Origin of the sequence: Burkholderia sp. AU45274, assembly GCF_030482505.1 — a bacterium.
Classification (GTDB): Bacteria; Pseudomonadota; Gammaproteobacteria; order Burkholderiales; family Burkholderiaceae; genus Burkholderia.
Window position 1 is genome coordinate 113,466 of record NZ_JAUJQE010000004.1, and the last position, 228,849, is coordinate 342,314.

At 66.3% G+C, this 228,849-nt stretch carries 215 protein-coding genes, 1 tRNA gene and 2 pseudogenes (2 of these 218 running past the window's edge); 68 read left to right on the top strand and 150 right to left on the bottom strand.

Going from position 1 to position 228,849, the window contains the following annotated elements:
• Both QZM35_RS16305 and QZM35_RS16310 read left to right on the top strand, forming a co-directional pair.
• Positions 1-21, top strand: the 3' portion of a protein-coding gene (locus QZM35_RS16305) for a LysR family transcriptional regulator (protein ID WP_301776369.1). 885 nt of this gene lie to the left of the window's left edge; 21 of the gene's 906 nt are visible here — the last part of the coding sequence; its start codon lies beyond the left edge, outside the window; it ends in the stop codon at positions 19-21.
• Positions 22-449: 428 nt separating this feature from the next.
• Entirely contained in the window at positions 450-1,811 is a 1,362-nt protein-coding gene (locus tag QZM35_RS16310) for an aromatic acid/H+ symport family MFS transporter (RefSeq protein WP_301776617.1), read from the top strand.
• 228 nt (positions 1,812-2,039) lie between these two features.
• Here QZM35_RS16310 and QZM35_RS16315 read toward each other — a convergent pair whose 3' ends face one another.
• The 6 genes from QZM35_RS16315 to QZM35_RS16340 form a co-directional block, all read right to left on the bottom strand.
• On the bottom strand, positions 2,040-3,179 hold the full coding sequence (locus QZM35_RS16315; protein ID WP_301776370.1) for an enoyl-CoA hydratase/isomerase family protein: 1,140 nt from the start codon (positions 3,177-3,179) through the stop codon (positions 2,040-2,042).
• The gene (locus tag QZM35_RS16320; protein WP_301776371.1) at positions 3,176-3,967 is read right to left on the bottom strand and encodes an enoyl-CoA hydratase; all 792 of its coding nucleotides are present in this window, start codon (positions 3,965-3,967) and stop codon (positions 3,176-3,178) included. Before QZM35_RS16320 ends, QZM35_RS16315 begins: the two co-directional genes overlap by 4 nt.
• A complete protein-coding gene (gene mmsB, locus QZM35_RS16325; protein ID WP_174973646.1) occupies positions 3,964-4,866 on the bottom strand; it encodes a 3-hydroxyisobutyrate dehydrogenase in 903 nt (300 codons plus the stop codon). Before mmsB ends, QZM35_RS16320 begins: the two co-directional genes overlap by 4 nt.
• An 18-nt stretch (positions 4,867-4,884) precedes the next feature.
• Entirely contained in the window at positions 4,885-6,399 is a 1,515-nt protein-coding gene (locus QZM35_RS16330) for a CoA-acylating methylmalonate-semialdehyde dehydrogenase (RefSeq protein WP_301776372.1), read from the bottom strand.
• 110 nt (positions 6,400-6,509) lie between these two features.
• Positions 6,510-8,216: an AMP-binding protein gene (locus tag QZM35_RS16335; RefSeq protein ID WP_301776373.1), complete on the bottom strand. Its 1,707-nt coding sequence runs from the start codon at positions 8,214-8,216 to the stop codon at positions 6,510-6,512.
• A gap of 159 nt (positions 8,217-8,375) precedes the next feature.
• On the bottom strand, positions 8,376-9,509 hold the full coding sequence (locus tag QZM35_RS16340; protein WP_301776374.1) for an acyl-CoA dehydrogenase family protein: 1,134 nt from the start codon (positions 9,507-9,509) through the stop codon (positions 8,376-8,378).
• 137 nt (positions 9,510-9,646) lie between these two features.
• Between QZM35_RS16340 and QZM35_RS16345 the strand changes: the two genes are divergently transcribed.
• From QZM35_RS16345 to QZM35_RS16355, 3 genes are all read left to right on the top strand, one after another.
• Complete coding sequence (locus QZM35_RS16345; RefSeq protein ID WP_301776375.1) at positions 9,647-10,681, top strand: AraC family transcriptional regulator; 1,035 nt, start codon at positions 9,647-9,649, stop codon at positions 10,679-10,681.
• A 121-nt stretch (positions 10,682-10,802) separates the two neighbouring features.
• On the top strand, positions 10,803-12,377 hold the full coding sequence (locus tag QZM35_RS16350; protein ID WP_301776376.1) for a nodulation protein NfeD: 1,575 nt from the start codon (positions 10,803-10,805) through the stop codon (positions 12,375-12,377).
• Positions 12,374-13,147 (top strand): slipin family protein, encoded by a 774-nt coding sequence (locus QZM35_RS16355; protein ID WP_089426942.1) that lies wholly within the window; start codon positions 12,374-12,376, stop codon positions 13,145-13,147. The genes QZM35_RS16350 and QZM35_RS16355 overlap by 4 nt, the downstream gene beginning before the upstream one ends.
• An 87-nt stretch (positions 13,148-13,234) precedes the next feature.
• Here QZM35_RS16355 and QZM35_RS16360 read toward each other — a convergent pair whose 3' ends face one another.
• Complete coding sequence (locus tag QZM35_RS16360; RefSeq protein WP_089426941.1) at positions 13,235-14,512, bottom strand: haloacid dehalogenase-like hydrolase; 1,278 nt, start codon at positions 14,510-14,512, stop codon at positions 13,235-13,237.
• A 508-nt stretch (positions 14,513-15,020) separates the two neighbouring features.
• Here QZM35_RS16360 and QZM35_RS16365 point away from each other — a divergent pair.
• The 6 genes from QZM35_RS16365 (at position 15,021) to QZM35_RS16390 (ending at position 20,415) form a co-directional block, all read left to right on the top strand.
• Positions 15,021-15,920, top strand: coding sequence for a M24 family metallopeptidase (locus QZM35_RS16365; RefSeq protein ID WP_301776377.1), 900 nt, complete (start codon positions 15,021-15,023; stop codon positions 15,918-15,920).
• 45 nt (positions 15,921-15,965) lie between these two features.
• Positions 15,966-17,753, top strand: coding sequence for an SDR family oxidoreductase (locus QZM35_RS16370; protein WP_301776378.1), 1,788 nt, complete (start codon positions 15,966-15,968; stop codon positions 17,751-17,753).
• A gap of 31 nt (positions 17,754-17,784) precedes the next feature.
• Positions 17,785-18,690, top strand: a complete 906-nt coding sequence (locus QZM35_RS16375) for a metal-dependent hydrolase (protein ID WP_089426938.1) — start codon at positions 17,785-17,787, stop codon at positions 18,688-18,690.
• A gap of 78 nt (positions 18,691-18,768) precedes the next feature.
• Positions 18,769-19,056 carry a hypothetical protein gene (locus QZM35_RS16380; protein WP_089426937.1) on the top strand — a complete coding sequence of 96 codons (288 nt, stop codon included), beginning with the start codon at positions 18,769-18,771 and terminating at the stop codon, positions 19,054-19,056.
• Between the two features lie 455 nt (positions 19,057-19,511).
• Positions 19,512-19,670, top strand: a complete 159-nt coding sequence (locus tag QZM35_RS16385; RefSeq protein ID WP_175240184.1) for a hypothetical protein — start codon at positions 19,512-19,514, stop codon at positions 19,668-19,670.
• 115 nt (positions 19,671-19,785) lie between these two features.
• Complete coding sequence (locus tag QZM35_RS16390) at positions 19,786-20,415, top strand: DsbC family protein (protein ID WP_301776379.1); 630 nt, start codon at positions 19,786-19,788, stop codon at positions 20,413-20,415.
• 130 nt (positions 20,416-20,545) lie between these two features.
• Here the strand turns inward: QZM35_RS16390 and QZM35_RS16395 are convergent, their stop codons facing one another.
• A complete protein-coding gene (locus tag QZM35_RS16395; RefSeq protein ID WP_011354312.1) occupies positions 20,546-20,824 on the bottom strand; it encodes a hypothetical protein in 279 nt (92 codons plus the stop codon).
• A gap of 238 nt (positions 20,825-21,062) precedes the next feature.
• Positions 21,063-21,473, bottom strand: coding sequence for a hypothetical protein (locus QZM35_RS16400; RefSeq protein WP_301776380.1), 411 nt, complete (start codon positions 21,471-21,473; stop codon positions 21,063-21,065).
• 140 nt (positions 21,474-21,613) lie between these two features.
• Between QZM35_RS16400 and QZM35_RS16405 the strand changes: the two genes are divergently transcribed.
• Positions 21,614-22,915: an NCS2 family permease gene (locus QZM35_RS16405; protein WP_089426935.1), complete on the top strand. Its 1,302-nt coding sequence runs from the start codon at positions 21,614-21,616 to the stop codon at positions 22,913-22,915.
• Positions 22,916-23,164: 249 nt separating this feature from the next.
• On the opposite strand, the gene QZM35_RS16410 is transcribed toward QZM35_RS16405, so the two are convergent.
• Complete coding sequence (locus QZM35_RS16410) at positions 23,165-23,452, bottom strand: DUF1488 domain-containing protein (protein WP_011354308.1); 288 nt, start codon at positions 23,450-23,452, stop codon at positions 23,165-23,167.
• A 240-nt stretch (positions 23,453-23,692) separates the two neighbouring features.
• Positions 23,693-23,968 carry a DUF2964 domain-containing protein gene (locus QZM35_RS16415; RefSeq protein ID WP_264163869.1) on the bottom strand — a complete coding sequence of 92 codons (276 nt, stop codon included), beginning with the start codon at positions 23,966-23,968 and terminating at the stop codon, positions 23,693-23,695.
• 385 nt (positions 23,969-24,353) lie between these two features.
• On the opposite strand from QZM35_RS16415, the gene QZM35_RS16420 reads away from it, so the two are divergent.
• The 8 genes from QZM35_RS16420 to QZM35_RS16455 all read left to right on the top strand — a co-directional run bounded on the left by QZM35_RS16420 (position 24,354) and on the right by QZM35_RS16455 (position 29,800).
• On the top strand, positions 24,354-26,258 hold the full coding sequence (locus QZM35_RS16420; RefSeq protein WP_301776381.1) for a sigma-54-dependent Fis family transcriptional regulator: 1,905 nt from the start codon (positions 24,354-24,356) through the stop codon (positions 26,256-26,258).
• A gap of 87 nt (positions 26,259-26,345) precedes the next feature.
• A complete protein-coding gene (locus QZM35_RS16425) occupies positions 26,346-26,648 on the top strand; it encodes a 2Fe-2S iron-sulfur cluster-binding protein (RefSeq protein ID WP_089426933.1) in 303 nt (100 codons plus the stop codon).
• A gap of 58 nt (positions 26,649-26,706) precedes the next feature.
• Positions 26,707-27,201 (top strand): SRPBCC family protein, encoded by a 495-nt coding sequence (locus QZM35_RS16430; protein WP_089426932.1) that lies wholly within the window; start codon positions 26,707-26,709, stop codon positions 27,199-27,201.
• A 92-nt stretch (positions 27,202-27,293) separates the two neighbouring features.
• Positions 27,294-27,671 (top strand): DUF2946 domain-containing protein, encoded by a 378-nt coding sequence (locus QZM35_RS16435; RefSeq protein ID WP_301776382.1) that lies wholly within the window; start codon positions 27,294-27,296, stop codon positions 27,669-27,671.
• 302 nt (positions 27,672-27,973) lie between these two features.
• Positions 27,974-28,339: a copper homeostasis periplasmic binding protein CopC gene (gene copC / locus QZM35_RS16440; RefSeq protein ID WP_301776383.1), complete on the top strand. Its 366-nt coding sequence runs from the start codon at positions 27,974-27,976 to the stop codon at positions 28,337-28,339.
• Between the two features lie 80 nt (positions 28,340-28,419).
• Positions 28,420-28,866: a copper chaperone PCu(A)C gene (locus QZM35_RS16445; RefSeq protein ID WP_301776384.1), complete on the top strand. Its 447-nt coding sequence runs from the start codon at positions 28,420-28,422 to the stop codon at positions 28,864-28,866.
• Positions 28,867-28,897: 31 nt separating this feature from the next.
• On the top strand, positions 28,898-29,071 hold the full coding sequence (locus QZM35_RS16450) for a hypothetical protein (RefSeq protein WP_179255313.1): 174 nt from the start codon (positions 28,898-28,900) through the stop codon (positions 29,069-29,071).
• Positions 29,072-29,170: 99 nt separating this feature from the next.
• Positions 29,171-29,800, top strand: a complete 630-nt coding sequence (locus QZM35_RS16455; RefSeq protein WP_089426928.1) for a LysE family translocator — start codon at positions 29,171-29,173, stop codon at positions 29,798-29,800.
• Positions 29,801-29,815: 15 nt separating this feature from the next.
• Here QZM35_RS16455 and QZM35_RS16460 read toward each other — a convergent pair whose 3' ends face one another.
• Positions 29,816-31,141: a leucine-rich repeat-containing protein kinase family protein gene (locus tag QZM35_RS16460; protein WP_301776385.1), complete on the bottom strand. Its 1,326-nt coding sequence runs from the start codon at positions 31,139-31,141 to the stop codon at positions 29,816-29,818.
• A gap of 141 nt (positions 31,142-31,282) precedes the next feature.
• On the opposite strand from QZM35_RS16460, the gene QZM35_RS16465 reads away from it, so the two are divergent.
• Positions 31,283-31,367, top strand: a tRNA-Leu gene (locus QZM35_RS16465).
• Between the two features lie 192 nt (positions 31,368-31,559).
• On the opposite strand, the gene QZM35_RS16470 is transcribed toward QZM35_RS16465, so the two are convergent.
• The 10 genes from QZM35_RS16470 to QZM35_RS16515 all read right to left on the bottom strand — a co-directional run bounded on the left by QZM35_RS16470 (position 31,560) and on the right by QZM35_RS16515 (position 52,426).
• Positions 31,560-32,807: a RhtX/FptX family siderophore transporter gene (locus tag QZM35_RS16470; RefSeq protein WP_301776386.1), complete on the bottom strand. Its 1,248-nt coding sequence runs from the start codon at positions 32,805-32,807 to the stop codon at positions 31,560-31,562.
• A 22-nt stretch (positions 32,808-32,829) separates the two neighbouring features.
• Positions 32,830-34,341: a PepSY domain-containing protein gene (locus QZM35_RS16475; protein WP_301776387.1), complete on the bottom strand. Its 1,512-nt coding sequence runs from the start codon at positions 34,339-34,341 to the stop codon at positions 32,830-32,832.
• Between the two features lies 1 nt (position 34,342).
• Entirely contained in the window at positions 34,343-34,609 is a 267-nt protein-coding gene (locus QZM35_RS16480; protein WP_301776618.1) for a hypothetical protein, read from the bottom strand.
• The gene (locus tag QZM35_RS16485; protein ID WP_301776388.1) at positions 34,606-36,843 is read right to left on the bottom strand and encodes a TonB-dependent siderophore receptor; all 2,238 of its coding nucleotides are present in this window, start codon (positions 36,841-36,843) and stop codon (positions 34,606-34,608) included. Before QZM35_RS16485 ends, QZM35_RS16480 begins: the two co-directional genes overlap by 4 nt.
• Before the next feature lie 113 nt (positions 36,844-36,956).
• Positions 36,957-38,720, bottom strand: coding sequence for an ABC transporter ATP-binding protein (locus QZM35_RS16490; protein ID WP_301776619.1), 1,764 nt, complete (start codon positions 38,718-38,720; stop codon positions 36,957-36,959).
• A complete protein-coding gene (locus QZM35_RS16495) occupies positions 38,720-40,441 on the bottom strand; it encodes an ABC transporter ATP-binding protein (protein WP_301776389.1) in 1,722 nt (573 codons plus the stop codon). The genes QZM35_RS16490 and QZM35_RS16495 overlap by 1 nt, the downstream gene beginning before the upstream one ends.
• Positions 40,438-41,490 carry a Gfo/Idh/MocA family oxidoreductase gene (locus QZM35_RS16500; protein WP_301776390.1) on the bottom strand — a complete coding sequence of 351 codons (1,053 nt, stop codon included), beginning with the start codon at positions 41,488-41,490 and terminating at the stop codon, positions 40,438-40,440. Before QZM35_RS16500 ends, QZM35_RS16495 begins: the two co-directional genes overlap by 4 nt.
• Positions 41,487-46,961 (bottom strand): non-ribosomal peptide synthetase, encoded by a 5,475-nt coding sequence (locus tag QZM35_RS16505; RefSeq protein ID WP_301776391.1) that lies wholly within the window; start codon positions 46,959-46,961, stop codon positions 41,487-41,489. Before QZM35_RS16505 ends, QZM35_RS16500 begins: the two co-directional genes overlap by 4 nt.
• The gene (locus tag QZM35_RS16510; RefSeq protein ID WP_301776392.1) at positions 46,958-51,361 is read right to left on the bottom strand and encodes an amino acid adenylation domain-containing protein; all 4,404 of its coding nucleotides are present in this window, start codon (positions 51,359-51,361) and stop codon (positions 46,958-46,960) included. The genes QZM35_RS16505 and QZM35_RS16510 overlap by 4 nt, the downstream gene beginning before the upstream one ends.
• 123 nt (positions 51,362-51,484) lie before the next feature.
• The gene (locus QZM35_RS16515; protein WP_089426919.1) at positions 51,485-52,426 is read right to left on the bottom strand and encodes an AraC family transcriptional regulator; all 942 of its coding nucleotides are present in this window, start codon (positions 52,424-52,426) and stop codon (positions 51,485-51,487) included.
• Positions 52,427-52,643: 217 nt separating this feature from the next.
• On the opposite strand from QZM35_RS16515, the gene QZM35_RS16520 reads away from it, so the two are divergent.
• Genes QZM35_RS16520 through QZM35_RS16535 form a run of 4 tightly spaced genes read left to right on the top strand, consistent with a single transcriptional unit; the run spans position 52,644 to position 56,795 of the window.
• Positions 52,644-54,287: a (2,3-dihydroxybenzoyl)adenylate synthase gene (locus QZM35_RS16520; protein ID WP_301776393.1), complete on the top strand. Its 1,644-nt coding sequence runs from the start codon at positions 52,644-52,646 to the stop codon at positions 54,285-54,287.
• Positions 54,284-55,057 carry a thioesterase II family protein gene (locus tag QZM35_RS16525; protein WP_089426917.1) on the top strand — a complete coding sequence of 258 codons (774 nt, stop codon included), beginning with the start codon at positions 54,284-54,286 and terminating at the stop codon, positions 55,055-55,057. The genes QZM35_RS16520 and QZM35_RS16525 overlap by 4 nt, the downstream gene beginning before the upstream one ends.
• A complete protein-coding gene (locus QZM35_RS16530; RefSeq protein WP_089426916.1) occupies positions 55,054-55,359 on the top strand; it encodes an isochorismate lyase in 306 nt (101 codons plus the stop codon). The genes QZM35_RS16525 and QZM35_RS16530 overlap by 4 nt, the downstream gene beginning before the upstream one ends.
• Entirely contained in the window at positions 55,356-56,795 is a 1,440-nt protein-coding gene (locus QZM35_RS16535) for an isochorismate synthase (protein WP_301776394.1), read from the top strand. Before QZM35_RS16530 ends, QZM35_RS16535 begins: the two co-directional genes overlap by 4 nt.
• 25 nt (positions 56,796-56,820) lie before the next feature.
• Here the strand turns inward: QZM35_RS16535 and QZM35_RS16540 are convergent, their stop codons facing one another.
• A complete protein-coding gene (locus tag QZM35_RS16540; RefSeq protein WP_089426914.1) occupies positions 56,821-57,705 on the bottom strand; it encodes a LysR family transcriptional regulator in 885 nt (294 codons plus the stop codon).
• 76 nt (positions 57,706-57,781) lie between these two features.
• On the opposite strand from QZM35_RS16540, the gene QZM35_RS16545 reads away from it, so the two are divergent.
• Positions 57,782-59,083, top strand: coding sequence for an aspartate aminotransferase family protein (locus tag QZM35_RS16545; RefSeq protein WP_301776395.1), 1,302 nt, complete (start codon positions 57,782-57,784; stop codon positions 59,081-59,083).
• Positions 59,084-59,212: 129 nt separating this feature from the next.
• Here the strand turns inward: QZM35_RS16545 and QZM35_RS16550 are convergent, their stop codons facing one another.
• The gene (locus QZM35_RS16550; protein ID WP_089426912.1) at positions 59,213-59,962 is read right to left on the bottom strand and encodes an SDR family oxidoreductase; all 750 of its coding nucleotides are present in this window, start codon (positions 59,960-59,962) and stop codon (positions 59,213-59,215) included.
• Positions 59,963-60,007: 45 nt separating this feature from the next.
• On the opposite strand from QZM35_RS16550, the gene QZM35_RS16555 reads away from it, so the two are divergent.
• From QZM35_RS16555 to QZM35_RS16565, 3 genes are all read left to right on the top strand, one after another.
• On the top strand, positions 60,008-60,985 hold the full coding sequence (locus QZM35_RS16555; RefSeq protein ID WP_089426911.1) for an AraC family transcriptional regulator: 978 nt from the start codon (positions 60,008-60,010) through the stop codon (positions 60,983-60,985).
• A 72-nt stretch (positions 60,986-61,057) separates the two neighbouring features.
• Positions 61,058-61,915, top strand: coding sequence for an AraC family transcriptional regulator (locus QZM35_RS16560; protein ID WP_301776396.1), 858 nt, complete (start codon positions 61,058-61,060; stop codon positions 61,913-61,915).
• A 44-nt stretch (positions 61,916-61,959) separates the two neighbouring features.
• A complete protein-coding gene (locus QZM35_RS16565; protein WP_174973700.1) occupies positions 61,960-62,367 on the top strand; it encodes a DUF2000 domain-containing protein in 408 nt (135 codons plus the stop codon).
• A gap of 192 nt (positions 62,368-62,559) precedes the next feature.
• On the opposite strand, the gene QZM35_RS16570 is transcribed toward QZM35_RS16565, so the two are convergent.
• Together QZM35_RS16570 and QZM35_RS16575 are read right to left on the bottom strand one after the other, a co-directional pair.
• The gene (locus QZM35_RS16570) at positions 62,560-62,910 is read right to left on the bottom strand and encodes a VOC family protein (RefSeq protein WP_089426908.1); all 351 of its coding nucleotides are present in this window, start codon (positions 62,908-62,910) and stop codon (positions 62,560-62,562) included.
• A gap of 66 nt (positions 62,911-62,976) precedes the next feature.
• Positions 62,977-63,900: a DMT family transporter gene (locus QZM35_RS16575; RefSeq protein WP_089426907.1), complete on the bottom strand. Its 924-nt coding sequence runs from the start codon at positions 63,898-63,900 to the stop codon at positions 62,977-62,979.
• A gap of 393 nt (positions 63,901-64,293) precedes the next feature.
• On the opposite strand from QZM35_RS16575, the gene QZM35_RS16580 reads away from it, so the two are divergent.
• Positions 64,294-65,145: a LysR substrate-binding domain-containing protein gene (locus QZM35_RS16580; RefSeq protein WP_089433083.1), complete on the top strand. Its 852-nt coding sequence runs from the start codon at positions 64,294-64,296 to the stop codon at positions 65,143-65,145.
• 81 nt (positions 65,146-65,226) lie between these two features.
• Here QZM35_RS16580 and QZM35_RS16585 read toward each other — a convergent pair whose 3' ends face one another.
• The 5 genes from QZM35_RS16585 to QZM35_RS16605 form a co-directional block, all read right to left on the bottom strand.
• Positions 65,227-65,928, bottom strand: coding sequence for an ABC transporter ATP-binding protein (locus tag QZM35_RS16585; RefSeq protein WP_039366289.1), 702 nt, complete (start codon positions 65,926-65,928; stop codon positions 65,227-65,229).
• The gene (gene livG / locus QZM35_RS16590) at positions 65,928-66,701 is read right to left on the bottom strand and encodes a high-affinity branched-chain amino acid ABC transporter ATP-binding protein LivG (protein WP_069252315.1); all 774 of its coding nucleotides are present in this window, start codon (positions 66,699-66,701) and stop codon (positions 65,928-65,930) included. The genes QZM35_RS16585 and livG overlap by 1 nt, the downstream gene beginning before the upstream one ends.
• The gene (locus QZM35_RS16595; RefSeq protein WP_301776397.1) at positions 66,698-67,969 is read right to left on the bottom strand and encodes a high-affinity branched-chain amino acid ABC transporter permease LivM; all 1,272 of its coding nucleotides are present in this window, start codon (positions 67,967-67,969) and stop codon (positions 66,698-66,700) included. Before QZM35_RS16595 ends, livG begins: the two co-directional genes overlap by 4 nt.
• An 11-nt stretch (positions 67,970-67,980) precedes the next feature.
• Entirely contained in the window at positions 67,981-68,907 is a 927-nt protein-coding gene (gene livH, locus QZM35_RS16600; protein WP_041493199.1) for a high-affinity branched-chain amino acid ABC transporter permease LivH, read from the bottom strand.
• Between the two features lie 182 nt (positions 68,908-69,089).
• Positions 69,090-70,205, bottom strand: coding sequence for a branched-chain amino acid ABC transporter substrate-binding protein (locus QZM35_RS16605; protein WP_174973705.1), 1,116 nt, complete (start codon positions 70,203-70,205; stop codon positions 69,090-69,092).
• Positions 70,206-71,017: 812 nt separating this feature from the next.
• On the opposite strand from QZM35_RS16605, the gene QZM35_RS16610 reads away from it, so the two are divergent.
• Positions 71,018-71,641 (top strand): hypothetical protein, encoded by a 624-nt coding sequence (locus QZM35_RS16610; RefSeq protein WP_089426903.1) that lies wholly within the window; start codon positions 71,018-71,020, stop codon positions 71,639-71,641.
• A 257-nt stretch (positions 71,642-71,898) separates the two neighbouring features.
• On the opposite strand, the gene QZM35_RS16615 is transcribed toward QZM35_RS16610, so the two are convergent.
• The 18 genes from QZM35_RS16615 to QZM35_RS16700 form a co-directional block, all read right to left on the bottom strand.
• A complete protein-coding gene (locus QZM35_RS16615) occupies positions 71,899-72,234 on the bottom strand; it encodes a hypothetical protein (protein ID WP_124578456.1) in 336 nt (111 codons plus the stop codon).
• A 167-nt stretch (positions 72,235-72,401) separates the two neighbouring features.
• Positions 72,402-72,965: a hypothetical protein gene (locus tag QZM35_RS16620; RefSeq protein ID WP_124578458.1), complete on the bottom strand. Its 564-nt coding sequence runs from the start codon at positions 72,963-72,965 to the stop codon at positions 72,402-72,404.
• Positions 72,966-73,091: 126 nt separating this feature from the next.
• Positions 73,092-73,571: an SMI1/KNR4 family protein gene (locus QZM35_RS16625; RefSeq protein WP_089433087.1), complete on the bottom strand. Its 480-nt coding sequence runs from the start codon at positions 73,569-73,571 to the stop codon at positions 73,092-73,094.
• Between the two features lie 10 nt (positions 73,572-73,581).
• Positions 73,582-74,592, bottom strand: a complete 1,011-nt coding sequence (locus QZM35_RS16630; RefSeq protein WP_301776398.1) for an RHS repeat-associated core domain-containing protein — start codon at positions 74,590-74,592, stop codon at positions 73,582-73,584.
• Positions 74,593-75,098: 506 nt separating this feature from the next.
• A complete protein-coding gene (locus QZM35_RS16635) occupies positions 75,099-76,565 on the bottom strand; it encodes an RHS repeat domain-containing protein (RefSeq protein WP_301776399.1) in 1,467 nt (488 codons plus the stop codon).
• A gap of 81 nt (positions 76,566-76,646) precedes the next feature.
• Positions 76,647-76,913 carry a MafI family immunity protein gene (locus tag QZM35_RS16640; RefSeq protein WP_174973713.1) on the bottom strand — a complete coding sequence of 89 codons (267 nt, stop codon included), beginning with the start codon at positions 76,911-76,913 and terminating at the stop codon, positions 76,647-76,649.
• Positions 76,914-77,420, bottom strand: coding sequence for an RHS repeat-associated core domain-containing protein (locus QZM35_RS16645; protein WP_367620790.1), 507 nt, complete (start codon positions 77,418-77,420; stop codon positions 76,914-76,916).
• A 275-nt stretch (positions 77,421-77,695) separates the two neighbouring features.
• The gene (locus tag QZM35_RS16650) at positions 77,696-78,196 is read right to left on the bottom strand and encodes an SMI1/KNR4 family protein (RefSeq protein ID WP_301776400.1); all 501 of its coding nucleotides are present in this window, start codon (positions 78,194-78,196) and stop codon (positions 77,696-77,698) included.
• A 15-nt stretch (positions 78,197-78,211) separates the two neighbouring features.
• Positions 78,212-79,330 carry an RHS repeat domain-containing protein gene (locus tag QZM35_RS16655; RefSeq protein WP_301776401.1) on the bottom strand — a complete coding sequence of 373 codons (1,119 nt, stop codon included), beginning with the start codon at positions 79,328-79,330 and terminating at the stop codon, positions 78,212-78,214.
• Between the two features lie 380 nt (positions 79,331-79,710).
• A complete protein-coding gene (locus tag QZM35_RS16660; RefSeq protein WP_301776402.1) occupies positions 79,711-84,036 on the bottom strand; it encodes an RHS repeat-associated core domain-containing protein in 4,326 nt (1,441 codons plus the stop codon).
• Positions 84,033-84,497: a DcrB-related protein gene (locus QZM35_RS16665; protein WP_059584433.1), complete on the bottom strand. Its 465-nt coding sequence runs from the start codon at positions 84,495-84,497 to the stop codon at positions 84,033-84,035. The genes QZM35_RS16660 and QZM35_RS16665 overlap by 4 nt, the downstream gene beginning before the upstream one ends.
• A gap of 17 nt (positions 84,498-84,514) precedes the next feature.
• On the bottom strand, positions 84,515-86,653 hold the full coding sequence (locus QZM35_RS16670) for a type VI secretion system Vgr family protein (protein ID WP_301776403.1): 2,139 nt from the start codon (positions 86,651-86,653) through the stop codon (positions 84,515-84,517).
• 133 nt (positions 86,654-86,786) lie between these two features.
• Positions 86,787-88,667 (bottom strand): type VI secretion system baseplate subunit TssF, encoded by a 1,881-nt coding sequence (tssF, locus tag QZM35_RS16675; RefSeq protein WP_301776404.1) that lies wholly within the window; start codon positions 88,665-88,667, stop codon positions 86,787-86,789.
• A gap of 287 nt (positions 88,668-88,954) precedes the next feature.
• Positions 88,955-89,464, bottom strand: coding sequence for an OmpA family protein (locus tag QZM35_RS16680; protein ID WP_089429045.1), 510 nt, complete (start codon positions 89,462-89,464; stop codon positions 88,955-88,957).
• 85 nt (positions 89,465-89,549) lie between these two features.
• Positions 89,550-90,818 (bottom strand): diguanylate cyclase, encoded by a 1,269-nt coding sequence (locus tag QZM35_RS16685; protein WP_174973722.1) that lies wholly within the window; start codon positions 90,816-90,818, stop codon positions 89,550-89,552.
• Positions 90,815-91,522 (bottom strand): YfiR family protein, encoded by a 708-nt coding sequence (locus QZM35_RS16690; RefSeq protein WP_301776621.1) that lies wholly within the window; start codon positions 91,520-91,522, stop codon positions 90,815-90,817. The genes QZM35_RS16685 and QZM35_RS16690 overlap by 4 nt, the downstream gene beginning before the upstream one ends.
• Before the next feature lie 281 nt (positions 91,523-91,803).
• Positions 91,804-94,050: a molybdopterin cofactor-binding domain-containing protein gene (locus QZM35_RS16695; RefSeq protein WP_301776405.1), complete on the bottom strand. Its 2,247-nt coding sequence runs from the start codon at positions 94,048-94,050 to the stop codon at positions 91,804-91,806.
• 1 nt (position 94,051) lies between these two features.
• Complete coding sequence (locus tag QZM35_RS16700; RefSeq protein WP_089426892.1) at positions 94,052-94,546, bottom strand: (2Fe-2S)-binding protein; 495 nt, start codon at positions 94,544-94,546, stop codon at positions 94,052-94,054.
• A gap of 128 nt (positions 94,547-94,674) precedes the next feature.
• Between QZM35_RS16700 and QZM35_RS16705 the strand changes: the two genes are divergently transcribed.
• Entirely contained in the window at positions 94,675-95,568 is an 894-nt protein-coding gene (locus QZM35_RS16705) for a LysR substrate-binding domain-containing protein (protein WP_089433095.1), read from the top strand.
• A 9-nt stretch (positions 95,569-95,577) separates the two neighbouring features.
• On the opposite strand, the gene QZM35_RS16710 is transcribed toward QZM35_RS16705, so the two are convergent.
• Positions 95,578-96,468: a LysR substrate-binding domain-containing protein gene (locus tag QZM35_RS16710; RefSeq protein ID WP_089426890.1), complete on the bottom strand. Its 891-nt coding sequence runs from the start codon at positions 96,466-96,468 to the stop codon at positions 95,578-95,580.
• Between the two features lie 243 nt (positions 96,469-96,711).
• Between QZM35_RS16710 and QZM35_RS16715 the strand changes: the two genes are divergently transcribed.
• From QZM35_RS16715 to QZM35_RS16750, 8 genes are all read left to right on the top strand, one after another.
• Positions 96,712-97,614 (top strand): amidohydrolase family protein, encoded by a 903-nt coding sequence (locus QZM35_RS16715; protein ID WP_011354246.1) that lies wholly within the window; start codon positions 96,712-96,714, stop codon positions 97,612-97,614.
• A gap of 36 nt (positions 97,615-97,650) precedes the next feature.
• Complete coding sequence (locus QZM35_RS16720) at positions 97,651-98,556, top strand: amidohydrolase family protein (RefSeq protein WP_301776406.1); 906 nt, start codon at positions 97,651-97,653, stop codon at positions 98,554-98,556.
• An 81-nt stretch (positions 98,557-98,637) separates the two neighbouring features.
• The gene (locus QZM35_RS16725; RefSeq protein ID WP_301776407.1) at positions 98,638-100,032 is read left to right on the top strand and encodes a UbiD family decarboxylase; all 1,395 of its coding nucleotides are present in this window, start codon (positions 98,638-98,640) and stop codon (positions 100,030-100,032) included.
• Positions 100,029-100,643 (top strand): UbiX family flavin prenyltransferase, encoded by a 615-nt coding sequence (locus QZM35_RS16730; protein WP_301776408.1) that lies wholly within the window; start codon positions 100,029-100,031, stop codon positions 100,641-100,643. The genes QZM35_RS16725 and QZM35_RS16730 overlap by 4 nt, the downstream gene beginning before the upstream one ends.
• A complete protein-coding gene (locus tag QZM35_RS16735; protein WP_089426886.1) occupies positions 100,640-101,773 on the top strand; it encodes a GTP-binding protein in 1,134 nt (377 codons plus the stop codon). Before QZM35_RS16730 ends, QZM35_RS16735 begins: the two co-directional genes overlap by 4 nt.
• Positions 101,774-101,834: 61 nt before the next feature.
• The gene (locus QZM35_RS16740) at positions 101,835-103,208 is read left to right on the top strand and encodes a nucleobase:cation symporter-2 family protein (protein ID WP_089426885.1); all 1,374 of its coding nucleotides are present in this window, start codon (positions 101,835-101,837) and stop codon (positions 103,206-103,208) included.
• A gap of 87 nt (positions 103,209-103,295) precedes the next feature.
• On the top strand, positions 103,296-104,678 hold the full coding sequence (locus QZM35_RS16745) for an amidohydrolase family protein (RefSeq protein ID WP_301776409.1): 1,383 nt from the start codon (positions 103,296-103,298) through the stop codon (positions 104,676-104,678).
• A 14-nt stretch (positions 104,679-104,692) separates the two neighbouring features.
• Positions 104,693-105,418: an aspartate/glutamate racemase family protein gene (locus tag QZM35_RS16750; RefSeq protein WP_089426883.1), complete on the top strand. Its 726-nt coding sequence runs from the start codon at positions 104,693-104,695 to the stop codon at positions 105,416-105,418.
• A 65-nt stretch (positions 105,419-105,483) separates the two neighbouring features.
• On the opposite strand, the gene QZM35_RS16755 is transcribed toward QZM35_RS16750, so the two are convergent.
• From QZM35_RS16755 to QZM35_RS16775, 5 genes are read right to left on the bottom strand one after another with little or no spacing between them, the layout of a single operon-like run.
• Entirely contained in the window at positions 105,484-106,209 is a 726-nt protein-coding gene (locus QZM35_RS16755; RefSeq protein ID WP_089426882.1) for an SMI1/KNR4 family protein, read from the bottom strand.
• Positions 106,210-106,243: 34 nt separating this feature from the next.
• Positions 106,244-107,545: a PAAR domain-containing protein gene (locus QZM35_RS16760; protein ID WP_089426881.1), complete on the bottom strand. Its 1,302-nt coding sequence runs from the start codon at positions 107,543-107,545 to the stop codon at positions 106,244-106,246.
• On the bottom strand, positions 107,542-108,366 hold the full coding sequence (locus QZM35_RS16765) for a DcrB-related protein (protein WP_089426880.1): 825 nt from the start codon (positions 108,364-108,366) through the stop codon (positions 107,542-107,544). The genes QZM35_RS16760 and QZM35_RS16765 overlap by 4 nt, the downstream gene beginning before the upstream one ends.
• Before the next feature lie 47 nt (positions 108,367-108,413).
• Positions 108,414-108,983: a hypothetical protein gene (locus tag QZM35_RS16770; RefSeq protein ID WP_174973739.1), complete on the bottom strand. Its 570-nt coding sequence runs from the start codon at positions 108,981-108,983 to the stop codon at positions 108,414-108,416.
• Positions 108,955-111,822: a type VI secretion system Vgr family protein gene (locus tag QZM35_RS16775; protein WP_174973741.1), complete on the bottom strand. Its 2,868-nt coding sequence runs from the start codon at positions 111,820-111,822 to the stop codon at positions 108,955-108,957. Before QZM35_RS16775 ends, QZM35_RS16770 begins: the two co-directional genes overlap by 29 nt.
• On the opposite strand from QZM35_RS16775, the gene QZM35_RS16780 reads away from it, so the two are divergent.
• The gene (locus QZM35_RS16780) at positions 111,821-112,279 is read left to right on the top strand and encodes a hypothetical protein (RefSeq protein WP_174973743.1); all 459 of its coding nucleotides are present in this window, start codon (positions 111,821-111,823) and stop codon (positions 112,277-112,279) included. The two genes, QZM35_RS16775 and QZM35_RS16780, sit on opposite strands and share 2 nt — an antisense overlap.
• 518 nt (positions 112,280-112,797) lie before the next feature.
• Positions 112,798-114,039, top strand: coding sequence for an FAD-binding oxidoreductase (locus QZM35_RS16785; RefSeq protein WP_089426877.1), 1,242 nt, complete (start codon positions 112,798-112,800; stop codon positions 114,037-114,039).
• Positions 114,040-114,069: 30 nt separating this feature from the next.
• Here QZM35_RS16785 and QZM35_RS16790 read toward each other — a convergent pair whose 3' ends face one another.
• The 9 genes from QZM35_RS16790 to QZM35_RS16830 form a co-directional block, all read right to left on the bottom strand.
• Positions 114,070-114,837 carry a FadR/GntR family transcriptional regulator gene (locus QZM35_RS16790; RefSeq protein WP_089426876.1) on the bottom strand — a complete coding sequence of 256 codons (768 nt, stop codon included), beginning with the start codon at positions 114,835-114,837 and terminating at the stop codon, positions 114,070-114,072.
• A 188-nt stretch (positions 114,838-115,025) separates the two neighbouring features.
• Positions 115,026-115,898 (bottom strand): amidohydrolase, encoded by an 873-nt coding sequence (locus QZM35_RS16795; RefSeq protein ID WP_301776410.1) that lies wholly within the window; start codon positions 115,896-115,898, stop codon positions 115,026-115,028.
• A 60-nt stretch (positions 115,899-115,958) separates the two neighbouring features.
• Positions 115,959-116,900 (bottom strand): ABC transporter substrate-binding protein, encoded by a 942-nt coding sequence (locus tag QZM35_RS16800; RefSeq protein WP_089426875.1) that lies wholly within the window; start codon positions 116,898-116,900, stop codon positions 115,959-115,961.
• 97 nt (positions 116,901-116,997) lie between these two features.
• Positions 116,998-118,035, bottom strand: coding sequence for an ABC transporter permease (locus QZM35_RS16805; protein WP_089426874.1), 1,038 nt, complete (start codon positions 118,033-118,035; stop codon positions 116,998-117,000).
• Between the two features lie 26 nt (positions 118,036-118,061).
• Positions 118,062-119,600: a sugar ABC transporter ATP-binding protein gene (locus QZM35_RS16810; protein WP_089426873.1), complete on the bottom strand. Its 1,539-nt coding sequence runs from the start codon at positions 119,598-119,600 to the stop codon at positions 118,062-118,064.
• 12 nt (positions 119,601-119,612) lie between these two features.
• Complete coding sequence (locus QZM35_RS16815; RefSeq protein WP_089426872.1) at positions 119,613-120,389, bottom strand: SDR family oxidoreductase; 777 nt, start codon at positions 120,387-120,389, stop codon at positions 119,613-119,615.
• Between the two features lie 43 nt (positions 120,390-120,432).
• A complete protein-coding gene (locus QZM35_RS16820; RefSeq protein WP_089426871.1) occupies positions 120,433-121,710 on the bottom strand; it encodes an L-fuconate dehydratase in 1,278 nt (425 codons plus the stop codon).
• A 23-nt stretch (positions 121,711-121,733) separates the two neighbouring features.
• Positions 121,734-122,576: an ureidoglycolate lyase gene (locus QZM35_RS16825; protein ID WP_089426870.1), complete on the bottom strand. Its 843-nt coding sequence runs from the start codon at positions 122,574-122,576 to the stop codon at positions 121,734-121,736.
• Between the two features lie 83 nt (positions 122,577-122,659).
• Positions 122,660-123,424: an SDR family oxidoreductase gene (locus QZM35_RS16830; protein ID WP_301776411.1), complete on the bottom strand. Its 765-nt coding sequence runs from the start codon at positions 123,422-123,424 to the stop codon at positions 122,660-122,662.
• Between the two features lie 663 nt (positions 123,425-124,087).
• On the opposite strand from QZM35_RS16830, the gene QZM35_RS16835 reads away from it, so the two are divergent.
• The 3 genes from QZM35_RS16835 (at position 124,088) to QZM35_RS16845 (ending at position 126,043) form a co-directional block, all read left to right on the top strand.
• A complete protein-coding gene (locus QZM35_RS16835) occupies positions 124,088-124,378 on the top strand; it encodes a DUF3331 domain-containing protein (protein ID WP_069252332.1) in 291 nt (96 codons plus the stop codon).
• A gap of 167 nt (positions 124,379-124,545) precedes the next feature.
• On the top strand, positions 124,546-125,532 hold the full coding sequence (locus QZM35_RS16840; RefSeq protein ID WP_301776412.1) for an oxidoreductase: 987 nt from the start codon (positions 124,546-124,548) through the stop codon (positions 125,530-125,532).
• A gap of 214 nt (positions 125,533-125,746) precedes the next feature.
• A complete protein-coding gene (locus QZM35_RS16845; protein ID WP_089426868.1) occupies positions 125,747-126,043 on the top strand; it encodes a DUF4148 domain-containing protein in 297 nt (98 codons plus the stop codon).
• Positions 126,044-126,245: 202 nt separating this feature from the next.
• Here the strand turns inward: QZM35_RS16845 and QZM35_RS16850 are convergent, their stop codons facing one another.
• From QZM35_RS16850 to QZM35_RS16875, 6 genes are all read right to left on the bottom strand, one after another.
• The gene (locus tag QZM35_RS16850) at positions 126,246-127,442 is read right to left on the bottom strand and encodes a TauD/TfdA family dioxygenase (RefSeq protein ID WP_089426867.1); all 1,197 of its coding nucleotides are present in this window, start codon (positions 127,440-127,442) and stop codon (positions 126,246-126,248) included.
• A 22-nt stretch (positions 127,443-127,464) separates the two neighbouring features.
• Complete coding sequence (locus QZM35_RS16855) at positions 127,465-128,421, bottom strand: alpha/beta hydrolase (RefSeq protein WP_089426866.1); 957 nt, start codon at positions 128,419-128,421, stop codon at positions 127,465-127,467.
• 33 nt (positions 128,422-128,454) lie between these two features.
• A complete protein-coding gene (locus QZM35_RS16860; RefSeq protein ID WP_089426865.1) occupies positions 128,455-128,943 on the bottom strand; it encodes a thioesterase family protein in 489 nt (162 codons plus the stop codon).
• Positions 128,944-128,955: 12 nt separating this feature from the next.
• A complete protein-coding gene (locus tag QZM35_RS16865; RefSeq protein WP_011547128.1) occupies positions 128,956-129,921 on the bottom strand; it encodes an L-carnitine dehydrogenase in 966 nt (321 codons plus the stop codon).
• Between the two features lie 87 nt (positions 129,922-130,008).
• On the bottom strand, positions 130,009-130,938 hold the full coding sequence (locus QZM35_RS16870) for a 3-keto-5-aminohexanoate cleavage protein (protein WP_301776413.1): 930 nt from the start codon (positions 130,936-130,938) through the stop codon (positions 130,009-130,011).
• 83 nt (positions 130,939-131,021) lie between these two features.
• Complete coding sequence (locus QZM35_RS16875) at positions 131,022-131,975, bottom strand: choline ABC transporter substrate-binding protein (RefSeq protein ID WP_089426864.1); 954 nt, start codon at positions 131,973-131,975, stop codon at positions 131,022-131,024.
• A gap of 610 nt (positions 131,976-132,585) precedes the next feature.
• Here QZM35_RS16875 and QZM35_RS16880 point away from each other — a divergent pair.
• Positions 132,586-134,169 carry an isocitrate lyase gene (locus QZM35_RS16880; protein ID WP_089426863.1) on the top strand — a complete coding sequence of 528 codons (1,584 nt, stop codon included), beginning with the start codon at positions 132,586-132,588 and terminating at the stop codon, positions 134,167-134,169.
• 55 nt (positions 134,170-134,224) lie between these two features.
• On the opposite strand, the gene QZM35_RS16885 is transcribed toward QZM35_RS16880, so the two are convergent.
• On the bottom strand, positions 134,225-135,103 hold the full coding sequence (locus tag QZM35_RS16885; protein WP_174973757.1) for a LysR family transcriptional regulator: 879 nt from the start codon (positions 135,101-135,103) through the stop codon (positions 134,225-134,227).
• Positions 135,104-135,224: 121 nt separating this feature from the next.
• On the opposite strand from QZM35_RS16885, the gene QZM35_RS16890 reads away from it, so the two are divergent.
• Positions 135,225-135,674, top strand: a complete 450-nt coding sequence (locus QZM35_RS16890) for a DMT family transporter (RefSeq protein WP_174973760.1) — start codon at positions 135,225-135,227, stop codon at positions 135,672-135,674.
• Between the two features lie 72 nt (positions 135,675-135,746).
• Here the strand turns inward: QZM35_RS16890 and QZM35_RS16895 are convergent, their stop codons facing one another.
• The 7 genes from QZM35_RS16895 to QZM35_RS16925 form a co-directional block, all read right to left on the bottom strand.
• Positions 135,747-137,252 carry an aldehyde dehydrogenase family protein gene (locus QZM35_RS16895; protein ID WP_301776414.1) on the bottom strand — a complete coding sequence of 502 codons (1,506 nt, stop codon included), beginning with the start codon at positions 137,250-137,252 and terminating at the stop codon, positions 135,747-135,749.
• 33 nt (positions 137,253-137,285) lie between these two features.
• Entirely contained in the window at positions 137,286-137,726 is a 441-nt protein-coding gene (locus QZM35_RS16900; RefSeq protein WP_301776622.1) for a cytochrome c, read from the bottom strand.
• Positions 137,727-137,827: 101 nt separating this feature from the next.
• Complete coding sequence (locus QZM35_RS16905) at positions 137,828-138,328, bottom strand: cytochrome c (protein WP_301776415.1); 501 nt, start codon at positions 138,326-138,328, stop codon at positions 137,828-137,830.
• Entirely contained in the window at positions 138,325-138,861 is a 537-nt protein-coding gene (locus tag QZM35_RS16910) for a methylamine dehydrogenase light chain (protein WP_089433112.1), read from the bottom strand. Before QZM35_RS16910 ends, QZM35_RS16905 begins: the two co-directional genes overlap by 4 nt.
• A gap of 39 nt (positions 138,862-138,900) precedes the next feature.
• On the bottom strand, positions 138,901-139,539 hold the full coding sequence (gene mauD, locus QZM35_RS16915) for a methylamine dehydrogenase accessory protein MauD (protein ID WP_089433113.1): 639 nt from the start codon (positions 139,537-139,539) through the stop codon (positions 138,901-138,903).
• Positions 139,536-140,090, bottom strand: a complete 555-nt coding sequence (locus QZM35_RS16920) for a MauE/DoxX family redox-associated membrane protein (protein WP_301776416.1) — start codon at positions 140,088-140,090, stop codon at positions 139,536-139,538. Before QZM35_RS16920 ends, mauD begins: the two co-directional genes overlap by 4 nt.
• Positions 140,091-140,097: 7 nt before the next feature.
• Positions 140,098-141,255 carry an amine dehydrogenase large subunit gene (locus tag QZM35_RS16925; RefSeq protein ID WP_301776417.1) on the bottom strand — a complete coding sequence of 386 codons (1,158 nt, stop codon included), beginning with the start codon at positions 141,253-141,255 and terminating at the stop codon, positions 140,098-140,100.
• Between the two features lie 244 nt (positions 141,256-141,499).
• Here QZM35_RS16925 and QZM35_RS16930 point away from each other — a divergent pair, with 244 nt between their 5' ends.
• The 4 genes from QZM35_RS16930 to QZM35_RS16945 all read left to right on the top strand — a co-directional run bounded on the left by QZM35_RS16930 (position 141,500) and on the right by QZM35_RS16945 (position 147,070).
• Positions 141,500-142,462 carry a helix-turn-helix domain-containing protein gene (locus tag QZM35_RS16930; RefSeq protein ID WP_175239176.1) on the top strand — a complete coding sequence of 321 codons (963 nt, stop codon included), beginning with the start codon at positions 141,500-141,502 and terminating at the stop codon, positions 142,460-142,462.
• Between the two features lie 128 nt (positions 142,463-142,590).
• On the top strand, positions 142,591-143,535 hold the full coding sequence (locus QZM35_RS16935) for a GlxA family transcriptional regulator (RefSeq protein ID WP_089426853.1): 945 nt from the start codon (positions 142,591-142,593) through the stop codon (positions 143,533-143,535).
• 489 nt (positions 143,536-144,024) lie between these two features.
• Positions 144,025-145,737: a M36 family metallopeptidase gene (locus QZM35_RS16940; RefSeq protein ID WP_089426852.1), complete on the top strand. Its 1,713-nt coding sequence runs from the start codon at positions 144,025-144,027 to the stop codon at positions 145,735-145,737.
• 79 nt (positions 145,738-145,816) lie between these two features.
• Complete coding sequence (locus QZM35_RS16945) at positions 145,817-147,070, top strand: M20/M25/M40 family metallo-hydrolase (protein ID WP_301776418.1); 1,254 nt, start codon at positions 145,817-145,819, stop codon at positions 147,068-147,070.
• A gap of 61 nt (positions 147,071-147,131) precedes the next feature.
• On the opposite strand, the gene QZM35_RS16950 is transcribed toward QZM35_RS16945, so the two are convergent.
• Positions 147,132-147,935 carry a GNAT family N-acetyltransferase gene (locus tag QZM35_RS16950; protein ID WP_301776419.1) on the bottom strand — a complete coding sequence of 268 codons (804 nt, stop codon included), beginning with the start codon at positions 147,933-147,935 and terminating at the stop codon, positions 147,132-147,134.
• A 20-nt stretch (positions 147,936-147,955) separates the two neighbouring features.
• On the opposite strand from QZM35_RS16950, the gene QZM35_RS16955 reads away from it, so the two are divergent.
• The 4 genes from QZM35_RS16955 (at position 147,956) to QZM35_RS16970 (ending at position 151,757) form a co-directional block, all read left to right on the top strand.
• Entirely contained in the window at positions 147,956-148,315 is a 360-nt protein-coding gene (locus tag QZM35_RS16955) for a YbjQ family protein (protein WP_301776420.1), read from the top strand.
• Between the two features lie 944 nt (positions 148,316-149,259).
• A complete protein-coding gene (locus QZM35_RS16960; protein ID WP_301776421.1) occupies positions 149,260-150,069 on the top strand; it encodes a 2OG-Fe(II) oxygenase family protein in 810 nt (269 codons plus the stop codon).
• Positions 150,070-150,106: 37 nt separating this feature from the next.
• Positions 150,107-150,733, top strand: coding sequence for a DUF47 domain-containing protein (locus tag QZM35_RS16965; RefSeq protein WP_301776422.1), 627 nt, complete (start codon positions 150,107-150,109; stop codon positions 150,731-150,733).
• A 13-nt stretch (positions 150,734-150,746) separates the two neighbouring features.
• Positions 150,747-151,757: an inorganic phosphate transporter gene (locus QZM35_RS16970; protein WP_301776423.1), complete on the top strand. Its 1,011-nt coding sequence runs from the start codon at positions 150,747-150,749 to the stop codon at positions 151,755-151,757.
• A 44-nt stretch (positions 151,758-151,801) separates the two neighbouring features.
• Here the strand turns inward: QZM35_RS16970 and QZM35_RS16975 are convergent, their stop codons facing one another.
• The 5 genes from QZM35_RS16975 to betC form a co-directional block, all read right to left on the bottom strand.
• On the bottom strand, positions 151,802-153,052 hold the full coding sequence (locus QZM35_RS16975) for an MFS transporter (protein ID WP_301776424.1): 1,251 nt from the start codon (positions 153,050-153,052) through the stop codon (positions 151,802-151,804).
• Between the two features lie 227 nt (positions 153,053-153,279).
• Positions 153,280-154,692, bottom strand: a complete 1,413-nt coding sequence (gene cysS, locus QZM35_RS16980) for a cysteine--tRNA ligase (RefSeq protein WP_301776425.1) — start codon at positions 154,690-154,692, stop codon at positions 153,280-153,282.
• A 375-nt stretch (positions 154,693-155,067) separates the two neighbouring features.
• Positions 155,068-156,207 (bottom strand): porin, encoded by a 1,140-nt coding sequence (locus QZM35_RS16985; protein ID WP_089426849.1) that lies wholly within the window; start codon positions 156,205-156,207, stop codon positions 155,068-155,070.
• A gap of 259 nt (positions 156,208-156,466) precedes the next feature.
• Positions 156,467-157,435, bottom strand: coding sequence for a choline ABC transporter substrate-binding protein (choX, locus tag QZM35_RS16990; protein WP_301776426.1), 969 nt, complete (start codon positions 157,433-157,435; stop codon positions 156,467-156,469).
• 45 nt (positions 157,436-157,480) lie between these two features.
• Entirely contained in the window at positions 157,481-159,016 is a 1,536-nt protein-coding gene (gene betC, locus QZM35_RS16995; RefSeq protein ID WP_089426847.1) for a choline-sulfatase, read from the bottom strand.
• A gap of 275 nt (positions 159,017-159,291) precedes the next feature.
• Between betC and QZM35_RS17000 the strand changes: the two genes are divergently transcribed.
• The gene (locus QZM35_RS17000; RefSeq protein WP_089426846.1) at positions 159,292-160,197 is read left to right on the top strand and encodes a LysR family transcriptional regulator; all 906 of its coding nucleotides are present in this window, start codon (positions 159,292-159,294) and stop codon (positions 160,195-160,197) included.
• Positions 160,198-160,366: 169 nt separating this feature from the next.
• The gene (purU, locus tag QZM35_RS17005; protein WP_089433120.1) at positions 160,367-161,251 is read left to right on the top strand and encodes a formyltetrahydrofolate deformylase; all 885 of its coding nucleotides are present in this window, start codon (positions 160,367-160,369) and stop codon (positions 161,249-161,251) included.
• Between the two features lie 161 nt (positions 161,252-161,412).
• Here purU and QZM35_RS17010 read toward each other — a convergent pair whose 3' ends face one another.
• The 11 genes from QZM35_RS17010 to QZM35_RS17060 form a co-directional block, all read right to left on the bottom strand.
• Positions 161,413-163,068 (bottom strand): APC family permease, encoded by a 1,656-nt coding sequence (locus QZM35_RS17010; RefSeq protein ID WP_089426844.1) that lies wholly within the window; start codon positions 163,066-163,068, stop codon positions 161,413-161,415.
• 179 nt (positions 163,069-163,247) lie between these two features.
• On the bottom strand, positions 163,248-164,111 hold the full coding sequence (locus QZM35_RS17015) for a glycine betaine ABC transporter substrate-binding protein (protein WP_089426843.1): 864 nt from the start codon (positions 164,109-164,111) through the stop codon (positions 163,248-163,250).
• Positions 164,112-164,245: 134 nt separating this feature from the next.
• The gene (locus QZM35_RS17020; RefSeq protein WP_089426842.1) at positions 164,246-165,400 is read right to left on the bottom strand and encodes a hybrid-cluster NAD(P)-dependent oxidoreductase; all 1,155 of its coding nucleotides are present in this window, start codon (positions 165,398-165,400) and stop codon (positions 164,246-164,248) included.
• A gap of 29 nt (positions 165,401-165,429) precedes the next feature.
• Positions 165,430-166,671 (bottom strand): aromatic ring-hydroxylating dioxygenase subunit alpha, encoded by a 1,242-nt coding sequence (locus tag QZM35_RS17025; protein ID WP_301776427.1) that lies wholly within the window; start codon positions 166,669-166,671, stop codon positions 165,430-165,432.
• A gap of 52 nt (positions 166,672-166,723) precedes the next feature.
• Entirely contained in the window at positions 166,724-167,509 is a 786-nt protein-coding gene (locus QZM35_RS17030) for an electron transfer flavoprotein subunit beta/FixA family protein (RefSeq protein ID WP_089433121.1), read from the bottom strand.
• Positions 167,506-168,675 (bottom strand): electron transfer flavoprotein subunit alpha/FixB family protein, encoded by a 1,170-nt coding sequence (locus tag QZM35_RS17035; protein ID WP_301776428.1) that lies wholly within the window; start codon positions 168,673-168,675, stop codon positions 167,506-167,508. The genes QZM35_RS17030 and QZM35_RS17035 overlap by 4 nt, the downstream gene beginning before the upstream one ends.
• 4 nt (positions 168,676-168,679) lie before the next feature.
• A complete protein-coding gene (locus QZM35_RS17040; RefSeq protein ID WP_301776429.1) occupies positions 168,680-170,605 on the bottom strand; it encodes a (Fe-S)-binding protein in 1,926 nt (641 codons plus the stop codon).
• A 3-nt stretch (positions 170,606-170,608) separates the two neighbouring features.
• Complete coding sequence (locus QZM35_RS17045; protein ID WP_021160633.1) at positions 170,609-172,672, bottom strand: NADH:flavin oxidoreductase; 2,064 nt, start codon at positions 172,670-172,672, stop codon at positions 170,609-170,611.
• A gap of 76 nt (positions 172,673-172,748) precedes the next feature.
• Positions 172,749-173,282, bottom strand: coding sequence for a DUF5943 domain-containing protein (locus QZM35_RS17050; RefSeq protein ID WP_006488993.1), 534 nt, complete (start codon positions 173,280-173,282; stop codon positions 172,749-172,751).
• 140 nt (positions 173,283-173,422) lie between these two features.
• Positions 173,423-174,394 (bottom strand): dipeptidase, encoded by a 972-nt coding sequence (locus QZM35_RS17055; protein WP_042588480.1) that lies wholly within the window; start codon positions 174,392-174,394, stop codon positions 173,423-173,425.
• Between the two features lie 31 nt (positions 174,395-174,425).
• Complete coding sequence (locus QZM35_RS17060) at positions 174,426-175,700, bottom strand: serine hydroxymethyltransferase (protein WP_059239231.1); 1,275 nt, start codon at positions 175,698-175,700, stop codon at positions 174,426-174,428.
• Positions 175,701-176,147: 447 nt separating this feature from the next.
• On the opposite strand from QZM35_RS17060, the gene QZM35_RS17065 reads away from it, so the two are divergent.
• Entirely contained in the window at positions 176,148-177,173 is a 1,026-nt protein-coding gene (locus QZM35_RS17065) for a GlxA family transcriptional regulator (RefSeq protein WP_089426837.1), read from the top strand.
• 57 nt (positions 177,174-177,230) lie between these two features.
• On the opposite strand, the gene QZM35_RS17070 is transcribed toward QZM35_RS17065, so the two are convergent.
• On the bottom strand, positions 177,231-178,643 hold the full coding sequence (locus QZM35_RS17070; RefSeq protein ID WP_301776430.1) for a discoidin domain-containing protein: 1,413 nt from the start codon (positions 178,641-178,643) through the stop codon (positions 177,231-177,233).
• Between the two features lie 275 nt (positions 178,644-178,918).
• On the opposite strand from QZM35_RS17070, the gene QZM35_RS17075 reads away from it, so the two are divergent.
• The 3 genes from QZM35_RS17075 (at position 178,919) to QZM35_RS17085 (ending at position 182,434) form a co-directional block, all read left to right on the top strand.
• Positions 178,919-180,340 carry a PLP-dependent aminotransferase family protein gene (locus QZM35_RS17075; RefSeq protein ID WP_301776431.1) on the top strand — a complete coding sequence of 474 codons (1,422 nt, stop codon included), beginning with the start codon at positions 178,919-178,921 and terminating at the stop codon, positions 180,338-180,340.
• Between the two features lie 263 nt (positions 180,341-180,603).
• Complete coding sequence (locus tag QZM35_RS17080) at positions 180,604-181,362, top strand: hypothetical protein (protein ID WP_301776432.1); 759 nt, start codon at positions 180,604-180,606, stop codon at positions 181,360-181,362.
• A gap of 184 nt (positions 181,363-181,546) precedes the next feature.
• Entirely contained in the window at positions 181,547-182,434 is an 888-nt protein-coding gene (locus QZM35_RS17085) for a DMT family transporter (RefSeq protein ID WP_174973799.1), read from the top strand.
• On the opposite strand, the gene QZM35_RS17090 is transcribed toward QZM35_RS17085, so the two are convergent.
• Positions 182,423-183,337 carry a LysR substrate-binding domain-containing protein gene (locus QZM35_RS17090; protein ID WP_301776433.1) on the bottom strand — a complete coding sequence of 305 codons (915 nt, stop codon included), beginning with the start codon at positions 183,335-183,337 and terminating at the stop codon, positions 182,423-182,425. The genes QZM35_RS17085 and QZM35_RS17090 overlap by 12 nt on opposite strands.
• Positions 183,338-183,715: 378 nt before the next feature.
• Between QZM35_RS17090 and QZM35_RS17095 the strand changes: the two genes are divergently transcribed.
• The gene (locus QZM35_RS17095) at positions 183,716-184,738 is read left to right on the top strand and encodes a class I fructose-bisphosphate aldolase (RefSeq protein ID WP_301776434.1); all 1,023 of its coding nucleotides are present in this window, start codon (positions 183,716-183,718) and stop codon (positions 184,736-184,738) included.
• A 156-nt stretch (positions 184,739-184,894) separates the two neighbouring features.
• Here the strand turns inward: QZM35_RS17095 and fdhA are convergent, their stop codons facing one another.
• The 8 genes from fdhA to QZM35_RS17135 all read right to left on the bottom strand — a co-directional run bounded on the left by fdhA (position 184,895) and on the right by QZM35_RS17135 (position 194,845).
• A complete protein-coding gene (fdhA, locus tag QZM35_RS17100; RefSeq protein WP_301776435.1) occupies positions 184,895-186,091 on the bottom strand; it encodes a formaldehyde dehydrogenase, glutathione-independent in 1,197 nt (398 codons plus the stop codon).
• A gap of 317 nt (positions 186,092-186,408) precedes the next feature.
• Complete coding sequence (locus tag QZM35_RS17105; RefSeq protein ID WP_174973803.1) at positions 186,409-187,599, bottom strand: efflux RND transporter periplasmic adaptor subunit; 1,191 nt, start codon at positions 187,597-187,599, stop codon at positions 186,409-186,411.
• Positions 187,599-189,455 carry an efflux transporter outer membrane subunit gene (locus QZM35_RS17110; RefSeq protein ID WP_301776436.1) on the bottom strand — a complete coding sequence of 619 codons (1,857 nt, stop codon included), beginning with the start codon at positions 189,453-189,455 and terminating at the stop codon, positions 187,599-187,601. The genes QZM35_RS17105 and QZM35_RS17110 overlap by 1 nt, the downstream gene beginning before the upstream one ends.
• Positions 189,456-189,463: 8 nt before the next feature.
• Positions 189,464-190,402 carry a glycosyltransferase family 2 protein gene (locus QZM35_RS17115; protein WP_301776437.1) on the bottom strand — a complete coding sequence of 313 codons (939 nt, stop codon included), beginning with the start codon at positions 190,400-190,402 and terminating at the stop codon, positions 189,464-189,466.
• Between the two features lie 10 nt (positions 190,403-190,412).
• Positions 190,413-192,008, bottom strand: a complete 1,596-nt coding sequence (locus QZM35_RS17120) for a DHA2 family efflux MFS transporter permease subunit (protein ID WP_089475459.1) — start codon at positions 192,006-192,008, stop codon at positions 190,413-190,415.
• Complete coding sequence (locus QZM35_RS17125; RefSeq protein WP_301776438.1) at positions 192,005-193,288, bottom strand: glycosyltransferase; 1,284 nt, start codon at positions 193,286-193,288, stop codon at positions 192,005-192,007. The genes QZM35_RS17120 and QZM35_RS17125 overlap by 4 nt, the downstream gene beginning before the upstream one ends.
• A 17-nt stretch (positions 193,289-193,305) precedes the next feature.
• A complete protein-coding gene (locus QZM35_RS17130; RefSeq protein WP_301776439.1) occupies positions 193,306-193,875 on the bottom strand; it encodes an isoprenylcysteine carboxylmethyltransferase family protein in 570 nt (189 codons plus the stop codon).
• Between the two features lie 67 nt (positions 193,876-193,942).
• A complete protein-coding gene (locus QZM35_RS17135; protein ID WP_089429040.1) occupies positions 193,943-194,845 on the bottom strand; it encodes an alpha/beta fold hydrolase in 903 nt (300 codons plus the stop codon).
• Between the two features lie 721 nt (positions 194,846-195,566).
• On the opposite strand from QZM35_RS17135, the gene betI reads away from it, so the two are divergent.
• From betI to betA, 3 genes are read left to right on the top strand one after another with little or no spacing between them, the layout of a single operon-like run.
• On the top strand, positions 195,567-196,151 hold the full coding sequence (gene betI / locus QZM35_RS17140; RefSeq protein WP_089426825.1) for a transcriptional regulator BetI: 585 nt from the start codon (positions 195,567-195,569) through the stop codon (positions 196,149-196,151).
• 32 nt (positions 196,152-196,183) lie between these two features.
• A complete protein-coding gene (gene betB, locus QZM35_RS17145) occupies positions 196,184-197,653 on the top strand; it encodes a betaine-aldehyde dehydrogenase (RefSeq protein ID WP_301776440.1) in 1,470 nt (489 codons plus the stop codon).
• Between the two features lie 25 nt (positions 197,654-197,678).
• A complete protein-coding gene (betA, locus tag QZM35_RS17150; RefSeq protein WP_301776441.1) occupies positions 197,679-199,379 on the top strand; it encodes a choline dehydrogenase in 1,701 nt (566 codons plus the stop codon).
• 84 nt (positions 199,380-199,463) lie between these two features.
• Here the strand turns inward: betA and QZM35_RS17155 are convergent, their stop codons facing one another.
• The 10 genes from QZM35_RS17155 to QZM35_RS17200 form a co-directional block, all read right to left on the bottom strand.
• Positions 199,464-200,048 carry a dual specificity protein phosphatase family protein gene (locus tag QZM35_RS17155; protein WP_301776442.1) on the bottom strand — a complete coding sequence of 195 codons (585 nt, stop codon included), beginning with the start codon at positions 200,046-200,048 and terminating at the stop codon, positions 199,464-199,466.
• A gap of 13 nt (positions 200,049-200,061) precedes the next feature.
• A complete protein-coding gene (locus QZM35_RS17160; RefSeq protein ID WP_089426822.1) occupies positions 200,062-200,556 on the bottom strand; it encodes a hypothetical protein in 495 nt (164 codons plus the stop codon).
• Positions 200,553-201,695, bottom strand: a complete 1,143-nt coding sequence (locus QZM35_RS17165) for a glycosyltransferase (protein WP_089426821.1) — start codon at positions 201,693-201,695, stop codon at positions 200,553-200,555. The genes QZM35_RS17160 and QZM35_RS17165 overlap by 4 nt, the downstream gene beginning before the upstream one ends.
• A 464-nt stretch (positions 201,696-202,159) precedes the next feature.
• Positions 202,160-203,251 carry a hypothetical protein gene (locus QZM35_RS17170; RefSeq protein WP_301776443.1) on the bottom strand — a complete coding sequence of 364 codons (1,092 nt, stop codon included), beginning with the start codon at positions 203,249-203,251 and terminating at the stop codon, positions 202,160-202,162.
• Between the two features lie 235 nt (positions 203,252-203,486).
• Positions 203,487-203,993, bottom strand: a complete 507-nt coding sequence (locus QZM35_RS17175; protein ID WP_089426819.1) for an activator protein — start codon at positions 203,991-203,993, stop codon at positions 203,487-203,489.
• A gap of 181 nt (positions 203,994-204,174) precedes the next feature.
• Positions 204,175-204,678 (bottom strand): activator protein, encoded by a 504-nt coding sequence (locus QZM35_RS17180; protein WP_089441748.1) that lies wholly within the window; start codon positions 204,676-204,678, stop codon positions 204,175-204,177.
• Positions 204,679-204,799: 121 nt separating this feature from the next.
• Positions 204,800-205,624, bottom strand: a complete 825-nt coding sequence (locus QZM35_RS17185) for an OmpW family protein (protein ID WP_089475466.1) — start codon at positions 205,622-205,624, stop codon at positions 204,800-204,802.
• A gap of 73 nt (positions 205,625-205,697) precedes the next feature.
• Positions 205,698-206,951, bottom strand: a complete 1,254-nt coding sequence (locus QZM35_RS17190; protein WP_301776444.1) for a DUF2957 domain-containing protein — start codon at positions 206,949-206,951, stop codon at positions 205,698-205,700.
• Positions 206,952-207,022: 71 nt separating this feature from the next.
• Positions 207,023-208,636 carry a DUF2957 domain-containing protein gene (locus QZM35_RS17195; protein WP_089433140.1) on the bottom strand — a complete coding sequence of 538 codons (1,614 nt, stop codon included), beginning with the start codon at positions 208,634-208,636 and terminating at the stop codon, positions 207,023-207,025.
• Between the two features lie 617 nt (positions 208,637-209,253).
• Positions 209,254-209,550: a cupin domain-containing protein gene (locus QZM35_RS17200; protein ID WP_089426814.1), complete on the bottom strand. Its 297-nt coding sequence runs from the start codon at positions 209,548-209,550 to the stop codon at positions 209,254-209,256.
• 434 nt (positions 209,551-209,984) lie between these two features.
• Here QZM35_RS17200 and QZM35_RS17205 point away from each other — a divergent pair, with 434 nt between their 5' ends.
• The 3 genes and pseudogenes from QZM35_RS17205 to QZM35_RS17215 form a co-directional block, all read left to right on the top strand.
• Positions 209,985-210,929: an ABC transporter ATP-binding protein gene (locus QZM35_RS17205; RefSeq protein ID WP_089433141.1), complete on the top strand. Its 945-nt coding sequence runs from the start codon at positions 209,985-209,987 to the stop codon at positions 210,927-210,929.
• Between the two features lie 3 nt (positions 210,930-210,932).
• Positions 210,933-211,694 (top strand): ABC transporter permease, encoded by a 762-nt coding sequence (locus QZM35_RS17210; RefSeq protein WP_083266168.1) that lies wholly within the window; start codon positions 210,933-210,935, stop codon positions 211,692-211,694.
• Between the two features lie 160 nt (positions 211,695-211,854).
• Positions 211,855-212,148, top strand: a pseudogene (locus QZM35_RS17215) (MFS transporter); the annotation flags it as partial.
• 72 nt (positions 212,149-212,220) lie between these two features.
• Here the strand turns inward: QZM35_RS17215 and QZM35_RS17220 are convergent.
• The 35 genes and pseudogenes from QZM35_RS17220 to QZM35_RS17385 all read right to left on the bottom strand — a co-directional run.
• Positions 212,221-213,348: a tyrosine-type recombinase/integrase gene (locus QZM35_RS17220; RefSeq protein ID WP_301776445.1), complete on the bottom strand. Its 1,128-nt coding sequence runs from the start codon at positions 213,346-213,348 to the stop codon at positions 212,221-212,223.
• Complete coding sequence (locus QZM35_RS38175) at positions 213,338-213,547, bottom strand: excisionase (protein WP_367620791.1); 210 nt, start codon at positions 213,545-213,547, stop codon at positions 213,338-213,340. Before QZM35_RS38175 ends, QZM35_RS17220 begins: the two co-directional genes overlap by 11 nt.
• 516 nt (positions 213,548-214,063) lie before the next feature.
• Complete coding sequence (locus tag QZM35_RS17225; RefSeq protein WP_301776446.1) at positions 214,064-214,312, bottom strand: hypothetical protein; 249 nt, start codon at positions 214,310-214,312, stop codon at positions 214,064-214,066.
• Between the two features lie 203 nt (positions 214,313-214,515).
• The gene (locus QZM35_RS17230) at positions 214,516-214,758 is read right to left on the bottom strand and encodes a hypothetical protein (RefSeq protein WP_301776447.1); all 243 of its coding nucleotides are present in this window, start codon (positions 214,756-214,758) and stop codon (positions 214,516-214,518) included.
• A 13-nt stretch (positions 214,759-214,771) separates the two neighbouring features.
• The gene (locus QZM35_RS17235) at positions 214,772-215,143 is read right to left on the bottom strand and encodes a hypothetical protein (protein ID WP_301776448.1); all 372 of its coding nucleotides are present in this window, start codon (positions 215,141-215,143) and stop codon (positions 214,772-214,774) included.
• Entirely contained in the window at positions 215,140-215,457 is a 318-nt protein-coding gene (locus tag QZM35_RS17240) for a hypothetical protein (RefSeq protein ID WP_301776449.1), read from the bottom strand. The genes QZM35_RS17235 and QZM35_RS17240 overlap by 4 nt, the downstream gene beginning before the upstream one ends.
• On the bottom strand, positions 215,450-215,713 hold the full coding sequence (locus tag QZM35_RS17245) for a hypothetical protein (protein WP_301776450.1): 264 nt from the start codon (positions 215,711-215,713) through the stop codon (positions 215,450-215,452). Before QZM35_RS17245 ends, QZM35_RS17240 begins: the two co-directional genes overlap by 8 nt.
• 169 nt (positions 215,714-215,882) lie before the next feature.
• Positions 215,883-216,149: a hypothetical protein gene (locus QZM35_RS17250; RefSeq protein ID WP_301776451.1), complete on the bottom strand. Its 267-nt coding sequence runs from the start codon at positions 216,147-216,149 to the stop codon at positions 215,883-215,885.
• Positions 216,149-216,541 carry a DUF551 domain-containing protein gene (locus QZM35_RS17255; protein ID WP_301776452.1) on the bottom strand — a complete coding sequence of 131 codons (393 nt, stop codon included), beginning with the start codon at positions 216,539-216,541 and terminating at the stop codon, positions 216,149-216,151. Before QZM35_RS17255 ends, QZM35_RS17250 begins: the two co-directional genes overlap by 1 nt.
• Positions 216,534-216,803: a hypothetical protein gene (locus tag QZM35_RS17260; RefSeq protein ID WP_301776453.1), complete on the bottom strand. Its 270-nt coding sequence runs from the start codon at positions 216,801-216,803 to the stop codon at positions 216,534-216,536. Before QZM35_RS17260 ends, QZM35_RS17255 begins: the two co-directional genes overlap by 8 nt.
• On the bottom strand, positions 216,800-218,278 hold the full coding sequence (locus QZM35_RS17265; protein WP_301776454.1) for a hypothetical protein: 1,479 nt from the start codon (positions 218,276-218,278) through the stop codon (positions 216,800-216,802). Before QZM35_RS17265 ends, QZM35_RS17260 begins: the two co-directional genes overlap by 4 nt.
• 19 nt (positions 218,279-218,297) lie before the next feature.
• Complete coding sequence (locus QZM35_RS17270; protein WP_301776455.1) at positions 218,298-218,747, bottom strand: DNA N-6-adenine-methyltransferase; 450 nt, start codon at positions 218,745-218,747, stop codon at positions 218,298-218,300.
• Positions 218,748-218,943: 196 nt separating this feature from the next.
• Complete coding sequence (locus tag QZM35_RS17275; RefSeq protein ID WP_301776456.1) at positions 218,944-219,624, bottom strand: DUF3820 family protein; 681 nt, start codon at positions 219,622-219,624, stop codon at positions 218,944-218,946.
• The gene (locus QZM35_RS17280) at positions 219,621-220,121 is read right to left on the bottom strand and encodes a siphovirus Gp157 family protein (protein WP_301776457.1); all 501 of its coding nucleotides are present in this window, start codon (positions 220,119-220,121) and stop codon (positions 219,621-219,623) included. Before QZM35_RS17280 ends, QZM35_RS17275 begins: the two co-directional genes overlap by 4 nt.
• Positions 220,122-220,123: 2 nt before the next feature.
• A pseudogene (ssb, locus tag QZM35_RS17285) lies at positions 220,124-220,459 on the bottom strand (single-stranded DNA-binding protein); the annotation flags it as partial.
• A gap of 2 nt (positions 220,460-220,461) precedes the next feature.
• Positions 220,462-221,076, bottom strand: coding sequence for an ERF family protein (locus QZM35_RS17290; RefSeq protein WP_301776458.1), 615 nt, complete (start codon positions 221,074-221,076; stop codon positions 220,462-220,464).
• Positions 221,077-221,189: 113 nt separating this feature from the next.
• Positions 221,190-221,372 carry a hypothetical protein gene (locus tag QZM35_RS17295; protein ID WP_301776459.1) on the bottom strand — a complete coding sequence of 61 codons (183 nt, stop codon included), beginning with the start codon at positions 221,370-221,372 and terminating at the stop codon, positions 221,190-221,192.
• The gene (locus QZM35_RS17300; RefSeq protein WP_301776460.1) at positions 221,372-221,557 is read right to left on the bottom strand and encodes a hypothetical protein; all 186 of its coding nucleotides are present in this window, start codon (positions 221,555-221,557) and stop codon (positions 221,372-221,374) included. The genes QZM35_RS17295 and QZM35_RS17300 overlap by 1 nt, the downstream gene beginning before the upstream one ends.
• Positions 221,554-221,757: a hypothetical protein gene (locus QZM35_RS17305; RefSeq protein ID WP_301776461.1), complete on the bottom strand. Its 204-nt coding sequence runs from the start codon at positions 221,755-221,757 to the stop codon at positions 221,554-221,556. Before QZM35_RS17305 ends, QZM35_RS17300 begins: the two co-directional genes overlap by 4 nt.
• Before the next feature lie 615 nt (positions 221,758-222,372).
• Entirely contained in the window at positions 222,373-222,528 is a 156-nt protein-coding gene (locus QZM35_RS17310) for a hypothetical protein (protein WP_301776462.1), read from the bottom strand.
• Entirely contained in the window at positions 222,525-222,683 is a 159-nt protein-coding gene (locus QZM35_RS17315) for a hypothetical protein (protein WP_301776463.1), read from the bottom strand. Before QZM35_RS17315 ends, QZM35_RS17310 begins: the two co-directional genes overlap by 4 nt.
• Entirely contained in the window at positions 222,664-223,269 is a 606-nt protein-coding gene (locus QZM35_RS17320; protein WP_301776464.1) for a hypothetical protein, read from the bottom strand. Before QZM35_RS17320 ends, QZM35_RS17315 begins: the two co-directional genes overlap by 20 nt.
• Positions 223,270-223,288: 19 nt before the next feature.
• Positions 223,289-223,762 carry a DNA N-6-adenine-methyltransferase gene (locus QZM35_RS17325; protein ID WP_301776465.1) on the bottom strand — a complete coding sequence of 158 codons (474 nt, stop codon included), beginning with the start codon at positions 223,760-223,762 and terminating at the stop codon, positions 223,289-223,291.
• 176 nt (positions 223,763-223,938) lie between these two features.
• Positions 223,939-224,520, bottom strand: coding sequence for a hypothetical protein (locus tag QZM35_RS17330; protein WP_301776466.1), 582 nt, complete (start codon positions 224,518-224,520; stop codon positions 223,939-223,941).
• 22 nt (positions 224,521-224,542) lie between these two features.
• Positions 224,543-224,731 (bottom strand): hypothetical protein, encoded by a 189-nt coding sequence (locus tag QZM35_RS17335; protein WP_301776467.1) that lies wholly within the window; start codon positions 224,729-224,731, stop codon positions 224,543-224,545.
• Positions 224,728-225,420, bottom strand: a complete 693-nt coding sequence (locus tag QZM35_RS17340) for a hypothetical protein (protein ID WP_301776468.1) — start codon at positions 225,418-225,420, stop codon at positions 224,728-224,730. Before QZM35_RS17340 ends, QZM35_RS17335 begins: the two co-directional genes overlap by 4 nt.
• Positions 225,421-225,490: 70 nt before the next feature.
• Positions 225,491-226,108, bottom strand: coding sequence for a hypothetical protein (locus tag QZM35_RS17345; protein ID WP_301776623.1), 618 nt, complete (start codon positions 226,106-226,108; stop codon positions 225,491-225,493).
• Positions 226,108-227,226, bottom strand: coding sequence for a hypothetical protein (locus tag QZM35_RS17350; protein ID WP_301776469.1), 1,119 nt, complete (start codon positions 227,224-227,226; stop codon positions 226,108-226,110). The genes QZM35_RS17345 and QZM35_RS17350 overlap by 1 nt, the downstream gene beginning before the upstream one ends.
• A gap of 41 nt (positions 227,227-227,267) precedes the next feature.
• Positions 227,268-227,549, bottom strand: coding sequence for a KTSC domain-containing protein (locus QZM35_RS17355; RefSeq protein WP_301776470.1), 282 nt, complete (start codon positions 227,547-227,549; stop codon positions 227,268-227,270).
• A gap of 2 nt (positions 227,550-227,551) precedes the next feature.
• Positions 227,552-227,707, bottom strand: a complete 156-nt coding sequence (locus QZM35_RS17360; RefSeq protein WP_301776471.1) for a hypothetical protein — start codon at positions 227,705-227,707, stop codon at positions 227,552-227,554.
• Positions 227,704-227,850 carry a hypothetical protein gene (locus QZM35_RS17365; protein WP_301776472.1) on the bottom strand — a complete coding sequence of 49 codons (147 nt, stop codon included), beginning with the start codon at positions 227,848-227,850 and terminating at the stop codon, positions 227,704-227,706. The genes QZM35_RS17360 and QZM35_RS17365 overlap by 4 nt, the downstream gene beginning before the upstream one ends.
• Complete coding sequence (locus tag QZM35_RS17370; protein WP_301776473.1) at positions 227,850-228,152, bottom strand: hypothetical protein; 303 nt, start codon at positions 228,150-228,152, stop codon at positions 227,850-227,852. The genes QZM35_RS17365 and QZM35_RS17370 overlap by 1 nt, the downstream gene beginning before the upstream one ends.
• A 30-nt stretch (positions 228,153-228,182) precedes the next feature.
• Positions 228,183-228,554, bottom strand: coding sequence for a DUF1566 domain-containing protein (locus QZM35_RS17375; protein ID WP_301776474.1), 372 nt, complete (start codon positions 228,552-228,554; stop codon positions 228,183-228,185).
• A gap of 24 nt (positions 228,555-228,578) precedes the next feature.
• Positions 228,579-228,710 carry a hypothetical protein gene (locus tag QZM35_RS17380; protein ID WP_301776475.1) on the bottom strand — a complete coding sequence of 44 codons (132 nt, stop codon included), beginning with the start codon at positions 228,708-228,710 and terminating at the stop codon, positions 228,579-228,581.
• 1 nt (position 228,711) lies between these two features.
• A protein-coding gene (locus QZM35_RS17385) for a hypothetical protein (protein ID WP_301776476.1) crosses the window boundary here: on the bottom strand, positions 228,712-228,849 show its 3' portion. Its footprint extends 9 nt past the window's final position; the window shows 138 of its 147 coding nt (coding positions 10-147); its start codon lies off the right edge, out of view — the gene reads right to left on this strand; it ends in the stop codon at positions 228,712-228,714.

Sequence of the window (228,849 nt, forward strand, 5' to 3'; positions counted from 1 at the left end):
ACGCCGACGTTCGACGACTGAGCGGCGACCGGGTGACGGCACGCGGCGCCGCACACACCGGCGCGGCGTGTATCCACGTCACGCGTGGATGACCGTCCGCCTCTGGATGCCGGGCCTCGACGCCAACGCCACCGCAAACTGCCCCACACTCGCGGACCGCCACGCACCGCCGCTGTCGTTCACAAAGCAGCCGAAAGTGGATAGTCACCCTCCCTTTACCGCACATTCCGGATAGACGCGGAATTTCGGCCTCCCAAGAATTCGCACACAGCTCTGCCGATCGACTCGCGTGGCACGGCATTGCCGCCATGGCGGCACGCCCCGATCGCGCCGCTTGCCCTCTGCCGTCCGGATCGATCGAATTCCGAATCGTTTCGGCGCTTTCCGAGCTGAAAACCACGCGTCCGGCAAGCCGTGGTCGAGTCAATCCAACCATTCACGAGGAGATCATGCGAAAGATAGATCTGCAACAGGTCGTCGCCGACGCGAAATTGGGCCGGCTGCATTACGTCGTTTTGTTCTGGTGCGCGCTGTTCATCGTCTTCGACGGCTACGATCTCGCCATCGTGGGCATTGCCCTGCCTGCCATCATGGGAGAGATGGCCGTGAATCCGGCAAAGGCGGGATTCATGGTCAGCTCGGCGTTATTCGGCATGACATTCGGCAACATTCTGCTCGGGTCCGTTTCCGACCGGATCGGTCGTCGCAGAACCACGGCGCTTTGCGTCGTGCTGTTCAGCGTCTTTACGGTCGCGGCGGGAATCGCGCGGAACCCGGTCGAATTCGGTCTCGCGAGGTTCGTCGCGGGAATCGGCATCGGCGGCGTGATGCCGAACGTCATTGCACAGATGACCGAATATGCGCCCCGTCGCCTGCGCGGCACGCTGGTGGCCCTGATGTTCAGCGGTTACTCGCTGGGCGGCATGTTGGCGGCGTTGCTGGGCAAGACCATGATCGACAGCTACGGGTGGCGATCCGTGTTCATCGCGGCAGGCTTGCCGTTGCTCTTCGTGCCGCTGTTGCTGCGCGGCATGCCGGAATCGATGTCGTTCCTGTCCGGCAAGGGAATGGAGCGGGCCTTGGCCGACATCGCACGCCGGATCGATCCGGAATTGAAGATCGGCAGCGGTGACCGCCTGCTATGGCATCGACACGATGAAACGGGGCGGGCGCCGCTGAAGCTGCTGCTCGGCGACGGGCGTGGCCCCAGCACCATCATGTTCTGGATTGCCTGCTTCATCTGCCTCTTCATGGTCTACGCATTGAGCTCGTGGCTCGTCAAGCTGATGGCGAGCGCGGGCTACGGCATGGGCTCCGCGATGACGGTCATACTCGTGCTCAATCTCGGCGCCGTCGTGGGCGCAGTAGGCGGCGGCTGGATTGCCGACCGATTGCATATCAAGCGCGTGCTGATGACCATGTTCTCGCTCGCATCGGTTGCGATCATCCTGTTGAGTCATCCGTTGCCGACGCCAGTCACGCTGTTGCTTGCCGCGCTCGCGGGGGCCTGCACGATCGGCACGCAGATCCTTCTCTGTGCGTACGCGGGCCAGTTCTATCCGGGCGAGATCCGGTCGACGGGCGTCGGCTGGGTGCTGGGCGTGGGGCGAAGCGGCGCCATTCTCGCGCCGATTTTCATCGGGCTCCTGGTCGACATGCAGTTGCCGATCGACTGGAATTTCCTGGCGATCGGCCTGCCGGCCGTGCTGGCGGCGATGGCGGTACGCTTTATCGACGACAGTCGTTCCGCCGCGTTCCGGAGCGAGCCGCCACGGCCGGAAGGCGACGTCCGGTCAATCAGTCGAAGTTGATTCGACGACGGCCTGTGGTTCTGCGGCGGATTCCCGGCGCACTTCCCGTCGGGGTGGCGGGTCGGGCGATCGCCGGCGCAATCCGCCCGCTGCCGGCGCGAGCCGCGCACATGATCGCGGCGACAACCGGGAACGACATCGACACCGATCGATACGAGGCAGTGTCCGGTCGCAACTTTACCGAGTCAGGGAGCGTGCATCGCACGCTCCTGCGTCCGGCACGCGATGTCACCCCTGCCCCAGATCCTGCAGCGGATGCGCGAACAGCTTCCACGGCGACGTGAGGAAATGCCGCACGCGTTCGGCGCGCAGCTCGACGAGCGACGCGGGTGCCCAGCGCGGCTTGCGATCCTTGTCGACGAGATGCGCGCGCACGCCTTCGCAGAAGTCGCCTTCCTCGATCGCGCGCGCGACGATGCCGAGCTCCATCCGGAACGATTCGGCCAGCGTCATCTGGCGGCCACGCAGCAGCGCCTCGCGCGTCACGTACAGCATCGTCGGCGAATGGCCGGTGAGCGCATCGAGCGTCGCCTGCAGCCATTGACGGTGCTCGCGCGACAGCTCCTCGCGCGCAAGATCCTGCGTCAGCGTCGCGACGATCCGCTCGACGGTCGAGCGCTTGTCGAAATGACGCACGATCCACGGCATCTGGCTGTCGAGCGCCGCGTGCGGCACGACGTTGCACGGCGGCTCGAACACCTTGCGCAGCAACGGCAGCGCATCGCCTTCCCACTTGACGCTTTCGATGCGCGTCTCGAACGTGTCGAGCCACGCGGACGGCACGCACAGATCCGCGAGCTTCGCCGTGAGCGCGTCGGCGCCCGACAGCATCGCGCCGGTCAGCCCGACGTACAGCTCGAGTTCGGCCGGCATGCGCGACAGGAAATGCGTCGCGCCGACATCGGGCACGAGGCCGATACGCGTCTCCGGCATCGCGATCTTGCTGCGCTCGGTCGCGACACGCAGCGCCGCGCCCTGCGCGAGGCCCATGCCGCCGCCCATCGTCACGCCGTCCATCAGCGCGACCACCGGCTTCGGGAACGTATGGATCGCGTAGTCGAGCCGGTATTCGTCGACGAAGAACGGCAACCAGGTTTCGCGCTGCGCGACCATCCGGTACAGCGCACGCACGTCGCCGCCCGCGCAGAAGCCCTTCTCGCCCGCACCGCGCAGCACGACCGCGACGATCTGGTCGTCGTCACGGCAGCGCTCGAGCAGCGCGGCCAGCTCGCCGATCATCGGGTACGACAGCGCATTGAGCGCGGCCGGCCGGTTCAGCGTGATCAGCGCCACGCGGTTCACCACGCGAAACAGCACCTCCGGTGCGTGCTCCGCGAACGCGTCGTGATTCGTCACCGGCGTGCTCATCGTTGCGGCTCTCCGTCGTTGTGCCACTGCGGCGCGCGCTTGCCGAGGAACGCGGCCACGCCTTCGCGCGGATCGTTCGTGTCGAACAGGTCGACGAAACGTTCACGCTCGACCGCGAGCGCCGCGCCGCGCGGCACGCCGCGGCGCGCGAGACCGATCAGCTCCTTGCTGTAAGCGACCGCGTGCGGGCTCTGCCGTGCGACGTTGCGTGCCAGCGCCAGCGCGGCATCGCGTGCCGCGCCCGACTCCACGACGTCCTCGACGAGGCCGATCCGCAGCGCCGTGGCCGCATCGACACGCGCGCCGGTCAGGATGATCTTCTTCGCCCAGCCTTCGCCGACGAGCCAGGGCAGCGTCTGCGTGCCGAGGCCGCAGGGCAGCAGGCCGACCGACGGCTCGGGCAACGCCATCTGCGCATGCGTCTCCGCGATCCGCAGGTCGCACGCGAGCGCGCATTCGAGCCCGCCGCCCATCGCATAGCCGTTGATCGCCGCGATCGTCACGACGCGCGCGTCGTGCAGCGCCTCGAACGCCGCGCCGAAACGCGACGCCATCGCGCGCGCAACCGCGCGGTCGCCGTCGGCGAACGTGTTGAGGTCGGCACCCGCGCTGAAGAACTTCGGGCCGTCGCCGGTAATCACCAGCGCGCGCACGCGCGGGTTCGCATTCAGTTCGGCGACGGTTGCCTGCAGTTGCCGCAGCCCGTCGGCGGTAAAGGCGTTCGCGGGCGGACGCTTGAGCGTCGCGCACGCGATCGCGCCGTCGTCGACGTAGTCGAGTTCGATCATGAGGCGTCCTTCTTCGTTGCCGGTTGGTACAGGCGGATCACCGCCGAGAAATCGAGCTGGCCGTCGCCGCGGCTACTCATCGTCTGGTACAGCTGCTGCGCTAGCGCGCCGAGATAGACCGGCTGCCGCGCCTGCTTCGCGGCATCGTTCGCGAGGCCGAGATCCTTCAGCATCAGGTCGGTGCCGAAGCCGCCCGAGTAGCCGCGCGACGACGGCGCGGTGTCGATCACGCCCGGATACGGGTTGTAGGTGTCGGAACTCCAGCAGCGGCCCGTCGACGTGTTGACGATGCCAGCCAGCACCTTCGGATCGATGCCGAGCGCGACGCCGAGCGACATCGCCTCCGACACGGCGGCCATCGAGATGCCGAGCACGAGGTTGTTGCAGACCTTCGCGACCTGCCCCATCCCCGTCGCGCCGCAATGGACGATGTTCTTGCCCATGCCCGCGAGCACCGGCTTCACGCGCTCGAAATCCGCGTCGCTGCCGCCGACCATGAAGGTCAGCGTGCCGGCCGCCGCACCGCCGGTGCCGCCCGACACGGGCGCATCGACGAACGCGCCGCCGTGCTCGCGCACGAGCGCGCCGAACGCCTGCGCGCTCGCCGGGTCGATCGTGCTCGAATCGATCACGGTCGCGCCCGCGCCGAGGCCGGCGAGCACGCCGTTCTCGCCGGACAGCACCGAGCGCACGTGTGGCGCGGCCGGCAGCATCGTGATGACGAACGTCGCGCCCGAGGCCGCATCGCGCGGCGACGCGGCCACCTGTGCGCCGGCATCCTGCAGCGCGCGCAAGGCGTCGGTGCTCAGGTCGAACGCATGTACTTCATGGCCTGCTTTCAGCAGGTTCAGCGCCATCGGTGCGCCCATGTGGCCGAGGCCGATAAAACCGATTTTCATGTTCGTGTCCTCCGCCGCTCAATGCAGCCGGATCGTGGTATTCACCGGGCCGGCCGTCGTGTCGTCGTCGAACCAGCGCGCGGTGACCGTCTTGGTCTGCGTATAGAACTGCACGACCTGCTTGCCGTACGGGCCGAGATCGCCGAGCTTCGAGCCGCGCGAACCCGTGAAGCTGAAGAACGGCACGGGCACCGGGATCGGGATGTTGATGCCGACCTGGCCGATGTCGATCTCGCTCTGGAACTTGCGCGCAGCCGCGCCGCTCTGCGTGAACAGGCCCACGCCGTTGCCGAACGGGTTCGCGTTGACGAGCGCGATCGCGTCGTCGAGCGTGTCGGCTTCCATCACGACCAGCACGGGCCCGAAGATTTCATGCGTGTAGACCGACATGTTCGTCTTCACGCCCGAGAAGATCGTCGGGCCGACGAAATTGCCCTGCTCGTAGCCGGTCACCTTCACGTCGCGGCCGTCGAGTTCGAGCTTCGCGCCTTCCTTCACGCCCGCGTCGATCAGCGACAGGATGCGTTCCTTCGCTGCCTTCGACACGACCGGCCCGACGTCCGTGCCGGCTTCCGCGCCCGCATTGACCTTCAGCGCCTTTGCCTTCTCGACGATGTCCGGCAGCCAGTCGCGCGCGTTGCCGACGAGCACCGCGACCGACGTGGCCATGCAGCGCTGGCCGGCCGCGCCGAAGCCCGCGCCGACGAGCGCGTTGATCGCCTGCTCGCGGTTCGCATCGGGCAGCACGACGGCGTGATTCTTCGCGCCCATCATCGACTGCACGCGCTTGCCGTTCGCGCTGCCGAGGTTGTACACGTGCGTGCCGACCGCCGTCGAACCGACGAACGAGATCGCCTTCACGAGCGGATGCGTGCAGATCGCATCGACGACTTCCTTGCCGCCGTGCACGACGTTCAGTACCCCTTTCGGTACGCCGGCCTCGACCGCGAGCTCGACGAGTTCCATCGTCGACAGCGGGTCCTGTTCCGACGGCTTCAGCACGAACGTGTTGCCGCACACGATCGCCATCGGGAACATCCACAGCGGAATCATCGCGGGGAAGTTGAACGGCGTGATGCCCGCGCACACGCCGAGCGGCTGGCGCAGCGTGTAGGTATCCACCCCGCCCGCGACGTTCTCCGCGAACTCGCCGAGCTGCAGCGAACCGATCGAGCATGCGTGCTCGACCACTTCGAGGCCGCGGAAGATGTCGCCTTCGGCATCGGGAATCGTCTTGCCCTGCTCGGCCGTCAGCGTCTTCGCGATGCGCTGCTGGTTCGTGCGCACGAGATCCTGGAACTTCAGCATGATGCGCATGCGCGCGGCGATCGGCGTGTTCTTCCACGTCGCGAAGGCGGTGTGCGCGGCCTGCACGGCCGCGTCGACTTCCGCGACGGTCGCGAACGGCACGCGCGCGAGCACCTGCTGCGTCGCCGGGTTGACGATGTCGCGCCACTCGTTCGTGGCGGACTCGACGAAGGCGCCGTCGATCAGCAGCTTGACCGTCGGCACGTCTTTCGAATTCGCGTTCATCGATCCTTTCTCCTGGCAGAGGGCCGCGAAGCGCGATATCGCCGCGCGGCCGGTTCAATTCGGCTGCGGGCAGCGGCCGCGGAATGCGGCGCGCGCGGCCCGCGGTCACGTCACTTCAGTTCGGCGGCGAAATCCTCTTCCCAGTATTCGCCGGGCATCCGTTCACGGGCATCGTCGCCACGCTCGATCTCGCGGCGGCGCAATTCGACGCGGCGGATCTTCCCCGAGATCGTCTTCGGCAGCTCCGCGAACTGCAGGCGGCGAATGCGCTTGTACGGCGCGAGCTTCTCGCGCGAGAAGCGGAAGATGTCCAGCGCGAGCTCGGGGCTCTCCTCGTAGCCCTGCCGCAGCGTGATGAAGGTCTTCGGCACCGACAGCCGCACGGGGTCCGGGCTCGGCACGACGGCCGCCTCGGCGATCGCCGGATGCTCGATCAGCACGCTTTCGAGTTCGAACGGGCTCAGCCGGTAGTCGGACGACTTGAACACGTCGTCCGCGCGGCCGATGTACACGTAGTAACCGTCGTCGCGGCGCATCGCGATGTCCGACGTGCGGTAGTGGCCGTCGCGCATCGCGTAGGCCGTCGCGTCGGGGTTGTTCGCATAGCCTTTCATCAGCCCGACCGGGCGCGCGACGTCCGCGCCGAGCGGCAGCGCGACCTCGCCTTCGGTCACCGGCGTGCCGTCCGGGTCGAGCAGCGCGATCCGGTAGCCCGGCAGCGGCCGGCCCATCGAGCCCGCGACGACCGGCTGGCCCGGCGAGTTGCCGATCAGGCAGGTCGTCTCGGTCTGGCCGTAGCCGTCGCGGATCGCGATGCCCCACGCCTTCTTCACGCGCTCGATGATCTCGGGATTCAGCGGCTCGCCCGCGCCGACGATCTCGCGCAGCTTCACGTCGAACGACGCGAGCGGCTGCTGCACGAGCATGCGCCACACGGTTGGCGGCGCGCACAGCGTCGTCACCTGGTATTTGACGAGCGCATCGAGCACCACCTTCGGCTCGAAGCGCGCGTAGTTGAAAGCGAACACGCATGCCTGCGCGTTCCAGGGCGCGAAGAAGCAGCTCCACGCGTGCTTCGCCCAGCCCGGCGAGCTGATGTTCCAGTGGATGTCGCCCGGCTGCAGGCCGACCCAGTACATCGTCGACAGATGGCCGACCGGGTAGGTGCGGTGCGTATGCTCGACGAGCTTCGGCTTCGACGTCGTGCCCGACGTGAAGTACAGCAGCATCGGATCGTTCGCGTGCGTGATGGCGTCCGGCTCGAAATCGGCGCTCGCCGCATAGCCGTCGTTCATCGCGAGCCAGCCCGCGCGCGGCGCGCCGGCGACGATCTTCTGCGCGAGGCCGAGATCCGGCTGTTCGAACTTGGCGGTTTCGTTCTCGTCGACGATCGCGTATTTCGCGCCGCCGATCTGCACGCGGTCGCGTACGTCGTCGGGCGACAGTTGCGTGGTGGCCGGCAGCACGATCGCGCCGAGCTTCATCGCGGCGAGCATCGCGTCCCACAGCTCGACACGGTTCGGCAGCATCAGCAGGATCCGGTCGCCGCGCACGACGCCGATCGAGCGCAGCCAGTTCGCGATCCGCGACGAGCGCTCGGACATCTGCGCGAACGAATACGGATCGCCCGTGCCGGTCGCCGCATCGACGATCCACAGCGCGGGCTGGTCGTTGCCGCGCGCCATCGGGTCGAAGTAGTCGAGCGCCCAGTTGAATGCGTCGAGCACCGGCCACTCGAACTCGCGGTACGCGGTCTCGTAGTCGGTGCGATGGCGCAGCAGAAAGTCGCGCGCGTCCAGGAATGCCTGTACCGTCATCGTGTCCTCCAGTCTCCATGCCTCACGGTCAACCGGGCATGCGCTGCAGCCCATGCCCGGTTGCCTCTGTTGCGGCGCACGGTCACGTCGTTGCGTGCCGCGTTCGCCGCGCTGCCCTCGTGCCCTGCGTGATGTCGTCGCCGGGGTAACCGCCGTGGCTCAAAGCTGCCGCGCGATCACCATCCGCTGCACTTCGCTGGTGCCTTCGTAAATCTGCGTGATGCGCGCGTCGCGATAGTGACGCTCGACTTCGTAATCGACCAGGTAGCCGTAGCCGCCGTGGATCTGGATCGCGTCCGAACACACGCGCTCGGCCATCTCCGATGCGAACAGCTTCGCCTGAGACGCTTCCGACAGGCACGGCAGCCCGGCGGTGCGCAGCTTCGCCGCGTGATGCACGAGCAGGCGCGCGGCGTTGATCTGCACGGCCATGTCGGCGAGCTTCTGCTGGATCGCCTGGTGCTCGGCGATCGGCTTGCCGAACTGCACGCGTTCGCCCGCATAGCGGCGCGCCTTGTCGAATGCGGCGCGCGCGATGCCGAGCGCCTGCGCGGCGATGCCGATGCGCCCGCCCTCGAGGTTCGACAGCGCGATCTTCAGCCCTTCGCCGCGATTGCCGAGCAGGTTCTCTTCCGGAATCGCGCAGTTCTCGAACGTGATCGGGCACGTATCCGACGCCCGGATACCCATCTTCTTCTCGGGCTTGCCGACGATGAAGCCCGGCGTGTCGGTCGGCACCAGGAACGCGGAAATGCCGCGCTTGCCGGCTTCCGGGTCGGTCATGGCAAAAACGATCGCCACGCCGGCACGCTGGCCGTTGGTCACGAACTGCTTCGCGCCGTTCAGCACCCATTTGCCGTCGCGCAGCTCCGCTCGCGTGCGCAGGTTGTTCGCCTCGGAGCCGGCGTGCGGCTCGGTCAGGCAGAACGCGCCGATCACGCGGCCGGACGCCATGTCGGCCAGCCAGCGATCCTTCTGCGCCGGCGTGCCGAAGCCGAGGATCGGCCCGCAGCCGACCGAGTTGTGCACGCTCATCAACGTCGCGCACGCGGCGTCACCGGCGGCGACCTCTTCCATCGCCAGCGCGTAGGCCACGTAGTCCGTATACGAGCCGCCCAGCTCCTGCGGCACGATCATCCCGAGCAGGCCGAGTTCGCCGAGCTGCGCGACGATCGCGTCGGGCAGGTGCGCATCGTGGTCCCACTGCGCCGCGTTCGGCGCCAGCATCTCGGTGGCAAACGCGCGCGCGGCGTCGCGGATCATCCGCTGGTCTTCGGTGTAAAGCTCGTCCATGGTGCTGCTGTCTCCCGCGGCCGCCGGGCGCGACCGTCCTTGCGTTTCGATGCAACAAGTGTAGGCAAGCAGGCGCGACTGTTCGATGCTCGCGTCGCTCATTTACACTGAGCGTTTTTGCCACACCGGCGGCATGGATGAAGCAGGAAGACAAGGGAACCGTCGCGATCAGCCTCGTCGCTTACAGCGTCGCGCTCGCGACCCGGCGCGGCGTCGCCGCCGAGCCGCTGCTCGCGCAGGCCGGCATCGCGCCCGCGCTGCTCGGGCAGCCGCGCGCACGGGTGTCCGCGCAACAATACGGCGCGCTGTGGAACGCGATCGCGCGCACGCTCGACGACGAGTTTTTCGGGCAGGATCGCCACCCGATGCGCAGCGGCAGCTTCATCGCAATGAGCCAGGCGGCGCTGTCCGCACGCGACGGCCTGCACGCGATGGCGCGCGCGGTGAATTTCATGCACTGCGTGCTCGACGACCTGCACGCGGAGCTCGACGCGAATCCGCAACGCGTGCGGCTGCGCTTCGTGCACCGCAACAACGGTGCGACGCCCGCGATGTTCACGTACGCGACCTATTTCATCATCGTGTACGGGCTCACCTGCTGGCTGATCGGGCGGCGCATCCCGCTGCTGCATGCGAGCTTCCGCTGCGACACGCCGCCCGCCGACCACGAATATCCGTCGATGTTCTGTGACGACATGCGCTTCAACGAGCCCGATTCGTATGTCGATTTCGATCCCGAATTCGCGACACTGCCGGTCGTGCAGAACACGAAGACGCTGAAGACGTTCCTGCGCAACGCGCCGGCGAGCTTCATCGTCAAGTACCGCAACCCGAACGCGCTCGCGCAGCGCGTGCGCGCGGTGCTGCGCGGGATGCCGCCGGCCGCGTGGCCCGGCGCCGGCGGGATGGCCGCGCGGCTGCACGTGGCCGAGGCCACGCTGCGCCGCAAGCTGCACCAGGAAGGCCACGCGTACCAGTCGATCAAGGACACGCTGCGGCGCGATCTCGCGTTCGAGGCGCTGGCCGACCCCGCGCGCACGATCGCCGACGTCGCGGCCGCCACCGGTTTCGCGGAACCGAGCGCGTTCTACCGCGCGTTCCGCAAATGGAGCGGGCGCAGCCCCGCCGACTACCGCGACGAAGTGCTCGCACGAGGCGGTAGCGCGAGCTGAAGCCGGCCGGCGCGGCTGTCGCTTCGCGCTTTGTGCCGAAACCGCCTAATCTTTAAGCATCGGGCCCAGGCCCTTTCCGCCAGCCGGACGGCACGCGGCCGCGCGCCGCCCGGACGCCGCGATGCACTTTCACCGTCACGGGCCGTCGCCGGCGCCTGCCACGCCCGGCGGCCACCCTCGTCACCCGCTGTCCGCGCGGGTCGCGCCCGCCGCGCTGTTCGCGGCGCTGCTCGTCGTATGCGCCGCGGTCGCCGCGCCGCCGCCCACCGAAGCCCCCGCCACCCGCCCGGTAGTCGTGATCCCGATCAACGGCGCGATCGGCCCGGCCAGCGCCGACTTCATCGTGCGCTCGCTCGATCGCGCGGCCCGCCAGCACGCGCCGCTCGCGATCCTGCAGCTCGACACGCCCGGCGGCCTCGACACGTCGATGCGGCAGATCATCAAAGCCATCCTCGGCTCGCCCGTGCCGGTCGCCGCGTTCGTCGCGCCGGGCGGCGCGCGGGCGGCGAGCGCGGGCACCTACATCGTCTATGCCAGCCACTTCGCGGCGATGGCGCCCGGCACCAATCTCGGCGCGGCATCGCCCGTGCAGTTCGGCATCGGCGGCGCCGCGCCGCCGGGCGGGAATCCTGCGGCACCGCGGATGCCGGCCGGCACCTCGGGCGCGTCGGGCGCGTCCGATGCGGCCGCTTCGCAAGCTGCGCTGCCGACCGATACCCAATCGACCGAGATCCGCAAGGCGATGCAGGACGCCTCCGCGTATATCCGCGGCCTCGCGCAACTGCGCGGGCGCAATGCCGAATGGGCCGAGCGCGCGGTGCGCGAGGCCGTGAGCCTGTCGGCGAGCGAGGCGCGCACGCAGCACGTGGTCGACCTGATCGCGCAGGATCCGGCCGATCTCGCCCGCCAGCTCGACGGCCACACCGTGACGACCACCGCCGGCACGGTACGGCTCGCGACCGCGCATGCGCCGCTCGTCGTGGTCGAGCCCGACTGGCGCAGCCGCTTCCTGGCGATCATCGCCGACCCGAACGTCGCGCTGATCCTGCTGACGATCGGCATCTACGGCCTGTTCTTCGAGTTCGCGAACCCCGGCTTCGTGCTGCCGGGCGTCGCCGGCACGATCTGCCTGCTGGTCGGGCTGTTCGCGATGCAGCTGCTGCCGATCAGCTATGCGGGCCTCGGCCTCGTGCTGCTCGGTCTCGGCTGCCTGGTCGCCGAGGCGTTCCTGCCGACCTTCGGCGTGCTCGGGTTCGGCGGGATCGTGTCGTTCACGATCGGCGCGCTGATGCTGATCGACACCGACGTGCCCGGCTACGGGATTCCGTGGCCCGTGATCGCGAGCCTCGCGCTCGGCGGCGGGCTGCTCGTCGCGGGCGTATCGAGCGTCGCGCTGCGCGCGCGCCGCCGCCCGGTCGTGACGGGCGCCGAGGCGATGGTCGGCAGCATCGGCGAAGTGCTCGACGACGGCCTGCTGGCCGACCAGCCGCACGGCGCGGCCGGCGCCGCGCCGTCCGCCGCCGGCTGGGCGCGCGTGCGCGGCGAGCGCTGGCGCGTGGCCAGCAGCGCGCCGCTTGCCGCCGGCTGCCGCGTGCGCGTCACCGGCCGCCACGGGCTGCTGCTCACCGTCGCCCCGCTCTACGACGTGCCCGGGCAGGAACCCCATCGAGAACGACACCAGGGAGAACCTTCATGATCGGTTTCACGTTCGGCTTCAGCAGCATCCTGATCGTCTTCGTCGTGGTGCTCATCGCGTCGTCGATCCGCATCTTCCGCGAGTACGAGCGCGGCGTGGTGTTCATGCTCGGCCGGTTCTGGAAGGTGAAGGGGCCGGGGCTCGTGCTGATCATCCCGATCGTCCAGCAGGTCGTGCGGATCGACCTGCGCACCGTCGTGTTCGACGTGCCCGCGCAGGACGTGATCACGCGCGACAACGTGTCGGTGAAGGTCAATGCGGTCGTGTATTTCCGCGTGGTCGATCCGGAGAAGGCCGTGATCCAGGTGGCGCGCTTCTTCGAGGCGACGAGCCAGCTCGCGCAGACGACGCTGCGCGCGGTGCTCGGCAAGCACGAACTCGACGCGCTGCTCGCCGAGCGCGAGCAGCTGAACGCCGACATCCAGAAGACGCTCGACGCGCAGACCGATGCGTGGGGGATCAAGGTGTCGACGGTCGAGATCAAGCACGTCGACCTGAACGAGACGATGATCCGCGCGATCGCGCGGCAGGCCGAGGCCGAGCGCGAGCGGCGCGCGAAGGTGATTCATGCGGAAGGCGAGCTGCAGGCGTCGGAGAAGCTGCTGCAGGCCGCGCAACGGCTCGCGCTGCAGCCGCAGGCGATGCAGTTGCGCTACCTGCAGACGCTGACGACGATCGCGGCGGACAAGAACTCGACGATCGTGTTTCCGCTGCCGGTCGATCTGCTGGGGGCGTTGCTGGAGCGGTTGGGCTCGCCGCGAGAGCGCTGAGACGCTCGTTTCCGGCCCGCGCGGCGCGGCTGCCGATTCCGCTGGACGCTGGGCCGCAACAGCCCTGCGTCCAGCGCCCGGCACGCGTCAAGCCAGCAGCTTGCGCTCGGTCTTGCCGTACTTGATCGACTTCTCGTCCGGGATCATCAGGCCCGTGTGCTCGTCGCGGCCCTGCAGCAGGAAGCGCGCGTCCGACTTGCCGATCTGTTCGGCCGCGAGTTTGCTGTCCGCGCCGATCTCGCCCTTCTTCATCCGGTTGACGATCACGCCGGCCGCGGTGTCCTTGAAGTCGCGCAGCATCCACGCGTCGCCGTCGCTGTCGCCGAACACCAGCAGCGGGCCATAGCCCTTCTTCGACGCGAGGACGTTGCGGATGCCCACCGTCTTGCCGGGCCCCCAGTTGAAATGCCAGCCGGCCGGATACGTGCTCGTGTACTTGCCGTCCCGCATGTCGAGACGCAAGCCGATCACGTTCCCGGGCGGCACGCCGTAGCCATAGTTCGGATTGCCGGCGAACACACGCACCACATCGTCGAGCGATGCCGTACTGACGTACACGTCGATGCCGTTGGCGCGCAGCGTATGCATCACCGCGCGGATTTCCTCATGAATGCGAATGCCGTGGAAATGCGTGTCGGCCACCACGCCGGCCTTGCCCGGCAGCGTCTTCGGGCTTTCGTAGCGGACCTTGCGCAACGCGTCGCCGATGCCGTAGTTGTTCGACGCTTCCGCCATCGCCTGCAGCTCGGCGGTCGTCATGTTCTTGTAGAAATAGATGATCCACTTGTAGCCGATCTCGAGCGGATGCGTGTCGCAGATCGCGTCGTACATGAAGTACAGCTTCGCGCGGAAATCCTTGAACTGATCGGTCTCGCGAATCTCGTCGAGGCTCTTGTCGCCGCCGAATCCCTGGTAGTTCGCGTAGAGCCAGCGATAGTCGGATTCGATGTCGGCCGCGAGGTCTTCCATCGTCACCGGCTTGCCGTCCACCGTCGCGTAGTCCTTCATGAAGGCGCCCTTCGGCACGTCCTTCCACATCACGTCGACGAATTCGGCCGGCGTCAGCTTGTACTGCAGATGGTTGATCTGGTACATCAGCAGCGCCTCTTCGCAGTCGTTCATGATGCACGTGTTGTCCCAGTCGAACACCGCGTACGGGCGGCGCTTGTCGTCGTAGTGCGCGCTGGCGACGCCATGCTGGTCGAGCACCGCCTGCAGCCGCGCGGCGTTGAACGGCGACCAGCGGCCCGGGTCCAGCGCATCCGGCACGGCTGCGCTCTTCGCGCCGGCCGTGCCGGCCTTGAGCATCAGCGATGTCGCGGCGGTCGCCGCGGCAAGGGTATTCATGAACTGGCGGCGCTGCATGGTCTCTCTCCGTGGAAATGTCGAATCGGTTTCAGCCGCTATCCCGCGCGGCTCACCGCGCACCGGCCGCTGATCGGCGCGGCGAAGCCGGGACGGCTCCGAACCGGGGGCGAATGATGTGACGAAATTATTTCGGCAATTTGACAGCGTCACGTCGCGACACGACGGGGAGTTGATCCGGCGCGACATGTCGCGCCGTTGCGAGGCGGCCGCGCGCGCGGCCGTCCGGGCCGGCACCGGCAGACGGCTCGTGACGATCCCGGCCAGTGCACCCGCCCCGAACGGGGGTGCGCAGGGAGCGTCCGGCCCAACTTCCGTTAAATCTAGAGTCTCCACTCCACTTCGGCCCTTCATTAGGACAAATCCTCACCCCTGGGGGCTGGCGCGCGTCCCGGAACCGTCTATGATCATTACATCGATCAATGACACATTAAATGCTGACTGAATAACCCGTGACGGTGACGCCGGCGGGCGCATTCCGGATCAGCGCCCCCAACGGAGACGCATCATGGCCGACCACCCCCCGCTACCGGAAGTCCACCTCGACGAGCTGCCGCAATTCCGCGCGGTCCAGCAGCTGGCGTACCGCTGCGTCGAAACCGTCGGCGCGATGCTCCACCCCGGCATCACCGAAAAGGAAGCGGCGCGCCTGCTGACCGAATGGCTGCAGGACAACGGCGTGCACGACTGGCTGCACAAGCCGTTCGCGTGGTTCGGCGACCGCACCGCGTTCGAGGGCTTCTCGGGCCTCAAGCACATGGGCGGCTTCAATCTCGCGTTCTTCCCGAGCAACCGGCAGCTCGAAACCGACATGCCGGTGATCCTCGACGTCGCGCCGGTGCTCGACGGCATCGTGGCCGACGTCGGCTACGCGCACTGCCTCGGCCACAACCCGATCCTCGAACAGCTGCAGGACGACCTGATGGACCACCGCGACATGATCGTGCGGCTCGTGAAGGCACGCCGGCCGATGGCCGAGGTCGCGCAGGAAGTCGACGCGCTGTGCCGCCGCCAGGGTGTCGAGCCGCGCCACAAGGCCTATCCGTTCAAGGTACTCGCGCATCGCGTCGCGAAGATCCACAAGCTGTCGAAACCGCGCTTCGTCGCGCGCTTCGGGCTGAACGCGACGCGCAACCTGCTGCTCGACCAGGGCCGCGCGGCGAAACAGCAAGGCTGGTCGCCGCTGTGGTCGATCGACCGTCGCTCCGAGCATGCGCCGGTGCCGGGCCTGTGGGCCGTCGAGCCGCATCTCGGCTTCGCCGGCGTCGGCGCGAAATTCGAAGAGCTGCTGGTCATCACCGAAGACGACGCGTACTGGCTCGATGAAGACCTGCCGCACGTGCGCCGCTGGCAGCGCCGCCAGGCCGAGCGGATGCAGGCCGTCGCGACCGTGCCGGCCGCCGCCTGACCCGCACGCGCCCATCCTCCCGACTCCCTGAACGACGGACTCACGATGCAGCCTCTTTCCGACGAAGCGCCGCTGGCCCTGTTCGAATCGGTGCACAGCGAAACGGCGGTCGCCTCCGGCGACCTGACGCTCGCGGTCAAGACCTGGGGCGACCCGGCCCGCTCGCCGGTCGTGCTCGTGCACGGCTACCCCGACGACAGCAGCGTCTGGCAGCACGTCGCGCCGCTGCTCGCGCGCAAGCACTACGTGATCGCGTACGACGTGCGCGGCGCGGGCCTGTCCGGCGTGCCGAAGCGCACGGCCGACTACCACCTCGCGAAGCTGACCGACGACTTCGTCGCGGTGATCGACGCGCTCTGCCCCGGCCGCGCCGTGCACCTGATCGCGCACGACTGGGGCTCGATCCAGGGCTGGGAATTCGTCACCGATCCGCGCCTCGCCGGCCGCATCGCGTCGTACACGTCGTGCTCGGGGCCGTGCCTCGACCACGTCGGCTTCTGGCTGCGCGAACGCGTGCTGCGCCCGACGCCCGCGTCGCTCGGCAAGCTCGGCGGCCAGCTCGTGCGGTCGTGGTACGTGTACCTGTTCCACCTGCCGTTCATCCCCGAGCTCGGCTGGCGGCTGTGGCTCGGCCGCGCGTGGCCCCGCCTGCTTCGCCGGCTCGAAAAGACGCCCGCCACGCCGCGCCCGACGCAGGCCGACGACGGCGCGCGCGGCGTGCGCCTCTATCGCGCGAACTTCATCCGCTGCCTGTTCGCGCCGCGCGAACGCTACGCGCATGCGCCGGTGCAGACGATCGTGCCGCTCGGCGACAAATACGTGAGCCCCGCGTTGTCCGAGAACCTGTCGCGCTGGGTGCCGCAGTACTACCGCCGTGAAGTCGCGGCCGGCCACTGGCTGCCGCTCGCCGATCCGACGCGCTTCGCGGCGCTCGCCGGGCAACTGATCGACGCGGTCGAATCGGGCAACGAACCGCCCGCGCTCGCGAACGCGCGCCGCCGCGCCACGAGCGGCCGCTTCAGCGGCAAGGTCGCGGTGGTGACCGGCGCGGGCAGCGGCATCGGCCGCTGCGCGGCACTCGCGTTCGCCCGCGAAGGCGCGACGATCGTCGCGTGCGACATCGACCTCGCGAGCGCCGAACGCACCGCGCTGCTGATCGGGCTCACCGGTGCGCAAGCGCACGCGAAGCGGGTCGACGTCGGGTCCGCCGATGAAATGGAAGCGCTGGCGACATGGGTCGGCAGCGAACTCGGCGGCGCGGACGTCGTGATCAACAACGCGGGCATCGGCATGGCCGGCGGCATCCTCGACACGAGCACGCGGCACTGGGAGCGCATCCTGCACGTGAACCTGTGGGGCGTGATCCACGGCTCGCGGCTGTTCGCGCAGCAGATGGCCGCGCGCGGCACCGGCGGGCACATCGTCAACACCGCCTCGGCCGCCGCGTTCGGGCCGTCGCGCGACCTGCCCGCGTATGCGACGACGAAGGCCGCCGTGCTGATGCTCAGCGAATGCATGCGCGCGGAACTCGCGGAACAAGGCATCGGCGTGACGGCCGTGTGCCCCGGCTTCGCGGAGACCGGAATCATGGCGTCGACGCAATACGCGGGCGCCAACGCACAGGACGAAGCGCGGCTGCGCAAGCGCGCGACGAAGCTGTACCAGATGCGCGGCCTGAAACCCGAAACCGTCGCGCAGGCGATGGTCGACGGCGTGCTGCGCAACCGCCCCGTCGTCGCGGTCGGCGGCGAGGCGCACGCGATGCGCTTCGTCGGCCGCTTCATGCCGTGGCTCGGCCGGATGATCGCCCGCGTCAGCATGGCATCGCATTGACGGCGCACGAGGCCGCACAGGGAGACACAAGATGACCGATACCGCCGACTATCACAAGATCAAGGCCCGGCACGTGAAGTTCGACTTCAGCGACACGCCGGTTACCTGGGTGCCGAACGACCCGGGCAGCACGCACATCATCAACACGCTGAACCTGCTGTTCCCGGAAGGCGAACTGTGGTTCTGCCGCGTGTACAACAAGGCGTTGCCGCTGATCACCGATGCGCGCCTGCGCGACGAGGCCGAAGGCTTCCTGCGGCAAGAGGCCGTGCATTCGCGTTCGCACGGCGGCGTGCTCAAGCACTACTACGACCGGCACGGGATCGACACGAAACCGTTCACGCAGAAGCTCAATCGCCTCTTCACGCGCGTGCTCGGCGAACAGCCGCTCGGGCTGAAGATCGGCCACACGCGTTTCTGGCTGCGCCAGCAGCTCGCGGTGATCGCGTCGCTCGAGCATTTCTTCGGCTATCTCGGCAACTGGGTGCTCAACGCGCACGGGCTCGACGAAGGCAAGGCCGACCCGACGATGGTCGACCTGCTGCGCTGGCACGGCGCCGAGGAAGTCGAGCACCGCACGGTCGCGTTCGACATCTACCGGCACCTGGGCGGCACCTATCCGGAGCGCTGCGTGCACATGGCGTTCGTGATCCTGCTGCTGCTCTACTACATCACGACGGGCGCGAAATTCATGTACCGGCGCGACCCGGCCGCCGGCCGCTACCCGGGTTTCGTGCTCGCGTGGTGGCAAGGCTCGCGGCGCGGGCATCTGCCGTCGTTCTGGAAGGTGATCGGCGCGGCGCTGCGCTATTTCAAGCCGGGCTATACGCCGCACCACGAAGGCTCGACCGAACAGGCGCTCGCCTATCTCGCTCGCTCGCCGGCCGCGCAGGCGGCCGCGCACGGCGGCAACTGGGGCACGACGAAGGGTGCCTGAACGGGTTTCCCATGGGCTCGGCGGGCGTCGCCCGCCGAAATGCGTACAATCGCGGCTTCATTTCCCGGAGGTGCCGCGATGGCCATGAAGAAAACCGATCTCGAAAAGAACAAGGCGCTCAAGCTGACGCACGCGCTGAAGCAATCCAGCTCCGCGCGTTTCGGCAAGGGCGCCGAAGAAGCCACCAAGCTCGACCGCCGCGCGCAGCGCAAGCTCGACCAGGAACAGGGCCTCGTGCCGTTCGCCTGCAAGCTCAACGCCGACCTCGTCGAACAGCTCAAGGCCCGCGCGGCCACGCACCCGGAAGGGATGACGGGCCTGCTGTCCGAGCTGCTCGTGAACGGGCTCGCGCAACGCGACGCGTGACCCGCGCCCGCGTCGAACACTGCCGTTGACGCCGCCGCGCGGCGACGCACGCGCTCGCGTGCCTGTGTTCGCGCTCATTGCCATCGCGATCCATCGCCGGGCACAGGCACGAAACGGTGCGTCATCGATGGCGCTGGCGCGTCAGCGCGCCAATGGGTACCGCCGCCCCTCACACCAGGCCTCGCCGGAAACGGCCGAGGCTTTTTTTTCGAGGTCGCGCGCCGTCCGTCCGGTCCAGTGAATCGAACGGAGAACACGACGGGCCGCACAAGCACGTTGCCCGTCAGCCGCCCGCGACGCTCGCGCCAGCGGGAACACGGGACCGAAAGCACCCGCGTATTGAGATTCTCTTCAGGAAGTTGGTCGCATCGATGCGGCGCGGACACACTACGTATCCCGAACGCCTTGTGTCACCCGAGAAGGCGTTCCCCCCCATCGAAACCGGAGATTATCTGATGAACGCATCCCGAGTGATACTTGCTCTCGCCGCAGCATTCGCCGTCAGCGGCAACGCCGTGGCCTGCGACGATCCTGATCACGACGCGCCCGCTGCCCAGCAACAGACCAGCGACCACGCGAACGATCAGGCAAGCGCGGAAGCCGCCGGCCACTGAGCGCCGTGCGCGTTGCCCGAGCACGCCGGCGTGATGCCCGGTCGGCCGGGCATCGCCGACGCGTTCACGGCATGCACTGAACCGGACTCGCACTCGTTGGTCACGTACGTACGTGGTGTGCGGATCTTCCCAATTATTCGCATACCGAATCAACATGACAAAACGAATGCTGCTCCGGTTGACCGTGCTTTCGAGCCTGCTCGCGGGCCTCCCTTCCATCCTGAACGCGGCGCCGGCACCGGCAAGTCACGGTGCGCCCGCGGCGTCTTCCGGCGCGATCACGCTGCTCCCCGGCACCCGCATTGCCGAGCGCGACACCGGCGCGGTTCTGGCGTCGATGGCGCGGGCCCACGCGATCCAGACGGTCCGCGGCAACGGCAAGCGGACGCTCTACGTCTTCTCCGATCCGGATTGTTCCTATTGCAAAAGACTGGAGCGCACGCTGGAACGGATCGACAACGTGACCATTCACACCTTCCTCTATCCGCTCGAGGGACTCCATCCGCAGGCCGCCGCGCATGCGCGCGGCGTCTGGTGCGCGAATGACCGGAATGCGGCGTGGAAAGCGTGGATGATCGACAACGTGCCACCTGCTGCAGGCACGTGTGCGACACCGCTCGCGCAGATCCGCTCGCTCGGCCTTGCGTTGGGCCTGCGCGGCACGCCGACGCTGTTCAACGCGAACGGCCGCATGATGTCCGGTGCGGTTTCCGCACCCGCCATCGAAACGTTGCTGAACGACTGAACCTGCTCGAAGAAATGCACGCACCCGCGACGCGCTATCGCATCGCGGGTGCGCTTTCAATGACGCGGCACGCCGGTGCGTGCCGCGACCGATCGCGCGCCGTGCGCAGCGACGGGATGCAGCAGGTGCATCAGGTGCTGGCGGCGAGACGCGGGCCCGTGCTTCGGGGAGTGGACTCGAGGTCGGGACGTTGCGCTGCCTGCGAGGTCACCCACGGATCGATGCCCTGCTTCTGCACCTCTTCCAGGAATGACACACGTGTGCGCCAGTAATCCGCTTGTAATTTCGCGTCGATGACGCGCTGTTCGGCTGCGAACAGTTCCATGCGCGCCGTCACGAGCATCGACGCAGCGGTTTTTTCCGGCGTGGGGGCGTGTCGCATCGCCCAACGGCTGATCCAGTTCAACATGCTGACCTCCGTGATTACGGACGAACCCGCATCGGGCAATCGCAAGCGGCCGTGCCTGCCCGAACACGCAACGGCCTTGACCGCACTTCACCGCCCGGCCTGCACGGACTGCGACTCCCCCGCGTCGGCAATTTCCGGCCGGCGTGTGCATGCGCGGTGTATCTATCCTAGAAAGACTTGCCGGTTTATGCGATGGGGTCTTGCAATCTTTTACACAGAAACCACAGTCGCCCCCGCTTCACGAAATGACAGTTGCGGGCGGGACGGCTTCGGCGCACGATAGCCCGATATCTGCACCCGCCTGGACTGACGAATGGCCGCTGCACGCCGCTGCCGGGCATCCGTACCGGCCACGCACGTGCGTTCGCGCGCACGCGCCGCCTGCCCCGCGTTCGTGCAGCATGCGGGCGCTCCGTTTCAGTCGGATGTCATCATCCCGCATCCACGCCGCGTGATCCACCGCGCGTGCCGTCTTGCACGCCGTTGCGCACGCATCGGCCGGCGTCGTTCGCGCATCCCGCTCCCGTTTCAGCCATTTCTGCCGGCCCGTTCCGCCCGAACCGGTAAAATGCGCGCCTTCGTCGCGCGGCCGGGCTGCCAGACCGTTCGCGCGCAGGCAGCCGATCGATCTTTCGATCGTGCCCTCCAACTATATCGTCCGAGCTATCCGCGCTATTACAATCCGCCGATAGCCGGGCAATAGTGGCTGGTTACAGTAAGCCGGCCGCGCTGCCTTTACAACAATTCGGCACAACAAGCAACACGACAACCGACCGGAGAAACGCCTTCATGGAATCCATCAAGCGGTATTTCGGCTTCGCTGAAGCCGGCACCGACTTCCGCACCGAAATACTCGCGGGCGTCACTACGTTCCTGACGATGGCCTACATCATCTTCGTCAACCCCGCGATCCTCGGCGACGCCGGCATGCCGAAGGAATCCGTGTTCGTCGCGACCTGCCTCGTCGCGGCGCTGGCGTCGCTCATCATGGGGCTGTACGCGAACTACCCGATCGCATGCGCGCCCGGCATGGGCCTGAACGCGTATTTCGCGTACACGGTCGTCAAGGGAATGGGCTTCACGTGGCAGGCCGCGCTCGGCGCGGTGTTCATCTCCGGCTGCCTGTTCCTGCTCGTCACGCTGTTCCGCGTACGAGAGGCGATCGTCAACGGCATTCCGAAATCGCTGCGGATCTCGATCACCGCGGGTATCGGCCTGTTCCTCGGCATCATCTCGCTGAAGACGTCGGGCGTGATCGTCGGCAACCCGGCCACGCTCGTCACGCTGGGCGACCTGCACAAGCACGACACGATCCTCGCGATCGTCGGCTTCTTCACGATCGTCACGCTCGACCACCTGCGCGTGCGCGGCGCGATCCTGATCGGCATCATCGGCGTCACGATCCTGTCGTTCTTCTTCGGTGACAACCAGTTCCACGGCGTGTTCTCCGCGCCGCCGTCGATCGACGCGACGCTGTTCAAGCTCGACATCGGCGCCGCGCTGTCGACCGGGATCATCAACGTGATCCTCGTGTTTTTCCTCGTCGAACTGTTCGACGCGACGGGCACGCTGATGGGCGTCGCGAACCGCGCAGGCCTGCTCGTCGAAGGCAAGATGAACCGCCTGAACAAGGCGCTGCTCGCCGACAGCACGGCGATCGTCGCGGGCTCGGTGCTCGGCACGTCGTCGACCACCGCGTATATCGAAAGCGCGTCGGGCGTGCAGGCCGGCGGCCGCACGGGCGTGACGGCCATCACCGTCGCGGTGCTGTTCCTCGCGTGCCTGTTCATCGCGCCGCTTGCCGGCGTCGTGCCGGCCTACGCGACGGCACCGGCCCTGCTGTACGTGTCGTGCCTGATGCTGCGCGAAATGGTCGAGGTGCCGTGGGACGATGCCACGGAAGCCGTGCCGGCCGCACTGACCGCACTGCTGATGCCGTTCACGTACTCGATCGCGAACGGCGTGGCATTCGGCTTCATCGCGTACGGCGGCCTCAAGCTGCTGACCGGCCAGGCCCGCTCGGTCAAGCCGATCGTGTGGCTCATCGCAGCCGTGTTCCTGTTCCGCTTCTTCTATCTCGGCAGCGAATGACGGCGGCGCTTCGGCGCGCGGCATGATGCACGATGAAAAAACGCCACCTTCGGGTGGCGTTTTCGTTTTCGCATGATTCTTCTGCGATCCTGACGAATCGACACGTCCGGCCATGCCGACGGTCGGTCAAGCCGGTGCGGCCCGCATACGAAAATGCCGCCCGACCCCGCCGAACGGCATTGCGTGCAAGGCAACGTCTTCGCGTGCGCAGCGTTCAGCGACGTGCGCCGCCAGACGGGCGTCGTGTCGTCAGCGCCAGTTGGCCTCGTAGAAGCGGACGTAGCCGCTGCGCAGCGTCACGCATTGCGCACGCGTCTCCGACAGCAGGCGACGTGCAGCCGCCTCGATACGATCGCGGTGCTGGTCGAATGCGCCGACCATGTCCTCGAAGCGCGGCGACGCCGCGCCGAAGTGATCTTCCAGCGCCTCGGCGGTGATCTGACATTGGACGCGCTCGCCATTGACCAACGCCGTGAACGCCAGCATCAGGTCGCGCCCCGAATACTCGGGCTTCTCGTTCGTGAAATGGATCTGCATGGGAGCCGCCTCGACCGGTAGAAAACGAATGACCGCGTCCGTCGTCCACTACCGGCCGGACGAAATGTACGCGGGCTCGCCGGCGGAGGCACTGCCCGCGGGGATAGGCGCGGACAATGCATGCCGGTTGATTTCCACTTTAGACGGTTTCGCGCAGGAGACAAATTTTCCGGCGTGCGTCGTTCCGACGCGCCTTTCATCAGATCAGCGCGGCATCCGGCACCGTTTCGGAAACCGGCGTCAGTGAGGGTCGTTCGGCCAGACGTTGAGCGCGATGGCAGCCGTCGTGGCGCCCACCGCGATCGCGGCCGCCCCGTATCGCACCGCATCGGTCAGATCGAACAGCAGCCCGTGGATCGCCACGGCGATGCCGCCCAGCATGATGAATGTGGCGATGGCCGCCAGCACGACTCTCAGTTCCGTCCGAACCATGATGCGTCTCCCGAACGGATGCATGTCGCGTCGCATGCATGTTGCAATGCGGAACACGGCGCGTGCGTGCTCCATTTCCATCATTGCAGGTGGGCATTTAAAAGCAAGGGGATTTTGTTCGCGGTCGCGCTTCGTACGCGGCGCTTGTATGATGATGCGTACCCGGATGGCTGGCGTTCGCACACCGATGGTGCGCCGCACGCGAAGGCGGGAATCCGTAGAGGATTTCGGTGCGTAGGCGTGCGCCGGATCGGCCGATTTCGAGGAGCATGGGGCCTGAGTGAGTGTTGAAATGCTCACCGGGTTCGACCGCGAAGCATGGGACATCAGTAAGCGCTGAAGTGCTAACTGCTGCCGACCGCGAAGCATGGGACATCAGTAAGCGCTGCAGTGCTAACTGCTGCCGACCGCGAAGCATGGGACAGCAGTAAGCGCTAAAGCGCTAACTGCTGTCGACAGGAGACAAGTCATGCCGCAACCTTTCGTGCTGCCCGCCACCGCGGGTCGCACCGACCTGCTCGCGCAGGCGCATGCGCGTTCGACCGCGGTCGGCCTGCGCGCGCACGAACGCCCGGATTTCTCGCCGCTGTCGCGCCTCGCGCTGCGCGAACTGCTCGACACGAATCACGCACTGTTCTCGCACGCCCGCCCGGTGATGGAGAACCTTCACGCGCAGATCGCCGACACGCAAAGCCTCGTGCTGCTGACCGACGCCGACGGCGTGATCCTGCACAGCATCGGCGACGCGGACTTCATCGAGAAAGCCAACCGCGTCGCGCTGTGTACCGGCGTGTCATGGGCGGAAGGCGCACGCGGCACCAACGCGATCGGCACCGCGCTCGCATCGGGCCAGGCCGTCGCCGTGCATGGGTCCGAACACTTCCTGCGCGCCAACCACATCCTCACCTGCTCGTGCGCGCCGATCTTCGATCCGTTCGGCCGCACGCTCGGCACGCTCGACGTCAGCGGCGACCCGCGCGGCTCGAGCCCGCATACGCTCGCGCTCGTGCGGATGTCCGCGCAACTGATCGAGAACCACCTGTTCGCGAACCAGTGCGCGGAAGCGTTGCGGCTGCGCTTTCATGCACACGAGGAATGCGTCGATTCGCTGTTCGCCGGGCTCGTCGCCTTCGGCCCCGACGGCGGGCTGATCGCCGCGAACCGCAGCGCGCAATTCCAGCTCGGCGCATCGTTCGATGCACTGCAGCATCAAGCCAGCGACGCGCTGTTCGGCATGCGCTTCGGCCAGCTCGCGCAGCAGGCGGCGCGCGCGCCCGGCGCGATGTTCCGCCTCACGCTGTCGACCGGCGTCCGCGTGCTGGCGCGCTGCGAATTCGCGGAAGCACACAAGACCACCGTCGCCGTCACGCCGCCCACGCCCGCCGCACGGGTGCGCACGCCGGATCCCGACACGATCACGTTCGCGACGCTCGACACGGGCGACGCACGCATGGCCGCCGTGCTCGAACGCGTCGCGAAGATCCGCGGGCGCGACCTGCCGCTGCTGATCCTCGGCCAGACCGGCACCGGCAAGGAATGGCTCGCCCGCGCCCTGCACCAGGCATCGCCGCGTGCGGACGGCCCGTTCGTCGCGGTCAACTGCGCGGCGCTGCCCGATTCGCTGATCGAGGCCGAACTGTTCGGTTACGAGGACGGCGCATTTACCGGCGCACGCAAGCGCGGCAGCCCCGGCAAGATCGTGCAGGCCGACGGCGGCACGCTGTTTCTCGACGAAATCGGCGACATGCCGCTCGCGCAGCAGGTCAGGCTGATGCGCGTGCTGCAGGAACGCGCGGTGATGCCGCTCGGCGGTGCGCGCGCGGTGCCGGTCGACGTGCGGGTGGTCTGCGCGACCCATCGCGACCTGCGCGCGATGATCGCGGAAGGCACGTTCCGCGAAGACCTGTTCTACCGGATCAACGGGCTCGCGGTCACGCTGCCGGCGCTCGCCGCACGCACCGATCTTCCCGCGCTCGTCGAGCGGATTCTCGCGCGGCTCGCGCGCAGCGAACCGATGCCGCGCCGTATCGCGGCCGACGTGCTCGACGCGTTCACGCGCCACCGCTGGCCCGGCAACCTGCGCCAGATGACCAACGTGCTGCGTACGGCCGGCATGCTCGCCGAAGACGAAGCGGAAATCACGCTCGCCCATTTGCCCGACGATTTCTGGCTCGATTGCGACGACGCACCGGCAGCGCCCGCCGCCGCGGCGCCGGCCGCATCGGCCGCCACGCACGAAGGCACGACACTGCAAAGCCATCAGGCCGCGGTGATCGACGCCGTGCTCGCGCGGCATGGCGGCAACGTGTCGGCGGCCGCGCGCGAGCTCGGCCTCGCCCGCAATACCGTGTACCGGCACCTGCGCCGGCATTGACGCTGGCGGCCGGCCGGCGCCGGCCGCCAGCACGTTCGGGTATGCTTGGCGCGTTGCCGCCGAACCGCCGCCCGCCCTGCCTCCGCCATGACCGATCCGGAACACCTGCCCCTCGTGCGCATCGAGCCGCTCGGTGCGACCTTCGATGCGCCCGATTCGCTGACGCTGCTCGAAGCCGCCGCGTTCGCGCACGTGTCGCTGCCGCGCTCGTGCCGCAACGGCACGTGCCGAAGCTGCCTTTGCCGGATCGTCAGCGGCAGCGTACGCTACACGATCGAATGGCCGGGGCTGAGCCGCGAGGAAAAAGCCGACGGCTATACGCTGCCGTGCGTGGCCGTCGCGACGTCGGACCTCGTGCTCGACGTGCCCGACGCGGTCATGCTCGACTAGACGCGGCGTGCGCTCGCGCATGCCGTCCAGCAAAGGTTGATCCGGAGTGGAGAACGTCATGACCCAGCAAACCGATCGCATCGAAAAACAGGCCCAGCTCAACGCATCGCCCGACCGCGTGTGGGAAGCCGTCAGCAATTCCGGCGAATTCGGCCAGTGGTTCGGCGTCACGTTCGACGGGCCGTTCGCGGCCGGCCAGCCGCTGTTCGGCCGCATCACGCCGACACGCGTCGACGACGACGTCGCCAAGGCACAAGAGCCCTACGCGGGCACTGTGTTCGAAATCGTCGTCGATCGACTCGAGCCGAAGCAACTGTTCTCGTTTCGCTGGCATCCGTTCGCGATCGACCCGAATTTCGATTACGCGTCCGAGCCGATGACGCTCGTCACGTTTACGCTCGCCGCACAGGCCGGCGGCACGCTGCTCACGGTCACCGAAACGGGCTTCGACCAGTTGATCGAAGCGCGCCGCGCGAAGGCGCGCGAGATGAACGACCAGGGCTGGGCCGCACAGATGACGCTGATCACGAAATACCTGGCGAAGCACGCATAGCGCGCCGCCACGCCGCAGGTTCGTGCCGACATGCGCATCGACGTGCGTGGCATAATCCGCTCCATCGTCGCCTGTACGTCACCGCGCATCGCATGCTGAGTCGTCGCCTCCGGAAGATCGGCAGTCTGATCGGGATGCTCGCCATCCTGATGACGGCACTCGCGCCGACGATCTCGCAGGCACTGACGACGCAGCAGCGCGTCGAGACGCTGCTGGCCGGCTACTGCTCGGCCGCGCCGGCCACCGGCGAGCACGCCGCCGATTCGTCGCAGAAGAGCCTGACGGCCCACCTCCAGGCATGCGGCTACTGCAGCCTGCTTGCTCACACACCCGCACTGCCCGCGCCCGAACTGACGTTCGCGGCCAACGTGCACGTCATTCAGCACCGCGAAGCGACCCGCTTCGACAGCCTGCGCCGCGCGCTGCCGCACACGGCCGCGCAACCGCGCGCCCCTCCGTTCTCGTCCTGATTCGTCGTCAATGCCCGTGATGCCGTCAAGCATCGCGTGGCCCGCGCACGCCGCCGGCGTGTGCGACCTGTCACGTTTCGAAGGACGATCATGTGTCACCGTATTGCGCGCGGCGTCGTGCCGTGCGTGCGGTTGGCGGCTTCCGGCTCGTACTGTCGCGCCGACATTCGCTCGCGGGCGAACGTCCGGCCGCGCACGCTCGCGCTGACGCCAGCCGCCCTCGGTGCTGCTGCGAGGGTACACGTGCATCCGTCCGTCGAATCCGTGTTGCGCCATCCGATTCGCCACTCGCACATTCGATCATGAACACTCCCTCTTTCGTTCGCGGCGCGCTCGCCGCACTCGGCTTCGTCATCACCCTGGCCGCCCACGCCCACGCGCTCCCGAAGACCCAGGAACCGGCCGCCGACGCCACGCTTTCGACCGCGCCGCACGCGGTCACAATCGGTTTCAGCGAAGCGCTCGAGCCCGCTTTCAGCTCGATCGCCGTCACCGACAGCCATGGGCAATCGGTCGTCGACGGGAAATCGTCCGTCGATGCACGCAACCGGAAGCGCATGCACGTCGCGCTGACCAATCTGACGGCCGGCACGTACACGGTCGCGTGGATCGCGGTGGCCAGCGACGGCCATCGCACGCAAGGCCACTACGCGTTCACGCTGAAATGAGGTCCGCGATGCGCATCGGCGTTCCGCACCAAGCGCGTCGCCCCCTTTTCCACTGCATCCACCCATCAGGAGAACCCACCATGAAGCGCTCGATTCCGACCGGCCTGCTGTTCGCACTGCTGGCGCTGCAAGCCCCCGCCACGTTCGCCGCGCCGGCCGTGCAGGCAGAAAACTGCTGGATTCGCGCGATGCCGGCCACCGTGCCGTCGTCCGGCTACTTCACGCTGAAGAACGACGGCGACGCGCCCGTCACGCTGACCGGCCTCGACTCGCCCGCGTACGGGATGGCGATGCTGCATGAAACGCAAACGAGCGGCAGCACCGCGAAGATGGTCCACGTCGACGCCGTCGAAGTGCCCGCGCACGGCACGCTGACCTTCAAGCCGAAGAGCTATCACGTGATGCTGGAGCAACCGCGCCAGGCCGTCGCGCCCGGCACGAAGGTGCCGTTCCGGCTGCATTTCGCGGACGGCTCGACGGTGTCCGTGACCTGCGACGCCAAGGCGCCGACCTACGCCGGCCAGTAACGTCCACCGCCCCCGATCGAAGGAGATGCACATGAAACATCGCCTGCCGCTGGCCGGCCTGATCGTCCGCTACCGGACGCCGCTGAACGTCGCCGTGATGATCGTCTGCGGGATATGGGCCGGGTGGATCGCGTGGATGACGCGCCCCGCCGCGATCGATACGCCGCCGTCGATCCCGGCGTACTGCATGCGCGACGCCAGCTGACCCACCGCGCCGGCGTGGTTCCGGCGCAAGCCTGCGCCCATTATTGGCGTGGCATCATCGCTTCATCCCGACCGCCGGAACCGCCTCTCGGAGCGCCGCATGTCCATTCAGACCTGGATGCTGTTTGCCGCAGCCTATCTCGCCACGACGCTGTCGCCGGGGCCGAACGTGCTGCTCGTCATCCGCAACACGGTGCGCTACGGCACGCACGGTACGGCCGCGACGATCGCGGGCAACCTCGTCGCGCAAGGGGTGGTCGTGATACTCGTCGCGCTCGGCGTCGGCGCGGTGCTGGCCGCGATGCCGCCGCTGTTCGTCGCGATGAAGGTGGTCGGCGCCGCGTACCTGATCTTCCTCGGTGTCCGGCAATTGCGCGGCGACCGCAAGGCCGCCGCTTCGACCGGGGCGGCGGAGATCGCCGTGCCCGACCGCGGGAAACTGTTCCGCGAAGCGCTGTTCGTGTCGGGCAGCAATCCGAAGACGATGATCTTCCTGTCGGCGTTCATGCCGCAGTTCATCGTGCACGACCGCCCGCTCGCGCTGCAGTTCGTCGTGATGTACGCGACGATCGCGTGCACGGTGGTGGTCGTTCACAGCGTCTATTCGGCCGGCGTGCGCCGCTTCCATCGCGGCTTCGGCATGAGCCGCGCGGTGCGTGCGCTCAAGCGCGCCAGCGGGCTGCTGTTCGTCGGGCTGGGGATCAGGCTGCTGACTGCGCGTCAGGCTTGAGCCGACGCGCGCTCGTCAGCGTGTGTGTGCGGCCAGCTCGGTCGCGATCTCGCCGAACGACGGCCGCGCATCGACGTCTTCATTCAGGCAGGCCACCGCGAGCGCATCGAGCGCGTTTCGGCTGGCCCACGTGCGCGGCTCGCATCGTTCAAGCAACTCGCCGAGCAGATAGGCGAACGCCCGCACCTCGATCCGTTCGAATGCTGTAGCGCGCGTGCGATCGTTCACGTCATAGAGCGACGCCGCGCCGAAATCCCCGAGCAGCGCGCCGCCTTCGCCATCGTGCAGGATGTTGTGCGCGTACAGGTCGCCATGCATGATGCCGCGGGTGTGCAGATGGCCCGCCACCGACGCGATGCCATGCGCGATCCGCACCGCCTCCACCGGCGTGAATTTCGCGTCGGCCGCATACACGTCGCGCGTGCAGGTCGCGAAGCTCGGCGGCCCGGCGAGGTTCGCGAGCTGGGGATCGACCAGTTCCATCACGAGGCCGTGCGTGCCGTCCGGATGCCCGCTCACCTTGCCGATCACCGGGATCATGCTCGGATGACGGCCGGCGTGCAGGCACGCGGCCATTTCGCAATCGGGCAGGCCGTCGCTCGTCACCGCGCCCTTGAACAGCTTGACCGCGACCGCCCGTGGCGGATGCCCGTCCGCGCGCCACTGCGCGCGGTAAATGACGCCCGATGCACCCTCGCCCAGCTTCTGCTCGCAGGCCAGCGATGCCCAGTCGACGTTCGCGACCTCGGGCCCGGCCGACGCCGCGGCTTCCGGCGCGGCGCCGAACGGGTTGCCTGCGGTGGCGAGCCATGCGAGGCGCGGCAGGCGCAGCAGCCAGTCGGGCAGTGCGTCCAGCCGGTTCGCGGACAGGCGAACCAGTTCGAGCGCGCGGCATGCGGCCATTTCCGCCGGCAGCGCGCGCAGCCGGTTGCCGGCGAGCATCAGCTTCTGCAGCCGCGAGCAATCGCCGATATCGGCCGGCAATGCGTCGATGGCGTTGTCGGTGAGGATCAGCCAGCGCAGCGCGCGCGGCAGCGACCCGCTCGGCACCGTTTGAATCCGGTTCGCCTTGAAGCCGATCATGTCGAGCTGCCCGCACGCGCCGAGCACGTCGGGGAACGCGGTGAAGCGGTTGCCGGACGCGAACAGGATGCGCAGGCGGTGCAGCCGCGGCAGGTCGTCCGGCAGTGCGGACAGCGCATTGCCGGTGAGGTCGAGCACTTCGAGCGTGTCGGCGAGATCGAAGATCGCGCGCGGGAATTCCGTCAACCCGCATGCGAGCTTGAGTTGCCGTGCGCCGGCGAGCTGGCCGGCCTGCAGTTGTTCGAGGGTGTGTGTCACGCGGGGAAAACGGGTGGCGGTTGCGACGATCGTCGGGTCGATCGCCCGAATTCTACCGGGATCGCCTGCGTGCATTCACCGATCTTGTCACCCCCCCTTCACAAACGCGCAACGTCGCGCTAGAATTGCGCCCCTTGCAGTGCCGACGTGGTGAAATTGGTAGACACGCTATCTTGAGGGGGTAGTGGCGAAAGCTGTGCGAGTTCGAGTCTCGCCGTCGGCACCAGGATTTCTTCTCTCATCGTTGCGCGAGATGCGACAAACGCATTCCGGCAACGATCGACGATCATCCCGCGCAATCGCGCACCGCTGTTTCCGATTCCCACATCAGGCTGCAACCGGGCACCATGCTGCTGCGAATTCGCGCGCTCCCGACTGCCGTCCGGACAGCCGGAAGCGTACGCGTACGTCATGTCACTCACGACGCCAGCGCATCCTCCCCCTTCACCGCATACGCCGCCTCCCGCCGCCGCAACCGCATTGCGATCAACGCGGCCAGCACCGCCAACGCCACACCGGCGAGAAACCCGCCCGTATAACCCACCTTCGCGGTCAGCGACAAAATCGTCGACGACGCGATCAGCTCGCCGAGATCGCGCGTGCTCTGCACGGCCGTCACGTCGGTGCCGGCCTGGTCGCTGCCGCCCGCGAAGCGCATGCCGGCCGTCATGATCGACACCGACGTGATCCCGGTCGCCAGCGAACCGAGCACCGTGCACAGCCACGCCCACGACGACGCCACCGGCAGCCATCCGCTCGCCTGCGCGAACCACAGCAGCGCGGCCGCGCCCGCACAGCTCACGCCGGCCGTAAACGCAGGCCACAACCCGAGCCATCGGACAAGCCACGCGCCGCCGCCGCATCCGAGCACAACCGTCACGATGCCGCCGGCCATCCCGAGCTTCCCGATCGCGTCGAGCGACCAGCCCGCGTCGTTGAGAAACAGCTTCGACAGGCCGAAGCCCGATACGGCCGTCATCGCCGACAGCAGCGCGAGCGACAGCAGCGACCACGAACGCGGCCGCTTCGCGAAGCGCACGAGGCTCGCGTTGGGTTCGGCTTGCACCCGTGCACGATCCGCATCGCGCGGCAGCACCCACAGCACGCACGCGAGGCTCGCGAGCGGCACGGCGGCCAGCGCGAGAAACGCGGCACGCTGCCCGAACAGGCCGATCAGCGTCAACGTGCCGGCGCCGCCGCCGAAGAAGCCGATCATCACGCCCGCGATCTGGATCGCGTTGATCTTCGCGAGCGTGTCGCCGCTGAAGTGCTCGGCGGCCATTCCGTCGTTCGCGATGTCCTGCGTCGCGCTCGCGAGCGACGCGACGGCCAGCAGGCCGACCGCCCACCCGGCCGTCGCGACCGTCATGCCGATCTGCGCGAGGCTGCCGAGGCACAGCACGACGAGCGTCTGCATCGGCAGCATCCAGCTGCGCCGCCGCCCGATGCGTGGCGACCAGCGGTTGTCGACGACGGGCGCCCACAGGAATTTCACGACCCACGGCAAACCCACGAGCGGCAGGAACGCCAGTGCGTGAAGCGGCGCGCCGTCGTGGCGCAGCAGGGTCGGCATCGCGTCCATCGCAATGCCGATCGGGATTCCCTGTGACAGGTAAAGCAGCGTGATCGTGATGACCAGGCGGCGATGTTCGAGCAGATCGCGCATCGAAGTCTCCAGTTGCATGACATTAAAAAGGTTCAGCGCCGGCCGGCATGCGCGCGGGCCGCAGCGCATCCCGGCGCGGACGGCGCGCGGCACGCAGCAGCAACGCGCCGAATGCGACGAGTGCCGCGTCGATCGGCCAGTACACGGGTTCGCCCGCGCCGAGCAGCGCAATCGCGCAGTGCGTCACGCCGGCCAGCCCGTACGCGGCACCGGCCGCGCGCATCAGCCTGCGCAGCCAGACCGCGCGATCGGCCACGCACGCCGCCAGCGCGACCGCGCCGCCCCACACGGCCCAAAACAGCATCGCGAGCACATGATCGACGTGCACGCCAGCGGGCAACGCACGCCCGACGAACAGCAGTACGCCGCCCGCGAGCACGAGCCCGCCGCAGGTGCCGACGGCGGCGGCGGCCAGCACGTTCGCGGAGCAATCCTGCTGCGCGCGCCGCCGCTCGATCCACAGATGCAGCCCCGTCGCGCACAGCGCGCACGCGGCGAGCCCCATCAGAAAATGCACGACGCGCAGCACGCCGCCCATCGCCCCCACCCAGCCGTATTGCGCGAAGTGCAGCGGCTGCACCGCGATGAAGGTGCGCAGCCAGAAGCCTCGGCCGCGCGACGTGGCATCCGCGAGCCATTGCCCGTCCGCCGCGCGATACAGGTGACGCTCGAACACCGCCGTGCTCGGCAGGCCGGCGGTCGTACCGGCAATCTCGACGCGCGCATTCGCATCGCCCCAGCCATGCAGCACGACCGCTTCGGGCCGGAAATCCGGCATGCGCGCCGCGTCGCGCCGCAGCAGCGCATCGAGATCGGGCGCGCGTTGCCACGCGCCGCCGGCTGTTGCAGGCGGCGGCCCGCCGAGCAGTTCGGCGAACGCGCGCTGCGGCTGCCCCGGATACGCGACGTCCGCGAGCGACACCGTGCCGAGCGCGCCGAGCCCCGACAACGCGCCGGTGAACGCGAACAGCACGAGCCACGGCGAGCCCCACAGGCCGATCCCCGCGTGCAGGTCGAACAGCGCGGCGCGCAATCCTTTGCCGCGCCGGATGCGCGCCGCGTCGGGCCAGCGCCGGTGATGCACGACCACGCCCGCAACGATGAGCACGAGCAGCACGATGCCCCACAGGCTCACGAAGATGCGCCCGGGAAAGCCCGCGAACAGCGTCTTGTGCAGCGTGACGAGCAACGCCGCGCGTCCGCCGTCGGCCAGCCGCTTGCCCGTCGCCGGGTCGAGCGCCAGCGTGCACGCCTGGCGCGCGTCGCAGAAACGGATCGCCGGATCGTCCGGTCGCGGCAGCACGACGCGCGCCTCGCGCAATGGCACGCCGAGCGCCGCTGCGCGCGCGACGAGTTCATTCAGCGAAAGCGACGGCCGCGCGACGGCGACCGACGACGGCCGCCACCAGCCCTGCATCGAATCGGTCGCGAGGCTCCACGTGCCGCTGAACAGCACGACGAACAGCACCACGCCGAACAGCGCACCGGCGCCGCGATGCAGCGCGCGCCAGCGCGAACGCAATGACGCGTCCATGTCAGCGCCCTCCCCAGCACATCGCGCACGGCACGAGCACCGCGAGCCATGCGCCCGCGCGCCACGCGGCCTGCCGCCGCCCGGGCGCGACGAGCACCCACAGCAGCGCGGCGACGCCCGCGGCAAGCGACAGCAGCACGGCCGCGTAGAGCCGGTTCAGGCCGTCTGCCGGGTAATGACGGGCCAGCGTGACCGCGAGCGCGAGCGCGCCCGGCAGCACGCCGCCGATCGCCAGCGCCGCCCGCGTCCCCCAGCCGCCCGCCCTCAGAACTGCCCGCGCACGGTCAGCATCACGTTGCGCGGTTCTCCGTAACGGTTGTTCCAGCCCGGGTTGCTCAGGCTCAGGTAGTACTTGCGGTCGAACAGGTTGTTGACGTTGACCGCGGCGCTCCAGTGCTTGTCGTAGCGGTAGCCGAGCCGCACGCTCGCGAGCGCGTAGCCGCCCTGGCTCATCGTGACGCCGTTGGCCTGCGCCGAGTAACTGCTCTGCACCTGCACGCCGCCGCCGACGCTCCAGCGCCGCTCCTGCCACGGCAGGTCGTAGTTCGTCCACAGCCGGAACAGGTGGCGCGGGTTCAGCAGCGGCGCGAACGACGAGCCCGCGTTCGCGAGGTTGTCCGCGTAGCGCATCGTGTCGTACGTGTAGCTCGCCCATACGCTCCACCACGGCGTGATGCGGCCGTTCGCCTCGAATTCGAAGCCCTGGCTGCGCACGCTGCCGCCGTTCACGTAGTAGCAGTTCGGCCCCGCGCACGGATGCGCGAGATCGACCTGCGGGTTGTTGTCGAGATCGATGCGGAACGCCGCGAGCGACACGTTCAGCTTGCCGCCCGCCAGTTCGCCCTTCACGCCCGTCTCGTAGGTGCGCCCCTTCACCGGCGTCAGGATGCCGCCGCCCCACATCGACTTGGTTTGCGGCTGGAACACTTCCGCATAGCTCGCGTACCACGACCAGTCGCGCGCGAAATCCCAGATCAACCCGCCGTACGGCGTGAACTGGTGGCCGGTGTTGTAATGCGCGCCGAGGCTGTCCTGGTTCCACCAGCTCAGCCGGCCGCCGAGCACGAGCGTGACGGGTTCCGCGAGCTTGATGCGGCCGAGCCCGTACACGCCCTTCTGCGAGATGTCGTTCTGCTGCGACTGCTGGTACGGGCCGACGTCCGGCTCGGGCACGCTGCTCGGGTTCCAGCGGTACACGTTCACCGGCGTGCCGACCACGTTGCCCTGCAACTGCGCCGACATCTGCCCGCTGCTGCTGTTCGCGTAGGTCACGCCGAACAGCAAATCGTGCGTGAGCCCGAACGCATGCACCGGGCCCTGCACGTTCGCGTCGAGGCTGCGGCTGTAGCTGCTGAACTGGTACGCGCCGCCCGTGAGCGCACCGCCCGCGCCGGTCGCCGGGTTGATCGCGCCGAACGAGCCCGCGTACTTCAGGTCCGAGCGCACGCTCTGGTATTCACCGCTGACCTTCGCCTTCCAGCCGGCGCCGAGCTTCTGCTCGACCGACGCGAACGCGCGCGTCGTGTCCCAGTCGAAGTGGCCCCACGCGGTGTCGAGGAACGTCGAGCGCGACAGGCCGAGGCTCGAGCCGTCGCGGGCCATCGGCACGCCGGACATGTCGGGTATCGATCGCGTCGTCTGGTACTGCGCGCCGAACGTGAGCAGCGTGTCGCGCGTCACGTCGACTTCCATGATCCCGTAGATCGAGCGCGTGTCCTGCTTCGCATGGTCATAGAAGAAATGGCGATCCTCGTACGCGGCGACGAGCCGGCTGCGCACGGTGCCGGCCGCATTGAGCGGGCCGCCGATGTCGGCTTCCGCGCGATAGCGATCCCAACTGCCGACGCTCACGCTCGCGTTCGCGGAAAACTGGTACTGCGGCCGCTTGCGCACGAGGTTGACCGTCGCGGCCGGGTTCCCCGAGCCGTGCAGCAGGCCGTTCGCGCCGCGCAGGATTTCCACGCGTTCGTACACGGAGATGTCCTGCGGCGCGCTCGCCATGTCGCCGATCACCACCGGCACGCCGTCGAATTCGAACGAATCGACCTTGAAGCCGCGCACGAAATACGCGGTGGTAAGCAGCACGTACGGCTGCACGGTGACGCCCGCCGATTGCTGCATCACCTCGTCGAGCGAGAACAGGTTCTGCTGGTCGATCCGCTCGCGCGTCGTCACGCTGACCGACTGCGGAATCTCCCGCAACGCCAGCGGCATCTTGCCGACCGTCGCCACCGACGGATCGTCGGCCGCGCCGCGCGACGCGGTCACTGAGATCGCCTTCAGCTCGCCCGCGGCGGGCTTCACGGCGGTCGTGCCCTCCTTCCGGACTTCCGCGCCGGACGCCGGCGCAGAGGCCGGCGCCGTCTCGGCGAACGCCGCCGCCGGATGCGCGGCGATCAGCAGGCCCAGATACAGCGACGGACGCCAGCGCCGTCGCCCAAAACGGGCGACGCGTGCGCCCTTCGTCCTTGATCTCCCAGGTTCCAGCACCTCGTACCGCATTCACGCCCCCGTATTTGATAATCATTCTCATTATCAAATAGAACCGGCGGGCGATTTTTCGATCGAGGGGCTTTTCCTATCGATTCCGGGCATGCCGGATCGCATTGTTCACGTCAGTGTTCGGATTCGGCCGGCCGGGCTTCCGCGTCCGAGTCGGCTGTCGGTGACACGTCGGACGGCCGCCCCGCGCGGGCGAACGTCGCATACCACGCGTCGGTCTCGACCAGCTGCGCGTGCGTGCCGGTCGCCCGCACCCGGCCCGCGTCGAGCACGACGATCGTGTCGGCGGCCGCCGCGAGTGCCGGCTGGTGCGTGACGACGATGCGCGTGCGCTGCCCGCGCAGCGCGACGAGGCTGTCGCGCACACGCCGCGCGCTCAGTTCGTCGAGGCTCGCGGTCGGCTCGTCGAACATCAGCACCGGCGCACGCGCCAGCAGCGCACGCGCGAGACACGCGCGCTGGCGCTGCCCGCCCGACAGCAACTGGCCGCCCGGCCCCACGTCGGATTCGAGCCCGTCAGGCAACCGCTCGGCGTCGCGCAGCAGGCCGACCGCGTCCAGTGCATCGCGCAGCTCGGCATCGGTCGCGTCCGGGCGGCCCATTCGCACGTTCCACGCGAGGCTGCCGCGAAACAGCCCGTTGTCCTGGAACACGAGGTTGCGCGTCGCGGCGAGCGTCGCCTCGCTCAGGTGCCGCACGTCGGCGCGGCCGAGCAGCACGCGCCCGGCGGCCGGATCGTCGAGCCGTGCGAGCAGGCCGAGCAGCGTGCTCTTGCCGGCCCCCGTCGGGCCGACGATCGCGACGAAGCCGCCCGCCGGGCAATGCAGGTCGACGCCGTCGAGCAGCGTCGCGCCGCCGGCCGACCGGTAGCCGACGCGCACCGCGTCGACGCTCGCATCGTGCACCGGCGTGCCGCGCTCGGGGCTGTCGAACCGCGGCGCATGCAGCACCGCGAGCACCGTGTCGAGCGCGCGCCAGCCGCCGCGCAGCGCCTGGTCGAGCTGCGTGAGCTGCGCGAGCGGCTCGATGAAGCGCACGAGCAGCACGAGCACCGCCACGGCCGTCGCGGCATCGAGCCGGCCGGTGGAGACGGCCCACGCGCCGCCGACCAGCATCGCGACGAACACGCCCTGCACCGCGCCCGCGAAGCCGAGCTCGATCGGCAGCGAGCGCCGCATCAGCGCACGCGTGCGGCGATGCTGCTCGTCGAATGCGTGCTGCAGCGCCGCGCGCGCGTCGCCTTCCTGGCCCGCGAAGCGCAGCAGCCCCTGATGCGCGGCGAAGGTCTGAAGCTGCACGGCCATGTCGCGATCGCCCGCCGCGCGCGATTGCTCGAACGCGAGCGTGCGCGTGCCGCCGCGTTCGAGCAGTGCGAACAGCAGCACGGCCGCGGCCGCGACGCACAGCGCGATGCGCCAGTCGATCCACGCGAGCCCCGCGACGACCGCGAGCGGCGTCACGACCGCGCCGATCAGCGGCCCGAGCAGGTGCGCGGGAATCCCCATCGCCTGCATCACCGGCCCGCGCAGCAGCCCGGCCGGATGACTGTCGCGCACGGCCTGCCACGATGCGATGCGCGGCAGGTGCCGCACGAGGCGCTCGACGAGACCGGCCGCAAGCGCGCCGCCCGCACGATAGCCGCCGCGTTGCGCGACGTACAGCACGAACGCGTGGCACAGCGTCAGCGCGCCGAGCGCGATCGTCCAGTGCAGCACGGTCGCCTGCGCGCCGGCAAACCATGCGCGGATCAACGGCACGAGCAGCAATCCGCAGGCACCGTCGAGCAATGCGGCGGCCACCGCCCAGCCCGCGCCGCGCCACAGCGCGCGACGGGTTTCGGCGGGCAGGCACTGCAAACGTTTGAGCGACTTCATCATCATGCGGCGTCCTCGCCCGCGGCACCGCGTTCGCGCCATAGCCGCGCATACAACCCGCGCGTGGCCAGCAGCGCCGCATGCGTGCCGCGCTCGACGATGCGGCCGCGATCCATCACGAGAATCTGGTCCGCATGCCGGATCGCGTCGAGATCGTGGCTGACGATCACGCGCGTGCGCGCGTCGCCGCGCAGCGCATTGCGCAATGCGCGCCCCGTTTGCGGATCGAGTGCCGAGGCCGGTTCGTCGAGCAGCAGCAGCGGCGCCGGCGACAACAGCGCACGCGCGATCGCCAGCCGCTGCAGTTCGCCGCCGGACAGCCGCACGTCGCGCCCGCACACGCAGTCGTAGCCGCCCGGCAGCGCGTCGATGCGTTCGTCGAGACAGGCCGCGCGCGCGGCCGCGCGAATCGCGTCGCGATCGGCATCGGGCCGGTAAAGCGCGATGTTCGCGGCCATCGACACGTCGAGCGCGGCGGCCTGCTGGAACACCATCGCCATCTGTTCGCGCCGCGTATCCGACGCGAGCAGCCGCAGATCGGCGCCGCCGAGCCGCACCGTGCCGTGGTCCGGATCCATGAAGCGGGCGAGCAGCATCAGCAGCGTGCTCTTGCCCGCGCCTGACGGTCCCACGATCGCGGTGGTCGTGCCGGCCGCGATCGTCGCGTCGATGTCGCGCAGGATCGGCGTGCCGTCGATGTCGACACGCACGCCGCGCAGCTCGATCGACGCATCGCGCGGCACCTGTGCGGCACCAACGGCAGGTTCAGGCAAGACCGGCAGTGCGAGCAACGCATCGACGCGTGCCGCGGCCGCGCGCGCCTCGCGCAATGCGTCGGCACCGTGGCCGAGCGCGCGCACCGGCGCGGCCACCGCCCAGATCAGCAGCGCGAACGCGCACAGTTCGCCGACCGGCAAGCGGCCGGCCGTGAGCCACATCGCGCCGAACACGACCCACGCGAGCAGGAACGGCGTGCCGAGCAGCACCTGCGTGCACGCACCGGGCCCGCCGACGCGGCCGACCCACGCCGAAAACGCCTGTTCGAAGCGCCCGGTCGACTCAAGCGCGGCCGCCTCGATGCCGGCGCCCGGATACTGCCGTACGAGCGCCGGGTTCTGCGCGAGCTGCGCGTAGTCGCCCATCAGCTGTTCAAGTGCCGCGTTGCGTGACGCGACGGCCGGCACGAACCGCGCCGAACGCATCCAGCGAAACAGCGCGGCACCCGCGACGAGCGGCACGAGCGCGAACGCAAGCAGCGCGGGATTCAGGTAAAGCAGGCACGCGAGCGCCGCGCACGGCACGACGATGAGTTGCGTGACATCGGCCGGTGCGTGCGCGACGAGCTGGTGCAGCGCACGCACGTCCTGGTCGACGTGACGAGCGACGCGATCGCTGCCTGCCCGCGCGAACCAGCCGAGCGGCAGGCGTTGCAGATGATCGGCGAGGCGCCTGCGCAAGCGGGCGGCGAGATCGGCGTCGACCCGGTGCGTCAGGTGCAGCGCGACCGTCTGGCCACCCAGCCAGCACACACCGGCCACCACGGCCGCGACGAGCCAGCCGCGCGCCGTCGCGTCGAGCTGCGCGGTCGCACGCCACGCGTCGGCGACCCGGCCGAGCGCGAGCCACGGCACGAGCGAGGCGACACCGGCCAGCGCCTGCAGCACGACCGCCGCGACGAGCGGCACCGCGAACGGCCGCAACATCGAAAGCAAGGGCCCCTTCATGCGGCACGCTCCAGCAGCATGCCGAGCGTGGCCGCGCGCGCGTCGCCCGGCGGCTGCTCCGGAAACCCGAGCTGCATCGTCAGTTGCTGCCAGACACGTGTCACGTCGATGCTGCGCTGGTTGCATGCGTGCAGCCCTTCACCCGACACGAGCCGATCGACCGCGCGCACGGCCGCTTGCGGCCAGCTGCGCGCATGAATCGCGCCCCACGTGTCGCGCGCGTCGTCGCAGATCTGGATGCTCGGCATGTCGCTGCCCGCCGTCTCGCCGAAGATCGGGAACAGCCCGTGTTCGTCGATCTCCGGTTCACGCAGCGCGGGGGCCCACCACAGCGGGCCGTGCGGCGACGCGAGCGTCCACGTGCCGGCGTCCGTCGTCAGCGTGATGCTGAACAGCACGCTCATCCGGCCATCGTCGGCCGCCGCCATCTCGTTGTGCACACGCAGCGACACGGGTGTTTCGGCGAGCACCATCGCGCATTCGCGCATCGACGACAGCGCCGGCCCGACCGGCTCGACCGACCACGGGCCCACGCCCTGCAGCGCGGCCGCGAGCACGTCGAGCGCCGCGAAACTGGCCTGCACCGAGCACACGACATCCGCATGCACGGGCGCGCTCGTTTCGCGCAGCCGTCGCGCGACGGCGATGAAACGCGAGACGACCGGCAGGTTCGGATAGAAGCTGTTGAGCAGGCAGCGGCGGCCATGGCGCGACGCGGTGCGCAGCACGCGACTCCATTCGTCGGGCAGCAGCGGATGCTCGATCACGACGTCGACCCCGCGTTCGAGCAGCCGGCACGCGAGCGCGGCCCCGTCGGCACCGCGCGCCGCGCCGCCGACCGCGACGCACGCGACCCGCACGTCCTCGGGCAGTGATTCAGGCGCATCGAACACGGGCGCGCCGACACGCGCGGCCAGCGCGGCGGTGCGCGCGCTGCCTTGCCCCAGGATGCCCGCGACGCGATACGTGCTGGACGCCGCGAGGCCCGCCGCATAGAACTGGCCGAAGCGTGAGCCGGCCACGACGACCGGCAGCGGATGAACCTTCATTGCGCCTCCTTCAGGCGGGTGTCGACGAACGCGGTATTCAGGCAGTCGAAATGACCACCGGGGATATCGACGGCCGTGATGCCGCCGAGCGCCTGCGCCGTCCAGTATTCGGTGAGCGCTGCGCGCTGCTGCGGAATCAGCGGGTTGCAGCGCTCCGGCACGAACAGCCGCAGCGCGCCCGCATAAGGCGCGTCGCCGGCCCAGTGGCTCGCCTGCACCGAATGCATGAAGAGCCGGTACAGCCGTTCGCGTTCGTCGAGCAGCGGATGCGCGACCGCGTCCTGCATCGACAATCCGGCCGCCGCGCGCAGCACGCGGCGGCGCAACGCGTCGAGCGGCTCGCAGCGATCGCCGAAGATTTCCAGCTGTGCCTGCAGGCTGCCGGGCGCGAGACGCGCGGGGTCGGCCTTCAATGCGTCGGCGAGCGCGTCGGCCAGCACGTACGTTTCCGGAAACCCGAGCGCGTCGAGCGGCAGCCCGAGCGTCGCCGCGAAGTTGAACAGCACGAGCCGTTCGTCTTCGATCAGGTACGGAATCCGGTAGCTCGACACGATGTCCAGCGTGCGCACGTCGACGCCGAGCTGCACCAGCGACTTCGCCATTTCGAGCGCGACCAGCCCGCCCGAGCAGTAGCCGAGCACGTCGACTTCGCGCACGCCGGTGCGCCACAACGCATCGGCATAGCGCCGGCCGAGCGTCGCGTTCAGGTGGCGCGCCGGCACCTCGAGATAGTCCTGCGCATCGCGCACCGCGAAGCCGAGCACCGGGCCAAGCCGCGCGAGCGCCGGCATGACCGGACGATACGCATGCACGGTGCCGAGCCCTTCGTGCACGATCACGCGCGGCACGCCGTCGCCCGGCGCGAGCGGAATCGGGCGTACGTCGGCACGCACGCGTGGCGCAGGTGCGTGGATGACCGCCGACGCGTGGGTCGTGCGCGGGGCAGCAGGCGATGTCGCGGCCGCCTGCTGCTCGCCCGCATCGCGCAGGCATTGCGCGAACGCAGCGGGTGTCGGTTGGGCTAGCACCCAGCGCAGCAGCCGGTCGAACGGATGCGCTTGCGCAAGGGGCTCCTCGCCACGCAGCCGCGACACGAGTTGCGCGATCAGCAGCGAATCGCCGCCCGCCGCAAAGAAGTCCTGATCCGGCGTGACGTTGCGCGTATCGAGCACCGCTTCCCACAAGCCGATCAACCGGGCTAGCAACGGATCGGCAGCGGTGTGCGTGTGGACGGGTCGCGCGGCCGCCGGCTCCGGTTCGCGGATGTCGGCGATGCCGGCCAGCGTACGGCGATCGATCTTGCCGTTCGCGGTCACCGGCAGACGGTCGAGCACGCGCAATTGCGACGGCACCATGTAGCCCGGCACGCGCTCCGCGACGAACGCCAGCAGCGCGTCCGGCGCGATGCGCGCCGCGCCGCGCTTCACGTGCGCGAGCAGGATGTCGTAGCCGAGCGCGTCGAGCGGCGTGCCGGGCGCCACGCAACCGAGCGCACGATCGCCGCCGTCCGACTGCAGCCATTCGAGCCACTGCGCACGCGGCACGAACAACCGCGCCGACTCGGCACGCGCGTCGTTCGGCGTTTCCATCATCAGCCCCTGGCTGATGCTGATCTCCGGATGCTCGGTCGTCAGTTCCTGGATCACCCACCACGCATCGGCCGCCGACAGCGCCCGCAATCCGGCGATCAGCGCGACCGTGTCGCGCGCGTTGTTCAATGCGCCGGAACTGATCGTGACGTCGATCGAATGCGGCGCGATGCCCTGCGCGTCGAACGGTGCGTTCATGTCGAACCGCACGAACCGCATCCACGGATACGCGGCGAAGCGCTCGCGCGCCGCGGCAAGGAAATAGCTCGACACGTCGCTGAACAGGTAGTCGATCCGCGCGCCCGCTTCGACCAGCGGTGCAAGGACGTCGACGATCGCGCGTGTCGCCGCGGCCGTTCCCGCACCGATCTCGAGGATGCGCCACGGACGCTGCGGCTCGCGTGCGACGACCGCGCGCACGGCCTGCGCCATCCCGTTGTGCAGTGCGTGCGCATGTTCGCCTTCGCTGTACATCGCGTCGGCGATATGCGATGCGCCTTCCGGGAACATCAGGCCGGCGGGCGACACACTGCCGTCCACCTGCGCGTCGAGGCATCGCGCGCTGTCGCGGAAGTAGTCGACGAGGACGGCCGGCCACAGTTCGGGCGATGCGTGCTGCGCAAACGCATCCCAGCACGCGTGAGCGTCGGCATGGCGGGTATCGGGCCGCAGACGCCAGCCTCCTGCTTCGGCATCCGCTTGCAGCACGCCATGCTTGTCGAGCATCGCGAGCCAGTGACGCAGCAGATGCTGTCGCGCCGCCGGCACGCGCAACCGCTCGCACAACGTCGCGAAATCCGTCGCGGCCTCCTCGATCAGCTCGCCTGCCGGCACGATCCACGCGGCCAGCGACGCGACGCAGGCCGCTTCGAGCTGGGCGACCGACTTCACCACGTCCGCATGCGCGGGCCAGCGCGCGGCGGCGAACGCCGTACGCACCTGCTTTGCGATCTCGTGCAGCGCGTCGTCCTGTGCGTTCGGCGCCGATTCCACGCCGTGCAGCGAAGCGAAGCTCGCGAGCCGGCGCTCCGCGCCTTCGCCGAGCACGATCGTTGCAGCCGCGCCGACGAGCGGATGCGCGGTCAGCGCCGCATCGATCTCGGCCAGCTCGATCCGGTAGCCGCGGATCTTCACCTGATCGTCCTGCCGCCCGAGGAATTCGAGCGAACCGTCGGCGCGCACGCGGCCAAGATCGCCGGTGCGATACAGCCTGCGCCCGTCGCGATGACGGATGAAGCGTTCGGCCGTGCGCACGGGATCGTTCGCGTAACCCGTTGCGAGCCCCACCCCGCCGATATGGATCTCGCCGCGCACGCCGGGCGGGCACGGCCGGCCGAGTGCGTCGAGCACTTCCATCGTCTGCCCGGTCAGCGCGCGGCCGTACGGAATGCTGGCAAGCTGCGTGTCCGCCGCACGGATCGGATGCTCGATCGACCAGATCGACGCCTCGGTCGCGCCGCCCAGGCTGAACAACGCGCTGTCGGGCCAGCGCCGCCACCAGCGTGCGGGCAGCGTCACCGGAATCCAGTCCCCCGACCACAGCACGCGGCGCGGGCCCGGCACGTCGAGCGCCGGTTCGCCTTCGAGATAGTCGATCAGCATCTGCCCTTGCGCGGGCACCGAGTTCCACAGCGTCACGCGGTGGCGCACCATCAGCTCGGCCCAGTGCGACGGATCGTTGCCGCGCGCCGGATCGGGCAGCACGATGCACGCGCCGCGCGCGGTCGCGCCGAAGAAGTCGTAGACGGACAGGTCGAAACTCAGTTCGGCCAGGCCGAGCACCACGTCGCCGTCGCCCACTTCATGGCGCGCGCTGATGTCGGCGAGCGTGTTGCACACGGCCGCGTGGCTCAGCATCACGCCCTTCGGTTCGCCGGTCGAGCCCGACGTATAGATCACGTAGGCGAGCGCGTCGCCGTCGATTTCATGCGCAGCGCGAGGCGGCCATTGCGGATCGATCGGCAACGTGTCGATATCGATGCGCGTGCAACCATCATGTTCGAAGTCGAGCGCCTGCACGCTGACGACCGCGCGCACCCGCGCATTACGCAGGATCGCCTGCTGCCGCAGCGCCGGCTGGCGGCTGTCGACCGGCACGTACGCGGCGCCCGCCTGGACGATCGCGAGCACGGCCGCGAGCTGGTGCGCGCACTTCGGCATCAGCACCGCGACGGTGTCACCCTCGCCGACGCCGGCTTGTTCAAGCGCTGACCGCAACGCCGCCGCGTGCTGCGCGACGTCGCGATACGTGCGTGTCCCCTGTGCATCGATCACCACCGGCGCCTCGGGCGTACGCAACGCCTGCGCGGCGAAGCCGGCCGCGATATGCGTATCGGCATCCGGATGGATCTCGGCGGCGGGCGCGGCGGACGGCAGCACGATGTCACCCTCGCGCGACCACCACTCGGCTTCAGCCGCGAGCTGGCCCAGCAGCGCGACGTACGCATCGAACATCGCCGCGGGCATGCCGTCCGGAAACAGGTCGTCGCGCACGTCCCAGCCGATTTCCAGTCCGCCGAACTGGTCGGTCACCTGGCAGTCGAGCCAGACCTGCGGCGTCTGGCTGATCATGTAGAGAGGCGGCTCGGCGCGGGTCGTTTGCTCACCGAGCAGGCGGCCCACACTGCCGATGCCGCTCGTGAACACCACCGGCATCAGCGCCGCATCCTTGCCGCGCCGCCGCGCGAGTTCGCGCATCACGTCGACACCGGTAAACGCGCGATGGTCGAGGTCGTCGAACATGCGCGCGCCGATCGTGCGCGCACGCTCGACGAAATCGCGCCCTTGCGTTACGTCGACCGCGAGCAGGCTCAATGCGGTGAAATCGCCGAGCACCGCGTCGATGCGCGGATGCACGGGCGGACGGTTCAGCACCGTCAGGTTCAGGCAGAACGCGGGCGACTGGCTCCAGCGGCCGACGACTTCGGCGAACGCGGCCAGCGCGACGCTTGCCGCACTCAGCCCGAAACGGCTCGCGTAGCTGCTCAGCGCAGCCCATTGCGCGCGATCGAGCCGCGCATGCCGGTGCGTGAAGCGCGGCCGCGCGTCGGCACGCATCGCGGGCACCACCGGCAGATCGGGCCGCGCGGGCAGATCGTCGATGCGCGCGAGCCACCACGCCTTGTCACGCGCATGATCGGCGCGCGTGCCGGCCTGGGCTTCATTGACGACGTAATCGCGGAACGTCGCGTCGAGCGGCGCGGGCTGCCATTGCGGATCGTCGTAGCGACGCCGCCATTCGGCGAGCAGCAACTGCAGGCTCGCGTAGTCGATCAGCGTGAAATCGACGGACAGGTGCAGCACCGCGCCAGCCGGCCCAAGGCTCACTTCCGGCTGCAGCACCGGCCAGCGGTCGAGCGCATGCACCGCATGATCGAGGCGCTCGCGCACGCGCTTCACGTGCGCGTCGAATGCGTTCGCATCGGCCTCGCGCAGGTGATGCACCGTGAGCGGCTGCCACGGCACGTCGGGCAGCACACGCTGCCATGCGTTGTCCTCGACGATCGCGCGCAGCATCGGATGCCGCGCGACGCACGCATTCCACGCCGCCTCGAAGCGCACGCAGTCGAGATTCGCGGGCTCCCCGTATTCGACATACAGATGGCACGCATTGCCGCCGAACTCGAACGATTCATGCCGGCCGAGCACATACGCGGCCTGCACCGGCGTCAGCGCGAACCGCTCGTGCCGGCGCGCCGGATCGCTGCGCCACGCGCCGTCCTGCAGGAAGCGGATAAACGTATCGCGTTCTGCCTTGATGCGCGCGGCCAGGTCTGCATCGAGTGCGCCGGCCGGCGCGCGATAGCGCAATTGTCCGCCGTCGTCGCACCACAGTTCGATCTGGCGTTCGCGGCAAAGATCGAGCACGTCATCGAAGCTCACAGCACGCCCTCCTCGATCGTCGCAACCGGCGCATCGCCCGCAGCGTGCGAGGGCGGCGCGGCCGGTGCGGCCTCGTCGAGCTGCGCGGCGAGACCCGCGAGCGTCGGCTGCCGGTAGAACGCCGCCATCCCCACCCGCACGCCGAGCCGCTCGCGCAGCTGCGCGAGCAGGCGCGTCGCGAGCAGGCTGTCGCCGCCGAGCGCGAAGAACGTCGCGTCACGCGCATTCGCCGGGCGGCCAAGCGCGTGCTCCCAGCACGCGAGCAGCGTCGCCTGCCGTTCGTCCGCCGGCACGAACGCATCGTGTGCGGCCGGGGTGTCGCCAAGCGCCCGCGCGAGCGCATCGCCCACCGCTCGCCGGTCGATCTTGCCGTTCGCGTTGAGCGGCCAGCGCGCGAGGCACCACAGCGCATCGGGACGCATCGCGTCGGGCAACCGGACGCGCAGCCAGTCGGCCAGTGCCGCTTGCGCGACCGGTTCGCCGACACGGCGCGCGTCGATGCAGGCAAAGGCAGTCGAGCGCCAGCTCCGCGAATCATCCAGCGCAAAGCCGCATGCGTGTGCCGCCGACGCCAGCGCATCGTGTGCAAACAGCCGCGGCAGCGACGCATCGCCCGTCACGCCCGCGACGAGTTCGCGCAGCGGCGAATCGCGCAGCACGTCGGCGAGCAGCAGGCGGCCATGCTGCGCCAGCAACGCTGCCGCGATCCGGAACGTCTCGCGCGGATCGTCTCGCAGGTGCGCCGCCGCGAAGCTGATCACGCAATCGAACCGGCCGAGATGGCGGGCGGGCAGCAGGCCGTCCTGCGTCGCCTGCAACGTCGGCATCGTTCGTGTGAAGTACGCGTGCGCGTTGTGCAGCAGACCCGGCGACGCGTCGAACAACGTCACGTCGAAGCGCGGATCGTCGAGCACGCCGAGCCCCGCATCGAACCATTGCCCGGCGCGCGCATCGAGCACCGCGACCCGCATCGGTTCGGTGCGCGCGGCGGCCTGGGCCTGCAGTGCATCGCCAAACTCGCGCAGTGCGCGTGCGCCGTCTGGCAGACGCGCCGCGAACGCCAGCGGTGCGATCCGCGGATCGAGCGGCACACGCCGCGCGGCGCCTTCCGGGTCCGCCGCGAGCGCACGCAGCGCGCCGGTCAGGTCGTCGAGATCGGCGGCAAACCAGTCGAGCCGATCGAGCGCGCCGTCGATCGACATCGATACGTCATCCTTTGCATGCCAATGCGCGCGCAGCGACGGCGGCAAGCCCGCATCGCCGTCGAGCAGCCGAGCGGCGACCGCGCGCGCGACGGCCGCTTCCGCGTTCAGCGTATCGGCAACGTCCGCTTCCGCGAGTACAGGCGATGACGGTGTTGCATCCGGTGCGCGATCGGCCGGCACGAATGCCGCGGCGATGCGCGCGGCCTCGCCGCCGACCACGCTCGCACACGCACCGTCGATCAGCGGATGCGCGGCCAGCGCGGCCTCGATCTCGCCCAGCTCGATCCGGTGCCCGCGCACCTTCACCTGGCGATCCTCGCGCCCCAGGAATTCGAGCGTGCCGTCGGGCCAGTAGCGGCCCCGGTCGCCCGTGCGATACCAGCGGCCCGACGCTTGCTGCACGAAGCGCTGCGCGGTCAGCTCGGGATCGTTCCGGTAGCCGCGCGCGAGGCTGTCGCCGCCGATCAGCAGTTCGCCCGGCACGTAGTCCGGCACGTCGCGGCCGTCGGCATCGACAACACGATAGGCCTGCCCCGGCAACGGCCGGCCATACGGAATCGAACGCCAGTGCGGCGGCACGTCGCGCACCGTCTGCACATTCGACCAGATGCCGGCCTCGGTCGCGCCACCGAGCGCATGGAATGCACACGCGTCGCCGCACCGTTCACGCAGGCGCGCCGGCAGATCGAGTGCGATCCAGTCGCCGGACAACAGCGCCGCGCGCACGCTGCGGCACGCGTCGGCCGCGGCCGGCACCGCCAGCGCCATCTCCAGCAGCGCAGGCGCCGAATTCCACAGCGTCACGCGATGCTGCGCGATCAGCTCGATCCAGCGCGCCGCGTCGCGCGCGTCGTCCTGGGTCGGCAGCACAAGCTCGGCACCGGCACCGAGCACGCCGAACAGGTCGTACACCGACAAGTCGAAATCGAGCGCCGATACCGCGAGCAAGCGATCCTGCGCATGCACGCCGAGCAGCGCATCGATCGCATCGATCGTGTTGAGCGCCGCCGCGTGCGTCATCTCGACGCCCTTCGGCACGCCCGTCGAACCGGACGTGTAGATCACGTACGCGGTGGCCTGCGGGGCCACGGCGAGCGGCGCGACCAGCGGTTCGTGCCGCATCAGCGCCGCGACGCCGACATGCGGCAACGCTGCATCGGCGAGCGTCGTGTCGCCGATCACGGCCTTTACCCCGGCCGCGCGTTCGATCAACGCCTTGCGCGCGGCGGGCTGCGCGATGTCGAGCGGGACATAGCACGCGCCGGCGGCCAGTACGCCGAACACCGCGGCCACCTGTGCGGGCCCGCGCGGCAGACTGATCTCGACGGCGTCGCCGTGACCGATGCCGGCCGCACGCAAGCCACCCGCGATCGCGAGCGCCCGTGCGGCCAGGTCGCCGCGCGTCACCGCTTGCTCGCCGCACCGCAACGCGACGGCCGCCGGCTCGCGCGCGGCCAATGCGAAGAAGTCGGCATGCAGCGTGCGCGGCCGCCCGGGTGCGGGCACCGCGTTGAGCGCGTCGCGCACGCGTCGTTGCGCGGACGGCAGCTCGACGGCGATCGGCAGCCGCCAGTCGCGATCGCACAGCGCCTGCACGAGCGCGACATACGCGCCGAACATCGCATCGATCATCCCGTCGGGAAACAGGCCGTCGACGCTGTCCCACGCGAGCAGCGCGCCGTCCGGCACGCGATAGAGCTGATGGTCGAGCCACACCTGCGGGGTCTGCGAAATCATGTCGTGCAGATCGCCGAACACGCGCGCGAATGCGTCGGGCACGAACGGCGCATCGCCGAGGTTGCACGAGAACACGACGGGCGCCGCGCGCGGCGTGCCCTGCCGGCGCGCATCGCGCAGCACGTCGAGCGCCGGATACGCGGCCTGCGCGATCGCGCCGTGCAGCCGCTGCTGGAACGCGCGCACCGCGTCGGCCGCGCTCGCGTCGGCGCGCAGGTCGCATTCGACGAGCAGCAGCGTCGTGAAATCGGCGATCACGCGGCCGAGATCGGGCGCATCGCCGTGCCGGTCGAACAGCGGCACGTTGAGCAGGAACGCGTGACGGCCGCTCCAGCGTGCGAGCACCGCGGCGAACGCCGCGCCGAACACCGACGACAGCGTGACGCCATGCTGCGCGGCCCGTGCCTGCAGGCGCGCGAGTTCGGCCGTGCTCAGCGTATGCGCGATGCGGCTGAAACGCGGCGCACGGATCGTTTCCGGTGCACGGGCGAGCGGCAGCGCCGGCCCTTCCGGCAGCGTGGCGAGTCGCGCCTGCCACGCATCACGCGCCGTGGCCCGCGCATCGCGCGTATCGGCCGCGCGACGCGCGAGCCAGGCCGGGAACCACGTCGACGGTGCGTCGGGCAACGCCGACGGCTCGGCATAGGCAGCGCCGATTTCCTGCATCAGCAGCCGCACGCTGTCCACGTCGGCCGCGAGCAGGTCGACGCTCAGCCACACGCGATCCTCGCCGCCGGGCATTTGCACGAGCCCCATCATGAAGACCTGCGCGTGCTCGACGTCGAGACATTCGTGCGACCGGCGCGCGCGCAGCGACACCCATTCGGTTTCCGCCTCGGCGGCTGCCCTGTCGCGCCAGTCCGCATGCGCGAACACCGGCGCGTCCGGCGCCGCGACGATCTGCTGGCGGCCCCCGGTGAAGCGTGCACGCAGCATCGGATGGCGCTCGCGCACGAGCCGGCATGCCGCGTCGAGACGAACGGGATCGATCGCACGGCAGCGAAACTCGAGGAACGCATGACAGCTCACGTTGCCGAGCACTTCGCCGTCGCCGCGGCCGAGCCAGTACGCCTGCTGCACCGCGGACAAGTCGAACGGCGCATGCACGTCGACGTCGACGTCGACGACCTCGGCCGCCTCGGCATCAGGCATCGCCGCGGCGACGCGCGGCGCATTCGCGAGCAGTTCGGCCCACGCGCCGAGCGTCGGCGTACGCGTGAGCGCATCGAACGTCAGCGCGTAGCCGAGGCGGTTCACGCGCGTCTGCAGATACATCAGCCGGATCGAATCGAGGCCGCAGCTCAGCAGGTCCTCGTCATCGTCGAGCGACGCGATTTCGTCGACGGGCTCGTCGAGCAGCTCGGCGATCATCGCGACGAGCTGCGAGCGAAAGGCAATGGGAGAAAAACGGGAAGGATCGGAATGATCGATGCTGGAATCGACAGCGGTCTGGCTCATGGGCACGCCTTGTATGGGTCGTTCGATGGCGGATCCGCGCGGCGGCGGCCACCTGTGAATGAGAATCTATCTCATTCACTCCCATGAGCCTTGTCGATTGCTTTAGGCTGCCGGTCAGTTGTTTTAGATTGCCGCGCGCTCCGTCTCGACGTCGTCGATCGCGTTCGACGACGCACGAATATCGCTCGGCGAAATGCCGTAGCGCTTGCGGAAAGCGATCGAAAAATGGGCCGGGCTATAGCCGACGCGGTACGCCACGGTCGACACGTTCGCGTCCTCCGCGCACAGCATCGCGTGCGCGGTCCGCAGCCGGTATTCCTGCAGGTACGCATACACGCTCGTGCCGAACACCTTGCGGAAACCGGCCGTCAGCTTGCGTGAATTCATCCCCACCCGGCCCGCGAGCGCATCAAGCGTGGGCGGCTGCTGGAGCTCGCGCGTCAGGATGTCGCTCGCCGCATACACGCGCTCGACATCCGACGACGTGACGCGCACGTCGGCCGGCGCGAACTGCCGCTGCGTCGCCAGCAGCTGCGCGCTCAACGCGGTCAGCTCGAAGGCCTTGGCCTTCAGGTAGTACTCGCGCACCGCGCCCTCGAACGGGCAGGTCGCGATCTGCACCGCGAGCGCCTGCAGCGCCTTCGACGCCGGGCAACTGACGATGCGCGGATCGCCGCCCGTCGGCGCGAGCATCTTCTCCGGCAACAGGCTCAGGTTGCGGTCGAGCGCGTCGAGGCCGAGCTGCACGATCGTGTAGCGCAGCGGCGTGTCGCGGTCGTAGATCTGGTGCGTCGTGAATTCGCCGTCGTTGGCGATCACGCACAGGCCCGGCCCCTTGATGCACTGCTCGGGCTGGCCCGGCACACGGCAGCGCAGCTGCCCGCTCTGCACGAGGACGAGCTTCAGCCCTTTTTCGAGCGGCTCCTCGTACCAGTCGCGGCTATCCGAGCACAGCGTGCCGCTCATGAGTTTCATGCCCGCGTCGATGTGCACCACGCCCGGATGATTGCCGGGCACGAGCACCGGCGGGTGACGTCGTGACGAAGCGAAGGAGGTCGAGCTCATCGGAGGTCCGTTGGTTAGGCGGCACGCGCGGCCCGGCGCGCGCCGGCGGCAACCGGCCGATTGTCCGGCCGGGCCGGGCGGGCGCCGCGCGACAGGCGCCCGATCGAATGAAATTGCCGCGATATCGAAAGAAACGGCGCTATCGCGGCACTTGTTACAAATGATAATACCTCTCATTTACATTTTCTGACAACTTGCCGGAACCCAAGGTCAGCGCATGCAATCCTCCCTTCCCTCCGTGGCGCCGGCCTTCCCGGCCGACGCGCCCGACGACTTCGCACGCCGCTACAGCGACGCCGGCTATTGGCAAGACACGACTTTCTTCGATGCGCTCGACGCACAAGCGCAGCGCGATCCCGATGCGCTCGCCATCGTCGACGGCGCCTGCCGGCTCAGCTATCGCGACCTGCTGGCGCGCATCCGCCGGTTGGCGGGCGGCTTCGCGCGCCTCGGCCTGGTACGCGGCGACGCGGTCGTCGTCCACCTGCCGAACGGCGCTCGCTTCATCGAGACGTGCTTCGCGCTGTTCCAGCTCGGCGTGCGACCGGTGCTCGCCCTCCCCGCTCACCGGCACTACGAGATCGGCGCGTTCTGCCGCTTCGCCGGCGCACGTGCATATCTGGGCGCGGCGCAACTCGGCGAATTCGACTGCCGCCCGCTCGCGGCCGCGTTGCAGGCCGATTGCCCGACGCTCGAGCACGTCGTGATGGCCGGCGGCGATCACGCGTTCACGCCGTTCGACGCGCTGTACGATGCGCCGCCGCTGCGCGAATGCGCGGCTCGCGCCGACGACATCGCGTGCTTCCAGTTGTCGGGCGGCACGACCGGCACGCCGAAGTTGATCCCGCGCCGTCACCGCGAATACCTGTACAACGTGCGCGCGTGCAGCGCCGCGAGCGGCTTCGACGCCAGCACCGTATATCTCGCCGCGCTGCCGATGGCGCACAACTTCACGCTGTGCTGCCCCGGCACGATCGGCGCGCTGCTCGCGGGCGGCCGCGTCATCACGACCGGGCGGCCCGAGCCCGAACAGAGCTTCGCGCTGATCGCGCGGGAGCGCGTCACGCATACCGCGCTCGTGCCGCCGCTCGCGCTGCTGTGGCTCGACGAACAGCCGCAACGGCGGGCCGACCTGTCGAGCCTGCGCGTGCTGCAGGTCGGCGGCGCGCGACTGATGGACCACGCGGCCGCGCGCGTGACGCCCGTGCTCGGCTGCCAGCTGCAGCAGGTGTTCGGGATGGCCGAAGGGCTCATCTGCTGCACGCGGCTCGACGATTCGCCCGAACGGATCGCGCACACGCAGGGCCGCCCCGTGTCGGACGGCGACGAAGTGCGCATCGTCGACGATGCCGGCGAACCCGTCGCGCCCGGTGAAATCGGCGAACTGCAGGTGCGCGGCCCGTACACGATCCGCGGCTACTACCGGCTCGCCGAGCACAACGCGACCGCGTTCACCGCCGACGGCTTCTATCGCAGCGGCGACCGCGTGCGGCGCACCGCGGACGGCGACCTCGTCGTCGAAGGCCGCGACAAGGACCAGATCAATCGCGGCGGCGAGAAGGTCTCCGCCGAGGAAGTGGAGAACCTGTTGCTCGCCCACCCGCAGGTGCACGACGCGGCGGTGGTCGCGATGCCCGACCCGTTGCTCGGCGAGCGCACGTGCGCGTTCGTCGTCGCCCGTGCGCCCGCACCGTCCAGGCTGGTGCTGAAACGCTACCTGCGCGACTGCGGGCTCGCGGCGTTCAAGATTCCCGATCGCATCGAGTTCATGCCGCGCTTCCCGGAAACCGGCATCGGCAAGACCAGCAAGAAATCGCTGCGCGACCTGCTGCGCCGCCAGTTGCAGGCGGCGGCCGCATGAGCGCGCGGCCGACCGATTCGAACTGGATCCGCGAACTGCGCCTGTCGCCGTGCCCGCGCGCGCAACTCGTCTGCTTCCCGCACGCCGGCGGCACCGCGAATTTCTTTCGCGGCTGGAGCCGCGCGCTGCCGTGGGACGTCGACCTGCTCGCGCTGCAGTACCCGGGCCGCGAGGAACGCTTCGGCGAGCCATGCCTGACGTCGATCGACGCACTCGCCGGCCCCGCCGCCGACGCGCTGCAACGCTATGCCCACGCGCCGCTCGTGCTGTTCGGGCACAGCCTCGGCGCGGCGCTCGCGTACGAGGTGGCGGCGCGGCTCGAAGCGCGCGGCGCGACGCCGCTTTACCTGGCCGTCTCCGCGCTGCCGCCGCCGCATCGCCAGCGCCTGTCGGACCTGCACCTGCAATCCGACGATGCGCTGGTGGGCGATGTCGCACGGCTGTCGGGCGAGCACGCCGCGCTGCTCGCCGATCCGGAAATGCGCGCGCTCTACCTGCCAATGATCCGCAGCGACTACCGCGCGATCGAGACGTATCGCCGCGACCGGCCGCCGCGGCTCACGACGCCGCTCGGCGTGATGCTGCCGCTTGCCGATTCCGAGCTCGACCACGACGAGGCACATGCGTGGCAGGACGTCGCGTCGCGCCCGATCCGCATCGAGACGTTCAGCGGCGACCACTTCTACCTGCGCCACCAATACCCGGCGGTGATCGCGCATCTGGTCGAACGGATCGACCAATCCCTTCGTTACGGAAAGGAGTACACATGAAGACACCGGACGCCTGCACGGGGCTGCCCGACATTCGCGAAGCCATCGATCGCCTGGACGCCGACATCATCGAAGCGCTCGGCCTGCGCATGCAGTATGTGAAGGCTGCGTCGCGCTTCAAGCCCGACGAAGCGAGCATCGCCGCGCCGGAACGGGTGGCCGCGATGCTGCCCGACCGGCGCCGCTGGGCCGAACAGGCCGGCCTCGATGCCGACTACGTCGAAACGCTGTTCTCGGGCCTGATCGCGTGGTACATCGCGCAGCAGACGCAGTATTGGCGGCAACAGCGGGGGCTCGCATGAACGCCGGCCTCCCGCTGCTGCACGACACCTTCGCCCGTGCGGCCCGGCGCGCCGCCGACACCGGCACGCCGACACTCGCGTCGGTGTCGGTGCCGCTGCGCCCGCTCGACTTCTTCGACCTGATCGCCGCGTGGGACGACGGCGCCACGCCGTGGTGCTTCCACGAGGCCGGCGATGCGTCCGTCACGCTGTTCGGCTGGGACGGCGCGCTCGAACTGACCGCCACCGGCGACACGCGCTTCGCGCAGATCGATGCACGCTGGCGCACACTCGTTCGCGATGCGGTGACGGCCGGCCCGCAACCGCCGCGCCTCGTCGGCGGCTTCCGGTTCGATTCGCATGGCCCACGCAGCACGCACTGGGCGCCGTTTCCCGACGCGAGCATGACGGTGGCGAAGCTGCTGATCGTGCGCGAAGGCGATGCGCACTGGGCCGTCTGCCAGCACGTCGTCGCCGCGCACGACGATCCGGCCGTGCTCGCGCATGCGTGCCTCGCGCGCATCGAGTCGCTCGGCACGCTCGCCGCCGCCCATGACGACGATGCCCCGCATCTGCTGCACACGCAGGCGCTGCAGGCAAGCGAATGGCAGCACGAAGTCCGGCGCGCGGTGGACGCGATCCACGGCGGCGCGTTCGGCAAGGTCGTGCTCGCGCGCGACGTGCTCGAGCAGTACGCGCGGCCCGTTGCCATCGCGCCGCTGCTGCGCCGGCTGCGCAAGCGCGACGCGCATGCGCACCTGTTCGCGGTCCGCCGTGAAGGCGCTTGCTTCGTCGGCGCCACGCCGGAACGGCTCGCGCGTGTCGCGGCCGGCGACGTGCGCACGCATGCGCTGGCCGGGACCATCCGGCGCGGCGCCACGCCCGACGACGATCGCGCGCTCGGCGCGGCCTTGATGGATTCCGCGAAGGAACGGCTCGAACACGCGCTCGTCGTCGACGCGATCCGCGCGGCGCTCGCGCCGCTGTCGCGCACGCTCGACGTGCCCGAGCAACCGTCGCTGCACCGGCTGCCGAGGCTGCAGCACCTGAGCACGCCGATCCGCGCGACGCTGAAGGCGGACGCGACGCTGCTGCAGGTCATTGCGGCGCTGCATCCGACGCCGGCCGTGGCCGGCCATCCGCGCGCCGAAGCGCTCGACCACATCCGCGCGCATGAAGGCTTCGATCGCGGCTGGTATGCGGCGCCCGTCGGCTGGATCGACGCGCACGGCAACGGCGACTTCATCGTCGCGCTGCGCTCGGCGCTGGTCGACGGCGGCGCGTGCCGGTTGTTCGCGGGCTGCGGCATCGTCGCCGATTCCGATCCGGCCAACGAATATCAGGAGACCGAACTCAAGTTGTCCGGCATGCAGGCGGCGATCCGCATGCGCGATGCGGCGGCCGATGCCGACGCACGCGGCCCGGCAACGATGTCGGCCTCGTCGACGGTCGAGTGATGCGTCGGCGCGGCGGCCGCGCGCATCACAACAGCGGCAGCGTGAGCCGGATATGCTCGGCGAACGCCGCCGTCAGATGCGACGGCCGCTTGCGATCGAACTTCAGCGTAATACCCACGGCCGGCAACGGCGGCAAGCGCGGATCGCCGGTGACGATCGCCAGGTCGGCCGGCACCGCCGTCTGCGTCATCACCGCGAACGCCTGCCCCGAACGCACCAGCGCGATCAGCCCCGCGAGACTGCTGCTCGCATACGCGACGCGGTAATCGCGGCCCGCGCGATCCAGCGCCTCGCAGGCCGCGACGTGGTCGAGCGTGTCGCGATCGGACAGCGCCAGCGGCAACGGATCGAAATGTGCGGGTTCGAGCCCCGGATAGCCGATCCAGACCAGTTGCTCGCGGCGAATGATGTCGTCGTTCGCGCCGTCGTCCGGCAATGAAATCATCGCCAGATCGACTGCGCGTTTGTCCAGCTGCTCGATGAGCCGCGGCGTCGGCCCGCACACGACCTCGACGATTGCCTGCGGATGCTGGCTCGAAAACTGCCGTAGCAGCGAAGGCAGCCAGACCTCCGCGTAATCGTCCGGGCAGCCGAAGCGGATCGTCCCCGACAACCCCGTGCCGCACAGGTCGGCCATCGCCTCGTCGTGCAGCCGCAGGATGCGCTGCGCATGCACCAGCAGCCGCTCGCCCGGATGGGTCAGCACCACGCCGCGCCCGGTGCGCTGGAACAGCGGCTGGTCGACGGCCGCCTCGAGCCGCTTCATCTGCTGGCTGAGCGCGGACTGGGTCCGGCCGACGCGCGCGGCCGCGCGGCTGAGCGCGCGCACCTCGGCAATCACGACGAACGAGCGCAGCAGGTCGATTTCGAGCGAAAGCGCCAAGGTATTAGCTCCTTTTCTACCTTGCATTAGAACTATTCGTTTCCATCAAACCAGACGCGCACCTAGACTGCAAGCGCCCCCTGCCCCTTCCTGGAGACGCCCGATGTCCCTGAACGACGACCCGACCTTCTGGCGCAACGCCACGCAGCACCTGGTCCGCTACGGCGGCACGTTCGAGCCGATGATCATCGAGCGCGCGAAGGGCAGCTTCGTGTACGACGCGGACGGCCGCGCGATCCTCGATTTCACGTCGGGCCAGATGAGCGCGGTGCTCGGCCACAGCCATCCGGAGATCGTGTCCGTGATCGGCGAATACGCGGGCAAGCTCGACCACCTGTTCAGCGGGATGCTGTCGCGGCCGGTCGTCGACCTCGCGACGCGCCTCGCCGACGTCACGCCCGCCGGGCTCGATCGCGCGCTGTTGCTCAGCACCGGCGCGGAGTCGAACGAAGCGGCGATCCGGATGGCGAAGCTCGTCACCGGCAAGTACGAGATCGTCGGCTTCGCGCAGTCGTGGCACGGGATGACCGGCGCGGCCGCGTCGGCCACGTACAGCGCCGGCCGCAAGGGCGTCGGGCCGGCCGCCGTCGGCTCGTTCGCGATTCCGGCGCCGTTCACGTACCGGCCGCGCTTCGAGCGCAACGGCGCCTACGACTATCTGGCCGAACTCGACTACGCGTTCGACCTGATCGATCGCCAGTCGAGCGGCAACCTCGCGGCGTTCATCGCGGAACCGATCCTCAGCTCGGGCGGGATCATCGAACTGCCGGACGGCTACATGGCGGCGCTCAAGCGCAAGTGCGAGGAACGCGGGATGCTGCTGATCCTCGACGAGGCGCAGACCGGTGTCGGCCGCACCGGCACGATGTTCGCGTGCCAGCGCGACGGCGTGACGCCCGACATCCTGACGCTGTCGAAGACGCTCGGCGCCGGGCTGCCGCTCGCGGCGATGGTGACGTCCGCGGCAATCGAGGAACGCGCGCACGAACTCGGCTACCTGTTCTACACGACGCACGTGTCGGACCCGCTGCCGGCGGCCGTCGGCCTGCGCGTGCTGGACGTCGTGCAGCGCGACGGGCTCGTCGAGCGGGCGAACGTGATGGGCGACCGGCTCCGGCGCGGCCTGCTCGACCTGATGGAACGCTTCGACTGCATCGGCGACGTGCGCGGACGCGGGCTGCTGCTCGGCGTCGAGATCGTCAAGGATCGCCGCACGAAGGAACCGGCGGACGGGCTCGGCGCGAAGATTACGCGCGAATGCATGAAGCTCGGGCTCAGCATGAACATCGTGCAGTTGCCGGGCATGGGCGGCGTGTTCCGGATCGCGCCGCCGCTGACCGTCAGCGACGCGGAAATCGATCTCGGGTTGTCGTTGCTCGAGCAGGCGATCCGGCGCGCGCTGTAACGGCACGCCGGGCGCGCCGCGCGCGGCATCGCGCCGCCGGCCCGTTGCAGGCCGGCGTCATCCTGCATCACCCAGGCGCCGGTCGCCGGCAAACAACCGCTCGCGCGCGCCGACGAGCCTCGGCCCGCCTCAGCCCGCTTCCGCCGCCCACGCGACGGCATCGGCGCCGGCCGGAATGCGCATCGGGCTCGACGGATCGGTCGCCGCGCGCCATACCGCTTCGGCGACGTCCTGCGCGTGGGTGACCGGCGCGGATTCGTCGACGATGCGCGCAAAGACCGCCGCGGCAAATTCCGCATAAGCCTCGTGCTCGAAGCCATGCATGTGCGCGCGCGCGTTGTCGGCGAAACGCGTGTCGGGCGCACGCCCCGGCAGCACGAGATGCGCACGCACGCCGAACGGCGCGAGTTCGAGCGCCATCGATTCGGTGTACGCATTGACCGCCGCCTTGCTGGCGCGATAGGCGGCAAGCAGCGGCAGCACCTTCAGCGTGACGCTCGACGTGACGTTCACGACGACGCCGGCCCCACGCCGGCGCAACTGCGGCAGCACGGCTTCCGTCACCGCGATCGTACCGATCGTGTTGGTCTCGAACAGCGCGCGCACGGTGTCGATCGGCATCAGTTCGGCCGGTGCGGCCGCGCCGAAACCTGCATTGTTGACGAGCACGTCGATCGGGCCGGCGGCATCGATCGCCGCGCGGATGCTGTCGGGGTTCGTGACATCGAGCGCCAGCACGCGCAGGTTCGCCGACGGCGGCAGCACGCCCTCGCGCGGCGTACGCATCGTCGCGACGACCTGCCAGTCGCGGGCCAGGAAATAGCGGGCGATCTCGAGGCCGAAGCCGGAGGAACAGCCGGTGATCAATACGGTCTTCATGCGAACTCACTCCTGTGACGTGTTGAGCATGTGTTCGTACGATAGATGGCCGGATCCGTATTCGCTACAATCGAAAATCCGATTTTCATTTGCGAGAGTCCGGCGATGATCGATCCGTTAGCCGAGGTCGTGACGCTGCTGCAGCCGAGCACGCGGTATTCCAAGCTGGTTCACGGCGCGAGCCCCTGGCGCATCAGCCGGACGGTCGCCGGCGAGCCGTTCTATTGCGCGGTCCTGGATGGCGGGTGCCGCGTCGCAATCGACGGACATCCGCCGATCGAGCTGCTGCCCGGCGATTTCGTGTTGATTCCGGCTGCCTACGGCGTGTCGATCTCCAGCTTCGAACTGCCGCCGCCGGGTGTCGAAACGGCCGCCCCGGTCGTGCTCGACAACGGCGAATACCGGATCGGCGACGCGGACCGCCCGGTCGACACGCGCATGATGGCCGGCCATTGCAGTTTCAGTTCGCCCGACGCTGCGCTGCTGGTGTCGCTACTGCCGCAATACGTGCACGTGCGCGGCGAGCCGCGCCTGACCACGCTCGTGCAACTGGTGCGAGACGAATCGCGTGCGCAGCGGCCCGCGCGCGAACTCGTGCTGTCGCGACTCGTGGAAGTGCTGCTGATCGAGGCCTTGCGATTCTCGGCCGGCACGGATGCGTCGCCCGGCCTCGTGCGCGGGCTCGCCGATAGCCGTCTCGCCGCCGCGCTCCGCGGGATGCACGCACGCCCCGCGCACCCGTGGACGGTCGTCGAGCTCGCCAGGGAAGCCGCGCTGTCGCGCTCGACCTTCTTCGAACGCTTCAGCCGCGCAGTCGGCGTCGCGCCGATGGAATACCTGCTCACGTGGCGCATGGCGCTCGCGAAGAATCTGCTCCGCCGCAACGAGGGCCGCATCGCCGAGATCGCGGGGCGCGTGGGCTACAGTTCCGCGAGCACCTTCAGCGTCGCGTTCACACGCCACGTCGGCCGGCCGCCCGCGCAATACGCCCGCGACGAACAGGCGACGGCAAACGAAGCATGATGCGCACCCGCCCCCCTGCCCCGCGACCTGCGTACACTATTCGTCACGCAACGACAACGCGCGACGCATCCGATGACGACACCCGCGAAGCACATCGACACAAACGGCCACTGGCTCGTCGCGCGGCGCGATGCGGAAACCGGCATCGAAAGCCTGCATGCGCATTTCAACGGCCATGCCTACGATGCGCACGATCATGACGACATGCTGGTCGGCTTCACCGAACAGGGCGTCCAGCAATTCCAGTGCCACCGGTCGGTGCACACGAGCGTGCCGGGCCGTGCGATCCTGATCGAGCCGGGCGCGCTGCACGATGGCCATGCGCCCGAAGCCGGCGGCTTCACCTACGGGATGCTGTACCTGCCGCAAGCGTGGGTCGAGCGCGCGGCGCGCCGGCTGGACCTGCCGGGCCTCGGCGGCGTCGAGGCGTCGTTCGGCCATACGCTCGTCGACGATCGCGGCCTCGTCGACGCGATCCGCCAGGCGTTTCTCGCGATCCACGGCAACGAAGGCAAGCTCGCGCGCGACCAGACGCTCGACCGCCTGCTGATCCGGCTCGGCGGCGAACTGCGCGGGCCGCTCGTGCTGGAAAGCGCCGTCGTGCCGCCCGCGATCGCACGCGTGCGCGATCTGCTGCATGAACACATGGACGACAACATCGGGCTCGATGAACTCGCGCATGCAGCAGGGATCGACCGGTTCCGGCTGACGCGGCTGTTCCAGCGTGCGTTCGGCACGTCGCCGCACGCGTACCTGGTGCGCTTGCGGCTGCGTGCCGCGCGCCGGCTGCTGGCGGCCGGCCGCACGCCCGCGCAGGCGGCCGCGGACGTCGGCTTCGCCGACCAGAGCCACCTGGGCCGCTGGTTCCGCCGCGCGTACCGGATCACGCCGGCCGCTTACCGGCAACTCTGCACAAACGTTCCAGACTGATCGCGCGCGGCAGCCGATCATGAGCGTCTCTACAAGGAGCACTCATGTTCGATACCAAGGTCGCGCTGATCGTGCGCAACGATCTCGCCGCGTGGCAGAAACTCAATGTCGTCGCGTTTCTCGCGACGGGCGTCGCGGCCGAAGCGCCCGAAGCGCTCGGCGAGCCTTACGAGGATGCGGCGGGACGCCGCTACGGCCGCATGCTGGGCCAGCCGATGCTGGTGTTCGCGGCCGACCTGAACGGCCTGCAGGCCGCACACCGGCAGGCGCTGTCGCGCGAGCTCACGATCGTGCCCTACGTGCATGCGATGTTTTCGACCGGGCACGATGCGGCCAACCGCGACGTGTTTCGCGCCGGCGATGCGGAGAACCTCGACTTCGTCGGGCTGGCGCTGCGCGGGCCGAAGAAGGCGGTGGAAAAAGCCGTGAAGGGGCTGGCGTTGCATGCGTGATGCACTGGCGTTCTGGCGACAACATGCGGCCCGCGTTGCCGATTTTGTCTCGATTCGAACGAATTGCCCGGGTGTAGCACAACCGGCTACGATCGAAGCCGATTCGGCTACACATTGACGTCGCTCGGTACGCCCCCCGTCACGCCCAGGCGTGACCGGGCACGACGCAGCTCACCGCGATGTATTTCGGAATCAGCGATGCGCAAGCACGTTGACGAGCTTGCCGAACGGATCGCGCACATAGAACCGCCGCACGCCCCACGGCTCGTCAGCCGGGCCGTACTCGACCGGAATCCCGGCCGCAAGCACGCGTGCGAGTGCGTCATCGACGTCGTCGACCTCGATCGACAGATCGGGCGTCGGCGTGCCCGATCCGCCCTGCGATGCGAAGCTGATCTGCACGTCCATCTGCTCGGCATTGCCGTAGGTCGCGATCCAGCCGTGGTCCATCAGCAGGTCGAGGCCGAAGATCCGTTGGTAGAAGCGCTTGGCGTCGTCGACTGACCGGGTGTCGATATTGGCGACGATCCGTTTGACTTTCATCGGGTTTCTTCGCGGAGCATGACAGTACCGCGACGCTACACCGGAACCGCGCGCGCAACCAGTGCATCAACGGCCGGCCGCCCCCATGTTCTCCCGCCGCGCCCGCGCGGGCCGTTCCACGTGCTTGCCGGCCAGCCACACGCCGATCGCGACGACCACGATGCCGAGATAGGTCGTCACCTCGATCCGGTCACCGAACATCCACGCGGCCCACATCAGCGTCACGGGCGGTTCGAGATAGACGAGGGTCGCCACGCGCGTCGCGGGCATCCGCTTGAGCAGCGCCCACAACGACAGGTACGCGATGAAGGTCGAGAACACGGTCAGCCACACGACGGACACCCACACGTTCGGCTGGGTCGGCACGTGCAGGTCGCCCGTGACGATCCCGCACACCGCGAACAGCACGAGGCTCACGCAGCCCTGCACGAACAGCGGCAGAAACAGCCCATCCTCGTTGCTGCGCGCGGCCGTCAGCGCGCGGCGCCGCTGATAGATCGTCGCGATCGACAGCCCCAGCGCGGACACCAGCGGCAGCAGGTACATCACGAGCCCGACCGACCCGGCCGGCAGCGCATACTGCCCGCCGATCACGATGCCCACGCCGACGAAGCCGACGACGAGCCCCGCCCACTGGCGCGCCCCGCTGCGCTCGCTGCCTTCGAGCGACGTCATCGCGGCCGTGATGAGCGGCTGCATCGCGGCGACGATCGCGGCAATGCCGGGCGGCAGGCCATGTTGAATCGCGACATACACGCAGGCCAGGTAAAGAAATTGCGACAGGAAGCCGATCACCGCGTGATAGCGCAGCTTCTCCCACGTCAGGCGCGCGAGCTGCCGGTTGAGAACGATCGCGAGGCATAGCGTGACGAGCAGGAACCGCCAGAACAGCAGGTTGAACGCGCCGGCCGTCTCCGCGCCGAGCTTGGCGCCGATGAAGCCGGAACTCCACGACAACACGAAAACGAGCTGGAGCAGGAATAGCTGCATGGGGCGACGGCTCTCAGAAAGTTGCCGGGGACAGGCGCGGGTCTGCCAGATCCCCGGGGCGAATCGGTTCGAGCCCGAGGCGGTGATACTGCAGATCGGCGTCGTCCCGGAGGGCGCGCTGCAACGTCAGCCCTTTGACGATGATGCGCGGAATGCCGGCGTTCGCGATCGTGGCGGTCGAGCGTTTCCGCAGTCGATTCGTACAACGGAAGGTTTACGCCGTCGTAGCCGGATCGATCCGACGGCACGATGTTCCGCACGGAGCGGGTGCCGTCGGCGTGCCACATGCCCCGCTGTTCCGTGCCGTTGCCTGCCTGTTGACCGAGAATATGGGATGCTCAATAATTCCGTCAATCGACATTACCTGAATCACTGATTCGGAAAAACCAAATCATGCCGCGCACCCTGGACGTCGACCTGCTGCGAACCTTCCACGCCGTCGCGAAGCTCGGCCGCTTCAAGGATGCGGCCGCTCATGTGAATCGCAGCCCGTCGTCGGTCACCGCGCAGATCCAGAAGCTCGAGGAGATGGTCGCGCAGCGCCTGTTCACGCGGAACAACCAGGCCGTCGAACTCACGCAGTACGGCCACAAGCTGCTGAGCGACACCACCGAGTTTCTGCTGAGCCACGACCGGCTCGTCGAATCGCTGTCGCCGCAGATGCTGACCGGCAAGCTGCGGCTCGGCATCCCCGATTCGTACGCCGCGCACTTCATGGCGGAATTCCTGCCGCGCTTCGCCGCCGACCGGCCGCTGCTCGAACTGACGGTCGAAGCACGCTCCAGCGAAGAGCTGCAGTCGCTGTTCGCGCGCGGCCAGCTGGACATCACGATCGCCGTGGTGCCGAAAGCGACGCCGCACGGCGAGCTGCTCAGCAAGACCCATCCGGTGTGGGTCGCCGCGCGAACCTTCAAGTTCAATCCCGACGCGCCGCTGCCGATCGCCGTGCAACTGCAGGGCTGCCCGTACCGCGACACCGCGCTGAACGCGCTGAAGAAGGCTAAGATCCCGCACCGGATGCTGCTCGAGAGCGCCAGTTCGCCGGCGGTCGAGGCGTGTATCGCAAATGGCCTCGCGGTCGGCCTCATCGAACACGATCGCGTGTCCGGCAACCTGACGAGCCACGTCGCCGGGATCGTGCTGCCCGATCTTCCGCCGCACCTGATCACCATCCTGACGGACGACAGCAATCGCGCCGCGCTGCATCTGCGCGACGTTCTGAAAAGCACGTTCCGGATCGGATGAAGACAAGGCCGGGAACCGGCCTTGCACGAGAAAGCAAAGAGGACGCGCCGCCGGCCCGTTGCAGGCCGGCGGCGTTCGGCATCAACCGCCGAGGTAGGCCTGCTTGATGCGATCGTTCGCGAGCAGGTTCGCGCCCGTATCGGCGAGCACGACGCGCCCCGTTTCGAGCACGTAGCCGCGATCGGCCACACCCAGCGCCTTGTTCGCGTTCTGCTCGACGAGGAACACCGTGACGCCTTCGTCGCGGATCGTGCGGATGATGTCGAAGATCTGCGCGATCACGAGCGGCGCGAGGCCGAGCGTCGGCTCATCGAGCAGCAGCAGGCGCGGCTTGCTCATCAGCGCGCGGCCGATCGCCAGCATCTGCTGTTCGCCGCCCGACATCGTGCCGGCCCGCTGCGTCGCCCGTTCCTTCAGGCGCGGAAACAGCTTGAACACGTGCTCGATGCCGTCGTCGATCTCGTGGCGGCTCGCGAAGAAGCCGCCCATCTTCAGGTTCTCGAGCACTGTCAGGCTCGGGAACACGCGCCGCCCTTCCGGCGAGATCGCCATCCCCTGCCGCATGATCTGGTGCGTCGACATCGCGGTGATGTCCTTGCCCTCGAACAGCACGCGGCCCGACGACGCGCGCGGCGTGCCGCACACGGTCATCATCAGCGTCGTCTTGCCGGCGCCGTTGCTGCCGATCAGCGTAACGATCTCGCCCTTGTTCACCTCGATCGACACGCCCGCGAGCGCCTCGACCGCGCCGTAGTGCGTATGGACCTGTTCCAGCTTCAGCATCACTCTTCCCCCAGATACGCCTTGATCACGCGCGGGTCGTTGCGGACCGCTTCCGGCGTGCCGATCACGATCGGCCGGCCGTGCTCCATCACGAGGATGCGGTCGGACACGCCCATCACGAGGCTCATGTCGTGTTCGATCAGCAGCACCGATACGCCGAACTCGCGGCGCAGCTTGTCGATCAGGTGCTGCAGCTCGATCTTCTCCTGCGGGTTGAGGCCGGCCGCCGGCTCGTCGAGCATCAGGAGGCGCGGCTCGGTGATCATGCAGCGCGCGATCTCCAGGCGCCGCTGGTGCCCGTACGACAGCGTGCCCGCCGGCCGGTTGGCGACCGACGTCAGCCCCATCCGGTCGAGCCACACGGCCGCGCGTTCGAGCGCTTCCTTCTCGGCACGGCGATACGCGGGCGTCGAGAACAGGCCGGGCAGCAGCCCCGCCTTCACCTTGCGGTGCTGCGCGACGAGCAGGTTCTCGACGACGGTCAGCGACTTGAACAGGCGGATGTTCTGGAACGTCCGCACGAGGCCCTTCAACGCGATCTTGTGGCTCGGCAGCCCGCCAATCGCGTGGCCGTCGAGCACGACGTCGCCGCCGGTCGGCTTGTAGAAGCCGCCGACGCAGTTGAACACCGTGGTCTTGCCCGCGCCGTTCGGCCCGATGATCGCGAACACCTCATCGCGACGCACGTCGAAATCGATCCCGTCCACCGCGAGCAACCCGCCGAAGCGCATCTGCAGCCCGGCGACCTTCAACAGTTCCGTATTCGCGCTCATTGCGGCAGCTCCACGTGGGGACGGCTCGCGGGCAGCAGGCCCTGCGGACGCCACATCATCATCAACACCATCACGAGACCGAAGATCAGCATCCGGTACTCGGCGAAGCCGCGCGCGACTTCCGGCAGCACGGTCAGCAGGATCGCCGCGAGAATCACGCCGAGCTGCGAGCCCATCCCGCCGAGCACGACGATCGCGAGGATCAGCGCCGATTCGATGAAGGTGAACGATTCAGGATTCACGAGGCCCTGGCGCGCCGCGAAGAACGCGCCGCCGATACCGGCGAACGCCGCGCCGAGCGTGAACGCCGACAGCTTGATGCGCGTCGGGTTCAGGCCCAGCGAACGGCATGCGATCTCGTCGTCGCGCAGCGCTTCCCACGCACGGCCCATCGGCATGCGGATCAGGCGGCTCGTCACGAACAGCGTGAAGCCGACCAGCACGAGCGCGAGCAGGTACAGGAAGATCACCACATGGTCGCCGCTGTATTCCAGCCCGATCAGTTCATGGAAGGTCTTCGCGCCTTCGACGCTCGCGCTGCGCGCCATCTCGAAGCCGAACACCGTCGGTTTCGGAATGCCCGAGATGCCGTCCGGGCCGCCCGTCAGGCTCGTCAGGTTGTTCGCGAGCAGGCGGATGATTTCGCCGAAGCCGAGCGTGACGATCGCGAGATAGTCGCCGCGCAGCCGCAGCACCGGGAAGCCGAGCAGGAAGCCGAACGTCGCGGCCGCGATCGCGGCGAGCGGCAGGCATTCCCAGAACGACAGCCCGAAGTACTGGTTCAGCATCGCGTACGTATAGCCGCCGACCGCATAGAACCCGACATAGCCGAGATCGAGCAGCCCCGCGAAACCGACCACGATGTTCAGCCCGAGGCCGAGGATCACGTAGATCAGCGCGAGCGTCGCGACGTCCACCGCGCCGCGCGAGCCGAAGAACGGCCACACGAGCCCGACCGCGAGCAGCACCCAGACGATCACACGCTGCTGCTGCGCGCCCATCGCGGGCATCGCCGGCAGCTTCACCGACGATTTCGCGCGCACGAGCCACGGCTTGAACAGCTGGAACAGGAACACGCCCGCGACCGCGATCCACACCGGCCGCCAGTGCGGCGTGAGCACCACCTGGTAGCCTTCGAGCTTCAGCTGCAGCCCGAGCACCGGGATCGTGAGGATCGCCGTCAGGAACGCGGCGGCCACGGCATTTTTCAGCGCCTGGCCGATCGAAGCGTCGGCGGCCGGGCGGCGAACGGAAATGACTTGACTCATCTGCGTCTCCCTCAAACCTTTTCGATGTCCGACTTGCCGAGCAGGCCGGTCGGGCGGAAGAGCAGGATCAGCACGAGCAGGCCGAACGCGACGACGTCCTTGTACTCGGCCGGCATGTAGCCTGCGGCGAAGGTTTCCGCGAGGCCGAGCAGCACGCCGCCGAGCATCGCGCCCGGGATGCTGCCGATCCCGCCGAGCACCGCGGCGGTGAACGCCTTGATGCCCGCGACGAAGCCGATATACGGGTTCAGCTTGCCGATCGTCAGCCCGATCAGCACGCCGCCGACGGCCGCCAGCATCGCGCCGAGCACGAACGTGAACGAGATCACGCGGTTCGTGTCGATGCCGAGCAGGTTCGCCATCTTCATGTCCTCGGCGCACGCGCGGCACGCCCGGCCCATCCGCGAATGCGAGATGAACAGCGTGAGCGCGATCATCAGCACGAGCGTCACGCAGACGATCATCAGGCGCGAATACGGGATGGTCACGTCGAAGTCGCCACCGAGGTGAATGTCGAATGCGCCGGAGATCAGCACGGGCACGGACACGTCGCGCGCACCCTGGCCGATCTGCACGTAGTTCTGCAGGAAGATCGACATGCCGATCGCGGAGATCAACGGCACGAGGCGCGGGCCGCCGCGCAGCGGCCGATACGCGACGCGCTCGACCGCGAAACCGTACAGGCCGGTGACGATCACCGACACGATCAGCGCGGCGCCGAGCACCAGCGGCAGCGGATAGCCGGCGGAAATGCCGATGGCAGTGAGGGTCACGAGGCCCACGTACGCGCCGATCATGTAGATCTCGCCGTGGGCGAAGTTGATCATGCCGATGATGCCGTAGACCATCGAATAGCCGATGGCGATCAGCGCATAGATCGCACCCAGCGTCAGGCCGTTGACCAGCTGCTGGGCGAATTGGGGAAAGAAGTCAGTCATGTGCGGGAAGCTCCCGTTGGCGTCGTGTCGCCTGCCGTCGCCGGATCACGGCGTGGCCGCGCGCAACGCACGGTGTCGTCTCGGGCCGCCCCATGGCCGCGCAATGGGCAGATGCGCGGCCAATACGCACCCGCCCCGTCCGGGTCTCGGACAGGGCGGAATGCGCGGGCGGGTACTCCGTCTTACTTGGCGGCGGTCTTCGTCGCGTCCTTGTGCCACGTGTACACGACGAACTTGAACGCCTTCAGGTCGCCCTGTGCGTCATACGCGACCTTGCCGATCGGCGTGTCGAACGTCGTCTTGTGCATGTACGCGGCAACCTTGGTCGGGTCGGTCGTCTTCGCTCCGGCGATCGAGTCGGCGATGATCTTCACCGCGGCGTACGACGGCATCTGGAACGGGCCGTTCGGGTCGCGCTTCTTGTCCGCGAACGCCTTCACGAGCGCCGCGTTGGCCGGATCGGCCGAGAAGTCGGCCGGCAGCGTGACGAGCATGCCTTCCGAGGCCGGGCCGGCGATCGCCGTCACGTCCTTGTTGCCCACGCCTTCAGGCCCCATGAAGGTGGCCTTCACGCCCTGCTCGCGCGCCTGGCGCATCAGCAGGCCCATTTCCGGGTGGTAGCCGCCGAAGTAGACGAAGTCGACGCCTTGCGACTTCAGCTTCGTGATGATCGCCGAGTAGTCCGAATCGCCGGCGTTGATGCCTTCGAACAGCACGACCGGAATCTTCGCGGCTTCGAGGTCCTTCTTCACCGACGATGCGATGCCCTGGCCGTACGACTGCTTGTCGTGCAGGACCGCGACCTTCTTCGGCTTCACGTTGTTGATGATGTAGTGCGCGGCGGCCGGGCCTTGCTGGTCGTCACGGCCGATCGTGCGGAAGATGAAGTGGCGCTTCTTGCCTTCCGTCAGTTGCGGCGCGGTGGCCGACGGCGTGACCATCACGATGCCTTCGTTCTCGTAGATGTCGGAGGCCGGGATCGTCGAACCCGAGCACACGTGGCCGATCACGTACTTGATCTTCTGGCTGACGATCTTGTTGGCGACGGCGACGGCCTGCTTCGGTTCGCATGCATCGTCCATCATCACGACTTCAAGCTTGTTGCCGCCCGCACCGCCTGCAGCGTTGACCTGCTCGATCGCGGTCAGCGCGCCGGCCTTCACCATGTCGCCGTATTGGGCGACCGAACCGCTCATCGGACCTGCGATGGCGATCTTCACGGTTTCCGCTTGCGCGGCGGCGGCGCCGGCGGCGAACAGCACGGCGACGGAAATGGACGTAAGACGGGACAGCGTCATCTGGGAGCTCCTCGATGTTGTTTAGTCATACGGGCAAAGGCGGCATGACTTGCGCAATCGAACAGCACCCGGGGCGAGGACATGGGACACGCCCGAGACACATAGAAGACGGAACTCCGGCGGAATGTTGCGTAGCGGGGCCCGGCTCTTGCAGTCCCCGAAGGGGACGTCTGGTTCGGAAAGACATCGTGATGCGTCTTGCATTGCGCAAGCGTTTCGCCTGCCCCGCTTGCCAAATCGCTCGTTCGGAGGGATGGTCCGACAGCCATTGGCAAGGCAGTCGAAATTATATGGGCGTTTTTAAATCGTCTGTCAAAAATGCCGGTCGACCGAGGGAAAACACGGAGGGTTTTGGCGGTGGGGGTGGCGATGGGGGCGCAACCGCGTGAGGGGCAAGAACGTTTGCCAGGGGTGCAATTGGGTTGCTATTGGATGAGTCGGATCGGGTGGTTGCCTTGCTGCGCTTGGCTTTCGGCGATCTTGGATTTCGTGCGGCGCGTTTTCGGGCTGCTAAGGGTCTGATCGCCGAAAATCAATCAACTGATGATTGCTTTGGTGGGCACCAACTCGGGGCGGTCGGTCGAAGCGGTCAATCCTACTGTTTACAAACAAAACTAAACACTTGGAAGCTAGTTGTTATTTTTATGAAATAATACGAATTCGCTTCTGCAATCCAGCCAGCCTTCCTGTGAGTCGCGTACGCAGCGCCTCGCAGTCGCTTCAGGGCCGCTTCGACGCCCGTCCGTCGCCCAGCCGCCAGCCAGTGATCTGCCGTTTTTTTCTCATCGCATATCACCTGCTTCGGAACGCTGATGAATCACCCTTTCTGCCTCTCTTCCGCCACCGCGATCGCGTGTGCGCTTTCTGTTTCTACCGCCGATGCTTCCGGACGCGATTCGCTGACCGATCGGTCGGTGGGTGCCAATGTGTTTCGGTCAGAGCGTCGGGCTGCGGCTCGAGATGACGGGCATGCGGCGCGGATGGGCCACAGTCGCCTGGAGTACGCAGCACCGGCGGAGCGCGGTCCGTTCGATACGCCTGATACGCGGCCGTTGCGGGTGACGAGCGATGCGCTTGTGGTGCCGACGCCGTCGGTTGAGCACGAGCCCGATTTGGTATTGCCCTCGAACCGCGTGGCGATTGGTGCGGGTGGGAAGGATAGTTTTGGTCGCGCGGTGCCTGGATATGAACAGCGCGCGGAGAACTGGAATGAATACCTGCGCGCTAACGGATCGCGGCCTGCTGGTAGTGGCGGTTCGTATGCGCCGCAGCGGCCGTACGATGCGCCGCGCGGTCCGCATGGCGCGCCGAATCCGTTCGATCCTTCGGTGCCGCAGCCGGAAACGCGGACGTTTTATGACAACGGCGCGGGGACGAAGTGCACGGCTACCGGTGGTGCGGGGACGTCGCGGTCGTCTTGCAATATCGGTTGGTGAGGTGTTTGGGGGAGGCCGGCTGTGGCTGCCCTACTCGGCACGGTGCGCGACTTCGCACAGCGCGACCGTATCGTGCGACGTTGGCCCTTACAGTTGCGTGATGATCAGCCTGCCCATCCAATCAGGATCTGCACATCGCGCCCGACACAAAACATGCATCATCGATTAGCCACATTCCACCGATCTTCGGACACGAATAAGACTTGCGCGACCTGAGGGAGGGTGATTTTCACGGGTATCCCACATTTCCTATGTCGTTAAGAAACGTTTCCCACGGCAGCATTCCAGGCGCGCTCGAAATCCTCCTCGTTGATTTCGTCATGTGGTGAGATTTCAAGCTCGTCCTTCATCCCGTCAAATAGCAAAAAACCAATATCAGGATTCCAATCGTGCCGGGATGACGACGCGTAGACAGATCCATTGTCAGGTCGACTAATCTGGCGCGTCGCGACACCATCAACAAATTCCGTGAAAATCTCTCCGAGGCCACATGGAAACTCTGTTCTGGAACAGAAATATTCTTTCCTCATAAGCAACCGATCCGCTTTATTTACGCGCTTCAAAACATCACGTGACCTCTTCTCTTCAACCAAGGAGGTTCCAAGATGTGACCCGTCTCCTTGTCCTCACATTGCCCCCGCGGTGCCGGTGCCTATGGCAGCGGGTGCATCACATCCTCTGCAGGACTTGCATAGAGTCCCGGCGATACTCCCGCAGCACACCGCCGCTATTTACAACGCTCGCTGCACAGGTTTGTTGTTCAAGGTGTTCCGAGATTGAATAGCCACTCGTGATATTTCCTCTTGTCCTGATCGGACAAGATTCCTGCTACAAGATCCCTGGCAAAGTTCTTCTGTGCGTTCATTTCATTTTCAACCGGATTCATCGCATGCCCACCAATCAACTCGAAACTTTCCAAGTAGTCAATCCGATTTATCAGAACCTCGGCGCATGCAACCAATCGTTCAACATTGTGCCCAGTACACCATTGAGCCAAAAAGGATAGCCCCGCCAGCAAATCAGTCGCCCCCTGGGCCGCAGCGTCGTCTTCCATTTCGACTGCATCAGGATCCCAGTCCACCTGCTCCAGATCACTTAGCGGATTGGAGTTTTCGTTTCCGTTCCACACTTGATCCAGGTAGTCGCCGACTCTCTGTCTGATCTGTGCGCCTGCACTTCCTGCATGTGTAGCAAGGAATTCGAATATTGAATCATCGTGCGTAAGTCCAATACAGCACCAAACACCAAAACGAGCAAGGTTATCGAGCTTTCCAGCAGCAAGAACTGATTCGAGATATTTTTTATGTGACTCGATATCGAACATACTCACTTCCTAATGGCATCTGGTGAAAGGTGCGGCCGGTCAGCGACTTGGCGAGCTTGATCAGTTTCAACTTTCTTACAAATGTTCGCCCAGCCGTGGATTGCCATCGCTTCGCAGGACCGAACGCTAGCCGAATGCCTCGTCTTCAGAAACGAGCGAGCTGATGAATTGGTCAAATGAATCAGTCAGACGCCGATCAGCTTTCTGGCGATTCTCCAAGTCCGTCAACATTTCGTCGTAGGTGTCGGTCAACCAATAATGTACGGCACCGCTATCAGTGTCGATACAGAAAAGATTACCGCCAGGATCAGTGGCAAATGGAACAAAGGTTCGAGGGTATCCTCCCTGACCCGCGACTCGCGCATAAATGCTTTGAACGTTAGGCTTGCTAGCGTCCTGCGTTCCGATAGGAAGGAATTCATGGATCCATATCGGCTCCCAATCATCCTCCATTGGAAACCAGTCGAGAACTGGCATGCCACCATTGAACTTCAGGTAGTGCCCCTTCATCGCTTCCGGTAGCTGGACGCCTAAATCGCTCTCGAGCTTCTCTATGCCCGATCGGTCAATTGCGGGTCCACACTTCGAGAACTCATTTTGCTTCATACTTCCTCCGTTAGCATCCTCGTTTGGGACTACGCCCCTTCAACCATCCCTGCTCTTGGGCGACCCGTACGGCCTCGGCGGAATCGTATGCAACGCCAAAATGCTTTGCAAATTGATCCGCCGAACCCGCATGCGGGAAAGTGTCGATATGTGCGTGCGTTTCGACCAGTTGCATCGTCGTGCGCCCCGTCTCAGGATTGAAGTCGTTCAGATGGTGCCACGTATAGCCGGTGGCATCAGCCTTTGAAATATTCGCTTCTTTGAATGCCTGAACAAAGTCTCTCGATCTCGATCCCTGCATGGTGATCTCTACGATATTCCGCTGGCCTTCCGTCGCCGGAAACAGATTGGGACTGCCAGAAAAATCGACGCCTTGGTAAGCCCATCCCCACGGATCGATCCATTGGATCGGATTCGGTGCGTATCGGTAGAGGTTCGTTCCACCTAGCAGGCCGATCGGGTCGGGATTGATGAACCGCCCGATATCCGGATCGTAGAACCGGAACGTGTTGTAGTGCAGCCCCGTTTCACGGTCCAGATACTGCCCTTGGAAGCGCAGGTTCTGCGGTCGCGGTGCGTGCGCCGGCGCTGACGCCGCCGCTTGAACCTCTCCCCACACCGCTGTCGGCCGCTGCGGTGCCCGCGCGATCCACTCCTCCTGCACCGCATTGCCCCACACCTTGTAGCGCGCCTGCCAAACCAGCTCGCCACCAGCGTCAGTCAGTTCCTCCGGCAACCCCGATACATCGTTGTGGAAGTAATAAACCGCATCCCGCACATCCGCATCATTGGCCGCTGCCTTGCCGTGATCGATCCGGGCAAGCGGCACATAACTATTGGACTCGTACAAGTACGTCAGCGCTTCCTCGCCCTGACGGTCGTGATACGTCTCCTGCACCAACCGCATGCCGTCCCACAGGAAATCCGTACTCGCATAACTGCCATTGAGCTTCCGGATCCGCCGGCCAAACGCGTCGTACTCGAAATGCGTCGTCGCGATCCCGAGCCGGTCCTTCGTCACGACTGTCTTGAGCCGGTTCCAATCGTCGTATTCAAGCGTGATCTCTTTAGCCGGGCCATGCCCACTGAGCTTGTGAACCAGCCACCGGATCTATGGCCACGACGCACGGGCACTGTGGACGTGGTGACATATGCCCCTCCAGCACAGCGCCATTTTCCGCTGTGCCCGCACGATGCATTCTTCTTAATTTACATTAATCAAGTATAGTTACCTCCGCGACCTTCTTGGGACCCTCATAAATATCAAATGTTTTATGATTTATCATTCGCTCCTTCGGGGCATTATCCACAAGAAAATCAACCTCACCAAGACTCACCATTCCTTCATTTGACTCAAAAGGATCACCCAAATCAAAAACAACACTCCACGCATTATTTTGCCAATTAACATCCTCAGAAAATCGAGACACAGAATAATATTTTCCTGCCGCGGGAGGCTCTTTCCTCCCCCCCTTCGCCTCAGAAACCCAAACCACTCTAACGGAATGCACTTGACACCTCCAATCCTTACCTACAGCCAGAATAATTAACCTCTTTACTCCAAGTGACCCTTGATCTCGGATTATTAAGATCTTCTATCTCAGCATATCGTGCAGGCCCAATTCCATCGAGGTGTGGATCCTTGTGCAGTTTTCCTGCTATATCATCAGGCACGTCTACTTGCACCACTCTAAAAGCCCCCTCGCCATGTCCCATCGTATTACCCCACCTGACCGCATCCTGGTAAGACTCAGCAAACCACTTCCCTTCCATATTGCCATTAATAGTCCATTTACCGGATTCCATAAGCCCACTATACTCATCAAGACTCATGGACCGATACAAAACCATTAACCCAAGAGGATCAATCCATGTCAGTGAGTTAGGTGTGTACTGATATAGGTTTACGCCACCATTCAGACCAATAGGGTCTTGTGTAATAAATCGACCAATATCCGGATCATAGAACCGGAACGTGTTGTAGTGCAGTCCGGTCTCGCGGTCCAGATACTGCCCTTGGAAGCGCAGGTTCTGTGGTCTTGGTACTTGGGCCGACGGCAGCGCAGCTTCTTGCGTCTGGCCCCACACCGCTGTCGGCCGCTGCGGCATCCGCGCAATCCACTCCTCCTGCACCGCATTGCCCCACACCTTATAGCGCGCCTGCCAAACCAGCTCGCCACCCGCGTCGGTCAGTTCCTCCGGCAATCCCGATACATCGTTGTGGAAGTAATAAACCGCATCCCGCACATCCGCATCATTGGCCGCCGCCTTCCCCTGATCGATCCGGGCAAGCGGCACATAACTATTGGACTCGTACAAGTACGTCAGCGCTTCTTCGCCCTGACGGTCGTGATACGTCTCCTGCACCAACCGCATGCCGTCCCACAGGAAATCCGTACTCGCATAACTGCCATTAAGCTTCCGGATCCGCCGGCCAAACGCGTCGTACTCGAAATGCGTTGTCGCAATCCCGAGCCGGTCCTTCGTCACGACTGTCTTGAGCTGGTTCCAATCGTCGTATTCAAGCGTGAGCTCTTTAGCCGGGCCATGCCCACTGCGCTTGCGAACGAGCCGCCCATACGTGTCGTACTCGAACCGCTTGTCCTCGAACATCTTGAGCCGGTTGTGCTCGACATACCCGCCCGGATGATCGCTCGACACCAGGTTGGCCGCCGCATCCCAGCGAAATACTTCCGACGGCAACCCCGGCCCTGCCGCCTGTTCGATACGCCCCGTCGGGTCATACCGATAGCTCGTCGTGCCGTAACGCTGATCGCGCTTCTGGATCACGTCGCCAGCGGCATCGTATTGCCACTGCTTCGCAAGCAACTCGCTGCCCGCCGCGCCGCGCTGCGCACTTTGCCGCGCGCGGCGCCCCACCGCGTCATATCCGAAGTGACTCGTCAGCTTGCCCTGCGTCCGCAGCACCTCACGATGCAGATCGTCCCGTTCGATGTCCGCAACCGCAGCACCGTCGAAACGAATCTGGTGCACGTGCCCAGAACCATAGTGCAGCGTGCGCTCGCCGAAATCGTTGTGCTGGTCAACTTCTGTTTAAATTCATTTAAACAGCCGTCAACGATCCTCAGAAATTAGATTTTTCAAATATGAAATTATTTTCTTTCCAAGAGGAGAACCAAAAATCTCATTCAGAGAAACTATCTCACCATACTCTTCTCTCGACACCTCAACATCATGCTCACAAATATAATTGCACAAAGCATCAAGCGCCAAAGGAGCCTCATTAAAATCGATGTACCCCAAAGAAAAACTTATATCCTGATCCGGAAGACGATTCTTAAATCTTCCTCCAAGCACCCTCAATCTCTCCAAATCCTTCATTTACTTCGCCTCCGGCAAAATCGGAATAGGTCCACTATCAGGGAACGCCGTCACTATCCTACCGATAGCCGGCTGATAAACTGTGCGAATTTGCACGCCATCTCGAACTTCCCAAGACACCCATGTGGCCCGCTCCCCTGCCTTAGTTAGAGCTCCCCCAGTTCCTGTCTGGGCATACCATTTAGTGCTCGGGGAATTAACAATACCATCGACCTCCGAAATTATCTTTGTCGCATTCCAAGATTCCGGAAATACGGTTTTCCCCGGATTACCGGGCCACATATGCCCACCGCTGGTAGGACTATCACCATAAAGAATGTGCTTACGTGCTTTGGGATCACATCCGAACAACCCAAGCGGATCAACCCAGTTTATCGGATTACTATTAGCGTATTGATATAGGTTAGTTCCACCGACCAACTTGATCGGATCCGGGCTGATATAGCGTCCAGTATCAGGATCGTAGATGTCCGCAACCACAGCACCGTCGAAGCGAATCTGGTGCACGTGTCCGGACCCATAATGCAGCCAGTCGATCGTGCGCTCGCCGGAAATCGTCGTGCTGACACGATTGCCAAGTTCGTCGTAAGTGTGTGCGAGCCAGCCGGTCGGCGTGTATTCCTCGACGACTTCTCCGCGCTTGTCGTACTTCAGGCTGACCCGATTCTTCAGCGATGGTCCTCGGGCCGCAAGCGTGTACAGCTCGGCCGACGTGATTCGGCCTGCCTCGTCGTACAGGTATGCAACGCTGATGCATTACATGCGATATCGCCTCGCCCAAATTAGCGACTTCCCTTTGGCGGCTCCCAATATTTGGCCCCCTGCGAGTTCGCCAACTTCTCCAAAAAATCCTCAAAAGAATCCGCCACTTTCGGCCAGTCGCCTCTATGATCCAAAGGTAAAGCGACGTAAACGGCACCAACGGAATCCATCAGAAGCAAGTCGGAATCCCCATAAAAACGGGTGAACACAATATCACCATCCAGAAACTCCCGCCCCCTTATCTGATTTTGCTTCGCCGTTTCTTCTATTGCCTCTTGAGGCGACAATATCTCAACACCCCACTGTCCATACTCATCATCCTTGAATAAATCTGCTCGCTCGGATATTTTCCAAAACTGCGTAAGCTCACACGCAGAATCCGGAATTCCACCCATCGCCACATCACCAGCGATGCCATCAGAAAAATCGGATCTCAATAAAAATGGACACTCCTGACCAAAATGAACAGCCCTTCTCGAAACGGACCAATCCGATTTTATTTTTCCAACAAGAATACTCAATTTATTCATAATCCGTCAAAATCTCTCCAGAATGCATTGAACAATTCCTGATGGCTTTTCCGCTGAACTGGCACCAAATTCCCTAGGTTGAATATGATGTATATCGTACTCAGCCCATCCCCCTCGAGGCGTTAAATATCCTCGGTCGTACCATTCCTTAATGAAATTTCCTCGCTCGGTCGCGCCCCACGAAACCCGATCCGCAACAGGAACTTTCCCTCCTATTCCGCTGGGGAAAGGGATACTACGTCCTGTTCTCGGGTCCACTACCTCCGGATACAAATTGAGCATACCGCGAATACGACTGGCCAAACTCGAGTTTGACGGTTTGGCTCGAGGCGTTTCTCCACAGGAGAGTCCCAGCGGATCAACCCATCCAAGCGAGTTGGGTGCATACGCATAGAAGTTCACCCCTCCCATCAACCCGATCGGATCAGGGTTGATGAATCGACCAATATCCGGATCGTAGAACCGGAAGGTGTTGTAGTGCAGTCCGGTCTCGCGGTCCAGATACTGCCCCTGGAAGCGCAAGTTCTGCGGTCGCGGTGCATGTATCGATGTCGGCGCGGCCACCGACACTTGACCCCAGGCAGCTGCCGGCCTCTGCGGCACCCGCGCAATCCACTCCTCCTGCACCGCATTGCCCCACACCTTGTAGCGCGCCTGCCAAACCAGCTCGCCACCAGCGTCAGTCAGTTCCTCCGGCAACCCCGATACATCATTGTGGAAGTAATAAACCGCATCCCGCACATCCGCATCATTGGCCGCTGCCTTCCCTTGATCGATCCGGGCAAGCGGCACATAACTATTGGACTCGTACAAGTACGTCAGCGCTTCCTCGCCCTGACGGTCGTGATACGTCTCCTGCACCAACCGCATGCCGTCCCACAGGAAATCCGTACTCGCATAACTGCCATTGAGCTTCCGGATCCGCCGGCCAAACGCGTCGTACTCGAAATGCGTCGTCGCGATCCCGAGCCGGTCCTTCGTCACGACTGTCTTGAGCTGGTTCCAGTCGTCGTATTCAAGCGTGAGCTCTTTAGCCGGGCCATGCCCACTGCGCTTGCGAACGAGCCGCCCATACGTGTCGTACTCGAACCGCTTGTCCTCGAACACCTTGAGCCCTTTGCGCACGACGTAGCCGCCCGGGTGATCGCGTGGTGTAATCCCGACTTCGTGGACGAAGTAGTAGTCTCGTGATTTTCACCGAAACCTGTCATCACTCTCAGAGCATTCGTATCCTATTACTTGCATCATATCGAATAAAATTCCCACAAACTTCAGCTACACGGATCACAATTGTATCGGCTTATATGAGAGGATTTTGTCCACAATTTCGTCAAGTGACATATCTTCGTATTCTTTTTGAAAAATGTAATCAATTGCATAAGGATCAAGAACACTTTTATTAAGAATTTCAATATCATTCTCAGCCTCCTCGTCGGAGGAGTAATTTGATTCTCGCATCCTCCCAACCAGAACAATCAACTCATCCCTATTCATATTTCAACCTCTCAATAATGATACGAAGGATCCAGCACTTCAGCGTGATATCGGGGCGTTACAATACGCAAGTTATCCATATCATAGACACCCCCACCATGCTGAATCGGTTCTATATGATGAATCACATACGAGGTATTCTTACCCACACTCTGAGTAATCGACGCCTTTGGAGCCAATCCATTTGTCATTCTCGAAACGTTGGACTTCGAGAACTGACCACTCAGATCAGGGTCCATTGAAACCTCCTTCCAAAATTCTGATCTGAAATGATCAAAATCTCTAAAAGAGCGTCCCTTCATCTTTTTTGCAATCGACTCAGGAAAGGCGCCAGCATTCCCATGGGTACCACGTAGCCATCTTCCGGGCGTCACTTTTCGCCCAGCTCCTGTTGCCTCGCCCGGCCCGCACCTCAAGCCCCACGGGTCAATCCAGCTTACGGGATTCGGCGCATACATGTGGAGATTGATGCCACCAGCAAGCCCAATGGGATCCTGCGTGATGAACCGCCCGATATCCGGATCATAGAACCGGAACGTGTTGTAGTGCAGCCCTGTTTCACGGTCCAAATACTGCCCTTGGAAGCGCAGGTTCTGCGGTCGCGGTGCGTGCGCCGGCGCTGACACTGCCGCTTGAACCTCTCCCCACACCGCTGTCGGCCGCTGCGACACCCGCGCAACCCACTCCTCCTGCACCGCATTGCCCCACACCTTGTAGCGCGCCTGCCAAACCAGCTCGCCACCAGCGTCAGTCAATTCCTCCGGCAACCCCGAAACATCATTGTGGAAGTAATAAACCGCGTCCCGTCCATCCGCATCGTTAGCCGCTGCCTTCCCTTGATCGATCCGGGCAAGCGGCACATAACTATTGGACTCGTACAAGTACGTCAGCGCTTCCTCGCCCTGACGGTCGTGATACGTCTCCTGCACCAACCGCATGCCGTCCCACAGGAAATCCGTACTCGCATAACTGCCATTGAGCTTCCGGATCCGCCGGCCAAACGCGTCGTACTCGAAATGCGTCGTCGCGATCCCAAGCCGGTCCTTCGTCACGACTGTCTTGAGCTGGTTCCAATCGTCGTATTCAAGCGTGAGCTCTTTAGCCGGGCCATGCCCACTGCGCTTGCGAACGAGCCGCCCATACGTGTCGTACTCGAACCGCTTGTCCTCGAACATCTTGAGCCGGTTGTGCTCGACATACCCGCCCGGATGATCGCTCGACACCAGGTTGGCCGCCGCATCCCAGCGAAATACTTCCGACGGCAACCCCGGCCCTGCCGCCTGTTCGATACGCCCTGTCGGGTCATACCGATAGCTCGTCGTGCCGTAACGCTGATCGCGCTTCTGGATCACGTCGCCTGCTGCATCGTATTGCCACTGCTTCGCAAGCAACTCGCTGCCCGCCGCGCCGCGCTGCGCACTTTGCCGCGCGCGGCGCCCCACCGCGTCATATCCGAAGTGGCTCGTCAGCTTGCCCTGCGTCCGTAGCACCTCGCGATGCAGATCGTCCCGTTCGATGTCCGCAACCGCGGCACCGTCGAAACGAATCTGGTGCACGTGTCCGGACCCATAATGCAGCCAGTCGATCGTGCGCTCGCCGGAAATCGTCGTGCTGACACGATTGCCAAGCTCGTCGTACGTGTGCGCGAGCCAGCCAGTCGGCGTGTATTCCTCGACGACATCTCCACGCTTGTCGTACTTCAGGCTGACCCGATTCTTCAACGATGGTCCACGAGCGGCAAGCGTGTACAACTCGGCCGATGTGATCCGGCCGGCCTCGTCATACAGGTATTCGCAACGCTCGTGCGCGGCTTGTTTCGCCGTCAATCGCCCGATCGCATCGCGCTCGTATCGCGTCTCGAGCCGCCCATCGCGTACGATCGTTCCTTGACCGCACACGTCGTACTCGTACGTACGCTTGTGGCCATCGAGACCGATCTGCGCGGAAACGAGATCGCGACGGTCGTACTGAAAGCGATACGTCTCATGGTTCTCGTTGGTCAGGCTCGCCAACCGGAACGCGTCGTCATAGCCGAACTGCACGACTCGGCCCGCCGCATCCGTCCGCGACAAGAGCAATCCACGCGGATTGAGTTCATAGCGCGTGCTGCGCTGGTTCGGATCGATGACCTCAATCAGCCTTCCGGCCGCGTCGTAACGGAACATCTGACGCGCACCATCAGCCGTCCCGATCCCCGTAACCCGCCCCATCGCATCCGTTTCGTAAACGGTGGCCTGCCCGGCCGCATCGGTCACCCGCGCGAGCGCACCGCGTGCGTCATACGCAAACCGTGTGACCTTGCCGGAACAATCGGTATACGAGGTCAACTGCGCCCGGCCATTCCATTCGAGGAACTTGTACCCGCCGCGCGCATCGCGAATCGTATGCACGAGCCCGCGCTCGTCCCGGTAATACTCGGTCGCGAAACCCGCCGGATCGCGCGCCATCGTCAGGTTGCCGCGCGCGTCGTAACGATAGATCCATCGGGCGTTGGTCGGATCGATTTCCGCAACAGGCAAATCGTAGTGTCCGTTCCATTCTGTCCGCTCGACCTGGCCGAGCGCGTCGATGCGCTGCGTCTGCCGCCCGCGCTCGTCGTACTCGAAGCGAGTGACATGGCCCGCCGGGTCGGTCGTGCTCACCAGCTGCCGCATCGTATTCCATTCGAGCTGCCAGACATGCCCTTCGGCATCCGTGTAGCGCGTCGGCTGCTGATCCTCGTTCCACGTCCATTGCGTCACGCGTCCGATCTGGTCGGTGATCGTCACCGAACGCTGCACGAGGTCTGCGTCGAACGTGTACGCCTCGCCGTCGTCGGTCCAATGGCGCACGACACGCGCGTCGCGGCCGACACCCTGCCACGCATAAAAGCAGTTCAAGCCGCCGGGCAGCGTGTGCTGGACCATCAACCCATGCTCGTAGGCGAACCGTCGCCCGGTGTGGCCGCTGCGATCGGTCACGGTCACGAGTTGGCCGGCGTCGTTGTACGCATAACGCACCAGCGTGTCGGGTTGTTCACCGTCCACGCCACGCGTCAGTTCGATCGTGGCAATGCGTCGAAGATGCGGTTTCTCGTAACCCAGCGTCAGCACGCGACCTGCGCTGTCATACAACCGCACCGGCCGCACGACCTCATCTGCCGATTCCTGCTCGACCTCGATCCAGTTGCCGTTGCGATCCTCCAGCCGCCGTAGCTTGAGCGTCTCGCTGTCGGCATCGCTGCCCGCGCGGCCGAAATCGCGATACACACCATCGACCGTTTCGACCACATAGTGACCGCCAGCCGTACAAATCAGGTAAATGCCTTCCGGCACGCTGAAATGACTCCCACCCGGCGGCACCGCCGGGAACTCGATATCGCGCCCCTGTTCGTCCCAGTACGTGATCGACGTGACGACGCCGTTCTCTCGCGCCAACCTCAACTCGACACTGATCGGCACGCTCCAGCCGGCCCCGAACAGGCCATCGGCGCGATCGTCGTGGCTGCTGTAAAAACGCCGCCAGACGATCGGCAGCGGGCCCGGCAACACGAAGTCCGTATCGTCGCTGCCGTCGAGAATCTTGCCGCCGGTGATCACGTTGACCGGATGGCCGGCCGACGGCTGCATCTTGCTGCCGAGCCATGTGCCGAATAGGCCGGCCGCGAAATTCATCGCGAGACACGGCAACTTGCCCTTGACGAAATCGCCCCAGCTTCCCTTGCCTCGACCACAGAGCGCAAGCGCGATACCGATCGCCGCGCCGAGTCCGGCGACCCACGGCCGCGCTGCACTGATGTCGCGCACGGTCTTCGTGCCGCCGCCGAAGAAAACATCCGGCGAGCCCTTCGAGATCGTGCCGTCACAGGTGGTCTTGTCGTCAACGCGCGCCGCCGGCAGATCGTTGATGAACACCACGTCCGACCCTTGCGCGACGAATTGCGGACCGGGGTGATCGCTGCACAGAACCGGATCCATGTCCGCGCCGTCGGCCGCGCGTGCGGCCGGCTTCCCGTTGACGAACACATCGGGCGAGCCGTTCTGGATCGTGCCCTTCTCCTCGGGCGGAGAAATGGCATTGCCAAGCCCCTTCGCGGCCTCATCGATCTTGTCGTTGAGACCCGAGCCTTGCATGTAGGCGGCCACGCCGACACCGATCGCCAGCACGATCGGCGTCGCCAGCCCGCCGGTGCCGATTTCGAGCGCACCCAATGCACCGAACACGAGGCCTTCCGCTATCGTGGTCAGCGCCCATCCGATCCCTAGGCCGCCCAGCAGCGACCCGCCCATGCCGAGCAGGTCGCCCGCGAGCGTCGTGTGGGTAAAGGGATCGTCCTTACGAGCGGCCGGCTGACTCATGGGCGGCCGGCATCCGAAACCAGCGTGGGCGCAACCGGGCGCGGCTGGAAGCTCTCCAGCATGCGCGCGGCGAGCGCACGTTGTTCGTCGTTGAGCGGCGCTGCATTGGTCAATGTCATCACGATCACCTGCCCGCCGGCATCGAGCCGAAACGCCGTCTGCATCTGGTGAAAGGTGCGGCCGTCCTGTTCATGCGTCGATTCCGTTTGCACGCCGGGGCATTCCGCTCGCCCGACCGTCACCGGGCGTCTCGACTGCACGTTCAGATTCTGCGCGGTGCGCGACGCCTGCGCCCATTCGCGCTCGACGAACGCATCGATCGACTCCTGCTCGCGCAGCCGGCCGCGGGACACGACGAGGCTCAGCCCGCCCGGGCCGACGGGAAGAATCAGCATATTGACGGTGCGATCGAGCGCCGCGTCGGGCAGCTCGAATGTGCCTTCATGGATTGCGTAGTGCATGGCTGGTTTCGTTCGAGTTACTTGTTGAGGTCGATGCGCTTGCCGTTGACCATCACGCCGTCGTCGGTCATCAGGATCACGGAGCCCTTGTGCTCGAGGCGGATGCCTTCCGGCGCGAGCGAGATGGAGCTGTCCTTCACCTTCAGCAGGATGCCGCGCTCGGCCATGTAGACCTGCGTACCGCCGCCGCCATCCTTGGCCGGCGTCGTGACCTCGACGGTGGTCGCGGTCGTGCCGCGCTTCTCGGCGATCGTCTCGGTCAGGTTGCCCTGCGGGATCTGCTTCTCTTCGCTCCCCGTTGCCACCAGCACGGTACGCATCGGCCCCAGCACCTTGTGCGTCTCGTTGTTCTCGACGACGGTGTTCATGTCCTTCTGCGCGTGCATGAAGAATTCCTGCATGCCGTTCGTGTCGGTCATGCGGATTTCGTTCGACCCCTGCCCCTTGTGCGTCTGGCTCTTGATCCCCATCGTCTGGCCGGCCGCGCCGTGATACGGGTTGCCCTGCTCGCCGTTGAACACGCGGCCGACGATCACCGGGTTATCCGGATCGCCCTGGTTGAACGCCACCAGCACTTCCTGCTTGATCCGCGGAATCGCGGCCGCGCCCCAGCCGTCGCCCGCCCACGGTTGCGACACGCGCACCCACATCGAATCGGAGCCGTCCTTCTTGCCGCGCCGGTCCCACGGGAAATGCACCTTCACCGCGCTGCCGTTCGTATAGATTTCCTCGCCCTTCGGACCGACGACGATCGCCGACTGCGTGCCGTGAATCACCGGCTTCGGCGTCGCGCGCGGCGCACGGTACGGGATCTTCTTCGGCAGCAGCGAGAAGCTGTTGCGGTACGGCAGCTTCGCGCTGTGCTGCGTATAGTCGTTCACGGCCTCGTGACGCACGTGCAGGATCACGTAATCCTGGTTGTTCTCGAGGACGGGGTGATTCGCGACAGTCACGGCGCCGGCCGTCGTCATGCGCCACGCGTAGCCGCCGCCGGTATAGCGATGGGCTTGCGCCTCCTCGGCCTCCATCGCGAAACGCGCATAGCGGTGGCCGTCGTCGCCGTGGTCGTACAGCGACTGGTGCTCGAAGCGCTCGGTCGCATCGAGCCGCGCGTGCTTGAGGTTTTGCGGCCCGGCCTCCACCAGCATCAGCGGCGACGACGGATTCTGGTGATTGAAGTCGCGGAACGTGACCTTGCCGACGCCGAAGCGCCGGCCTTCATGCAACTGGTCGATGCCGCTGTCCTCGCTGGCCTCGGTCGCGGCGAACGGCACGGAGGCGAGCCCGTCGATCGGGCGGAACAGCAGGTTCGTGTCGCCGATCACGAGAAAATGCTTGTCCTTCTCGTAGCGGTGCGTCCACACGAGCCCCTCCTGCTCCATCAGCCGCGCGCAGAAGTTGTAGTAGCTCTCCTGGTACATCACGACGTACTCGAGCGGCTTCTGGTTCGTCCGGATGTCGAACACGAAATCGGAGAAACCGTGTTCCTGGAAGATCTCGGTGAGGATGTCCTGCGCGGTCTTGTTCTGGAAGATCCGGCAGTCGGTCGAGCGCGTCAGGAACCAGAACCACGGCACAGCCGTCAGGTGGTATTGCGTGACGTTCCCGGGGTTGCCGGCCCGGTCGAACGACGCGACGTAGCCGTCGAAGTAACGGTCGTTGTCGGCGGCGCCCGATGCAACGACGCGTTCGAGCGTCGACAGGCGCGCCTGCTGGTCGAAGCGGATCTTGACCTGCTGGCCGATCAGGTCCTCGGGGCGCAGGTCGTGGCGATGCGACAGCAGGTCGAGGTGGATCTCCGGCAACCGGTTCACGTGCTCGTCGACGACGGCCGCGCTGACCAGCAGCACATCCGGGCCGAGTGGTGTATCGAGCGTGACGTAACGATTGAGCTGGGTCAGGCGCGCGGGGTTGGCGGCGCTGTTGATCGCTTCGGCGATCGCGCCGGGCGTCTTGTCCATCAGCGAGAAGCCGGTCTGCGCGAGTTGCATCGCGCGCTGGACGGTGTCGACGTGCCCGGCCAGGCCGGCGAGCGGCCCGACGCTGCCGGCCACGCTCGACGCCACAGGGCCGGCGAGCCCCCCGAGCGCGCTCAACGAGCCGAGCGCACCACCGCCCAATCCACTGGGAATACCCCCGTTCGGAGCGAAACTCATTCTTGTTCCTTGCGTGTGATCTCAGGTTCCATGAGCCGACTCGCCGGCCCGCAGCCCCGATAATGTAGGGTAAAACCCGAACGCTTGAAAGATACCCGCAAACGTTTTCGTTCGGGCCCTGAAAATCGAAAAACTAGACCAGCGGCTGGGTGCCCGGACGCGGGGCGCCGCGCCGAAGCGGCGCGCCGGTAGCGGCCGAAAACAGCACGACCTGCACGAAACTGGTGACCGGCACGTAGGGCGCGAAAAAGCGGTCCATCACCTGCGCGAAGCCGCTCAGGCTGAACGCGGCGAAACGCTGCTCGTCCACGACCAGCCGCACTTCCAGCCCGTGCACGAAAGCCGACGCCGGCTTGCCGGGCAGCCAGCACCGCACGCGCGCGGTCGACAACGACACGAGCGCATCGAAGCGCCGGCCGGTGTCGACGGCGTCTTCCGCCCAGCGTCCACACAGCCGCCTGAGCTGGGTCAGGCCGCCCTTGTCCAGCCGGATCGCCTGCGGCACGAGGAGCGACAGCAGGTCCCACAACTCCCCGTAGCGGAAAGCGGGCGGCCGGCTCGACGTCGGCCGGTTCAGCAGCATGACCGTGCCTGCCGGATCGCCCGCGGGCAATGCCAGTTCGCGCTCCTGCATCCCGGACAGGTCGCCCTGCGTACACGACAGCCGGATCTCCAGCTTGCGATGGCCGGGATCGGCGGGGCGCCCATCCTGGTCGAGCAGTTCCAGTTCGACACCGCGGAGCGACCCCGCAACGTCGGCCGGAGCCGGCGGCGGGGCCACCTCCGTCTTCTTGGTCCGGGGATCGACAGGCTCCCTCGGTGCCCGCCTTGCCTCGTCGCGCAACATCGTCCAGAACAACCCGGCACGCCTGTCCGTGCCATGCCGCAGCGACCGGAACGGCGCAAGCGTCGACGTGCCCGAGTCGGAAACTTGACGCACGGTATCGATCGACCAGATCGCCGTGCGCGGCGCGCCCGCCTGCGCGAGCGCCGTCACCGCGTAATGGGCGCAACCGGCACGCGTCTCGATCGGCTGCGCGTCGTCGGGAAACAGGTTGACGACCGGCGTGCAAAACAACCGGACGTGGCCGGCCGTGGCGGCAGCCAGGCGCTGTGCGCGGTGCGAATCGGGATGCACGCCCGCGATCGCGAGGTGGAGCGCGACGCGATGGCTGCCACCGGCGATTCGCTTGATCGCCCGCATGTCCAGGTCGACAAAGTCGAAGCGCTCCGGCACCGCGCAATACGCCATCAGCAAGTGGAACGGCCAGAGCGCGTCGTCCGGCTGCACGTCGAGCAGCGCATCGGCGGGCTCGAAGCCGACGGCCGTGAATGCCGCGTCCGGCAGGCGCTTCCAGCGCGTTGAATCGCCTGCTTCGGCGAAGCTTCGGCCGGCAATGAGCAACACGGCATCGGTGAGCGCCGCGACGATTTCTCGCGCACCGGTGAAGTGCAGGCGCACGGTGTCCGGCACGATGGCGAACGTCGCCTTCGGCGTAGTCAGCTCGAACGTGAAGGTCAGCAGACCGGTCGTTTCAGGCGGCAACGCGACGTCGCGCGGCGCGATCGACGATGTCGTGTAACGCACCGACGACACCGTCAGCGGCACGATCGCGATGTCGTCCGCGACGCGGAATACTTCCTTGCCGACGGGCGCGATCAGCCGATCGCCGCGCGGCACGACGCGTGGCGCAGTGAGTTCGCTGCTGCGGTCGCCATGAAATTGCGCAATGGCGCACGATGGAAACGGGCGCAGGAAAGCGCCGTGCAGCGTGTCGAGAAAGCCGTGCGTAAACGCAGGCACGTCATCTTCGAGACGCATGTCGTGACACGCCGCCATCAACGCGAACGACTGCAACAGGCGTTCGACGTGCGGATCGCCCGAATGCTCGCCGGTGATCGCCAGCCGAGCGGCTATCTTCGGAAAACGTTGAGCAAACACCTGCACCGACCGGCGCAGCAGCGTCATCTCGCGTTCGAAGTGCGGCAGCAGATCCTTGGGTTCGATGGCCATGCTCGTTCCGTCCGTCGCTGCATGCGCGTCCGGCGATGCAGCGTTCATGAAAGCGGCACGATCTTATTCGGGCAATCCGGCTTTTGATTTCCAATGAATCGAGCGGCCACCCGTTGGCGACGACGAATTCGGTCGATGAGCGTTCTGTATTCCGCGAACATCAAGGCTCGTCGCCTGCACACGACCGCTCGGACATGTTCGGGCCAATGATGGCAAACCGTTACAACGGGCGGTATGCCGTGCGCGTCGGCACGGCATACCGACACGCCACGCGCCGCCTCATCGGCTCACCGCGGCGACACCACGATCGCCGCCCGCCGGTTCTGCGCCCTGCCTCCCGGCGTCTTGTTGTCCCCGACCGGATCGCTCTTCCCTTTCCCGACGACCGCGATGCGCTTCGCATCGAGCCCCACGTCGACCAGTTCAAGGGCGACGACCTCCGCCCGCCGCCTGGACAATTCGACGTCATACTTGTCCACGCCTTCCTGGTCCGAATATCCATAAACCCGTACCCCGTTGATCCCCGCCGAGTGGAGCGTGCGACCGATCCGTTCGACGATCCGCCGCACATCGGGCTTGAGGTTGTAGCGATCGAAATCGAACAGGATCGGCCCGGTCGAGCCGAACTCGAAACCCTGCTGGGTTTCCTGGAAACCGGCCGACTTGAGCGCGGTGACCTGCGTCTGCGTCAATCCACGATGAAGCGGCGGCGTCTTGCAGCCTCCCAGCAGCATGCACAAAAGCAGCGCGCTGCCGACGCACATGCGCCCAATGCCCACCGGAAACGTGTTGTTCATCATTGACCCCTTCGATTGCACGCGCATCGCGAGCGCTCTTCCAACCCACTGCCGCGGCCTCGCCCGCAGCGTGAAACGATGGACCTCAAGCCGCCCCCGCGACCCCTTCGGCCAGTTGCCACGAGCCTGGCCGGGCGCGCTTGGCGCGGTACATCGCGGCATCCGCCGCCCGCAGCAAGCCGCTCGCGTCCGACGCGTGATCGGGATACAGCGCAACGCCGGCACTCATCATGGTGGCCACCACGCGGCCGTCGGACAGCTCGATCGACGGCGCCATACCGGACAAGATCTCGTCAGCAATACGACATACGCTACCCGCGTCGCGCACGGCCGGCAGCATGACCGCGAATTCGTCTCCGCCCAGGCGCGCGACCAGGTCGGTCTCGCGCACCTGCGTGCGCAGCCGTGACGCGATGCCGATCAGCACCGCGTCGCCGGCGTCGTGGCCGAGGCAGTCGTTGATTTCCTTGAAGCGGTCGCAATCGAGATACAGGATCGCGACCCGCTGCCCCGTCACCCCGGCTTCGCCGAGGGCGAGTGCGAGACGCGACTCGAACTGCACGCGGTTGGGCAGCCCCGTGAGCGCATCGTGCGTCGCCTTGTGTTCGAGCGACGCGTTCTCGTCGCGCAGCGTGTTCTGCCACTCTTCGAATTCGTCGAGCAATGCATTGAAGTCGTCGCCGAGCTGGTTGAGTTCGGCAATCGATGCGGGCTCGACGCGCTGCGCGAACGCACGTTCGCGCCGCACCGCGTGGGCGACGCCCGCCAGCGCGCGCAACGGCGAAACGATGCTGCGCAGCAGGCGCTGCGAGCTGATATACGCACCGATCACGCTGACGGCCAGGCAACCGAGAATGCCGCCCACGCCGCCAAGCAGGAATCCGAAGAACTGATGCCCACGGCCGCGCACGACGACGTGGCCGACGACGATGCCGTCGTGCACCACCGGCGCGGTCACGGGCCCCGGCAACGCGAGGTCGGCGACGACGCGCTCGAGCCGCGCGATCCCGCTGCCGGCAGGCAACTGCCACGTCGCGAACGGCTGGCCCCGGCTATCCGTGACCACGACCTGCGCGACATCCTCATCGCCGGCGATCAGCCCGATCGCCTCGGCCGCCGCGACGCGGTCGCCGAACACGAGCGCGGCCTCCACCGTATACCCGAGCGAGCGGGCCAGCAGGTTCAGGTTGTTGCCGGCATACGCACGCAATGCAATCACGGCCACCACGATCAACGACACGGCGGCCATCGTGACGGCGACGAATGCGAGGCGCAGGTGCGCGCGACGCAGCACGCTTTGCAGCGTCGGGCGCGGCACGCGCGACAGGGGGACCGGAGGGGCGCGCCGTGTCATGGTGCCCCCGGCCGTCGCGCAAGATTGAGCACGTTCGGATGCACGCGCACGCCACTGCGTGCGACCGCGTCGAGATTGATGTCGAACGACACGCGCTCGCCATCGACGTTGAGACAGAACATGCCGCCCGCGGTGCAGGATGGATCGTGTTCCGAAATTGTCAGCACCGGATGGCCGGCCACCGCCGCCCCCACGCGCGCGCGCTCCTCTGCGCCCAGGTTGCCGAGATAGACGATGTCGCAGGCGATGCCGAGCGCGGGATCGTCGAAGCGCACACGCTGCACGTCGAGCAGCGTCGAGCCGGCCTGCAGCGTATCGGTCAGGCCGCGCGCATAGTCGGTCCGGCCCGTGACGCACAGATGCAGGCGCACGGGTGTCGTCGGCCAACGGGTGAAACTGATGATGCCCAGCACGACCTGACGCACGGCCGTGTCGGATGTCGCCCCGCCCGGACCGGCGGGATCCGCGGGGCTTGCGGGCGCAACGATGCGCACCGTGTCGGCGGTATCGAGCGCCTCGGCGGAAGCCCCGGCAAGCACGGCCTGTGCAGCCCCCAGAACGCAAACGATTGCGACCAGCGCCTGGCGCAGCGGAGCGGTTCGACCCGGGCAGCCGGGCACCGTTCGCGCGGCGATTGCCGCCGCGTCCGCTGGCGTCGCTGCAGTCGCGAGACTGGCAGCCGACGCGCACACTTTCGCATCCATGATGGCAACATCCGCTGGCGTCGCTCCGGCGCTGCCTCCCGCCTCCCTCCATGCACGTGCAGGCACCGAATTACGCGCATGATGGCTTCATCTTAGGTAAAAATTCGCATCACCAACCAGTGGGAAACACCCGCGAGCAGCGCGAGAACTTGTGCGGAATCGGCGCTTGCGCGCGACGATGCGGGCGAACGCATGCGCCGATGTCGACCCGGCTGCGACGTCGACGCATTGATCAGCGGAATAGCGGCCGATGCGAGTCAAACTTCATACGTTCGGTCACGCTACGCCACCGCCGACAAATCGAAAGGCGTCTCCCGCAACCGCTTCCCCGTCAGCCGGAATACCGCGTTCGCAATCGCCGGCGTCACCGCCGGGCTCGACAGCTCACCGACACCGCCCGGCTTCGCCGGATCGCCCTGCACGATGTGAATGTCGGTATCGGGCATGTCGCTCATCCGCATCACGCGATACGTATCGAAGTTCGACTGCTGCACGCGGCCGTGCCGGAAGTCGATGCGATCGGACGTCGCGTGGCCGAGCCCCCACATCAGGCCGCCGTACAGTTGCTCGTCGACGCCGGCCGGCGACACCGCGATCCCGCAATCGGCAACGCACGTCAGCTTCTCCACGCGCACCGCGCCGTCCTTGCGCACGACCCGCGCGACCACCGCGACATAGCTGTCGTACGCCTGGTTCGTCGCGATGCCGAGTGCGACACCGTCCGGCAGCGGCTGGCCCCACCCCGCTCGTTGCGCCGCTTCACGCAGCACGGCCGCATGGCGCGGCCGGTCGCGCATGTGCGCGAGCCGGAACTCGACCGGGTCGCGCTTCGCCGCGTGCGCGGCCTCGTCCATCACCGATTCGACCGCGAACACGTTCGGGATGTAGCTCACCGCGCGGAACCAGCCGGTCGGCACGCCCGTCTCCATCCGGATCCAGCCGATGTCGCGATGCGGCGCCGCATACGCGAACTCCCATTTCGTGATGGCCTCGGTCGTGCTGAAATCCATCCGGTCGGCGCGCTCGAGGTAGCCGGGCTCCCACTGCTGCGGCGAGGCGGGCATCACGGCGCGCAGCCACAGCGACGCGAGATTGCCCTGCGCATCGAGCACCGCGCGCGCACGGTGGTAGCTTGCCGCGTGATAGAACAGCGCGCGCATCTCGTCCTCGCGGCTGTTCATCAGCTTCACGGGCTTGCCGGTCTTTATCGCGAGCCACGTCGCCTCGAACAGCCAGTACTTCGATTCGCGCGCGCCGAAGCTGCCGCCCGACACCAGCTCGTGCAGCGTCACCCGATGCGAAGGAATGCCGCCGATCACCTCCGCCGCTTCCATCGCGGTCGACGGCACCTGCAGCCCGCCCCAGTACTCGATGCCGCCGTTGCGTGCCCACACCGTGAGGTTGATCGGCTCCAGCGGATTCGCGGCCTTGTGCGGCATCGCATACGACGCCTCGATCGTGCGCGCGCCGGCCGCATGGGCCTTCGCCGGATCGCCGTCGGCGATCGTCGGCACGACGCGCGCGGCCGGATCGTCGAGCCACGCGGCCTGGCGCGCGGCGAGCGTGCTGCTGTCGAAGGTTTCGAACAGGCTGTCCTCCCATTCGATCGTCAGCGCGGCCTGCCCTTGATGCGCGGACCAGTAGTCGTCCGCGAGCACCGCGACGCCGGCCTGGTTGCCGCCGAGCACGTCGGGGCGCGGCGGAATCTGCAGCACGTCGCGCACGCCGGGAATCGCGAGCGCCGCCTTCGCATCGACGCTGCGCACGCGGCCGTCGATCACCGGCGCACGCGTGACGACCGCGACCAGCATCCCCGGCAGCGACACGTCGATGCTGTACGGAAACGAGCCGTCGGCCTTCTGCGCGGCGCCGCGCTTCTTGCGCAGCTTGCCGATGTAGCGGAACTGCGCGGGATCTTTCAGCGCGACCTGCTTCGGCGCCGGCAACGGCGAGGCCGCCTGCGCGAGCGCGCCGTACGTCGCCCGGCGGCCGCTCGACGCATGCAGCACGGCGCCGTCTGCCGTCGTACACGCAGAAGCGGGCACGCCCCATTGATGCGCCGCCGCTTCGACGAGCATCGCACGCGCGGTCGCGCCCGCTCGACGCAGCCGGTCGTACTCCATCGCGACACTCGTGCTGCCGCCGGTCGAGAACACTTTCCACAGCGGATGAAGGTAGTCGGCGAAGAACGGATCTTCCGGCGTGATCACGTCGACCCGGAACAGATCGACGTCGAGCTCCTCGGCCACCACCGCCGCGAGCGCGGTGCGCGTGCCGGTGCCCGAATCGTGCTTGTGCACGACGAGCTTGATCGTGTCGTCGGGCAGTACGCGCACCCACGCGTTCGGTTCGAATTCGCCGGCGGCCGGATGCGGATCGCCGCTCGCGTGCTTGCCGGCGGCCGCCGCGTCGGGCATCCGGAAGCCGATCGCGATGCCTGCGGCCAGCAGCGCCGAACCCTGCTTGAGAAAACGCCGGCGCGGCGTGCCATCGCCATGCGGTGCATCCGGTGCGTGATCGTCGCGCATGTCACGCCTCCTTCGCGGGTTCGGCCGCGGCCTTCAGCGACGGATCGCCGGACGCCGCACGCTTGATCGCGCGGTGAATGCGTGCATACGTGCCGCAGCGGCAGATATTGCCCGACATCGCCTGCACGATCGCGTCGTCGTCCACCGGCTGCCCGCCCTTCAGCAGCGCGGCCGCCTGCATCAGTTGCCCCGGCTGGCAATAGCCGCATTGCGGCACGTCCTCGGCGACCCACGCGAGTTGCAGCGGATGCCGCCCGTCCGGCGACAACCCCTCGATCGTCGTCACGTGCCGCCCGTGCGCGGCGACGGCCGGAATCAGGCACGCGCGCACGGCCTGCCCGTCGAGATGCACGGTGCACGCGCCGCACAGGCCCTTGCCGCAGCCGAACTTCGTGCCGGTGAGCTTGAGCCGGTCGCGCAGCACCCACAGCAACGGCATATCCCCCGGTACATTCTCGAGCGAATGGCGTGTATCGTTCACGACGATGTCGATCATGCGCGGTCTCCTGATTCGCATTCCTGGGTCGGCCCGCGCCCATCGCGCGGTTCCGGAGCATTATCGAAACGCGATGCGCGGGTGCGCCAGCGATCATTTCGTCGAATCCCTGTCAGTCGGACTAACAGATGCTCAAGCGATACCCTTCGATCCAGTCGATGCAGGCGTTTCTGCACGCTGCGCGGGTCGGCAGCTTTTCCAGCGCGGCACGCCAGCTGGCGCTCACGCACAGCGCGATCAGCCAGCAGATTCGCTCGCTCGAGGAATTCATCGGCCAGCCGCTGTTCGCCCGCGCCGGCGGCCGCGTGATGCTGACCGATGCCGGCACGCTGTTCGCGAACCAGTTGTCGGACGGGCTCGAGCAGATCGATCGCGCACTGTCGTCGGTGAAGGGGCGCACGACCGGGCCGTCACTCCGGCTCGACGTCGATCCGGAACTGATGCAGGGCTGGCTGCCCGCGCGGCTGCCGGCATTGATGCGCACGCTCGACGGCACGACGCTGACGGTGCTGTCAGCGCCGCGCCATGATCGCGATGCATTCGACCACGTCGATGTCGCGCTGCGCTATGGCTACGGCGAATGGGAAGGCGTGGACAGCGCGCTGGTCTGCCCCGACCGGCTGACCGCGATGGCCGCGCCGGCGCTGCTCGAACGTTACGGGCTGACCGCGCCGCTCACGCCCGAACAGGTGTTGGAGCTGCCGCTGCTCGGCTATACGAAGCGGTCGTGGATTCCGTGGCTCGAAGCGGCGGGCCTCGAACCCGTCGAACCGGACACGATCGCCGTGTTCGACAACGCGGCGGGGCTCGTCGCAACGCTCGCGTCCGGGCTCGGCGCCGGGCTGGTGCGCGGGCTGCTCGCCGCGGATGCGCGCCGCGACGGACGGCTCGTCGAACTCTGCACGATCGCGATTCCGACGCACTACAACCTGCACGCGATCTGGCCGCGCGAGCGCCATGCGCGCGTCAAGCCGCTGGTCGACGCGATCGGTACGCTGGTCGCGCAGTCGCTCGCATGTTGATGCGCGCCGCTACGCGCTGAACTCCGCCGCGACCTCGCGCACGGTGTCGAGGAACGCGCCGAGCACCGCGGACGTATCGTCCGCGCGGTAGCGCGCCTGCAGCGACACCTCGAGCGCCGGCGGCAGCAGCGGCACGAACGCGACGCCGCCCGTCGAGATCTGCCGCGACGACGCGGGCAGCAGCGCGACGCCCAGCCCTTCACGCACCAGCGACAGCAGCGTGTGCACCTCGACGACCTCGTGCGCGATCCGCGGCGTGAAGCGCGCATCGACACAGCTCTGCTGCAGGAAGCGCGCCAGTTGCGAATGCCGCAAGCCGAATGACACGAACTGCTCGCCGGCCAGCTCGCCGAGCGCGATCGCGTCGCGCGACGCGAGCGGATGGCCTGACGGCAGCACGGCCACGGCCGTTTCGCGCACCACGATCTCGCTGCGGATCGCCGGATCGTCCTGGAACAGCCGGAAGAAGCACACGTCGAGCCGCTTCTCCTTCAGCGCATCGATCTGCGCGGCCGGCGTCATCTCGTGCAGCGACCAGTGCACGTGCGGATGGCGTTCGGCGAACACGCGCAACGCACGCGGAATCGGCACGACCATCGCCGAGCTGATGATGCCGACCGCGAGCCGCCCCACTTCGCCGCGCCCCGCGCAACGCGTGAGATCGATCGCGCGATCGAACTGCGCGACGATCAGCGGCACCTGCTCCTTCAGTGTTTTCCCTGCCTCGGTCAATTCGACGCGATGCTGCGAGCGTACGAACAGCGCAGTGCCGAGCTGCTCCTCGAGCAGCCGGATCTGCTGGCTCAATGGCGGCTGCGAGATATGGAGCCGCGCGGCCGCGCGCCCGAAATGCAGTTCGTCGGCCAGCACCGCGAAGTAACGCAACACACGCATGTCCATATCGCAAACGTATCAAGAGCGTCAGTAAAAAATATTGTACAGAGCACATTCGGCTGGTGACACTCGGTCTCAAGCAGCAGTGCACGTCGCAGTGTGTCACTCGATGCCGGCGAGGGGAAGGCGCAAAAAAATAATGCGCCTTGCAAAGGGCCGCATGAATCCGACCGACAGGTCGCTTCATCGACGTGCCTGCCCGCGATACGGCAACCGGCCTTTCCGGTTCCTCTCAAGGAGATCGAGTAGATGATCATCGACACCAGCTGTTACCCGACGAATCTCGTCGACCTCGCATGGCGTCACGACGGCCCGCCGTTCACCGGCGAGCGCCTGATCGAGACGATGAACGGCCCGTTCCTCATCAACGGCAAGCCGCGCCGCGTCGACAAGGCGTTCATCCAGCCGCCGCAAGGCAACACCATCTATACGTATACCGACGGCGAGAAGTCGGGCACCGAATCGATCGACGCGTACATGGCGTACACGGTCGAGATGGTGCGCAAGCACCCCGACCGCTTCATCGGCTGCTTCGTCTACAACCCGCGCTGCGGGGTGGAGAACGGCGTGAACGCGATCGATCACTACGTGCGCAAGCTCGGCTTCAAGATGGTGCAGTTCCAGGCCAACATGCATGCGTACCGGCCCGACCGCGCACTCGACTGGCTGCGCCCCGCGCTGAAGAAATGCGCGGAACTCGGCGTGCTCGTGAAGCTGCACACCGGCGACGGCCCGTACAGCATCCCGACCGAGTGGGTGCCGATGATCAAGGAATTCCCGACGGTCAATTTCATCATGGCGCACTTCGGGGTGCAGACGGGCGGCGTCTACTGCTTCGAGCCGTTCCAGCTCGCGATGGACCTGCCGAACGTGTATTGCGAATCGGGCTGGTGCCTGCAGTCGCGGATCGTCGAATTCGCGAAGGTGCTGCCGAAGCACAAGATCCTGTTCGGCTCCGACACGCCGCCGAACGAACCGGGCATGTGGCTGCGGCTGCTCGAGGTGCTGTGCTTCGATCCGCCGCAAGGGATGAATCTCGACGAGGACACGCTCGAGGATTACCTCGGCAACAACACCGCGCGAATGATCGGCCTCGAACCGACGCCCGCGCCGCGCACCGTCGACGAAGCGAAAGCCCTGCTCGCCGCCTGACGCCCGCGCCCCTCTCTCCCGATTCCGGAGCATTGCATGATCATCGATACGCACCTGCACCCGACCAACCTCGTCGACGAGGCCTGGCGCCACACCGGCGAACCGTTCACCGGCGAACGCCTGCTGAAGATGATGGACGGCCCGTACATCATCAACGGCAAGCCGCGCCGCATCGACATGGGCTTCATCCAGCCGCCGCCGGGCAACACCGGCTATCGCGACGGCAACCGCCGCGGCCGTGAAGGCATTCGCGACTACATGGCGTATATCGCCGAACTCACGCAGAAATACCCCGACCGCTTCATCGGCAACTTCACGTACAACCCGCGCTGGGGCCCGGAGAACGGCGCGGCGGAGCTCGAATTCCACATCAGGGAGTACGGCTTCAAGATGGTGAAGCTGCACGCGAACATGCACGGCTACCGGCCCGATCGCGCGCTCGACTGGCTGCGCCCCGCGATGAAGGTCTGCGCGAAGTACAACATCGTCGTGCTGATCCACACCGGTGACGGCCCGTACACGATCCCGACGCAGTTCTATCCGATCATCCGCGAGTTTCCGATGGTGAACTTCATCATCGGTCACTTCGGGATCCAGACGGGTGGCAACTACTCGTTCGAAGCGTTCTGGATGGCGATGGATACGCCGAACGTGTACTGCGAATCGGGCTGGTGCTACCAGTCGCGGATCGTCGAGTTCGCCCGCGAGCTGCCGCGCAACAAGATCGTGTTCGGCACCGATTCGCCGCCGAACGAACCCGGCATGTGGCTGCGCGAGCTGGAAATGCTGTGCGGGCCCGCGCCGCAAGGGATGGATCTCGACGAGGACGGCCTCGAGGACTACATGGGCAACAACATCGCCCGCCTCGTCGGCATCGAGCCGACCAGGCCGCCGAAGGATCTCGACGAAGCGCAGAGGCGCCTCACGTCGACCTACCTGTAACGCGCCGGCAGCCGGATCGCGTGCCGCATCGAACACGCGTGCGATCCGGCCTTTCCCCTTCCGCATCCGACGGAGTGCATCATGGCGTCCAGCTTTTTCGCCGAGCAGCAGGATTTTCATCACTTCGCGAACGCCTATCGCGAACGCTTTCCGGACGACGTGCTGACGCTCGCGCAGCCGCTGTCCGCCGACCAGGAAGTCACGGCCGTCGTCGCGTCGCTCGCCGCGCGCGGGCGGCACGAGATGCTCGTCTGCGAGCGCATCGACGGTCTGTCGACACCGCTCGTCACCAACGTATTTGCGTCCCGCACGCGCATCGGCCGGCTGTTCGGCGTCGATGCGAACGGCCTGTTCGACGCGTGGCAGCAGCGTGCGAACGCGCCCGTCGCGCCGGTCGTCGTGCCGCACGGCCCCGTGCTCGATCAGGTGACCGAAGGCGACGCGGTCGATCTCGCGCAGTTGCCGATGATCCGCCACTTCGAAACCGATCGCGGGCCCTACGTGACCAACGCGGTGATCGTCGCCGAAGATCCGGTGACGGGCGTCGCGAACCTCAGCTACCACCGCTCGATGCCGCATGCGCGCAACGCGCTGGCGACGAGCCTGCATTCGCGCGGCCATCTGTGGCGGATGCTGCAGACCGCGAAGGCGCGCGGCGACACGCTCAAGGTGGCGATGGTGATCGGCGCGCATCCGCTGTTCATGCTCGCGGCCGCCGCGCGCGTGCCGTTCGGCGCGGATGAGCGTGCGATTGCCGGCGGGCTGTTCGGCGCGCCGCTGCAGCTCGTGCGCACGCCGCGCCACGGCATCGGCGTGCCGGCCGCCGCCGAGTTCGTGCTCGAAGGCACGATCGATCCCGACGCGCATGCGGAAGAAGGCCCGTTCGGCGAATTCACCGGCTACTCGTCGGACCGCTCGACCAACAACGTGCTGCGCATCGACGCGATGATGAGGCGCAAGGATGCGTGGCTCATCGACGTGGTCGGCGGCCCGTACGCGGAACACCTGACGCTCGCGCGACTGCCGCGCGAAGCCGAGATGAGCGAGAAGCTGAAGGCGCGCTTTCCGGCCGTCACCGCGATCCACTATCCGAATTCCGGCACGCACTTTCACTGCTACGTCGCGCTGAAGCAGTCGCGCGACGGCGAGGCGCGCCAGATCATGCTCGCGCTGCTCGGCTGGGACCCGTACCTGAAGAACGTCGTCGCGGTCGACAGCGACGTCGACATCACCGACGACGCGCAGGTGCTGTGGGCCATCGCGACGCACTTCCAGCCGCACCGCGACCTGTTCGTCGTCGACGGCCTGCCCGGCAGCCCGCTCGATCCGTCGTCGTCGGCCGACGGCACGACGTCGCGGATGGGGATCGACGCGACGCGCGGCTCGCGCTTCGACGGCGTGCGCGCACGCGTCGGCGACGCCGCGATGCAGCGTGCCGCACACGTGATCGCGCAACTCGGCGGAGCGTCGCGATGAGCGCGCGGCGGCTCGTGGTCGGCATCAGCGGCGCATCCGGCTTCGTGTACGGGATGCGGCTGCTCGCGCTGCTGCGCGACCTCGACATCGAGACGCACGTCGTCGTGTCGCGCGCCGCCGCGCTGACGATGGCGCACGAGACCGACTTCCGGCTGTCCGACATCACCGCGCTCGCGAGCGTGCTGTACCGCAGCGACGACATCGCGGCGCCGATCTCGAGCGGGTCGTTCCGCACGCTCGGGATGATCGTCGCGCCGTGCTCGATGAAGACGCTCGCCGAGATCGCGAGCGGTCTTTCCTCCGGCCTGATCTCGCGCGCGGCCGACGTCGTGCTGAAGGAGCGCCGCCGGCTCGTGCTGCTCGCACGCGAGACGCCGTACACGTTCACGCACCTGCGCAACATGGCCACCGTCACGGAGATGGGCGCGATCGTCGCGCCGCCGGTGCCGGCGTTCTACGCGCGCCCCGCTTCGCTCGACCAGATGATCGACCACACGCTCGGCCGCGTGCTCGACCTGTTCGACCTCGATTCCCGCACCGTCCATCGCTGGAAAGAAAACGCATCACAGCCGAACCCGCAGCCCAACCGACTCAACGGAGATGCATCATGACCCACATCCACACCACCCACAGCGACGTCGAGAAGATTCCGGTCACCGTGCTCACGGGCTTTCTCGGCGCGGGCAAGACCACGCTGCTGAACTACATCCTGCGCGAAAAGCACGGCCGCAAGATCGCGGTGATCGAGAACGAGTTCGGCGAGATCGGCATCGACGGCGGCCTCGTGCTCGAATCGACCGAGGAAATCTACGAGATGACCAACGGCTGCGTGTGCTGCGTCGGCGCGGTGCGCGAGGACCTCGTGCGGATCGTGCGGATGCTCGTCGCGCGCCCCGACCGGCTCGATCACATCATCGTCGAGACGAGCGGCCTCGCCGATCCGTATCCGGTCGCGCAGACCTTCTTCCTCGACGATCCGATCGCGAAGGAGGTCGCGCTCGACGCGGTCGTCACGATGGTCGACGCGAAGCATATCCGCGCGCACCTCGACGATCTGGTGCTCGACGGCCGCGACAACCAGGCGGTCGACCAGATCGTCTGCGCGGACCGCATCGTGATCAACAAGGTCGACCTCGTCGACGCACCGGACGTCGATGCGCTGACCGCGCGGCTGCGCGCGCTGAACACGACGGCGGAGATCGTCACGTCGAGCTACGCGCAGGTCGATCTCGATCGCATCCTCGGCATCGGCGCGAACGAATTCGCGCAGATCCTCGTCGAGAGCGACGGGCTGCAGGCCGATGCGCCGCATGCGGACGAACACGCGCACGAGCATGAGCACGAGCACGAGCACGAGCACAAGCATGAGCACGACGACCACGCGCACGAAGCCCGCGCACACGACGACGATCACGATCATCACGAACACGACGCGAGCGTGTCGTCGGTCGGCATCGAAGTGGAGGCGGACGTCGATCTCGACGCGCTCGAGGCGTGGCTCGGCGAGCTGCGCCGCGCCGATACCGCGAACCTGTTCCGGATGAAGGGCATCCTCGCCGTGCAGGGCCGCGCGCAGCGCTACGTGCTGCAGGGCGTGCACGGCGTGATCGAACTGCGCGCCGCGCAGGCGTGGGGGTGCGAGCCGCGCTCGTCACGCATCGTTTTCATCGGCCGCGATCTCGATCGCGCCGCGCTGACCGACCGCTTCCATGCCTGTCTCGCCGCGGCGGTCGCGGCCTGACGGGCACGCCAGGCGGGCGCATCGCGCGCCCGCCCGCAAACGAACCTCAGGAGACTCGCCCATGAACGCTGCTTCACATCCCGTCGATCGGGTCCTGCCGCGCCGCCAGATGCTGACGCTCGGCCTGCAACACATGCTCGTCGCCTATATCGGCGCGATCGCGGTGCCGCTGATCGTCGCATCGGCGTTGAAGATGTCGCCCGCCGACACGACCGTGCTGATCAGCACCGCGCTGTTCTGTTCCGGCATCTCGACGATCCTGCAGACGGTCGGCGTCTGGAAACTCGGCGTGCGCCTGCCGATCCTGCAGGGCGTCGCGTTCAGCAGCGTCGGCCCCGTGATCGCGATCGGCCTGACGCCGGGCGTGGGATTCGCCGGCGTGTGCGGCGCGGTGATCGGCGCGGGCATCATCACGACCTTCGCCGCGCCGCTGGTCGGCCGGTTGCGCCGCCTGTTCCCGCCGGTCGTGACCGGCTGCATCGTCACCGTGATCGGGCTGCAGCTGTTTCCGGTCGCGTACCAGTGGGCCGGCGGCGGCGACGCGGCGAAGCTGCAGTTCGGCGAGCTGTCGTTTCTCGCGGTCGCGCTCGTCGTCGCGGTCGTGATCCTCGCGGTCAACCGCTTCGCGAACGCGTTCCTGCGCAACCTGTCGGTGCTGATCGGGCTCGTCGCGGGCAGCCTGCTCGCGATCGCGCTCGGGATGGGCAACTTCACGAACGTCGCCGCCGCGCCGTGGTTCACCGTGCCCTACCCGTTCCACTTCGGCACACCGGTGTTCGCGATCGTGCCGGTGCTGACGATGGTCGTCGTGATGATCGTGCAGATGGTCGAGTCGATGGGCCTGTTCGTCGCGATCGGCGACATCGTCGAGAAGCAGGTGAGCGAGGAGGACGTGGTGCGCGGGCTGCGGGCGAACGGCGTCGCGAGCGCGATCGCCGGCACGTTCGCGGCGTTCCCGTTCATCGCGTTCATGGAGAACGTCGGGCTCGTGATCCTGACCGGCGTGCGCAGCCGCTGGATCGTCGCGGTCAGCGGCGTGCTGATGTGCGTCGTCGCGCTGGTGCCGAAGATCGGCGCGATCGTCGCGTCGACGCCGTCGGCCGCGCTCGGCGGTGCCGGTATCGCGATGTTCGGCGTGGTGGTCGCCGCCGGCGTGCAGACGCTCGCGAAAGTCGACTTCGAAGGCAACCGCTACAACGTGCTGATCGTCGGCTTCACGATCGCAACCGCGCTGATTCCGGTGATGGCGCCGAAGGTGTTCGCGCACATGCCCGACTGGACGCAGCCGTTCCTGCACAGCGGCGTCGTGCTCGCGTGCCTCGTGTCGGTGCTGCTCAACGCGCTGCTCAACGGTGTGCCGGCGGCCGCCCCCGTTGAATCGCACGTCCACGCCGACGCCGCGCACGGCAGCCCGATGGCGCGCGAGTGCGACTGACGGGCTGCATGCCGCGCGCGGCATCGAGCCCGCGCGCGGCGCCTGACGAACAACAACCCGACTATCCGTATCCGAGGAGACCCGACCATGAGCGTTCCTTCTTCTTCGCTGCTGATCCGCAACCCGATCGCGGTCATGAGCGGCCGCGCCGGCGACGCCGCGCGGCTCGGCCAGGCCGACCTGCGCATCCGCGACGGCCGGATCGAGACGATTGCGCCCGATCTCGCACCGCTGCCCGGTGAACGCGTGATCGACGCGACCGACTGCGTCGTCTACCCGGGCTGGGTCAACACGCATCATCACCTGTTCCAGAACCTGCTGAAGGCCGTGCCGGCCGGGATCAACGCCGGCCTGCAGGAATGGCTTGCGGCCGTGCCGTATCCGCGTGTCGCGCGCTTCACGCCGGCACTCGCGCGCATCGCCGCACGCCTCGGCTTCGCGGAGCTGCTGCTGTCCGGCGTGACGACCTGCGCCGATCACCACTACCTGTATCACGCGGGCGGCACGACCGAGACCGGCGACCTGCTGTTCGACGAAGCGGCCAGCTTCGGGATGCGTTTCGTGCTGTGTCGCGGCGGCGCATTGCAGGCGGCCGGCGATCATCCGGGCTTCGCCGGCACGGCATTGCAGCCCGAGACGCTCGACCAGATGCTTGCCGACATCGAGCGCCTGAAGGCGCGTTATCACGACGCGGGCACGGCATCGATGCGGCGCGTGGTCGTCGCCCCGACGACACCGACCTTCTCGCTGCCGCCCGACCTGCTGCCCGAAGTGGCACGCGCCGCGCGCGGGATGGGCCTGCGGCTGCATTCGCACCTGTCGGAGACGACGCGTTACGTGGACTTCTGTCGCGAGCGCTACGGCAAGCTGCCGGTCGAATTCGTCGCCGAACACGAATGGCTCGGCCCCGATGTGTGGTTCGCGCACCTCGTCCATCTCGAGGAGAACGAAATCGCACTGCTCGCCGAAACGGGCACCGGCTGCTCGCACTGCCCCGTCAGCAATGCGCGGCTCGGCAGCGGCATCGCGCCCGCGCCGCGCATGGCGGCGGCCGGCGTGCCGGTGTCGCTCGGCGTCGACGGTGTCGCGTCGAACGAATCCGGCAGCATGACGCACGAAGCGAATTTCGCCTGGCTCGTGCATCGTGCGGCGCACGGTGCGGCGGCCACCACCGCCGAGGAGGTGCTGCACTGGGGCACCCAAGGCGGCGCGCGCGTGCTCGGGCTGAACGCGGTCGGCACGCTGGAACCGGGCCAGGCCGCCGATTTCGTGCTGTACGACGTGAGCGGGCCGCGCTTCAACGGCTTCCACGATTACGCAATCGCCCCGGTTGCGGCCGGCGAGCCCGCGCCGGTGAAGTACAACATCGTGAACGGCCGCGTCGTGGTGGACAACGGCGAGATTCCAGGCCTCGACCTGGCCGCGCTGCGCCGCGAGGCGGTTGACGCCGTGCGGCAGTTGCTCGATTGAACGGACGCCCCGCGATGAATCCGCGCATCCGCATCGGCATCCTGACGCCGTCGTCGAACACCGCGCTCGAACCGCTGACGACCGCGATCGTCGCCGGGCTGCCAGACGTCAGCGTGCATTTCGCGCGCTTCACCGTGACCGAAATTGCGCTCACCGAGGCCGCGCTCGACCAGTTCGACGCGGCGCGCATGCTCGTCGCGGCGCGGCAGCTCGCCGACGCGCGCGTCGACGTGATCGGCTGGAGCGGCACGTCGGCCGGCTGGCTCGGCTTCGAACGCGACGCGGCGCTGTGCCGCGTCATCGAGAAGGCCACCGGCATTCCGGCGACGACGTCCGTGCTTGCGTTGAACGAACTGCTCGAACGCACCGGCGTGCGGCGGCTCGGCCTCGTCACGCCGTATCTCGACGACGTGCAGCAGCGGATCATGCGCCAGTATGCGCAACTCGGCATCGAATGCGTGGGCGAACAGCATCTCGGGTTGCGCGACAACTTCAGCTTCGCGGAGGTGCCCGATACGCAGCTTGCGGCGCTGATGCGCCAGGCTGCGCGGGCGCGACCGGATGCGGTGGCGACGTTCTGCACGAACCTGCATGCCGCCCATCTGGTCGGGCCGTTCGAGCAGGCGACCGGGATCGCGGCTTATGACACGGTGTCGACCGTGGTGTGGAAAACGCTGAGGATGGCGGGGGTCGATACGCGCGTGCTGGCGCGATGGGGGAAGCTGTTCGAAATGAGCTGACGACGGACGCGCCGGACGGCCCACGCCGACACGCTCGGCGCCCGAAAGGCGCCGGGCGTGTCTCATCATCGCTTGTCGGCTTCCTCGACGAAAATCTCGAACCACGCGTTCATCACGGCCCAGAAATCCACCGGCTCGAGTTCGGTCGGATTCTCATGCCACCAGATCCGCCCTGCGTCGCTGCCGTCGCCGGCGCTGTCGCGCAGGTCGAGGCACAGATAGTCGCCGCCGCCATTCTGGAACACCGTCCACACGAGATCCGGATTCACGCCGAGCTGGCGCGTCTCGTCGGGCGTCAGGTCGAGCTTGTCCGTCAGCGCGGTCTGGTCGCCGATCGGCAACGGGCCCATCGAGTTCGCAGGGAAGAACGTCCAGCCATTGTGCGTGAACTGGTAGAAGCTGCGCAGATCGTCGGGCAATGCGCGCCACAGCGGCATGTCATCCGATACGAGATCGCCGAGCGGCGGATGGCCGATGAAGAAGTTCAGGTCGTCCTGTTCGACCGTGTACGGATAGAGCAGGCACAGATCGCCGTTCTCCTTCTGGAACACGGCGGGGCGCCGCAGCTTCTCCGCGAAGAACTGCTCGACCGCCGGCAAGCGGCCGGCGACGCCCGCCCACATCTTCGCGAGCCAGTTGCCCAGCGCGGCGTCGGGCGTATCCAGCAGCACGCGCCATGCGGTCGGCACCTGCACGTCGGCGGGAATCTCGTTCGCTGCAAGCCAGACCTGGCCGCGCAGCTTGAAGCGCTTCAGTTCGGCCGTGTAAGTCGTTGCGGATAGCTCAATCATTGCCACTCACCCTTGAATTCGTCGTCGACACATTCTACTTGGGCTGATCGCCAAGCAAATCCTTGATCTGCTGCTGCAGCATCGTCCGGTTGTCGGCCTCGCGCTGCATCATCTGCTGCCTGAATCCTTCGTCGACCTTGATGCCGCCCTTCTTGTATTCGGTCCAGTCGGCATAGGACTTCGACCCCTTCGACGTGTTCGCCGTCTCGCTCAGGCCCGTGAAGTTGTCGGAGTTGTTCAGGACCTTGACCTGGTTGTCGAAGGACAGATCCTTGAACCCGGGCATCTCGGTGATCTCCTTCATCGATACGATGTGGTCCGCATGCAGCGGCTTGTCGATCGTCAGGCCCGGCAGCGCGGGATCGTCCATGCCCGGCTCGTAGTTCTCGTTGACCATCTTCTGGATCTTCGAGCTCGGCGTCTTGGCGCGCAGCTGATCGTACAGCGTGCGCGGCACGCCCTTGGTCGTGACGCGGACGTTGCCGCCGTTCGCGCCGAGCGTGTTCGGCTCGATCTCCACCTTGGTGCGGTTCAACACATCGACCGCGTTCTTCGCGGCTTCCGTGTCGGCGCCCTTCGCGCCCAGGCCGAGCAGCGCGAACCCGGCGACACCGACCATGATGTCGCCGTAGCCGGGGCCCAGCGACTCGCCCCATGAATGGAGCGCATTCAGGCCGACGTTGGCGCCGATCACGGTGCCCGCGAACAGTGCGGTGGCGCCCAGGCCGGCCGCGAGCGCGCCCAGCCCGGCCGCGCCGAGCGCGACGAAGCCAAGCACTTCGAGGGCCGTCTCGAACATCGCTTCCGTGTCGTGAATCTCCACGACGGTGACGGTCTCGCCGCCGACCGTCACGTTGTCGCTCGCCGTCTTGATGGCCGCGCCGCATTCCATCTTCATCGACAGGCGCGCCATCGGCTTGCCGTTGACGGTCACGGTGCGCGACCCCTGCGCGACCAGCAACCGCGTCTGCGGAAAATGATTGAACGGCAGGCCATTGCATTCGTCCGCATAGTCGACGCCGGCGCGCAGCGCGGAGCGACTGTTGACCGTGACGTTCGGCGATCCCTGATGCAGCATGCCGGTGGTTGGACCGGGCAGGTTGGCCGCTTTCTGGATGCCGCGGACCAGCGCGCCGCCGGCAAGGCCGCCACCCGCCACGCAGCCGCCGATGATCGCGACGAGCGCGAGGCCGCCGGTGGCCGCGGTCGCCGTCACGATGGCCGCCGCGACCACCGCGCCGACCACCGCGCCCGCGATCATGCCGAGCAGGCCGAAGCCATGCCCGATCTCGTCGCCCATGCGGGCCGCGCGCAGGGCGGCCTCGGCACCGCTCATGACGACGCGCCGTCCGGCCGCGCGGCGGCCTGCTGACGCAGATGTGCTTCGATATCCTGCAGCGAGACCAGCGGCGGCACCCCCTCCACGGCCGTGACCGCGTCGAGCCGGCGCAGCAGCGGGAGCCCCGAATAGCCACGGCTGGGCCGCAACTCGTAGCGCCCTTCCGCCTTGAACAACCCCTGGCGGCTGTGCTGGACAATGCTCGGTTCGAGCGGCGAGCCGTCGCTCGCGAAGAACACCCAGTCGTGACCTTCGACTTCGCGCGTGCTGATCCGCTCGCACACCGTGCGCAGGTCCGGATAGACGCGCAGCACGCGTGTCTTGGCCGACAGCGCAAACACGTGCGGCAGGCTTTCGTGCGCGGCCGCCGGCGTATCGGCTTCATCCGGCACCGGAGGCATCACGACGAACGACGCCAGGATCGACGTCCACGCGGGCACGTGCCGCTCGAAATCCTCCACGCGTGCATTGAGCGTGAACACCAGCATCGCGTCGTCGAGCCGGACCATCGCCTGCCGCTGCCGCAGCACCGTCTTGTCGCTGCGCCACTGGTAGTCGAGCATGATGCCCGGCAGTCCGCCGATCGTGACGGCCTCCCGCGCGAGCGGCTTGTAGCCCGGAAACTGGCGCTTGAACGCCGTCTGCTGCACATCCGCGTACGCGCCGGCGTCATCGAGCGGCGTGTCGTAGTCGCGCGTCACCACGAATGCGACGTCCTTGCGACCGGACGCATCCGGCAAATGGAACACATTCATGGTCTGGTCGCGCCAGCCGTCGGGCAACGCCATGCGCCCCTCGTGCAATCGGTAAGCCGCCATTCCGTTTTTCCTTTTATCGATCCACGCACATGCGTGAGGGGCGCGCGTTACTTCGCCTTCTCGCCGAAACCGACGCTCGACAGGCAATCGGGGTTGCGCTCCGCGAACCCGAACACGAGTTCGCCCCAGGGGGTCTCCGAGCGGAACGTCGTCTCCTCGTTCGGCGAGCGGCCCGTCGGCGTACCGGCGATCCGCATCCCGGCGAAATGCGCCTTCACGTCGTCGCGGCCGACGCAACGGCCGGACAGCGTCAACGTCAGCGCACCCTGCGCGCCGCCTTCATTGCTCGTGCGCAGCACGACGCGCTCGATCTGCGTGCCGTCGTCGAGCTTGATCGGCGCGCCATCGTCGTTGCTCCAGAACGTGAAGTATTCGTTGCTCGATTCGCTGCGCGCGAGCTTCGCGTGCAGCAGGTGCTCGACGGGTTCGCGCCGGATCGGCTGATGCGCGCCGATCTGGTCGATCACTTGCCAGAGACTGAGTTGAACGGTGGTGTGCATCTTCTTCGATCCTTGCGAACAAGCCGGTGTCATGCCCAGCGACAATGCGAGCAGCAGCGAGGCGGCGATCGCCGCGCCGCGGCCGCGCTTAATGGGACGGGGGGTAAGTACGGTCATACCAGCTTCCGTAGTACGTTTGATAATTGACATACTGGCCGTTGACGGGCACCGACGCGTATTCGCCCGTGCCATAGACGTGGCCGATGGCGGCCCGTGCCGCGTTCGCGTCGCCGTTCTTCACGAACTGGTTGTACGCGGCATTGTAGGCCGGCGAATTGGCCGGATTGCCGGCGATCTGGATGTCGGGGCCGCCGTGCGCGAGGATTTCGCGCTGCACCTTGATGTTGTTCATCGTCGCCGCGCCTTCGTCCGCCAGTTCGCTGTTGACGTAATTGGTCTTGCTCGATAAATCCGGCGCGCCCGGGTACAGCGCGTGTCCGGTTTCATGCGCGAGCCCCTGGACGACGGCCTGCGGATTGCCGCGGTCGTTGCCGTCGATCACGATCGTCGGCGGCTGGCCGTGCTTGTTCGTGGACGACCCCTGATTCGCCGGACCGTACTGGATATGCCAACCGTCCTTCTGCAACTTGGCGATGTCGTGTTCGAGCGTCGGCGACTTCGCGGCGAGCTTGTCGACGTCGGCGCCGAGCCCGGTCGCCACGGCTTTCTTCGGCGCGCCTTTCGCCTGCTTTTTCCCGTGCGCCGGCGCAGCGGCGGCTGCCCCTCCGCCACCGCCGCCGCCCCCTCCTCCGCCACCCCCTGCCGCCGGCGCGGCGGCGTTCGGCTCGGGATCGGTCGGATCGTTCACCGGCACGAGCGGCGGCGCCGCGGGCCCGGTCGCGCCATCGGGATTCAGGTCGACACTTTGTGAGCCCAGCACGACCACGCGCGTGCCGTCGAGCACGATCTGCCCGTCGGCCGACAGCGTGATCTTCGCCTTTCCGCATTCGAGCACGATCGACTGGGAGCCCTTGACGTGCACGTGCTCGGTATCGGATTCGATCTGCACGGGGCCCTTCGCCTTGAGCGCCATGTGCTGTTCCTGCGCATGCAGGATCACCGCCGTCTTCGCCGTGTGCTGGATGTGCTCGTCCTGCGACTGCACGGAAATCGCCTTGCGCACGATGCTCGCGTGCTGGCCCTGCGTGACGACGTTGGTCTGGTTCGGACCGTTCACGACCGTCACGTGATTGTTCTGGACCGTCGTGGCCATATCCTTCTGGCTGTGGATATTGACCAGTTCCTCGCCCTTCTTGTCGTGGATCACGACTTCGCAGAACCCGCCGCCGCCGGGCGTGGAGTTGCTGTGAAAACCCATCTGGTGCGCGCCGTCGGGCAAGTCGTAGGGCGGCGTCTGTTCCGCGTTGAACATGCGGCCGACGATGATCGGCCGATCGGGATCGCCGTTGAGGAAATCGACGATGACCTCCTGGTTCACGCGCGGAATCGCAACGGTGCCCCAGCCGCGCCCTGCCCACGGCTGCGACACGCGGATCCAGCAGGAGCTGTCCTGGTCGTTCTTGCCGTAGCGGTCCCACGGGAACTGCACCTTGATCCGGCCCATGCCGTCGGTATGAATCTCCTGCCCCTTCGGGCCGACCACGATCGCGCTCTGCGGGCCGGGCATCACCGGCTTGTCATGTTGCCGCACCGGACGATACGGAATCTTGCTGCGGATCAGCGTCAGTTCGTTGCGGAAACTGCCGGGCTGCGCCGAGGCATCGTCGAAGTTGTTCTTCGCGTCGATCCGGATCCCGACGACCAGGAACGTGTTGTCGTCCTGCTTGGCCGGGTCGAACCAGAAGTGCCCGTCGATCTTGAACTTGCGGCCGACCGTGAGCCCGCGGCAACCGGATTCGCCGCGAAATACCTTGGCCTGCCACTCGTACACCTCGAGCCGGCGCTTGGCTTCCGCCTCGCCCGCGCGGGTGTCCTTGTAGGCGAATGCCGAACTGCCGTCGTACACCTCGAGCTTCGGTGCATTGCCCTGATCGGCCAGCGTCGGCAGTTCGACGTAAGGCCGGCCCTTCGGGTGCTTGTAGTCGAACGTATGCAGCGCCACTACGCCGGGCTGGGTTTCGCGGCTCGCCGATAGCGCGGTCAGGCGGTCCGCCTGCTGCACGCCGCTCGCCGCGTTGTAGGTCACGACGGGATCGTGCGCCTGGTCGGGACAGGACGCCGAATCGTCAGCGATCACGAGCGTGTGACCGTCCTGCCGGTATTCGAAGTAGTAGAACAGCCCGTGCCGCTCGAGCAGCCGGCTGACGAAATTCAGGTCGCTTTCCTGGAACTGGACGACGTAATCCTCGGGCTTCAGTTCCTGCTTGATGTGCGTCTGGTAATCGACCAGCGCGCCGTAATCGGCGAAGACCTTGCGCAGCACGTCGAGCACCGTGACCTGCTGATAGATCCGGCTGTTGACCCGCTTGCCGAGATACCAGAGCCACGGCGCCAGGTCGCCGCGATAGTGCGCGATGCCGCCGTCGTTGCGCTCGAAGCCGAACCGGACCAGATAGCCGTGAATCTGCCGCTCCGATCCGTCCTGGAGCGTGATGTTCACGGCGACCGCCTGGTTCAGCACGTCCTTGAGGTCGATCGACGGATTCTGCGTGATCAGGTCGAGCGTGTAGCCGGGCATTTCCGACAGCGCTTCGCCACCGGTGATCGCCGCGATCGACAGCGCGCGGTTGCCGGTCAGCGACGACTGGAAGCGCAGCAGGCGCGTCGTCTCGCTGAACGGCAACGACGCGGCCGAAGCGCCGGGCTGTGCGGCCGTCTGGCCCGGAACGAAGAATTGCGGTGCGGAAGCGAGATCGGAAAGCGGCTGCCCGGCGAGCGGGTGATCGTCGACAGCCGGCGGCGCGTCGGCAGCCGCCATCGGCATCGCCGAGGCGCCCGCGCCGCGCATGCCGGCCATCGCGCCGGACGCGAGTTGCCCGGCAAGCGGATTCAGCATGCCGGCCGCCGGTGCGGCCATCGACGCCGCGATCTGCGCCGGATTCCCGCCGGCGGCCAGGGCCTGCATGACGGCCGATGCGGTCGGCGCGATCTTGCCGACGACGGGATTCGCCGCCGCGGCCATTTGCATCGCGCCCGACTGCAGCGCGCCGGCAAGCGGGGACGATCCCGCGGACTCGGCCAATCCGGCGATTCCTGGCAACTCTTTCATGGGCCCTCTCGCTTTCTTTTCTGATTGCCGCGACGCAGGCGACGCGGCATTACTACATGTCGATGTCCGAAATATTAATTTCCGAATGCATCTTCGACGGAATGCGATTCGCGGCTTTCAGGCAATCAATGCAATCGCATTCGCCAGCAGGCAAACATTCGAGAAAATCGGCATTTTCTCCCACGCTTATGTCTTTTTCTTGGCGGGGATCGGCTGTCTCTCACGACAAGCGGCGCCATCATAACGGCCCGCCTCGGGCGAGTCCATACCTTTCAATTAAGTAGTCCCCTCGAATTCCGGCAGCCAGCTGATTATGCAGCCGGCCTTCATTTCCCGGGACGGGTAACTTTGACATTTCCGCGATGCAGCACGGGATAATTTACCGATACGGTAAATAACCACAAGTCGGCAATTTAAAAACAAACGAGTCCCGGCGAATCGCGCCGCAACGCGGTTTTCCGGCATTGTCAGTCATTCCGGAATGACTGGAGCCGCACACCTGTCGATCACGCAATCGACTATCGCTGGCGAATTGCGCGCGCGCATGAGATGGACGCATTTCCGGACGAAACGCCAACGGATTGTCGCCGGCGAGCGAACGTGTCGCTTCGTGGCATGACGCGCATGAAACCCGATGCGCGCCCAACCGTCGGGCATCGCGCGACGCACCCGTGCGCTCCGGAGGTATCCTCGGGTTCTGAACGGACCATGCATCTTCACGCAAGCGGTCCATCCGCTAACCCTACTCTGTCACCGTCATTCATGGATTTCGACGTCATCGTTCTCGGCGCAGGCATCGTCGGCGTCTCCGCGGCACTCCACCTGCAGGATCGCGGGCGCAAGGTCGCCCTCGTCGATCGCGGCGCGCCCGGCGAAGGCACGAGCTTCGGCAACGCGGGGCTGATCGAGCGCTCGTCGGTCGAACCGTATCCGTTCCCGCGCAGCCCGTTCACGCTGATGCGCTATGCGCTGAACCGCTCGACCGATCTCTACTGGCACAGCGCGTCGCTGCCCGCATTCGCGCCGTGGCTCGCGCGTTTCTGGTGGGAATCGGCGCCGCTGCGTCACGCGGCGGCGTCGCGCGACATGCTGCCGCTGATCGAGCGCTGCATCGTCGAGCACGACGCGCTGATCGCGCGGGCCGGCGCCGGCGAGCTTATCCGCGCGAACGGCTGGCTGGAAGCGTTCCGCACGCCGGCCGCATTCGAACGCGGCGTGGCCGAAGCCAGGCTCACCGCGCGCCGCCACGGGCTCGGCATCACGCCGCTCGATGCGGCCGCGCTGAGCGCGCACGAACCGAGCCTCGCGCCCGGCTTCTGCGGCGCGCTGCACTGGCTCGATCCGAAAAGCGTCGTCGACCCGTCCGCGCTCGTCAAAGCGTACGCGCAACTCTTCGTGCAGGGCGGCGGCACGCTGCTGACGGGCGACGCGGCGAGCCTCGACGCGCTGTCGCCGGGCTGGCAGGTCAGGACGCAGGACGGCCTGGCGGCCGCGCCGGCCGTGGTCGTCGCGCTCGGCCCGTGGTCCGACACGGTGTTCGGCAAGTTCGGCTACACGATCCCGCTGCGCGAGAAGCGCGGCTATCACATGCACTACGCGCCGTCCGCGCGCGGCGTGCCGTCGGCGCCGATCGTCGATCGCGAATACGGTTACGTGATCGCCCCGATGAAGCGCGGGCTGCGGCTGACGACCGGCGTCGAGATCGCGCGGCGCGGCGTGCCGCCCACCGGCGTGCAGCTCGAACGCGCGGAACGCGTCGCGCGGCCCGTGTTCGGTTTCGGCGAGCGGCTCGACCCGCAACCCTGGCTCGGCTTCCGGCCGTGCACGCCCGACATGCGCCCGGTGATCGGCCCCGCGCCCGCGCATCGCGGGCTGTGGTTCGCGTTCGGGCACAACCATCACGGGCTGACGCTCGGCCCCGTCACCGGCCGCCTGCTGGCCGAGATGATGACGGGCGAAGCGCCGTTCACCGATCCGGCGCCGTATCGCGCGGATCGCTTCTGAACGGGCAACCGGTCACGCGTCGACGCGCGCTCAATCGAGCGCGCGGCCGAAGATGCGGATCACTTCGTCGAGATGCTCGGCCATCGCGCGGCGCGCGGCGTCCGGGTCGCGTGCGCGGATCGCATCGAGGATCGCGCGGTGTTCGAGTTCCGACCGGTGCGGCATGTCGTTCGGCATGTACAGCGACTGCAGCCGCTGGAACATCAGGTCGTACTTGTGCGCGAGCAGCTGCTTGATCATCAGCGCATACGCGGCGTTGTCGCTCGCCTCCGCGATGCGGATATGAAACAGCCGGTCGCCCGGATGCGTAAGCGAGCCGCTGAGGTTGTCTGCCTGGTTGCGCAGGAACGCCTCGTGGATCCCTTCGATCTGCTCGTCCGAGCCGTGCTTCGCGGCCAGCGACGCCGCTTCCGGCTCGATCAGCCGGCGTGCCTGCAGCAACGCGAACGGCGGGATTTCGGTATCGAGGTCGAGTGCGATGCCGAGTTCGGGATCGATCTCGACGATCGTGAACGGCGCGGCCTTCTCCGCAGGGACAGGCGTGGGCTCGGGCGCGGCGGCCGCTTCGGGATGGCGCACCTTCACGCCGTCGCCGACGCGCACGCTCACGAGTCCGCTCACTTCGAGCGCGATCAGCGCCTCGCGCACCGAGGTGCGCGACACGCCGAACTGTTCGGCCAGTTCGCGCTCGGGCGGCAGGTAGCTGCCCGGCGGAAAATCGCCGGACTCGATCATCGCACTGAGCTTGTCGGCGATCTGCTGGTAGAGGCGGCGGTTCTGAATCGGCTGGATGGACATACGTCGGGACTGGTGATCGGTTTCGTTCCGGACGGCCGCGCGCATCGCACGCAACCGTTTGCGCCTATTCTAAAGGTTCGGCCCCGGGCATCGGGCGCAGCATCGATGCGGCCGCAACCATCGACACTCCGTGGCGCCCGTCGCCATTCGTCCGACGAAGCCACGCCCCAACGCACACGACCGCGCGCTCACGTCGGCACCGCGTAGCAACGCGCGGCGGTGCCGCCCCACAGCGCGGTGCGCTCGGCCGCCGACAATCGCGATTCGGCCCAGCGCTCGATGATCGACGCCACTTCGTCATACGACGCGGCCAGCAGGCACACGGGCCAGTCCGACCCGAACATCAGCCGCTGCGGGCCGAACGCGTCGAGCGCCGCGTCGAGACACTGCTCGATGCGCCGGACGTCCTTCCCGCGCAGCCCGCGCTTCCAGTCGGCCTCGGTCACGAGCCCCGACAGCTTGCACACGACATGCGGCAGCGCGCCCAGCTCGCGCAACGCGGCGCGCCAGCGCGCGAGCGCCGTGTGGTCGCGCTCGAAGTCGGCGAGTGCGGGCTTGCCGACGTGATCGAGCACGAGCCAGTGCGCGTCGTGCCGCGCACAAAACGCCCACACCTCGCGCAACTGGCGCTCGAACACGAGCACGTCGTACACGTAGCCGTTCGCCTGCAGCCACGCGATGCCGCGGTTGAAGCCCGGCTCCGCGACGAACGCGCCGGCATCGGCTTCGTCCTGCACCTGGTGACGAAACCCGCGCAGCTTCGGGCTGCGCCATTGGGCAATGCGATCCGCGAGCTGCGGCGCGGCGAGATCCTCCCAGCCGACCACCGCCGCGATGCGCGCATCGTCGCGCGCGAGATCGAGCAGGAACGCCGTCTCGTCGCGCCCGGCGCGCGCCTGCACCGCGATCGACGCGCCGATCGCCTGCGCATGCATCAGCGGCCACAGCGCATCGGGCAGGTAGTCGCGCGCGAGCACGCCCATGCCGGGGCCGATCCACGGGTAATCGGCGGCGCGATAGCGCCAGAAGTGCTGATGCGAATCGATACGCACTGCGCCCATGATGCCCTCGTGTCCGGTCGCCGCGGCGGCGGCGCGCGCCACCGCCGCGCGACGCAACGTTCAGTCGTACAACACCGCCGTGATCTTCGGATCGTCGATATTGGTCTTGTCGTACCAATAGAAACCGGTATCGATGACCTTCGGCAGCTTCTCGCCCTTGATCGCCTTCACGGCCGCCTCGACCGTCTTGTAGCCGATCCCGACCGGGTTCTGCGTGATCGCGCCGGCCATCAGCCCGCTGCGGATCGCGTCCTTCTGCTGCTTGCCGGAATCGTACCCGACGATCACGACCTTGCGCTTCATCTCGCGCACGCCGTTGACCACGCCGATCGCCGAGCCTTCGTTGGTGCCGAACAGCCCCTTGAGCTTCGGATACGCCTGCAGGATCGACTTCGTCACCTCGGTCGACTTCAGCTGGTCGCCTTCGCCGTACTGCACGGTGACGACCTGCACCTTCGGATGCGCCGACTTCATCCGTTCGAGGAAGCCGTCGCGGCGGTCGATGCCGGTGCGGCTCGTCTGGTCGTGCGCGACCACGGCCACCTCGCCCTCGTCGCCGATCAGCGCGGCGAGCTTGTCGGCGGCGAGCGCCGCGGCGGCCTTGTTGTTGGTCGCGGCCGTCGTCACCGGGATGTCGCTGTCCACGCCCGAGTCGAACGCGATCACCGGGATCTTCTCGGCCTGCGCCTTCTTCAAGAGCGGCAGCGCGGCCTTGCTGTCGAGCGCCGCGAAGCCGAGCGCGGCCGGCTTCTTCGCGATCGCGGCCGACAGCATGTCGATCTGCTTGTCGACCATCGCCTCGGTCTCCGGCCCGTCGAACGTCACCCTCACCTTGTAGTCCTTCGCGGCCTGCATCGCGCCCGCTTTCACGGCCTGCCAGAACTGATGCTGGAAGCCCTTCGAGATCAGCGGGATGTAGGTTTCCTGCGCCTGCGCGCCGGCCGTGACGCCGACGGCAAACGTCAGCCCGACGATCGCGTTCAACACCTTGCTCCTGATCACTTCGCGTCTCCTTTTTTCGTATCGACTCAACCGACTGGAACGACTGGGACGCCGGCCGGAACCGGCGATGAAGCACCTGCCTGCGTGAATGCGACCGTCAGCGGCGCCGCCGGCGCAGGATGTCGACGTAGACGGCGAGGATGATGATCACGCCCGTCACGACCGTCTGCCATTCCTGTGCGACCGACATGATGCGCAGGCCGTTCGTCAGCACGCTCATAATGAACGCGCCGATGATGGTGCCGACGATGCTGCCCGCGCCGCCCGACAGCGACGTGCCGCCGATCACGACGGCCGCGATCGCATCGAGCTCGTAGCCCTGCCCGAGCGCGGGCTGCGCGGAATTCAGCCGCGACGCGATCAGCAGCCCGGCGATCCCGCACACCGCGCCGCTGAACGTGTAGACCGCGATCTTCCACGCATCGACGTTCACGCCCGACAGCCGCAGCGCTTCCTCGTTGCTGCCGAGCGCGAACGTGTAGCGGCCGAAGATCGTGCGGTTCAGCACGATCGACGCGCCGATCGCGACGAGGAACAGGATCAGCACCGCGTTCGGAATCGGCAGCGCGGGAATCAGGTCGCCGATCAGCGAATCCTGCGCAATCGACGTGAAGCCCGGCGTGTCGTTGAAATAGATCGGCCGCGTGCCCGAGATCACGAGCGACAGCCCCTTGAGCAGCATCATCATGCCGAGCGTCGCGATGAACGGCGGCACCTTCATCTTCGCGATCACGAAGCCCGATACGCTGCCCGACAGCGCACCGAAACACAGCGCGGCGAGGATCCCGAGCGGCAGCGGCAGGCCCCACTTCGTCAGCACGACGCCGGCCATCACCGCGCAGAACGTCATCAGCGTGCCGACCGACAGGTCGATGCCCGACGTGATGATCACGTAGGTGCAGGCGACGGCCAGCACGCCGTTCACCGCGGTGGCCTGCAGGATCGCGACGAGGTTGTCGACCTCGAGGAAGTTCGGCGACGCGACGCTGAAGAACACGATCAGCAGCACGAGGCTCGCGAACGCGAGCAGCTTCTGCCGCGCGGCCGGGTTGAAGAAGCGCGACTTCAGGCTCGATGCGCCGGCCGGCGTGTCGCCGGACGCGAGGGGCGGAACGGGATGCGTATCGTTGGACATGTCGGGTAAGCGTCTCGGCGTCTGATTCAGGACAATACGGTCGACTCGCGCTGCGTCGCGAGCTGCATGATCTTTTCCTGCGTGGCGTCGGCCGCGCGCAATTCGCCGGTCACGCGCCCTTCGCACATCACGAGAATCCGGTGGCTCATGCGCAGCACTTCCGGCAACTCCGACGAAATCATCACGATCGCCTTGCCGTCGGCGGCGAGCGCGTCGAGCAGCTTGTAGATCTCGCTTTTCGCGCCGACGTCGATGCCGCGCGTCGGTTCGTCGAAGAACAGGATGTCGCAGTCGCGCAGCAGCCACTTCGCGATCACGATCTTCTGCTGGTTGCCGCCGGACAGCAGCCGCGCCGGCTGCGCGACCGACGGCGTACGGATCGCGAGCTGCCGCACGTACGACTGCGCGGTGTCGCGCAACGCACGCGCATCGAGGAACACGCCGCGGCGCACGAAGCGGCGCATGCTCGACAGCGCGATGTTGTTCTGCACGTCCATCCCGACCGCGAGCCCGAAGTGCTTGCGATCCTCGGACAGGTAGCCGATCCCGTGCTTCACCGCATCGGCCGGCGTGCGGATCGTCACGGTCTTGCCGTGCACGCGGATCTCGCCCGCATCGACCGGGTCCGCGCCGAACACCGCGCGCGCGACCTCGGTGCGCCCGGCGCCCATCAACCCGGCGAAGCCGAGGATCTCGCCGCGCCGCAGCGTGAAGCCGACATCGCGGATCGCGCGGCCGCGCGACAGCCCGCGCACTTCGAGCGCGACGTCGTTCGCGGACGTATCGGGCGGCGTGCGGAATTCGGTCGCGAGCTGGCGGCCGACCATCATCGCGATGATCGTGTCCATCGACGTGTCCGCCATCGGCACGGTCGCCACGTACTTGCCGTCGCGCATCACGGTCACGCGATCGGCGATCTGGCGCAGCTCGTCCATCTTGTGCGAGATATAGACAATGCCGACACCATGCGCGCGCAGGTCGCCGATGATGCGGAACAGCTCGGCGATCTCCGCGTTGTTGAGCGCGGCGGTCGGCTCGTCCATGATCAGCACGCGCGAGTCGAACGACAGCGCCTTCGCGATCTCGACCATCTGCTGCTTGGCCACCGTGAGCCGGCCGACCGGCGTACGCGGGTCGAGATCGAGCCGCATCCGCGCGAAGATCGCGGCCGCGTCGCGATTCAGCTTGTCTTCGTCGACGAACACGCCGAAGCGGCCGCGCGGCTCGCGGCCGATGAAGATGTTCTGCGCGACGCTCAGGTGGTTCATCAGGTTCAGTTCCTGATGGATGATGCCGATCCCGAGCGCCTGCGCGGCGCGCGGATCGGCGATCTCCACCGCGCGGCCGTCCATCCGGATCTCGCCGTCGTCGCGCGGGTAGACGCCCGCCAGGATCTTCATCAGCGTCGACTTGCCGGCGCCGTTCTCGCCCATCAACGCATGCACTTCGCCGGCACGCAGGTCGAAGCGGCAGTCGTCGAGCGCCTGCACGCCCGGGAAGCGCTTGCCGATGCCGGTCAATGCGATCAACGGTGGCGCGGCGTTCGGAGTCAGGTCGGGTTGCATGGATCGCCGCCCTCAGCTGATCGCACGGTCGAGATGCGTATAGCCGCCGTCGACGAACAGCCACTGGCCCGTCGTGTGCGAGGCACGTTCCGACAGCAGGAACACGGCCGTATCGGCGATTTCGTCGGCCGTCGTGAAGCGTTGGCCGAGCGGCACCTTGCCCGCGATGCCGGCCAGCTTCGCGTCGGGGTCGTCGAAACTGTCGAGCCATCGCCGGTACAGCGGCGTCATCACCTCGGCCGGAATCACCGCGTTCACGCGCACGCCGTCGTCGCGCAACGCGACGGCCCATTCGCGCGTCAACGCGAGCTGCGCGCCCTTCGACGCGCAATAACCGCTCGTGTTGCCCTGCCCGGTGACGGCCGTCTTCGACGAAACATTGACGATCGCGCCGCGCGTCGCCTTCAGGTGCGGCACGCTGTAGTGCGCCATCACGTAGTAGTGGATCAGGTTGCGTTCGAGCGACGCGACGAATGCGTCGCGCCCGGCATCGAGCCCGATGCTGTCGTTGACGCCCGCGTTGTTGACCAGGCCGTCGAGCCGGCCGAAGCGCGTGACCGTTTCCGCAACGGCATCGCGGCACTGCGCATCGTCCTGCAATTCGACCGAGAGGCATGCGGCCTGCGGCTGCTTCTGCACGAGGGCGCGCCAGAACGCATCGTCGGGCGCGTGGCGCGCGATCACCACCGGTATCGCACCTTCTTCGGCCAGCCGCATCGAGATCGCGGCGCCGATGCCCGACGCGCCGCCGGTCACGATCACGACCTTGTGTCGCAGATTCAAATCCACTTCGCGTCTCCGTCGTTCATGTTGTCGGCACGCTCGACGCGTGTCAGCCGCGGAACCGGTACTGCTCCAGCGATTCGGGCTTCATCTCGATCGAGAAACCGGGCGCCGTCGGCGGCATGTAGGCCGCGCCGCGCACGACGCACGGTTCGACGAAATGCTCGTGCAGGTGATCGACGTACTCCGTCACGCGCCCTTCCTTCGTGCCGGCAATGCAGATGTAATCGATCATCGACAGATGCTGCACGTACTCGCACAACCCGACGCCGCCTGCATGCGGACACACGGGCAGCCCGTACTTCGCGGCCATCAGCATCACCGCGAGAATCTCGTTCACGCCGCCGAGCCGGCACGCATCGATCTGCACGACGTCGATCGCGCCGCGCGCGATGAACTGCTTGAACAGCACGCGGTTCTGGCACATCTCGCCGGTCGCGACCTGCACGGGCGCGATCGCCTCGCGGATCTTGCGATGCCCCTCGACGTCGTCGGGGCTGGTCGGCTCCTCGATGAACCACGGCCGCGCGAACGCCAGCTCGCGCACCCAGTCGATCGCCTCGTCCACCTCCCACACCTGGTTCGCGTCGATCATCAGCTTGCGGTCCGGGCCGATCACCTCGCGCGCGATCGTCACGCGGCGAATGTCGTCCGCCAGGTTCGCGCCGACCTTCAGCTTCACGTACTCGAACCCGGCGTCGACGGCTTCGCGACACAGCCGCCGCAGCTTGTCGTCGCTGTAGCCGAGCCAGCCGGCCGACGTCGTGTAGCACGGGTAGCCGTCGCGCTCGAGCAGCGCGATCCGTTCGGCCTTGGCCGGCGCCTGCCGGCGCAGCAGGTCGAGCGCTTCGTCCGGCGTCAGGCAGTCGGTCAGGTAGCGGAAGTCGATCGCGCGCACCAGCTCCTCGGGGCTCATGTCGGCCACGAGCCGCCACAGCGGCTTGCGTTCGGCTTTCGCCCACAGATCCCACACCGCGTTGACGACCGCGCCCGTCGCCAGGTGGATCGCGCCCTTGTCGGGGCCGATCCAGCGCAACTGGCTGTCCGACGTGACGTGCCGCCAGAAGCGGCCCATGTCTTCGCGGATCCAGTCGAGATCGAGGCCGACGACGAGGTGACGCATCGCGTCGATCGCCGCGCAGCAGATTTCGTTGCCGCGCCCGATGGTGAACGTGAGCCCGTGACCTTCGAGCCCGTCATGGTCGGTTTCGAGCACGACGTAGGCCGCCGAATAATCGGGGTCCGGATTCATCGCGTCGGAGCCGTCGAGCTGGCGCGAGGTCGGGAAGCGCACGTCGAGGACGCGCATCGATCGAATGATAGGCATGACGAACCGTCCGTTAAAGGAAATCAGGCCTGCACGGTGCGCTGGCGTTGCTCGCCGAGCCCGTCGATGCCGAGCGTGATCACCTGTCCGGCGCGCAGATAGACGGGCGGCTTCTGCCCGAGGCCGACACCCGGCGGCGTGCCGGTCGAGATCACGTCGCCCGGCTGCAGGCTCATGAAGCGGCTCAGGTAGCTGATCAGGTGCGGCACGCGGAACACCATCGTCGCGGTCGTGCCGTTCTGGTAGCGATGGCCGTCGACGTCGAGCCACAACCGCAGCGCGTGCGGATCGGGCACTTCGTCGGCCGTCACGAGCCACGGGCCGAGCGGCCCGAACGTGTCGTTGCCCTTGCCCTTGTCCCACGTGCCGCCGCGTTCGAGCTGGAATTCGCGCTCCGACACGTCGTTCACGACGCAGTAGCCTGCGACGTGCGACAGCGCGTCGGCTTCCGCGATGTAGCGGCCGCCCTGGCCGATCACCACGCCGAGCTCGACTTCCCAGTCGGTTTTCTCCGAGCCGCGCGGAATCTCGACGTCGTCGTTCGGCCCCGAGATCGCGCTCGTCCACTTGCCGAACACGACGGGCTCCTTCGGCACGTCCATCCCCGATTCGGCCGCGTGGTCGGAATAGTTGAGCCCGATGCAGATGAACTTGCCGACGCGGCCGACGCACGCGCCGAGCCGCGGCGTGCCTTCGACCAGCGGCAGCGACGACGGCGGAATGTCGCGCAGCCGCGCGAGCGACGCCGGCGCCAGCACGTCGCCGGCGATGTCGTCGATCACGCCGGACAGGTCGCGGATATGGCCCTGCGCATCGAGCAGGCCCGGCTTTTCATGGTGTTTGTCGCCAAATCTCAGCAGTTTCATGTCGTGTTGAGCCGATACGGAAAGTGAATGGGAGGGCGCGGTTAGTTCGACACGGCCGGTTAGGCACGGCCGGTCAGGCACGGTCAGTTCGACCAGCCGCCGTCGATCAGGTGGATCGCGCCGGTCGTGAACGACGCTTCGTCGGACGCGAGGTACAGCGCGAGCGCGGCCACTTCCTCCGCGCGGCCGATGCGTCCGATCGGCTGGCGCGCGACGAACGCCTGGCGCACCTCGTCGGTCGACACGTGGCGCGTGCGCGCCTGGTCCGCGATGCGTTGCTCCAGCGACGGCGATTCGATCGTGCCCGGGCAGATCGCGTTGCAGCGGATGCCCCGCTCGACGAAATCGGCGGCCACCGCCTTGGTCAGGCCGATCACGGCCGCCTTGGTCGTGCCGTAGACGAAGCGGTTGGGCACGCCCTTCACGCTCGACGCGGCCGACGCCATGTTGATGATCGACGCGCCGCCCGCTTCAAGCATCGCGGGCAGCAGCGCGCGGGTCAGCCGGTACATCGACGTGACGTTCAGGTTCAGCGAGAACGCCCACGCTTCGTCGTCGCAGTCGAGGATCGAGCCGTGGTGAACGAAGCCCGCGCAGTTGAACAGCACGTCGAACGCGCGTTCGCTCGCGGCGAGCGCTGCGACGTCCTGCGCATCGGTCACGTCGAGCCGACGCGTGGCCAGCCGGCCGCCCGCGCGCTCGGCGTCGGCCTCGAGCCGCACGAGCGCGGCTTCGTTGATGTCGGTCGCCAGCACGTCGGCGCCCTCGCTCGCGAACCGCAGCGCGGTCGCGCGGCCGATGCCCTGCCCGGCCGCCGTGACCAGCGCGCGTTTGCCCTGCAATCTCATGAGCGACACTCCCGAAAAAGCGGCCACCCATCGGCCGATTGGCACAAAGGACTAAAGGTCCAACCAATCTTAGGAAGTGATTCCGCGTTTGTCACGGAATCAGGATTCAGTATTTACCCGGGTGGGGAAATCGGCCTGTTGAGCAAGGATTCGACGTTCGATAGCGCCCGGGAGCCCCCCCAGGATTCGGACAAATCCAATACCGGCGGGCCTTCCAGTCGATTCTTTCGCACAAGCGGGGCACGACATCCCGCCAAACTGACGAAAAAGTCATGTTCACGTCAGGGTCTCAACGGGATGCGCGCGCCATCATGACGTACCGGACTGCGCATCCGGTCCATCGCCACCCCGCCCGCGTTCGATCCCTGCGGGCACCTCCGTCCCCCCGGCGATGGGCTCCGTGACTGGGCGAGCAGACACGGCGCGCAGGCCGATTTTCCGCCCCGGGCTTCGTGTCCGGGGCGTTTTTGTCTGTGGTTTCCAAGAAAATAAGCCTGGATTGTTTCTAAATCGGCAAAAGGTAATTTGAGCCAGACAGGATGTTTTTTCCGGTCACAGACGCTTACATTTAGCGCACCACTCATGGAAACCGCTACGGATTCGCCATCGGGTAGTGACATCCACTGCCATGACCGAACCGCACGAGCTTTAGGAAACGGCAAAATGAAGGCCTCCAAATCCCTGCCTGTGCTCGATCCCGCCGACGTCCACGTCGAAATCCTCGAACGTTCCGATACGCTGCTCGTCGTCCGCTGGGTCGAGCCCGGCCGCTGTCACTACGGTGAGCAGCGCTGGCGCCGCCGCTTCGCGCAACGCACCGGCACCTGCGCGCTGTCGCGCCAGGTGATCCACCGCGGCGACGAAGTCTTCCGCCCGGCCGAACGCCCGGCGCCCGCGAACGCGGCCGCGATGATCTCCGCCGCCGAAGTGCTCGCGCTGGCCGGCGGCAGGTAAATCCTGCCGGCCGCGCGTCACTGCACGCGGCGCCATCCGATGCGCCGGCCCTAGAAGCGCCGGTCTAATTCCCCCGCTTGTCTGCCACGCCCGCGCGCACTATCGTTACACCACTCAATGTAATGATTACGCGCCGCGGCCGCCCGGCCGCGCCGATGGGGGCAGACATGCATGCATGGAGCGCGCGCCACGTCCCGGCGCAAGGCGGCAAGGTCGCGGTCGTGACCGGCGCCAACAGCGGGCTCGGCTGGCAGCTGGCGGAAACGCTGGCCGCGAAAGGCGCGACGGTCGTGATGGGCTGCCGCGACGCGGCCCGCGCCGCGCAGGCGGCCGACGCGATCCGCCGGCTCCATCCCGATGCCCGCGTCGAAGTCGACGCGCTCGACCTCGCCGATCTCGCGTCGATCGCACGCTTCGCGGCCGATGTGGCCGAACGCCATGGGCGCGTCGATATCCTCTGCAACAACGCCGGCGTGATGTTCCTGCCGCTGCGCCATACGCACGACGCCTTCGAGATGCAGTTCGGCACCAACCACCTCGGCCATTTCGCGCTCACCGGCCATCTGCTGCCCGCGTTGCGCGCCGCGCGCCGGGCGCGGGTCGTGACGATGTCGAGCGGCTTGAACCGCGGCGGCCGGATCCGCGTCGACGACCTGCGCGCCGAGCATCGCTACAACCGTTATCTCGCCTATTGCGACAGCAAGCTCGCGAATCTCGTGTTCGCGATCGAGTTGCAGCGCCGTTTCGAGCGCGCGGCGTTCGCCGGGATCAGCGTGGCCGCGCACCCGGGCTACGCGGCGACCAACCTGCAGTTCGCGGGCCCGGCGATGGACCGCTCGCCCGCCCGTGCCGCGCTGATGCGCGCCGCGAACCGTTATCTCGCGCAGCCGGCCGACCAGGGCGCGCTGCCCGCGATTCATGCGGCAACCTCGCCTGATCTCGCCGGCGGCGCGTACATCGGGCCGTCCGGCTGGTTCGAGTCGCGCGGGCTGCCGGCGCCCGCGAGCGTGCCCCGCGCGGCGCGCGACGTGGCCTCCGCGGCGCTGCTGTGGGAAGCCTCGGAAGCGGCGACGGGCGTGCGTTTCCTCAGTTCGGGCGCACCGGCCGGACGCGCGCCGGGCCGGTCGTTCGACACGGCGGCCGAGGTGCGCTGAACCGCGCTTCGCCATCCGCAAGATTCGCGATACTTGTTGCACCGACCGAAAAGAAAGCCGGTTGAAAGCCTGATTCGACGCGCCACTGTTACCACCCAGGAAACAATTTATCGTCAAAACCAGCGTTTACCCTGAACCTTCCGATGACTAAGATTTGATCAATCGCTTAAGACATGGTGTCGAGAGCGAACTCAATAAAACACCGGAGGTCATCATGAAATCGCTCGTTTCCGCAGTCGTTGCCGCTGCCGCCCTGTCCGCTTCGTTTGGCGCATTCGCTCAAAGCACCGTGACCCGCGCTCAAGTGCGCAACGAACTGGTCCAGCTCGAACAAGCCGGCTACAAGCCGGGCGTGGCGAGCCCGTACTACCCGAACGACATCCAGAGCGCCGAAGCGCGTGTTCATGGCGCCGACACCAGCGGCTACGGCGCACAACCGGCTCCGGCCGTCCACTCGGGCGCCCCGGCCGCATCGTCGAACGCTCGCGACTCGATCTTCTTCGGCCAGTAAGCCGATGCGCCCTCGGCGGGCGCCGCGCGTCGCGCGATGAAGCACGAAAGTCAGGACGAGCCCCCTTGCGGGGCTCGTCCTTTTTGATGAAACGCATACCTCCGCCGCCCGGCAACGGGGGGCTTCGCCCGGGCGCCTGGCGTCCGGGTGTTTTTTCATTTCCGAGGGATGCGTGCGAGCAGGACGAAACCGCGCGCGCCCGTCAGCGCGACGCGGCCGCGGCAGGCGCCGAACGCGACAGCACGCGCCACCGCGACAGCAGTTCGTCGCGATCGATGTAGCAGCCCTGCAGGTGCCGGCGGCCGGTAGACGGATCGAACTCGGTGCGCGCATGCAGCACGCGGCGGTTGTCGAACGCCCACATGTCGCCCGCCCGCAGCCGGCGCTGCACGCGAAAGCGCGGCTCGCGCGCCAGCGCGAGGAACCGCCGGTACGCGCGATAGACGGCCGCGACCGAGCCGGCCGGCGCATCGAGCGGCCCGCGCAGGAAGTTCGCGACACGCACCTCGGTCACGTTGCCGCGCGCGTCGAGCCCGATCACCGGCGCCGAGCAGCGGTAGTCGCTGTTCGCACTCTTGTTCCAGAACTCGAACGGCGTCACCGCAAGCTGTTCGAAATCGGCCGGATGCTCGCGCCGCAGCGCATCAGCCAGCGCGAAGCCGTCGAGGAACACGCTGTCGCCGCCGGTCGCGTCGTTCGCGAGGCAATGCAGGAACTGCACACCCGGCTGCAGCTCGCGGGTCGGCAAATCGGTATGCGGCGGCAGGTTCAGCGACGTATACGCATTGCTGTCCGGGCGCGGCTTCGATTCGACGTCGAACAGCACGCCGAAATTGCTCTCGCGGATCAGGCCGATGCGGCGCGCAATCTCGTCGACACGGCCACGCTCGGCCGGCACGCCTTCGACGAGCGTCAGCCCCGTGCGTTGCAACGCGGCGAGCCACGCGAGCAATGCGCGGTCGTCCTCCATCACGTCGCGCCACGCGAACACGCCGATGGCCGTCGCGTCGTCGCCGGCCCACACGTGCCGCCCGTGCGCGGCCTGCCGCTCCGCGCGCGACGCGTCGTCGTACGCATGCGCGCGCAACCAGCCCGGCGACCACGCGCTGCGGTGTCCGTCATTCCACTCGACATGCAGCGCGCCGTCGGTTTCGACGTGCACCGTGAGCGCGGAGAGATCCTCGCGCGCATCGGCGATCTCGAACACCTGTTCACGCGTGACGGCATGCACGCACGCGGAACACGCGCAGTTGTCGCGCAGCCAGTCGAAATGAAACGGCGATCGTCGCGTGTCGCTCCATTCGACGTCCACCGCGCCGTCGCCAATCGTCGCCGCCGCAATGGCCGCGTCGGCCGAAAACGTCCGCCAGTCCTCGATACGGTGTTGCGCTGCCTGCATCGTTGCCTCCCGGAAACGCCCGCTACGCGTGTGGTGCGAGCAGAAACCCGCCGACCGTCCGGTGCAGCCGCGCCGCCTGCGGGCTCGTTCCGAGCGCGCGCCAGCAGCCGTGCACCAGCCCTTCTCCCATCCAGTAGTGCGCGGCCCCGCCGGCCGCGCGAATCCGTTCGACGTATACGCGCGCGTCGTCGCGCAGCGGATCGTGTTCCGCGCCGATCGCGAGCACGGGCGGCAGGCCGTCGAAACGCGAAGCCGCGAGCGGTATCGACGCGCGCAGCAGCGGGTCACCGTCTCCCAGCGCATCGAGCAAGCCGCCTTCCCAGTACAGCGCGCGATAGCGATGGACGTCGTCGAGCGTCAGCATCGGCGCGTGCGCTTCCGTTTCGCGCGCGGGCGATTGCGGTTCGAACCCGAGCATCGGATAGACGAGCGCGATGCCGTCAATACCGCCTTCGCCCGCATCGCGCAGCGCGGTGGCCACCGCCGCCGCGAGCATGCCGCCCGCGCTGTCGCCCGCGAGCGTCAGCGGATGCATGCACGGCCCGAACGGCCAGCGTGCGTCGCGCGCGGCGCGCGTGACCTCCAGGCAATCTTCGAGCGCGGCCGGCGCGCGATGCTCGGGCGCGAGCCGGTAGTCGGCCGCGATCACGTCGAGCCCCGTATCGGCCGCCAGTTGCGCGGTGATCAGCGCATGACTGTCGAGCGAGCCGACGACGAAGCCGCCGCCATGAAAGAACAGCACCGTGCCGCGTGGCGTGCGGTGCGCGGACGTGTAACGCCGCAGCGCGATCGCACGGCCGTCGGCGGCGTGCCAGACGGCGTCCTGCTGCACGATGCCGGCCGGCAGCGCGGCCGGCGTCCATTCGGCCGCGAAGCGGTCGTACAGGCGGCGCTGTTCGGCGGGCGAGCGCGCCGCCGCGTCGGCCGGATACCACGCGTCCACGGCGGCAACGAACGTCGCGATTTCCGGTTCGAGCATCGTGTGCGCTCCGAGGTCGACGGTTCGCGCCGGCTAGCGGCGCGGCGGCAGCCCGATCACGCGGCCCGCATACGCGGGCGCCGCGCCATCGCGCTGCAACGCATGCAGCTCGGCCACGCGGGCGGCCACGTCGTCGTCGAACGGCGCCGATTTCGCGCCGTCGCGTGTATCGACGTGCAGCAGCATCTGCTCGCTCGCCGACACCGCATCGTCGTGCCCGTCAGCGAACAGCTCGAGATACAGGTGCAGCCGCTTCGCGTCGTGCGCGAGCACGCGCGCATCGACGCGCACCGGCGTGCCCTCCTTGATCTCGTGCAGGTAGTTCACGTGCGCTTCGAGCGTGTAGACCGAGCGACCCCGCTCGCGACGCGCGGCGTCATCGAGACCGATGCGATCCAGCAGCGCATCGGTCGCGAAGCTGAAAATCAGCAGGTAGAACGCATCGCGCAGGTGGCCGTTGTAGTCGACCCATTCGGGCCGCACCACGTCGCGGTAAATCGTCAGCGGGGTATCGCCGGTCATTGTCTGTCGTCCTCAGTCTTCGAATCGCATCCCGTGCCGCGCCTTCACCGCGGCGATCGACTTCAGCACCTCGGTGATGCACTCGTCGCGATAGCGTTCGAGTTCCTTGATGCTGCGCGTGCCCTGCTGTTCGGTCGTGCCTTCGACGACGCTGTCGATCAGCGCGTCGGTCAACGTGGGCGCGACCAGCTTCGTCCACGGCAATTCGAGCGCGGGGCCGAACTGCTGCATGAAGTGTCGCATGCCCGCATCGCCGCCCGCGAGCGTGTAGGTCAGGAACGTGCCCATGAACGACCAGCGGATGCCCGCGCCGAAGCGGATCGCATCGTCGATCTCGCCGGTCGTCGCGACGCCTTCGTTGACGAGGTGCAGCGCCTCGCGCCACAACGCTTCGAGCAGGCGGTCGGCGATGAAGCCCGGCACTTCCTTGCGCACGTGCAGCGGCCGCATGCCGAGCTTGCGATAGACCTCCATCGCGCCTTCGACCGCTTCCGGCGACGTGCGCGCGCCGCCGAGCACCTCGACGAGCGGCAGCAGGTAGACGGGGTTGAACGGATGGCCGACCACGCAGCGCTCCGGATGCGTCGCCCGCGCGTAGAAATCCGTCGGCAGCAGCCCCGACGTCGACGACGCGATGATCGCGTCGGGCTTCGCCGCGCGGCTGATCTGCTCGTGCAGTTCGAGCTTCAGCGCCTCGCGCTCGGGCGCGCTTTCCTGGATGAAATCCGCGTCGGCGACGCAGGCCTCGATCGTCGAGACGAAACGCAGCCGCGCAGGGTCGGCGCCCGGTGCGAGGCCGACGCGCTCGAGCGCGGGCCACGCGTTCGCGACGTTCGCGCGCAGCCGCGCTTCCGCGCCCGGCGCCGGGTCCCATACGACCACGTCGAGACCGTGCGCGAGCGCGCGGGAAATCCATCCGCTGCCGATCACGCCGGTGCCGATGGCGGCGAACGTCTTGATGTCGGTCTTCACAGCCATGTCAACGCATCCTTCAAATCAGGGGAAATCGGTGGGCGGCCGCGCCTTTGCGTGCCGCCGCGTCATGTCAATCAGTCTGGTAAAAACTCACGCGAACTCGGCGATCGCACGGCGTTCGAGCGGACGCTCGCCGCGCGCCGGCAAGCCGAGCTTGCGGCGGCCTTCCGCCGGCGTCAGCACGCGGGCACCGAGCCGTTCGATGATCTCTCTCGCGCGCTCGACGAGCGAGCCGTTGGTCGCATGCACGCCGCGATCGAGCCAGATGTTGTCTTCGAGGCCGACCCGCACGTGGCCGCCGAGCAGCATCGCCTGCGCGACCATCGGCATCTGCATGCGGCCGATCCCGAAGCCGGCCCAGTGCGCGCCCGGCGGCAGGTTGTCGACCATCGCCTTCATCGTGCCGGTATCGGCCGGCGCGCCCCACGGAATGCCGAGGCACAGCTGGAACAGCGGCGGATCGTCGAGCAGCCCTTCCTTCAGCAACTGCTTCGCGAACCACAGGTGGCCCGTGTCGAAAATTTCCAGCTCGGGCTTCACGCCGAGTTCCTGGATGCGCTTCGCGCCGGCGCGCAGCTGCGCGGGCGTCGATACGTAGATGTAGTCGCCGTCACCGAAATTCAGCGTGCCGCAGTCGAGCGTGCAGATCTCGGGCAACAAGTCCTCGACGTGCGCGAGCCGCGTGAGGCCGCCGACCAGATCGGTGCCCTTGCCGAAACGCATCGGGTCCTCGCCGGGGCCGATCTCGAGATCGCCGCCCATGCCGGCCGTCAGGTTGATGATCACGTCGACGTCGGCCGAGCGGATGCGGTCGACCACTTCGCGGTACAGGTTCGGGTCGCGGCTGCCGCGCCCTGTCTGCGGATCGCGCACGTGGCAGTGCGCGACCGTCGCGCCGGCCTTCGCGGCCTCGATCGCGGCGGCCGCGATTTCCTTCGGCGTGACCGGAATCGCCGGATGCTTGCCGACCGTATCGCCCGCGCCGGTGACGGCGCAGGTGATGATGACTTCGTGGTTCATGCTGGTTGCCTCGCTTGAATCGGGTTGTGTCGCAATGCGAATGTTTCTTCGGCGCGCGCCGGGTGCGGCGCGCGGGTCATCCATCACAGGCCGAGATACGCCTTCACGGCCGGCAGGCCATCCTTGCCGTCGAACGTCTTGACGCCCGCGAGCCACGGATCGAGCACCTGCGGGTTCTTCTTCAGGTACGCCTTCGCGGCCTCGGCCGGCTTCGTCTTGTTCATCACCGACTGCATCAGCTGGTTCTCGAGCTGCGTCGAGAAGCGCAGGTTCGTGACGAGCTTGCCGGCGTTCGGGCAGCGGGAAATGAAGTCGGGGGCCGTGAGCGTGTACACGCGCGCTTCGCCGTAGTTCGGCCCGAACGACGCATCGCCGCCGGACAGATAGTTCATGCTGATCTGGATGTTCATCGGATGCGGTTCCCAGCCGAGGAAGACCACCCACTTCTTCTCGCGGATCGCGCGCTCGACCGTCACCAGCATTCCGGCCTCGCTCGATTCGACGAGCTTGAAGCCGCCGAGCCCGTACTGGTTCGTGTCGATCATTTTCTGGATCGTCGCGTTCGCGCTGCTGCCCGGCTCGATCCCGTAGATCTTGCCGTCGAGTTCCGCGCGGTGCTTCGCGATGTCCTCGAAGGTCTTCAGGCCCGCCTGGTACTCGTAGCTCGGCACCGCGAGCGTCGCCTTCGCGCCCGACAGGTTCGGCGGCTCGACGACGTTGATCGACTTGCTGTCGAGGAACGGCTGGAGCTGCTTCTGCTGCACGGGCCACCAGTAGCCGAGCGATATGTCGAGCTGCTTGCTCTTCAGGCCGGCAAACGAGATCGGCACCGACGCGATCGTCGTGGTCGGCTTGTAGCCGAGCGCCTCGAACACGGTCGACGCGAGCGCCGTGGTCGACGTGATGTCGGTCCAGCCGATATCCGCGAAACGCACGGTGCGGCAGGCCGCGGCATCCGTTTCGGCCTGCGCCGCGTGCGTGAACGCGCCGGTCGCCAGCACGGCCGCGACAAGCGCGGCGATCTTCGTCGACTTCATGGTTCGTTACCTCCCGGTTTGACTCGCGGCAGCCGGTGCGCGGGGTGTGCCCGGCCTGCATCGTGGGAGTAAAAGTAACGAGCCATATTGGCCGCGAGAAGACCGGCGGCGACCTGTTCTTGACTATTTGCGACTATGAGTGGAAACCACTAGGTTTCTTGAGAGGCTTGATGGGCGGTGTTTTTACGCGTATTTCCGATGGATCCGGCTTGTCCGCATGCGGCGCGATGCTTTCGATTCGGCCCGGACGAAACGGCATGCCGAGGCGGCTGCGGTTCAGCGCCGCTCGCACCGCCCCGACGAACGGGTGTCACGGGCACGTGTGAAGCTGGCCCGGCCTCCAGCAGCCGAAAGAGCATTTCGTATTGCGGAATCCATGTCGAATTCCCGCGCCGCGGCCTTTTCGTCGCTTGAAAACTTGTTTTGCATTGCAAAAATCGCTGCGTAACTCATTGAAAATCAAGCAAAAATAATGTCTTATGTCTTATATAAGACATCGCCAAAAGCACGATGGGCGGCGTTACTATTTATCCCATGCAGTTCGCTTCGACAGACGTAGCGGGCACGCTCAACCAGTTACTCAAACGCGCTTTGCTCCCAGGAGATTGACATGGCCCAGTATCAAGACGACATCAAGGCAGTTGCCGGTTTGAAGGAAAACCACGGTAGCGCGTGGAATGCGATCAGCCCCGAGTACGCCGCCCGCATGCGTGCCCAGAACAAGTTCAAGACGGGCCTGGACATCGCCAAGTACACCGCGAAGATCATGCGCGCCGACATGGCCGCCTACGACGCCGATCCGGCCAAGTACACGCAGTCGCTGGGTTGCTGGCACGGCTTCATCGGCCAGCAGAAGATGATCTCCATCAAGAAGCACTTCAACAGCACCGAACGCCGCTACCTGTACCTGTCCGGCTGGATGGTCGCTGCGCTGCGCTCCGAGTTCGGCCCGCTGCCGGACCAGTCGATGCACGAAAAGACCTCGGTCAGCGCGCTGATCCGCGAGCTGTACACGTTCCTGCGCCAGGCCGACGCCCGTGAGCTCGGCGGCCTGTTCCGCGAACTCGACGCCGCCAAGGACGCCACGGCGAAGGCCGCGATCCAGGAGAAGATCGACAACCACGTCACGCACGTCGTGCCGATCATCGCCGACATCGACGCCGGTTTCGGCAACGCGGAAGCCACGTACCTGCTGGCCAAGCAGTTCATCGAAGCAGGCGCATGCTGCATCCAGATCGAAAACCAGGTGTCCGACGAGAAGCAGTGCGGCCACCAGGACGGCAAGGTCACCGTGCCGCACGAGGATTTCCTCGCGAAAATCCGCGCGATTCGCTACGCGTTCCTGGAGCTGGGCGTGGACGACGGCATCATCGTCGCCCGTACCGACTCGCTGGGCGCCGGCCTGACCAAGCAGATCGCCGTGACCAACACGCCGGGCGACCTGGGCGACCAGTACAACGCTTTCCTCGACTGCGAAGAACTGTCGGCCGACCAGCTGGGCAACGGTGACGTGGTCATCAAGCGCGACGGCAAGCTGCTGCGTCCGAAGCGCCTGCCGAGCAACCTGTTCCAGTTCCGCGCCGGCACGGGCGAAGCGCGCTGCGTGCTCGACTGCATCACGTCGCTGCAGAACGGCGCCGACCTGCTGTGGATCGAAACCGAAAAACCGCACATCGCCCAGATCGGCGGCATGGTCAGCGAGATCCGCAAGGTCATCCCGAACGCGAAGCTGGTGTACAACAACAGCCCGTCGTTCAACTGGACGCTGAACTTCCGCCAGCAGGCGTACGACGCGCTGAAGGCCGAGGGCAAGGACGTGTCGGCCTACGACCGTGCACAGCTGATGAGCGTGGAATACGACGACACGGAACTGGCCAAGCTGGCCGACGAGAAGATCCGTACGTTCCAGGCCGATGCATCGCGTGAAGCCGGCATCTTCCATCACCTGATCACGCTGCCGACGTACCACACCGCCGCGCTGTCGACCGACAACCTGGCCAAGGAATACTTCGGCGACCAGGGCATGCTGGGCTACGTGGCCGGCGTGCAGCGCAAGGAAATCCGCCAGGGTATCGCCTGCGTGAAGCACCAGAACATGTCCGGCTCGGACATCGGTGACGATCACAAGGAATACTTCAGCGGCGAAGCAGCGCTGAAGGCGGCCGGCAAGGACAACACGATGAACCAGTTCTGATACCGGTCATCGCCACGCGAAACGCCAACCCGTGACGTTACGGGTTGGCGTTTTTTTATTCGCCGATCACCCGCACGAACGCGTCCGCCAGCACCGTCGGCGCGACCGGCAACACCAGCGCGCACACCGACCTGGCGTCGTCATCGGAAATCGGCACGAAGACGACGCCGTCGATCCCGAGACTCGCCATCCGTTCCGGCACGATCGCGACGCCGTGCCCGGCCGCGACGAGATTCAGCATCGACGTCTTCGGCGACACGATCCGGGCGGTCGCCGGCACGAAGCCGCGCTTCAGGCAAAGATCGATCACGACGCGCGCGAGCCCGCCCCGCTCCCGATACACGGCCGATACGAACGGCTCGTGCCGCAGTCGCGAGATCGCCATGCGCTTGCGGCCCGCCAGCGGATGATCGGCCGGCACCGCCGCACACAGACGTTCGGCCGCGAGCTCGACGAAGCGCACGCGCGGATCGCGGCGCAGCACCGGCAGACGAACGATCCCGATATCGGCGTTGCCGTTCGCGATCTCCAGCACCTGATCCTCGGACGACGCGCGGTCGAGATCGATCCGTGCGCCCGGACACGCGCGCATGAAGCGCTCGAGCACCGGCATCAGGCTGCCGACGGGAACGGTGCTCGAATGCAGGAGCCGCAAGACGCCCGCTTCGCCGCGAGACAACTGCGCGCCCTCGTCGGCCGCGGCGGTCAGGGTCGTGGGAATCGACGCCACGCGATCGCGATAAAGCGCGCCGGCCGGCGTGAGCCGCACACCCCGCGGCTCCCGGTCGAACAGCGGAAACCCCAGCTCGTCTTCCAGTTGACCGATCTGCCGGCTGAGCGCCGACTGCGCGACGTGGAGCGCGCTCGCGGCCGGCGTGAAGCCGCCGAGATCGGCCACGGTCAGGAAATACTGGATTTGCCTCAGGGATGGCATGCCGAAAAGAGATGGATAAGCGCCTGATTTGATATTTGCGTTATACCGCCGCGCTTTCCAGAATGGAAGCCTGTCGTGCCGGAGCCGCCGTCACGGCCACTTCGCCGGAGCCTGCCTCGTCGTGACTACTCTCCTGTCCTATCTTCTGGTCGTGGCCGCCGGCGTCAGCGTGGCGTTGCAACAGGTGCTCAACGCCAATCTCCGTGCGCAGCTCGGCTCGCCGTGGTGGGCCGGTTCGGTCAGCTACCTCGTCGGCCTGGCCGCGATGCTCGCGGTCGCGCTGCTGACCCCGCATCCGCGCTTGAGCGGCACCGGCACCATTACCGGTGCCGCGTCGTGGTTCAGCTGGACCGGCGGGTTCTTCGGCGCGGTGTTCGTCGGCATCGCGATCCTGATGGTGCCGCGACTGGGCGCCGCGACGACGCTCGCGCTGATCGTCGTCGGGCAGATGACCGGCGCGCTCGCGTTCGACCACTTCGGCGTGCTCGGCATCCAGCAGCATGCGGCCAGCCCGATCCGCCTGGCCGGCGCGGCGTGCCTCATTCTCGGGGTGGTGCTGGTTCGGGCGTGACGACGTCTCGCGTCGCTGCCCCATGCGTGGGCGTTGCCGAACCGCCGGCAACGCATGCACCCGCCGCGACGCTCACGCGTAGTTCATCATCACCGACTTGCTTTCCGTGTACTGGTCGATCACCGCACGGCCGAGTTCGCGACCGAAACCCGACTGCTTCATCCCGCCGAACGGCAACGCGTTGTCGAGCAGCGAGTGGCAGTTGACCCACACCGTGCCGGCCGCGATGCGCGGGATCAACTTGTGGATCGCGGAAAGGTCGTTCGACCAGATGCTCGCGCCGAGGCCGTACGGCGTGTCGTTGGCGAGCTGCACGGCCGTGTCGACGTCGTCGAACGGCATCGCGACGAGCACCGGCCCGAAGATCTCCTCGCGCACGACGCGCATCGCCTGCGTCGTGTCGACCAGCACGGTGGGTTCGACGAAGAAGCCGGGGCCGTCGATCGCCCGGCCGCCCGCGGCAGCGCGCGCGCCCTCGCCGAAGCCCGAGTCGATATAGCCGCACACGCGCTGGCGCTGCTTCGCCGAGACGAGCGGGCCGATCTGCGTCGACGGGTCCAGCCCCGGGCCGATCTTCAGGCTCGCGGCGATCTTCGCGACGCGCTCGATCACGTCGTCGAACACCGTCGCATGGATGTACGCGCGCGACCCGGCCGTGCACACCTGCCCCTGGTTGAAGAAGATCGCGTTCGCCACGCCCAGTGCGGCCTTGTCGGGATCGACGTCGGGCAGCACGATCACCGGCGACTTGCCGCCGAGTTCGAGCGACATCCGCGTCATGTTGTCGAGCGCCGCGTGGCCGATCGTCTTGCCCGTCTGCGTCGAGCCCGTGAATGCGATCTTGTCGACGCGCGGATCGCGCGACAGCGCGGCGCCGGCCGTGTGACCGTAACCGGTGACGATATTGACGACGCCGTCGGGAAAGCCGGCCGCCTGAATCAGCTCGCCGAGGCGCAACGCGCTGAGCGGCGTATCTTCCGCGGGCTTCAACACCACGGTGCAGCCCGTGGCCAGTGCGGGCGCAAGCTTCCACGCGGCCATCAGCAGCGGGAAATTCCACGGAATGATCGCACCGACCACGCCGACGGGCTCCTTGCGCGTATAGGTGAAGATCTCGCTGTCCGGCATGTAAGGCATGCCCGCGTCGATCACGCTGCCTTCGATCTTCGTCGCCCAGCCGGCCATGTAGCGGAAGCACTGCGCGGCCATCGCGACGTCGAGCCCCTGCGCCACCATCACGGGCTTGCCGTTGTCGAGCGACTCGATCTCCGCCAGCTCGCGCGCATTCGCTTCGATCAGGTCGGCGAGCGCGAGCAGCAGGCGTTCGCGGTCGGTGGTCTTCGCGGTGCGCCACGGCCCCGCATCGAATGCGCGCCGCGCGGCGGCGACGGCCTGCTGCACGTCGTGCTCGTCCGCTTCGGGCACGTGCGCGAGCACGGTGCCGTCGGCCGGGTTCACGACGTCGAGCTGGCGGCCCGACGCCGCGTCGCGCCACTCGGCGCCGATCAGCATCTTCTTCGGCTTCGCGAGAAACGCGCGCGTGGCGTCGAGCAGCGGGAAATGTTCGTTCGTCTCCATCTTCCTGATTCCTCGTTTTCCTGAATGAGTCGGTCAATAGCGATCCGCGACACCGTCGATCCCGCGCGCCTGCAACGCGCGCACGAGGCCGGCGCGCACGGTCGCGACGTCGGACAAGGCGGGACGGCGATGCGCGGCGACTTCGGCGGCCGTATACGGCTTGAAGTCGCGCGGCAGTGCGTCGCGGTTCATGGTCGTGAGTACCCAGTTGAGCACGTCGGCGAGATCCTGGTCCGACAGCGCCGAATTCGACGCGCCGGGCACGCGCATCACGTACTCGCGCCCGGCCGGCAGATGCGTGAAATAGCCGAGCGAGTTGGCGAGCGGCGGCACCTTGCCGGGGATGCCGCCGCCCGTCGCCGTATGGCAGCCCATGCAGTTGAGCACCCAGTGCTGGCGCGCGAGCGCCGCGTCGGCCGCGCCTTCGGCATGCACGGGTGCCGTGGTCAAACCTGCGACTGCTCCGGCCAGCATCAGCAACGACGACAGGCGACGCGACACGCTGCCGAGCCACGACGACACCGCGCACCGCGTGCGGGCCGCGGCGTCGCCAGCACGGGGCGCGCACGCGAGCGTCACAGGCCGAGCCCCTTGATGACGACGTCGCGTTGCGCATGAACGGCCGCGCCATCCATCGCCTTCGCGCGCGCCGCACGGATATCCGCCGCCGTGAACGGCTTCGCGTCACCATGCTGCGCGTTGAGATCGAACACGACGTAGTTGAGCACGTGCGCGATGTCGTCATCGCTCGCGCTCGCAAACGACGGCATCTTGAAGTTGTAGTGCTTGTCGCGCACATTGATCTCGCCGAACATCCCGTGCAGCAACGTTGCGACCAGTTGCGCGCGCCCCGGCTCGGCCGTCGCGTACTTGCCCGGATACTCGGTCAGCGGCGGCGCGAGGCCGTCCTGCCCCTTGCCGCCCGCCTGGTGGCACACCGCGCACTGCGCGTCGAACAGACTCTTGCCGGCCGGGTAATGCACGGTTTCCTGCGCGCCGGCGGCGGCCGGCAACGCGAAGGCCGTCACGGCCGCCATGCATGCGACGGCGAACTTCCCTGCTTGCTTCCCTTTCATTGTTTTGCCGCTCCCAGCAGAACCGAAACCGAACAGTGATAGTTCGAATTTCCGTTGGCCATGCACCAGTTGATGTCGTTGTTCAGCGACAGCTTGTACAGCGGCTTCTCGCGCTCGTTGCGGTTGCAGAAGCATTTTCCGCACGATGTCTTGCCGCAGCAGTCGTTGTACGACACGATGTAGTCCGAACCGTCGTGCGGGTTACGGCAGGTGCCGATCCACGTGATCGGCGAAGGCGTCGTGCCCGGTGGGCAACTGCTCGACGTGCCGCCGCAGCAACTGCACAGCCAGCCGTCGATCGCGCAGTATTTCCAGTAGTCGCAGCTCATCGGATCGTCGCTCGCCGCCGTCGCGGCGCCCCCGGACGCAGCCGATGCCGCATCGGCCGCATACGCGGTGCGATCGATGGGCAGCAGCGGCAGCAGCGCCGATCCCACCAGCACCTTGCCGAGCTTCGCCATCGCGCTGCGCCGCGAACTGTGCTGCGCGACGCCGCGCGCCGACCGCTCGAACCATGAATCAAACAGGCCCATGTCGTTGTTCTCCCTTGACGTTGAAAGAGGGGCGGCCGGTCATGCGTGCTGCGCGTGCGCGTCGTGGTCGTGGTCGTGGCCGTGATCGCCGTGCACGAACTGCTGCAGGGATGCGACGCCGCGCTCCTTCGCTTCGAACAGGCTCTCGAGATGCTCGCGCGTATTGACGAGCCCCTTCGCTCGCACCGTGCCGGTTTCGTCGAGCAGCACCGCGTACGGCAGCTTGCCGATCTGGTACGCGAGGCCAAGCTCCTGCGACAGCACGTACGGGAAGCGCCCGAGGTCGTGCTTGCGTGCGAAGCGCGTGTGTTCGTCGGCATCGCCATCGCTCGCGAGCACGATGTTCACCGGCGTCGCCTCGCTCGCCTGCAGCGACGGCAGCAGCGGCAGCAACTTCTTGCAGACGGGGCACGTCGGCGACAGGAAGAACAGCAGCGTCGCCTTGCCCGACGCATCGAAGCCGCCGACCTTCACCTGCGCGCCGCGAATGTCGGTCAGTTCGAACGTCGGCGCGATCGCGCCGACCGCCGGCCCCTTGTCGATCATCAACGCGCCGGCCGGCATGATGCGTTCGTACAGGATGCCGATCTGGCGCACGAGCGCGAGACAGATCGCGCCGAGCGCGACGACGGCCACCCACAGCAGCGCGGTGGAAACGGTGAGAGCGGTTTGCATCATGAATTCCTCAAGTGGGAAAGGCGCGGTAGGTTGGCGAGCAGCACGTCGACGGTGAGCAATGCGCAGACGATCAGCAGCACGGAGAAGAACAGCGTCAGGTAGTCGAACCACACGACCGCGCGTGCACCCGGCTCGACGAGCGCGGTCGCGACCAGCGCGGCGAGCAGCAGCACGCGCCCGACGTGCAGCCAGCCGATGCCGCGCGGCGCATCCGTGCGCGCCGCCGCGAAGCCGGAACAGCCGCAGTCGATGTCGGTGTGGCCGCGCAGGAGATTGATCGCAATCGCGGCGGCGAAGGCCACGAGCAACGCGACCAGGCCGATCGCGCCGGCCGTGCGCGTATCGGGAAACAGCAGCGCCGCGGCACCGATCGCTTCCGCGAGCGGAATCGCGAACGCGACGGGTGCGGTCAGCGCGTCGGGCAGCAGCCGGTAGCCGGCGAGCGCCTGGCTGAACGCGGTGGGCCGCCGCATCTTCGCGAACGCGCCGAGCAGCACGACGACGGCGGCGCCGGCCTGCGCGCTGGTGGCAAGTACGGGATCGATCGTCATCGCGGCCTCACGGGTTGACGAGCAGCGACGACGTGTTGCCGATCTGCTTCTCGACGTGCTGCAGCTTGCCGGTGCGCGCATCCATCACGACGAGGTCGGACGTCGCCGTCAGCCCATAGAACAGCGGCTTGTCGTCCTCGCTGACCTGGATCGACACGAGCGGATCGACCTTCTGCTGCGCGAGATCCCAACGCGCGACACGCTGCTTCGACTTCAGGTCGACCACCCACACCTGCGTGCCGGGATCCTTGTGCGAGCCGTCGCCGCCCTTGTGCATCAGCACGTAGTAGCGGTTTTGCCGGGCCTGCACGGCCGTCTGCTGCATGCCGCCCGGGCGCCAGCCTTCGGCGCGCTCGGCATCCGTCACGAGCGGCCACGGCTTGCCGAACGCGGGCTTGTCGCCGCTGAAATCCGCGCTGCGCACGTTGCCGCCGTACGTCGTGAACAGATAGGCGCCCTGGTAGCGCGACGCGTTCACGAACGCCGGATCCTTGTCGACGTCGATGAACGCCTCCGACATCGTGCGCTTCGCTTCCTTGCCGTTCGCATCGAGCGTGACGGTCAGCGCCTTGCCGCTTTCGCACAGCGCGGTGAAGCGGTCGTTGCCCGACGGATACGCGAGCACGCAGGCCGCCGTGTCGATCTCCGACAGCACCTGCTTCGACACCGCGTCGATCACCGTCACCGAGGCCGCCGGCGTGATGTTCGCGACGTACAGCCGCTTGCCGTCCGCGCTGAACGCCGTGTTGTACGGCGACGGCACATGCTGCGCATGCTTTGCCGGAATCACGATCTCGCCCGCATGATCGAGCGTCGTGTTGTCGGTCATCTCGACGACGTCGGTGCGCGTGCCGTGCGAGCCGCGCGAGAAGTAGGTCGTCGCGACGAAGCTCGTCCGATGGTCGGGCGAAATCGCGAAGCCGGAGCCGAAGCCGCCGTCGATCTGGCCGAGCAGTTTCTTCGCATCGGCGTCGTATACGTAGATGCGTCCGTCGGTCATCGACGGCATCGAGATGTCGACGATATAGACCTCGTGCGGATGCCATGGCGGCATCTTCTGCACGACCAGTTCCTCCGGCTTTTCCGTCGCGTTCGCGCTGCCGGCCCATGCCGCCGCGAACGCCAGCGTCGCCGCGAGCACCGCGGTTCGTCGCCTTGTCCTCATGTCGCCTCCAGTTGGGGAATCACGTGATGTGGGGCGACTGTAGTTCGACAATAAATCCGGTCAGCACCCGGACCGGCACCGCGTGCTTGCCGATTCGGGATATTGGAAAACCGCCTGAAAGCCGCGCCGGCCGGACGCTTCCGACCCTCTGACAAATGCGCGCGGAATAGCGCTCCCCCTTATTGCGCCGACCAGGCGGTCGGTTTAATCTTGCGCGGTCCTGATCGACGCACCCGGAGGCGCTGTGTTCGTGTTTCACGAGAGGTTCGACAACGCGGACCGGCATGCCGAGGCGCTGCGCGGCTGGAACCAGCGCTACGACCAGATCGGCTCCGGCGCGTATCGCAGCGCGGTCAAGCATGCGGTGCTGGACGGCATGCAGCTGTTCCAGGAAACCGCCAACGTGCGCATCATCCAGCGCGGAAGACTTCCGCACGACCACACGGTGTTCGGCATGCCGCTCACCGGCTCGGGTGCATTCGCATTCGGCGGTGCGCGCATCGAGCGCGGCACGATGGTGATGGCGCGCGGCGGTGCGCCGTTCGAGCTGCATTCACCCGACGACATGTCGCTGATCGGTGTCGTCGCCGATCGCGCGCTGATGCAGCAGGTCGAGGATGCGGCCGATGTGCGCGTCGACGAAGCCACGTTGCGGCGCGGCGTCGTCGACATGCCCACCGCCGTGCTGATGCGCGCGAGCGTGCAGGTCGCCACGCAACTCGAGCGCGTGCTGGCGGCACCCGACGCCTACCGCGACGCACGCGCGCAGCGCGAACTGCGCGGCGAGATCGGCAACGTGCTCGTCGATCTCCTCACGTACCGGATTCCCGAACCTTCGAACCGTCTCACGCACGCCTGTCGCGCCGACATCGTGCGCCGCGTGCACGACTACGTGATCGGCCATCCCGAAGCACCGGTCGACGTGCTGAGCCTGTGCACGCAATTGCGCGTGAGCCGGCGCACGATGCAGAACAGCTTCCAGTCAGTCGTGCAGACCAGCCCGTTGAATTACGTGCGCTCGCTGCGCCTGTCGCAAGTGCGGCGGATGCTGCTCGATACGCGGCAGGCCGACCTGCCGATCAGCGACGCGGCCGCGCGCTGGGGCTTCATGCATCTCGGGCATTTCGCGAGCGCGTACAAGGCGCAGTTCGGCGAGTTGCCGTCGACCACCGCGCGCCGGGCCGTGCGCGACGCAAAAACGCGCTGAGCCCGCGCAAAACCCGCGATAATCTCCCGCTGACCGTTCCGCGCGCGAGCCAGCCGCGGCGCCTGCCCGTCCGCTCGCTGCCGCGCACGATGCGCGACGACGACTACACGATTCCATCTCTTGCCCCGATGCCCGAGGATTTCCATTTCCTGCTGCTGCCCGGCTTCTCCGCACTCGGCTTCATGTCCGCGGTCGAGCCGCTGCGCGTCGCGAACCGCTTTCGCACCGAGCTCTATCGCTGGCACGTGATCAGCGCCGACGGCGCGCCCGTCGCCGCGAGCAACGGCATTCCGGTCGCCGCCGAGGCCGCGTGCGCGGAGGTCGACAAGGTCGATACGGTGTTCGTCGTCGCGGGTTTCGATCCGCTCGTGTGCTACACCCGCGCGATCGGCGACTGGCTGCGCCGCCAGCACCGTCATGGTGCAACGCTCGGCGGTATCGACACGGGCAGCTTCGTGCTCGCGGAAGCCGGGCTGTTCGACGCATCGCAGCCGCTCACGCTGCACTGGGAAGCACTGGCCGCGTTCCGCGAACGCTACCCCGGGCTGAACGCGACGCAGGAGCTGTTCGAGATCGACGACCGGCGCATCACGTGCGCGGGCGGCACCGCGTCGATCGACATGATGCTCGACCTGATCGGGCGGCGGCATGGCGCCGATCTCGCGGCGGCGATCTCCGAGCAGTTCGTCGTCAGCCGGATCCGGCAGCGCTCCGACAGCCAGCGGCTCGAGATCGCCGCACGCTACGGCGTGCACAACCGCAAGCTGATCCAGGTGATCGGCACGATGCAGCGGCACATGGAAACCCCGCTCGGCTCCGATGCACTCGCGCAGGAGGTGTCGATCACGCGCCGCCAGCTCGAACGGCTGTTCAGCGCGACGCTGAACGACACGCCGACGCACTTCTACCTGAACCTGCGCCTCGATCGCGCGCGTGAACTGCTGCAGCAGACGGACATGAGCATCACGTCGGTTTGCGTCGCGTGCGGGTTCGAATCGCCGTCGCATTTCTCGCGCACGTATCGCACGCGATTCGGGCTGAGCCCGCGCAACGACCGGCGCGCGACGCGCTGATCGTCGCCGGTTTCACACACAATCCGGCGCGGAATTGTGCGTTCGGGCAGCGATTCCTGCCGCTTGCTGAACAATGCCGGCGATTGATCGACGGACCGAAGCGGTCGTCGAAAATAAATTGGAATGTCGTTGAAAATATTCTGTAACATACCAAAAAAAGTTAGATAGGCAGCCTAACGACATGCATGCCGCATCGCGACGTGCGTCGCGCCATGCGGGCTGCCACCGATATCGATCCGATCCGAGGGGTATGACATGACGATGCTCGCTTCGCCGTCGCCGCACCTGCCTGCCGTTCGCTTCTTCTCCCGCTTCTCCCCCTCTTCGCCTGCCTGTTTCTTTTCGACCTGACATTTAGGGTTCCTTAGTCAGTCGACGCTCCCAACACCGCTTCGCCGCACCGGCGCCATCGCGCCGGCGCGCGGGCCGTGTCGTGCCTGCGCGCCACGAACGCGCGGGCGTATCCAACCGTTGAGATGAGGATCACGTATGCAGACATCACGCAAAGCACTGCCGCTCGCCCTGGGTCTCGCGCTCGGTTTCGGCATCGTCGGCGGCACCGCGGCCGATACGAAAGTCTCGAACCCGCAAGCAACGAGCCTGCGCGAAAGCCTGACGCGCGGCGTCGCGCCGCCGGCCGCCAAGGCCGATACGGCAGCCGGGCAGTTCCGCGCGGACGGCGTCGCCGTCACGCTGTACAACCCCGCGTATCGCGCGAAGAAGACCGCCACGACGCCCGCCGCCACCGCGCGCGACTTCGTCGCGTCGCAGGCCGCGCAGCTCGGGCTCGATGCGACCGCGCTCGCGAGCCTCGTCGTCACGTCGGAGCGCAACGATGCCGATTTCACCGTCGTGCGCCTGCAGCAACAGGCAGCCGGCTTGCCCGTGTACGGCAGCGATATCGCGGTAACGGTCGCGAAGGACGGCCGCATCCTGTACGTCGCGAGCAACACGATCAACGGCGTGGTCGCGACGTCGCGCAAGTCGCAGGCCGTCGACCAGCAGCAGGCGCTCGATCGCGCCCGCGCGTATCTCGGCGTGAGCGGCTTCACGAACCTGGATGCGCAGCTCGTCGCGTTCGTCGACAAGACCGGCACGCATACCGCGTGGAAAGTGCGCGGCCGCCCGAACGACGGCCCGAAAGGCGACTGGGAGCTGCTGATCGACGCGGGCAGCGGCGACGTGCTGCGCGCCGAGGACAAGGCGTTCTATGCGACCGACGGCACGGGCTTCGTGTTCCGGCCCGACCCGCTGTCGCCGACCAGGAGCAGCTACGGCAGCACGGGATTCAAGGACAGCAACGACGCTGACTCTTCGCAGCTCACCGCTGCACGCGTGCGCGTGACCTTGAAGGATCTCGCGCAGTCGGGCGGGCGCTACACGCTGACGGGCCCGTACGCGTCGTGCATCGATTTCGACGCGCCGCTCGACAAGGCGTGCCCCGTGCAGTCGACGCCCGCTTTCGAGTTCACGCGCGGCAACCTGTATTTCGAGGCCGTGAACGTGTACTACCACATCGACACGTTCCTGCGTTACGTGAACCAGACGCTCGGCATCAAGGCGATGCCGTACCAGTACACCGGCGGCGTGCAGTACGACCCGCACGGCGAATCGGGCGACGACAACTCGTCGTACTCGTCGAGCAGCGGCCGGCTGACCTTCGGGCAAGGCGGCGTCGACGATGCGGAGGATGCGGACGTCGTGATCCACGAGCTCGGCCACGGCATCCACGACTGGGTGACGAACGGCGGCCTGTCGCAACAGGAAGGGCTGTCGGAAGGCACCGGCGACTATCTCGCCGCCGCGTACAGCCGCGACTTCAACCAGTGGAGCCCGTCGGATGCGCAATACCACTGGGTCTACAACTGGGACGGCCACAACGAGTTCTGGGGCGGCCGCGTGACCAACTGGAACGTCGGGCGCACCTACGCGCAGGCACGCGGCGCGGAGATCCATACGGCCGGCCAGTACTGGGCGTCGTGCAACCTCGTCGCGCGCGATGCGATCGGTGCGCAGGCGATGGACAAGGCGTTCCTGAAAGGGTTGTCGATGACCAACAGCTCGACCAACCAGAAGGCCGCCGCGCAGGCCGTGCTGACGGCAGCGTCCGCGCTCGGCTACAGCAGCGCGCAGCTGACCGCGATCGGCAATGCGTACAACCAGAGTTGCACGTACGGCGTGACCGTACCGAAGAAGTCGTAATTCCGCAGCAGGCGGGGGCGCCTCGCACGACCTGCGGCGCGCCCTCTTCCTCGACATCGCCATCCTCACGAGATCGAACATGCCTACTCTGAAACTGACCCGCCTGAGCGCCGCGCTGGGCGGCATGCTGCTGACCGCCGTAGCACACGCGACGCCGGTGTGGATCACACTCGGCGACGCGGCGTTCCGCCAGTTGCAACGCATCGACGCCGGCGCCACCGCGCAATACAGCACGACCCTCGACGCCGGCAAGACGGCCGACGGCGTCGCGCGTCGCGAAACCGTTCACGTCGTCGAAATCGACGATTCACGGCTCGGCGAGCTGGCCCACGCCGTCCACCATGCGCGCGGCCACGGGCCCGGCTATGTCGTGCACGACTCGTTCGACGAAGCGCGCCAGGCGCTGCAGCCGTTGCCGCCGACGCTCGCGAAACAGGCCGCCGCCTCCGTGTACAAGGTATCGAACGCGCCGCAGATCGGCGCGTGGGTCCAGCAGCTGCAGGCCAGCAACATCGTCGGCACGATCACGTCGCTGTCCGGCTTCACGAACCGCTACTACACGACGTCGCACGGCGTCGCCGCATCGGACTGGCTCGCACTGCAGTGGAAGCAGCTGGCGGGCTCGCGCGCCGACATCACCGTCGAACAGTTCGCGCACACCGGCTTTCCGCAGAAATCCGTGATCCTGACGATTCGCGGCAGCGATCCGGCCGCGGGCACCGTCGTGCTGGGCGGCCACCTCGATTCGACGGTCGGCCGCACGACGGAGAACACGCGCTCGCCAGGCGCGGACGACGATGCGTCGGGCATCGCCAGTCTCACCGAAGCGCTGCGCGTGCTGCTGGCGAACAACTATCGGCCGAAGCGGACGATCAAGTTCGTCGGGTACGCGGCCGAGGAAGCCGGCCTGCTCGGTTCGAAAGCGATCGCGAAGCAGTTCCGCGCGCAGAACGCGAACGTGGTCGGCGTGCTGCAACTCGACATGACGAACTACAAGGGCGATCCGAAGGACATCTACCTGATCGCCGACTACACGAACGCGTCGCAGAACACCTACCTGACGAATCTGGCGAAGACCTACCTGCCGGAACTCGCGATCGGCACGTCGCAGTGCGGGTATGCGTGCTCGGATCACGCGTCGTGGAATGCGCAAGGGTATCCGGCGTCGTTCCCGTTCGAGGCCGACCAGAACGACAGTCCGTATATCCACACCGTGAACGACACGCTGGAGAATTCGGATCGGCAGGCGAATCACGCGTTGAAGTTCGGCAAGCTGGCGCTGGCCTACGCGGTCGATCTCGGCGGGGATGGCGGCACGGCCGTGAAGCCCTGACGGCGTGCGGCCGGGAAGGAAGTGGCGGTATGTGCTTCCTTTCCGGCGCCCCCGGTCAGATTCAGATGATCTCGTCCAGCGTCCCATAGAGACGCATGCCCACCGCCCGCGCAACCGCCGCGGAAGCCTGATTGTCGAGCTGGCACCGGTACTGCGGCTCCAGCCCTTCGCGACAGGCCGCGACACTCATCGCGCGCACGACGCCGCGCGCGTGGCCGTTGCCCCTGGATTCCGGCAGCGTCAGCACGCCCATGTCGGCCAGGCAGGAATGCCACCACGCGTAGACGCTGCCCGCGCATACCAGCCGATCCTGCTCGAATGCACCGAACACGCGCCAATGATCGAGCTCGACGCTGGCCGTATCGAAGTCCTTCGCCGGCATCGCGGCGGTGAATGCGTCGAATGCCGGTCGATCCGCCGGCGTCAACGCCCTGACCGTCGCGGGAATCGCGTGATTCGGCAGATCGGCCAGGGCCGGCGCGGAATAGTAGAAAAGATTGTCCGCGCCGCACAGGCCGCCACCCGATGACGACAGGCGATCGACGAAAGCGGCCATTGTCCACGCACCCGGTTCGTCCAGACGCAGTGTGCACGCAACCTTCTCCTGCACGACGATCCGTTTTTTTCCGTCGGTCGGCACGAGGATCATGCCCTGCTCGTCGTCGAGCGCGGAACTGACGGCGATCTGCAGATCGTCAGCATCGTAAATGCATCGGTCTCCCGAAAACTTCTGCTGCCAGAACGCGTTGATACATTCGTTAAACACTGCCCACCTCTCGATTGTTTGACCGGCAGCCTCGCGATACCGCGAAAGGCTCACCGCCAGCTTAGTGCGCGCATCCGGATAGAATCGTCGATCGACCACTCCGCTACCCAGGTTCCGCCATGACCGATATCAACCACTCCTTCGACGATCTGTCGCCCGCTCGCGTCACGACGGCTTTCGACTTGCCCGGCCACACGACCGTCCGCTCGCTCGGCGTAGTGCAAGGCATCATCGTGCGCTCGCGCTCGATCGTCGGCTCGTTCGGCGCATCGCTGCAGACGATCTTCGGCGGCAACATCACGCTCTATACGTCGCTGTGCGAGAAGGCGCGCCAGCACGCCTTCGACAAGATGCTCGCGGATGCGCGCAAGCTCGGCGCGAATGCGATCGTCGCGATGCGCTACGACTCGACCGAGATCGGGTCGGGGGTGACCGAAGTCATTTGCTACGGCACGGCCGTCGTCGTCGAACCGACATGATGCCCGACGCCGGCGAACCGCGTGACGCCGTTCCGCCGGGCCTGCCGGCCGGGTGCCGCCCGCTGTCCCGAAATTGTTTCGGCACATCGCAGGCAGCACCCGATCGCAGCCGGGCAACCTGCCGGCAAAGCCGCGTAAAACGCGTGCGAAGTTTTCGATTGACGCGCCGCGCGATTCCCTCTTAACATCGCACTCGTTTTCATTCATGGAGGCTTCTGTGCCTACCGATGCGAGTTGTAGTTGGTCCTGTACCAACCTGACTGCCGCCTGAGGAAGCTTCGCAGAGCCTTGTCTTCTGCCGCATCCCGGGATAGCAGGATGCGGTGTCTTTCAGGATCGGCATGCCGTCGATCCGAAGCTCCCGTACTCGACGATTCAATCGCCGCTCGACACCTGGGCGGCGTCCGTACGTGACCCGCGTCGCGTGCGTGTGTCCGGCCGCATGCTCGCGCGTGCGCAGCCCAGGGTCACGCACGTGTTGCGCAAATAGACAGGAGTTCGAAATGGACGACGACCCTAGCCGATTAAGCTGCGCCGGCGCGCGTTTGCACGCCATGCCGGCGAACACCCGACTCCCAGCCTCTTATCAGCCGATCGCGCCCGGCACGGCGCGGCGGGAAGCGCTCGTCCGTCGTTGACGTCATGACGCTCCCGCCGTGTGCCGTCCGGCGCCTGGAGCACGCATGACACGACTCGATATCTCCGCTCAGCCGAACCGGCTACCCAGGCTCGTCCACGACGGCCGCAAGGACGCTCGCCCGCGTCGCCACCTCCTCCTGCGTCATTTGCGTCGTTCCGCCGCGGCTCCGTTACGCGTTCCGCGATGACGCCGGCCGGATCGCGCACACCACGCCCCGCCTTCTCATGTGCCGGCAACGCGGCAATGCCCGCCGTTCGGCGCAACGCCATGTCCGATGTACCGGGAGAACACCATGCAAAACCGTATGAAACTCCACGCCAGCCGCCTGATCCGCGACAGCTACGTCTACTTCAAGATGCCGTACGCGCTGCTCATGCATTTCGACCGGCTCGCGGCAGCCTATGACCAGCTCGATCGCAAGCAAAAGCTCGCGTTCTCGTTTCCGGACCAGACCGACGGCTTCCTGCCGTTCGGGCTCGAATACTCGCATACGCCCGACCGGCCTGATCTGTGCGACCGATTCTGCTACTGGGTCGCGCGGCGTGACGCGCATCGCGGCTTTCCGCTGGTGAAGTCGACGTTCTACCGCGAGTTGGCCGCCTACGAAGCCTGCATCAGCGCAATCGCGCAGGATCTGCTCGACGCGGTATGCGACAACCTCGGCGGCACGCCGCAGCCGCCGGTCCGGCACAGCTCGTGCCTGCAGTTCTGCGCGTACGAGCAGCATCACGGCCGCCACGACCGTGCATACCTGCAGGATCCGCACGAAGACGGCCACCTGCTGTCGTTCATCCGGCCGACCGCACCCGGCTTGATCCTGCTGCCGGATGCGTCGCCGATTTCCGCGCTGCCGCGGCCCGACGAAATGATCGTGCTGGCCGGCTCGCTCCTCGAGGCGCTCACCGACGGCGAAGTGCCGGCGATGCAGCATGCCGTCGAACGCCCGCGCACGCGCGCCCGGCGCAAGTCGCTGATGTACTTCGTCAATCCAGACCTGTCGGCCGGGCACGCCAGCACGATCGTCAACCGGCGGCCGCTGGACTTGCGGGCCCTCGCCGAACGCCGGCACGTCGCATTCGGCAACAGCACGCTGTGCCACCCGTGCGCAGCCTGATCCGCGCCATCCCGCCCACCTTTTCCCCGGAGAATCCATGCTTGGACGCTTCCTCCCCGTCGAAAACCGGTTTTTCGACCTCTTCGACACGCATGCGCAGCACATCGTCCTGGCCGCGTGCGAGGTTCAGATGCTCCTCGACAATCTCGACGATGCCGAGCTGGCCATGGCCAACGTCCAGACCACCGAACGAACCGGCGACAAGGTCGCGCACGACGCGATCGACCTGTTGCACAAGACGTTCATCACGCCGCTCGATCGCGACGAAATCCACAAGCTGGTCACGACGATGGACGACATCCTCGACTTGATGGAGGACGTCGCGACCACCGTCGTGGTCTACGACCTGAAGTCCGTCACCGAGGAGGCCAGCGAACTCGCGGACATCGTCGTGCAGGCGGCGCTGCAGGCACAAATCGCGGTGAACCGGCTGTCCGACATGAAGCAGTCGGCGCAGATCCTCAAGGCATGCGAAGAGATCGACGCGCTCGAAACCCGTGCCGACCGCGTGCTGCGATCCGCGATATCGAAACTCTTTCGCGACGACATCGACGTGAAGACGCTCATCAAGCTGAAGGGCGTCTACGACCTGCTCGAACGCATTACCGACAAATTCGAGGATGTCGCGAACATCGTCGAAGGCATCGTGCTGGAAAACGCCTGAGCGAATCAACAAGATGCATTCGATACAACTCGCCCTCTGGATGGTCGCGACGCTAGTGCTCGTCGCGCTCGTATTCGACTTCATGAACGGCTTTCACGATGCGGCGAATTCGATCGCCACCGTCGTGTCCACCGGGGTGTTGAAGCCCCGGCAGGCCGTCGTGTTCGCGGCGGCGTTCAACGTCATCGCGTATTTCATCTTCCACCTGAAAGTCGCGCAGACCGTCGGTAAAGGCACGATCGATCCCGAGATCGTCGATCATTACGTCGTGTTCGGCGCGCTGGTCGGCGCGATCGGCTGGAACGTGATCACGTGGTACTACGGGATTCCGTCGAGCTCGTCGCATGCGCTGATCGGCGGCCTGGTCGGCGCGGCGCTCTCGAAGTCCGGCTGGAGTTCGCTGAACATCGACGGGCTGCTGAAGACCATCGCGTTCATCTTCATTTCGCCGCTGCTCGGCTTCATCCTCGGCTCGCTGTTCATGCTCGGCGTGTCGTGGCTGTATTTCCGTACCGCGCCCAGCAAGGTCGACCGGCGCTTCCGCCGGCTGCAGCTGCTGTCGGCCGGGCTGTACAGCCTCGGCCACGGCGGCAACGACGCGCAGAAGACGATCGGCATCATCTGGATGCTGCTGATCGCGACGGGCTATGCGTCGGCCACCGCCGATGCGCCGCCCGCGTGGGTGATCGGCGCGTGCTACCTGTCGATGGGCCTCGGCACGCTGTTCGGCGGCTGGCGCATCGTGCGCACGATGGGCCAGAAGATCACGAAGCTCAAGCCGGTCGGCGGTTTCTGTGCGGAAACGGGCGGTGCGATGACGCTGTTCCTCGCGTCGTTCCTCGGCATTCCGGTGTCGACCACGCACACGATCACCGGCGCGATCGTCGGTGTCGGCGCGACGCAGAAGCTGTCGGCCGTGCGCTGGGGCGTGGCCGGCAATATCGTGTGGGCGTGGGTGCTGACGCTGCCCGCGGCCGCGTTGTTCGCGGCCGGCGGCTGGTGGCTCGGGCACCGGATCTTCTGATGGCTTCGACGCGACCGTACGCGTGGCGCACGACGCGTCACGCGTCACGCGTCGCGCTCGAGCGACTTCATGTTCGTGAGCTGGGGAAACAGTCGCATCCAGGTGAGCGCGACCGCAATCGTCGCCGCGCCGCCGACGACGATCGCGGCCGGCGCGCCCCACCACGCGGCCGTCACGCCCGACTCGAATTCGCCGAGCTGGTTCGACGTACCGATGAACAGCGAATTGACCGCGCTCACGCGCCCGAGCATGTCGTCGGGCGTACGCAGTTGCACGAGCGACAGCCGCACGACGACGCTGACGACGTCCGACGCGCCGAGCGCGGCCAGCGCCACGAGCGACAGCGCGAAGTGCCGCGACAACCCGAACACGATCGTCGCGATGCCGAATGCGATTACGCCGCCGAACATCGCACGGCCCGGCCGCCCCTTCAGCGGGAAGCGCGTGAGCCACAGCGTGCCCGCGAGCGCGCCGACCGCGGGCGCCGCACGCAGCGCACCGAGCCCCCACGGCCCGACTTGCAGGATGTCGCGTGCATAGATCGGCAGCAGCGCGGTCGCGCCGCCGAACAGCACCGCGAACAGGTCGAGCGACAGCGCACCGAGAATCGCCGGCTCGCGCCGGATGAACGCGATGCCCGAAAACACCGAGCGCAGCGTGACCGGCTCGCGGGCGGGCGGTGCTCTGCGCAACGGAATCGTGCCGCTCAGCACCGCCGCGATCGCGAATGCGACGACGCTCGTGCCGAACGCGGCGGGCGCGCCGACACCATACAGCAGCCCGCCGAACGCGGGCCCGAGGATCTGCGCGGCCTGGTTCGCGGACGTCGACAGCGCAGTCGCGCGCGGCAGGTCGGAGCGCGGCACGACGGCCGGCAGCAACGACGACACCGACGGCGACTCGAACGCACGGGCCGTGCCGACGATCGCCGCGAGTGCATACACGGCCGGCGCGGCCAGCCACCCTTGCGCGGCGCCGAGCAGGAACACGCCGGCGGCCAGCGCTTCGACGCCCTGGCAGATCGTCGCGATGCGCCGGCGATCGTAGCGGTCGGCCACCTGCCCGACGACAAGCGTCAGCGCGAACATCGGCACGAACTGCGCGAGGCCGACGAGACCGAGCGCGAACGCACTGTGCGTGAGCGCATAGACGTACCAGCCGATGGCCACCGACAGGATCTGGAAAGCCAGGGAAGACATCACGCGCGTGCCCCAGAAGCGCTGGAACGGAGCGTGGCGGAACAGGTTGACGGGTAACGGGGATAAAGGACTGGGGTCGGGCAAGGAGTCGGTCATCGAGGTCTCGGCGGTCGGCGCTGCGCGCCGGTACCGTTCGGGAAGCGACTGCGCACGCCGGTGCGTGCGCGCGACAACGGTGCAGGCGCGGCCAAATCGCGATGATATGCCAACCGCGAAAAACGGGCCGCAGGTGTGGGTGCCGACGATTCCGGCGGCCACGCTGATCGCGGCCGCCGGGTCGATGCCGGGCTACAGGATCTTCCGATGAAGGCGGCCCGCGCGCTTTACCGCGGCAGGCCACCTGTATCGCTCGAACCCATCGCGATGCCGAACAGGCGTTGCCCTTCCGGCGTGTCCTCGACTCTCCAGCCCTCGGCGCTCAATGCTTCCCGGATCCGGTCGGCTTGCGCCCAGTCCTTGTCCGCCCGCGCGCGCTCACGCTCACCGAGCAACCCGCGGACATGTTCCGGAACGTCGAACGCAACCGGCCGCCATTCGCGCAACCCGAGGCCCAGCACCGCGTCGAAGCTGTCGACGGTCGCTTTCAGGGTGGTAGGCGGCAGGTTGCTCCTGACCAGATCCCACAGCACCGCGAGCGCCCTCGGCAGGTTCAGGTCCTCGTTCACTTCGGCATCGAAGCGCGCCGCGAAATCCGCATCGACCCGCTCGCCGTCCGGCCAGCCGGCATGGAGGTGCCGCAGTCGATTCAGCGCGGTGTGCGCCGCGTCGAGCGACGCCCACGTGAAATGCAGCTTGCTTCGATAATGGGCCGTCAGGCACAGGTAGCGGTACGCGAGCGGATCGACACCGCGGCTCTGCAAGGTCTGCAGACGAACGAAGTCGCCGCTCGACTTCGACATCTTCGTATCGGCGTCGAGCGTCAGGAAGTACCCGTGCATCCAGTAGTTCGCGAGCTGCGTGCCGTGGGCCGCCCGCGTCTGCGCGATCTCGTTGCTGTGATGCACGGCGATATGATCCTCGCCGCCGCAATGGATATCGAACAACGTCCCGAGATACTTCGCCGACATCGCCGAGCATTCGATATGCCAGCCTGGAAAGCCGCGCCCCCACGGGCTGTCCCATTCCATTTGCCGCTTGACGCCGGCCGGGCTGAACTTCCACAACGCAAAATCCGTGATGCTTCGCTTTCCGCCCAATGCCACCCGCTTGCCCGCCTGCAACCCCGCGCGGTCCAGCCGCGCGAGATACCCGTAGTCGTCCTGCCGACTGGTGTCGAAGTAGAGGCCGTCGTCCGTCCGATAGACGTAGCCGGCCCGGTCGAGCGTATCGATGAACGCGATCTGTTCGGCGATGTGATCGGTGGCGCGGCACCACACCGTCGGTTCGAGCAGGTTGAGCGCGTGCCAGTCCCGGACGAACGCGTCGGTGTAGCGCCGCGCGATGGCCCATGCCGATTCGCCGGTCCGACGGCTGCCCTTCTCCATCTTGTCTTCGCCTTCGTCCGCATCCGACGTCAGGTGGCCGACGTCGGTGATATTGACGACGTGCCGAACCGCGTAGCCGTTGCGTTCCAGTACGCGGCGCAGGAGGTCCTCGAACACGTAGGTTCTCAGGTTGCCGATGTGGGCATCGTCGTAGACCGTCGGGCCGCAGCAATACATGCCGACCTGCCCGGCCCGGATAGGCGTGAAGGAGCGCACGGTACGCGACCAGGTGTCATACAGCGCAAGCGGCATCGAGTTTCTCCGTCTGGAAAGTGTCGGCCCAAAAACAAAAAGGCCGCCTGTCTTGCATCACAGGCGGCCGGAAGGCGATTGCTTGAATGTTCAGCGAATTCGCTAGACGCAACTTCCCCCTGGCATGTTCTGACAACATGCACCGATGAACGAGGAGGGGGAAATGGCGCGATTCAGCATGCGGACGATGCTAGCGCCTATAGACGGCAATGGTCAATACCATCCGAGCGCTGCTCCCCCGGTGGGGGCCAGGCTGCCGGCACGGGACGGACGGCTTTCGTGCCCGCTCACGCCGGCAAAAAAAAAAGCGCGAACCGAGGTTCGCGCCAAAGAGAGACCGCTCGCTGAAGACGTCGCTGCCCCACCCCATCCCGCTCAGAACGAATGCCGCATCCCGATCCGCACGTCGGCCTGCGTCTGCGTCGTCGACGGCGTGAAGCTGTAGCCGATTACCGCATCGACGCCTTGCGACGCGCGCAGGTAATCGCCGGAGATGTAGATGTCGGTGCGCTTCGACAGCAGGTAGTGCAGGCCGGCCGTGCCCTGGTTCCAGTGGTGGCCTTCGAAGCGCGTGTGCTGGTAGCCCGCGATGAGGCTCAGCGCCGGCGTGAACTGGTACAGGCCGCCGCCTTCATACACCTGCATGTGCGACGACTGGCCGAAGCCCTTGATCGTCGTGTACGAGTAGTTGGCGTCGAGCGTCAGCTTGCCGATCGTGTAGCTGGTGCCGATGCCGAACGTGCCCTGGCTGTCGACGTCCATCGCAGTGTTCGAGAACAGGTCGGTGCGGGCGCCGGTCGCCGGATCGACGGTGACGGTCTGCTGGCCGAGGAACGTGTGCGTGCCGATCATCGCGTACGGGTCGAACGCATAGATGCCGTTCGGGTTGTTCAGGCGCGTGTACGCGGCGCCGATCGAGAAGTCGCCCTTCGTGAAGCTCGCGCCCGCGCTCCACGCGCTGTTGCGGTGGAAGTTGCCCGCGACGTTGCCGAACGAGTACATCGCGCCGAACTTGAAGCCGCTCAGGTCGTTCGACAGGAACTTCACCGAGTTCGGCAGGCGGTCGCCGTTGAATCGGTCGAAGTCGCCCTGGTGGATCGCATAGCCGCTGCCCCACGCGGAGATGTTGTAGATCGATACGAGCTCGTTCGTGATGTCGAGCTGGTTGCCGAACGACAGCGTGCCCCAGTCGTTCTGCAGGCCGACATACGCCTGGCGGCCGAACTCCGCGCCGCCGAAGCCGAGTTGCCCGTTGCCGAGGTGGAAGCCGCTCTCGAGCGTGAACACGGCCTTCAGGCCGCCGCCGAGATCTTCCGTGCCCTTGAGGCCGAAGCGGTTCCCGTACGCGACGCCGTCGTCGAACTTGACCACGTGCGAGCCGCCCGTGTTGTTCACGTACGTGATGCCGGCGTCGAGAATCCCGTACAGCGTCACGCTGCTTTGCGCATGGCCAATGGCGGGAATACAGGCCGCGCATGCAAGCGCGGCGGCTACGGCAACTTTCGTATGCTTCATTATCGACCACCCTCCCTGAACCGTTCGATGGATAGAATCTCGTCCCGGCGCGTGCCGCGATGCGCCGGTGGATTCGATTTCGGTACGCCCGCTGGCTTTGGTATTTCGTTTTCCGCAATAACGCAGCCATTGGCGAAAAATACAAACCCATATTTCGGGTCACCCGTCTGAAGGCGACACTAAATGGTCACGATGCGACGGATCGGGAAAACACGTAGACAGGCGGCAAGGTAAAAACCGGCCGCCGGAAGGGAGGAAATCAGCGGCCGTCGAGGGCCGCGCGCACGGCCGGCAGGCCCGGTGCGCCGGCCGCCGTCGTCACGCCGTCGAGCCAGCCGGCGACCAGCGCCGGGTCGGCCTTCAGCGCATGCTGCGCCGCGAGCGCGGCCGACGTCTTGTGGTCGAGCATGTCGGCGATCATCCGGTTCTCGACGTCGACGGAGAACGTCATCTGCCGGAACAGCCTGGCGAGGTTCGTGCACTGGCCGGCGAACCCGGCACGCGTGACCGTATTGACCGTCGCACCGCCGTAGTTCGGGCCGAAATACGCATCGCCGCCCGACAGGTAGGTCAGGTGGAACTTCGTGTTCATCAGATGCGGCTCCCACGCGAGAAACACGATCCAGCGCTTGTCGCGCACCGCGCGCTCGACCTGCGTGAGCATGCCCGTCTCGCTCGATTCGACGAGCGACCAGTTCGCGGACCCGAGCGCGTGGTCGGACAGCAGCCGCTTGATGTTCTGGTTCGCGGGCGCGCCGGGCTCGATCCCGTAGATCTTGCCGCCGAAGCGGTCCGCATAGCGCGCGAGATCGGCGAACGTATGCACGCCGGCAGCCGCCACGTAATCGGGCACCGCGAGCGTGAATTTCGCGCCGCTCAGGTTCGCGTGCAGCACGTCGATCGATTTCTCGTCGACGAACGGCTTCACGAGCGGCGCCTGCGCGGGCATCCAGTTGCCGAGGAACACGTCGACCTGCCCTTTCTTGAGCCCCTGGTACGTGATCGGCACCGACAGGTTCGCCACGTCCTGCCGATAGCCGAGCGCCTTCAGCACGACGCCTGCCATCGCGTTCGTCGCATCGATGTCGGTCCAGCCGGGCGCCGCCATCTTCACGTCGCTGCACGTCTGCGGGTCGGCCGCGTGCGCGGCCTGCGTCGTCATCAGGCACGCGGCGGCGGCGAGCGCCGCGCCGATCCTTCGGATTGCTGCATTGCGTTGCCGTTTCATGGTTCGCTTCCTCCGTCGTTCCTCAATGATCGCGATGCGGTACGCTCAGCGCCCGACTCGCGGAAACCGCGCCATCGCCTCGAGCGTGTCGAGTTCGATGTGATTGCGCATGTAGCGCTGGCTCGCGTCGGTGAACGGCTGCCAGTCCCACGCCTGAATGCGGCCCTGCGTCGTGGCCGCGTAATGGAAGCGCCGGCGCCGCTGGCTCGCGCGCACCTGCCGGTCCAGCTCGGGCAGGTTCCAGCGCTGCGCGGCTTGCGCGCGGAACGCGGCAAGCACGTCGGCCGCTTCCGGCGTGTCGGCCAGGTTCGTCAGCTCGCGCGGGTCGTCCGACAGGTTGTACAGCTGGTCGGGATCGAGCGGGCAATGCACGTACTTCCAGTCGCCGCTGCGGATCATCACGACCGGCGCAACCGCGCCTTCCGCCAGATATTCGCCGAGCGCGACGTCGTGCGCCGGCGTGCCGTGCAGGTGCGGCACCAGGCTCGCGCCATCGACCGGGTCGGGCCAGCCGCCGGCCGGCGCGGCGCCGGCGAGGTCGACGAGCGTCGGCAGCAGGTCGACGTGCGACACGGGCCCGCGCACGCGCGCGGCGTCGAAGCGGCCCGGCGCATGCACGATCAGCGGCACGCGGCAGCCGCCTTCGAAGAACGTCATCTTGTACCAGAGCCCGCGTTCGCCAAGCATGTCGCCGTGGTCGGACGTGACGATCACGATCGTATCGTCGGCGAATCCGCATTGTTCGAGCGCGGCCAGCACGCTGCCGAACTGAGCGTCGACGTAGGACGTCGCGCCGTAGTAAGCGCGGCGCGCGGCGCGGATCTGCGCGTCGGTGGGCGGCGTGCGGTCGTTCTCGCAGACGAAGCGCAGCCGCTGCGAATGCGGGTCGCTTTCGGCCGCATCGAGGTACACGGCCGGCATGTCGATTTCTTCGTCGCGGTACAGATCCCAGTAGTCGCGCGTGATCGCATACGGGTCGTGCGGATGGGTCAGCGACACGACCATGCAGAACGGCCGCGCATCGTGCCCGGCCGCGCGCTCGCGCGCGACGTCGTACAGCTTCTGCTTCGCGGCGAACGTGACCTCGTCGTCGAAATCGAGCTGGTTCGTGCGCACGCACGGGCCGGCCTCCAGCACCGAACTCATGTTGTGATACCAGCTCGGCCGCTCGGTCGGACTGTCCCAGTCGGGCACCCAGCCGAAATCGGCCGGATAGATGTCGGTCGTGAGGCGCTCCTCGAAGCCGTGCAGCTGGTCGGGCCCGCAGAAATGCATCTTGCCGGACAGCATCGTCCGGTAGCCGCCCGCGCGCAGGTAGTGCGCGAAGGTCAGCGTTTGCGCCGGCAATTCGGCGGCGTTATCGTAGGCGCCGATCCCCGACGGCAGCTTGCCCGTCAGCAGCGAGAAACGCGACGGCGCGCACAGCGGGCTCGCGCAGTACGCGGCGTCGAACACCACGCCTTGCGCGGCGAGACGGTCCAGCGTCGGCGTGCGCGCGACGCGATTGCCGTAGGCCGGCAGTGCGAACGGCGTGAGCTGGTCGGCCATCAGGATCAGGATGTTGGGTGTCGGGTTCGTCATCGGCTGTCGTGGGGAAAACGGTGTTCGAATGGACCGGCGCGCCGCTCGCGCAGCGGGACGTCCGGCATGACGGAAGCGGCTCGACGAAAGTGCCGCACGGGCGGGCCGCGCTGGCTAGAATCGCGGAATGCGTGGCGCGGTGCCCGTGAAACAGGCTTTGAAGCGGGCTTTGAAGCAGGCCGCGAAGCGCAGGTACCGCACCGTCCGAAGCACTATCGCCCGCCCGAATTCGCGCGGGTAGGCGTCCGGCCCTTATGGGGCCATTAGAGAGACTTATGTCGAAATCCGAACCGTTACCGTCGATGCAGGCGCTGCGCGCGTTCGAATCGGCCGCCCGGCTCGCGAGCTTCACGGCCGCCGCGCGCGAGCTCGGCTCCACCCAGCCGGCCGTGAGCCAGCAGGTGTTCCAGCTCGAAGCCGAACTGGGCGTGCCGCTGTTCGAGCGCAGCCCGCGCGGCGTCACGCTGACGGCCGACGGCGAGTGCCTGTACGAAGCCGTGCGGCTGAGCCTCGACACGCTGCGCGGCGCGACCGCGACCCTGCGCGCGCGCCGCGAGCACGGCGCGCTCACGATCGTCACCGACTTCGGCTTCGCGACCTACTGGCTGATGCCGCGCCTGGCCGGGCTGAAGCGCGTGATGCCGGATGTCGACGTGCGCGTCGTCACGTCACAGGATTACGACGCGCAGCGCGACCACGGCGACATCGCGATCCTGTTCGGCGACGGCCACTGGCCGTCGTGCACCGCCGCACGGCTCTTTCCGGAATCGGTCACGCCCGTCTGCTCGCCCGCGTTCCGCGACGCGCACCCGCACGTCGCGCGGGCCGAGCACCTGCCGGCCCTGCCGTTGCTGCACGTGCAGCCGACGCGCCCCGAGCGCTGGCTGTCGTGGTCCGGCTGGTTCGACGCGCACGGCCTCGATACGGCCGTCGCCGCGCGCGGCGTGACCTTCAACAGCTACGCGCTCGTGATCCATGCGGCGCTGCTCGGCGAAGGTGTCGCGCTGGGCTGGTCGCCGCTCGTCGACGAACTCGTCGCGTCGGGGCAACTCGTGAAGCTCGTCGACGCGCCGGTCGTCACGTCGCGCGGCTACTTCCTGGTGCGGCCGCCGCAGCGGCCCGAGCCGGACGCGACCCACGTGTTCCGGCGCTGGCTGCTCGACGCGTGCGCGAGCGCGTGACGGGCGCACCGCGCCCCCGCGTGCTGGCGCGCCGATACCAGCCACACGGCGCGTTGGTTCTATCCGCCCCGAAATCGTCCTGATTTACTTGAGCCTCCCGCAACCCGCGCGGCGCGGCGCTTTCGTGCGCCGCCGCACGGACGTGCGCCCATGCCATCCGAGGAGTCTCATGACCGCCGAGCACCGCCCCGATCAATTCGTCCTGACACTGTCGTGCGCGAGCGCGGCCGGCCAGGTCGCCGCCGTCGTCGGCTTTCTCGATCGCCATCGCTGCTATGTCGATGCGCTGAACGTGTTCGACGACGATCTCAGCAACCGCTTCTTCGTGCGCTGCGTCTTTCATCCGACGGATGAAACGCTGCAGATCGATGCGCTGCGCCACGAATTCGCACCGATCGCGGCCAGCCTCGGCGGCCAGCAAGGCGACATGCAGTGGGCGATCCACGACGTGAACGCACGGCCGAAGGTGCTGATCATGGTGTCGAAGCTCGAGCACTGCCTCGCGGACCTGCTGTTCCGCTGGCGGATGGGCGAGCTGAAGATGGACATCGTCGGCATCGTGTCGAACCATCCCGACTTCGAGCCGCTCGCCGCGCAGCACGGGCTGCCGTTCCGCCACTTCCCGATCACGGCCGAGACGAAGGCGCAGCAGGAAGCGCAGTGGCTCGACTTCTTCGAATCGAGCGGCGCCGAACTCGTGATCCTCGCGCGCTACATGCAGGTGCTGTCTCAGGAAACCAGCGCGAAGCTCGCGAACCGGGCGATCAACATCCATCATTCGTTCCTGCCCGGCTTCAAGGGCGCGAAGCCGTATCACCAGGCGCATGCGCGCGGCGTGAAGCTGATCGGCGCGACCGCGCACTTCGTCACCGACGATCTCGACGAAGGCCCGATCATCGAGCAGGTCGTCGAGCGCGTCGATCATGCGCTGCGCCCCGAGCAGCTGCTCGCGGTCGGGCGTGATGTCGAATCGCTCACGCTCGCACGCGCGGTGAAGGCGTTCATCGAGCGGCGCGTGTTCCTGAACGGGGACCGGACGGTGGTGTTTCCGTAAGCGGAAAGCCGTCGCGTTCGGCACGCGGCAGAAACGAGAAAGGCTCGACCGGTAGGTACCGGTCGAGCCTTTTTTGTCGCCGCGTTGCGCGCGATGCGCCACGCGACGCTCCGGGTGCGGTTTCCGGAGCCGCCGCGCGCCGCAGCGCGTGCGCTACCGCGTCACTTTACCCACGCGAAGTAATACGACAGCCAGATCGTCAGCCCCGCGCCAACCAGCGCAACGTAAGGCATCAGGTTCAGCCACATCGCGCGCTTCGGCACTTCGAGCTCCATGTCGCGCTGCATCTGCGCGGGGAACCGGCCGCGGTCCTGCCAGTAATGGCGGAACAGGAACACCGGCACGATCAGCAGCATCGCGATCAGCCCGTTGCGCAGCGTGCCGTCGCCCTGCAGGTTCGCACCGGCGCCGACATAGACGAGGTTCGCATACCCGCAGATCGCGCCGCCGACGAGCAGCCACGTCGGGCAGCGGAACGGCCGATCCCAGTTGCCGCGATCCATCCGGTGGATCCAGCCCGACTGAAGATTCAGGAATACGAACAGCATGTAGCAGACGTTCGAGATCGACAGCACCGTCATGTAGTCCGACATCATCAGCAACACGAGGTTGAAGCCGAGATCGGTCCACATCGCGCGCGTGGGCGAGCCGTGCTCGTTCACGTGCGACAGGTACTTCGGCAGCCAGCCGTCGACCGATGCCTGGTACAGCGTGCGCGACGAGCCCATCATCGACGTCATCACGATCAGCAGGATCGACAGCATCAGCATCACGACGACCGCATTCGCGACCCACGCGCCACCGCCGACGATCTTCGCCATCGCGGCCGCGACGCCGGTGCCGTCGCCGATCGACGGATCGAGCATCGCCTGCGTGCCGAGCGCGCCCTGGAACGCCATCGGCACGAGCGTCATCACGACGAGGCACAGTGCGCCCGACCAGAAGATCGCCTTGGCGGTATCGCGACGCGGGTCACGGAATTCGCGCGTGTAGCAGACGGCCGTCTCGAAGCCGTACGACGCCCAGCCTGCCATGAACATCGCACCGAGCGCCATCGTGACGCCTTGCCCGTTCCACGAGCCGAACGTCGCGGCCGTGAGATTGCCGTGCGCGTCGTGACCGAGCGGCAGCAGCGGGAGCAGGTTCGACATCGGCACGTCGCCCGTGACGAACGGCACGATGCCGACGATCAACAGCGGCGTGAGCGACGCGATGCCAAGAATGCGCTGCGTACGCGCAGCCTTCGATGCACCGCTGTGCTGAAGCTTGAACGTAATGAGAAGCAGGATCGTCGCGATGATGAATGTCGCATTGATCCGCAGGGACAGACCCGGCTTGATGAACCCGAGATCCGCAACCTTGAGCTGCCAGTGCAGCACCGCCGCATCGGCGGGAAAGAGACTCGTGAGCGCATAGCTCGCCGCGAGGCCGCAGCCGAGCGCGAGCATCGGCGACCACGCGAGCCAGTTGCACCACACGGAAACCGGGGCAATCAGCTTGCTGTAACGGACCCAGCCGATCGCGCCATACACGGACGCGCCGCCCGATTTATGGGGAAATAGCCCCGATATTTCCGCATAAGTCGCGCTTTGAACCAGCCCCATCGTGATCGCGGCGATCCAGATCGCCCACGCGGGCTGGCCGATCGTCGCGCATACGCCGCCGATCGTGAACAGCACGCCTGCCGGCACGCCGCTCGTTACCCAAAAAGCGTCTTTCCAAGTCAGGCCACGATGCAGCGTGTGGCCCGGCGAATCATGTGAGATGGTTGCCTCAACATCACTGGTGCGATTCGCACGCAGTCCTGCCTGACTCATCCAATTCCTCCTGTGATGACTCCGCACAAGGGCGCTAGTGTAACAACTTACGCACTTTTCTGCAGAATCAAAAAAATAATTCCGGGATAAGGTCGTGTCGCAGTGCAATTATTTCGCATTACTACCGACCTTTCCCGGACTGTCTCTTCATCTAGTTATCGAGGCGATTCACTGCCGGCTTACTGCACGCCTTCCGTCCATGCATTCACGCGATCCGCATGGGCTGCAATCCACGCATCGGCGGCTGCTTCCGGCTTCGAGCCGTTCTGGATCGCCAGCATCACGCTGTCGATTTCACCCGGCTTCCACTGGAATTTCTTCAGGAACGCGACCACCGGCTTCGCCTTCGTTTCGAGCCCCGGATTCACGACGCTGTCGACGTGCTCCGCGCCGCCGAACACCTTCTTCGGATCCTCGAGGAAGCGCAGCTTCCACTTCGCGAACATCCAGTGCGGCGCCCAGCCCGTCACGATCACCGGCTTGCTCGCATTGACCGAACGCGACAGCTCGGCCGTCATCGCGCTGCCCGAGCTCGGCATCAGCGTGTAGTTCAGCCCGTAGCTCTTGATCGCGTCGTCGGTCTTGCGCATCACGCCTGCACCGGCATCGATGCCGACGATCCGGCCGCCGAAGCTGCCCTTCTCCGCGTTCAGGTCGTCGATGCTCTTCGCCTTCACGTAGGCGGGCACGATCAGGCCGATCTTTGCATCCGGGAAATTCGCGCCGAGGTCGACGACCTTGGCCTTGTATTCATCCCAGTACGAGCCGTGCGTGACCGGCAGCCACGCGGACAGCGTCGCATCGAGATCGCCGCGCGCGACGCCCTGCCACATGATCCCGGCAGCGACCGGCACGAGCTTCACTTCGTAGCCGAGCTTCTTCTCGATCACGCGCGCCGCGACGTTCGACGTCGCCACGCTGTCGTCCCAGCCTTCGACGTAACCGATCTTCAGCGTGGGCTTCGTATCGGCAAGTGCGGACGCGCTCAGCGCCACCATGGCCGACAGTGCGCCGGTCCACAACAGTTTTCCGAACAGCTTCATGGTCGATCTCCTTGATATGCGCACCGTGCGCGTTGCCTCTCTAGGTTCTTCAACCACAAATCCGCGGTATCGTTGTTTTCCGACGGATGCTTGTCCGGACGCGACGCGCCCGGGCAGCCGATGGCGTGTTGCGACTACTTGTCGATCACGAGATCCGACAGCGGCTTGCTGCAGCACAGCAGCACCATCCCCTGGTCGATCTCGCGCTGGCGGATGCCGCCGTTGTGCTTCATTTCAACCTGCCCCGACACGAGCTTCACCTTGCAGGTGCCGCACATGCCCTGCGTGCACGAGGCCGGCAGCCGCACACCCGACTGGCGCGCCGCATCCAGCACGTGCTGCTCCGAGCCGCACGAAATTTCGCGATTGCTCTTGGCGAAGCTGACCGTGTACTGCTTCGTTGCGGTGTCGGTGTCGGCGCCGTCGGCCAGCGGGGCGAGATCGGCGAGCAATTCGTCGCTTGCGGTTTCGGCAAGCGTTTCGAACGAGAAGCTTTCCTCGTGATACTGCTTGCGATCGAAGCCGGCTTCGTCGAGCAGGTCGCGCACGGCCTTCATGTACGGCGCGGGGCCGCACGTGAAGATTTCGCGCTCCATGAAATCCGGTGCGATCAGCTTCAGCAGCGGCAGCGTCAGGAAGCCCGTGACGCCCGGCCAGTTGGTGCGGGCGCCGACGCGCTCGACGACGAACGACGTGCGGAAATTCGTGTGGTTCGACGCGATCAGGTCGAGCTCGCGCGCGAAGATGATGTCGTCCGGCGTGCGCGCGCTGTGCACGAACAGGATGTCGCGATCCTCCGCGAGATCATGGTGCGCGCGGCTCATCGACATCAGCGGCGTGACGCCCGAGCCGGCCGACAGGAACAGGTACTTGCGCGCCGGATGCCGTGCGCACGTGAATTCGCCGGCCGGGCCGAGCACGCGCACCGCGGCGCCCGGCTGCAGGTTGTCGTGCAGCCAGTTCGACACCTTGCCGCCCGGCACGCGCTTCACCGTGATCGACACCGTGTGCGGCCGCGCGGGCGACGACGAGATCGTGTAGCAGCGATTGATCGTTTCGCCGTCGATGTCGAGCTCGAGCGTGAGGAACTGCCCGGGCTCGAACGAGAACGAGCGGCCTTGCGGCGAACGGAAGAAGAAACTCTTCACGTCGTGCGTTTCCTGCCGCACGTGGCAGCACACCAGCGTTTCCTCGACGTCGCTCGTCCAGCGCTCGGGAAGGGCGTTCCAGAACGCCGGGCGCGTCACCCGGCTGTCCGTCGGCTCGAAGTTGGCCGCATCTCGCATCATGTCTTGCTCCGCTTGTCCGCTTCTGGGTACTACGCGCCGGTTTTTTCGGCGAGCCGGCCGATGTACCAGGCCGAGAATTTTTCGACGAGACCTTCCGTGAACGGCGAATACGGGCCCGGCTCGTACGCGCTGCTGGTCGCGCCGCGCTGCGAGAACTCGACGAGCGCGCGATCCTGGTCGTTGGTCGCGTTCCACACGGCCGTGAGATTCTTCACGTCGTAATCGATGCCTTCCTTCGCGTCCTTGTGCACGAGCCACTTCGTGCGCACGAGCGTCTTGCCGGCCGACAGCGGGATCACCGAGAACGTCACGATGTGATCGCTCATGAAGTGGTGCCACGAGTTCGGCTGCGTCCAGAACGACAGCCCGCCGAGGTCGGCCTTGTCGAAGCCGCCGAGCAGCTTCTTCGACGCGACCTTCGCATCGAGCGTCTGCGATTCGCCGTGGCGATCGAGCGGCAGGCGCTGCGTGCGGAAGCCCGTCACGTCGAGCAGCTTCTCGATCTCTTCGGACGGCAGGCCCATCTCGGCCCACTCCTTGCCGCGCCGCACGCAGGTTTCCGCGAACGCGTCCATGCCTTCGGCGTTCGCGTCGGAGCGCTGGTAGCCGAAGCCGTATTCGTACAGCGAGATGGTGAGCTCCGGATGGTTCGCGACGCAGTGATAGCACTCGCGGTTGTTCTCCATCGTGAGCTTCCAGTTGCCTTCCTCGATGAGGTCGACCTGCGCGGCGATCTTCGTGTTCGGCAGATCGTGCGGCAGCAGGTACGGCTCCATCTCGGCGCGCAGCTGCGCGAAGTCGGCGGGCGGCTCGTCGGCGAGGCAGACGAAGATCAGGCCCGCGAGGTTCTCGACGTGCACCGACTTCAGGCTGTGCTTGCAGCGGTCGAACTTCTCGCCCATGTGCTCGGCGAACATCAGCTGGCCCGTCAGGTTGTAGGTCCAGCTGTGGTACGGGCACACGATGTTGCCGACCGAGCCTTTGTCTTCATTGCACAGGCGCGCGCCGCGGTGACGGCACACGTTGTGGAACGCGCGGATCGCCATGTCGTCGTCGCGCACGATCAGGATCGAATCGCTCCCCAGTTCCACGGTCACGTAGTCGCCCGGCTCCGGAATGTCCGGCTCGACCGCCACCTGGATCCAGTGCTGGCGGAAAATCGCCTCCATGTCGAGCGCGAAGATGTCCTCGCTCGTGTAGAACGGCGCTTCGAGGCTGTGCCCTTCCTTGCGCCGCTCGATCAATGCACGAATGTCTGCCGATACTTTCATCGTTTGCTCCGGATTCCTTGCATCCCTGGGTTCTTGCCGACAGGCATCAAAATCAGTAGTCGATGAGCTGATGCTCGCGCAAATACGCGAGGATCACTTGTGCTTTTTCGACCGAACTCCCTTCATTTACGACGTTGCCGCCACGGCTTTCGGTCGTCGTCGCGGACAGCATCCGGGCATGCCCGGAGCGCTTCTCGGCAGCGACCAGCTTTACGGGTTTACGCTCGATCGGGCCGACCTTCCACGCGGCCGCGTCGGCGTCCGCGCCGGGCGCCGCGAGCGCCGGCCGGATCGCGCCGGCGCGCAGCCGCGCATACGCATAGCGCGGCTCGGCATTGGCAAGCGGATGGACGGCGACGACGGCCGGCAGCGCCGCGTCGACACGCCGCCGCAGCCCCTTCGGCAAAAATTGCCGGACGGCCACGCGACCGCCTTCGACCGTCACGTCGACGGCCGAACCCACCAGCGGATAGCCGAGCGCCGCGGCGACGCGATACGGCAGCATGCCGGTGTCGTACGCGCCCTCGGCGCGCGTGCCGGTCAGCACGAGGTCGTAGCCCTCGACGCGCGCGGCGAGCGCATGCACGGCGTCGTCGCCGTCGCGGCAGGCCAGCACCTCGACCTCCCGGGCGCCGAGCGCGAGATATTCGGCAAGCGCCGCATTCGCGGGGTCGCCCGCATGGATCACGTCGAGCTTCGCGCGATGCCGCTCCGCGAGCTGGCGGCCGGTTTCGAGCGCGGCCGCGTCGTTGCGGCTATAGCGCGCGACACCGCTGACCGGATGGCGGCCGACGGACACGAGCACCGCGATGCGTTGCAACTGGCGGGGGGCGTTCATGCGGCGACTCCTTCCGGTTCACGGGTGCCGACCGCGGCCGGCGATTCGCCACGCGCGGCGCGCGCGGCCTGCACCTGTTCGATCAGTGCGGCGATCGTGCCCTGCGCGTCGCCGACCACCGTCAGGTTCGCGCGCTTCGCGATCGGCGCGCTGCCGTCGAGGTTCACCGCGATCACGTGGCGGCAATCCTTGATCCCCTGCAGGTGCTGCACCGCGCCCGAGATGCCGAACGCGATGTAGACGCTTGCCTCGACCGTCTTGCCGGTCGCACCGACCTGCTTGTCGCGCGTGAAGTGGCCGTTGTCGACCGCGACGCGGCTTGCGCCGATCGCCGCGCCGAATGCGCCGGCCAGCCGCTCGAACGCGCCGATGTCGCACACGCCGTTGCCGGCCGATACGATGAAATCGGCTTCCTCGAGCGCGACCTGGGCCGCGTCGATTTCGTCGAGGCCGAGATCGCGGTACGGTTGCGCGGCGTCGTGCGCCGGGCGGATGAAGTCGGCGGCCAGCCGTTCGCCCGCACCGACGAACGGCAGCTTCGCGTCGACCGCGTTCTGCGCGAGCAGGATCACATCGGGCAGCGCTCGGGTGGCAAACGCGCGCCCGGCCTGCGCATACGCGCCGACATGCTTCGCATCGATCTCGACGACGTGCGCCGCGACGCTCGCGCCGGCGGCCGCCGCGTAACGCCGGCCGAGATCACCGTCGCCCGTCGCGTTGTCGGGCACGAACACGTGTTGCGGCGCGAGCGCCGCCACGCAGGCCTGCAGCGCTTGCAATTCGCTTTCAGGGTCGAACGCGCGGCGATCGAAGCCGGCGAGTTCCAGCAGCTTGTCGACGCCCAGTTCGGCCATGTCGTCCTTCAGCTCGCCGAACGCGAGCAGCGCGACTTCGGTCTGCGCATCGGCGAGCAATGCGGCGGCGGCGATCGCCTGCCGCGAATGATCGTCGAGCGCGCCGCGTTCACTGTGCGCGACCACCAGCATCACGTGCTTCGGATCCTGCACCGCGCGGCGCGGCTTCGCGGCCGCTGCGCCATGACCATGCGCGAACCCGTGCACGGCGTTCGCATCGGCGCTGCCTTCCTCGCCGAGCGTGATGCGCTTCAGGCCGGCGGCCGTGATGATGAACGGCCGGCGCGGATCGATTCGTTTGATCGTGTTCATCGATTCACTCCAGCGAGGCGGCAACGAGTTCGGCCACGTCGAGCACGTCGGGGCGCGGGCCCACGACGCCTTCGAGCATCGCCGTGCAGTTCGGGCAGGCAACCGCGACCACGTCCGCGCCGATCGTGCGGGCGTCGGCGATGCGGATGTCGGGAATGCGCTGCTTGCCGGGGATGTCGGTCAGCGGCGCACCGCCGCCACCGCCGCAGCAGCGGCCGCGCATGCCGTTGCGCTCCATCTCGACGACCTGGATGCCGATCGTCTTCAGCAGCTTGCGCGGCGCTTCCGTCTCGCCGTTGTAGCGGCCGAGGTAGCACGGATCGTGATACGTGGTCCGCTTGTCCTGCAGCGCTTCGACGGCCTTCGGCGCGATCTTGCCGCTGTCGGCCAATTCGGCGAGGAAAGTCGTGTGGTGCTTGACCGTCACGCGCAGCCCGAGCGCACGGTATTCGTTGCGCAGGCTGTGCATCACGTGCGGGTCGGCCGTCACGATCTGCTGGTACGACAGCGTGCCGAGCGTGCCGATCAGGCGCTTCGCCATCTGCTGGAACGTCGCTTCGTCGCCGAGCCGGCGGGCGACGTCGCCCGTGTCGGTCTCGGTCGAACCGAGCACCGCGTAGTCGACACCCGCCTTGTTCAGCACCTTGACGAATGCGCGCAGCGTGCGCTGGTAGCGCATGTCGAACGCGCCTTCACCTGCAACGAACAGCACGTCGACCGGCTTGCCCGGTTGCGCGACCGGTGCGCTCAGGTCGACCGACCAGTCGTAGCGCGCGGCCGTGTCGTAGCCGCCCATCGTGCCCGTCTCGCGCAGGTTCGCGAGCACTTCCTGGCCCTTGCCCGGCACCGTGCCGTGCACGAGCGTGCGGTTGCGGCGCATGTCGACGATCGCGTCGACGTGCTCGATCAGCATCGGGCATTCCTGCACGCACGCGCGGCAGGTGGTGCACGACCACAGCGTCTGCTCTTCGATCAGACCCGACACGATCGGGCCGTTCGGCTCGCCGCGATGCTGGCCGACCGCGAGGCCCGGCGACGGGCTGCCCGCGTACGCCGCATCGGTGCCGCCCGCCATCCCGACGACCAGATCCTGGATCAGCTTCTTCGGGTTCAGCGGCTGGCCCGACGCGAACGCGGGGCACGCGGCTTCGCACTTGCCGCACTGCACGCACGCGTCGAAGCTCAGCAGCTGGTTCCAGCGGAATTCGACCGGCTTCTCGACGCCGTACTCCTGATGCTCGATGTCCGGCAGCTTCAGCGCGGTCGGCGGCGTGGCCGTACCGTTGCCCGTGAACGAGTCGCGGGTGGCCGCGAAGCGTTCCTGGCGCGGGTGGAAGGCCAGGTGCAGGAGGCCTGCGATCGCATGCTTCATCGGGCCGCCCTTCGCGGCGCCGACCGTCATCGTGAAGGCGCCGACACCGATCAGCACGGCGCAGAGCACCGCGAACGCGCCCGACATCGCGCCGGTCGGCACCAGCATGAACAGCACGAGGCCGAGCGCGAACGAGCCGAGCAACCAGGGCAGCGTATTCCACGGGCCGCGCGACAGGCGGGCCGGCACGTCCTTGGCCGCACGCCGGCGCCACACGAACACCGCGCCGACCAGCATCGCGAGCGCCGCGAGGAAGATCAGCTTGTCGAGCCACGGCGAGTAGATCGCGAGGCCGTAGTTGATGAACACCAGCGCGAGCGCGCCGATCGCGCCGCCGGCCGTCGCGACGTGCGTCTTCGCGATGTACGGATCACGGGCGACCACGTGGTGCAGGTCGACGAAGTAGCGCTTCGGGATCGCGAACAGGTTCGCGACGCCGAACGAGCCGGGCGCGGTGGCCCGGCCCAGACGCCAGTAGGACGAGCGCTTCGCGACCGCGAATGCGAGCCCCGCCACCGACAGCCACAACAGGGCGGTAATGAGGAAGGACGGGTTCATCGTTTAGAAATCCTTCACGAGACGCAGCGAGTCGTAGATCGCCCCGTGGACGTTGTGCATCGAGATGCAGTCGCCGACACGGAACAGCAGGAAACGGCCGTTGCCGAGCTCTTCCGACAGGCACGGCTGCGGCTCGGCCGCGAACAGCGTGTGCGGATCGATCTGGCCGCGGTTCACCGATTCCGGCTTGAGCTTCCAGTACAGCTCGTCGTTCGGCGACGAGCCGTTCTCGATCACCACCTGGTCGACCGCGCGCTCCTCCAGTTCTTCCGTGTACTCGTTGCGCAGCACGGCGATCAGCTTGCCGTCCTCTTCGTAGACGCGATCGAGCATCGTGTTCGGCGTCGGGATCACGCCGAATGCGTACAGGCGGCGATAGAAGATCGGGAACGTCGTGCCGCCGCAATCGTCGGCGACCTTCACGTCCGGCGTGACGACCTCGACCTTCGAGCCGCGGCTCGCCATGAAGTCGGCCACGCCGGCGCCCGCATGCGTGCTCACGCCGTCGAACAGCAGCACGTTCTGCTTCGGCTCGACCTTGCCGGTCAGGATGTCCCACGAGCTGACGGCCAGCCCCTCGGCCACGCCCCAGCCCGGCACCTGCCACGTGAAGCTCGACCCGCCCGTCGCGAGCACGACGATGTCCGGCTTCTCGGCCATGATCATCTTCTCATCGGCGGCCACGCCGAGACGGCGGTCGACGCCCAGGCGCTTCGTTTCCATGTCGAACCAGCGGATGATCCCCGACATCTGTTCGCGCTGCGGCGCCTTCGCGGCGATCATCACCTGGCCGCCCACTTCGGCATTCTTCTCGAACAGCACGACGTCGTGGCCGCGCAGCTTCGCGACACGTGCGGCCTCGAGCCCCGCGGGGCCCGCGCCGACCACCACGACCTTGCGCTTCGGGCCGCGCGACTTCTCGATGATGTGCGGCATCGTCGCTTCGCGCGACGTCGCCGCGTTCTGGATGCACAGCACGTCGAGGCCGTTGTACTGGCGGTCGATGCAGTAGTTCGCGCCGACGCACTGCTTGATTTCGTCCTCGCGGCCGTCGCGGATCTTGATCACCATGTGCGGATCGGCGATCTGCGCGCGCGTCATGCCGACCAGGTCGATCATGCCGGTCGCGAGCAGGCGCTCCGCCTGGCCCGCATCGCGGATGCTCTGCGCGTGCATCACCGGAATCTTCACGACCGACTTGATGCCGGCCGCGAGGTGCACGAACGGCTCCGGCGGCAGCGCCATCGGCGGCATGCAGTTGGCGATCGTGTTGTGCGTGTCACCGCCCGAGCCGACCACGCTCAGGTAGTCGATCAGGCCCGTCTCCGACATCGCCTGCGCGATTTCCTTCAGCGCTTCGTGATCGAGGCCGTCCTCGTGGAATTCGTCGCCGCACATGCGCAGGCCGACGCAGAAGTCCTTGCCCACCGCCTCGCGCACGGCCGTCAGCACTTCGATGCCGAAGCGCAGGCGGTTCTCCAGGCTGCCGCCCCATTCGTCGGTGCGGTGGTTCGAACGCTTGCTCCAGAACTGGTCGATCAGGTGCTGGTGGGCGGCCGAGATTTCGATGCCGTCCATGCCGGCCGCCTTCACGCGCTTCGCGGCGGCCGCGAAGTCACCGATGATGCGGCGGATTTCCTCGATCTCGATGATCTTCGCGTTGCCGCGGTGCACGGGTTCGCGCACGCCCGACGGCGACATCAGGTGCGGCCAGTGCTCGCCGTGGAACGACGAGCGGCGGCCCATGTGCGTCGCCTGGATCATGATCTTCGCGCCGTGCTTGTGCATCGTGTCGGCGAGGCGCGTGAGCGGATCGATGATCTTGTCGGTCGACAGGTTCACCGATTTCCACCAGCCCTGCGGGCTGTCGATCGACACCGGGCTCGACCCGCCGCAGATCGCGAGGCCCACGCCGCCCTTCGCCTTTTCTTCGTAGTAGCGGATATAGCGGTCGCCCGGCAGGCCGCCCGGCTCGGCATACACCTCCGCATGCGCGGTGCTGACGATCCGGTTGCGCAGCGTCAGCTGGTTCAGCTGCATGGGTTTGAACAGGTGGGGATAACGCATCGCTGGCGACCTCTGGCGTTCGAATGTCTCGTGTTGCGGGTGTTGTTGTGCTTCGGTGAATCCGTGCGTCAGGGCGTCAGTGCGCGATCGGCGACACTTCGAAGACGCAGTGGTCGTGATGCTCGGCCGCGCACTGCACTTCCTTAGATTGCGCACGCGGCGCGCCCTTGCCTTCCGGTGTCGTGTCGTTGACCCAGTCCATCGCGCCGGCGAACCAGCCCGCGAACATGTAGCAGAGCTTGCCTTCCTTGCCCGGCTGCTGGAGCACGAACGACGAGTGGCGCAGCTCGATCTTCGCGCGCGCGCTGGCCGGGTCGGCCTCGATGATCGAGAACAGCCCCCAGCCGCGCTGCGACAGGCGCTTCAGGTAGTGCTCGAACACGGCCATGCCGGTCAGGCCGTGCAGCTTCGCTTCCTTGTCGCACCAGTGGTAGGCGGACTTGTAGCCGGCCTTGTAGAGGATCTCGGCATACGCTTCGACGCCGAGCGCTTCCTCGACGGCGACGTGGTTGTTCGTGAAGAAGTGACGCGGCACGTACAGCATCGGCAGCGCGTCGGTGGTCCAGACGCCGGTATCGGGATCGACGTTGATCGGCAGTTGCGGTTGCATCGTGGTGACTCCGTGAGGAAAGTGGCCGCGCGGCTCAGTGCGCCGGCGCGACATCGTCCGCGCGCCCGTGCGGCTTGCACGGGCACGTCCCGATTTCTTTTAATGTTGAATCGCTGAAGGGGGTTCGGCGTTCGCGGCGCTTATGCGCCCCACACGTCCTTGAACACGCGCACCCAGTTCTCGCCCATGATCTTGCGGATACGCGACTCCTTCCAGCCGTGGCGTTCCATCGCCGCCGTCAGGTTCGGGAATTCGCCGATCGTGCGGATGCCGTCCGGGTTGATCACCTTGCCGAAGTTCGTCAGCTGGCGATAGCGGCCCTTGTCATGCGTCAGCATGTCGAAGAATTCCTTCGCGTAATCCTGCGTGAAGTCCGTGCCGATGCCGACCGCATCCTCGCCGATCAGGTTCACGACGTAGTCGATCGCCTCGATGTAGTCGTCGATGTTCGCTTCGATCCCGCGCTTGAGGAACGGCGCGAACATCGTCACGCCGACGAAGCCGCCCGCATCGGCGATTTCCTTCAGCTGTTCGTCGCTCTTGTTGCGCGGATGCTCCTTCAGGCCCGACGGCAGGCAATGCGAATAGCACACCGGCTTCTTCGAGAACGCGATCGCTTCCGACGACGTATTGCCGCCCACGTGCGACAGGTCGACCATGATGCCGACGCGGTTCATCTCCGTGATCACTTCGCGGCCGAAGTCCGACAGGCCGCCGTCACGTTCGTAGCAACCGGTGCCGACCAGGTTCTGCGTGTTGTAGCAGAGCTGCACGACGCGCACGCCCATGTCGGCGAACGCTTCGATGTAGCCGATGTTGTCCTCGAACGCGTGCGCGTTCTGGAAGCCGAGGATCACGCCGGTCTTGTCTTCCTTCTTCGCGCGGAAGATGTCTTCCGTCGTGCGCACCAGCGTCAGCAGCTCGCTGTTGTCGCGGATCTTCTTCTTCATCACGCCGATGTTGTCGACGGTCTTGGTGAAGTTTTCCCACACCGACACCGTGCAGTTGGCGGCCGTGATGCCACCCTTGCGCATGTCTTCGAACACCGGCTTCTCGAACTTCGAGATGTTCAGCCCGTCGATGATGATGCTGTCTTGATGCAGCGTGCTCATGTGTTGCTCCAGTATTGTCGGGTCGGTGGGATCAATAGATCGGGAAGCGTTCGCACAACGCGAAGATCTCGCGGCGCACGCGCTGTTCGGTCGCGTGGTCGCCTTCCGGGTTCGCGCGCAGCGCATCGAACACTTCCAGGATCAGGCGGCCCACCTCGCGGAACTCCGCGACGCCGAAGCCGCGCGTCGTGCCGGCCGGTGTGCCCAGGCGGATGCCCGACGTGACGGTCGGCTTCTCGGTGTCGAACGGGATGCCGTTCTTGTTGCAGGTGATGCCCGCGCGCTCCAGCGCCTGCTCGACCGGCGCGCCCTTCAGGCCCTTCGGACGCAGGTCGACCAGCAGCAGGTGGTTGTCGGTGCCGCCCGTGACGAGATCGACGCCGCCGGCCTTCAGCACTTCGCCGAGCGCCTGCGCGTTCGCGAGCACGTTGTCGATGTAGGTCTTGAAGTCTGCATGCAGCACTTCGCCGAACGCGACGGCCTTGCCGGCGATCACGTGCATCAGCGGGCCGCCCTGCAGGCCGGGGAACACGGCCGAGTTGATCTTCTTCGCGATGTCCTCGTCGTTGGTCAGCACGAAGCCGCCGCGCGGGCCGCGCAGCGTCTTGTGGGTGGTCGACGTGACGACGTGCGCATGCTCGACCGGGTTCGCGTGGCGGCCCGCGGCGATCACGCCGGCGATGTGCGCCATGTCGACCATCAGCTTCGCGCCGACGCTGTCGGCGATCGCACGGAAGCGCGCGAAGTCGAGCGCACGCGGGTAGGCCGAGAAGCCGGCGATGATCAGGTTCGGCTTGTGCTCGTGCGCGAGCGCCTCGACCTGGTCGTAGTCGATCCGCATCGTGTCGCGGTTCACGCCGTACTGCACGGCATTGAACCACTTGCCCGACAGCGCCGGCTTCGCGCCGTGCGTCAGGTGGCCGCCCGCGTCGAGCGACATGCCGAGCACCGTGTCGCCCGGCTTGGCCAGCGCGAGCATCACCGAGCCGTTCGCCTGCGCGCCCGAGTGCGGCTGCACGTTGGCATAGCCGGCATTGAAGATCTGCTTGACGCGCTCGATTGCCAGCGCCTCGACTTCATCCGCGAATTCGCAGCCGCCGTAATAGCGCTTGCCGGGATAGCCTTCCGCGTACTTGTTGGTCAGCACCGAGCCCTGCGCCTCGAGCACGGCGCGCGACACGATGTTTTCCGACGCGATCAGCTCGACCTGCGACTGCTGACGCTCGAGTTCCTTCAGGATGGCGCTGCGCACCGGCGCGTCGCGCTCGGCAAGGGGCTGCGAGAAGAAAGGCTGGGTGTTCGACATAGTGCGTCCGTGACGAAGAATAAGGGGCTGAAACCGAAGCTCAAGGCCCGCCCTGCCTGGGTTTCCCGCTCGTCCCGTACAAGGCTGCCGACGGCTCTATTCTTGTCGTTCGGATTTTCGGCGGATTGATGAATTTAGACGCGTTCTTTGCCTTTTCCGCCATCCGCGTCCGTTTTATACAAGTGACCGGTCGTGCTTTTTCGGATGACCAACAAAAGTGGTCGAGCCAGTTCACCTATGAACAGGCACGCCGGCGGTGCGATTGCCGCCCGGTCGGGGTGCAGCCCGTCACGAATACGGTGCAGTGCAGCATGCCGCTTTCAGCCAGACAACGTATGGATCTAGGGTTTAGCCGTATGGCACGCTTGTTGCGCTGGCTCACACAATATCGCAGCCCGATCGGTGCCCCCGGGCGTAAAGCTATTAGAGATTCTAGGAACGCTCCCCATGTCGCCCGACCGCACAGCGTCGCTGTCCCATTTCGCGTTCATGCCGTTACCGAACTTCACGATGATCGCGTTCACCAATGCGATCGAGGTGCTTCGGATGGCGAACTACCTGAGCGGCCAGCCGCTCTACCGCTGGTCGGTCATCAGCCCGGACGGCGGCCCGGTCACCGCGAGCAACGGCCTGACGGTCGACACCGGCCCGGCCGAATGCGTGGGGCAGCCCGACATCGTGTTCGTGTGCGGCGGCGTCGACGTGCAGCGCGCGACCACGCCCGCCCATCTGTCGACGCTGCGCCGCTTCGCGCGCGCGGGCATCCCGCTCGGCAGCCTGTGCACGGGCACCTATGCGCTCGCGAAGTCGGGGCTGCTCGCGGGCTACGCGTGCGCGATCCACTGGGAGAACATGTCGGCGCTGAAGGAAGAGTTTCCGGACACGCGCTTCCTGAAGGAGCTGTTCGTGATCGACCGCGACCGCATCACGTGCACGGGCGGCGTCGCGCCGCTCGACATGATGCTGAACCTGATCGCCGCGCGCGTGGGCACCGCGCGCGTCACGCAGATCGCCGAGCAGTTCATCGTCGAACACGTGCGCGACACGAGCGCGCAGCAACGCATGCCGCTGGTCGCGCGCCTCGGCTCCGCGAACAAGTCGCTGTTCGAAGTGATCTCGCTGATGGAGAACAACATCGAGGAGCCACTGTCACGCGAGGAACTCGCGCGGCTCGCGAACATGTCGCAGCGGCAACTGCAGCGCCTGTTCCGCGAACACCTCGGCATGACGCCGACGCACTACTACCTGACGCTGCGGCTGCGCCGCGCGCGCGAACTGCTGCTGCAGACCGACATGTCGATCATGCACATCACGATGGCGTGCGGCTTCCAGTCGGCGTGCCATTTCAGCAAGAGCTATCGCGACGCGTTCGGCGTCGCGCCGACCCGCGAGCGCCGCAAGCAGGTCGCGCCGCTTGCGCAGGGTGCGGCGAGCGCCAGCCCCGCATTTCCGGTGCACGTGCTGCATGCGTGATCCTCGCCGCGCTTGATGCAAAAAAAAGCGACCTCGAAGGTCGCTTTTTCTTTGCGCTTACGATCCCCACACCTGCATTTCGTCGAGCGAATACCCCCACGGCGTCGCGCGCTTCGTGCCGAGCATCCGCACGTAGCGGCCATGCCCGTTCAGGTTCGGCAACGTCACGTGGCCGTACGACACGCCGTTGTTGGTCGAGTAGATCGTCGTCCAGTTCGCATTGTCGTTCGACGTCTGGATCTGATACACGAGCGCGCCCGCATCCCAGTAGAGATCGATGCTGCTGATCGTCTTCGTCGCACCGAGATCCACGGAGATCCATTGCGGATCGACGCCCGCGCCTTCCGGCGAATCCCAGCGCGTGCTAGTGGTGTTGCCGTCGAACGCCTTGTCGGCCGTGAGCGACGCGTTGTAGCTCGCCGATGCGGCAGCCGGACGACCCTGCGACAGCAGCGTCGGCTGCGCGGCGGCCGGGCCGCCGTAGTAGCTGGACCCGAGCTTGGCCTTCGTCGTGTCGGCGTTCACGCCGAACTGCGACAGGCTCCAGCGCTGGCCGGTCGTCACGTCACCGACGTAGAGCTGGTAGCCGCCCGCCGTCGTCGACGAGAAGAACACGTAGTTGGTGCCGCTCACCGGCGCCGGATCCGAGTTGTTGCTCACGCAGTCGTTGATCGGCAACGCGTTCGGCGTCGACGCCGGGTCCGCGGTCTTCGCATAGATCTGGTCGGCCTGGCCGCTGTCTTTCCAGCGCGCGTAGAACACCATGCCGTCCCCACGCACGATCGGGTAGTACGTCTGCAGCCCGGCCGGGTGATCGAACGTCGCGGTGGCGCCGGTCGCGAGCGTGCGCTTCATCAGCCCCATGTTCGCGCCCGTGCCGGCCGCGTAGTACACGGCGCTCGCATCCGGCGAAAGATACGGCATCGAGTATTCGGCGCCGGAGGGTGCGTTCGTCAGGCTCACGACCGACGTGAACACCGGGCCCGCGCTCGTGTACGACAGCGTCGCCTGCTTGACGTCGCCGTTCTGCTTGAACACGAGCGTCTTGCCGTCCGTGCTGAATTTAGGATCCTCGTTGCGGGTGGCGCCCGTGCTGTTGGTCAGGTTGACGGGCGGCGTGCCGGCGCCGAGCTGCAGCATGAACACGTTCCATGCGCCGTTGCTGATGCCCATGAACGCGAGCCACTTGCCGTCGGGGCTGAACACGCCGTTCATCGGATCGGTGATGCCCCACGCGCTTTTGCTCAGTTGCGTCAGCGTACGGGCCGAGAAGTCGTACAGGAACAGCTGGCTCGTGCCGTCGCCGTACTTGACGTAGCTGTGATAGACGAGCTTGCCGGTCAGTGCGGCGGGGAACGACGCGTTGGATTGCGTGGGCGGATTGCTGATGCAGGCGGCCTGCGCGGCGCCGCCGAGGAGGTTGAGGGCAACGCCGGCCACGAGGCCCGCGACGAGAGTATTCAATTTCACGCTGAAGTTTTCCGGTTAGGGTCATGACACCGCTGACTACACCTCGCACGCACAGGCGCACGGGGCACGGATCAGCCGGCGGACAGCGTGAATTCCGTATCGGTCAATGTCGGGAACAAAGATTGCTCGAGGGGCGAAAGCATGCCAGCGCGTCGCGCCGAAAAACAGGATCAGAGCCCGAGAAAAACGAGCGGATCACGGGATAACGACCCTGTGGCGCAGCGCGCGCCGTGCTACTCTTTTTTCGGCACAAAGCTGCTCGACTTGAGGCAGGCATGAAGCGTTATGCGAAGCTCGCCCGAACGATTTCCGAGTCGATCCGGCGGGGAGATCTGGCCCCCGGTACGCGCATCCCCACCGTGCGCGCCGCGTGTCGCGCCTATGGCGTGAGCCCGTCCACCGTGTTTCGTGCGTACTACGCGCTCGAAGGCGAGGGTCTGATCGTCGCGCGTGCACGGTCCGGTTATTTCGTTGCGAACCTCGACGACAAGCGCGTGCGGTTCGGCCATGAACCGCCGCGCAAGCCGGCCACCCCGCCCGTGGGCAACGGCGATACGTTGTTCCGGCTGCTCGACTCGCTCAGATGCGAAAACATCGTCCCGCTCGGCTCCGCCTTCGCCAGCTATTCGCTGTTCCCGATGAGCAGCCTGTGGCGCGCGATGGCGTCGGCGGCCCGCAACATGGATCGCACGGCGCTGCTGTCCGGCGCGCCGCCCGGCCACGACGGGCTGCGCCGCCAGATCGCGCTGCGCTACCTGAATGCGGGTGCGGCGTTGCCGATGGACGAGATCGTCATCACGACCGGCGCGCTCGAAGCGCTGACGCTCAGCCTGCAGGCGTTGACGCGCCCCGGCGATATCGTCGCGATCGAGCGACCGGCGTTTCATGCTGCCCTGGAGGCCGTGCAGCGCCTGCACCTGAAGGCCGTCGAGATTCCGGTCGACCCGCGCACCGGCCTCGATCTCGACGCGCTCGAGAAAGCGCTCGACACGCATCCGGTGCGGGCCTGCTGGTTCATGACGTCGTTCCACAACCCGACCGGCGCGACGCTGACCGACGAGCGCAAGCGCGCACTGATCGACCTGCTCGCGGCACGCAACGTGCCGCTGATCGAGGACGACGTCTACGGCGAGCTGCATTTCGGCACGTCACCCACGCGCCCCGCCAAGCTGTACGACGACAGCGGTCTCGTCCTGCATTGCGGTTCGTTCTCGAAATGCCTCGCGCCCGGGTTCCGGATCGGCTGGGTCGCGGCCGGACGCTACGTGCGGCAAATTCGTCAGGCGAAGGGCGCAAGCGCGCCGGCGGCCGACGTGCCTGCGCAGATGGCGATTTCGAGCTACCTGCGCGACGGCGCGTACGACCGCTTCCTGCGCAAGCTGCGCCGCAATCTCGCCGCGCACCAGGCGCAGATGCTCGCGGCCGTGCGCGCGTATTTTCCGGCCGGCACCGAAGTGTTCGCGCCGCGCGGCGGGTATTTCCTGTGGATCGAACTGCCGCCGCGCCTGGATGCGATGCACCTGTTCGGCGATGCGATGGAAAGCGGCGTCAGCATCGCGCCGGGGCCGATCTTTTCCGCGACCGGTGGATTTCGCCGCTATCTTCGGCTCAATTACGGCCGGCCGTGGACGCCGGCGGTCGAGCACGCGATGGAGACCATCGGGACGCTCGCGGCCCGGCAGCGGCGGGACGGTTAGCGTGGAACCGACGACTCACGACAGCCGGTTTGTGCCTTGCGTTTCACGCGCCGGCGACCAAGAATGAAGCGGTAGCCCATCACGGACGAACGTGTTCCGCGCACCCGATGTCACGGAGAATCCCATGAACACCGCATGCGAACGACAGTCGACGAGGTACGCTCCCCTGCATTCCGGCACGGGCCGATCGGCTGCCGTGCCGGAACGGATCATGACGGCCGGCGAACATTCGCCTCGTTGACGGCGCCCACCCGCTTCCAGCGATGCGAGTCCTCCCCAATCGCACCATTCGCGCACGCGATGACTGGCGCGCGATCCTGACCGCGCGAGCCGAAGCGCGGCGCACCGCCAGCTTCCGCTGCAGGGAATGCGGCTTCGTGGCCTTCCGTGCGCTCGAGCACTGCCCCGTCTGCGGACGGCGGAACTGGCCGTTCGATTCGATCCCCCGCGCACCGGATGCCACGCATGCTCCGCGCGCCTTTCACACGTGGTCGTCGCGCATCGCGCGCGCGCTTCGCAACGCGGCGTTCCAGCAGCCTCGCGCATCGACCGCGCCGATCCTGAGCATCCTGACACTCGTGCTGCTGGTTGGCGGCTATGTGGTGGTCGACCGGACATGCAAGGCCGATCCCGCCTGTCGCGGTTCGAATGATTCGCGCGCGATGGCGAGCGATGTCGCCCCGTACGCATCGAACGACCCCGTGCTACCGGTCTTGCCCGCACCCGTCTATCCGTTTCATTCGACTGACGGAACGCAGGCGACGGTCGCCCGACCGGGCAGCCCGGGCCCGGCGGCCGCCCGCGCACCCGCGGGACAGACGGCAGTCGCGCGAGCGGCGCCGGCCATGCGCGCACCCGACCGGCCGCACCCCAGCGCCACGGTTCGCCTGGCGGGCTGGAAAGGCAATCACGGTGCCGCGCATCGCCCACATACCCTCCACCGCGTGAGCACGCACACCGCACGTGCCCGACGCCCCGCCGGCAATACGCAGCAAATCGCGCAGCTCTATCGCGGCCACTGAGCGCGCAGGCGGGGTCCGCGCAGGCGCGTTCGTCGATTCATTTTTCTAAACCCCCCGTCACAAAACCTCGTTTGCGTCGCGACACACGCGTGACGTTCAATGGGTCATTCGCCCGCACCGGCGCATCTCGCATCTCGCGTATTGCGTTCCGGCCGGCCGCCTGATCCACCGAACGGAGTCATCGATGAATGCACTGCAACTCGTGGCCCTTGCCGCCATCTGGGGCGCGTCCTTCCTGTTCATGCGCATGGGCGCGCCGGAATTCGGCGTCGTCCCGCTGATCGCGCTGCGCGTCGCGATCGCGGCCGTGCTGTTGTCGCCGGTGCTGCGCAGCGCGCAGGCGCGACAGGAATTCCGCTCGCATGCGTTGCCGCTGTTCGTCGTCGGCATCACGAACTCGGCGCTGCCGTTCTGCCTGCTGACCTACGCGGCGCTGTTCGTGTCGGCCGGCACCGATTCGATCCTGAATGCGACGACGCCGTTGTGGACCGCGATCGTCGCGTACGTGTGGCTGCGTGCGCCGCTGACGAAACCGCAGGCGATCGGCCTCGCGCTGGGTTTTGCGGGTGTCGTCGTGCTCGCCGGTTCGGCAGTCGGCGCCGGCACGCCCGGCGCATCGCGCGCGATCGCTGCCGCGATGCTCGCGACGCTGTCGTACGGGTTCGCCGCGCATTACTCGAAGCGCAGGCTGGCGAACGTCCGGCCGTTCGTGTCGGCGTTCGGCAGCCAGTTGTTCGCGGCGGTCGCGCTCGTGCCGCTCGCGCTGCCGATGTGGCCACACGGCCCCGTTCAACCATCCGCGTGGATCGCGGTGGTGCTGCTCGGCGCGATCTGTACGGCCGTCGCCTATCTGCTGTATTTCGGGCTGATCCGCAACGCGGGCGCGCAATATGCGGCGTCGGTCACGTTCCTGATTCCGATCTTCGGTGTCGTATGGGGCGCGATCTTCCTGCACGAGACCGTCACCGTGCAGACGCTCGCCGGGTGCGCGATCATCCTGCTCGGCACCGCGCTCGCGACCGGCAAGCTCAAGGGCTTCGCGACCGCCACCGTGCGCGGGTCACGCCAGTAGGTCGCGCGGGCCGTCGTCGCCGCCGCCGATCTCGGTCGCGAGCCAGTCGCGGAACGCAGCGATCTTCCACTCGTGCTGGCGCGCTTCGCTGCACACGACGTAATACGACAGCTCGGTCGGCCAGGGCCGTGCGAGCACGCGCACCAGCCGGCCGGCCGCGACTTCGTCCCGCGCATAGATGTCGCGCACCAGCGCCATGCCCTGCCCGGCAGCCGCCGCCTTGATCAGCAACGCATCCTCGCTGAAGCTCGCGCCGCGCGGCGCACGAGGATCCTCGATGCCCTGCGCGCGCAGCCACAGTGCCCAGTCGGCGCGATCCGCGTCCTGCAGCAGCGGATACGACAGGCAATCGGCCGGCGCGGCGATCGGGCGGGCGGGATCGAGCAGTCGCGGGCTGCAGACGGGCCACAGCTCGGGGGTCCAGATGCGGAACGATGCGTGCCCGGGATAGTGGCCCAACCCGTGCCGGATCGCGACGTCGACATAGTCGCGCCGCAGGTCGACCAGTTGCGCGCGCGTTTCGACGGTGATTTCGATGTCGGGGTACGCGGCATTGAATGCGCCGAGGCGCTGCACGAGCCACGTGTTCGCGAAGGACGCGGTGGTCGTCACCGCGAGGCGGACGACGCGCCGGTTCGCACCGTGCACGTTCGCCCATGCGGCCTCGATTTCGTTGAAGCCGCCGGCGAGCTGGTCGAACAGCGCGCGGCCCGTGCCGGTCAGCTCGAGTTCACGGCCGGTGCGCTCGAACAGCCGCACGGCGAGGCGATCCTCGAGATTGCGGACATGCTGGCTGACGGCGCCCGGCGAAATGCAGAGCTGGTCGGCCGCCTGTTTCATGCTGCCGCAGCGCGCCACTTCGACGAACGTGTGCAACGCTGCGAGGGGAAGTGACTTGGCCATCCGTGGATATGCCGCCGAACGGCGGCGATGGGGTCGGGAACGGGCGATGATTATCGCAGCAATTGCGGGGGCCCGGGATCGCGGGGCGCCCGTGTTCCGGGCCGCGCCGAACGTATGCGTGGCCGGCTCTCCCCTGCACCTCCCCGGCAAGAAACGGCGGCCCGTTTCCGGCAACGCCCGTTTCGCGCGACGCGTCACGCGCGTCGAACGCCCGCGCATCGCGCACCTCCCCGGCACGGACGATGCCACCGGCGCACGCGCCTTGCGTTCTGGCCGGTGCGCGACAAAGAATGAAATCGGAAGGCGGCGTGACGACCGTGACGAAGTGAACGGCGCGCGGTCGGCACGGCCGCGCGGCGGTTTCAGCGGAGGAATTCCATGAGCACCGAGAGCACACTCCAGGCGACGATCCAGGCACTCGTTCAGGATGGCAAAGGCTTGCTGGCAGCCGACGAAAGCGGGCCGACCATCGCGAAGCGCTTCAAGACGATCGCGGTCGAATCGACCGAAGAGAACCGCCGCGCATGGCGCACCCTGTTGCTGTCGACGCCGGGCCTCGGCGAATTCGTCAGCGGCGTGATCCTGTATGAAGAGACGCTCGGGCAACGTACGGACGATGGCACGCCGTTGCCCGAACTCGCCGCCCGCCAGCAGATCGTGCCCGGCATCAAGGTCGACGCAGGCAAGATTCCGCTCGCGCTCGCGCCCGGCGACGAAATCACGCAAGGGCTCGATGGGCTTGCGGCCCGCCTCGACGGCTACCAGCGGCAAGGCGCGCGGTTCGCGAAATGGCGCGCGGTGTACAACGTGTCCGACACGCTGCCGGGCCACGCGGCGATCGAAGCCAACGCCGAAGCGCTGGCGCGCTATGCGGCGATCTGCCAGGAGGCCGGCGTCGTGCCGATCGTCGAGCCGGAAGTGCTGATGGACGGCGATCATTCGATCGGCCGCTGCGCGCAAGTGACCGACGCCGTGCTGCACGCCGTGTTCGACGCGCTGCACCGGCACCGGGTCGCGCTGGCGCACATGTTGCTCAAGCCGAGCATGGTCGTCGCGGGCAGCACGCACGCCGAGCAGCCGGCCCCCGCCGAAGTCGCGGAAGCCACGGTGCGCCTGTTGCGCAGCATCGTGCCGGCCGAAGTGCCCGGCATCTTCTTCCTGTCCGGCGGACAGACGCCCGAGGAAGCGACCGCGCATCTCGATGCGATGAATCGCGTTGACGGGCGGCCGTGGGTGCTGAGCTTTTCCTATGGACGCGCGCTGCAGGAGCCGCCGCTGGCCGCGTGGAAGGGACAGGCGGCCAACGTACGCGCCGCGCAGGAGGCGCTGCTGCTGCGTGCACGCCTGAACAGTGCGGCCTGCTGCGGTCAGTACGACGCCGCGATGGAGCGCACCACGTGAACGGAGCCGGGCGAATGGCGCCCGGTCGATCGTTCACGCGTGAGCTTCCCGCCCGGTTCCATCGCGGGCATTAAGCGCGCGCTTCCGGAACGCACAAGGGGCCGAGGCGCTTGCGCGCCCCGGCCCCTTTCGATTGCCGCGCGGTGGTCGGTCGCGTTACGCCGCCAGCAACCCGTGCGGGTCGATGACGAATTTACGCGGCGCGCCGCCGTCGAACTTCTTGTAGCCTTCCGGCGCCTGGTCGAGCGAAATCACTTCGACGTTGACGATCTTCGCGATCGGCAGTCGGTCGAACAGGATCGCCTGCATCAGGTTGCGGTTGTACTTCAGCACCGGCGTCTGGCCCGTAAAGAACGAGTGCGACTTCGCCCAGCCGAGGCCGAAGCGGATGCTCAGGCTGCCGTGTTGCGCCGCCTTGTCCTTCGCGCCCGGATCGTCCGTCACGTACAGGCCCGGGATGCCGATCGCGCCGGCCGGGCGCGTGATTTCCATCAGCGAGTTCAGCACCGTCGCAGGCGCTTCCTCCGCATGGCCCGACGAACCGTGGCCGTGCGCCTCGAAGCCGACGCAGTCGACCGCGCAGTCGATCTCGGGCACGCCGAGGATCTGCTCGATCTGCTCGCCGAGCGATGCGTCCTTCGACAGGTCGACCGTCTCGAAGCCCATCGCGCGTGCGTGTGCGAGGCGTTCCGCGTTCATGTCGCCGACGATCGTCACGGCCGCGCCGAGCAGGCGCGCCGAGGCGGCCGCCGCCATCCCGACCGGGCCCGCGCCCGCGATGTAGACCGTCGAGCCCGGCTTCACGCCCGCGCTCACCGTGCCGTGATAACCGGTGGGCAGAATGTCGGACAGGCAGGTCAGATCGCGGATCTTCGCCATGGCCTGATCGCGATCGGGGAATTTCAGCAGGTTGAAATCGGCATACGGCACGAGCACGTACTCGGCCTGGCCGCCGATCCAGCCGCCCATGTCGACGTAGCCGTACGCGCCGCCGGCACGCGACGGGTTCACGTTCAGGCACACGCCCGTATGCGTGTCCTTGCACATCGCACAGCGGCCGCAGGCCACGTTGAACGGCACCGACACGAGATCGCCGAGTTTCAGCGTCTCGACGTCGCGGCCGATCTCGACCACCTCGCCCGTGATCTCGTGACCGAGCACGAGGCCGACCGGCGCGGTCGTGCGGCCGCGCACCATGTGCTGGTCGGAACCGCAGATGTTCGTGCTCACCACTTTCAGGATCACGCCGTGGCCGATCGCGCGGCCGCTCGGGTCGACCATCTTCGGATAATCGATTTTCTGGACTTCGACCTGGCCCGGCCCAAGATAGACGACACCTCGATTGCTGCTCATCGTATTGTCTCCATGTCTCGTTGGATGGCGCCGCGGCGCGCCGGCTCATGCGGCGCACGCGCAACGTGCTGTTCGAGAGTAGTCCCGGAGGCAGGGGCGCCGATGTCTCAAACGCGACACGCGTTTGAACGGCGCCGACATCGATGGCGGAAATGCGAAAGTCGGGGGGGGGGGGGAACGACGGGAGGGTTTGGCGTGCAGGGGGGTGCGCTGGATGGTGATGGGGCTTGAGGGCGCTGGAGGCGCTAGCGAGCGCCGCAACGCGCCGGGCGGTGGGCCGGTCGTGACAACCGGCCGCCCCCACTCTCGGGCCGGCGTTACCCGCCCTGATTGTCGCGGATGATCGCGGCGACGGCGCTTTCCGCGTCGCTCGCGACGCCGTCGTGCACGCGCGTGCTGACGGCCGGCGTCGGCGGCTCGCTGTCGAGCGCGTGGCCGTTGCGATCGTGCGTGTCGACCGTCGCGCGCATCGACAGCCCGACGCGCAGCGGATGCGCGGCGAGATCGCGCGCATCGAGCGCGATCACGACCGGCACGCGCTGCACGACCTTGATCCAGTTGCCGGCCGCGTTCTGCGACGGCAGCATCGAGAACGCGCTGCCGGTGCCCGCCGAGAAGCCCTGCACGCGGCCGCGATAGGTCACGCGCGAGCCGTACAGATCCGACACGACCTCGACCGGCTGCCCGATGCGCATGTGGCGAATCTGCCCTTCCTTGAAATTCGCCTCGATCCACAGCTGGTTGAGCTGCACGATCGACATCAGCGGCACGCCGGGCCCGACCTGCTGGCCGACCTGCACCGAACGCTGCCCGATCGTGCCGTCGACCGGCGCGACGATCGTCGTGCGCTTCAGGTTCCGGTACGCGAGCTTGAACTGCGCGGCCGCCTGCACGACCGCCGGGCTCTCGTCGACGGGCAACCGGGTGCCGAGCGCGCGTGCCGCATCGAGCTGCGCCTGCGCGGCCGCGAGATTCGCCTGCGCACCGGCGACCGCCGCGCGCGCACGCGCGAGTTCCTCGGGCGCGACGATCTCGACCGATGCGCCCGAGCGTGCGGCGAACGCGCGCTGCGCGAGCGCCAGGTCGGCGCGCCGCGCATTCACGGCCTCGACGTACATCGTGTTCGAGATCTTCGCGTTCGCGACCTGCCGCACCGCCTGCGCGAGTTGCGCCTTCGCCTGCGCGAACGCGACGGACGCCTCGGTGTCGTCGAGCTTCACGAGGATCTGGCCGGCGCGCACGGCCTGCGTATCGGCCACCACGACGTCGGTCACCGATCCGGGGGTCTGCGCGGCGACCTGGACGATGCTGCCGGCGACGTACGCGTCGTCGGTGTCTTCGTAATAGCGATCGCTCAGCAGCCAGTACGCGATCCATGCAAGCGCGGCCACCAGCACGACCGCGAAGAACGCGATGAAGCGCTTGCGGCGCGTCGCGCGGCGCGCGTCGAGTGCCGGGTCGTTCAGTGCGGCCGGCGGCGCGGCGGAATGGAGGTTGTCGTGGTGCATCAGTCGCTTTGCGTAACGATCAGACGATCGTGCTGGAACAAGGGAATCGATGGTGTGACCGACGGGCTCGGCGCCGGATTCGCCGCGGCCGTGCGCGCGAGAACGGCGGTACTGCGCGGTGTCGCGGCGACGGCCGGCGTGCGTGCCGCGTCGTCGCGTCGTGCGGAACCCGCATTCGATGCAGCGACGATCGGCGGCACGGCCACGCTCGCCGCACGCACATCGGCCGACGGCGTCACCACCGGTCGGCTCGCGGTCGGTATGGTCGGTGCGGCCGCAGCGGGCGCCGCTGGCGCCGCAGTCGAAGCGCCTCGCTTGCCCACCCCGCTACGCACCCGATGCACGACCGGCGCCTGCGCAACCGTCACCCCCGCATCGAACCCGCCGCCCAGCGCGCCGATGAGCCCGATGCGCAGCGACCGCTGCCGGCCGAGCAACGCGATCATCTGCGCGCGCTCGTCGATCAGCGTGAGATCGGCGACGTCCACGTCCTTCTGCATCAGCACGCCGCGCCGGTGCCGGTCGGTTGCGATCTCAACGATCTTCTGCGCGGCCGCGACCGCGTCCTGCTGCTGCGCGACGAGCGTCTGCGACGTCTGCAGCGACGTGACGAACTGCGCGACCTGCCCGAGCGCGTCGTCGACGGTCTTGTTGTACAGCCCGATCGCGACGTCGGCCTGCGCGACATCCGCACCGAGCTTCGCCTTCAGCCGGCCGCGATCGAAGATCGGCAGCGAGATCGCCGGGCCGATGGAACCGGCGAGCGCATCGCGCGAGAACAGCGACGCGGGAGTCAACGCGAACACGCCGCCGAGCGCGACGAGGTTCACGTCCGGATAGAACTGTGCGCGCGTCGAATCGGCATTCGCGAACGCGGCTTCGACACGCAAGCGCGCGGCGACGATGTCGGGCCGGCGCCCCAGGAGATCGGCCGGCAGCCGCGCGGGCAGCGCGCCGCCCGCGAAGACACCAACGCGTGGCCGCTGCAGCGCGAGCCCGCGCTCTGGACCACGGCCGGACAGCACGCCGAGCTGCAGCTGCGCGAGCTTGATCTGCTCGTCGTTCATCGCGATCTGCGCGAGCAGCTTGCTGCGCTTGATCGATGCGTCGCTCGCGTCGTACGCGTTGTCGAGCCCGCGCGCGGTGCGCTCGCGCAGCACCGTCGTCACGCGCTGGCTGACCTTCAGCTTCTGCTGCAGCAGGTCCTGCGTCGCATACGCCTGGTCGAGCTGGCAGTACACGGTGACGATCGCGACCGCCAGCGTGAGCCGCACCTGCTCGGCCTCGACCCGCGCCGCTTCGCGCAGCGACATCAGGCTCTTCGTCGCGGCGCGGTTCTTGCCCCACAGGTCGAGCTGGTAGGTCAGCCCGACGAACACCGACGACGGCGAGGTGTTCGGATCGCCGAAGATCTCCACCGGCACGCGATAGCCGCTGACCGACACGTTGGCGACGTCGTCGCCCGGCTTCGGCATCCGCGCGCGGCTGACGGTCGCGCCGGCCGTGCCCGTCAGCCCCGTCAACGAATCGAACTGCTGAAGCTGTGCCTGCGCGATCCGCAGCCGCGCCTGCGCGACCTGCAGGTCGGGGTTGTTTTGCGCAGCCTCGGCGACCAGCGCGTCGAGCTGCGGGTCCTGCAGCTGCTTCACCCAGTCGGGCGCGGGCCACGCGCCGTTCACGCCGGGGCCGGCCGTATGCGCGAGCGCATCGTCGGCCGGCGCGCGCAACGACAGCGACGGCAGGAAGCCCGACGGCACGCATCCGCCCAACGCCAGCGACGCGGCCGCGGCGACGATCATCATCAAGCCGCCCTTCACGCCACGCGCCACCTTCGCCGCTTCATTCACACGCCGCATCGCGCCCCTCATCCCTGCTGAACGCGTTGCGCACGCGCGGCCAGACGCGGCCGCGTGCGTTCGAGCGGCCCGAGCCGGCCGAACAGGCCATCCGCGACGCCGAACAGAATGCCGGCGAGCTTCGCGCGCTTGTCGCGTTCGACGAGCGCGATCTGCACGACCTGCCATATCGTCAACAGGTTCGGCACGATCGCCACCGGAAAGCGCAACCCGTACTGCATCCCGAGCTGCACCGCATTGCGCGCGCTGTAATAGCGCCGTTGCCACGAGTGATTCATCGACGTCATTTCAAAAGGGCCAAGCGCATGACGCTGCTTCGCGCCGATCCGGTGCGGCAGCACCAGCGACGGCACGACATAGAGCGGCACGTTGCGCGACAACGCGCGGAAGCTGTATTCGGTATCGACGTGATCGATGAACAGCGTCTCGTCGAAGCGGCCGAGCACGTCGAACGCGTCACGCGACACGACGCAGCCCGACGAAATCAGGAACGCGCAGCGCTGCAACGACGCGCCCGGCTCGATGCGCAGGCGGCGCAGCCCGATCCCGTTGGTCGACAGTTCGGGCAGGAAGCTGCGCGCGTTTTCGTCGAAGATGCGCGGGCCCGCCAGGAACGGGCGCCCGCCAAGCCCCGCGCAGACTTCGCGCATCGCGGGGAAATACGCGGCCGGCACCGACGAATCCTGGTCGAACAGCGCGACGGCATCGATCCGATCGCGAAACAGCGCCGCGAGCCCCGCGTTGTACGCGCCCGCGATTCCGCCGCGATTGCCGTGATGCAGCAGCGCGATGCCCTCGCGCGCGCACAGCTCGCGGGCCCGCGCATCGGGCTGCGGCGTGTTGTCGACGACGAGCAGCGCGTCGCACGCGTGCCGCCATGCGCGGAGCGCGTCGAGCTGTGCATCGCTCGGGTGATACAGGATCACGAGTGCGCCGAGTGTCGTCATGTTCCTCTCCTCAATGCCCGAACGACGCCGCCGCGCCGCGTTTCGGCCGCGTCAGCCACATCATTGCCGCGAGGGCGAGACACGTCATGCTCGCCATCCAGAACATGTCGTTGGTCGCCATCATGTAGGCCTGCTGCATCACGACCTGGTGCAGCGTCGACAGCTCGCGCACGCCGTCCACGCCCATCGCGTTCAGCGTATGAACGAAGCGCTGCGTGTTCGCCGACGCGTGCGTGACGGATTGCGACACGACGTCGTAGTGATAGGTCGCGCGGTTGTCCCACAGCGTCACGCTCATCGCGGTGCCGAACGCGGCGGACAGCGTGCGCAGGAAGTTCGACAGGCTCGACGCGGCCGCGAGCCGGTCGTCCGGAATGCGCGACAGCGTCGCGGCGGTCAGCGGAATGAAGAAGCACGGCAGCCCGATCCCCTGGATCAGCCCCGGCGCGGCGATCTGCGCGAACGTCATCTTCAGCGTGAAATGCGCATCCCACGCGAGCACGGCCGCGAACACGAGGAAGCCGAAGGTCGCGAGCACGCGCGCGTCGAAGCGATGCGCATGCAGCCCGACGAGGATCGAGAACACCAGCGCGAGCACGCCGAGCGACGCCGTGGCGAGCCCCGCGTGAAACGCGTTGTAGCCCATCACGGCCTGCATCCACAGAGGAAACACGACGCCGACCACCGAGAAGCTCATCATCCCAAGCGAGATGATCAGGACACAGAACGAGAACGTGCGATCGCGGAACAGGCTGAGATCGACGACGGGATGCGCTTCGCCCGCCTCCCAGATCAGCAGCGACACGATCGAGAGCGCCGCGACCACCGCGAGCGTGACGATCAGCGGCGAGCCGAACCAGCCGCGATCGTGGCCGAGATCGAGCATCGCCTGCAGCGAGCCGACGCCGATCACGAGCAGCACGATGCCCGGCACGTCGATCGGGCCGGCCGTGCCGCGTTGCGCGTCAGGGCGCAGCATCGCGGTGCAGACCGCGAACGAGAACAGCCCGATCGGCAAATTGATGAGGAAGATCCACGGCCACGAGAAGGTGTCGACGATCCAGCCGCCGACCACCGGCCCGAAGATCGGCGCGAGCAGCACCGTCATCGCCCACAGCGCGAGCGCGATCGTGCGCTTGTCCGGCGGGAACGTGCGCAGCAGGATCGTCTGCGACAGCGGCACCATCGGCCCGGAAAACAGCCCCTGCAGCGCGCGGCAGATCACCAGCACGTGCAGGTCGCGCGCGAGCCCGCACAGCAGCGACGTCAGCGTGAACAGCAGGATCGCGCCGACGAACAGCCGCAACTCGCCGACGCGGCGCGCGAGCCAGCCCGTCAGCGGCACCGCGATCGCGGCCGCGACCGAATACGAGCTGATCACCCACGTGCCCTGGCTGTTCGATACGCCGAGACTGCCGGAGATCGCCGGCACCGCGACGTTCGTCACGGTCGAATCGAGCACCTCGATGAAGGTCGCGAGCGACAGCGCGAACGTCAGCAGCGCGAGCCGGACGCCACGCACCGGCCGCGCGGCCGGCGCTGGCGCCGGCACGTCGAACGCGGACGGCGCGACCGGCCCGTCGTGAAGCGGCGACGCGGTGCTCATGCGCCGGCCACCGCGGCTTCGGGCCGCGCGGCGGCCTGCCCGTGCGCCGGTGCGAACCGTTCGATGAAATCGGCGGCGGCGTCGCAGCCGTCCCGCTCGGCGACAAGCAGCGCGCGCGTGCGCGCCGCGTGCACCGCGAACGAAGGTTCACCGAGCACGCGCGCGAGCGCCGCGCCGAGACGCGCACCGTCGACCGGGCCGTCGACCCGCACGCCGCAGCCGCTCACGGCGACCCGTTGCGCGTTGTCGAACTGGTCGTGCGCGAACGGCGTGACGACCTGCGCGATCCCGGCTTCGAACGCGAGCGCCGCGGTGCCGATCCCGCCGTGATGCACGAGCGCGCGGCAGCGCGGCAGCAGCGTACGCATCGGCACGAAGCGGCGCACGAGCAAGCGGTCACTGTCCGGCGCCGCATCGTGCGGTGTCAGCAGGATCCCGCGCGCGCCGGTCGCGCGCAGCGCGTCCGCCACCGCGCGCGCGTATGCCGCGTGATCGACGCGTGTCGAACCGGCCGTGAACACGACCGGGGGTTCACCGGCCGCGAGATACGCATCGAGTGCCACATCGTCTTCAGAAGTCGCAATATCGTTGAACAACGGGAAACCGCTTTGCAGATGATTCGACGGCCAGTCCGGCTGCGGCGGCGCGAACCAGCCGGGAAACAGGCACAGCACGCCATCGGTCGAATGCAGCCAGCGGCCCAGCACACGCCGCGCCGGCGCGAGCCCGAGCGCGCGGCGCACCGCGTTGAGCGCGGGGCCGCACGTGCGATCGAGCACCTGCCGCTCGATCAGCGTCATCAGCGCCGCCTTCACGGGCAGCGGCCAGCGCGCGGGAATCGTCAGGCGCGGGTGCGTCGGCGGCGCATGCGCGGACAGCAGCGTCGACGGCGACACCTGCACCGACACGTACGGCGTACCGTGCAGCTCCTGCATGAAGCGCGCGGAGAACGCCCACAGCGTGCCGACGAGCACCGTATCGTCGTCGGTCAGCGCGCGCAGCGCGTCGTAATGCGGGCGCAGCGTCGGCGCGATCACCGCCCACAGCGTGCGAAACGACGTGCGCGAATCCCACAGCGCGGGGTTCGCCATCGCGGCCTCGTAGTCGGCCGCGGTGCCGATCGGCACGAAGGCGAACCCGCACCGGCGCACCGCCGCCTCGAACGGCGCATGCGTGCAGAACACGACGTCGTGACCGCGCGCCGCGAGCGTGCGCGCGACGCCGAGCAGCGGATGCACGTCGCCCGCCGAGCCGATCGCGGTCACGATCATCTTCGCCATCGCGCGCCTCGCGGGGTTCAGTAGAAGCCGGGAATCAGCGCCGCGACTTCGCGACGGTACTGCGTGTACGCCGGCCCGAAATACCCGGTCAGCCAGCTCTCCTCGACGCGCACCTTGTACGCGAGCGACGCGAACACGAGCAGCACGCCGATCGCACCGCGCCATTCGCCGCCGATCAGTGCGGCGCCGACGAGCGCGATCAGGCAGCCCGTATAGATCGGGTGACGCACGAGCCCATACGGCCCCGTGCGGACGAGCTCATGGTCTTCCTTCAGCGTGACCGACACGCTCCAGTTCGTGCCGAGGTGCAGCCGCGCCCACACCGAGAACAGCAGGCCGGCCACCAGCACCGCGAGCCCGCACTGCGCCTGCAGGCCGACGCGCTGCCAGTCCGGCACGAGCGCCTGCCACGACGGATCGGGCAGGATGATCAGCGCGCCGCCGACGATCAGCGGAATCGACTGCAACGTGCGCGAGCGCGACGCTTCCTTGCGCACGGTCGTCTTCACGCCTTGCGAAGTGGCGATCCAGTAGGCGAGCCACACGGCCCACGGAACGACGATGGCGATGGTCTGAACGATATTCACGGCGGGCCTGCCTCGTTGGGATGGGAGTTCGGGAGCGCCGCGCGAATCGGACGCACGGCGTGCGGTGTCACGACGACAGCGCGTGCATCGGAGCGGGCACGCACGACTGCGCGGCGGCGAGCGCCATGCCGGCGGCGAGCTGCGACCCGCCGCAGAAAAAGTCGAGCAACGCCGAGCGCGTGTATTCGCGCTGCGCGCGGCCTTCGATGTCGAGGAAGTGGCCGGCGTCCGGCACCGTCGCGAACCGTGCGCGCGGCACGTGCGCGCCGAGCTGGCGCACGTCGGCGGGCGTCGTGTATTCGTCGCGCTCGCCGTTCAGGAACAGCAGCTCGCAGCCGATGTTCGAGAACTCGCTGAGGTAGCGCTCCGGCTGCAGCGACAGGATCTGGTCGACGTGGAACGCGACCTGGTCCTGCTCGTCGCGCGGCAGGCGCGTGAGATACCGGTAGTTGTACAGCTTCATGATGCGCGGCAGGTAGCGGCCGACGGTGTCGTTCAGCAGCTGCGCGGCCTTCAGGTTCTCGCCGGCCGCGATGTGGTCGCGGGCGCGCGTCACGTAGTCGACCATCGCGTCGTTCAGGAACGGCGAGAACGAGCAGATCGCCGCGCGCCGCACGCTCGGGCAGCCGCGTGCGAGCGCGAACAGCGACGCGACGCCGCCCCACGACACCGACACGAGGTACGCCGGCGCGAAGCGCTCGACCAGGTGCTGCAGGATCGCGGCTTCGTCGTCCTTCGTCAGGATGAAGCAGCCCGGGTTGTGCTGGCGCGACTGCCCCGCATACGGCAGGTCGAAGCAGATCGTGTTCATCCGCTCGCCGAGATACTGGACGGTCTGCCCGAACGACGCGGTCGTCGCGAGCGCGCCGTTGACGAGCATTGCCGTGTCGAACGCCGGGTCGAACACGTTCCGTTCGACGTAGACCTTCAGACCATTCGGCAACGGGACCACGTGTTTTTCGGTCAGCATCGTCGTTCTCCGGTGGATGCGGCGTCTCGACGTCGCGGCATGCTGCAGGTGCGCAATGACTGCGCCGGTTTGTCACGCGCGTCCGAATCGCGCGATTGGCCAATGCACCGCGGCAATACCGGCGGCATCGATTCATTCCTCGTAGTGCGGCGCCATACTAATACGGACAATATTACTGACTCAAGTCATTCCAACGATACCCTCTACTCTGTTAGGAAATACGGCAGATTCAAATTATTCCAGCATTTTTTATGGTAAGCGGAATCCGATCGAGGGCGGTCGCAATCGTTTGCGGAGCGGCAGCCGATCCCTATTTAATCGAAACATTTCCATTTACAATCAATACGTTAATTCGTTTCATTCGCCTATTTCAAACGGATTTTCATGAATGAATCGTGACGCTGTTTCGCGCGTCGGCTTCCACGCTTAACCAAATATCACACAGCTCATTATTCTTTCATTCCGTAATCGATTCGACACCTGCAACGATTAACCGGATTGATTGCTCGCTTCAGAAAGCGTTTTAAACAAACTTCATCTTTCTTAATCATCTTTCAATCATTTTTCCGCACCTGCACAACGCGGGATCGGAGGGCCTCGCGCACCTGCCGGGTACCCGTCTTCATCGTCAGACCCCGATTTTTTGTTGATTGAACGATCAATAAAAAACCGCTAAGCTCTCGACTTCCATGGACGGCCCGTCCGGGCGAAGGGAGTCGCGATGCCGAAAGTCGGAATGCGGGAGATTCGCCGCGCGCAGTTGATCGACGCCACGCTGCGCTCGATCGACGAAGCGGGCCTGCCCGGCACGACGCTCGCGTCGGTCGCGCAACGCGCGAACATCTCGACGGGCATCGTCAGCCACTACTTCGGCGACAAGGACGGCCTGCTCGAAGCGACGATGCGGCACGTGCTGCGCGACCTGTGGTCGGCCACCACGCGCCGCCGCGTGGCGGCACGCAAGGATCCGCGCGCCCGGCTGCGCGCGATCGTCGCCGCGAACTTCGACGTCACGCAGGTCAGCGCGCCCGTGATGAAGACCTGGCTCGCGTTCTGGTCGCAGAGCATGCACGACCCGATGCTCAAGCGCCTGCAGCACGTCAACACGCGGCGCCTCCACTCGAACCTGTGCGCCGAATTCGCGAAGGCGTTGCCGCGCACGCAAGCGCGCGAAGCCGCCAGCGGCCTCGCCGCGCTGATCGACGGCCTGTGGCTGCGCGGCGCACTCGCCGGCGGCCCCATCGACACCCGGGCTGCATTGAAGCTCGCCCACGATTACATCGACCTGCTGCTCGCGTCCGACTGACGCGCGACGCAGTCGCCCTCAAGGAGATCCTCATGTCCGTATTCGGTTTGCAGCGCCTCTACATCGGCGGCGGTTACGTCGACGCCACGAGCGGCAAGACTTTCGACACCTTCGATCCCGCCACCGGCGAACTGCTCGCGCAGGTGCAGCAGGCCAGCGCGGCCGACGTCGACCGCGCGGTGGCGTCCGCGCAGGAAGGCCAGCGTGAATGGGCCGCGATGACCGCGATGCAGCGCTCGCGCATCCTGCGCCGCGCGGTCGACCTGCTGCGCGAGCGCAACGACGAGCTCGCGGCGCTGGAAACGCGCGACACGGGCAAGCCGATCGGCGAGACGCTCGCGGTCGACATCGTCACCGGCGCGGACGTGATCGAGTATTACGCGGGCCTCGCGACCGCGATCGAAGGGCTGCAGGTGCCGCTGCGCGCCGAGTCGTTCGTCTACACGCGCCGCGAGCCGCTCGGCGTGTGCGCGGGCATCGGCGCGTGGAACTACCCGATCCAGATCGCATGCTGGAAGACGGCCCCCGCGCTCGCGGCCGGCAACGCGATGGTGTTCAAGCCGAGCGAAGTCACGCCGCTCACCGCGCTGAAGCTCGCGGAAATCTATACGGAAGCCGGCGTGCCGGCCGGCGTGTTCAACGTCGTGCAGGGTGACGGCTCGGTCGGCGCGCTGCTGACCGGCCACCCGGACATCGCGAAGGTGTCGTTCACCGGCGGCGTCGAAACCGGCAAGAAGGTGATGTCGCTGGCCGGTGCATCGTCGCTGAAGGAAGTGACGATGGAGCTCGGCGGCAAGTCGCCGCTGATCGTGTTCGACGACGCGGACCTCGACCGCGCGGCCGACATCGCGGTGACCGCCAACTTCTTCAGCTCGGGCCAGGTCTGCACGAACGGCACGCGCGTGTTCGTGCACCGCTCGATCAAGGATGCATTCACGCAGCGTGTGCTCGAGCGCGTGAAGCGCATCCGCGTCGGCAAGCCGACCGATGCCGATACCAACTTCGGCCCGCTCGTGTCGGCCGCGCAGCTCGACAAGGTGCTCGGCTTCATCGAAAGCGGCAAGGCCGAAGGCGCGAAGCTGCTTGCGGGCGGCACGCGCCTGACCGACGGCCACTTCGGCAGCGGCCAGTACGTCGCGCCGACCGTGTTCGGCGATTGCCGCGACGACATGACGATCGTTCGCGAGGAAATCTTCGGGCCGGTGATGAGCATCCTCGATTTCGAATCGGAGGACGAAGTGATCGCCCGCGCGAACGACACGCACTACGGCCTCGCGGCCGGCGTCGTGACCGAGAACCTGTCGCGCGCGCACCGCACGATCCATCGTCTCGAAGCCGGTATCTGCTGGATCAACACGTGGGGCGAATCGCCGGCCGAGATGCCGGTTGGCGGATACAAGCAATCCGGTGTCGGACGCGAGAACGGCATCACGACGCTCGAGCACTACACTCGAATCAAGTCGGTGCAGGTCGAGCTCGGCCGCTACAACCCGGTGTTTTAAGGATCACGAAAGGAGACTGACCGTCATGACGACACGCGAATACGACTACATCATCTGCGGCGCAGGTTCCGCGGGCAACGTGCTCGCAACGCGCCTGACGGAAGATCCGGACGTGACGGTGCTGCTGCTCGAAGCAGGTGGCCCCGACTACCGCTTCGACTTCCGCACGCAGATGCCGGCCGCCCTCGCCTATCCGCTGCAGGGCCGCCGCTACAACTGGGCCTACGAAACCGACCCCGAGCCGCACATGGACAACCGCCGGATGGAATGCGGCCGCGGCAAGGGGCTCGGCGGCTCGTCGCTGATCAACGGCATGTGCTACATCCGCGGCAACGCGCTCGACTACGACAACTGGTCGACGCACAAGGGCCTCGAGAACTGGACGTATCTCGACTGCCTGCCGTACTTCAAGAAGGCCGAAACGCGCGACGTCGGCCCGAACGATTATCACGGCGGCAGCGGCCCCGTGTCGGTCACGACCAGCAAGCCGGGCGTGAACCCGCTGTTCGAGGCCATGGTCGATGCAGGTGTGCAGGCCGGCTATCCGCGCACCGACGACCTGAACGGCTATCAGCAGGAAGGCTTCGGCCCGATGGATCGCACCGTCACGCCGAAGGGCCGCCGCGCCAGCACCGCGCGCGGCTACCTCGACCAGGCGAAGGTGCGGTCGAACCTCGAGATCGTCACGCACGCGCTCGCCGATCGCATCCTGTTCGACGGCAAGCGCGCGTCGGGCGTCACGTACCTGCGCGGCAGCGAACGTGCGACCGCGCATGCGCGCCGCGAAGTGCTCGTGTGCAGCGGTGCGATCGCGTCGCCGCAACTGCTGCAGCGCTCGGGCGTCGGCCCCGGTGCGTGGCTGAAGGCACTCGACATTCCCGTCGTGCTCGACCTGCCCGGTGTCGGCCAGAACCTGCAGGATCACCTGGAGATGTACATCCAGTACGAGTGCAAGGAGCCGGTCTCGCTGTACCCGGCGCTCAAGTGGTGGAACCAGCCAAAGATCGGCCTCGAATGGATGCTGAACGGCACCGGCCTCGGCGCGAGCAACCACTTCGAGGCGGGCGGCTTCATCCGCACGCGCGACGACGATCTGTGGCCCAACATCCAGTATCACTTCCTGCCTGTTGCGATCAACTACAACGGCTCGAACGCGATCGAGATGCACGGCTTCCAGGCGCACGTCGGCTCGATGCGCTCGCCGAGCCGCGGCCGCGTGAAGCTGCGCTCGCGCGATCCGAACGACCATCCGAGCATCCTGTTCAACTACATGGCCGAAGCGCTCGACTGGCGCGAATTCCGCGATGCGATCCGTGCGACGCGCGAGATCATGCGGCAGCCGGCACTTGATCGATATCGCGGCCGCGAGCTGAACCCGGGTGCGGACTGCAAGTCCGACAAGGAGCTCGACGCGTTCGTGCGCGCCCGCGCGGAGACCGCGTTCCATCCGTCGTGCTCGTGCAAGATGGGTTACGACGACATGGCCGTGGTCGATGAAGAAGGCCGCGTGCACGGGTTGGAGGGGCTGCGCGTCGTCGATGCGTCGATCATGCCGATCATCACGACCGGCAACCTCAATGCGCCGACGATCATGATCGCCGAGAAGATCGCGGACAAGATTCGCGGGCGCAAGCCGCTTGCGCGCGTGGACGTGCCTTACTTCGTCGCGAACGGGGTAATGGCCCGCAATATCGCGAAGGCAGTGCGGCAGCCGGAGACGGTCTGACGACGGCGGGCGTGGTGCCCGCACATCGACGTACTTTCGAAACGCCGCCGACAGCAATTGTCGGCGGCGTTTTGCATGGATTCGTCAGCCGCTGTTCACTTCTCGCTTCAAGCGCTCGACGTCGACGTTTTTCAGGTAGTTCGTAATGTTCTGCCAGATCGGATGGAACCCATAGCCGCCGTGCTGCAGTTCATCGAGCGCCTGCTCGCGCGTCCAGCCCTGGTACACCATCCGGTACAGCGCCGACACGAGGCCGGTGCGATCGGCGCCGTGCTGGCAGTGGATCAGCACCGGGCCGTCCTGGTCGGCCGTGCGCAGCGCCTTCAGCGCGGTCACCATGTCCTCGTCGCGGATGTCCCACGTGTTGATCCGGATGCGCTGCATCCGGATCTGCGTGCCGGCCAGGATGGTGTCGTCCGCGTGAAACGAACGGAAGCTGATGACCTTGCGGATGCCGAGCTTCTGCAGTTCCGGCAGGTCCGAACGCGACAGCTGGGCACTGCGATACAGCGTCGGCGTGATGCGATGCAGGTTGTTCACATGCGCATCGGTCACGCTCTGCGCCCATTTGATCGGCCGGGCGGACACCTCGGAGGCCGGGTCCGCGTGGGCCGGCTGCACGCGCCCGGCAAACGCAACGGCGATCGCGGCAATGATGGCGATTTTCATGTCGGGTCGGAGATCAGTAAAAGGCGCGCTTGCGCTCGCGGGAAAGCATGAACAGCACGATCGCAGCGGCGCTCATCGTCCAGTAGTCGGTCGGGGCCACGCCCAGCCAGTGGATATGCCACGGCACATTCGCCGGATTGAAGCGGGCCAGGCCATACGCCGGATTCAGCACGAACCACAGGAAATCCTCGGTCAGCCAGAACACCATGATGCACGCGATGATGCGGGCTTCGATGCGCCACGACCACCGTCCGTTGAACACGGCCGGCAGGTGAAAGAACAGCGCGACGAACGGGAACACCCACGCGTGGTAGCCGGTCATCGGCCGCCCGCCCCAGAAGAGGTCGAGCAGCCAGTGATGCTCGATGCGCCACGTCGGCAGGTTGGCGGCCCAGCCCGCGCTGCCTTCGATCTGGATCTCGACGTTCGCGAAGAAGTACGCGAGCAGCACGACCCACGCAACGACGAACACCGTATGGCGCGTCGGCACAAAACGCGCGACGCTCATGCGGCCGGCTCCAGGCCCAGCACGCGATCGAGCACGAAGCGGCCGGCGAGCGGCCGCCCGAGCGGCGCGAGACGGCGGCGCATGTCGGCGAGACGCTCGGGCGTCTGCAGCAACGCGCGGATCCGGTAGACGAGCGCATCGTCGTCGATCGCCTTCAGCGCGACACCCTGTTCGAGCAGGAAATCCGCGTTGCGCTCTTCCTGGCCCGGAATCGGCGAGTTGACGATCATCGGTAGCTGCATCGCCAGGCATTCGGACGTCGTCAGGCCGCCCGGCTTCGTGATCACGAGGTCGGCGCAGGCCATCAGGCGCTCGACCTGCTGCGTGAAGCCCTGCGGAAACAGCCGGCCCGGATGCTGCGCGGCAAGTTCCTGCAACGACGTCAGCATCGCCTTGTTCTTGCCGGCCAGCGCGATCAGCTGGAAGTCGGCCTCCATCTCGAGCAGGCGCGCGGCCAGCACGTCGAGCCCGCCGAGGCCCGCGCCGCCGGACATCATCAGGAAGGTCGGGCGCGCGGGATCGAGGCCGAATTCGGCCGCGCAGGTCGCGCGATCGAGCGGCTGGCCGAACGCCGGCATGATCGGGATGCCGCTGACGTGCACCGTGTCGGGCGCCATGCCGCGCGCGTGCATGCGCCACGCGATCTCGTCGTTGGCCGCGAAATAGCCGCGCATGTTCGGTACGACCCACATGCTGTGCAGGTCGAAATCGGTGACCTGCACCCACACCGGCGTGTCGACGCGCCCCTTGCGGATCTCGCGCGACAGCAGCTCGGCGGGCAGGAAGTGCGTGCAGATGATCGCGTCCGGGCGCTGCCGCTCGATCTCCGCGAGCAGTGCCCGGCAATTGAGCCGCTCGATCGCGCGTCGGATCTTCTGCGACGGCGCGGCGGGATCGACTTCGTCGGTCTTCTGGTACAGGTAGCCCCACAGCGCAGGCTGGCTGCTGACGAGCTTGATGTAAAGATCGGTGTACAGCTTGCGGAAGCCGGTGGACACGAAATCCATCACGTCCAGGTGGGTGGCTTCGATGCCGGCGGGATGGTGGTCGGCGAACGCGCGGATCGCTTCGGCCGCCCGGGTATGGCCGGCGCCGGCGCTGACGCTCAGGAGGAGGATCTTCTTGTTTTGCTTTGACATCTGACTGACCGTTTCGATGAAGGGGGTCCGGCGGCGGGTTCGCGGCGGCGCTCTCACGCGGCGGCTGTTTGCGTCCGGCTTACAACAAGCTTGGCAGATCTTTGGCGGTGCGGGCGGGCCGTTATAGCGGAGCGATCGCCGGCATCGACTGCGGAATCATACTGCGTTCGGTCGATGGTGCCTGGATCGGGGGTGGCGCGAGACGGTCTGACGGTCTGGCGGTCTGGCGGTCTGGCGGTCTGGCGGTCTGGAAGGATAGATGGCGTGGACGGCGTGGCGCGCGGCCGGTGTGGACGCTGACAGCACGAAGGCTCAGCGCGCCGCCTGACGCCCGTTCGCGCGTACGAACGAGGCCCGTCATTTCGGCGCGAGCCAGGGTGCTCGTGCGCGATTCGTTTGGAATCCTTGAGTATCGATTCGGCAAAAGCGATGCATTAGCCTGCCGTGTCCCCGTGTTCCTCAAATCAGGGCGTTACAACACCCCGCTTCCGCATCCGCTTCCCGCGGACGATCGGATTCCATCGCGACGTCAGGCTCATTGCACCGCGCAGGCCTTCGAACGCGTCGTCCTCCTTCGGCCCGAATCGACTGATCGCCGGCCACGCGAGCACGTGATCGAGCCACGCCTGCCATTCATCACCATGAAAGCGGCGACCGACTTCCCGAACGGCATCCGGCGCTGCAATCACGATGCCCGCCAGCAGGTAGTACGCCCAGAAGCTGCCCGCGCCGACGAGCCGATCGAGCCGGCACACGGACAACGCCGCGAGCAGCCCGTCCACCGACGCGAGATCGGCGCGATGCGTGCGGATCGCCCGGGCAACGAGGTTGTGCTGACCGCCATACGCGGCAACAGAGACCCCGTCGCCAGCGGCGAGTGCGGCCGAGAACGTCACGAGCGCCGCCATCTCGTCGATGCGCGATGCATCGTCGCGCGGCCCGCACACGCGCAGCACGATCGCGTCGATGACGGTGCCCGACATGACCGACGTTTCCCCACTCGCCGCCGCGACCACGGCCAGTCTTTCTCTCAGGTTCTTCGCTGGCGGCATGTCGTCCTGCGCGCCCTTTTCATGTTCAGTGCATTCGCCGTCATCGCCCCCGCCGCATTCGACACCACCGGCAATCCGATCGAGTGCGGCCCAGCCGACATCGGGGTCGTCGAACGTGCATGCATCGATCACACCGTGCGCAGTGTCGAACACGGCGCGCGAGCCGGAACAACTGCGTTCAGCGTCGGCGAGCTGCTGCATCGACGGCACATGCGAGCATGCACTGCGCGGGTCGCTCAGATCGCATGCGCAAATGCCGCCGTCCGAGGCGATCCACGGCGCGAGCCGGTGAAGCATCGCTGTCGCTTCCCGAGACAGGTTCGCGCCAGCCCGCATGCGTATCGCGTGCGACGCGATGACGGTCGTGTCGCCGGCGTCACCCGCCTCCGCCGCGCACGCATCAGCATCGAGTCGTTCGATCAGATACTGCAGCCACGCGGCCGTGCGCAGCCGGTCAGGCGTCGCGCCGCGGGCATCTCCATACTTTGCTGGATCGGTAAGCATGGGTCTTCCGGGAGTGTTCTGGCCAATTGGAATCGTGTTTAATTCAGTCGGATCGGATGGCGCGGTACGCCGTGCCGCCCCTGCAACACCGTGCGCATCGGATCGCGATACGTACGGTCAGCCTGTCGTCGCGCTGATATGGACGAAGGCTCGAAAGCATCGAGGAAGCGGAAAGCCGCTAGCATCCCGCACGCTCTTAGTGCACAGCGAGCGCCCCGCTTCGATCTGCGATCGCTTACTGAACGTGGAACTTCGGCGACGTCATGACCGTGCCGTTCACGTTGCAATCGGGCGTCAGCACGGTGTTGTTGAACGCCGTCGACGAGTTCTGATCGTTCCACGCCGCCGTGACCTTGCTCGGCCCGCATGTGCCGAGCAAGGTCACATTCAACTTCACGTTGTTGATCGACACTTGCGTCGTGCTGTCCACCTGCCCCGTCCACGGCGCCGCACTGGACGCACTACCCGTGATCAACCCGCACAAGGCATCACCGGTGAATTGGGTCGACGTGATATTGATGATGCCGGTCGACGTGACGGTACCGTTGAGCGTCAACGTACAGTTGATCGGACTGACCGCACCCTTCTGGAGCGTCGAGAGCCCCGCCGCCGAAAACGGCTCGCCGTTCGGATTCATCGGCTGGCCGTCCGCGCGCGAAACGGTCACCGCAAAAGCAGGTGCAGCCGAAACCGCAGTGAACACCACTGCAGCAACAAGCGATGCAATTTGACGAATTTTCATCTGTATGGCCCTCTCTCTTGATATATGGCGGCCTTCCACGAGAAACGCGACCGCTCTGCAGAATGAATCCGGCCGCCGCGCCGATACACGCGACGGCACGAACCCATCGAAACCGCGGAAGCCCGCCGCACATACCGCACGGCCCTCGCGCGCGGCGGGCACCCGCTTAGATCCGCGACGCTTACTGCACGTGGAACTTCGGCGACGTCGTGACCGTGCCGGACACCGTGCAGTTCGGCGTCAGGACGGAGTTATTGAACGTCAGCGACGAGTTCGCATCGTTCCATGCCGTTACCACCTTGCTCGGGCCGCACGCGCCGAGCAGCGTGACGTTCACGTGCACGTTGTTGATCGACAACTGCGTCGTGCTGTCGGCCTGGCCCGTCCACGGCGACGTGCTGCTCGCCGTGCCGCTGATCAGGCCGCACGTGCCGCCGCCTGAAAACTGCGTCGACGTGATGTTGACGATACCGGTCGACGTAATCGTGCCGTTGAACGTCGCGGTACAGGCTGCACTGATCGATCCCTTGCTGAGGTTGGTGAGCCCCGATACGGAGAACGGCTCGCCGTTCGGGTTCATCGGCTGGCCGTCGGCACGCGTAACGGTGACAGCGAAAGCAGGCGCGGCCGAAACCGCGGTGAAAGCCACTGCAGCAACAAGCGATACGATTTTGCGAATGCTCATTTGAACTGCCCCCTCTCTTCACAAATGGCGGCACGCCGCCAGGAACGCGACCTTCCTGCCGGAAGGGTCCGGCCAGCCGGTCGCAGGAAGCCGCCGACGCGCGTCATGCGCGCCGGACGGCTCAGAACTTGTAGGAAATCCCGACGAACGTGATCAGCGGATCGGCCTTCAGCCGCGTGCGCGTGGTGGCGAGCGTCGAGCCGTCGGCCGCCTTGATCACGAGCGACGAGTAGGTCTTCAGCGGCATGTACGTCAGCGTCGCCGTTAAGCCCCAGTGCTTGTCGATCGCATAGCTTGCGCCGACGTTGTAGACCGGCGTGAACGACGACGACGCCTTGCCCTCCACCGACGTCGGGCCCGGCTTGCCGGCGCCGGCCGCGAGCACGCTGCCGAGGTTCTCGTTGATGTCCTTCGCGAAGTTGCCGTTCAGCTCGATGTTGCTGAACCAGCTGTAGGCCACGCCGATCCCGACGAACGGGCGGAACCGCGCCGTCGGCGAATTGAAGTAGTACTGCAGAATGACCGTCGGGCTCCACTGCCGCGCGTTCTTCACCGCCGGCTGGTTCGCCGGGTTGTCCATGTTGACGCTGCCGAGCGCGCCGGCCGGGCCGGGCGGCCGGATCGAGCCGTGCCCGGTCAGCGTGAACTCGGGCGGCACGCCGAGCACCGACGTCACCGCGATATGGTCGGTGAAGAAGTGCGTGAGCGTGAGGCCGACGGTATCGGCGTTGTTGACCGTCAGGCTCGTGCCCGGCGACGTGAACGACCCGGGCAGGCGCAGCGGCCCATTGATCGGCATGCCGGCAAGATTCGTCGTCAGCCCGTTGGTCGAATCCTGCGGCATGATGTGCAGCCACCCCAGCGTCGCGACGTTGTCGCCCGCCTGCTGGGCCGATGCGAGCGTCGACACGCCTGCGACGACACCCGCGACAATCAGCTTCTTCATGAAGTCTCCCCTCATTCTGTCCGTGCCCCGCGCTTCCGCGCGCGGCGCCACCGTGTCTCCATCCAGGCGTGCGTCACTGCACGAATGCGCCGACCGTGAAGTACGGGTTGCTCGTATCGTTCGTGTCGAGGAACCCGAATACGCCGCCGGTGAACACGAACTTGCCGGTCGCCGGCCCCGACGCCGCATCCGCATGCACGGTCGTCACGACGCCCGGCATCTTCTGCGTGTAGTCGAGGTTCAGCGCACGCGTGAGCGCGGCCTGCGACGCATTGAACGGATCGAGCAGCGTGGCCTGCGCGCCGACGAGCGCGGTCGCGCGGTAGTTGAACGCGCTGTCGACGCCCGTGTACTCGCCGTTCTGCGAGCCTTGCGCGATCGCCGTCTGCGGGCTCAGGAACGAGATGCCCGATTCGTCGTCCGCGCTCGGCGGGCCTTGCGTGAGGTCCGCGTTGGCCGCGCCGGTGCGGATGAAGATCGGCACGAGCTGGTTGCGCAGCTTGCCGACGATCAGGATCCCCTTGCCGGCCTTCGCCGGATCGACCGCCGCGAGCGTCGGCGGAATCTGCGGCAGGTAGTTGAGCGACTGGAACGCCGGCGCATCGGGCCGCAGCGTGAACGGCTGGTTCACGGTCGCGCTCGACGCAAGCGGCTGCCCGCCGTTCTTCTTGCCGAAGTTGTCGGTCTCGACGTAGCTGCCGTCCGCGTTGATCGTCACCTGCTGGTCGAGCGCCACCGGCTGGAAGCTCTGCGACGGCACCTGGTGATAGCCGAGCTGGTTGTACTTGCCTGCGATCTTCGTCAGGTCGGTTTCCAGCGACGAGAAACTGATGAACGGGTAGTACGGGAACGTCGTCTTCGTGATCTTGCCGACGCCGATCACGCCGTCGAACTGAATCGTCGCGCCGGGAATCGCGCCGCCCAGCACGCCCTCGCCGAGGAACAGCCGCGCGGGCCGGTTCGGGTCGAGGCTCGCGTTCTGCATCCGGAACGTGCACTGGTTCAGCTTCACGGTCGGCAGCCCCGTTTCGTCCGCGAGCGTGCCGTCGACCACGTTGGCCGGCGCCGTGTCGCGCGTCGGCTGCACGGTGCCCGTGGTGGTCGGCACCGGCGATGCGAGATACGTCATCCGGTACGTCATCTTCGTCGTATCGAGCTGCACCTTCACGAGCTCGCCCGATCCCGACCCGCCGATGAACACCGTGTTGTAGTCGATCGTCTGCGGGCACAGCCGGACCGCCGGTGCGGGCGGCGGGTCGCCGTCTCCGCCGCATGCTGCCAGCACGGGCGCGAGCGAGGCCGCGGCCATCCATTTCTTCAAATTCATAGGAATCCTCTTTAAATTCGATTCGCCGGCGGCGACGCATGCGCCGCCGGTGTTACATGTTCAATGCAGTGTTACTGGACGAATGCGCCGACCGTGAAGAACGGATTGACCTGGCTGTTGTTGACGACCATCGCGTAGACGTTGCCGGCCTTCACGATCCAGCCCGTATCGCCCTTCTTGAAGATCGCCACGTCGCCGCCGGCGCCCTTCGCGTTGAAGTTCTGCGTGGCCGTGACCTTGATCTTGCCGGGTGTCGCCTGCGTGTAGTCGAGCCCGAACTGCGAGGTCACCGATGACGTCTGCGGATCGATGAATGCCGCGGTAGCCCCCTGGAACAGCGTCGACGTATAGTTCGCGGCCATCGTCGACACAGCCGTGCCGTCGTTGCAACTGCCGGCCTGTGCCAGGAAGAAGGTGCCGTCGAAGGTGCCCGGCAGATCCGGATGCGGGATGTTGTTGTTGAAGCTCGGTCCGGACGTCGCGATCGCAAACGTGGCAGTGCTGGGCGCCACGATACCGCACGCTGAAGCGCTCGTTGCGCCTATGAAGCCACCCTTCAGCGAATTGGCCGCGACGGCGGCGGTCCGCGACAGCATCGAGATTCCCACCTCGGCGTCAGCGACCGATGCCAGGAGGTTGCTCGCGTCGATATGCGTGTAACCCACGCGAATCACGATCGGCACCAGTACGCCGTTCAACTTGCCGACGATCATGATGCCCTTCGCCTGACTAGGTGCGGCAATCACGATCGCGGACCCCTGCCCCGCGAGCGGATACATGGGCACGCCGCCCGCGGTCGCCACGGGATTGCTCACGAACACGTTGTCGGACGAGCCGTCCGCGTTCTTGCGCAACGCCCACGGCGTTCCTGTGGTCTGGCACGAGTAGTCGCTGCCTGCCGTGATGGTGCACGAGCCGTCGGCATTGAACGTCTGGTTCCAGTTGACGACATCGGGTTGCCAGCCGACGGCCCCCGCGCTGCTCTGCGCGTTTCCGCCGACCGGCGACAGGTGGATCCCGAGTTCGTTGTAGTTACCCGCCACTTTCGTAAAGTCCGTTTCGGTGTTGGTGAAGCCGATGAACGGATAGAAATCGAAAGTGCGCGACGGCACGACGCCAAGCACGACGCCCGGGAACGGCTCAAGACCGGCGAACGCAATCGTCGCCCCCGGAATCCCCCCGCCCACCACGCCATTGCCGACGAACAGCATCGGCGGATCGGCACGGTTGATCGTCACCGAATACGCACCGTCGCTCGTCGCGCCGCTGTCGAGCACGAATGCGCAGCGGTTCTGCTCGGCCGTCGGGAGCGTGGTCGGATGATGGAATGCGCCGCTGATCGTCAAGCCCGCGCGGGTATTGTTGACTTGCCCTGCCGACGTCGGCACCGACGATTCCAGGAACTGCATCTGATAGGTGAGCTTCGTGGTATCGAACTTCACCTTCACGTACTCGCCGCTACCTGCGCCGCCCGTATAGGTCGTCGTGTAATCGAGCGCGTCCGGACACAGCTTCGTCACGACCGGCGGCGTCGTTTCGGCCCCGCTCGGCCCGCATGCGCTGCCCGAGCACTGCGGCACGTTGATCGGCCCCGGATCGTCGCCGCCGCCGCAACCGGCAACGAACGGCAGCGCCAGTACCGCGCACGACAGAATCGCCTTCCGCCATTCAGGAATGCAAATCATCAACCCCTCCTTTTCAGGTACGACAAGTCTCGTCCGGACAGGCTGCATGGCCCGCCGGTTGGTATCGCGCCGCGGCACGAAAGCGCGGCGCATGACGGTGCGCGCAAGACAGCCGCGATGCCGGTCAGGCACATGCGGCACACGCCGCGGCGGCAGGCAAGCGCTCTCCCGCGGCGCCGTGATGCGGCACGGCGCCGTGAGAACGATCGAAACGGGAAATGGTTCGCCGCTACACGGCGACAGGACAACGCAGGTACGCAATCGGCATCGCGCCTGCATTCAGCGAAAAAACGGGAAACGGCAGTCCGACTGGCCCCGCGGATAGGCGTCTCATGTATGGGTCTCCATCCGTACGCTTGATTCGTTATCGTGATGCGTCGTTGGTGGAGACTATGATCGGACGATACCCACAAGTAAATGGATGCAGAGTTCCAAACGACCGAAACCACGCCATCCTAGCGTTTACACGGTATTTGACAGATTTTCAAACAGCCTTCAATTTATTTGCTCAGACAAATACCCGGGCGGCATAACACGCGTTTGAATGGCGGCCGCCAATCCGCGCCCGGCCAAGCCAGCCGGGCCTCAGCCGCCCGCCTGCATGTTGCGGCGCAACCTTACACGTCGATGATCGCGAGCGTGCCGTGGCTGCCCGGCAGCACCGCATGAGACACACCGGCGCGCGCGAGGTACATCTGCCCGGCCTCCACGATGATCGTCTCGCCTGCGACCTCGAGCATCATCCGGCCGTCGAGCACCAGCAGGCCTTCGTTGTAGTCGTGCACTTCCGCTTCGTAAGCCTGCGCATCCATGCGCAGCACCTTGATCCTGGCCGGCCCGACCTCGCCGACGATCGTGGATTTCCATGCGACGGCCTGCGCCGCCGCCACGGATTTGAAATCGACCAAAGACATGCGCGCCGCTCCGTAAACGATGAAAGAAACGCATTATCGCGAGCGCCGCGCACGCCGTCCCGGTACGGCGCGACGGCCTTCGGGCGGCACAGTCGGCCGGCCGGCCGCGCCGCCACCGAGCGGAAACACGATCGCAGCCCGGTTCGCCGAAAATGACTCAAATTGTTCGCGCACCACAAATAAATCGCCGCGTTATTCAGCGATGCACAGTCAATTCATGCAAATCCAGCACCAGCAACCCACGCCCTTTCCACGAGAATGCATTTCCATCTACCGATTGCTAATATGGCGATCCTGCGATCCCGCACCACAACGCCGTTCGACATGACGCCCGTTCGCCATGCCGTCCCCGGTCCCGGCCGCTTCGCAGCGGCGGCGACGCCGGGCACGTGCGGCGCACGCCGTCGCGCCGGCCGGCCGCCCCATCCGTGAGCATGCAACCGATCCTTTCCGTCTCCGACCTCTCCAAGACTTACGCGTCCGGCTTCCAGGCGCTGAAGCACGTGACCCTCGACATCCGCCCCGGCGAGATCTTCGCGTTGCTCGGGCCGAACGGCGCCGGCAAGACGACGCTGATCGGCTCGATCTGCGGCATCGTCACGCCGACCGAAGGCCGCGTGACGGTCGGCGGCCACGACATCCGCGATCACTACCGCGCGGCCCGCGAAATGATCGGCCTCGTGCCGCAGGAACTGACCACCGACGCGTTCGAGACCGTCTGGGCGACCGTGTCGTTCAGCCGCGGCCTGTTCGGCAAGGCGCCCGATCCCGCGTACATCGAGAAGACGCTGAAGGCGCTGTCGCTGTGGGACAAGCGCGACAACAAGCTGATGACGCTCTCGGGCGGCATGAAGCGCCGAGTGATGATCGCGAAGGCGCTGTCGCACGAGCCGCGCATCCTGTTCCTCGACGAACCGACGGCCGGCGTCGACGTCGAGCTGCGCCGCGACATGTGGAAGCTCGTCGATTCGCTGCGCGACAACGGCGTGACGATCCTGCTGACCACGCACTACATCGAGGAAGCCGAGGAGATGGCCGACCGGATCGGCATCATCCTCGGCGGCGAGCTCGTGCTCGTCGAGGAGAAGCACGAGCTGATGCGCAAGCTCGGCAAGAAGCAGCTCACCGTGCAGCTCGAGCATCCGCTCGCGGACGTGCCGCCCGCGCTCGCGCCGTTCGGGCTCGAACGCGCGGCCGACGGCGCCGCGCTCGTCTACACGTACGACTCGCAGCGTGACGACGCGAGCATCGCGAAGCTGATCAACGCGCTCGGCTCGGCCGGCATCGGCTTCCGCGACCTGCACACGACGCAGAGCTCGCTCGAGGACATTTTCGTCAGCCTGATCGACAACCGCCGCAACGGCATGCAAGGAGCCTGACACTTGAACCTGCATGGAATCCGCGCGATCTACCGCGCAGAAATGGCCCGCACGCGCCGAACGCTGATGCAGAGCATCATCGCGCCGGTGATCTCCACGTCGCTGTACTTCGTGGTGTTCGGCTCCGCGATCGGCTCGCGCATCAGCGACGTGAACGGCATCGGCTACGGCTCGTTCATCGTGCCGGGCCTCGTGATGCTGTCGCTGCTGTCGCAGAGCATCTCGAACGCGTCGTTCGGCATCTACTTCCCGCGCTTCACCGGCACGATCTACGAGATTCTCTCCGCGCCCGTGTCGTACTGGGAGATCGTGATCGCGTACGTCGGCGCGGCCGCGTCGAAGTCGATCCTGCTCGGTGTGATCATCCTCGCCACGGCCGGCCTGTTCGTACCGCTGCACATCCTGCATCCGTTCTGGATGGTGCTGTTCCTCGTGCTGACGGCGGTCACGTTCAGCCTGTTCGGCTTCGTGATCGGCATCTGGGCCGACAGCTTCGAGAAGCTGCAGCTCGTGCCGCTCTTGATCATCACGCCGCTCACGTTCCTCGGCGGCAGCTTCTACTCGGTCGACATGCTGCCGCCCGCGTGGCGCGTCGTCACGCTGTTCAACCCGATCGTCTACCTGGTCAGCGGCTTCCGCTGGTCGTTCTACGGGATCGCCGACGTGCACGTGGGCGTCAGCCTCGGCGCGACGTCGCTGTTCCTCGTGATCCTGCTGGCGATCGTCGCGTGGATGTTCCGCACCGGCTACAAGCTGAAGAATTGACGCAAGACGGCCGCATCCCGCACTGCTGCCGATGACGCATTTGGGCAAGCAGGTGGCGCTTTTCCTCTGATGCGGCATTTTGTGGTCGCGTCTACTGAAGATGAAGCATCGGGGCCGCGAAGCACGCGCTTCGCGGCCCCTTTTCATTTCAGAGGACGCCATGCCCGCCGCCACCGCTCCCGCCTCCGCCGCCGCCCGGCTCGAACGCCTGCCGTTCTCCGGCTATCACAAGCGGATCTTCTTCATCATCGCGATCGCGTTCTTCTTCGACTCGGTCGACCTTGGCACGATGACGTTCGTGCTCGGCTCGATCCGCAAGGAGTTCGGGCTGTCGACCGCGGCCGCCGGCCTCGTCGCGAGCGCGAGCTTCTTCGGAATGGTGCTCGGCGCGGCCGTCGCCGGCCTGCTCGCCGACCGCTTCGGCCGCCGGCCCGTGTTCCAGTGGAGCATGGTGCTGTGTCCGAATCGCCTTATATGGCGGGGTTTCGGAGTCAAATATCCAAAACCGTCCAAAATCGATCCAAAATTATTTGGCCTGCCCCGCCTTCACTTCCATCCACTCGCGCCCCCGATTGTCCCGATATAGAGCCGTCATCTCGGCCGACTTGTGACCCACAAGAGCCTGCGCGAACGCTGGCCCATACTCGTCCGAATACAGCCGAATCGCCAGTGAGCGGATCTCGTGGAACGATGGTGGGTTCCTTCCTTCGCGCCCAGTTATCTTGGCTTCGTCGCGCATCTCCGCAAAAGTCTTGCTGATGGTGTCGTGATAGACCTTGTTTCCGGGTTTCACGCTGCCGCGCTGATGAACAAAATGCACCATGTGCTTTGACACAACCTGATCTCGACATCGCTTGACTACACCCTCTATCGTCAGCCCCACTCCGGAGAGGCCAACCGCCACGGGAATTTTGAGCTTGACCTTGCCTTGACTCTTGATGGGCTCAACCCACAAAAAGCCCTCCTTCACTTGATCGAATCTCATCGTTGCAATATCCGAGAGACGCTGACCGGTCAGTAATGCTAGTTCAAAGGCGTTCGCCGCCCAGCACCGTGTTGGATCCTCTCGCGTCTTTGCGATAATGGCTTTGAAGTCATCGAGCGTCAGGCGATCGCGCGCGACATCAACCGTAGGCGCCTTGACCGGCGCGGCTGGATTCTTGCCTAGTTCGATATGCCCAGCAGCTTCGGCGGACTGGAATACGTCCTGTAGGCGACTGCGGATCTTGGCCGCCATCGTCGCGCCGCGGTTTTCCGTGATGCCTTCGATATAGCTGCTGATGTCTCGTGTCGATACCTTCATCAGCGCCTGGTTGGCAAACGGCGCAGCCTTAATGGCACGAATTTGGGTCTGGACGGCCTTGATCGTATTCAAAGCCTTATCGGACTGCTGAAACCTTTCGAGATACTTGTCGCACCATGCGCTCAGCGTGAGCGTGCCCCCGTCAATCCGATGGATCAGGCTGACGGCCCCAGCGCGGCGCAGCATCTCAGCATTCGCCGTATTGACCTGAGCCGCCGCGAGTTTAAAATCAGTCCCGAGTCCGAATGTCTTTTTGGTCTCCGGGTTCCTGTACCAGTAATATCCCTTACTATTCTGATATAGGTTCTTCGGCCAATTCCGACGACTCGCGACCCGCTTTCTAGCGGCCATGTATTAACCTCTCAATTTTTTCTGCTTCTGGATCAACGTACTCCGCATCTGGCCGACAAAAATACTCGCGACCAACCTTGCGAGGAACGGGTCTGATCCGCCCCATCTTAATCCAATTTAAGAGTGTGTTTTGGTGCGGTCGATGTTCTCCAAACTCCGCATCGGCCCATACTGATAATGGGATAAGTCGTGCTGCCATAGTGTCCTCGCAAAGAATCACCCCGAGAACTCATTTATGCGGTCTTTGCCGCTCTCAGCATCTCCATGCATCGGCGTAAATCGCCCATGTCAAATGTGTAGTGCCCACCTCGCCTGGATGATTCCCAACACATATGCCAGAAAGCATGATTATTTTTCATGGCCTTGACCAAGCTTTCATTTCCGGACCATCCGCCAGTAGAGATGGATAAAGTATCGCCTTCTCTGATCCAAAAGTGCGGATATGACCACAAGCCGCGTACGAACTCCAACATCTGTTCGGATTCTATATAGGGCCATCGCTCGATGCAATCCAGCGCCTCGTCAGTTGGATAACCTTCGTCGTCTAACAGGTCATCAGTGAGCATTACCCGCCTCCCATTCACTTTTCTGTGCTTCCTCGATCACCTTCCGCGCCTCATCGACCTCACGCCCGTGGCGCACCTCTGTTTCAAGCGCCAGCGCGAATTCGCATTGGGCGCAGTAGTGCTTCCATGGGATGCCATGCTTGCAAGACTCATTCATACTGCACTCCGTCGTATGCGAAATCCCATTCATCGCACATATACTGAATGGCCCGCAAGTCTTTCTTAGTCGGCATATAACCGGCCCGAACTCGGATCATCCCACCCGGCCATCGGAAATTCCCGGCTAGCCATTCCAGCGCGGTCGAATCCGTCCACTCTTCCCTCAAATCGTCAGTTGCTTGCGGCATACCAAACTCCATGCGGCTGATTGCTAGGATTTTTTTAAACGTGCGGTGCATTCAGATTTTGCGAGCCTCGTTCTGACTGATAGCATCAAAGCGTCGCCGATGTGTATCAGCGCAGTTCTCACACACGCCGTAAAGTGTCGAAGAATACGAACCGGCTCCGGCAATCTTCAGGCTTGATGTGGATGAGTGATGACAATGGCCAACAGGGAAATACTGACCGCAATTCGGGCATTGCTCGCTTGGTTCAATCGGGTTCATTTCTGTTCTCCCTCACTAGCAAGGATACGGCGGTATTCCGCGATATCGTTCGGCCACGGTTTACCCTCCGGGAATTCGTAGTCGTGCGTGATTTCCGTGGGTTTCTCAAGGCCCATCTGTCGTGCACGAACTCGCGCACGCAGGACTTCCATCGCCTGATCCTTGAGCTTGTGGAGTGACGCTTTCCAGCCGCCGCTGGCCTCGGCAATGACACCGGTTGGCTTATGAGTGATTCGCACCCATGTTCTTGGGTCACACCATCCGCTCATCGTCTTCCCCTTGTCGTTGCGCGAGGGCGGCGTCGATGGCAGTGTCGAGTTCGTCCATACGCAGACCGCATCCGCCATTCGCGGACTCGTCGATTTCTTCCCATAGAACAACATCAATGCGCGGCGCTTTCGTATCATTCGGTTGACTGCGCAGCCATCGATACCGCTCCGCATCCCGCCGATCCGCTTCTCGGGCTTCGAGTTCGGCGCGAAGTTTGGCGATGACCTTGGCATCAGCCTCGATTCGATCGGCAGCACCACGAGCAGCCGAGACGAATTGCATAAATCCCGCGCAGTCGCCGGCTATCGAGCTGCCAGGCATCCGAATAATGCCGAGTAACATGAGGTCGCTCATCCCTTCTCTCCATTGGGGTCGGTCTTGAGGGCGCGGATTTTTCTGGCGCAGGTAACTGCTTCCGTCAGGTAACTGGTTTTTGCATGTTCCTCGCACACCTTCGCGCATTCCTCGATGATCGAATCCCTGTCGGGCGTCGTGCGGCTGTTCCACTTGGCGATCGCCGATTCAATTGACGTGTGACCACCGGCGCAAGGCAAGATGCATCCCGGCGTCTGACAAGTGACGTACCACCAGTCGTCAGGATTTATCTCTTCGGCCACATATGGCTGTTTGCCGCAGAACGGGCGCGGCTTCAGTTCTCTCTCAGTCACGTTGTGGCTCCTTGTTGAGTCCGCGCCAAGCCTTGGATTGCGAAGCGGCATGCCAGGGGATAAGTTCGTTCGCCGATTTAATATCGGTATGCATAGCACCCCATCGCTGACCATCCCATTTGGCAAATCCAAATTCAAGATGAGACGTGCCGAAGCGATCTGTATAGACTTCCATGCGAGCCGGATACACGCCAACATGGACAGGCTTCACCTCTGGCGGAAACCACTCCGTCAGCATGTCATCGGTGATCTTCATCGTCCGCTCCCGCAGTAGTAGCAGCAATATTGATGGTGTCTTGGGCTACCACAATCCTTGCAATTCACTAAGCGAGGTGCGTATAGCGCTAGCACTTCCTGCTCGCGCCTTTTCCACTCTCGGCTACCCTCACGCACCTTGCGTGGCTTTTGTTTTGGCTCGGTGATCTTCATGGCTTGCTCCGGGTGATGGCGTATAGTTGGTGCGATCCATCGGGCAGCGATCCGGTGTACTCGAAGTCCCAGTTCACCATCGAGTCGATTTTCCGGAAGCGGTGAACGGATAGAATCCCGACCGGATCCCCACAAACCTTCTCCAGCACGGCGGCTTCGATGGCGGCGGCGAAACCGACAAAGTTGAACGTGCCGTCAATGCACTTGGGCGTCTTCTCCCAGAGTGCTTCGACTTCCTCAAGCGTCAGAATCGGTTCAGTCATTAGCCTTCTCCTGCGCGGGCGGCGTCGGCCGGCGCGTCAGGAATCGGCATCCAGTGCGTTACACCGTGCACCGGCGCGCCGTAGCGATAGAACATCGGCTTCTGGCTAATGCGGCGCCCGAAGAACGCCGTGCGCTCGCCGCTTTCCATCGCCGGCCAGATCAGCACCTCGACGCCATGCGTCCCGATCTTGCGGTTGTACGGCGGCAATTTCTCGTCGACCCGGATCCAGTCATCCGTCACCGCGTCTCGCGGCTCCGGCTGCTGGGTGGCGAGGATGTCAGCGAGCAGCCCGCGAAGCACATCAGCATCCGATGTATAGCCGCACGTGATAGCCGTTTCGATAGCCCATTCGAGCGATGCACGTCGTTCCATGGTCAGCGTCTTACTCATGCTTGGCTCCGGTGTGTGAAAGATAATTTGCAAGCGGCGGATAGCCTTCCTGATCGAATGCTTCACGCAAACGAATTGCCGCCTCGTCATCAGCACCAAGAATTTCTGACACCGCATTGCATAAATGGCGCTTTCTCACGCCCCACATGTCGATAGCTGCCTCGATGTTCCCCGCCGCTTGGCAAATCGAATTGACGCGCGTCGCGCTCAAGACGGCAATGCGCCGCTGGTAGCGCAATTCGTCCACGTATCTGCGCTTCATTGCTTAGCTCCTTCGAGAAGGGCGCGGAGTGCCATCGCGTAAATCTCAGCGTTGTCGTCGGCAATTCCGTTGCTGGCATGCCCGGTTTCCAAGACACATGCGAGTCGCATGAGCACGCCGTGTTGCTCGCGTGTCAGCTCCTGCCGAGTGGCGACCTGCTCGGGCGCAGCGGCTTCCGGCAACGGCGAATTCTTCGGCTTCGCTGCCTGCTTCGCGCGGATCTGCTCGACCTTCGTCCAGACACGGGCGAGTTCCGTCTCGCCGGCCGCGTGCATATCCAAGGAATTCGCGAGGCAGAGTGCGGCGAGCGTGACCATGACGCCACCGGCTTCCTGCGCCGGTTCGCCGACCGGTCGACCGAACGTATAGTCGACGAGCTGGTGCGCCTCGCTGGCCGTGCAGCCGCATGCCTGCACCAGTTCGAGCGCCTCTTCGAGGAATCGGTGATTGCGCTCGATGCGATCGGCCGCTATCTCGGCACCGAAGCACGCGAGCATCCACGGCTGTACGCGTGACTGGAACGCCACCGCCTCTTGCCCCGCTGCTGCTGCGGGCTGCGATGCTGCCGCGCGGGCAGTGAACCGAGCGAGACGCCTCTCAATAACGTCGGTTATGCCGCGCCAGTCGAGTTCCATGCGCAGGCAGCTTTCCACCCAGTCGGTGATCATGGAGTTGAGGGACTCGGCGCATGCTCGGGTATTGAACGCCGCCCGCTCGTCTGCCGGCGCTGCCGCTGCATCTGCGGAGGGAGGCTGAGGGGCAAACGGGTGAAGCCCGACGTGCCAAACGACGATCCCACCGATCTCGAATGAAACGGACCATGTATCGGCCGCCCACTCGTTCTCGTCGGAAAGCATTGCCGCATAGTCGGCGCGTAGATCCGCCGGGGCGTCCGACGCGGACCCATACATCATGCCGAGAACGGCGTCTAGTAGGTCATCGCGGCGCGTGACGATCTTTGCCTCGGGAATATCGCTTTCGCCATGGCCGATGACGATGAAGCATTCGCCAGATACCGTTCCCGCCACCTCAGTGCGAGGGGCGCGGGCCGCTTGCCAAAATTGCCATGCGAATTCTTCTTCAGGTTCGCCGCAATAATTCGCGCCCCTGATCGGCGCGCATTCGTCGATGGTCTTGCATGCTGGGGAGTAGTAGAACTTCTGGAACGCCGCCCGCTCATCCGCCCCATTGCCCGTGCCTTCGAGCGGGGCGGCCGACGTTCCGACTGCGACTCTCATGGCTGTCGCTGCGCTACGTGATCCAGCACCATTCAGAATGGCGCGATTCCCCGCGCTCCACATGTCGATGAGTTGCTGATCCGTCAGCGCGTCGACACCGGCCGGCGCTGCTTCGTGCTGCTCGACAGAGTAACGAGCCTCGCGCTCGCATGCGCCGGTGCCGCAGTTGCGCGAGCATTCAATGTCGGCGATTGCGCATACTCGGACGGCTGCGCGGTTGTTGTCGGTGGTCTTCATGGTGGTGGTCCTCAGGTGGTCAGGTCTCGACGACATGGCCGAGTTGGCTGTCGAGCAGAGCAATCGTGTTCTCACGCCCGTATGCGACAAGGCAAATTGGCGCGCCAGAGTTGAAGGGGGCACGCCGGCCATCGACATAATGAAAGTGCGGGCGGCCTCGCACGAAGCACACAGAATCGGCACACGGCCACACGCATTCGTAGAACATCGCTGTCTCGGTGCGTGCCGGGATCAATGCGATGCCGTTCCCGTGAGCGTTCATGCGGCGCAGCCATTTCACGGCTTCGCGGCCGAATGGCGGATTGCACCAGACCCGACCGCGCCATGGCCGCGTGAGGCCGTCGTCCAGAATCGTGAGATGTTCGCGCGCCGTATCCCAAGGCCGATTCACTGGCGAGCAGGGATCAAGATCGAACTCGCCGAGCGCACGAAGCCATTCGGGCGGCGTCAGCCACTCGTCGTTTTTCATCCGAGCGCTCTGGTGCGAAGACATGCTCATCGTCATCCTCAATCAGTAGAACAGCATCAATGGCAAAAAAATCGGCCCCTATACCAGCGGGCCAAATCACCACGGGGAAATAGGCGCACCACTCCACCCTGCGGAGAAACGCCGCCCTTATGTCGGCCTATTCCTGTGTTGGGTGGGTGGTGCGCGGAAGGGAGGCTTAGTTCGGCACCGGAAGGCCAAACGCCTTGAGAAGATACGGATCGGGATCGGGTTGACGTGCGTACCATGCTCGATAATCGTATGGCACATCGGCAATTGGCCTGCCCGCGTGTTTGCCAAACGACATATGGGTCGGAATACGCGCCTTCTCCGAGAACTGATAGACGTCTTCCCAGGTTCCCATGTCTTCGCCGCAGTGCTCGATAATTGCAAAGAGCACGCGGGCGCAGAGATAGCAATCGGCAAGCGCGTTATGTGCGTCTCGAAGCTCAAGACGCACTGCTTCCAGATTCGATCCAAGCATGTAGCTAAGTGCGCCAAGCGTGTGCGACTCGGCATCCGGCCAGACCCGTCGCGCCATCGCCAACGTGCAAATGCGCTTCACGTTCAACCTACCCGCGACTTCCCAATCGAAATCGACCTTGTGCCCGATCATGTACTTCATGTCGTTAGGCAAACGGAACTCGCTGTTCGGTGGACAATCGACCAAATCCGAAGGCAGGATATGGTGAACAGCCATCGCGCCGAAACTGATTGCCTTGGTCGGCTGATAGCGTTGCAGGAACACATCGCGCGGAGCGTGATCGGTCAGATCGTCGCTCATCGTCAGTAGCGCCGCCTCGATCAATTGCGGCTCGTCCGCGCTTGTCGTCTCGGTGTCAAAAATGTATGAGGTCATTTGATTTCCAACCTGTTTTTTTGTTCCAGGCGAGCACCGGGGATTTCTTGCCCCGCCTTCAGCGCCTCCTTCAGCGCCCCCTTATCGAGCGACGGTTGTGGGGGTTCTGGCGTCTTAAGAAATGACGGCGGAATCTTTTTCTCGTCATCCACGATCAGCGACGGTGGATTCTTCCGGATCGATAGCACAAAGAATGGCGATTCGATTTTCTGGAGTTTCGCATGCTCCATGTTGGAAAGCAGATAGTCCCGGACATGATTCGCTTTCTTTCTGATCGCTGCCGCACGCTCACTCATCATTTCAATCTGCGTCTCGATGGCGGCTGCGCTGGATTCTAGATTGCGAACGAACATGGCGACGTTGATCGATTTTTCCTCGATGTCGCCGTTAATCGATTCCAGCGTGTCTTTAAATGTCTGCTCATCCAACCCAAGTTGTTCGAGCTGATCAAGTTGTTGGCGATACTCGCCAGCGATGGCGAAAAGACTGAGACTCATTTTTCTCGGCTCCCAAGAAACTGAACTACGTCCGCGATGATTTCGGTCGAGTACTTATCTTGACCGTTGCTGTCCTGCCACTTGCGCGTCTTGATCTTGCCTTCGACGTACAGCGACGAACCCTTGCGGACGTGCTCCGAGACAATCTCGGCCAGCTTTCCGAAGAACGCGATCCGATGCCATTCGGTAACGTCCTTCGGTTCTCCGGTAGTCTTGTCCTTGTACTTGTCCGATGTGGCAACGCGAATGTTTGTGATCGCATCGCCGCTCGGCAGATATCGTGTCTCGGGATCGGCGCCCACGTTGCCGATGAGAATGACCTTGTTGACGGATGCCATAGTTATGCCGCCTTTTTCAATTCTTTCATGCGTTGATTGAAAGTCGCATTCGCGGCGGCCTTCTGCTCCTTGGTCAGACCATTCATGATCTCGACCAATTTAGGCACCGTATCCGCTGATCGCATCTGTTCTTCAATTGCCAGATCTGCGGCCGTTGATTCCGACCGCCCTGCCGCATTCTTGCGGCTCGCCACGTCGTGCGACGAACCATCTGCATCATTATCGCCTTCAGTCGGGATGCAAAACGTCTGGAAAGCTGCATACTTATAGGCCGCTGACATTGCTTTGTTCGTTGCCTTATCGGCGCTGTCCATCGCTTCGCCGAAGGTTCGAACAGTATGCTTACTGCCATCCTCAGCGCTCACGAAGTCAAATTCCGCTTCGACCGTGACGTAAAACAGCGCGCCACCCTTCTGGGTTTGGCGCTCAACTACTTCGCGCGAAATCATGCGCGGCAGGATAACGAGGTTATGTGCGGCCAGCATCGGCGCAAGCGCGTTGTACACATCATCGATGCCCCGGAATTGGTAGCCCTGTTGCTGATTCTTCCGATCCTTCGAGATGCCGTTTTTTGCCATCTCGCCTGCGATTGCCGCGATTGCCTGATACACATTCATGTTGTGCTCCGGAGAGTTGATGCCAGCCAAGGGCGTCCTCGGCTTCCTGTTCCTGCTGCTCTTGTTGCTGTTGCGCTTGCCAAAATGAATCGTCGTCGTCCGTCATGCGACACCTATTCGAGGTTGCGCCGATGCCACTCGGCGACCAGCGCATCTAGTTCCGCCCCAACCGCTTCCCTAGCATGCCTCTCGTCGCGCCAGCGGTTGCCGTCTGCAAGTTCGTAGCGGCGACGGGCGTTCGATGCTTGGTTGATTTGCGCCAGAAGTTCGCGCTGGTTCATGGTTGCGATGTTCATCACAAAGCCTCCATTGGTGGAGGTGTGATTTTTGCCTTCACTTCTACGGGGCATCCAAGGCAGTCGCCAAAGACCGTTCCGAGCGAATCCATGATCTCAATCATTTCTTCGATGCTTGGGTCATTGCTCTTGATGAACTTCTGGACACGCTCGGCAAGAATTCGCTTGTTTGCGATTGCGCTCATGCTGCCCCCTTCTTCGTCAGCTCCGGCACATACCGACCGTCATAGTTCGGCGCCAGCAACCAATGGCTGCCGAGGAATGCAATCTTGTGTTTCGCCCGCGCTTTGTTTGCGCTGCCCGTATGGCGCAGTTCGGCTTCCAGTCGTTCGGACTGGGTGAGGCATACGTTTGTGCGCACGTGGCGCAGGTCAATCATCTTCATCTCGCTCTCCTAGCATCCAAGTCCCGCATACTCAGCCGCCTGCTGTTGCTTCGCGATCTCGAAGCACGCACCGCAGCACGTTTTCTTCAATTCCCAACGCTTGCTGAAAAAGTAGCCGGTGAAGTGTTCGCGCGGCTTCACGTCGTCCTTCAGGTTTCCGCATTCGTCGCACCGATCTAGTACGCGCGTCGTCATCTGGCGTCGATTCCAAGCATCTCTGTCCATCACTGCCCCAGCGCGCACAACTCGACGTATCGGATGGCCTGGTACGCGCAGCACGATCCGACGATCAGGTTTGCAGCGACAAGCAAATTTAGGCGAACCCAGAAGCCTCGCATGGCGTTCTCCTTAGTATTCCTCAAGGCTTTGTGGGGATGGGGCCGGTGGTGTGGTTCCGGCTTGCTGCCGCGCGGTGTGGGCCGCAATACGTGCGAGGCTCGCGGCTCGAACTACTAGCCTCGTCTATACCGACGCCTACCCGTGTTTCCGCCCTATCGTTGATCGGGCCGATCGTTGCCGTGAGCGATGCCTCGCCGTGGCCGGGTAGATGCTCCCTAGTCGCTGCGCAGTCACCATCTGCGCATTCCCATCCCTACAAAGCCCTTGGCATCCTCATCACTTGACTGGCGCCTGAATCTTGTCCATAAACGCCCTGAACGCCGCATCATCGCGCTTGCGTTGCTCGCCGCGGATGTAGTCCTTAAACGGAGTCATAATCCGGCGTGCCGCATCGAGACGCGCGAAAATTTCTTCGTGGCTTTCCTCTTTCACGTTGCCTCCTTCACATACTGGTTGTAGGCCGGCCACGCGTATTCCACGTAGCCGGATACGGCGTAGCTGATAGCTTGGGCGATCAAATCCATGGCCCGCTTGTCGCCAGCGTTGCGAGCGATTTCGTAGGCTCGTCTAAGTTTGCTGATGTCCATTTCTATCTCTCGCGCAAGCAGCCAAAAAATCGCGTGCGTGCTTGGTGATAATCTCGTGACCCATCGCTTCGCCAAGGGACGTAAGGGCGCCGATAGCGCAAATTTGATCGACGGACGGCACCGCTCCCGCCACCTCAGTGCGAGGGGCACGGGCGATTCGGAGCGCCCATAGGCCGTTGCCCCGGTCGATCCACTGGCCTGCATTGAAAGATCGTCCTTGCTCATCCTCGACTTCCACGAAGCGGCCGGATTGATATGACGGCGGTCCATCGAACACGATGTCCATGAACGCCGCCCCATTGCCCGTGCCTTCGAGCGGGGCGGCCGACGTTCCGACTGCGACTCTCATGGCTGTCGCTGCGCTACGTGATCCAGCACCATTCAGAATGGCGCGATTCCCCGCGCTCCACATGTCGATGAGTTGCTGATCCGTCAGCGCGTCGACACCGGCCGGCGCTGCTTCGTGCTGCTCGACAGAGTAACGAGCCTCGCGCTCGCATGCGCCGGTGCCGCAGTTGCGCGAGCATTCAATGTCGGCGATTGCGCATACGCGGACGGCTGCGCGGTTGTTGTCGGTGGTCTTCATGGTGGTGGTCCTCAGGTGGTCAGGTCTCGACGACATGGCCGAGTTGGCTGTCGAGCAGAGCGATCGTGTTCTCACGCCCGTATGCGACAAGGCAAATCGGTGCGCCGCTGTTGAACGGGGCGCGCCGGCCGTCGACATAGTGGAAGTGCGGCCGGCCGCGCACGAAGCACACAGAATCGGCGCACGGCCACACGCATTCGTAGAACATCGCTGTCTCTGTACGCGCCGGGATCAACGCGATGCCGTTCCCGTGAGCGTTCATGCGGCGTAGCCATTTCACGGCTTCGCGGCCAAATGGCGGATTGCACCAGACCCGACCGCGCCATGGCCGCGTGAGGCCGTCGTCCAGAATCGTGAGATGTTCGCGTGCCGTATCCCAAGGCCGATTCACTGGCGAGCAGGGATCAAGATCGAACTCGCCGAGCGCACGAAGCCATTCAGGCGGCGTCAGCCACTCGTCGTTTTTCATCCGGGCGTTCTGGTGCGAAGACATGCTCATCGTCATCCTCAATCAGTAGAACAGCCGCATCGGTTGGGCGCTCGGCTCGCATCAGGCAGCGTTTAGCATGAAAGCGCCGGGAGTCGAGTCGGTGCTATGACGGGGCCCAGCCGTCATCCGAGCGCCCACCGATGCAGCCGGGATACCGCGCGTGTGGCGCGGCGGGTGGGTCACTGCGCTTCGCGTGCGAGGTCGCTGCCCGCGAATGGATCGCGGTCTTCGTCATCGACGTCGGTGTGGTCGCCACCGAACAAATCCGGATCGACGTAGTTGTCCGGCGCCGTCAGCGTGATGCCGATCTCCTGCTGCAGCCGCGTCGCGATCTTCCCGTGGTCTGCCTCGTCCTTCGGGTGCGCGGTGATCTTGAAATGCACGCCGACTGAGCCGCCTTCCTGCGTGGTGAACCGGATGTCCTTCAGGCCGCACTCGGCCAGCAGCACGTCTTCGGTACCCGTCGCGCCGATGTGGAAGCGCAGCAGGTACCCTTCATACTTGCGATCCCACGCGAGGTTGCACATAAACGGGAAGCGCAGCTCGGTCAGGCCGTCGTGCTCCATCGGCAGCTCGCCGGGCTTCGGCTGCGGCTTGCGATACAGCATCGCGCGCAGCGCCGGGTCGAACTCGCCAAGGACGTCACCGCCCACGACGACGGACATGCCGATCGTGATTGCGGGCTTGCGCTCGGCGCCGTGCTTCTCGCTGACGTTCGTGCACGAGACGATCTTCGCGAGGGTGTTGTCGAGGTTGAACATGCTGGCTCCTGTGGTGGATGGCTTACTGCGGTTGCGCGACGCGCCCGGCCCAGTGCCGGATGCGCTTCTCGACGTACTCGGGGACTGCGCACACCTGGCCACCGTCGAACGCGGCGAAGACCGGCTTCAGCAGCTCGCGGTCGATCGCGCACGTGACGACGTCGTGGCGGATCGCGGCGACCAGGCGGTAGAGGTCGTTCGACGTGTTCATGCAGCCCTCGCGGCGAGCACGTCGTCCTCGAACACGCGCACGCCGTCGAGCGGGCAGTTCTTCTTCAGCGCGAGAGCGATTTTGTTGATGGCCGGCATGTTGGCGTCGAGCAGGTCGACGTATTCCGGGTGCGCTGCGATATAGCGGATCAGTGCGAGCTTGTCGTTGACCTCGGCCTTCCATACCTTGCGCGTCGAGATGCCCTTCGTTTGCGGAAGCGCGGCAATGACCGGCGCCGTGATCAGCGTCGCGGTCTGCTGGAGCGTGGCCGCCTCGGCGACGCCTTGCTCGACGCGGCTCTCGGCCTCGGCGTTCAGCCGTGCGGCGGCTTCGACATCGCCAGCCGCCGCAGCCTGTTCAGCCTGTCGCTGGATCGCCTGGGCTTCGGCCTGCGCCGCAGCTTCACGCGCGGCAGCTTCGGCTTCCATGCGAGCACGCTCCTGCCGCGCGGCTTCTTCTAGACGCGCCTGCTCGGCGATGCGCAGACGCTCCTGCTCGCGGTCGTAGCCCTGGATCGCCTTCTTCAGGAGCGCCTCGGCCTGCTCGAGGTAATCGGTCGGCGCCCGGAACAGATCCATCACGGCTTTCTTCGCCGCATCGATCGGCTGCGTGATCGCCTTGCGCTTCGTGTCGAGGTCCTTCTGCAGGCCTTTGATCTTCGTGAGGTCCTGCACGGCCAGGTCGCGCACCTCGGCGCAATCGATCTCGAAGACCTTCGCGCTCGCCAGCGCGCGCTCGGCGCCCTTGAACAGTGCGTCTTCAGGACGCGGCACTTGCAGATTCACCAACGGTTGCGTGTCCATTTTTTTCCTTCCAGTTGCGGAGAGTGAGAAGCGACAGGAACACCGGCCAGTCGCCTTTATCGGTGAACGGCACCAGCCGGTAGGTGCCGTCAGCGCGCAAGCCGAGGCCGTAACGGTCCTCGATCTGCGTGCCGTTTTTCGCGAACAGTTCGCCGTATGCGGCCAGCTGCAGGCCGATCACCGGCCCGAGCGTGAGCATCTTCTTCAGGTCGATCACGGCGCGGCGCCTGTTGATCAGGCCCGAACGGTCGGGCGTGCCGGCGAACCGCAGCGCCGGATGAAAGAGCCGCTTTTCGATCGTCTCGGGCACGAAGCCCGTCTCCGCGCGGAACTTGATCCAGGCCGTGAGGTACGGCCGGAGCTCGTCCGCGAGGTTGTCCATATCGAGGTCGTCGAGGTCGTAGAGCTCGGTCATGCGGTGCACGGCCGAGCCGAGCTGCCGCGCGCGCTCGAGCGTCTCGCGGGGCACCATCGAGTAATCGACGAGAGGAGTGAGGACCTGCGTCACGCTCGGCACGCGCTTGCCCGCGACGGTATAGACGTGGTCGACTGGATCGAAAAGCAGCTCGGCCATCACGCACCTGCCATCGGATCTTCGATCCAGGCGACGATCTCGTTGTAGTTTGTGGTCGTCACGCCGTCGTAGCCGAAGCCGAAGCGCTTGCGCAGGTCGGCCTCGCCGAGAGTTGCCTGCTCCATCTTCGTTTTCAGGATGCGCATCACGCTGTCGCTCGCCGGCGTGCCGGCAGCGAGCGTGCCCTGCTCGAACAGTTCGTCATCGCCACCGGGCTCGCGCGCGGCCGGCTGCTGCGCTGCGCGGCGGGATGTACGTTGCGCCGGAGCGGCGTTTTGTTGTGTGCCGTCCGCCGGTGGTTGTGTGATAACACCGTCGGCGTCAGCCTGCGGCGCGGCGGCGGCGCGCGCGCTCTTCGATTGCGGCTGCGGCACCGGCGCGCCGTCGGCCGGCGTCTGCTCGGCGAAAGCCTGCTCGACCGTTGTCTCGCCTTCCTTCAGCGACGTCGTGATGCCGAACAGGACGGTCAAGTGCTCGAGCGTGATGTCCTCTTCGCCCTCGATGCCGAGCAGCTTGAACACCATATCCGGCGTCGCGCCGTACTTCTGCAGGACGCCGAGCGCGCGGGCACGGCGGTTCGCGAGCGTCTGGTTGTCGCCGACCGCCGTCCGCCTGGCTGCCTCGTACATGTCCGACCAGAAAGCCTTCGGCACACCTTTCAGGATTGCGTTGCGCAGCGCGATCGAGCACGCTGCATTCGCCGTGACGCCGATCATGTCGGGCTTGAAGCGGTTGCCCCTCTTGTCGACGATGCGGCGCTGCACCTCGTAGGTGATCGCGACGTTGCGTTCGAGATCATGAAAGACACCCTGCGCGGTGACGAACTCGCCGTGATCGTTCACGACACGCGCGCCGGCGCGGCTGTTCCCCCAGGCACTCGCCACCACTTCCGCGAAGCGTGCGCTCGGGCCTTCGATCGTCTTGCCGTCGCGCGGCAGTGCGTAGATGCATTCCTGCGCGATGTTCTCGTTCAGCGTGACCATTTGCAGCGTCTCGTCGCGGAAACGCTTGATCGAGCGCGGATACTTGTGAGCGGTTGCGATCTGCTGATCGATCTCGCTCTTGTTCAGCAGCGCCACGGTGCTGCTGTCGACGTCCATTTCAACGATGTCGGACATGGATTCCTCGGTGGGTAATGAAGGGAGAGCCGCGCTTCGCGTTACGCCTGGTCGCCGGCCGGCATCTTCTCAATGCAGCGATACGGGAAGCGGTCGACGTGCGGTTTGATGTGCTTGTAGAAGTGCGAACCGATCGACTCAGCGCTCTGCAGCGCAGCGAAGTTCGCCGGCGTAGCGTTGTCGTAGTGGTAGAGCGACGTCGGCGCGCCGGTCGTGCGATCCTTGAAGCGGATGGCGAGCGTCTGCGTTCCCTCGTCGTAGCCGATGCTGTGGATCTGCGACGACTCGACGGACGTCATGGCGATGGCGGGAATGGTGCTCATGGTCAAGCCTCCTGGTGGTGGACTGCGGAAACAGGTTGGTTGTCGTTGGCCAGCGCGCCGAGTTGCGGCACGATCAGCCAGACGACGATAAAAAGAATCGTCGCCAGGACGATCCAGAGAGCGAACAGCTCGGCGACTTTGCGCGCGAAGGACTTCACAGCCAGCTTCCAGCGCGCAGCGCGACGGTGAGCCACCAGAAGAGACCGACGGCCGCGCCGAAACCGACGGCCGCGCCGATCTGGATAGACATGTGCACGCGGTGGCATGCGCGGTAGAGGTCGTTGTCGTTCGCGGCGCGCATCACAGGCACTCTCCGCAGGCGCGGAAGTGGCGCACCGGATCGACGATCGGATTGGTTGGCTCGGTCGCGGCCGCGATTGCCGCCCGCGCGAACTGGAGCGTTCCCTCCGACAACTCGGCGTGATCGCTCACCATGTCCCGGAGGGCGTCGAGTAGCCGAGGCGCGGCTGCGAACAAGCGTGCGTATTCCTTCCCGTGCGGATGCACCGAGCAGTCGGCGACCTGATATGTCGTGTCGCCGCGCCGTGCACTGACGAAGGGTCCGTAGGCTTCGAGCTCGGGCGGCTTTTGGGTCGTGTCCATGTGATTCCCCGATCGAACGAAAAGATCGAATTACTGAATAATCAATCTGCGGACGGCGCGCGCGCGGAGCGCGGCGCTCTTGACGCTGGTGGTCTGGTAGCCGAGGTAGAAGTCCTGAGACCAGGCCCAACCGGATCCGTTTTCCTCGGTCGACCAGTACCAGTCGCGTTTGAATTGCTCGCCCAGATTCGCGAACATCAGCGACTGTTCTCGACGCGTGGGCAGCTCGCCCCCGATCGACGCGGCCCATTCTTTCGCGGCTTCCCAGTCGCGCTCGCCGTCATCGCCCGGCAACAGGATCACGTGATGATTCGGCGCGCCATTCTTGCCGATCAGGATTCCGGCGTAGTGCTCGCCCGCATTGAGCTCGGGCAGTTCGATCGCTTGCTTCGTGGCTTCCATGGATATCTCCGGGTGGTTTGCGGCTCAGCCGCGGTGGTGGTCGTCGTTCTCGATGTTCTTCATGGCGCTGCGGATGCGATCGACTACCTCGTAGCCGATGCCGAACGCGAAGAGCACGCCGAGGCCGATCAGGACGGTTTTGATGAAGAGCTGCATGTCAGCACCAGACGACGTGTTTCCAGTCGACCAGGCGACGGATCGACCAGTGGCGACGCAGCTCGGGCAACTCCATGTCCGGGCATGCGACCTCGAGATAGCCGCCCGAGAGCGGAACGATTTCGGTGTGGAGGCGATG

Bases quoted from the DNA above. Each gene is read 5' to 3' on its own strand.
- tssF (WP_301776404.1), bottom strand. From the start codon at position 88,667: ATGGCCATCGAACCCAAGGATCTGCTGCCGCACTTCGAACGCGAGATG.
- QZM35_RS16365 (WP_301776377.1), top strand. From the start codon at position 15,021: ATGGCCGACCACCCCCCGCTACCGGAAGTCCACCTCGACGAGCTGCCG.
- QZM35_RS16410 (WP_011354308.1), bottom strand. From the start codon at position 23,452: ATGCAGATCCATTTCACGAACGAGAAGCCCGAGTATTCGGGGCGCGAC.
- QZM35_RS16865 (WP_011547128.1), bottom strand. From the start codon at position 129,921: ATGGCTGTGAAGACCGACATCAAGACGTTCGCCGCCATCGGCACCGGC.
- QZM35_RS16985 (WP_089426849.1), bottom strand. From the start codon at position 156,207: ATGAAGCATACGAAAGTTGCCGTAGCCGCCGCGCTTGCATGCGCGGCC.
- QZM35_RS16490 (WP_301776619.1), bottom strand. From the start codon at position 38,720: ATGATGAAGTCGCTCAAACGTTTGCAGTGCCTGCCCGCCGAAACCCGT.
- QZM35_RS16940 (WP_089426852.1), top strand. From the start codon at position 144,025: ATGCAGACATCACGCAAAGCACTGCCGCTCGCCCTGGGTCTCGCGCTC.
- QZM35_RS17265 (WP_301776454.1), bottom strand. From the start codon at position 218,278: ATGAAGACCACCGACAACAACCGCGCAGCCGTCCGAGTATGCGCAATC.
- QZM35_RS17015 (WP_089426843.1), bottom strand. From the start codon at position 164,111: ATGAAGCTGTTCGGAAAACTGTTGTGGACCGGCGCACTGTCGGCCATG.
- QZM35_RS16895 (WP_301776414.1), bottom strand. From the start codon at position 137,252: ATGGAGACGAACGAACATTTCCCGCTGCTCGACGCCACGCGCGCGTTT.
- QZM35_RS16395 (WP_011354312.1), bottom strand. From the start codon at position 20,824: ATGTTGAACTGGATCAGCCGTTGGGCGATGCGACACGCCCCCACGCCG.
- QZM35_RS16360 (WP_089426941.1), bottom strand. From the start codon at position 14,512: ATGCAGCGCCGCCAGTTCATGAATACCCTTGCCGCGGCGACCGCCGCG.
- QZM35_RS16970 (WP_301776423.1), top strand. From the start codon at position 150,747: ATGCATTCGATACAACTCGCCCTCTGGATGGTCGCGACGCTAGTGCTC.
- QZM35_RS16810 (WP_089426873.1), bottom strand. From the start codon at position 119,600: ATGCAACCCGACCTGACTCCGAACGCCGCGCCACCGTTGATCGCATTG.
- QZM35_RS16570 (WP_089426908.1), bottom strand. From the start codon at position 62,910: ATGAAAGTCAAACGGATCGTCGCCAATATCGACACCCGGTCAGTCGAC.
- betC (WP_089426847.1), bottom strand. From the start codon at position 159,016: ATGACGAACCCGACACCCAACATCCTGATCCTGATGGCCGACCAGCTC.
- QZM35_RS17375 (WP_301776474.1), bottom strand. From the start codon at position 228,554: ATGGAAGCCACGAAGCAAGCGATCGAACTGCCCGAGCTCAATGCGGGC.
- QZM35_RS16420 (WP_301776381.1), top strand. From the start codon at position 24,354: ATGCCGCAACCTTTCGTGCTGCCCGCCACCGCGGGTCGCACCGACCTG.
- QZM35_RS16335 (WP_301776373.1), bottom strand. From the start codon at position 8,216: ATGACGGTACAGGCATTCCTGGACGCGCGCGACTTTCTGCTGCGCCAT.
- QZM35_RS16960 (WP_301776421.1), top strand. From the start codon at position 149,260: ATGAAACTCCACGCCAGCCGCCTGATCCGCGACAGCTACGTCTACTTC.
- QZM35_RS16425 (WP_089426933.1), top strand. From the start codon at position 26,346: ATGACCGATCCGGAACACCTGCCCCTCGTGCGCATCGAGCCGCTCGGT.
- QZM35_RS16935 (WP_089426853.1), top strand. From the start codon at position 142,591: ATGCCCGAGGATTTCCATTTCCTGCTGCTGCCCGGCTTCTCCGCACTC.
- QZM35_RS16515 (WP_089426919.1), bottom strand. From the start codon at position 52,426: ATGAGCTCGACCTCCTTCGCTTCGTCACGACGTCACCCGCCGGTGCTC.
- QZM35_RS16900 (WP_301776622.1), bottom strand. From the start codon at position 137,726: ATGCTGGCCGGAGCAGTCGCAGGTTTGACCACGGCACCCGTGCATGCC.
- fdhA (WP_301776435.1), bottom strand. From the start codon at position 186,091: ATGAGCAGCAATCGAGGTGTCGTCTATCTTGGGCCGGGCCAGGTCGAA.
- QZM35_RS16955 (WP_301776420.1), top strand. From the start codon at position 147,956: ATGACCGATATCAACCACTCCTTCGACGATCTGTCGCCCGCTCGCGTC.
- QZM35_RS17080 (WP_301776432.1), top strand. From the start codon at position 180,604: ATGCGAGTCCTCCCCAATCGCACCATTCGCGCACGCGATGACTGGCGC.
- QZM35_RS16760 (WP_089426881.1), bottom strand. From the start codon at position 107,545: ATGAGCGGTGCCGAGGCCGCCCTGCGCGCGGCCCGCATGGGCGACGAG.
- QZM35_RS16820 (WP_089426871.1), bottom strand. From the start codon at position 121,710: ATGCCTATCATTCGATCGATGCGCGTCCTCGACGTGCGCTTCCCGACC.
- mauD (WP_089433113.1), bottom strand. From the start codon at position 139,539: ATGATGCAAACCGCTCTCACCGTTTCCACCGCGCTGCTGTGGGTGGCC.
- QZM35_RS16880 (WP_089426863.1), top strand. From the start codon at position 132,586: ATGGCCCAGTATCAAGACGACATCAAGGCAGTTGCCGGTTTGAAGGAA.
- QZM35_RS16495 (WP_301776389.1), bottom strand. From the start codon at position 40,441: ATGAAGGGGCCCTTGCTTTCGATGTTGCGGCCGTTCGCGGTGCCGCTC.
- QZM35_RS16500 (WP_301776390.1), bottom strand. From the start codon at position 41,490: ATGAAGGTTCATCCGCTGCCGGTCGTCGTGGCCGGCTCACGCTTCGGC.
- QZM35_RS16875 (WP_089426864.1), bottom strand. From the start codon at position 131,975: ATGAAGTCGACGAAGATCGCCGCGCTTGTCGCGGCCGTGCTGGCGACC.
- QZM35_RS17330 (WP_301776466.1), bottom strand. From the start codon at position 224,520: ATGTTCAACCTCGACAACACCCTCGCGAAGATCGTCTCGTGCACGAAC.
- QZM35_RS16870 (WP_301776413.1), bottom strand. From the start codon at position 130,938: ATGAACCACGAAGTCATCATCACCTGCGCCGTCACCGGCGCGGGCGAT.
- QZM35_RS16345 (WP_301776375.1), top strand. From the start codon at position 9,647: ATGAAGCAGGAAGACAAGGGAACCGTCGCGATCAGCCTCGTCGCTTAC.
- QZM35_RS16765 (WP_089426880.1), bottom strand. From the start codon at position 108,366: ATGGCGGCTTACCGATTGCACGAGGGGCGCATGGCGTTGCCCGACGGC.
- QZM35_RS16380 (WP_089426937.1), top strand. From the start codon at position 18,769: ATGGCCATGAAGAAAACCGATCTCGAAAAGAACAAGGCGCTCAAGCTG.
- QZM35_RS17320 (WP_301776464.1), bottom strand. From the start codon at position 223,269: ATGAAGACCACCGACAACAACCGCGCAGCCGTCCGCGTATGCGCAATC.
- QZM35_RS17180 (WP_089441748.1), bottom strand. From the start codon at position 204,678: ATGAGCATTCGCAAAATCGTATCGCTTGTTGCTGCAGTGGCTTTCACC.
- QZM35_RS16790 (WP_089426876.1), bottom strand. From the start codon at position 114,837: ATGTCCATCCAGCCGATTCAGAACCGCCGCCTCTACCAGCAGATCGCC.
- QZM35_RS16330 (WP_301776372.1), bottom strand. From the start codon at position 6,399: ATGAACGCGAATTCGAAAGACGTGCCGACGGTCAAGCTGCTGATCGAC.
- QZM35_RS17260 (WP_301776453.1), bottom strand. From the start codon at position 216,803: ATGAAGCGCAGATACGTGGACGAATTGCGCTACCAGCGGCGCATTGCC.
- QZM35_RS17370 (WP_301776473.1), bottom strand. From the start codon at position 228,152: ATGGACACGACCCAAAAGCCGCCCGAGCTCGAAGCCTACGGACCCTTC.
- QZM35_RS16585 (WP_039366289.1), bottom strand. From the start codon at position 65,928: ATGCTGAAGCTGGAACAGGTCCATACGCACTACGGCGCGGTCGAGGCG.
- QZM35_RS16540 (WP_089426914.1), bottom strand. From the start codon at position 57,705: ATGCAAGGTAGAAAAGGAGCTAATACCTTGGCGCTTTCGCTCGAAATC.
- QZM35_RS16705 (WP_089433095.1), top strand. From the start codon at position 94,675: ATGCTCAAGCGATACCCTTCGATCCAGTCGATGCAGGCGTTTCTGCAC.
- QZM35_RS17175 (WP_089426819.1), bottom strand. From the start codon at position 203,993: ATGAAAATTCGTCAAATTGCATCGCTTGTTGCTGCAGTGGTGTTCACT.
- QZM35_RS17135 (WP_089429040.1), bottom strand. From the start codon at position 194,845: ATGCTGACCGAAAAACACGTGGTCCCGTTGCCGAATGGTCTGAAGGTC.
- QZM35_RS17325 (WP_301776465.1), bottom strand. From the start codon at position 223,762: ATGTCTTCGCACCAGAACGCCCGGATGAAAAACGACGAGTGGCTGACG.
- QZM35_RS17190 (WP_301776444.1), bottom strand. From the start codon at position 206,951: ATGAATTTGAAGAAATGGATGGCCGCGGCCTCGCTCGCGCCCGTGCTG.
- QZM35_RS16730 (WP_301776408.1), top strand. From the start codon at position 100,029: ATGAGCGCGCGGCGGCTCGTGGTCGGCATCAGCGGCGCATCCGGCTTC.
- QZM35_RS16805 (WP_089426874.1), bottom strand. From the start codon at position 118,035: ATGTCCAACGATACGCATCCCGTTCCGCCCCTCGCGTCCGGCGACACG.
- QZM35_RS16690 (WP_301776621.1), bottom strand. From the start codon at position 91,522: ATGGATGCGAAAGTGTGCGCGTCGGCTGCCAGTCTCGCGACTGCAGCG.
- QZM35_RS17115 (WP_301776437.1), bottom strand. From the start codon at position 190,402: ATGACGACACTCGGCGCACTCGTGATCCTGTATCACCCGAGCGATGCA.
- QZM35_RS17195 (WP_089433140.1), bottom strand. From the start codon at position 208,636: ATGATTTGCATTCCTGAATGGCGGAAGGCGATTCTGTCGTGCGCGGTA.
- QZM35_RS17250 (WP_301776451.1), bottom strand. From the start codon at position 216,149: ATGACTGAACCGATTCTGACGCTTGAGGAAGTCGAAGCACTCTGGGAG.
- QZM35_RS16485 (WP_301776388.1), bottom strand. From the start codon at position 36,843: ATGCGGTACGAGGTGCTGGAACCTGGGAGATCAAGGACGAAGGGCGCA.
- QZM35_RS16885 (WP_174973757.1), bottom strand. From the start codon at position 135,103: ATGCCATCCCTGAGGCAAATCCAGTATTTCCTGACCGTGGCCGATCTC.
- QZM35_RS16580 (WP_089433083.1), top strand. From the start codon at position 64,294: ATGCCGCGCACCCTGGACGTCGACCTGCTGCGAACCTTCCACGCCGTC.
- QZM35_RS17345 (WP_301776623.1), bottom strand. From the start codon at position 226,108: ATGGCCGAGCTGCTTTTCGATCCAGTCGACCACGTCTATACCGTCGCG.
- QZM35_RS17045 (WP_021160633.1), bottom strand. From the start codon at position 172,672: ATGCGTTATCCCCACCTGTTCAAACCCATGCAGCTGAACCAGCTGACG.
- copC (WP_301776383.1), top strand. From the start codon at position 27,974: ATGAACACTCCCTCTTTCGTTCGCGGCGCGCTCGCCGCACTCGGCTTC.
- QZM35_RS16910 (WP_089433112.1), bottom strand. From the start codon at position 138,861: ATGGGCCTGTTTGATTCATGGTTCGAGCGGTCGGCGCGCGGCGTCGCG.
- QZM35_RS17220 (WP_301776445.1), bottom strand. From the start codon at position 213,348: ATGGCCGCTAGAAAGCGGGTCGCGAGTCGTCGGAATTGGCCGAAGAAC.
- QZM35_RS17355 (WP_301776470.1), bottom strand. From the start codon at position 227,549: ATGAGCACCATTCCCGCCATCGCCATGACGTCCGTCGAGTCGTCGCAG.
- QZM35_RS17185 (WP_089475466.1), bottom strand. From the start codon at position 205,624: ATGAAGAAGCTGATTGTCGCGGGTGTCGTCGCAGGCGTGTCGACGCTC.
- QZM35_RS16755 (WP_089426882.1), bottom strand. From the start codon at position 106,209: ATGATTGAGCTATCCGCAACGACTTACACGGCCGAACTGAAGCGCTTC.
- QZM35_RS16535 (WP_301776394.1), top strand. From the start codon at position 55,356: ATGAACGCCGGCCTCCCGCTGCTGCACGACACCTTCGCCCGTGCGGCC.
- QZM35_RS16965 (WP_301776422.1), top strand. From the start codon at position 150,107: ATGCTTGGACGCTTCCTCCCCGTCGAAAACCGGTTTTTCGACCTCTTC.
- QZM35_RS17010 (WP_089426844.1), bottom strand. From the start codon at position 163,068: ATGAGTCAGGCAGGACTGCGTGCGAATCGCACCAGTGATGTTGAGGCA.
- betI (WP_089426825.1), top strand. From the start codon at position 195,567: ATGCCGAAAGTCGGAATGCGGGAGATTCGCCGCGCGCAGTTGATCGAC.
- QZM35_RS17125 (WP_301776438.1), bottom strand. From the start codon at position 193,288: ATGGCGAAGATGATCGTGACCGCGATCGGCTCGGCGGGCGACGTGCAT.
- QZM35_RS16470 (WP_301776386.1), bottom strand. From the start codon at position 32,807: ATGCGCGATCTGCTCGAACATCGCCGCCTGGTCATCACGATCACGCTG.
- QZM35_RS16640 (WP_174973713.1), bottom strand. From the start codon at position 76,913: ATGAAGGATTTGGAGAGATTGAGGGTGCTTGGAGGAAGATTTAAGAAT.
- QZM35_RS17165 (WP_089426821.1), bottom strand. From the start codon at position 201,695: ATGTCAAAGCAAAACAAGAAGATCCTCCTCCTGAGCGTCAGCGCCGGC.
- QZM35_RS17040 (WP_301776429.1), bottom strand. From the start codon at position 170,605: ATGAACCCGTCCTTCCTCATTACCGCCCTGTTGTGGCTGTCGGTGGCG.
- QZM35_RS16795 (WP_301776410.1), bottom strand. From the start codon at position 115,898: ATGGGCGCAGTGCGTATCGATTCGCATCAGCACTTCTGGCGCTATCGC.
- QZM35_RS17280 (WP_301776457.1), bottom strand. From the start codon at position 220,121: ATGAGTCTCAGTCTTTTCGCCATCGCTGGCGAGTATCGCCAACAACTT.
- QZM35_RS16685 (WP_174973722.1), bottom strand. From the start codon at position 90,818: ATGACACGGCGCGCCCCTCCGGTCCCCCTGTCGCGCGTGCCGCGCCCG.
- QZM35_RS17050 (WP_006488993.1), bottom strand. From the start codon at position 173,282: ATGCAACCGCAACTGCCGATCAACGTCGATCCCGATACCGGCGTCTGG.
- QZM35_RS17225 (WP_301776446.1), bottom strand. From the start codon at position 214,312: ATGCACCGCACGTTTAAAAAAATCCTAGCAATCAGCCGCATGGAGTTT.
- QZM35_RS16680 (WP_089429045.1), bottom strand. From the start codon at position 89,464: ATGAACAACACGTTTCCGGTGGGCATTGGGCGCATGTGCGTCGGCAGC.
- QZM35_RS17350 (WP_301776469.1), bottom strand. From the start codon at position 227,226: ATGTCCGACATCGTTGAAATGGACGTCGACAGCAGCACCGTGGCGCTG.
- QZM35_RS17235 (WP_301776448.1), bottom strand. From the start codon at position 215,143: ATGAGCGACCTCATGTTACTCGGCATTATTCGGATGCCTGGCAGCTCG.
- QZM35_RS16340 (WP_301776374.1), bottom strand. From the start codon at position 9,509: ATGGACGAGCTTTACACCGAAGACCAGCGGATGATCCGCGACGCCGCG.
- QZM35_RS16920 (WP_301776416.1), bottom strand. From the start codon at position 140,090: ATGACGATCGATCCCGTACTTGCCACCAGCGCGCAGGCCGGCGCCGCC.
- QZM35_RS16775 (WP_174973741.1), bottom strand. From the start codon at position 111,822: ATGCTGAATCCGCTTGCCGGGCAACTCGCGTCCGGCGCGATGGCCGGC.
- QZM35_RS16625 (WP_089433087.1), bottom strand. From the start codon at position 73,571: ATGAAGCAAAATGAGTTCTCGAAGTGTGGACCCGCAATTGACCGATCG.
- QZM35_RS17055 (WP_042588480.1), bottom strand. From the start codon at position 174,394: ATGAGCACGCTGCATCAAGACAGCATCATCATCGACGGGCTGAACATC.
- QZM35_RS17035 (WP_301776428.1), bottom strand. From the start codon at position 168,675: ATGAACACGATCAAACGAATCGATCCGCGCCGGCCGTTCATCATCACG.
- QZM35_RS16750 (WP_089426883.1), top strand. From the start codon at position 104,693: ATGAATCCGCGCATCCGCATCGGCATCCTGACGCCGTCGTCGAACACC.
- QZM35_RS17290 (WP_301776458.1), bottom strand. From the start codon at position 221,076: ATGAATGTGTATCAGGCAATCGCGGCAATCGCAGGCGAGATGGCAAAA.
- QZM35_RS17170 (WP_301776443.1), bottom strand. From the start codon at position 203,251: ATGCTTACCGATCCAGCAAAGTATGGAGATGCCCGCGGCGCGACGCCT.
- QZM35_RS16725 (WP_301776407.1), top strand. From the start codon at position 98,638: ATGGCGTCCAGCTTTTTCGCCGAGCAGCAGGATTTTCATCACTTCGCG.
- QZM35_RS17110 (WP_301776436.1), bottom strand. From the start codon at position 189,455: ATGCGGCGTGTGAATGAAGCGGCGAAGGTGGCGCGTGGCGTGAAGGGC.
- QZM35_RS16855 (WP_089426866.1), bottom strand. From the start codon at position 128,421: ATGCTCGAACCGGAAATCGCGACGTTCGTTGCCGCCGTGGACGCGTGG.
- QZM35_RS17060 (WP_059239231.1), bottom strand. From the start codon at position 175,700: ATGTCGAACACCCAGCCTTTCTTCTCGCAGCCCCTTGCCGAGCGCGAC.
- choX (WP_301776426.1), bottom strand. From the start codon at position 157,435: ATGAAACGGCAACGCAATGCAGCAATCCGAAGGATCGGCGCGGCGCTC.
- QZM35_RS16975 (WP_301776424.1), bottom strand. From the start codon at position 153,052: ATGACCGACTCCTTGCCCGACCCCAGTCCTTTATCCCCGTTACCCGTC.
- QZM35_RS17300 (WP_301776460.1), bottom strand. From the start codon at position 221,557: ATGAGCGCAATCGCAAACAAGCGAATTCTTGCCGAGCGTGTCCAGAAG.
- QZM35_RS16445 (WP_301776384.1), top strand. From the start codon at position 28,420: ATGAAGCGCTCGATTCCGACCGGCCTGCTGTTCGCACTGCTGGCGCTG.
- QZM35_RS16745 (WP_301776409.1), top strand. From the start codon at position 103,296: ATGAGCGTTCCTTCTTCTTCGCTGCTGATCCGCAACCCGATCGCGGTC.
- QZM35_RS17305 (WP_301776461.1), bottom strand. From the start codon at position 221,757: ATGAAGATGATTGACCTGCGCCACGTGCGCACAAACGTATGCCTCACC.
- QZM35_RS16780 (WP_174973743.1), top strand. From the start codon at position 111,821: ATGCCGGCCGCCGGTGCGGCCATCGACGCCGCGATCTGCGCCGGATTC.
- QZM35_RS16350 (WP_301776376.1), top strand. From the start codon at position 10,803: ATGCACTTTCACCGTCACGGGCCGTCGCCGGCGCCTGCCACGCCCGGC.
- QZM35_RS16435 (WP_301776382.1), top strand. From the start codon at position 27,294: ATGCTGAGTCGTCGCCTCCGGAAGATCGGCAGTCTGATCGGGATGCTC.
- QZM35_RS16695 (WP_301776405.1), bottom strand. From the start codon at position 94,050: ATGCGCGACGATCACGCACCGGATGCACCGCATGGCGATGGCACGCCG.
- QZM35_RS16785 (WP_089426877.1), top strand. From the start codon at position 112,798: ATGGATTTCGACGTCATCGTTCTCGGCGCAGGCATCGTCGGCGTCTCC.
- QZM35_RS16660 (WP_301776402.1), bottom strand. From the start codon at position 84,036: ATGAGTCAGCCGGCCGCTCGTAAGGACGATCCCTTTACCCACACGACG.
- QZM35_RS16850 (WP_089426867.1), bottom strand. From the start codon at position 127,442: ATGCAGGCAGCGCAACACCGTATCGAGGACTGGCGGACGTTTTCGGCC.
- QZM35_RS16430 (WP_089426932.1), top strand. From the start codon at position 26,707: ATGACCCAGCAAACCGATCGCATCGAAAAACAGGCCCAGCTCAACGCA.
- QZM35_RS16310 (WP_301776617.1), top strand. From the start codon at position 450: ATGCGAAAGATAGATCTGCAACAGGTCGTCGCCGACGCGAAATTGGGC.
- QZM35_RS17255 (WP_301776452.1), bottom strand. From the start codon at position 216,541: ATGAGTAAGACGCTGACCATGGAACGACGTGCATCGCTCGAATGGGCT.
- QZM35_RS16840 (WP_301776412.1), top strand. From the start codon at position 124,546: ATGCATGCATGGAGCGCGCGCCACGTCCCGGCGCAAGGCGGCAAGGTC.
- QZM35_RS16835 (WP_069252332.1), top strand. From the start codon at position 124,088: ATGAAGGCCTCCAAATCCCTGCCTGTGCTCGATCCCGCCGACGTCCAC.
- QZM35_RS16605 (WP_174973705.1), bottom strand. From the start codon at position 70,205: ATGACGCTGTCCCGTCTTACGTCCATTTCCGTCGCCGTGCTGTTCGCC.
- QZM35_RS16565 (WP_174973700.1), top strand. From the start codon at position 61,960: ATGTTCGATACCAAGGTCGCGCTGATCGTGCGCAACGATCTCGCCGCG.
- QZM35_RS16665 (WP_059584433.1), bottom strand. From the start codon at position 84,497: ATGCACTACGCAATCCATGAAGGCACATTCGAGCTGCCCGACGCGGCG.
- QZM35_RS16740 (WP_089426885.1), top strand. From the start codon at position 101,835: ATGAACGCTGCTTCACATCCCGTCGATCGGGTCCTGCCGCGCCGCCAG.
- QZM35_RS17155 (WP_301776442.1), bottom strand. From the start codon at position 200,048: ATGAAAATCGCCATCATTGCCGCGATCGCCGTTGCGTTTGCCGGGCGC.
- QZM35_RS16610 (WP_089426903.1), top strand. From the start codon at position 71,018: ATGAATCACCCTTTCTGCCTCTCTTCCGCCACCGCGATCGCGTGTGCG.
- QZM35_RS16595 (WP_301776397.1), bottom strand. From the start codon at position 67,969: ATGAGTCAAGTCATTTCCGTTCGCCGCCCGGCCGCCGACGCTTCGATC.
- QZM35_RS17085 (WP_174973799.1), top strand. From the start codon at position 181,547: ATGAATGCACTGCAACTCGTGGCCCTTGCCGCCATCTGGGGCGCGTCC.
- QZM35_RS16555 (WP_089426911.1), top strand. From the start codon at position 60,008: ATGGCCGGATCCGTATTCGCTACAATCGAAAATCCGATTTTCATTTGC.
- betB (WP_301776440.1), top strand. From the start codon at position 196,184: ATGTCCGTATTCGGTTTGCAGCGCCTCTACATCGGCGGCGGTTACGTC.
- QZM35_RS16845 (WP_089426868.1), top strand. From the start codon at position 125,747: ATGAAATCGCTCGTTTCCGCAGTCGTTGCCGCTGCCGCCCTGTCCGCT.
- mmsB (WP_174973646.1), bottom strand. From the start codon at position 4,866: ATGAAAATCGGTTTTATCGGCCTCGGCCACATGGGCGCACCGATGGCG.
- QZM35_RS16545 (WP_301776395.1), top strand. From the start codon at position 57,782: ATGTCCCTGAACGACGACCCGACCTTCTGGCGCAACGCCACGCAGCAC.
- QZM35_RS17105 (WP_174973803.1), bottom strand. From the start codon at position 187,599: ATGCACCACGACAACCTCCATTCCGCCGCGCCGCCGGCCGCACTGAAC.
- QZM35_RS16370 (WP_301776378.1), top strand. From the start codon at position 15,966: ATGCAGCCTCTTTCCGACGAAGCGCCGCTGGCCCTGTTCGAATCGGTG.
- livG (WP_069252315.1), bottom strand. From the start codon at position 66,701: ATGAGCGCGAATACGGAACTGTTGAAGGTCGCCGGGCTGCAGATGCGC.
- QZM35_RS16945 (WP_301776418.1), top strand. From the start codon at position 145,817: ATGCCTACTCTGAAACTGACCCGCCTGAGCGCCGCGCTGGGCGGCATG.
- QZM35_RS17205 (WP_089433141.1), top strand. From the start codon at position 209,985: ATGCAACCGATCCTTTCCGTCTCCGACCTCTCCAAGACTTACGCGTCC.
- QZM35_RS16455 (WP_089426928.1), top strand. From the start codon at position 29,171: ATGTCCATTCAGACCTGGATGCTGTTTGCCGCAGCCTATCTCGCCACG.
- QZM35_RS17000 (WP_089426846.1), top strand. From the start codon at position 159,292: ATGTCGAAATCCGAACCGTTACCGTCGATGCAGGCGCTGCGCGCGTTC.
- QZM35_RS16735 (WP_089426886.1), top strand. From the start codon at position 100,640: ATGACCCACATCCACACCACCCACAGCGACGTCGAGAAGATTCCGGTC.
- QZM35_RS17380 (WP_301776475.1), bottom strand. From the start codon at position 228,710: ATGCAGCTCTTCATCAAAACCGTCCTGATCGGCCTCGGCGTGCTCTTC.
- QZM35_RS16860 (WP_089426865.1), bottom strand. From the start codon at position 128,943: ATGACCGGCGATACCCCGCTGACGATTTACCGCGACGTGGTGCGGCCC.
- QZM35_RS17270 (WP_301776455.1), bottom strand. From the start codon at position 218,747: ATGAAAAACGACGAGTGGCTGACGCCGCCCGAATGGCTTCGTGCGCTC.
- QZM35_RS16320 (WP_301776371.1), bottom strand. From the start codon at position 3,967: ATGATCGAACTCGACTACGTCGACGACGGCGCGATCGCGTGCGCGACG.
- QZM35_RS16925 (WP_301776417.1), bottom strand. From the start codon at position 141,255: ATGAGGACAAGGCGACGAACCGCGGTGCTCGCGGCGACGCTGGCGTTC.
- QZM35_RS16510 (WP_301776392.1), bottom strand. From the start codon at position 51,361: ATGAGCCAGACCGCTGTCGATTCCAGCATCGATCATTCCGATCCTTCC.
- livH (WP_041493199.1), bottom strand. From the start codon at position 68,907: ATGACTGACTTCTTTCCCCAATTCGCCCAGCAGCTGGTCAACGGCCTG.
- QZM35_RS16385 (WP_175240184.1), top strand. From the start codon at position 19,512: ATGAACGCATCCCGAGTGATACTTGCTCTCGCCGCAGCATTCGCCGTC.
- QZM35_RS16825 (WP_089426870.1), bottom strand. From the start codon at position 122,576: ATGAAACTGCTGAGATTTGGCGACAAACACCATGAAAAGCCGGGCCTG.
- QZM35_RS16315 (WP_301776370.1), bottom strand. From the start codon at position 3,179: ATGAGCACGCCGGTGACGAATCACGACGCGTTCGCGGAGCACGCACCG.
- QZM35_RS17160 (WP_089426822.1), bottom strand. From the start codon at position 200,556: ATGAGCGTCGCGCGTTTTGTGCCGACGCGCCATACGGTGTTCGTCGTT.
- QZM35_RS16375 (WP_089426938.1), top strand. From the start codon at position 17,785: ATGACCGATACCGCCGACTATCACAAGATCAAGGCCCGGCACGTGAAG.
- QZM35_RS17075 (WP_301776431.1), top strand. From the start codon at position 178,919: ATGAAGCGTTATGCGAAGCTCGCCCGAACGATTTCCGAGTCGATCCGG.
- QZM35_RS16530 (WP_089426916.1), top strand. From the start codon at position 55,054: ATGAAGACACCGGACGCCTGCACGGGGCTGCCCGACATTCGCGAAGCC.
- QZM35_RS17065 (WP_089426837.1), top strand. From the start codon at position 176,148: ATGTCGCCCGACCGCACAGCGTCGCTGTCCCATTTCGCGTTCATGCCG.
- QZM35_RS17095 (WP_301776434.1), top strand. From the start codon at position 183,716: ATGAGCACCGAGAGCACACTCCAGGCGACGATCCAGGCACTCGTTCAG.
- QZM35_RS16720 (WP_301776406.1), top strand. From the start codon at position 97,651: ATGATCATCGATACGCACCTGCACCCGACCAACCTCGTCGACGAGGCC.
- QZM35_RS17025 (WP_301776427.1), bottom strand. From the start codon at position 166,671: ATGAAAGTATCGGCAGACATTCGTGCATTGATCGAGCGGCGCAAGGAA.
- cysS (WP_301776425.1), bottom strand. From the start codon at position 154,692: ATGCCGCTTGCGCTGTATGACACCTGGTCGCGTACCGTGCGCTCCTTC.
- QZM35_RS16620 (WP_124578458.1), bottom strand. From the start codon at position 72,965: ATGTTCGATATCGAGTCACATAAAAAATATCTCGAATCAGTTCTTGCT.
- QZM35_RS16450 (WP_179255313.1), top strand. From the start codon at position 28,898: ATGAAACATCGCCTGCCGCTGGCCGGCCTGATCGTCCGCTACCGGACG.
- betA (WP_301776441.1), top strand. From the start codon at position 197,679: ATGACGACACGCGAATACGACTACATCATCTGCGGCGCAGGTTCCGCG.
- QZM35_RS38175 (WP_367620791.1), bottom strand. From the start codon at position 213,547: ATGGCAGCACGACTTATCCCATTATCAGTATGGGCCGATGCGGAGTTT.
- QZM35_RS16520 (WP_301776393.1), top strand. From the start codon at position 52,644: ATGCAATCCTCCCTTCCCTCCGTGGCGCCGGCCTTCCCGGCCGACGCG.
- purU (WP_089433120.1), top strand. From the start codon at position 160,367: ATGACCGCCGAGCACCGCCCCGATCAATTCGTCCTGACACTGTCGTGC.
- QZM35_RS17090 (WP_301776433.1), bottom strand. From the start codon at position 183,337: ATGGCCAAGTCACTTCCCCTCGCAGCGTTGCACACGTTCGTCGAAGTG.
- QZM35_RS17120 (WP_089475459.1), bottom strand. From the start codon at position 192,008: ATGAGCACCGCGTCGCCGCTTCACGACGGGCCGGTCGCGCCGTCCGCG.
- QZM35_RS16525 (WP_089426917.1), top strand. From the start codon at position 54,284: ATGAGCGCGCGGCCGACCGATTCGAACTGGATCCGCGAACTGCGCCTG.
- QZM35_RS17030 (WP_089433121.1), bottom strand. From the start codon at position 167,509: ATGAACGCCCCCCGCCAGTTGCAACGCATCGCGGTGCTCGTGTCCGTC.
- QZM35_RS17365 (WP_301776472.1), bottom strand. From the start codon at position 227,850: ATGCGCGCCGCGAACGACAACGACCTCTACCGCGCATGCCACCGCGTG.
- QZM35_RS16830 (WP_301776411.1), bottom strand. From the start codon at position 123,424: ATGAGATTGCAGGGCAAACGCGCGCTGGTCACGGCGGCCGGGCAGGGC.
- QZM35_RS16715 (WP_011354246.1), top strand. From the start codon at position 96,712: ATGATCATCGACACCAGCTGTTACCCGACGAATCTCGTCGACCTCGCA.
- QZM35_RS17245 (WP_301776450.1), bottom strand. From the start codon at position 215,713: ATGAAGATCACCGATGACATGCTGACGGAGTGGTTTCCGCCAGAGGTG.
- QZM35_RS16905 (WP_301776415.1), bottom strand. From the start codon at position 138,328: ATGAAAGGGAAGCAAGCAGGGAAGTTCGCCGTCGCATGCATGGCGGCC.
- QZM35_RS17020 (WP_089426842.1), bottom strand. From the start codon at position 165,400: ATGATGCGAGATGCGGCCAACTTCGAGCCGACGGACAGCCGGGTGACG.
- QZM35_RS16700 (WP_089426892.1), bottom strand. From the start codon at position 94,546: ATGATCGACATCGTCGTGAACGATACACGCCATTCGCTCGAGAATGTA.
- QZM35_RS16770 (WP_174973739.1), bottom strand. From the start codon at position 108,983: ATGACCGTACTTACCCCCCGTCCCATTAAGCGCGGCCGCGGCGCGGCG.
- QZM35_RS17200 (WP_089426814.1), bottom strand. From the start codon at position 209,550: ATGTCTTTGGTCGATTTCAAATCCGTGGCGGCGGCGCAGGCCGTCGCA.
- QZM35_RS16710 (WP_089426890.1), bottom strand. From the start codon at position 96,468: ATGGACATGCGTGTGTTGCGTTACTTCGCGGTGCTGGCCGACGAACTG.
- QZM35_RS16550 (WP_089426912.1), bottom strand. From the start codon at position 59,962: ATGAAGACCGTATTGATCACCGGCTGTTCCTCCGGCTTCGGCCTCGAG.
- QZM35_RS17335 (WP_301776467.1), bottom strand. From the start codon at position 224,731: ATGAACACGTCGAACGACCTCTACCGCCTGGTCGCCGCGATCCGCCAC.
- QZM35_RS16415 (WP_264163869.1), bottom strand. From the start codon at position 23,968: ATGATGGAAATGGAGCACGCACGCGCCGTGTTCCGCATTGCAACATGC.
- QZM35_RS17275 (WP_301776456.1), bottom strand. From the start codon at position 219,624: ATGACCTCATACATTTTTGACACCGAGACGACAAGCGCGGACGAGCCG.
- QZM35_RS16475 (WP_301776387.1), bottom strand. From the start codon at position 34,341: ATGGACGCGTCATTGCGTTCGCGCTGGCGCGCGCTGCATCGCGGCGCC.
- QZM35_RS16670 (WP_301776403.1), bottom strand. From the start codon at position 86,653: ATGAGTTTCGCTCCGAACGGGGGTATTCCCAGTGGATTGGGCGGTGGT.
- QZM35_RS16560 (WP_301776396.1), top strand. From the start codon at position 61,058: ATGACGACACCCGCGAAGCACATCGACACAAACGGCCACTGGCTCGTC.
- QZM35_RS17315 (WP_301776463.1), bottom strand. From the start codon at position 222,683: ATGGACATCAGCAAACTTAGACGAGCCTACGAAATCGCTCGCAACGCT.
- QZM35_RS16575 (WP_089426907.1), bottom strand. From the start codon at position 63,900: ATGCAGCTATTCCTGCTCCAGCTCGTTTTCGTGTTGTCGTGGAGTTCC.
- QZM35_RS16355 (WP_089426942.1), top strand. From the start codon at position 12,374: ATGATCGGTTTCACGTTCGGCTTCAGCAGCATCCTGATCGTCTTCGTC.
- QZM35_RS17295 (WP_301776459.1), bottom strand. From the start codon at position 221,372: ATGAACATCGCAACCATGAACCAGCGCGAACTTCTGGCGCAAATCAAC.
- QZM35_RS16405 (WP_089426935.1), top strand. From the start codon at position 21,614: ATGGAATCCATCAAGCGGTATTTCGGCTTCGCTGAAGCCGGCACCGAC.